The organism is Litchfieldia alkalitelluris, assembly GCF_002153425.1.
Lineage (GTDB): Bacteria > Bacillota > Bacilli > Bacillales > Salisediminibacteriaceae > Evansella > Evansella alkalicola.
The window spans coordinates 3,810,143-4,014,084 of the sequence record NZ_KZ119600.1; the positions used below are offsets into that span (position 1 = coordinate 3,810,143).

168 protein-coding genes, 3 pseudogenes and 4 riboswitches are annotated in these 203,942 nt (G+C 39.1%); of the genes and pseudogenes, 41 read left to right on the plus strand and 130 right to left on the minus strand.

Annotated features, from left to right (window positions below):
* Positions 1–531: 531 nt before the first annotated feature.
* Positions 532–1,113, minus strand: a complete 582-nt coding sequence (locus BW724_RS18230; protein WP_088076569.1) for a class D sortase — start codon at positions 1,111–1,113, stop codon at positions 532–534.
* Positions 1,114–1,202: 89 nt separating this feature from the next.
* A complete protein-coding gene (locus BW724_RS18235) occupies positions 1,203–2,006 on the minus strand; it encodes a protease complex subunit PrcB family protein (protein WP_088076570.1) in 804 nt (267 codons plus the stop codon).
* 425 nt (positions 2,007–2,431) lie between these two features.
* On the opposite strand from BW724_RS18235, the gene BW724_RS18240 reads away from it, so the two are divergent.
* From BW724_RS18240 to BW724_RS18260, 5 genes and pseudogenes are all read left to right on the plus strand, one after another.
* Positions 2,432–2,908: a hypothetical protein gene (locus tag BW724_RS18240; RefSeq protein ID WP_235849008.1), complete on the plus strand. Its 477-nt coding sequence runs from the start codon at positions 2,432–2,434 to the stop codon at positions 2,906–2,908.
* A gap of 293 nt (positions 2,909–3,201) precedes the next feature.
* Positions 3,202–4,122, plus strand: a complete 921-nt coding sequence (locus BW724_RS18245) for a DUF1672 family protein (protein WP_088076571.1) — start codon at positions 3,202–3,204, stop codon at positions 4,120–4,122.
* 10 nt (positions 4,123–4,132) lie between these two features.
* A pseudogene (locus BW724_RS18250) lies at positions 4,133–4,723 on the plus strand (YqiA/YcfP family alpha/beta fold hydrolase); the annotation flags it as partial.
* Between the two features lie 205 nt (positions 4,724–4,928).
* Complete coding sequence (locus BW724_RS18255; protein ID WP_088076573.1) at positions 4,929–5,846, plus strand: DUF1672 family protein; 918 nt, start codon at positions 4,929–4,931, stop codon at positions 5,844–5,846.
* A gap of 19 nt (positions 5,847–5,865) precedes the next feature.
* Entirely contained in the window at positions 5,866–7,965 is a 2,100-nt protein-coding gene (locus tag BW724_RS18260; protein ID WP_088076574.1) for an SA1320 family protein, read from the plus strand.
* 145 nt (positions 7,966–8,110) lie between these two features.
* Here the strand turns inward: BW724_RS18260 and BW724_RS18265 are convergent, their stop codons facing one another.
* The 8 genes from BW724_RS18265 to BW724_RS18280 form a co-directional block, all read right to left on the minus strand.
* Positions 8,111–8,347, minus strand: coding sequence for a methionine aminopeptidase (locus BW724_RS18265; protein ID WP_088076575.1), 237 nt, complete (start codon positions 8,345–8,347; stop codon positions 8,111–8,113).
* Positions 8,348–8,463: 116 nt separating this feature from the next.
* Positions 8,464–8,739, minus strand: a complete 276-nt coding sequence (locus BW724_RS18270) for a hypothetical protein (protein ID WP_088076576.1) — start codon at positions 8,737–8,739, stop codon at positions 8,464–8,466.
* A 417-nt stretch (positions 8,740–9,156) separates the two neighbouring features.
* Positions 9,157–9,294 (minus strand): hypothetical protein, encoded by a 138-nt coding sequence (locus BW724_RS23720; protein WP_176371457.1) that lies wholly within the window; start codon positions 9,292–9,294, stop codon positions 9,157–9,159.
* 381 nt (positions 9,295–9,675) lie between these two features.
* The gene (locus BW724_RS23310; RefSeq protein ID WP_140355002.1) at positions 9,676–9,864 is read right to left on the minus strand and encodes a hypothetical protein; all 189 of its coding nucleotides are present in this window, start codon (positions 9,862–9,864) and stop codon (positions 9,676–9,678) included.
* A 142-nt stretch (positions 9,865–10,006) separates the two neighbouring features.
* Positions 10,007–10,204, minus strand: coding sequence for a methionine aminopeptidase (locus tag BW724_RS18275; protein WP_088076577.1), 198 nt, complete (start codon positions 10,202–10,204; stop codon positions 10,007–10,009).
* 295 nt (positions 10,205–10,499) lie between these two features.
* Positions 10,500–10,628, minus strand: a complete 129-nt coding sequence (locus BW724_RS24320; protein ID WP_268876159.1) for a hypothetical protein — start codon at positions 10,626–10,628, stop codon at positions 10,500–10,502.
* The gene (locus BW724_RS24325) at positions 10,606–10,731 is read right to left on the minus strand and encodes a hypothetical protein (protein WP_268876160.1); all 126 of its coding nucleotides are present in this window, start codon (positions 10,729–10,731) and stop codon (positions 10,606–10,608) included. Before BW724_RS24325 ends, BW724_RS24320 begins: the two co-directional genes overlap by 23 nt.
* Before the next feature lie 5 nt (positions 10,732–10,736).
* The gene (locus BW724_RS18280; protein WP_088076578.1) at positions 10,737–11,693 is read right to left on the minus strand and encodes a Gfo/Idh/MocA family protein; all 957 of its coding nucleotides are present in this window, start codon (positions 11,691–11,693) and stop codon (positions 10,737–10,739) included.
* Between the two features lie 295 nt (positions 11,694–11,988).
* On the opposite strand from BW724_RS18280, the gene BW724_RS18285 reads away from it, so the two are divergent.
* Positions 11,989–12,213, plus strand: coding sequence for a hypothetical protein (locus BW724_RS18285; RefSeq protein WP_088076579.1), 225 nt, complete (start codon positions 11,989–11,991; stop codon positions 12,211–12,213).
* A 172-nt stretch (positions 12,214–12,385) separates the two neighbouring features.
* On the opposite strand, the gene BW724_RS18290 is transcribed toward BW724_RS18285, so the two are convergent.
* From BW724_RS18290 to BW724_RS18300, 3 genes are all read right to left on the minus strand, one after another.
* Positions 12,386–12,625: a hypothetical protein gene (locus BW724_RS18290; RefSeq protein WP_140355003.1), complete on the minus strand. Its 240-nt coding sequence runs from the start codon at positions 12,623–12,625 to the stop codon at positions 12,386–12,388.
* 252 nt (positions 12,626–12,877) lie between these two features.
* Positions 12,878–13,597, minus strand: a complete 720-nt coding sequence (locus BW724_RS18295; RefSeq protein ID WP_088076581.1) for a metallophosphoesterase family protein — start codon at positions 13,595–13,597, stop codon at positions 12,878–12,880.
* A 359-nt stretch (positions 13,598–13,956) separates the two neighbouring features.
* Positions 13,957–14,778, minus strand: coding sequence for a hypothetical protein (locus BW724_RS18300; RefSeq protein WP_088076582.1), 822 nt, complete (start codon positions 14,776–14,778; stop codon positions 13,957–13,959).
* A 290-nt stretch (positions 14,779–15,068) separates the two neighbouring features.
* Between BW724_RS18300 and BW724_RS18305 the strand changes: the two genes are divergently transcribed.
* The gene (locus BW724_RS18305; RefSeq protein WP_088076583.1) at positions 15,069–15,602 is read left to right on the plus strand and encodes an NUDIX hydrolase; all 534 of its coding nucleotides are present in this window, start codon (positions 15,069–15,071) and stop codon (positions 15,600–15,602) included.
* Between the two features lie 176 nt (positions 15,603–15,778).
* Here BW724_RS18305 and BW724_RS18310 read toward each other — a convergent pair whose 3' ends face one another.
* The gene (locus tag BW724_RS18310) at positions 15,779–17,368 is read right to left on the minus strand and encodes an aspartate:alanine exchanger family transporter (protein WP_088076584.1); all 1,590 of its coding nucleotides are present in this window, start codon (positions 17,366–17,368) and stop codon (positions 15,779–15,781) included.
* A 257-nt stretch (positions 17,369–17,625) separates the two neighbouring features.
* Here BW724_RS18310 and BW724_RS18315 point away from each other — a divergent pair, with 257 nt between their 5' ends.
* The gene (locus BW724_RS18315; RefSeq protein ID WP_176371458.1) at positions 17,626–18,519 is read left to right on the plus strand and encodes an SIR2 family protein; all 894 of its coding nucleotides are present in this window, start codon (positions 17,626–17,628) and stop codon (positions 18,517–18,519) included.
* A gap of 655 nt (positions 18,520–19,174) precedes the next feature.
* On the opposite strand, the gene BW724_RS18325 is transcribed toward BW724_RS18315, so the two are convergent.
* A complete protein-coding gene (locus BW724_RS18325) occupies positions 19,175–19,885 on the minus strand; it encodes a hypothetical protein (RefSeq protein ID WP_088076587.1) in 711 nt (236 codons plus the stop codon).
* Between the two features lie 277 nt (positions 19,886–20,162).
* On the opposite strand from BW724_RS18325, the gene BW724_RS18330 reads away from it, so the two are divergent.
* Complete coding sequence (locus BW724_RS18330; RefSeq protein WP_088076588.1) at positions 20,163–21,248, plus strand: L,D-transpeptidase family protein; 1,086 nt, start codon at positions 20,163–20,165, stop codon at positions 21,246–21,248.
* 149 nt (positions 21,249–21,397) lie between these two features.
* Here BW724_RS18330 and BW724_RS18335 read toward each other — a convergent pair whose 3' ends face one another.
* On the minus strand, positions 21,398–22,021 hold the full coding sequence (locus BW724_RS18335; RefSeq protein ID WP_088076589.1) for a hypothetical protein: 624 nt from the start codon (positions 22,019–22,021) through the stop codon (positions 21,398–21,400).
* Positions 22,022–22,247: 226 nt separating this feature from the next.
* Here BW724_RS18335 and BW724_RS18340 point away from each other — a divergent pair, with 226 nt between their 5' ends.
* On the plus strand, positions 22,248–22,505 hold the full coding sequence (locus BW724_RS18340; protein ID WP_088076590.1) for a DUF1292 domain-containing protein: 258 nt from the start codon (positions 22,248–22,250) through the stop codon (positions 22,503–22,505).
* Between the two features lie 59 nt (positions 22,506–22,564).
* On the opposite strand, the gene BW724_RS24460 is transcribed toward BW724_RS18340, so the two are convergent.
* The 19 genes and pseudogenes from BW724_RS24460 to BW724_RS18425 form a co-directional block, all read right to left on the minus strand.
* Positions 22,565–22,747 carry a hypothetical protein gene (locus tag BW724_RS24460; protein WP_417891408.1) on the minus strand — a complete coding sequence of 61 codons (183 nt, stop codon included), beginning with the start codon at positions 22,745–22,747 and terminating at the stop codon, positions 22,565–22,567.
* A gap of 33 nt (positions 22,748–22,780) precedes the next feature.
* Positions 22,781–23,143, minus strand: a pseudogene (locus BW724_RS24465) (peptide-methionine (S)-S-oxide reductase MsrA); the annotation flags it as partial.
* Between the two features lie 322 nt (positions 23,144–23,465).
* Positions 23,466–25,079 (minus strand): glycoside hydrolase family 43 protein, encoded by a 1,614-nt coding sequence (locus tag BW724_RS18350; RefSeq protein WP_088076591.1) that lies wholly within the window; start codon positions 25,077–25,079, stop codon positions 23,466–23,468.
* A gap of 452 nt (positions 25,080–25,531) precedes the next feature.
* Positions 25,532–26,374 (minus strand): carbohydrate ABC transporter permease, encoded by an 843-nt coding sequence (locus BW724_RS18355; protein ID WP_417891409.1) that lies wholly within the window; start codon positions 26,372–26,374, stop codon positions 25,532–25,534.
* A 53-nt stretch (positions 26,375–26,427) separates the two neighbouring features.
* A complete protein-coding gene (locus BW724_RS18360; RefSeq protein WP_088076593.1) occupies positions 26,428–27,309 on the minus strand; it encodes a carbohydrate ABC transporter permease in 882 nt (293 codons plus the stop codon).
* A gap of 85 nt (positions 27,310–27,394) precedes the next feature.
* Entirely contained in the window at positions 27,395–28,810 is a 1,416-nt protein-coding gene (locus BW724_RS18365; RefSeq protein WP_088076594.1) for an extracellular solute-binding protein, read from the minus strand.
* An 880-nt stretch (positions 28,811–29,690) separates the two neighbouring features.
* Positions 29,691–30,500 carry a response regulator transcription factor gene (locus BW724_RS18370; protein WP_088076595.1) on the minus strand — a complete coding sequence of 270 codons (810 nt, stop codon included), beginning with the start codon at positions 30,498–30,500 and terminating at the stop codon, positions 29,691–29,693.
* A complete protein-coding gene (locus BW724_RS18375) occupies positions 30,497–32,236 on the minus strand; it encodes a sensor histidine kinase (protein WP_235849009.1) in 1,740 nt (579 codons plus the stop codon). The genes BW724_RS18370 and BW724_RS18375 overlap by 4 nt, the downstream gene beginning before the upstream one ends.
* A gap of 297 nt (positions 32,237–32,533) precedes the next feature.
* Entirely contained in the window at positions 32,534–32,692 is a 159-nt protein-coding gene (locus tag BW724_RS23725; protein WP_176371459.1) for a hypothetical protein, read from the minus strand.
* A gap of 187 nt (positions 32,693–32,879) precedes the next feature.
* A complete protein-coding gene (locus tag BW724_RS18380; RefSeq protein ID WP_088076596.1) occupies positions 32,880–33,746 on the minus strand; it encodes a carbohydrate ABC transporter permease in 867 nt (288 codons plus the stop codon).
* A gap of 17 nt (positions 33,747–33,763) precedes the next feature.
* Entirely contained in the window at positions 33,764–34,642 is an 879-nt protein-coding gene (locus tag BW724_RS18385) for a carbohydrate ABC transporter permease (protein WP_088076597.1), read from the minus strand.
* Between the two features lie 141 nt (positions 34,643–34,783).
* A complete protein-coding gene (locus BW724_RS18390) occupies positions 34,784–36,169 on the minus strand; it encodes an extracellular solute-binding protein (protein WP_235849010.1) in 1,386 nt (461 codons plus the stop codon).
* 1,084 nt (positions 36,170–37,253) lie between these two features.
* A complete protein-coding gene (locus tag BW724_RS18395; RefSeq protein ID WP_235849092.1) occupies positions 37,254–38,108 on the minus strand; it encodes a carbohydrate ABC transporter permease in 855 nt (284 codons plus the stop codon).
* A 37-nt stretch (positions 38,109–38,145) separates the two neighbouring features.
* The gene (locus tag BW724_RS18400; protein WP_088076599.1) at positions 38,146–39,024 is read right to left on the minus strand and encodes a carbohydrate ABC transporter permease; all 879 of its coding nucleotides are present in this window, start codon (positions 39,022–39,024) and stop codon (positions 38,146–38,148) included.
* 104 nt (positions 39,025–39,128) lie between these two features.
* Positions 39,129–40,454, minus strand: a complete 1,326-nt coding sequence (locus BW724_RS18405; protein WP_088076600.1) for an extracellular solute-binding protein — start codon at positions 40,452–40,454, stop codon at positions 39,129–39,131.
* Between the two features lie 116 nt (positions 40,455–40,570).
* Positions 40,571–41,377, minus strand: a complete 807-nt coding sequence (locus tag BW724_RS18410; RefSeq protein WP_088076601.1) for a response regulator transcription factor — start codon at positions 41,375–41,377, stop codon at positions 40,571–40,573.
* An 18-nt stretch (positions 41,378–41,395) separates the two neighbouring features.
* A complete protein-coding gene (locus BW724_RS18415; protein ID WP_235849011.1) occupies positions 41,396–43,135 on the minus strand; it encodes a sensor histidine kinase in 1,740 nt (579 codons plus the stop codon).
* A 510-nt stretch (positions 43,136–43,645) separates the two neighbouring features.
* Complete coding sequence (gene ppc, locus BW724_RS18420; RefSeq protein WP_088076602.1) at positions 43,646–46,414, minus strand: phosphoenolpyruvate carboxylase; 2,769 nt, start codon at positions 46,412–46,414, stop codon at positions 43,646–43,648.
* Positions 46,415–46,766: 352 nt separating this feature from the next.
* Positions 46,767–47,375, minus strand: a complete 609-nt coding sequence (locus BW724_RS18425) for an NAD-dependent epimerase/dehydratase family protein (protein ID WP_088076603.1) — start codon at positions 47,373–47,375, stop codon at positions 46,767–46,769.
* A 270-nt stretch (positions 47,376–47,645) separates the two neighbouring features.
* Here BW724_RS18425 and BW724_RS18430 point away from each other — a divergent pair, with 270 nt between their 5' ends.
* A complete protein-coding gene (locus tag BW724_RS18430) occupies positions 47,646–48,398 on the plus strand; it encodes a hypothetical protein (protein WP_088076604.1) in 753 nt (250 codons plus the stop codon).
* Between the two features lie 27 nt (positions 48,399–48,425).
* Here BW724_RS18430 and BW724_RS18435 read toward each other — a convergent pair whose 3' ends face one another.
* On the minus strand, positions 48,426–49,574 hold the full coding sequence (locus tag BW724_RS18435) for a histidine kinase N-terminal domain-containing protein (RefSeq protein WP_235849012.1): 1,149 nt from the start codon (positions 49,572–49,574) through the stop codon (positions 48,426–48,428).
* Between the two features lie 222 nt (positions 49,575–49,796).
* The gene (locus BW724_RS24330; RefSeq protein ID WP_268876161.1) at positions 49,797–49,919 is read right to left on the minus strand and encodes a hypothetical protein; all 123 of its coding nucleotides are present in this window, start codon (positions 49,917–49,919) and stop codon (positions 49,797–49,799) included.
* Positions 49,920–49,965: 46 nt separating this feature from the next.
* A riboswitch (cyclic di-GMP riboswitch) is annotated at positions 49,966–50,049 on the minus strand.
* A 317-nt stretch (positions 50,050–50,366) separates the two neighbouring features.
* On the opposite strand from BW724_RS24330, the gene BW724_RS18440 reads away from it, so the two are divergent.
* A complete protein-coding gene (locus BW724_RS18440; RefSeq protein WP_140355006.1) occupies positions 50,367–50,573 on the plus strand; it encodes a hypothetical protein in 207 nt (68 codons plus the stop codon).
* A gap of 283 nt (positions 50,574–50,856) precedes the next feature.
* Here the strand turns inward: BW724_RS18440 and BW724_RS23320 are convergent, their stop codons facing one another.
* Positions 50,857–51,483 (minus strand): hypothetical protein, encoded by a 627-nt coding sequence (locus BW724_RS23320; protein ID WP_140355007.1) that lies wholly within the window; start codon positions 51,481–51,483, stop codon positions 50,857–50,859.
* A gap of 425 nt (positions 51,484–51,908) precedes the next feature.
* Between BW724_RS23320 and BW724_RS18450 the strand changes: the two genes are divergently transcribed.
* The 3 genes from BW724_RS18450 (at position 51,909) to BW724_RS18460 (ending at position 54,258) form a co-directional block, all read left to right on the plus strand.
* Complete coding sequence (locus tag BW724_RS18450) at positions 51,909–53,096, plus strand: MFS transporter (protein WP_235849093.1); 1,188 nt, start codon at positions 51,909–51,911, stop codon at positions 53,094–53,096.
* A 36-nt stretch (positions 53,097–53,132) separates the two neighbouring features.
* On the plus strand, positions 53,133–53,618 hold the full coding sequence (locus tag BW724_RS18455) for a DUF456 domain-containing protein (protein ID WP_088076608.1): 486 nt from the start codon (positions 53,133–53,135) through the stop codon (positions 53,616–53,618).
* Positions 53,619–53,688: 70 nt separating this feature from the next.
* Positions 53,689–54,258, plus strand: coding sequence for a hypothetical protein (locus tag BW724_RS18460; RefSeq protein ID WP_088076609.1), 570 nt, complete (start codon positions 53,689–53,691; stop codon positions 54,256–54,258).
* A gap of 109 nt (positions 54,259–54,367) precedes the next feature.
* Here the strand turns inward: BW724_RS18460 and BW724_RS18465 are convergent, their stop codons facing one another.
* Positions 54,368–56,389, minus strand: coding sequence for a sensor domain-containing protein (locus BW724_RS18465; RefSeq protein WP_088076610.1), 2,022 nt, complete (start codon positions 56,387–56,389; stop codon positions 54,368–54,370).
* Between the two features lie 90 nt (positions 56,390–56,479).
* Positions 56,480–57,526: a M42 family metallopeptidase gene (locus tag BW724_RS18470; protein ID WP_088076611.1), complete on the minus strand. Its 1,047-nt coding sequence runs from the start codon at positions 57,524–57,526 to the stop codon at positions 56,480–56,482.
* 741 nt (positions 57,527–58,267) lie between these two features.
* Here BW724_RS18470 and BW724_RS18475 point away from each other — a divergent pair.
* The 3 genes from BW724_RS18475 to BW724_RS18485 all read left to right on the plus strand — a co-directional run bounded on the left by BW724_RS18475 (position 58,268) and on the right by BW724_RS18485 (position 65,862).
* A complete protein-coding gene (locus tag BW724_RS18475) occupies positions 58,268–63,454 on the plus strand; it encodes a S8 family serine peptidase (RefSeq protein WP_176371460.1) in 5,187 nt (1,728 codons plus the stop codon).
* 493 nt (positions 63,455–63,947) lie between these two features.
* A complete protein-coding gene (locus tag BW724_RS18480) occupies positions 63,948–64,934 on the plus strand; it encodes an N-acetylmuramoyl-L-alanine amidase family protein (RefSeq protein WP_088076613.1) in 987 nt (328 codons plus the stop codon).
* A 265-nt stretch (positions 64,935–65,199) separates the two neighbouring features.
* Entirely contained in the window at positions 65,200–65,862 is a 663-nt protein-coding gene (locus BW724_RS18485; RefSeq protein WP_088076614.1) for a hypothetical protein, read from the plus strand.
* A gap of 73 nt (positions 65,863–65,935) precedes the next feature.
* On the opposite strand, the gene BW724_RS18490 is transcribed toward BW724_RS18485, so the two are convergent.
* The 9 genes from BW724_RS18490 to BW724_RS18535 all read right to left on the minus strand — a co-directional run bounded on the left by BW724_RS18490 (position 65,936) and on the right by BW724_RS18535 (position 78,688).
* A complete protein-coding gene (locus BW724_RS18490; RefSeq protein ID WP_235849013.1) occupies positions 65,936–66,787 on the minus strand; it encodes an ABC transporter permease in 852 nt (283 codons plus the stop codon).
* Between the two features lie 4 nt (positions 66,788–66,791).
* A complete protein-coding gene (locus BW724_RS18495) occupies positions 66,792–67,916 on the minus strand; it encodes an ATP-binding cassette domain-containing protein (protein WP_088076615.1) in 1,125 nt (374 codons plus the stop codon).
* Between the two features lie 876 nt (positions 67,917–68,792).
* A complete protein-coding gene (locus BW724_RS18500) occupies positions 68,793–69,956 on the minus strand; it encodes a TraB/GumN family protein (RefSeq protein WP_246596156.1) in 1,164 nt (387 codons plus the stop codon).
* A gap of 276 nt (positions 69,957–70,232) precedes the next feature.
* On the minus strand, positions 70,233–72,419 hold the full coding sequence (locus tag BW724_RS18505; RefSeq protein ID WP_088076617.1) for a bifunctional diguanylate cyclase/phosphodiesterase: 2,187 nt from the start codon (positions 72,417–72,419) through the stop codon (positions 70,233–70,235).
* Positions 72,420–72,666: 247 nt separating this feature from the next.
* Positions 72,667–73,875 (minus strand): N-acetylglucosamine-6-phosphate deacetylase, encoded by a 1,209-nt coding sequence (gene nagA / locus BW724_RS18510; protein WP_088076618.1) that lies wholly within the window; start codon positions 73,873–73,875, stop codon positions 72,667–72,669.
* Between the two features lie 128 nt (positions 73,876–74,003).
* Positions 74,004–74,480 carry a redoxin domain-containing protein gene (locus BW724_RS18515; protein ID WP_328588727.1) on the minus strand — a complete coding sequence of 159 codons (477 nt, stop codon included), beginning with the start codon at positions 74,478–74,480 and terminating at the stop codon, positions 74,004–74,006.
* 137 nt (positions 74,481–74,617) lie between these two features.
* Complete coding sequence (locus tag BW724_RS18525) at positions 74,618–76,303, minus strand: ABC transporter permease (protein WP_088076621.1); 1,686 nt, start codon at positions 76,301–76,303, stop codon at positions 74,618–74,620.
* A gap of 39 nt (positions 76,304–76,342) precedes the next feature.
* On the minus strand, positions 76,343–77,455 hold the full coding sequence (locus tag BW724_RS18530) for an extracellular solute-binding protein (protein WP_088076622.1): 1,113 nt from the start codon (positions 77,453–77,455) through the stop codon (positions 76,343–76,345).
* 411 nt (positions 77,456–77,866) lie between these two features.
* Positions 77,867–78,688 (minus strand): zinc ribbon domain-containing protein, encoded by an 822-nt coding sequence (locus BW724_RS18535; protein WP_088076623.1) that lies wholly within the window; start codon positions 78,686–78,688, stop codon positions 77,867–77,869.
* A gap of 373 nt (positions 78,689–79,061) precedes the next feature.
* Between BW724_RS18535 and BW724_RS18540 the strand changes: the two genes are divergently transcribed.
* A complete protein-coding gene (locus tag BW724_RS18540) occupies positions 79,062–79,535 on the plus strand; it encodes a hypothetical protein (protein WP_088076624.1) in 474 nt (157 codons plus the stop codon).
* 171 nt (positions 79,536–79,706) lie between these two features.
* On the opposite strand, the gene BW724_RS18545 is transcribed toward BW724_RS18540, so the two are convergent.
* Positions 79,707–80,390 carry an LrgB family protein gene (locus tag BW724_RS18545; RefSeq protein ID WP_088076625.1) on the minus strand — a complete coding sequence of 228 codons (684 nt, stop codon included), beginning with the start codon at positions 80,388–80,390 and terminating at the stop codon, positions 79,707–79,709.
* Positions 80,383–80,787, minus strand: a complete 405-nt coding sequence (locus BW724_RS18550) for a CidA/LrgA family protein (RefSeq protein WP_088076626.1) — start codon at positions 80,785–80,787, stop codon at positions 80,383–80,385. Before BW724_RS18550 ends, BW724_RS18545 begins: the two co-directional genes overlap by 8 nt.
* A 321-nt stretch (positions 80,788–81,108) precedes the next feature.
* On the opposite strand from BW724_RS18550, the gene BW724_RS18555 reads away from it, so the two are divergent.
* Complete coding sequence (locus BW724_RS18555) at positions 81,109–81,519, plus strand: DoxX family membrane protein (protein WP_088076627.1); 411 nt, start codon at positions 81,109–81,111, stop codon at positions 81,517–81,519.
* 7 nt (positions 81,520–81,526) lie between these two features.
* Here BW724_RS18555 and BW724_RS18560 read toward each other — a convergent pair whose 3' ends face one another.
* From BW724_RS18560 to BW724_RS18620, 13 genes are all read right to left on the minus strand, one after another.
* Entirely contained in the window at positions 81,527–82,681 is a 1,155-nt protein-coding gene (locus tag BW724_RS18560; RefSeq protein ID WP_235849015.1) for a glycerate kinase, read from the minus strand.
* 127 nt (positions 82,682–82,808) lie between these two features.
* On the minus strand, positions 82,809–83,828 hold the full coding sequence (locus BW724_RS18565; protein ID WP_088076629.1) for a GGDEF domain-containing protein: 1,020 nt from the start codon (positions 83,826–83,828) through the stop codon (positions 82,809–82,811).
* Positions 83,829–84,104: 276 nt separating this feature from the next.
* Complete coding sequence (locus BW724_RS18570; protein ID WP_088076630.1) at positions 84,105–84,932, minus strand: ZIP family metal transporter; 828 nt, start codon at positions 84,930–84,932, stop codon at positions 84,105–84,107.
* A 1,189-nt stretch (positions 84,933–86,121) separates the two neighbouring features.
* Positions 86,122–87,852: an ABC transporter substrate-binding protein gene (locus tag BW724_RS18575; RefSeq protein WP_088076631.1), complete on the minus strand. Its 1,731-nt coding sequence runs from the start codon at positions 87,850–87,852 to the stop codon at positions 86,122–86,124.
* A 576-nt stretch (positions 87,853–88,428) separates the two neighbouring features.
* Positions 88,429–90,036: a glycoside hydrolase family 43 protein gene (locus tag BW724_RS18580; protein WP_088076632.1), complete on the minus strand. Its 1,608-nt coding sequence runs from the start codon at positions 90,034–90,036 to the stop codon at positions 88,429–88,431.
* 229 nt (positions 90,037–90,265) lie between these two features.
* Positions 90,266–90,658 (minus strand): VOC family protein, encoded by a 393-nt coding sequence (locus BW724_RS18585; protein ID WP_088076633.1) that lies wholly within the window; start codon positions 90,656–90,658, stop codon positions 90,266–90,268.
* Positions 90,659–90,662: 4 nt separating this feature from the next.
* The gene (locus tag BW724_RS18590) at positions 90,663–91,754 is read right to left on the minus strand and encodes a Gfo/Idh/MocA family protein (protein ID WP_088076634.1); all 1,092 of its coding nucleotides are present in this window, start codon (positions 91,752–91,754) and stop codon (positions 90,663–90,665) included.
* A gap of 26 nt (positions 91,755–91,780) precedes the next feature.
* On the minus strand, positions 91,781–92,941 hold the full coding sequence (locus BW724_RS18595) for a Gfo/Idh/MocA family protein (protein WP_088076635.1): 1,161 nt from the start codon (positions 92,939–92,941) through the stop codon (positions 91,781–91,783).
* Positions 92,942–93,185: 244 nt separating this feature from the next.
* A complete protein-coding gene (locus tag BW724_RS18600) occupies positions 93,186–94,214 on the minus strand; it encodes a Gfo/Idh/MocA family protein (protein ID WP_176371464.1) in 1,029 nt (342 codons plus the stop codon).
* A gap of 45 nt (positions 94,215–94,259) precedes the next feature.
* The gene (locus tag BW724_RS18605) at positions 94,260–94,934 is read right to left on the minus strand and encodes a GntR family transcriptional regulator (RefSeq protein ID WP_088076637.1); all 675 of its coding nucleotides are present in this window, start codon (positions 94,932–94,934) and stop codon (positions 94,260–94,262) included.
* Between the two features lie 146 nt (positions 94,935–95,080).
* Positions 95,081–96,805, minus strand: coding sequence for an extracellular solute-binding protein (locus BW724_RS18610; RefSeq protein WP_088076638.1), 1,725 nt, complete (start codon positions 96,803–96,805; stop codon positions 95,081–95,083).
* A 931-nt stretch (positions 96,806–97,736) separates the two neighbouring features.
* Positions 97,737–99,806 carry a sensor domain-containing protein gene (locus BW724_RS18615; RefSeq protein WP_088076639.1) on the minus strand — a complete coding sequence of 690 codons (2,070 nt, stop codon included), beginning with the start codon at positions 99,804–99,806 and terminating at the stop codon, positions 97,737–97,739.
* Positions 99,807–100,077: 271 nt separating this feature from the next.
* A riboswitch (cyclic di-GMP riboswitch) is annotated at positions 100,078–100,162 on the minus strand.
* Between the two features lie 178 nt (positions 100,163–100,340).
* The gene (locus tag BW724_RS18620) at positions 100,341–101,141 is read right to left on the minus strand and encodes an HAD family hydrolase (protein WP_088076640.1); all 801 of its coding nucleotides are present in this window, start codon (positions 101,139–101,141) and stop codon (positions 100,341–100,343) included.
* 205 nt (positions 101,142–101,346) lie between these two features.
* Here BW724_RS18620 and galE point away from each other — a divergent pair, with 205 nt between their 5' ends.
* Positions 101,347–102,354, plus strand: coding sequence for a UDP-glucose 4-epimerase GalE (gene galE / locus BW724_RS18625; RefSeq protein WP_088076641.1), 1,008 nt, complete (start codon positions 101,347–101,349; stop codon positions 102,352–102,354).
* Positions 102,355–102,479: 125 nt separating this feature from the next.
* On the opposite strand, the gene BW724_RS24140 is transcribed toward galE, so the two are convergent.
* Both BW724_RS24140 and BW724_RS18640 read right to left on the minus strand, forming a co-directional pair.
* Positions 102,480–103,481 (minus strand): N-acetylmuramoyl-L-alanine amidase, encoded by a 1,002-nt coding sequence (locus BW724_RS24140; protein ID WP_235849016.1) that lies wholly within the window; start codon positions 103,479–103,481, stop codon positions 102,480–102,482.
* A gap of 722 nt (positions 103,482–104,203) precedes the next feature.
* The gene (locus BW724_RS18640; RefSeq protein ID WP_088076643.1) at positions 104,204–105,946 is read right to left on the minus strand and encodes a methyl-accepting chemotaxis protein; all 1,743 of its coding nucleotides are present in this window, start codon (positions 105,944–105,946) and stop codon (positions 104,204–104,206) included.
* 348 nt (positions 105,947–106,294) lie between these two features.
* Between BW724_RS18640 and BW724_RS18645 the strand changes: the two genes are divergently transcribed.
* Together BW724_RS18645 and BW724_RS18650 are read left to right on the plus strand one after the other, a co-directional pair.
* Positions 106,295–107,578 carry an FxLYD domain-containing protein gene (locus BW724_RS18645; protein WP_088076644.1) on the plus strand — a complete coding sequence of 428 codons (1,284 nt, stop codon included), beginning with the start codon at positions 106,295–106,297 and terminating at the stop codon, positions 107,576–107,578.
* Positions 107,579–107,590: 12 nt separating this feature from the next.
* Entirely contained in the window at positions 107,591–108,733 is a 1,143-nt protein-coding gene (locus BW724_RS18650; RefSeq protein ID WP_088076645.1) for a S1C family serine protease, read from the plus strand.
* A gap of 186 nt (positions 108,734–108,919) precedes the next feature.
* Here BW724_RS18650 and BW724_RS18655 read toward each other — a convergent pair whose 3' ends face one another.
* The 3 genes from BW724_RS18655 to BW724_RS18660 form a co-directional block, all read right to left on the minus strand.
* Entirely contained in the window at positions 108,920–110,128 is a 1,209-nt protein-coding gene (locus BW724_RS18655) for a DUF418 domain-containing protein (RefSeq protein ID WP_088076646.1), read from the minus strand.
* A 409-nt stretch (positions 110,129–110,537) separates the two neighbouring features.
* Positions 110,538–110,678, minus strand: coding sequence for a hypothetical protein (locus BW724_RS23730; RefSeq protein WP_176371465.1), 141 nt, complete (start codon positions 110,676–110,678; stop codon positions 110,538–110,540).
* 109 nt (positions 110,679–110,787) lie between these two features.
* A complete protein-coding gene (locus BW724_RS18660) occupies positions 110,788–111,954 on the minus strand; it encodes a nucleotide sugar dehydrogenase (protein ID WP_088076647.1) in 1,167 nt (388 codons plus the stop codon).
* A gap of 189 nt (positions 111,955–112,143) precedes the next feature.
* Between BW724_RS18660 and BW724_RS18665 the strand changes: the two genes are divergently transcribed.
* A complete protein-coding gene (locus tag BW724_RS18665; protein ID WP_088076648.1) occupies positions 112,144–113,328 on the plus strand; it encodes a Gfo/Idh/MocA family protein in 1,185 nt (394 codons plus the stop codon).
* A gap of 479 nt (positions 113,329–113,807) precedes the next feature.
* On the opposite strand, the gene BW724_RS18670 is transcribed toward BW724_RS18665, so the two are convergent.
* The 9 genes from BW724_RS18670 to BW724_RS18710 form a co-directional block, all read right to left on the minus strand.
* Positions 113,808–115,763 (minus strand): glycoside hydrolase family 127 protein, encoded by a 1,956-nt coding sequence (locus BW724_RS18670; RefSeq protein WP_088076649.1) that lies wholly within the window; start codon positions 115,761–115,763, stop codon positions 113,808–113,810.
* A gap of 224 nt (positions 115,764–115,987) precedes the next feature.
* Positions 115,988–116,254, minus strand: a complete 267-nt coding sequence (locus BW724_RS18675; RefSeq protein WP_088076650.1) for a DUF6171 family protein — start codon at positions 116,252–116,254, stop codon at positions 115,988–115,990.
* Between the two features lie 22 nt (positions 116,255–116,276).
* Complete coding sequence (locus tag BW724_RS18680; RefSeq protein ID WP_088076651.1) at positions 116,277–117,770, minus strand: alpha-N-arabinofuranosidase; 1,494 nt, start codon at positions 117,768–117,770, stop codon at positions 116,277–116,279.
* A 632-nt stretch (positions 117,771–118,402) separates the two neighbouring features.
* Positions 118,403–119,890 (minus strand): L-arabinose isomerase, encoded by a 1,488-nt coding sequence (gene araA, locus BW724_RS18685; RefSeq protein ID WP_088076652.1) that lies wholly within the window; start codon positions 119,888–119,890, stop codon positions 118,403–118,405.
* Positions 119,891–119,974: 84 nt separating this feature from the next.
* Complete coding sequence (gene araD / locus BW724_RS18690; protein WP_088076653.1) at positions 119,975–120,670, minus strand: L-ribulose-5-phosphate 4-epimerase; 696 nt, start codon at positions 120,668–120,670, stop codon at positions 119,975–119,977.
* Positions 120,671–122,303: 1,633 nt separating this feature from the next.
* Positions 122,304–123,179: a VOC family protein gene (locus BW724_RS18695; RefSeq protein ID WP_088076654.1), complete on the minus strand. Its 876-nt coding sequence runs from the start codon at positions 123,177–123,179 to the stop codon at positions 122,304–122,306.
* Positions 123,176–124,018, minus strand: a complete 843-nt coding sequence (locus BW724_RS18700; RefSeq protein ID WP_088076655.1) for a pyrroline-5-carboxylate reductase family protein — start codon at positions 124,016–124,018, stop codon at positions 123,176–123,178. The genes BW724_RS18695 and BW724_RS18700 overlap by 4 nt, the downstream gene beginning before the upstream one ends.
* Before the next feature lie 36 nt (positions 124,019–124,054).
* The gene (locus BW724_RS18705) at positions 124,055–124,882 is read right to left on the minus strand and encodes a MetQ/NlpA family ABC transporter substrate-binding protein (RefSeq protein ID WP_088076656.1); all 828 of its coding nucleotides are present in this window, start codon (positions 124,880–124,882) and stop codon (positions 124,055–124,057) included.
* 112 nt (positions 124,883–124,994) lie between these two features.
* Positions 124,995–126,017: a uroporphyrinogen decarboxylase family protein gene (locus tag BW724_RS18710; protein ID WP_088076657.1), complete on the minus strand. Its 1,023-nt coding sequence runs from the start codon at positions 126,015–126,017 to the stop codon at positions 124,995–124,997.
* An 841-nt stretch (positions 126,018–126,858) separates the two neighbouring features.
* On the opposite strand from BW724_RS18710, the gene BW724_RS18715 reads away from it, so the two are divergent.
* On the plus strand, positions 126,859–127,914 hold the full coding sequence (locus BW724_RS18715) for a methionine ABC transporter ATP-binding protein (protein WP_088076658.1): 1,056 nt from the start codon (positions 126,859–126,861) through the stop codon (positions 127,912–127,914).
* Complete coding sequence (locus BW724_RS18720) at positions 127,914–128,573, plus strand: methionine ABC transporter permease (RefSeq protein ID WP_088076659.1); 660 nt, start codon at positions 127,914–127,916, stop codon at positions 128,571–128,573. The genes BW724_RS18715 and BW724_RS18720 overlap by 1 nt, the downstream gene beginning before the upstream one ends.
* A gap of 460 nt (positions 128,574–129,033) precedes the next feature.
* Here BW724_RS18720 and BW724_RS18725 read toward each other — a convergent pair whose 3' ends face one another.
* Entirely contained in the window at positions 129,034–129,750 is a 717-nt protein-coding gene (locus tag BW724_RS18725) for a nuclease-related domain-containing protein (RefSeq protein WP_088076660.1), read from the minus strand.
* A 225-nt stretch (positions 129,751–129,975) separates the two neighbouring features.
* On the opposite strand from BW724_RS18725, the gene BW724_RS18730 reads away from it, so the two are divergent.
* On the plus strand, positions 129,976–131,469 hold the full coding sequence (locus BW724_RS18730; protein ID WP_088076661.1) for a methyl-accepting chemotaxis protein: 1,494 nt from the start codon (positions 129,976–129,978) through the stop codon (positions 131,467–131,469).
* A 93-nt stretch (positions 131,470–131,562) separates the two neighbouring features.
* Here BW724_RS18730 and BW724_RS18735 read toward each other — a convergent pair whose 3' ends face one another.
* Positions 131,563–132,816, minus strand: a complete 1,254-nt coding sequence (locus BW724_RS18735; RefSeq protein WP_088076662.1) for an alanyl-tRNA editing protein — start codon at positions 132,814–132,816, stop codon at positions 131,563–131,565.
* Between the two features lie 185 nt (positions 132,817–133,001).
* Positions 133,002–133,691: a LuxR C-terminal-related transcriptional regulator gene (locus BW724_RS18740; protein WP_140355010.1), complete on the minus strand. Its 690-nt coding sequence runs from the start codon at positions 133,689–133,691 to the stop codon at positions 133,002–133,004.
* 132 nt (positions 133,692–133,823) lie between these two features.
* A riboswitch (cyclic di-GMP riboswitch) is annotated at positions 133,824–133,906 on the minus strand.
* A gap of 231 nt (positions 133,907–134,137) precedes the next feature.
* Here BW724_RS18740 and BW724_RS18745 point away from each other — a divergent pair.
* Together BW724_RS18745 and BW724_RS23735 are read left to right on the plus strand one after the other, a co-directional pair.
* Positions 134,138–135,304: an acyl-CoA dehydrogenase family protein gene (locus BW724_RS18745; protein WP_088076663.1), complete on the plus strand. Its 1,167-nt coding sequence runs from the start codon at positions 134,138–134,140 to the stop codon at positions 135,302–135,304.
* A 241-nt stretch (positions 135,305–135,545) separates the two neighbouring features.
* Positions 135,546–135,699: riboswitch (cyclic di-GMP riboswitch) on the plus strand.
* A 36-nt stretch (positions 135,700–135,735) separates the two neighbouring features.
* Positions 135,736–135,900: a hypothetical protein gene (locus BW724_RS23735; RefSeq protein WP_176371466.1), complete on the plus strand. Its 165-nt coding sequence runs from the start codon at positions 135,736–135,738 to the stop codon at positions 135,898–135,900.
* A 369-nt stretch (positions 135,901–136,269) separates the two neighbouring features.
* Here BW724_RS23735 and BW724_RS23740 read toward each other — a convergent pair whose 3' ends face one another.
* From BW724_RS23740 to BW724_RS24145, 3 genes are all read right to left on the minus strand, one after another.
* Positions 136,270–136,410: a hypothetical protein gene (locus BW724_RS23740; RefSeq protein ID WP_176371467.1), complete on the minus strand. Its 141-nt coding sequence runs from the start codon at positions 136,408–136,410 to the stop codon at positions 136,270–136,272.
* 327 nt (positions 136,411–136,737) lie between these two features.
* On the minus strand, positions 136,738–136,899 hold the full coding sequence (locus tag BW724_RS23745; RefSeq protein WP_176371468.1) for a hypothetical protein: 162 nt from the start codon (positions 136,897–136,899) through the stop codon (positions 136,738–136,740).
* A gap of 313 nt (positions 136,900–137,212) precedes the next feature.
* Positions 137,213–138,265, minus strand: a complete 1,053-nt coding sequence (locus BW724_RS24145; RefSeq protein ID WP_235849017.1) for a lytic transglycosylase domain-containing protein — start codon at positions 138,263–138,265, stop codon at positions 137,213–137,215.
* Between the two features lie 139 nt (positions 138,266–138,404).
* Between BW724_RS24145 and BW724_RS18755 the strand changes: the two genes are divergently transcribed.
* Positions 138,405–140,636: a DNA topoisomerase III gene (locus BW724_RS18755; protein WP_088076664.1), complete on the plus strand. Its 2,232-nt coding sequence runs from the start codon at positions 138,405–138,407 to the stop codon at positions 140,634–140,636.
* Positions 140,637–140,832: 196 nt separating this feature from the next.
* Here the strand turns inward: BW724_RS18755 and htpX are convergent, their stop codons facing one another.
* The 3 genes from htpX to BW724_RS18770 form a co-directional block, all read right to left on the minus strand.
* Positions 140,833–142,092: a protease HtpX gene (htpX, locus tag BW724_RS18760; RefSeq protein ID WP_088076665.1), complete on the minus strand. Its 1,260-nt coding sequence runs from the start codon at positions 142,090–142,092 to the stop codon at positions 140,833–140,835.
* Between the two features lie 521 nt (positions 142,093–142,613).
* The gene (locus BW724_RS18765) at positions 142,614–142,934 is read right to left on the minus strand and encodes a hypothetical protein (RefSeq protein WP_088076666.1); all 321 of its coding nucleotides are present in this window, start codon (positions 142,932–142,934) and stop codon (positions 142,614–142,616) included.
* A gap of 367 nt (positions 142,935–143,301) precedes the next feature.
* Complete coding sequence (locus BW724_RS18770) at positions 143,302–144,354, minus strand: Na+/H+ antiporter NhaC family protein (protein WP_088076667.1); 1,053 nt, start codon at positions 144,352–144,354, stop codon at positions 143,302–143,304.
* A gap of 232 nt (positions 144,355–144,586) precedes the next feature.
* Here BW724_RS18770 and BW724_RS18775 point away from each other — a divergent pair, with 232 nt between their 5' ends.
* Positions 144,587–145,807 (plus strand): IS110 family RNA-guided transposase, encoded by a 1,221-nt coding sequence (locus BW724_RS18775; RefSeq protein WP_088076668.1) that lies wholly within the window; start codon positions 144,587–144,589, stop codon positions 145,805–145,807.
* A 560-nt stretch (positions 145,808–146,367) separates the two neighbouring features.
* Here the strand turns inward: BW724_RS18775 and BW724_RS18785 are convergent.
* The 4 genes from BW724_RS18785 to galU form a co-directional block, all read right to left on the minus strand.
* Positions 146,368–147,066, minus strand: coding sequence for a DUF421 domain-containing protein (locus tag BW724_RS18785; protein ID WP_088076670.1), 699 nt, complete (start codon positions 147,064–147,066; stop codon positions 146,368–146,370).
* Between the two features lie 250 nt (positions 147,067–147,316).
* The gene (locus BW724_RS18790) at positions 147,317–148,228 is read right to left on the minus strand and encodes a dihydrodipicolinate synthase family protein (RefSeq protein ID WP_088076671.1); all 912 of its coding nucleotides are present in this window, start codon (positions 148,226–148,228) and stop codon (positions 147,317–147,319) included.
* Between the two features lie 594 nt (positions 148,229–148,822).
* Positions 148,823–150,829 (minus strand): YjhG/YagF family D-xylonate dehydratase, encoded by a 2,007-nt coding sequence (locus BW724_RS18795; protein WP_088078057.1) that lies wholly within the window; start codon positions 150,827–150,829, stop codon positions 148,823–148,825.
* Between the two features lie 326 nt (positions 150,830–151,155).
* Positions 151,156–152,037, minus strand: a complete 882-nt coding sequence (gene galU, locus BW724_RS18800; RefSeq protein ID WP_088076672.1) for a UTP--glucose-1-phosphate uridylyltransferase GalU — start codon at positions 152,035–152,037, stop codon at positions 151,156–151,158.
* Positions 152,038–152,288: 251 nt separating this feature from the next.
* On the opposite strand from galU, the gene BW724_RS18805 reads away from it, so the two are divergent.
* Together BW724_RS18805 and BW724_RS18810 are read left to right on the plus strand one after the other, a co-directional pair.
* The gene (locus BW724_RS18805) at positions 152,289–153,311 is read left to right on the plus strand and encodes an NADH:flavin oxidoreductase/NADH oxidase (RefSeq protein WP_088076673.1); all 1,023 of its coding nucleotides are present in this window, start codon (positions 152,289–152,291) and stop codon (positions 153,309–153,311) included.
* 54 nt (positions 153,312–153,365) lie between these two features.
* Positions 153,366–154,211: an aldo/keto reductase gene (locus BW724_RS18810; RefSeq protein WP_088076674.1), complete on the plus strand. Its 846-nt coding sequence runs from the start codon at positions 153,366–153,368 to the stop codon at positions 154,209–154,211.
* Between the two features lie 196 nt (positions 154,212–154,407).
* Here BW724_RS18810 and BW724_RS18815 read toward each other — a convergent pair whose 3' ends face one another.
* The 15 genes and pseudogenes from BW724_RS18815 to BW724_RS18885 all read right to left on the minus strand — a co-directional run bounded on the left by BW724_RS18815 (position 154,408) and on the right by BW724_RS18885 (position 169,151).
* Entirely contained in the window at positions 154,408–154,842 is a 435-nt protein-coding gene (locus tag BW724_RS18815; protein WP_088076675.1) for an RDD family protein, read from the minus strand.
* 168 nt (positions 154,843–155,010) lie between these two features.
* Positions 155,011–155,469 carry a DMT family transporter gene (locus tag BW724_RS18820; protein WP_088076676.1) on the minus strand — a complete coding sequence of 153 codons (459 nt, stop codon included), beginning with the start codon at positions 155,467–155,469 and terminating at the stop codon, positions 155,011–155,013.
* 87 nt (positions 155,470–155,556) lie between these two features.
* A complete protein-coding gene (locus tag BW724_RS18825) occupies positions 155,557–155,982 on the minus strand; it encodes a DMT family transporter (RefSeq protein WP_088076677.1) in 426 nt (141 codons plus the stop codon).
* A 215-nt stretch (positions 155,983–156,197) separates the two neighbouring features.
* Positions 156,198–156,935 (minus strand): sulfite exporter TauE/SafE family protein, encoded by a 738-nt coding sequence (locus BW724_RS18830; protein WP_088076678.1) that lies wholly within the window; start codon positions 156,933–156,935, stop codon positions 156,198–156,200.
* 230 nt (positions 156,936–157,165) lie between these two features.
* Positions 157,166–157,915 carry an SDR family NAD(P)-dependent oxidoreductase gene (locus tag BW724_RS18835; RefSeq protein WP_088076679.1) on the minus strand — a complete coding sequence of 250 codons (750 nt, stop codon included), beginning with the start codon at positions 157,913–157,915 and terminating at the stop codon, positions 157,166–157,168.
* Positions 157,916–158,205: 290 nt separating this feature from the next.
* Positions 158,206–158,580, minus strand: a complete 375-nt coding sequence (locus BW724_RS18840) for a putative zinc-binding protein (protein WP_088076680.1) — start codon at positions 158,578–158,580, stop codon at positions 158,206–158,208.
* 470 nt (positions 158,581–159,050) lie between these two features.
* Positions 159,051–159,983: an IS3 family transposase gene (locus BW724_RS18845; RefSeq protein ID WP_140355011.1), complete on the minus strand. Its 933-nt coding sequence runs from the start codon at positions 159,981–159,983 to the stop codon at positions 159,051–159,053.
* Between the two features lie 8 nt (positions 159,984–159,991).
* The gene (locus BW724_RS18850; RefSeq protein ID WP_088076682.1) at positions 159,992–160,294 is read right to left on the minus strand and encodes a transposase; all 303 of its coding nucleotides are present in this window, start codon (positions 160,292–160,294) and stop codon (positions 159,992–159,994) included.
* A gap of 203 nt (positions 160,295–160,497) precedes the next feature.
* Positions 160,498–161,079, minus strand: coding sequence for a hypothetical protein (locus BW724_RS18855; protein WP_088076683.1), 582 nt, complete (start codon positions 161,077–161,079; stop codon positions 160,498–160,500).
* A 282-nt stretch (positions 161,080–161,361) separates the two neighbouring features.
* Positions 161,362–162,554 (minus strand): annotated as a pseudogene (locus tag BW724_RS18860) (IS3 family transposase).
* A gap of 155 nt (positions 162,555–162,709) precedes the next feature.
* Complete coding sequence (locus BW724_RS23750) at positions 162,710–162,883, minus strand: hypothetical protein (RefSeq protein ID WP_176371469.1); 174 nt, start codon at positions 162,881–162,883, stop codon at positions 162,710–162,712.
* Positions 162,884–163,078: 195 nt separating this feature from the next.
* Positions 163,079–164,035 (minus strand): nuclease-related domain-containing protein, encoded by a 957-nt coding sequence (locus BW724_RS18870; RefSeq protein WP_088076684.1) that lies wholly within the window; start codon positions 164,033–164,035, stop codon positions 163,079–163,081.
* Positions 164,036–164,253: 218 nt separating this feature from the next.
* Entirely contained in the window at positions 164,254–165,285 is a 1,032-nt protein-coding gene (locus BW724_RS18875; protein WP_235849018.1) for a CAP domain-containing protein, read from the minus strand.
* A gap of 277 nt (positions 165,286–165,562) precedes the next feature.
* A complete protein-coding gene (locus BW724_RS18880; protein ID WP_176371470.1) occupies positions 165,563–168,508 on the minus strand; it encodes a beta-mannosidase in 2,946 nt (981 codons plus the stop codon).
* Positions 168,509–168,665: 157 nt separating this feature from the next.
* The gene (locus tag BW724_RS18885; RefSeq protein WP_246596302.1) at positions 168,666–169,151 is read right to left on the minus strand and encodes a VanZ family protein; all 486 of its coding nucleotides are present in this window, start codon (positions 169,149–169,151) and stop codon (positions 168,666–168,668) included.
* Positions 169,152–169,377: 226 nt separating this feature from the next.
* On the opposite strand from BW724_RS18885, the gene truA reads away from it, so the two are divergent.
* Positions 169,378–170,115 (plus strand): tRNA pseudouridine(38-40) synthase TruA, encoded by a 738-nt coding sequence (gene truA, locus BW724_RS18890; protein ID WP_088076685.1) that lies wholly within the window; start codon positions 169,378–169,380, stop codon positions 170,113–170,115.
* Between the two features lie 144 nt (positions 170,116–170,259).
* Here the strand turns inward: truA and BW724_RS18895 are convergent, their stop codons facing one another.
* The 4 genes from BW724_RS18895 to BW724_RS18910 all read right to left on the minus strand — a co-directional run bounded on the left by BW724_RS18895 (position 170,260) and on the right by BW724_RS18910 (position 174,097).
* On the minus strand, positions 170,260–171,042 hold the full coding sequence (locus BW724_RS18895; protein ID WP_088076686.1) for a transposase: 783 nt from the start codon (positions 171,040–171,042) through the stop codon (positions 170,260–170,262).
* A gap of 1,162 nt (positions 171,043–172,204) precedes the next feature.
* Entirely contained in the window at positions 172,205–173,020 is an 816-nt protein-coding gene (locus BW724_RS18900; protein WP_088076687.1) for a hypothetical protein, read from the minus strand.
* Positions 173,017–173,718, minus strand: a complete 702-nt coding sequence (locus BW724_RS18905) for an ABC transporter ATP-binding protein (protein ID WP_088076688.1) — start codon at positions 173,716–173,718, stop codon at positions 173,017–173,019. The genes BW724_RS18900 and BW724_RS18905 overlap by 4 nt, the downstream gene beginning before the upstream one ends.
* The gene (locus BW724_RS18910) at positions 173,711–174,097 is read right to left on the minus strand and encodes a GntR family transcriptional regulator (RefSeq protein ID WP_176371472.1); all 387 of its coding nucleotides are present in this window, start codon (positions 174,095–174,097) and stop codon (positions 173,711–173,713) included. The genes BW724_RS18905 and BW724_RS18910 overlap by 8 nt, the downstream gene beginning before the upstream one ends.
* A 466-nt stretch (positions 174,098–174,563) precedes the next feature.
* Here BW724_RS18910 and BW724_RS18915 point away from each other — a divergent pair, with 466 nt between their 5' ends.
* Complete coding sequence (locus BW724_RS18915; protein ID WP_088076689.1) at positions 174,564–175,406, plus strand: SPFH domain-containing protein; 843 nt, start codon at positions 174,564–174,566, stop codon at positions 175,404–175,406.
* A 10-nt stretch (positions 175,407–175,416) separates the two neighbouring features.
* Complete coding sequence (locus BW724_RS18920; protein WP_088076690.1) at positions 175,417–175,575, plus strand: type II toxin-antitoxin system antitoxin; 159 nt, start codon at positions 175,417–175,419, stop codon at positions 175,573–175,575.
* A gap of 65 nt (positions 175,576–175,640) precedes the next feature.
* Here BW724_RS18920 and BW724_RS18925 read toward each other — a convergent pair whose 3' ends face one another.
* On the minus strand, positions 175,641–176,300 hold the full coding sequence (locus BW724_RS18925) for a DUF1129 family protein (RefSeq protein ID WP_088076691.1): 660 nt from the start codon (positions 176,298–176,300) through the stop codon (positions 175,641–175,643).
* Positions 176,293–176,625, minus strand: coding sequence for a PadR family transcriptional regulator (locus BW724_RS18930; RefSeq protein WP_088076692.1), 333 nt, complete (start codon positions 176,623–176,625; stop codon positions 176,293–176,295). Before BW724_RS18930 ends, BW724_RS18925 begins: the two co-directional genes overlap by 8 nt.
* A 337-nt stretch (positions 176,626–176,962) precedes the next feature.
* On the opposite strand from BW724_RS18930, the gene BW724_RS18935 reads away from it, so the two are divergent.
* Positions 176,963–177,580 carry a VanZ family protein gene (locus BW724_RS18935; RefSeq protein WP_088076693.1) on the plus strand — a complete coding sequence of 206 codons (618 nt, stop codon included), beginning with the start codon at positions 176,963–176,965 and terminating at the stop codon, positions 177,578–177,580.
* Positions 177,581–177,705: 125 nt separating this feature from the next.
* Here the strand turns inward: BW724_RS18935 and BW724_RS18940 are convergent, their stop codons facing one another.
* A complete protein-coding gene (locus tag BW724_RS18940) occupies positions 177,706–178,383 on the minus strand; it encodes an adenine nucleotide alpha hydrolase family protein (protein ID WP_088076694.1) in 678 nt (225 codons plus the stop codon).
* Between the two features lie 593 nt (positions 178,384–178,976).
* On the opposite strand from BW724_RS18940, the gene BW724_RS18945 reads away from it, so the two are divergent.
* Both BW724_RS18945 and BW724_RS18950 read left to right on the plus strand, forming a co-directional pair.
* Positions 178,977–179,471, plus strand: coding sequence for a hypothetical protein (locus BW724_RS18945; RefSeq protein ID WP_235849019.1), 495 nt, complete (start codon positions 178,977–178,979; stop codon positions 179,469–179,471).
* 186 nt (positions 179,472–179,657) lie between these two features.
* Complete coding sequence (locus BW724_RS18950; protein ID WP_176371473.1) at positions 179,658–181,775, plus strand: sensor domain-containing protein; 2,118 nt, start codon at positions 179,658–179,660, stop codon at positions 181,773–181,775.
* Positions 181,776–181,949: 174 nt separating this feature from the next.
* Here the strand turns inward: BW724_RS18950 and BW724_RS18955 are convergent, their stop codons facing one another.
* From BW724_RS18955 to BW724_RS19030, 15 genes are all read right to left on the minus strand, one after another.
* Entirely contained in the window at positions 181,950–183,089 is a 1,140-nt protein-coding gene (locus tag BW724_RS18955) for a sugar ABC transporter permease (protein ID WP_088076697.1), read from the minus strand.
* Complete coding sequence (locus BW724_RS18960) at positions 183,073–184,596, minus strand: xylose ABC transporter ATP-binding protein (RefSeq protein ID WP_088076698.1); 1,524 nt, start codon at positions 184,594–184,596, stop codon at positions 183,073–183,075. Before BW724_RS18960 ends, BW724_RS18955 begins: the two co-directional genes overlap by 17 nt.
* 332 nt (positions 184,597–184,928) lie before the next feature.
* Positions 184,929–185,990: a D-xylose ABC transporter substrate-binding protein gene (gene xylF / locus BW724_RS18965; RefSeq protein WP_088076699.1), complete on the minus strand. Its 1,062-nt coding sequence runs from the start codon at positions 185,988–185,990 to the stop codon at positions 184,929–184,931.
* A gap of 1,078 nt (positions 185,991–187,068) precedes the next feature.
* Positions 187,069–188,646 carry a response regulator transcription factor gene (locus tag BW724_RS18970; protein ID WP_088076700.1) on the minus strand — a complete coding sequence of 526 codons (1,578 nt, stop codon included), beginning with the start codon at positions 188,644–188,646 and terminating at the stop codon, positions 187,069–187,071.
* Positions 188,618–190,096 carry a sensor histidine kinase gene (locus BW724_RS18975; RefSeq protein WP_088076701.1) on the minus strand — a complete coding sequence of 493 codons (1,479 nt, stop codon included), beginning with the start codon at positions 190,094–190,096 and terminating at the stop codon, positions 188,618–188,620. The genes BW724_RS18970 and BW724_RS18975 overlap by 29 nt, the downstream gene beginning before the upstream one ends.
* Positions 190,090–191,115 (minus strand): sugar-binding protein, encoded by a 1,026-nt coding sequence (locus BW724_RS18980; RefSeq protein WP_235849020.1) that lies wholly within the window; start codon positions 191,113–191,115, stop codon positions 190,090–190,092. The genes BW724_RS18975 and BW724_RS18980 overlap by 7 nt, the downstream gene beginning before the upstream one ends.
* Before the next feature lie 2,467 nt (positions 191,116–193,582).
* Positions 193,583–195,019 carry an MATE family efflux transporter gene (locus tag BW724_RS18990; RefSeq protein ID WP_088076703.1) on the minus strand — a complete coding sequence of 479 codons (1,437 nt, stop codon included), beginning with the start codon at positions 195,017–195,019 and terminating at the stop codon, positions 193,583–193,585.
* Between the two features lie 303 nt (positions 195,020–195,322).
* Positions 195,323–195,628 (minus strand): hypothetical protein, encoded by a 306-nt coding sequence (locus BW724_RS18995; RefSeq protein WP_088076704.1) that lies wholly within the window; start codon positions 195,626–195,628, stop codon positions 195,323–195,325.
* 173 nt (positions 195,629–195,801) lie between these two features.
* Positions 195,802–196,233 carry a hypothetical protein gene (locus BW724_RS19000; protein WP_088076705.1) on the minus strand — a complete coding sequence of 144 codons (432 nt, stop codon included), beginning with the start codon at positions 196,231–196,233 and terminating at the stop codon, positions 195,802–195,804.
* Positions 196,234–196,404: 171 nt separating this feature from the next.
* Positions 196,405–196,764: a hypothetical protein gene (locus BW724_RS19005; protein WP_088076706.1), complete on the minus strand. Its 360-nt coding sequence runs from the start codon at positions 196,762–196,764 to the stop codon at positions 196,405–196,407.
* 56 nt (positions 196,765–196,820) lie between these two features.
* Positions 196,821–197,069, minus strand: a complete 249-nt coding sequence (locus tag BW724_RS19010) for a hypothetical protein (protein ID WP_088076707.1) — start codon at positions 197,067–197,069, stop codon at positions 196,821–196,823.
* Between the two features lie 137 nt (positions 197,070–197,206).
* Positions 197,207–197,728: a DUF1648 domain-containing protein gene (locus tag BW724_RS19015; protein ID WP_088076708.1), complete on the minus strand. Its 522-nt coding sequence runs from the start codon at positions 197,726–197,728 to the stop codon at positions 197,207–197,209.
* A gap of 104 nt (positions 197,729–197,832) precedes the next feature.
* Complete coding sequence (locus BW724_RS19020) at positions 197,833–198,342, minus strand: hypothetical protein (protein WP_088076709.1); 510 nt, start codon at positions 198,340–198,342, stop codon at positions 197,833–197,835.
* Between the two features lie 97 nt (positions 198,343–198,439).
* Positions 198,440–198,850: a hypothetical protein gene (locus tag BW724_RS19025; RefSeq protein ID WP_088076710.1), complete on the minus strand. Its 411-nt coding sequence runs from the start codon at positions 198,848–198,850 to the stop codon at positions 198,440–198,442.
* Between the two features lie 146 nt (positions 198,851–198,996).
* On the minus strand, positions 198,997–199,674 hold the full coding sequence (locus BW724_RS19030; RefSeq protein ID WP_140355014.1) for a serine hydrolase domain-containing protein: 678 nt from the start codon (positions 199,672–199,674) through the stop codon (positions 198,997–198,999).
* Positions 199,675–199,792: 118 nt separating this feature from the next.
* Between BW724_RS19030 and istA the strand changes: the two genes are divergently transcribed.
* Positions 199,793–201,295, plus strand: coding sequence for an IS21 family transposase (gene istA / locus BW724_RS19035; RefSeq protein ID WP_088076712.1), 1,503 nt, complete (start codon positions 199,793–199,795; stop codon positions 201,293–201,295).
* Positions 201,292–202,011 (plus strand): IS21-like element helper ATPase IstB, encoded by a 720-nt coding sequence (gene istB, locus BW724_RS19040; protein WP_088073339.1) that lies wholly within the window; start codon positions 201,292–201,294, stop codon positions 202,009–202,011. Before istA ends, istB begins: the two co-directional genes overlap by 4 nt.
* On the opposite strand, the gene BW724_RS19045 is transcribed toward istB, so the two are convergent.
* Positions 202,000–202,593: a serine hydrolase domain-containing protein gene (locus tag BW724_RS19045; RefSeq protein ID WP_088076713.1), complete on the minus strand. Its 594-nt coding sequence runs from the start codon at positions 202,591–202,593 to the stop codon at positions 202,000–202,002. The genes istB and BW724_RS19045 overlap by 12 nt on opposite strands.
* A 62-nt stretch (positions 202,594–202,655) precedes the next feature.
* Positions 202,656–203,942 (minus strand): transposase (locus tag BW724_RS19050; protein WP_205160374.1); only part of this gene is annotated, 1,287 nt, incomplete at its 5' end.

Sequence of the window (203,942 nt, forward strand, 5' to 3'; positions counted from 1 at the left end):
AAAATAATAACCATCTCATGTTGGTCTATTTTTTCATAGAACTTTTGACACTACCCCAGGAATCCACCCCCTGGTAGCAACCTCAGAAAAAAGATGCACAGAATAGTACCCCCCTTTTAAAAACTTCATAATAGTTTTTTCTAGAAAAAGCTCAAAAGCTCTAATAAAGCTCTAAAATCAAAGTCCATTTAATCACTCAAAAAACTCCCAACTCAATTCCAAAATCATAGAATCAATCAATTAAACCTCTGAAACAAAACCACCAAAAAAAGCCACTCCCTCATTTGAAATCTCGATAAAAGATTCCAAATATAAAAGGAATGGCTTTCTACTATGGCAACCAAAAACATTAGATTAGTATTCAAGTGCCATTTCGCTACAATCTCAATCTTTACTTTATACTCAAAAAATCTCAAATTTGCTCTACACCTAACTAAAACCTAAAAGTGGTTGCCAGTTTCGCCATCCAACTCCGCAACCCATAATTCGCGCTCCAAACACGCGTCACCTATTACGACCTTCCCCACTTCATCATTCCACTGGCTTAGCGTGAAGGATATATCTATCTGGCGCACTACCAACAAAGTTGAAAGGATAGCACGTGGAAACGGTCAACAATTCTTCATCAATGGAATAATCGATCACAGTTCGATCATCTGCATCAACGATATCTGTCTCCATGATTTCATACACGAAAGTTCCATAATTCATGTGAATTTCAAAAGTGTCACCAAGCTCCAACTTACCTAAGTTACGAAATACTGTATCACGGTGTCCAGAAAGGAGAATCTGGCGCCCATCTGTTGGGTAAGCCGTTCCAGTATAATGTCCCACACCTCTAGCCAGGTCATCTTCATGAGTTCCCTGCACAATAGGTAAATCAGCATCTAGCCTTGGAATGTGCAGAATCCCTATAACATCACCATCACCAGGATCGAAGTCTTCCAACGTATCCTCGAATGACCGATCACTTTGTTCTTTTGAAAAAACGAGTTCCCTTGCCATTTCTAAAGCTTCCTTTTCCTTCGCCTGCGTCTGATAAATCTCATAGCCTGCAAATCCAATGATAATGAAGCCTGCCATAATAAAAAGTAAAGCTATTGCCTTTTTCATTGATCGCCCACCTATCATATCGAAACTATTACTCTTATTGTATATGGATTTCGAGTTAAGGAAAAGTATGTTTTAAAGTTTTAGCAAAACTATTTCAGCAAACCTGAAGAATTGCTCCAGTACGGGAAAGGTTCTCCCCGCTTCACATCCATTACAATCCAGTTTTGATCAGGAGTTACATCTGGAAATTCAATCACTATCAACGGGTTTGTGAGCGCCATCGTCACCATGGCATCAGGAGCAGGCTCATGTTCCATTATGTCAACTCGGATTCCCCCATCTTCAGCACTTGCCCCCACAATATTCAAGCTGTATCCCCCAGTCCTTCTCTCACCTGCTGAAACAATTAGAACCGTTCCCCCCCGATATTCCACCGTATTCCAACCACGGATCTTCGTATTTTGATTGAGCCGGGCAATATAATCTGAGATATCAGGATCTTTACTTGCTTCCTCATGGGAAAGCACCCTATATTTTGACGGATCTTTTCTCACATCATCACTCCCTTCCTCTTGTTGCTCGCTTTCAGATTGTTCAGTTTCGGCTTTGTCTTTGTCCTCTTCCTCTGTTTTCGAAGCCCCTTCATCGTTTTGGCCACCAGAATTGTCCTGATCTTCTATCACTTGCTCCTCTTCCGCATGCTCTATCTTCTGTCCTTGTTCTTCCATTACTTCTTCCTTACCTTCATCATCTTCTTGAGAATTTCCTGCTGATTTTTTCGAAAAAAATGGTGGCGGCTCTTCATAATATGGTAATGATAGCCGTTCCGTTCGCTCTAACAAATCCCCAAATCCTTTGCTATCTATTTCCACTATATTATCCGTCCCCTGTCCACATGCAGTAAGGATTGAAGCTATTATGATGCCTGAAAAAATGGAGTAAAATCTCTTCATCAAAAGGAAGCCCCCTCTCTAGTGTTATTGACTGTTCAATGGTCCTAATAAATGGTAGGAATGTTAGTTGATTATATGTAGGTTAATAGGTACAAATTTGAATAATTCGGTCAGTTATTGTTTTGAAAAATTCAGTTTAGTAATTTTTAGTTTAACAACATTCAAAGGTTCGTTTTCATTCAATCTCATTGTTCGTACAAAGTAACGCTTTTATGTCTGAAAAATCGAAATTCTTCAAAAGGATTCAGCCAATAACTTTTTCGATACAATAAATAAGGACAGTTTCTCTCCTAATTCTATTAACTTTACTTCCCTCATTGGTCGTAATTCGAAGCTAATTAGATTCCAACACACCAAGCATGTTTCTTTAGGACAATGAATAGGATTAGGTATACAACCCTTATGGATATAAAGGAGGTTTTCCTTTGTATAATAGAAGTTCTCCATTCATTGTGTTTGTCTCAATCGGGAGCATCATCGCGGTCATTATCCTCGTTATCTATCTTTTATTTTTTCTTCCCGCTCAACAGGCTAAAAATACAGTGGATGATTTTTACGCTTACGAACAAGAGGCTAGGTACTCTTCTTCCTGGGATATGTTCCACCCAAAAATGAAGGAGAAGTTCTCAAGGAATCATTATATGCAAGACCGAGCCCATGTTTTTATGAATCACTTTGAGGTAAAAACATTTGACTATTCCTTAAGCAGGGCAAAACGAATCAAGAAATGGCAAATGACAGAGGAAGGAGAGGAACTTGATGTCTATAAAATCACTGTAACAAAAGATTATGGCGGAAAGTATGGCAATTTTAAGATGATCAAAGATGTTTTTGCCACAAAAGAAGAGGGGGAATGGTGGATCTTATGGGATTACAAAACAGGCGAGGAAGTTAGTCCTTAGTTGCGTGAAGCCCTTCATGACTTCCTCAAAACTCCCTTTTACATAAAACAAAAGGTAGCAGTCATTGGCTGCTACCTGTACCTCTTATTAACCACACCTAAATCCCTAATTAACGACCATTATTGTAAGTAATTTTATATTTTAAACCCCTAACCCTACCAAACTCCCATTTTTCTCTTTTGTGGATAAAAATGTAATTAAATCCTCCAAATTTTAACTTTTATCCCCTAAACTATAGATTAGAGTTGCAGCTGAAAGTTACTTAGAACATACATGGTTCAGGAGGATACGACATGAAAATGAAATCAATCATACTAGCAATCTCTTTATTAGTATCACTCATGATTGGAGGATGTGAAGTAATGGATGAAATAACGGAAACACCCGAAGAAAAACACTTCAGGGAAGCTTATGTCAGTGTGAATGAATACACCGGTGAAGAAAAGGATTTACCTGATGGGCAGAGAAATGACCCTATTGCTAAAGAGAAGTTCGACGAAATAGCAGAGGCAACCCATAAATTTTTCCTTGAGAAATATAAAACAGAAGTCATCGTTCATAACGCAGTTGGCGCCAAACACGGAATCATGGTGTTTGTAGAGTCGCCAAATGAGCCTAAGTTCCATACCTTTGCGATGATGCCTGTCGATGCTAAAGAAGAGAAAATATTCCCTGATAATATTTGGACAGTTGAGAATACAGTTGAACGGGATATTTTTACAGGAATTTTAGCGATGATTATGGAGGATGAAATCATGTCACTTGACAAATTTTTTATTGAAATAAAAGAGAAATACCCTGTTGTGGGATTTCGCCAAGAAGCAATTAATAATGCTACTTATAACGGCTATACAACACCATATTATTTTATTTCACATTTATTTATTAAGGAAGAATATCAACCAATTAACCAGTTATACTTTAGTAATCCTGAAATTAGTAAAGAGGAATTAAAAAAACAATTTGATAAATTAGATCATGATGCAGAGAATTTAAGTTTTGTCATTAATTTGTTTATGAATGAACCTGATATGCAGCCAAATGATGCAATTTTCCAACAAATTATTTCAGATATTGAAAAGAGAGAAGGGCTCCCTAAAGGAAGGTACTCATTATTTTTACACGATAACAACATTAACAAATACTCAGGAATGGGAGATAAAGACAACAGTTTACAATTACATGGTCCAAATAGAATAGTTAGAAGACATTAGGAGGGAGAATATGAACAACTTAACTATACCACAGCTCAATCAGGATACTACAAAGGATCAAGAACTTGTTCAATTGGCAGGTCTTGAGGCATATCTTGAACGCCCTCAAGGTTACACAATTGAAATTGGTAGTTCTAGATTTGAGATATACCACACCAACTACGATCACCCCACCGGCCTTGACGCTTTGACTTTGCAGAACGTCGACACTGGTGAGTTTATTATTACCTATGTTGGGACAAATTTAGATGCCAAGTATGGAATACTAGACTTGTACACAAATGTGAAGCTATTAAATGGACCTACTCCTCCCCAACTTCAAGCTGCAAACGACTATTTTTTACAAATGCAAGCGGAACTTGCAAAAAGCGAACATGAGATTTCTTACGTTTGTGGGAATTCATTAGGTGGCGCCCTTGCAAACAGCGTCGCAGTGAAAAATCCAGAGGTGAAATCAGTAACGATTAACCCTGCATTGGTGCCATATGAAATGGTTGTGGAGGACGCTGAATATCCCAATATTACAAATTATATCAGTCAATACGACATTCTCAATTTAAGTATCCGTGCTGGTCAATTGGACCACCGTGTTCCTGCCTCCCTCTTATTAACCACACCTAAATCCCTAATAAAGGACCGTTATTATAAACATTCAAATTCCACTTCCCCTACCAAACTCCCATTTTTCTCTTTTATGGATAAAAATGTAATTAAAACCTCCACACTTTAACTTTTATCCGCTAAACTATAGATTAGAGTTGCAGGTCAAAGTTACTTAGAACATACATGGTTCAGGAGGATACGACATGAAAACGAAATCAATCATACTAGCAATCTCTTTACTAGTACTAATCATGATTGGAGGATGTGAAGTAATGGATGAAATAACCGAAACACCCGAAGAAAAACATGCCAGGGAAGCTTATGTCAGTGTTAACGACTACACAGGTGAAGAAAAGGACTTACCTGATGGGCAGAGAAATGACCCTATTGCTAAAGAGAAGTTTGATGAGATTGCAGAGGCAACACAAAAGTTTTTTCTTGAGGAATATAAAACAGAAGTCATCGTTCATAATGCAGTTGGTGCCAAACATGGAATCATGGTGTTTGTGGAGTCGCCAAATGAGCCTAAGTTTCATACTTTTGCGATGATGCCAGTCGATGCTATAGAAGAGAAGATATTCCCAGATGATATTTGGACAGTAGAGATGCAGGTAGAACAAGCTCTCTATGGGGGGTTATTAGTGATGGTTATGGAGGAGGAATTTGCCTCCCTTGATCAGTATTTTGAAGAGTTTAAAAAAAATTTCCCAGTGACAGGTTTACCTCAAACTGCGATAAATAATGTAAAAAGTTCAGGTTATACAACCCCCTATTACTTTATACAAACTATGTCAATGAGGGAGGAGTTTGATCAATTAATTGAACCCTACTTTGATAACCCTAATATTTCAAATAGAGAGTTAAAGGAATATTTCGACGTAAGTAGTTATAATCCCGAAGACTTTTCACTTGTAATTAATTTATATATGAATGAACCAAATTCGGAACCAGATGATGTTATCTTTGAACAACTTCTTGAGGACATAAAATACTTAGATGTTTTTCCTAAAGGTTCATACACTGTTTCTTTACACGATAATAATATTAATAAATTTTCAGGAATGGGGCATAAGGACAATACTTTAATTGAAGGCAATATTGCCCCAATCATAAAAAATTAACATGAAAGGAAGAGGCATTATGAGTAGTCTATATATGCCAGTTAATAAACTTAACACTACTAGTGACCCAGAACTTGTTAAATTAGCTGGATTATACGCATATTTAGAACGATCCATCGGTGATAGAATATTAATAGATAATTCAACTTTTAGAGTCGTCGACACCAACTACGACCACCCCACCGGCCTTGACGCTTTGACTTTGCAGAACGTCGACACTGGTGAGTTTATTATTACCTATGTTGGGACAAATTTAGATGCCAAGTATGGAATACTAGATTTGTACACAAATGTGAAGCTATTAAATGGACCTACTCCTCCCCAACTTCAAGCTGCAAACGACTATTTTTTACAAATGCAAGCTGAACTTGAAAAAAGCGGACATGAGATTTCTTACGTTTGTGGGAACTCATTAGGTGGTGCCCTTGCAAACAGCGTTGCAGTGAAAAATCCAGAGGTGAAATCAGTAACGATTAACCCTGCATTGTTGCCATATGAAATGGTTGTGGAGGACGCTGAATATCCCAACATTACAAATTATATCAGCCAATACGATATTCTCAATTTAAGTATCCGTGCTGGTCAATTGGACCACCGTGTTCCTGGGAATCAATATGATATTAATCATGGAATTCCCGCCTACCAGGCATTAGGACCAAATCATACAGGCTATGTGCGTCAAGATGGGCAACACATCCCCTATTATGAGAGTGGTGATAAAGGTACTGTTGATCATGTGAAAATATATATGGATGCCCATGAACATATTGTTACAAGCATGTGGACAGGAGAGCCTCTATATGGTGGAAATTCCATTCCTATCCGTATCGATCGAGAGCATTTACTTAAACTTGGTGATGGGTTGGAAACAAGAGTAATCGAAAGGCTGGAAAGAACACAGAGCTATATAAACAGCTCCGTTGCAATTGTAGAAGCGGAAGGAGCAGATATTAACAATCGATTAAATACACTGCGAATTGTTTTCCAAGAAATGATACGACGGGAAACAAATAGTCTTCTAAATGAAAAGAATAGAAGGCTGAAAGAGATGGTTGCAGCACTACATAGCTTCGTCAATATTTTAGAAGTCAGGTGCCAAGCACTCAATTCTGTTTTGAATTCTCCTCCAATGGAACTGTTCGAATTTCTAGTAAAAAAAGATATTAGCGTAGAGAGCATTTGTCAAGAAATCAGAAACGCCCTTTACGAGTTAGAAGATGCTGTTGATAGACTTACAGACAGTCTCCAAACGATAGTAATGGATCATATTGCAGATATCCTTCACGGAGGGCAAAACAAATTCTATGATTTTGTAGTTGGTGAGTTAAAATCACATTTGTATATCGTACAACAAAATCAGGAGAAGGCAATTGCACAAATAGAAGAGTACCAGTCACAAGTTGTTGCAACAGGAGAGAAATTCCATCTTCTTGACCTCAGCATAAGTCGGGGGAACTCTATAAGCAGTGCTCTAAATCTATCTGATGTACTTAAGACAAGTATCGTTGAAATGGAAGAATCCCCCTATTTATTGATGCATATGAGAATAAAGCAGATAGCAGTAGACGGTGCCACTGAATTATTTAAGAAGGCAACACACCCGATTATAAATAATGTAATTTTTAAAATAGATTTCCTCCTTAAAAACTTGGAACGTCTTGGGGACACCATTAAATTCACCATTAACACAGGAACGAATCTTGCTCTTTACGGCAGTGTACCTAGCCTAGCAATGAGCTTATTTACTGATTACAATACTAGAGTGAAAAACGCGGTCAATGAAGCTTTGAAGCCAGTGGATGATATTTTGGAAATCATTGAAGGAATCAGAAACGGCTTGTCTGCGCTTCAAAATAACTATCCGTCCCTCGTTGATGAATTAAGACCTTATATTGATTCAGCCATTTTTAGTAACCATCGCTTCCATAACGTGACTCTCTATAATTCTGCAGCTTGTTCTATTATTAAAGATATGCAACTCCTATTCAATGACATAGTCTATCAACTTTCTCATAATAAAGGGAAAGCCATTAGAGCCCTTCAAATATCTTCAAACAGCGTCAAGCAAAAAATGAATAAGTTAGAAGAGCAACTAGAGCGTGGAACACTATTTGGGTGACTCTTAAAAACACGTTTTCTATGCAACTACTAGATTGGAACCATTCCATGTTCCACTACGATGGTATATGGCTTACCAAGTAGAGAGATTTAATTGGCTGATAACCGCCAGTAACTCTCTTTCATATTAAAACAGAAGGTAGCAGTCATTGGCTGCTACCTTCATGATTCATCTTCCAGCTCTCCATTGATCCAACTCCATTGCAACCCCTGCATTCAGCATGAGAGGAAACAAAAAAGTATTCATTACTATACATATGATAGCCATACCCATGGCAATCTGGGCAGGCCCCTTCCCCTCCAGTGTTATGAGCCGTTGGTGCCTGCTCCGATTCCTTTATCCTTTGGGCAAAGTAATCTGTAATAGATGATAATAGTCCCATCGTCCACACCTCCACTTTTACAAACCATTTTCCATATTTTGCGCAGACGATCGGAAAATTATGTAAAACCATAGAAGTAATTTTGTTAAAATTGATTAACTTTTCTTGCATTTTTCTTAAATGAGGTAATGTCTAGTCCTTAACTTTTTCACAGCTGCCATCACTTTATCTAGGTCAGTCAAACCATCTGGCGTATTTGGAGTTGTTAAAATGTGAGGCACACGACGGTACTTGAGCCCCTTTTCATCTCCCATCAACACATAAATTGCACTTTTTAACTCCTGATTTTCATACCAATCCACGTCTCCAAATATCACGCGATAGTATGAGCTTTCCCCATGCTGAGGTGCCGGAATATCAATGAAATCATACGGTTCCTGATGAACTGCCATTACAATTCACCTCCTACCACTAGTTTAATTGGTGGTGACATTATTGATTTTTGGAAATATTTCATTTTGGAAAAATGGTTTTTTTTGGAAAATATTTTGTTTTTTGGGTAAAAATTTTGTTTTTGGAAAACATTTTGTTTTTTTGGAAAAAATTTGTTTTTTGGAAAAAGTATTGGGAGGTTTGAGATAGAGTTTTGTTCAATTGGGTATTAGCGTACGCATCAATGGAGTTTTATTGAAGCTAAAAGAGGGACTATTATCATATATATAATAGCACTTCTAAAAGTAAAAAGGAACTGTAGTTCTCATATTTTTTATTGTGACCGCAGTTTACGTTGCTGCGGACATTTACTCACTCTCTTTCATGTATTTTGTCCGCTGCGCTCACAGCTGCGGACAAATCTTCCTTCTCTTCCTTTACTTTTGTCCGCTGTGCTCACAGCTGCGGACAAATCTACCTTCTTTTCCTTTACTTTTGTCCGCTGAGATCATGGCTGCGGACATTTCAACGATCTTTCCTTTACTTTTGTCCGCTGAGATCACGGCTGCGGACATTTCAAACTTCTTTTCCAGCACTTTTGTCCGCTGTGCTCACAGCTGCGGACAAATCTTCCTTCTTTTCCTTTACTTTTGTCCGCTGAGATCATGGCTGCGGACATTTCAACGCTCTTTTCCTTTACTTTTGTCCGCTGCGCTCACAGCTGCGGACATTTCAACGCTCTTTTCCTTTACTTTTGTCCGCTGCGCTCACGGCTGCGGACAAATCAACCTTCGATTCCATGGCTTTTGTCCGCTGTGCTCACAGCTGCGGACAAATCTACGCTCTTTTCATTTACTTTTGTCCGCTGTGCTCACAGCTGCGGACAAATCTACGCTCTTTTCATTTACTTTTGTCCGCTGATCACACAACTGCGGACAAATCTACGCTCTTTTCATTTACTTTTGTCCGCTGATCACACAACTGCGGACATTTCTACCTTCTTTTCCTTTACTTTTGTCCGCAGACCTCACAGCTACGGACAAATCCCCCTTCTCTTCCATCACTTTTGTCCGCAGACCGTCCGCACTCCCCCCTCTAACTCCAGACAACGCAGAAATTACAGACACATTTTGATCATTTTCCAATTTAATTTCATAAAAGTTGTGAAAAAGTTTCAAAGTATACTTGACAATAATCTATGATGATATTATTATAAAAGTACCTTTTTTTTCCTCCGCAATTAGGTACTTCGGTACTTATTGCGGAGGTTTTTGTATATAAAACACTTTATTTTTCCCAATCTGCAAATGCACCTGAGCCATTACACCCTGGACAGTCATATGTTGGTGCATAAAAATACTCATTTGGAAAGGTATGAAATCCACGCCCACGGCAATCTGGGCAATATCCTTTAGATTCCATTTTCTCGATTTTCTTTTGGTACCGAGCATTTGTCCAATCTGAGAATGCTTTCATGATTCCCATTTCAATCACCTCAAGTTATTTTTCCATTAGTATCTGGAAAAATGAGGATTTTATACATATAATGAATAATTTATTAGTGTGATATTTTATGCATAAAGATTGGAAAATGCCTCAGCAAAAATTTAATTTCCACCTAAAATTACTCTAATAAAATGTTTATTTCCCACATACAATTACCCTCAATAAACATTTATTTTTCCCATACAATTAAACATATCTCATTCATACAATTACTCTCAGAATACATATCCCATTCACACAATTGCTCGCATAAGCATTTATAATACTTAAAAAATCAAATATCTTCTTGTACCTGATTTGCCAGTTTCTCTTCGATGAAAGTTAGCAGCTCTACTGTCTCCATATCCCCTTCCCCCATATTTTTTATCTCAATCATTAGTTCAGTAAGCTCCTCCGTGCCCATCAATGATCTCCCCTTCCATCACAATAAAACAGATGACCATATAGATCATCTGCTTCGTTAATATCATATTCAGTTGTGTAAAAGATGTCATCTCCAATGACATAATAATTATCTCATTGCAGCTTCAATCGTTTTCAAGTAAGTGAGGGTCAAGTCACTATATTTTTCTAAAGACCTGCCAGCAGTTACTGCTTCTGTTAATGCGTCAACTTCTAGCTTATACTGGTCACCAGTTACCACTTCTTCTCGCGTACCTTCGTCAGTTTCAATCACGATTGTCCCTGGTCCGTCCTCTGCTACAACATCAGGACGATACGCTGCCAAAACTTTAATACGTCCCTTTGTCCCAATTACTTCATAACTTTGTTTAAATGGCTGTTGGAAGCTGCAGTCTACTTGTGCAAGCACGCCATTTTCCATTTTCATTGAAATGAGGTCTGACAAGTCTACTTCAAGCTCAGAATGAATATCAGCCACGCGGTTAATCTCCACAGGCTTGGACTCTAACACGGCAAAAACTGAATGTAGACCATAACACCCAATATCAAAAATAGCCCCGCCGCCTTTTTCCTTATCAAGTCTAATGTTCTCTTCCGTAGTATCTAAATAGAAAGAAAAGCTAGCCTTCATTAGATTTACTTCCCCAATTTCTCCAGATTGAATAATTTCCCTCACGCATTCGTGCTGTGGGTGGAATTGATACATAAAGGCCTCTAGAAACTTCACACCATGTTTTTCACAAGCGTCGATCATTTCCTTAGCATCAGAGTAGGTCGTAGCAGCAGGTTTTTCACATAACACATGTTTTCCATGCTCTGCAGCCTTTATGGTCCATTCTTTGTGTAAGTCGTTCGGCAGTGATATGTAAACCGCATCAATCTCTTGATCTTGCAGCATTGCTTCATAGTCATTGTAAACTTTCGGTATGTTAAATTCTTCTGCAAATGCCTGCCCTTTGCCACTTAAACTAGCAACAGCAACTACTTCTGTATTTTCCGCTCTTTCAAATGCTGGCATTAAAGCACTCCTTGCAATACCAGATGCTCCTAATAATCCCCATTTCATTCGAACCACTCCTTTTTTTTAGGTATGTAAAACTTTAATGTTGCCTCTTTTATAAGTTCTCCCTTTTCCTTTGTAATGCCTTTTTTTCTGAGACTTTAAATACCCTTAATTTTGGAATAGGTTTAATCAGTATGTTCTTCATTTTATCATGTCCCCCTTTTGTATGTCCGATTGGTAATAGATCAAAAAAATCTATTATTTCCAACAAAATTACAGAAAAGTATTCCTTTTCCTTCAATAAAATACTATAATTATATCTATTGAACTGTTAGCTTATGTCGTAGGGGGGAAAAGCGTGGCAAAAGAACAAGTGAACTTGACTGAAAAAGATTTAAAAGACTTATTAGAACAGTTATGGCAGATGGGGAATGACAAGGGAGCAACTACTGAAGGACTAATCGAAACTATTAAAACTCGTCTCCTAAATCACATGGAAAATAGAAAAACTACAGATTCCATCGTTACAAGTGAACACCAATGGAATCGCTATGAGAAAACTAGGTCCGTCGTTTCTAAATAAGTCATACATAATTTAACCTGTGTCGAAGAAAACAGAATTACGTGAACAGATAATACAAATTTGTTTCTTACAAAATACATAAATCAGCCCCCGTAAATTAATTTTACGAGGGCTTTTCTTTTTCGGCATATATAACATCATATAAAGAGTGTGACTGTTAGAATATCTTTTCTTAATTGATACTTAAAGTATTTTCAGCGTATTCCCTTACAACAACTTCAGCATCCCCTAACGGAGCTTCATTGTAACAGTGACTGCACGTTGTATATGTGTCAGGATATAAAATTGTATAATCTACGTACGTATCAATTCTGTTAGTGTTGCCAATGAGGTCAATGTTACAATCAGGCTTCGTGTGCGTTGCTTTATGCACTTCTTTTCTCTCTCCAGTATTCACAATGAATTTAGCCATCATTACCACACCTCTCCATCTGCTAATCTTGTAAAATGACCGCCGCCTCTGCACCAACATTCCTTACTTATATTTTACCCCTAATGAGCTTTCAATGCTCATGTTTTCACAATATTGTAAAGAAATCGTTTACAACAACCATTTCTAATATGTTATGACAAGTCTATTCCCCGACTTTTCTAGAAGTAAACATGATTCACTTTCATTCTATGAATGAGAAAGATACGTTATTCAAAAAAATATGAGGCTGATTTACAAACTCCCATTTTGAATAACCTTCTTCATATTTAAATTAGGGTAACCCACATCTTCATAACGTTGTACAGTCTTTTCAACATCATAAGCCACTCGTTGAATTTGTATATTAAACTGCTTGCCTTGACCCTCAATTAGCAAATACGAAGCTTGTGGCAGTCCATCAAAAGGAACTCCAACACTTCCAAGATTCGCAACTGCTTTTCCTTTGAAAAAGCGTATGTATGGAAAATGAATATGACCATATACAAAAATAGATGCGTCATCATTTCCCATTAGCTTTTCTTCCATTTCTTCATTGGAAGCACTTGCTGGAACGACATCAAACAAACTGGAAGGTGTCGCGTGAAAAGCATGTATGGTCAATTCATCAGTAAGGGCAATGTTCGCTTCATGTGGAAGACTACGCAAATACTCTAGATCTTCCTCGCTTAATTGGTTATACGTCCATTCCCGTTCTTTACGCATTAATTCTAAGGCTTTGTCAGGGACTTCCCCTTCCTTAATTCCCCTGAGTACCCACTCATCTGCATTACCCTTAAGCACTGTTGTATTAAGTGATCTTACTAGATCTAGAGACCTTTTTGGTTCTGGTCCGCGAAAACATAAGTCGCCTAAGACAATCGTTTTATCTACGTTTTTAGAAGCAATATCTTGAAGCACTGCATCAAATGCTATTCCATTTCCATGTATGTCCGAAACAAATGCTATTTTCATCCTGTTCTCCCCCATGATTAAATTTAACTGTATATGTCATACCCTTATATTAATTGGAGTAATCTATTTTTTTCAAAACATTAATCATCACTAATCTCAAAAATCAATTAGGTAAATAAAAATCTTACTATACTTAAGAAAATTATCCACATGGGCAAACTGATCATGCCGCCAATTAGTAATCCCTTAAATACATTACTCTCTTCTCGCATCTTTACAAAACTCCTTTCTTCTAGAAAGTATTTGTAAAAATCCACTAATTTAAACCAAAATGGAAGCACATGGTCGGTATAATTTACCATAGCTTATGCGAGAAAAATCGTATAAAGACTGTTAGATTGCATGCGCAACTAAAACAATTAATTCCGAATGAGAAATTCAAATGGTTCTAGCTCCGTATTCAAATCATTTAAGGCTCCTTCAATGATAAATGAAGCCTCTGGAACTCCCTTATCTACTGGTGGAAACACAATGACACCATTTGTTTCTTCACCAGGGCGTATAGTGGGTGTTAAATGTGCATAGCCCGTTTCCCGTTCCAGTGATACTGACTCATATGTATTTCCGTTCTGTATAAACTCAGAACTAAACTGCCTGACGAAAACATCGTCCTCTGAACTATTCTCCGCATGAACAAATACCCTCGTCTCATCATCAGAGTACTCCACTTTCTCAACACTTATGAGTAAGCCAAATTGCTCTATACCTTGATTCACAACCACAGAATGCTCTGTTGGAGATACAGCCTCTATGTAGTCAATTTTATTTACAGAATCACCTTTAACAACTGGAATTTCTCCTGATTCACCATTCTGAGCTCTTACAGTTTCTGTCCCATTGATCGTTCCAGTCACAGATACATAATCACCATGTTCTACGTTAGCATCTAAATTTTCCCCCACAACCATCATTGGGTTGTCTGCTCCTTCAATATTCGTCAAAACATGAATTGACTTCTTCTCATCTTCCTCATTCACGTAAAACACTTTTCCTGTAAACTCTATTTCACCACCAATATAATCATCAATCGTTGCTAAAAAATTCTCATAATCCACATCACTAAAAGACACCTCATTAATGGAGATATTATCCATTTCTTGTCTTTGAGTTTGGTTTTCACAGGCCACTATAGTTCCCAACATGAGAATGATGCCTAGTGCAGCAACTTTGATTCGATTCATATGTAACGCACTCCTATTCTATAGCTAATTAAATTTATGTATATTAGTCTTGTTCATGTACCCCATTCGTTTGAACTTTCTTAAGACTTCCTTTCATACTCTCACCTAATTTCCTTATTTTAATCGATGACAGACTCAAATGGAACAGGTACTATAAAAATAGGAACATATAAGTGACTTTGTTTGGATAAGCACTTTATAATGGATATCTAATAATGGTGTTTGAAAAATCAAATGGACGAGTTTTATTTAAAATTTATGTAGGCGGATTATAATAGGGGGTTGCTTCAATGTCACAAAGTAATTGGAAAGTGCAGCAATCGGATAATATTATCGTGGACCGGTTTCATATTCAAAAGGAACATATTCAATCTACAAGCGGGGAAATGGATATTTCCTTTATTAGCTTCGCTGATGGGGTTTGTATTCTAGCAATTACAAATGATAATGAGGTCGTTATTTCAAAGAAATATCGTCATGCCGTTAAAGAGTGGGAATGGGAGCTTCCATCTGGAACGATAGACCAACATGAAGAACCTTTAGCTGCTGCAAAACGTGAGTTGGCTGCAGAAACTGGCTTTACAGCTGACCTGTGGAAATCCCTTGGCCATTTCCACCCTTCAGCAAGCGCCACATCTGAAACGATTCACTTATTTTTTGCTACTGCCTTAACAAAAATTGAGTCGCCAGCCACTGAATTGGATGAAAATACTACCCTTTTGAAAAAATGGAGTGAAGTTATGACACTCATTAATGAAGGTGAGTTTAAGCACGGTGCTGGATTAGCCGCAATATTGAAGTATCAATTAAAACAAAGTAATTAGATTTTGTTGATTGGTCTCCCCGGGTGACGGTCAAATTTAGTTTTTTGCGAAATGAAGACTGAATTCGTCCTGTGATTGGTTTTCAGTCTTCATTTTCACAAAATGGAGACTCAAATTGCCCTACAATCAGTTTTCAGTCCTCATTTTTACAAAATGAAGACTCGATAATCATCCACTTACAAAATCAGCGCTAATATTTGTGCTGCGATTGCAATGAAAAATAGTGCAAAAGGGTAAGCAGCTGCATACGCAATTGTCGCATCGTCAGAATCAATTAAATTGTTGCAGGCTCCTAATCCAGGTGTACTTGTCATTCCACCACAAAGTGCACCAAGGGAATGGATGAAGCTTAACCTAAATAGTTTTTTCGCCACAACAAACCCGACAAACAAGGGAACGAGCGTAATAATCGCCCCTCCTAATATTAATTGCAGCCCTTCGTTCATCACTACCTCAACAATTCCGTTTCCAGCCTTCGTTCCTGCGCCTGCAAGAAATAGTACGAGTCCTAGATCCCGTATAACGTGATTCGATGGCTGAAAGTATCTCGCATGAATCGGACCTACCTTGCCAAAGTGCCCGATAATGATTGCAACAAACAGAGGCCCACCTGCCACGCCTAAAGTCATCTGGCCAAGTCCAGGGACCGTTATTGGAATCATGCCAACAAGTATACCCATTAATAAGATCAGACTGATGGAAAAAATATGAATATTCGTTTCTGCATATTGACGTAGACCAAAGAGCTTTTCTACTTCATTCAATCTTCTGTCACTGCCTACCACAGTTAGAACATCGCCACGCTCGAAGCGCCACCCTGGACTTTGGTTAAATTCGAATCCACCCCGTTCAATTCTCGTTACAGTAACACCATATTTTGCACGAAGCTTGATCTCCCGTAAACTTTTTCCAATCAAGTCATTTGCTTCAACCGTAATTCGTCTCAGCTTCAGATTATCTGCATACTTTACTTCAGAAGTCTCTTCAGAACCAACCTCATTCTTGAAACGCTCAATATCTTCTGGATAACCAACGACTATTAAATCGTCTCCTTTTAAAAGTACAGTATCATTTCTTCCAAGGAAGCTCCTGTCTCCCCTGATTACCCTGCTAATAACAACCGCGCTGTTGTTATTGAGTCGTAACTCCTTCAACGTTTTCTTGTGAAACTCGTCCTTCTCTACTCTCACCATTAACGATTGTGGAGATCCCTGATGTCTGACAGGACCAATCGTTTTTTTCAAATCTGCCTTCAAATCTACTTTAACTACCCTCGGAAACAGTTGAATAAACAAGACCACAGCAATGACTCCAAACGGATAAGCAACACCGTATCCAACGGAAGCGATCGGGTTCTGTGTCGCTTCAAGGGCTGCGGCTAAACCCGGAGTACTCGTGAGGGCTCCTGTCATGAGACCAATACTTAAAGGTGCTGATAAATCAAAGACTTTAGAGACAATTATTGTCGTGACAGATGCAATAAAAACAACTAGAAATCCAATAATTCCAAAGACAATTCCACTGCTTTTCATCATTCGGAAAAAACGAGGTCCTGCCTGCAAACCAACTGCCACAATAAATAAACTCAATCCTAAGTTTTGTACAACACTTGATATTTCAAATCCATAGTGGCCGAAAAACATAGCTACGAGTAAAACACCAGAAGCCCCGAGACTAAGTCCTTTTATTTTAACTTGTCCGACTAATGACCCTAAAAATAAAATAATAAAGATAAGAATGAGTGGTTCATCTAATAGGTTTAGCAATTGAAACTCCCCTTACAAATGTTCTGTTGTTACTTTTTCCAGATCTATTTCCCTTTATTTCGTGCTCTGTCTAGACTTATTTTTAATTCCAATTATATAACTAAATATTCCCTTAATCTATCGCTATTTTGTTTTTGGCTTGTTAAAGAATAATGTTGATTTGGTAATCAACAAAAATACTAGCAGACCCTGATTTTGTATTGGTTACCCTTCATCTGTGCATTATACTAGGTAGCATGCACATTGTAGGTGATATGATGAACAAGTTTGGAATGATGATCGGCAATGGCTTTACTATTGATTTTGGATCAAGATTCGGCTTAGATCCATCAAAGCCATTCTCTTATTTTAATCAACATCTTTCCTATGAAGAATTTATACATAACTATCCAGCAGTCCATGAGCTTTTTCAGCTCGCTCAACAAGAAAAAAATGATTATGTAGCAATTGAAAGATATATGAAAAGTCCTAAATATAATAAAGAGAAAGATGAGGAGCTTCGAAAGTTCCTCGCTTCTTCTTATTCTCAGCTACAGGTGCACTTAGAAAAACACAGTATATCCAATTGGAAATGGACGAAGTGGCTTCAACAAAATAAAGAGTACCTCTCTTTTGCTGTGTCCTTTAACTACGATTTATTATTTGAAAAAGCGTTGCAAACAGCTGGAATCAACTATTACAGAACGGGTACAATGGAAGAAAAAAATGGGGTCCCTATTTCAAAGCCACATGGTTCTATTGACTTCGATATGAAGCTTGAGCAATCACTCACACACAATGAAAAGGTTTGGCTAGAATGGCGACATTTGTTTTCTCATATTAGTACAATCCCTAAGAAAAGTTGGCTTAAACCGCGCCATGAAGCAGATATTATCCCACCTCATAAGGTTAATGATCAGCGCACGCTCCACTGGGTTAAGGATGGGATTAATGAATTTTTAACCCATGCTCGTGATTTTTCTCAGTTTATTATTGTAGGCTTATCTTACAGCGAAGCCGATCGTATGGAAGTGAATCAATATCTGGAACATCTTCCACCACACACAAAGGTGTATGTTATTGATCCAAATCCAAATGAGTTGTTGCTCACCAAGATTTCCTCCTTAAGATTGGAAACTCATCGTGGGACTAATCAAGGGCTCCCCTGGTAAGTTACGGTAATAGCCTGATCAGGGGTCGGGGGCGGGGACGAGGACGGTCAGGTATGAGATTTGATTTTTTCTGTTTTTCATACCTGATTAGGCGGCGATCTGGTATGAGATTTGGTTTTTTCTGTTTTTCATACCTAATCAGGCCTCGATCTGGTATGAGATTTTGTTTTTTCTATTTTTCGTACCTGATCAAGCTTCGAAACCCAAATATGGGCTTATGTTAAGGGGAGAAATTACCTTTATTTAAAATATGGCATCGAAAATAGTGAAAATAGAAGGAAAAATTACCGCTATTCTCTTAAAAAACATGATAATTTGAGTTCTGTGAATGCTTAAAGGGAAAAACTACTCTTATTTCCCCCTTCCAAGATAAATTCTGCAGCTTAAAGGGAAAAACTCCCCTTAATTTTTTATTATTTTTGTTCACTAACCTACCAAACATTTGCAAATAAAATGTATATTTACTCTCTAGGCGAATAAACGAAAAAAACGAGACAACAGAACCACTCTGTGAAAAGGTCTCGTTTTCCCTATATAATTTTTTCACCCTAGTTTTCACCATCTAACCCCTCTAAACAGAACTACTAACATACCAGGCAGGACCTCTTGCTATTATATATTCCCTGGCTTACTGAGAGCTGAACGTGGACTTCATTTATTTCACTTCAACTATAACCTGATTAACCTTCTTAACAAGCTTCCCCTTTTTTGGTGTGATAACTATGTAAAAATGATTGGCCAAGTTTGTAGCCTTAATGGTTTGAGGCTTCCTCTTATAGTGCTTTTGACAATATCTACTTAGACTTAAGTACTCCTCAAATGGGACTTCTTTATTTTCGTCTATTTTTATATCAGACTTCCCAGCAGCTTTTATTTCCTTGGGCAGTTTGACTTTTTTGGGTTGTTTGACAACTTGGTCTTCCTTCTTCTTTGAAGATTTTATGTATTCCTTCCCCTTACTCTTTTTACTTTTTCTGCCCATTTTCTCTTGCTCTAAGCGCTCTTTGCGACTCATCCCAATGACCGAGATCGTTCCATCTGATGATTTCAATTTATCTGTTACCTTTTCCTTCTGACTTTCTGATTTATTCCTTTGAACTGTTTCTTTTTGTTTTGTCATGTTTTCCTTATTTTTTCCATAGGATTTACTATAACCTTTACTTAAGTGAGTAATGATAAAGGCCATTCCAATCAACAATAGGCCGGACAAAAAACTCATATAAACCCACATAAATGAGAGGTGTAAGCCCCATTCAATGGAGTTCGCTCCCTGTACTGCATAGTATATATAAATGGCAGCTACAGTCCCTACAAGAATTGCTAAATACCCCATTAACTTTAAAAAGGTTCCGAGATTATTTCTCATATTGACCCTCTCCTATTTTAGGCACTCTTTCCCTAATTATATATTCTACCATTTCTGTCTACAAGCTAATCTCATTCTTTAGTTAATAGTTTTTCAATAGTTAGCAAAATGTCGATCTGACCCGAAATAATTTCTGAACATTTCATCACCTTATATTCTTTAAAAGGAACATTTAGTTCTTTATAACGTATATAATAAAGTAACAGAAAAGTGACATCTTTTTCCACAAAACTGACGTTATATAGGTGAAAGAAGAAACGGAAAGGAGGAAGTATAGATGAAAAAACTCATAATGGTTGCTGTTACGCTACTCATAACCATAATGTTTCTTCCTTACTTGACAAATGAAGCCTCTGCTTCAAGTAAACAGTTAATCATCATTGATAAAGCAACGAATCAACTAGCATACTATGAAAACAATGAATTAGTTCGAGTTTTCTCCGTCGGCACTGGTCGAAGCTCTGACTTAACACCAGAGGGAAGCTTTATTATCGTCAACAAAATAGTGAACCGACCTTATTATAAAGAAGATATTCCAGGTGGTGATCCTGCCAATCCCCTTGGGAATCGCTGGTTAGGATTAGATGCTAGAGGTACTTGGGGGACTACTTACGCCATTCATGGAAACAACAATCCTAATTCCATTGGCCACTATGTCAGCGCCGGATGTATTAGGATGCACAATGAAGAAATCAAATGGCTTTTTGAACGTGTTGTGGAAAACACACCTGTCATCATTACCACTTCAGGCCAAGGCTTTCAAGCAATTGCAAAGGCAAATGGATACGACGTGTCACATACATCATATGAAGCAGAATCTCCAGCACCTCCACCACTTGATTGTTCTGCTTTGAGAGAAGGGTGTAGTGGGGAAAAAGTGAGGGAACTACAACATAAGCTGGACGAATTAGGTTATTCTACAGGTGGGGCAGATGGGGATTTTGTGCCTGCCACAAATAAAGCAGTGCTTCAGTTTCAAAAAGATGCCAAGTTATCTGCTGATGGCGTTGTTGGTGCAAAAACATTGGAAGCACTTGATGCAGCATTAAAGGCAATGAAACAGGAGAAAGAAAACAAGAAGAAAGAATCAGAATCAGCTACAAAGGATAAAGATAAGGAAAAGGATAAGAAAGAAGAAAAAGAGGACACAGATGAAGCAGATGAAAAAGGAAATGAGCAGGAAAAGCCTGATGAGAACTTAGAAGATAACAATGCAGATGATAAAGGATTTTACAGGCTTACACTAGACGAGATGATCATTTACACCACCTCTAAAGAAACTTATGAAAGATTCAAAGCTTACGAGAACGGGCATATCGATATTCATTCACATCACAATATGAAAGTTGCCTTGAACTTTTAAGTGAATCATTCACCATTATAAAAACATCCTCTTTGTTTTTAAAGCAAAAGAGGATGTTTTTTCATCTATTTTCAACTTACTTCAGAATGGCGTCACCCAATTCAAGTGTGGCTATTTATATGGTAAATACTTCTCAACTTCCCTTACTTCTAGTTCGCTTTGCTTACATCAGTTTTATCTGAATGAATATCTATTTCCACAGAACGACGAACCCTATCTAAAATAAGATAAACAGATTTAATTTCTTCCTTAAGTTGTTTATTCTCTTCCCTTAATTCTTTCAGTTCATTAGTTACCTTTGAAATCTCATCAAGGGATAACTCTTGATCAAGGGACTGCAATGTAGATAAAATATGTTTTATTTTCACTTCAGATGTCTTGTCATTTTCTGAAGACTGCGTTCCACTCTCATTAGATGTTTGTACACTCATCAAGCTTGGCGTTTCGTTCGGGTTCGACACAGTAGCTTTTTTAGCATTAGCACCTTTACCTTTTATAGCCCCTTTATCTTCCTTCTTACTCGCAGGGCTGTTGAATTTACTATTACTCACTTTTTTCCTCTTTGCTTCTTTTAATTCCTTCTCATATTGTTTTCGTAATGTAGCATTCCAGCGGTATCCACATGCAGCAGCTGTCCGCTTCAGTTTTTCCCCTGCCTCTTTAAAGGCTTTCGTTTGTGTGCTCCCATTCATTAAGTGATCAAGTACTGTATTTGCTAAAAACTCATCATTTTCTTTCGTCCAAGTATCTTTTCTCTCTTTCGTTTTTGCCATTAATAAAAACTCCCTTCAAAGACGTTTGTTAGAATTATAGTCTTATAGAGAAAGTTTTATACTAGAAAATTTATTTAATAGATTTAAATTTGATTTTTTAGAGACCGATCCACCTCGAGCGTGCGCCCCATTACACATGTCTAAACTAAAACTGTCACCACATCGTTTATATGACATGCATTTAGGACACCTTAAAAATATCATCATGAAAAAGAGGTGTTTTACAATGTCTGAACAGGAATTAATCACCATTAAAGATGAAGAAGGTAACGAAAAAGTTTTCCAAGTAGATGCAATGTTCGATATGGGAGACTACACCTATGCCATGATTACATCAGGCGATGAAACCTTGATCATGCGGGTGGAAGAGGATAATGGTGAACAGTCACTCATCTCTGCAACCGAAGAAGAAATTGAGAACTTATTAGCGGCTTATAACATCGCCCTAAATGCAGACTATGATGAGGATCCATTGATACATTAAGCTTGGCTCACGGCTCGGTGGTGCTTCAAATATGAATATGAAATGCACCACCGCCCTTTTTACCAGCGTATCGAATCGATCATTCTAACTAACTCCCTTGCCGCATCCGTTGATAAGTTCCATTCATCTACTATTTCTTCCTTTATATGACGAATCGTTCCATACCCCTTAACAAATCCATTCAAGCGCGCTGCCAAGGTTGACGAAACTAGGTCCTCCTCAGAAGGATAGTGTCGTCTCAACGCCTCTACTGCAGATGGCCACCTTTTTAAATAATACTTTTGATGACGCTCTTCTGCGTTAAAAAAATGGTCGAGTGGGACAATCTCCGTTTCTATTTTCAAACTTAATTGCTGTTCCCATTCTAGTTTCTTTTTAGCTATGATCTCCTGTTGCTCCTGATCTTCATAAAAGAGGATCGACAAATACTGACGACCACCATATTCCCTAACTACTGGACGATGATTATTCCAAAACATATCAACAATATCAGCAAACGATATAATTGTTGGATCGAAATTCACTTGCAATGTTTCAGAATGATCGCCCATTTTTCTGTATGTGGGTGAGGGTGTTGTTCCCCCAGCATAGCCTACTCTCGTACTGATGACTCCTCGTAGATGTCCAAACTGGGCATCTGGTCCCCAGAATCAGCCCATTCCAAATGTAGCTGTTTGAAATTGTTTTGAAGTACTGTACATGTTCACAACTCCTTCCAAAACCGTAGTAATGAGAGATGTACATATGCTCCCTACCCAGCTCTATTACCACCGCAAGATTACTTCAAAATAAAAGGCCCGCGGAAAGCGAGTACCTGGATCAAAAAATCAACATCAAGGTTAAACAGAACCTTATACAAAATAAAGGTAGTATCACCTCATAAGATGATACTACCATAATCAATTTATACATTTAAGCTAAGTGTCAAAACTCTAACTAAGTCCTAATCTGTTATACTTCTTACTCTTCTTCTGGCTTATATACGAAGTAGTCGAAGTCAGCATGCAGGTTTTCACCAGATGTATCTTGACAACGCATACCTACGAATGCACCTGTGAAGAATCCACCACCACGGATATAATCGTCAGACAGCTTGTAAGATTCAAATGTTAATGGAATCTCTGTCCAGTTTTCACCGTCGAAGGAGTAAGAGTACTTGTAAGTAGAAGTCTGCACATCAGAACGCATGTAAACGTACTCTACATCTTCAGGGATTACAATCTCTTGTCCTTGTAATGGCATTGCGAACTCGAAGTTATCGCAAGTCATAATTTCTAGGATACGACCTTTTTCTTCATGCCATGAGATATGAAGGGAATTCCAGTTCTCTGTATTGTAGTAATTAACTAATCCTGCAGACTGCTGGAACGTATCTGGACGGAATGCAACCTTCGTTTCCGCTCTGAAATTAAAGTGCTGCCAGCGACGTGCAACATAAGATTGTGTAAATTTAGACGTTAATGATCCTCTTCCGTGAATACGAAGGTGACCAGGGTTGTCCTTTAAGTTAACAATTTCTTCCCCTAGAGGAACACGTAATGTTTGGAAGTGTGGGTTCAATGTTTCAGAATCGAAATCATCTTTTTCTGGGTAATCAGGGTCCCATTTCACTTCTGGAATGTTTGGTCCTTCAATTTCTAGTGATGGTTCGTTTCCACCAACAACATATGGCCAATCGTTTTTCCACTCTAAACGTTGAATGGCAGTTTCACGGCCTAATGGACAGTATCCACGTGGATCTAGTAAAGGTTGTCCCTCTCTTGGAAGTGGACGACCAGTTAGATGTACTAAGAACCACTCATCAGTATGTGTTTGTACGATAGATGCGTGTCCAGCTTTTTGCAATGGATTACGCGGTGAATAGAAAGAAGAAATTAATGGATTTTCAGGGTGAACCTCGTATGGTCCATTAATATTCTTTGAACGAGCAATCGTTGCATGATGGTCATACTTCGTTCCACCTTCTGCAGTTAATAGGTAGTAATATCCATTTATTTTATAAAGATGAGGAGCTTCTGTTAATTTAACATCTGTTCCTTCGAAAATAATTTCCTTCTTACCTACTAATTTTTGTTGGCTATGATCATACTCTTGAAGCACGATACCATAGAAATTATGATGACCAACACGGTGATCCCATACCATATTTACAAACCATTTCTTCCCATCTTCATCATGGAATAAAGATGGATCAAATCCTGATTGGTTCATAAAAATTGGTTCTGACCATTCACCATCGATTGTGTCACAAGTAACAAGGTAATTCGTTACGTCTTTCCAATTTCCATCAGTTACTTTTACATCTGAGTAAATGAGGTAAAATTGTCCATCTGCATAGGAAATTTGTGGTGCCCAAACTCCACCAGAGTCAGGGTTACCCATCATATTTAATTGGCTAACACGATTTAAAGGACGAGACGCTAATCTCCAGTTCTTTAAATCTTTAGAATGATAAATTCCTACCCCAGGAAACCACTCAAATGTAGAAACAGCTATGTAATAATCTTCCCCTACACGACAAATACTTGGATCTGGGTTGAATCCAGTTAAAATCGGGTTCGTAATTGTTGCCATGAAATGTCCACCTCAATATGTTTAAATTCTTTTCTTCCACGTATCGAATATATCATATACATTCTTTCACATTCAATTGGTATATCGTTTTTATACAAAATTGTCGCAATTTGATCAGTTTTTTTCAGGCTATGTAAAATTATAGGTTGATTATTCATTCTAATAAAGTGTTTGATGAGACCTGCTCAAGCTCACTTTCCGCGGGCGTCTGGTAAGCCTCCTCGTTGCAATGCAACTGCGGGGTCTTACCCCTGCCTTCTATCCCGCAGGAGTCTCTCATGCTCAGGTCTCATCAAATATCCTAAATTAAGGAATATATTGATGCTATGACTAATCAACGTTATTAGTCTTCCACTAAAAAATCAACATTGAAAAAACACAAATCTCATTTACAAAGCCAATTTAACAACTTAAACATCCTCAGTTTTGGAAACCACCCACAAAATTAGCATTTAACCTTTCACTGATCCAGCAGTAATCCCTTCAACAATACGATTACTTAAAATGAAGAATGCGATCAAGATCGGGATAATACTGATCATTAGCGTAGCACCAATCGCACCCCAGTCAGTGGAATATTGACCAACAAAGTTTTGAATACCTACGGTTAAAGTTTTCAAATTATCTGAACTAATAAATGTTTGTACGAAAACAAACTCATTCCAATTATAAATCATATTAATGATCGCAGTTGTTGCTACAACTGGTGCCGTCATCGGTAAAATGATTTGGAAAAACAGTCTGTTAATACTACAACCATCCATAATAGCTGCCTCTTCAATCTCCCTAGGCAATGTATTATAAAAACCAAGGAGGATCATGATGGTCAATGGCATATTAAAGGCTGTATAGGTCAAAATGATCGCCAACAGGTGGTCCATTAAATTGACATTTAAGAAGAAGTTAAATAATGGAATAAGTGTGGAGTGTACTGGGATCATTAATCCTACCATAAACAATCCAAGTACAGGTTTGCTTAATTTCCACCTCATTCTTGTAATTGCAAATGTTACAAGGCTTGCTGTAATTATCGTTAATAGAACGGCACTCCCTGTTACTAAAACACTGTTAAAGAAGTACTGACCAATATTACCTTGGGTCCAAACAGTGACGTAGTTTTCCCATCGTGGTGTTTCTGGTAGTGCCAATGGAGGTAGGTTAAATACTTCCTGATTGTTTTTTAACGAGAATAGAAACAACCATACTAATGGAAAAATTTGAAGAATCGCGACACCAATCAGGAATACATACAAAATAAATTTTGCAATAAGCATTACTGTAGGATTGTCCCACATTGTTTTATGCATATCCGGTGCAACATCTGAATTTGCCAACTTCATCCCTCCTTTTAATATTGGACATTATCTTCTTTAGACTCTGTTACCTTTCGAATTAACCATGTAACTACAAGTGCAAGTAGAAGTAAGAAGAAACCAACCGCACTACCGTAGCCGAAGTTATATGTCCTAAAAGCCTGTTTATACATATAGGAGGCCATTACTTCACTGGCACCATTTGGTCCACCATCTGTCATTACATAGATCAAGTCAAAGTACTTTAATGAACCTACAACCGCAAGTACAATTGTTACTTTAATTACTCCCATAATGAGTGGTAGTTTTATTTTGTATCCAATCTGCCAAGGCGAGGCGCCATCAATTCTAGCCGCTTCAATTAGCTCATTTGGAACATTCTTTAATGCAGCGTAATAAATCAAAATGTAAAAACCTGCATACTGCCAAATGATTGGAATAAATATCGCATATAAAACGATGCTTGTATCAGCTAACCATAACGGTGGGTTCTCTATACCAATGGAAGTTAAAAGACGATTCATAACACCATTTGTTGGGTGGTAAATTCTCATCCATAACTGTGCGATTGCTACAGAGGATAAAAGCATCGGAATAAGATAAATTTTTCTGAAAAGGTCTGCCCCTTTTATTTTTCCAGCCAAGATCATGGATATAATTAAATAGCCGACTAAGCTCAACAATGAAAAAATAGCAAGTAAAAAGGAGTGGTAAGCACTACGCCAGAACATGCTATCACCCATCAAACGGGCATAATTGTCAAAGCCTACCCATACTCTTTCACCAATACCATCCCATCTAGTTAACCCATAGTATCCAGTCAGGAAGATCGGTACATATACAAGTACAACCAGTAAAGCAAATGCTGGAAGGACATAAAGTGCTATGATCTTCTTATTGGACATTACTTTGTCCATTGAACGAACTCTCCCTTCCTAAATAGATTGGAAAGAGGCAGGACTTTAGTGTTGGTTTGTCCAAGCCTCTCCCCATTAGTTAAACCTATTCTTCGTCTACTTCTTCATCTACTGCTTCGTCTGCATCTGCATCATCTTCTGCATCATCAAAATCAACTTCATCTTCACCTTGATTCTCTTCTAATGCTTCTTCATGCTGTCTTGCAAAGTCTTCTGGCGTAACTTCATTACCAAATAGGCTTTGAATTAATGTTAAGTGTGTTTCTGCTACTGCTGCATTCATTTGAACATCAGCGAATAAAGTAATATCTGAAGCATTGTTTAGCTCATCTAACACTTCAATAAATAATGGTGCTAATTCCACTTCGTCCGTATCAACTTGAGTACCAGGAATTACACCTGCATCTTCAACAGATTCTTCACCCCAACGCTGAACAAAGTATTTAACAAACTGCTTCGCTTCATCCTTAACATCAGAAGCTTCAGATACGAATAAACCAACACCAGGTCCACCAACCCAACTATCTATGTCACCTTCTCCACCTTCTACTTCTGGGAATTTAAAGAAGCCAACATTGTCACGGAACTCTTGTGGTACTTCTTCGTTTGTAGTGAAGTTAGGTAAATCCCATGAACCGATTAAATACATAGCTGCATTACCATTCATGAATTCAGCTTTTGCTTCTTGGTCTGAAAGTCCGTTAAACCCTCTAATAAATGCATTGCGGTCAACCATGTTTTGAATTTCAGCCGCAGCTTGAATTAACCCTTCATCTTCAAAAGATCCAGAACGATCAATGGCATCATTCAATGCATTTGCACCATATCGGTCAGCAAGGTACATATACCACATAGACCCTGTCCAACGATCTCTGTTACCAAGTGCGATTGGAGTTACACCATTTTCTGCAAGTGTATCGATGACATTTAGAAACTCATCGTATGTTTCAGGAACATCTAATCCATTTTCTTCAAAAAGCTCTTGGTTGTAGAATACAGGTGCGATGTTAAGTTCAACAGGTAATGCATAAGTTTGTCCATCAAACTCATATGCCTCTCTTGTACCTGCAACGAAATCATCTTCATTTAACTCTTCATCAAAAATATCATCTAATGTAGCAAAACGATTCCCATTAACATAAGGAACCATAAATCCTGCTGGCCAAGTCATCCCCACATCAGGTAGTTGGTTTGATGAAGAGATAATTTGTAGTTGATTTTTATATTGTTCATTTTCTAAAACTTCCATATTGATTGTTACACCAGGATTATCTGCTTCGAATTCAGCAATAATGTCACTCACAATTCTGTGATGGTCTGGAGAGCTACCTGCAGGCCAAATGTGCATGAAGTCTACAACAGCTTCTCCTGCTGGTGCACCATCTCCAGTATCACCTGTGCCTGTGTCACCTGGATCTGGATCTGCGTCACCTCCACAGGCAGCTAATCCTAATAATAAAGTTGCTGCCAATGTTCCTACTTTCAAACGACTTTTAAACATAAAAAATACCTCCTACATTCAATTAAATTAAGTATTCCAATTCGTTAGGCGAAAAATGAATGAAAAGTTCGCCTGCCTTGTTAATACTTACATGTACCTTCGACCTTTGCTCATTAACGGACATACATATTTTTTAATAAAACCTTGAAAAATATTCAACGAATGTAAGAAAGAATAAAGAAACGGCATAAATAACGTGTTTTTAACTCAAAAGCCTATCATTTAATTTGAATTTTGTAGGAAGGTGGGAGGAACTTAACGGTTGTAAGTTCGTAATGTTTACTGCGGAAGGCGGTGGTGAACACATGAGGTTTTCGGGCATATAGGAAAGCATGTGGAAAGTTAACAATTATGTGTTGATCGTGGTCCAGGTGAGGTCTAGGTGCAAAGGGAACTAAAAATAACCCAAATGAAAGTGCCCGATGCATTTATCTGAACTACCTCTGACACTCCTCTAGTTAAGTTATTTAGAATTTTTCCCATAAAAAAAAGTACCTAACTTCTCCAACCTAGGTTATATACAAAATGAATTGTATATATGGTGCACTTGGAGTTTAGCTAGGTACTGTGAATAAGAAATGCAATTGCGTCTAAAAGCGACAGGGGCTAATCCATCTACCTTAATTATGACGCCTTAATTGCATTCTTATCGCAAACATTATAAATGAAACTACAATAAAAGTAAGCGCTTTCTCGACAAAGTCAGACAAATACTTTTATTACTTAACTATTCATAGAATACCATGTTCCTTAATCATGAAAAGGGTACAGTCATTGGGTGAAATACCACTTTTTTTGGATTATTTCCAAGAATTCATACTTTTAATTCTAATTCCAATGAATCAACCTCTTCAAAAGTGCTCTTTCATTTACTTCACTTTCACTTCACTTTCCTTTCCTCTTCCTTGGCTAGTTGTTTTCTATATTGGCTAGGTGTAAACCCTTCAAATTCTTTAAAGATTTTAATAAAGTATTTCGCAGTTTGATACCCTACTTTTTCAGCAATTACTACTATTGGTAAATCAGTGGAGTAGAGTAGCTTTTTAGCAACTTGAAGCCTACGTCTAGTAATATATTCGCTAAAGGTCAATCCTGTTTGCTCTTTAAATAAAACACTAAAATAACTAGCATTTAAATGAACTAAATCTGCCACTTCTTTTTGATTAAGTCTCTCATGAAGATTATTATCAATGAATTGAATGGCTTCCTTTATTAATGCGTGTGTTTGATTTTCATTTTCCTCAATATTTAAAAGTTGTTCATCTACAACCTTTTTGATTAATCCTGAATGCTCTCTACTTTCTTCTATCTTTTTCGCTTTCTCAATAGCTTCTATCAGTTTCGCTTTGCTAATTGGCTTTAGTAGATAATTAACAACACCTAGTTGAATTGCTTTTTGTGCATAATCAAATTCAGAGTACGCTGACATGACAATAACAACAGGAGCCTCCTCCTTCTGTTCTATTAACTTCACAAGCTCTAAACCTGTCATTTCTGGCATACGTATATCGGTTAGGAGGATATGAACCTTTTTTTCTTTTAAAATTTGAAAACCCTCTTTCCCACTCGATGCACAAAGGATCTCAACTAATTCCCCATTGTCTTCTGACCAGATCTCTAATGTTTTCTTTAACCCATTTAATGTAGTAGGCTCATCATCGACGATTAAAATAGTTTTCCAGTAATTCATTGGTCCCCTCCCTTAAAAGGTATTTCAAACGACACTGTTGTTCCTTCCCCTAATGAACTGTGAATGGTAATTCCTCTAATTGATGATTCATTGTAATATAAATTAAGTCTACGATTACAGTTAACTATCGCCATTCCAGTACCATTTGTATCGAATGATGATTCTTCCATATCAAATGAGTTCATGATTTTTTCTACAGTATCCTTTGTCATTCCTACACCATTATCCTTTACTTCAACTCTTAATCTAGATGAATGGTTGGTAGAAGGTTTAATAATAATTTCAACACACCCAGGTCCTGTTTTGTTGCCAACACCATGTAAGATGGCATTCTCTACTAATGGTTGAATTAAAAGCTTCGGTAGTTTTACATGATAATGCTCCGATGAGACAGATAAACGCCAAATTAACCTTGAGCCAAATCTTACCCTCATAATTTTCAGATAACGTTCGATATGATTTATTTCTTCCTTTAATTCAACCCAGTCATCTTCCTTTGGGTGACTGATGGTATAACGAAACAAATCAGACATATCCAATACATAATCAGCAAGCTTTTCTTCTCCCTTTGCTTCCAAAGACCAATACAATGCATCTAAAGTATTATAAAGAAAATGAGGGTTAATTTGAGCTTGGAGTGCTTTTAATTCAGATCGACTTTTATTTAGCTCTTTTTCATAAACTTCTTGAATTAATGAATTCATCGTTTCTACCATTTGATTATATGTATTATTTAACTCATTAATCTCATAGGTAGAAGACGTTTCGCTGTGAGCCTTCAACGAACCTAGTTTTCCATATCGCATCGTCTTTGTTAATTTTAAGATTGGCCTCGTTATCATCGTAGAAAAGAAGATAGAAAATAATAGATAAATAACAAATCCTAATGCACCTGAAATGATAATCGCTGTTTTTAAAACAGGTAAATCCCTAGTAACAGCTTGGACCGGAGTCAATATGATCGTCTTCCAGCCTGTTTTCTCAGACATATGACTGACCATCATATATTCCTGATCGTCTATGTGAATGTGATTCTCGTTTGTCAAAAACTTGCTAGTGTCTCCTATATAATTGGACGTAACAGGTTCCTCTGAGGAATCAAAAAGGATCATATACTCCTCCTCTTGATTCGTGTCCTCAAATTCAAAGTAATTATCTTTCATTCTAACTAGTAAATAACCACCATGGGAAAACCAGCGTTCCATTAAAGTAATTTGTTTAATTGCTATGAAATAGTTCGGATCAGCAGGATCTGTCCCCACCCAAACCGTTCTCCCTTTCACTTCTTCTGCCTGTTGAATCCATTGTTCATCAATTCGATGGGACAATTCCCCTTCATGTAATGGAAATAATCTTTTATGATCAGCTCGATAAATCTCAATATTATCAACATTGTTGTAATAGGCTAGATATGAATTTACGAGATACATTAACGATTGTCTTTGTTGAAATGAAGGGGGATTACCCTTAACATCATGAAGGAGTATGTGCTGAATATTTGCATTCGTTGATATTTGTGTCATCAAAGACTCAAGCTGCTCATAAAGCGCTTCCATTTTCCCGCTAGCTTGAATGGCAGTCTGCTGGATTTGCTTTTCTGCATTATCTTTCAACACAGCAGAAACCCAATTATAAGTATTAACACCTACAATTAATAAAACAATAACCATAACTGATATGAAAACTACGGAAATTTGATTTCTTAAGGTGTTCCACTTTCTTAATCGCGTCCACAAAGCATTTTCCAGCCTTTCTATCTATAATACTTTTATGTCACAAGTTTAGCATATTATTTTTTTCAATGATATACTTTCCCTCATTTAAAATTATGCTAGTAAATCTAATAGGATACTAGACAAAATTCTTTAAATTCTTTAGATTCATCCACCCTTTTTTCTGTCCGCAAGCGTTAAATATATAAATAGTAAGAACCAACTACTGAGCAGCAGTTGGTTCTTAGGTATATATCAATTAATATCCTCCTCATAAATGCAACCTCATAAGTAGATATACTTAATAGCATCATCGTTGGTTCATTTTTTACGACCTCCATAAATTATTAAAAAAATAGCAACTAAAAGTAACAGCATGGCAATTAGATTGGGGATATGTGTAATAAAGCGTTCAACTAATTGTACGGTTACAAATATAAGAAGGCCTATTACCAAAAAGGGAGATAATGTTTTTTTCATTATCAATTCACTCCTTTACAATTATTCTCTTTTTCAATTAACAGTGTTACTGGAATTACATAGCTACGAAAAAAAGAGACAAATTCACTTAGTCAATTAGTCTCTTTTTTATGCCATATAAATATTTAGTTTTACCCCTACTAATGTATCTATCTACTAAATATGGGGCTCTATTCACTAATTTATATTAACCTTTTATAGAACCTGCAGTAATCCCTTCCACAATACGATTACTTAAAATGAAGAACGCAATGAGTATCGGCAAAATACTAATCATCAACGTTGCACCAATTGCTCCCCAGTCCGTTTGATACTGGCCAATAAAGTTTTGAATACCTACCGTTAACGTCTTGAATTTATCCGAACTGATAAACGTATTAACAAATACATATTCATTCCAATTGTAAATCATATTGATAATCGCCGTCGTGGCAACAACTGGCGCTGTCATTGGTAAGGTTATCTGGAAGAACAACCTGTGTACAGAACAACCATCCATGATTGCTGCTTCCTCAATATCCCTTGGGAGTGTATAGTAAAAACCTAACAATATCATGATCGTGATTGGCATGTTAAAGGCTGTATAGGTTAATATAATCGCTAATGGATGGTCCATCAAATTTACATTTAAAAAGAAATTAAAGAGGGGAATAAGCGTCGAGTGTACTGGAATCATGAGTCCAACCATAAACATTCCTAATACTAAACTACTTAACTTCCATTTCATCCTAGTAATTGCAAAAGTTACAAAGCTTGCGAATATCACAGTTAATATGACAGCAGAAGCCGTGATGTATACACTGTTAAAGAAATACTGTCCAATGTTCCCTTCTGTCCAAACCCTTGCATAGTTTCCCCATTGAGGATCCTGTGGTAGGGCAAGTGGAGGAAGGTTAAATACTTCTTGATTATTCTTAAGTGAAAAAAGAAAGAGCCATACTAGAGGGAGTACTTGGACAACAGCAATAACGATTAAAAACGTATAAAGGAACAGTTTGGCTACCTTCTGAAGCACTGGTTTCTCTGTCGAACTAGGTTTGTGGTCTTTTTCCATTTCCAAGGAACCTCCTTTTAGTATTGTACTTCTTCTTTCGTTGCCGTTAATTTACGAATAATATAAGTAATTATTAAACATAAGATTAGTAGGAAAAACCCTACAGCACTACCATATCCAAAATTGTAGGTAGTAAATGCTTGCTTATACATATAAGATGCAATAACTTCACTGGCACCATTTGGGCCACCCTGGGTCATCACCCATATTAGATCGAAGTATTTTAATGACCCTACAACTGCTAAAACAATCGTCACCTTAATTACGCCTGCAATTAAAGGCAATTTTATTTTATATCCAATTTGCCATGGACTTGCACCATCTATTCTTGCAGATTCTACCAATTCATTTGGAACATTCCTTAAAGCAGCATAATAAATTAGAATATAGAAACCTGCATACTGCCAAATAATCGGAATGAAGATAGAATATAATACGATATTTGTATCAGCTAGCCATAGGGGCGGTTGCTCAATGCCTATAGATGTTAAAAGTCTATTCATTACCCCATTTGTCGGGTGATAAATTCTCATCCATAACTGGGCAATAGCCACAGAAGATAAGAGCATTGGTATTAAATACACTTTCCTGAATAAGTCTGCACCTTTAATCCTTCCCGATAAAACAAGGGATACTAAAAGGTATCCAATGAGACTAATAACAGAGAAGATGGCAAGTAATAATGAGTGCCTGGCACTTCGCCAAAAAGCTGAATCCACGATGAGATTTCTATAGTTTTCTAACCCTATAAATTCCATCGATCCTATTCCATCCCACTTCATCAGACCATAATAACCAGTAAGGACGATTGGTATATAAACAAGTAACATTAATAGAAGGAATGCAGGGAGTACATAAAGGGCTATTACCTTTTTGTCAGACATAACTTTGTTCATAAAAACTTCTCTCCCTTCCTGCAATGAAGGAGGGCGCCTCATATTGTAAAAGGCTATCCTACAGCCTTTAGAGACACCCTCCCCATGCAATGCTATCACTGATTTTTCAACAAGTTTTATGAGATTTTACATTACACAACTTTACTCTTCAGCTGCCAGAGCTTCTTCGTGCTGCTTCGCATAATCTTCCGGAGTTACTTCGTTTCCGAATAATGCCTGAATTAAATCTAAATGGACTTCTGCTACACTAGCACTCATCTGAACATCTGCAAACAGTGTAAGGTTATTTGCATTATTCAACTCATCTAATACTTGGATAAATAGATCTGGAAGATCCACAGCATCTGTATCAACCTGCGTTCCTGGAATTACACCAGCGTCAACAACTGCTTGCTCTCCCCAACGCTCAACGAAATATTTAACAAACTGTTTTGCTTCCTCTTTCACATCAGAATCTTCAGCTACGAACAATCCAACACCAGGTCCACCAACCCAGCTGTTAATGTTTCCTTCACCACCGTCAACTTCAGGGAATTTGAAGAAATTAACACTATCCCTAAACTCTTGATCCACCTCTTCATTTGTAGTGTAGTTTGGTAGATCCCAAGAACCGATTAGATACATAGCAGCATTTTCATTCATAAACTCAGATTTTGCCTCTTGATCAGTTAAACCATTAAATCCACGAATGAACGCGTCACGATCTACAAGATTTTGAATTTCTTCAGCTGCCTCAATTAAGGCTGCGTTTTCAAAGCTACCAGATCGATCGATAGCATTGTTAAGTGCCGAATCTCCACCAATACGGTCTGCTAGGTACATGTACCATAGAGATCCAGTCCATCTCTCTCTGTTACCTAAAGCGATTGGTGTTACACCATTCTCTACTAATGTATCTACAACATTCAGAAAATCGTCGTATGTTTCTGGAGCACCGAGTCCATACTCGTCAAATATTGCTGTGTTATAGAAGACTGGTGCAATATTTAACTCTAATGGAAGTGCATATGTTACACCGTCTACTTCGTAAGCTTCCCTTACGCCACCTACGAATGAGCTCCTAAATTCATCATCTAAAATATCTTCTAGTGATGCAAACCTTTCACCACGTACGTACGGCTCCATAAATCCAGCTGCCCAAGTCATCCCAACGTCAGGAAGTTGGTTTGCTGAGGAAACGATTTGTAGTTGATCTTTATATTGTTCATTTTCTAAAATCTCTAATTCTACTGTTACATGGGAATGCATGTCTTCGAATTCAGCAATGATTTCATCAACGATACGCTTATGGTCTGGTGAACTACCTTGAGGCCATAAATGCATAAAGTTAATAACTACATCCTCTTGTTCCGTTGCATCTTCTCCACTATCACCATCATCTTCTTCCACATCATCAGTACCTTCATCTACTGTACCCGTGTCATCAGGTTCTGAGTCCGAATCTGCTTCGTCGTCACCGCATGCTGCTAAAACAAAAACTGTCATTAAAAGCAACACCGCCAATAAAGTAAACGCTTTCTTGAACAATTGCAAAACCCCCTTTGATTTCTTTGAATCACTAATAGAATACCATGGGAAATCCCTTCCAAGAGGGCATGTTGTTTGGTAGAAATTCCATTATTATTAGAATATTTTTACAAAGGGTGCGCAGGCAATATGCTGCAGTACTCTCTGCAACTTTGTTCGACAATTTTCTTTTCTGAAACTAGGAATCTGTGGTTATGAGACTGGCTTATTGACTGTTTTCATGTGCAAAACTTGGGATCTGTGATTATCGAGCCTGGCTTATTGACAGATTTCCTTCGCAAAACTTCAAATCTGTCAATATTGCCTTGCCTTATCGACAGATTTTACTCCTAAAACTTCGAATCTGTCGGTATCACGCTCTCTTATCGACTGTTTTGCTTAGTTTCAATGCAAATCTGTCGGTATCACGCTCTCTTATCGACAGTTTTACTTAGTTTCTATGCAAATCTGTCGGTATTACGCTCTCTTATCGACTGTTTTGCTTAGTTTCAATGCAAATCTGTCGGTATCACGCTCTCTTATCGACTGTTTTGCTTAGTTTCAATGCAAATCTGTCGGTATTACGCTCTCTTATCGACAGTTTTGCTTAGTTTCAATGCAAATCTGCCGGTATCACCTTGACTTATCGACAGATTTTACTCCTAAAACTTCAAATCTGTCGGTATGAACTCATCTTCTTAAAAACAAGATATTACAACGCTCCCCCTCTCCCCCTCCATGATATAAACTATCTTTAACAACGCAAAAAAGGCCCCCACAACTAGGGAGCTTTTTTCACAGTGAACATTTTAAATCACTATATATAAAAATGGGGGAATTACTACTATTATCCCCTTCTCGCCATTTATTTAAACGCGAAGAGCACAATTAAACCCAATTATTTTGCGATAATCTGATTAACGTTGTTTGATTTGTTACTTCCCTGATCAAACTTTACTTTTTATTAATCAATTTTACCCCTTTTGCTCAACTCCACACCCTCTTACTAAATTAATTTACCTCATTATCGAATTCACTTTCGTTCAGCTTTCTTCAATTTCCACATACTAATCGCTTTTCACAAAACCTAATAAACCAAACCAATTTACCCTTTCACTGATCCTGCAGTAATCCCTTCTACAATACGATTACTTAATACGAGGAACGCAATAAGGATTGGAATAATACTGATCATTAATGTGGCACCAATGGCACCCCAGTCCGTTTGGTATTGACCGATAAAGTTTTGAATACCAACCGTAAGTGTCTTAAATTTATCTGAACTGATGAATGTGTTTACAAATACAAACTCATTCCAATTGTAAATCATGTTGATGATCGCTGTTGTTGCAACTACTGGAGCTGTCATAGGCAACGTAATTTGGAAAAACAGTCTGTGGACAGAGCACCCGTCCATAATAGCTGCTTCTTCAATCTCACGTGGCAACGTGTAATAGAAGCCTAACAGAATCATGATCGTAATTGGTAAATTAAAGGCCGTATATGTCAGTATGATCGCTAATGGATGATCCATTAAATTGATGTTTAAAAAGAAATTAAATAACGGTATCAGTGTTGAATGTACTGGAATCATTAAACCTACCATGAATAGCCCTAACACCAAAGTACTCAATTTCCACTGCATACGCGTGATTGCAAAAGTTACTAAACTAGCAAATAGTACCGTTAAGATTACAGCTGATGCCGTTATATAAACACTGTTAAAAAAGTACTGTCCTATATTCCCCTGCGTCCAAACATTCACATAGTTCCCCCACTGAGGGTCCTGCGGAAGTGCCAATGGCGGCAGGTTAAATACTTCCTGGTTATTCTTTAGTGAAAAGAGAAACAACCATACTAAAGGAAGAAGTTGGAGAACAGCGACACCAATTAAAAATACGTATAATATTATTTTTGCCACGCGCTGAAAGATGGGTTTATCAGACAGCCGTTTTGGCATTTCTGTAGATTGATCTATTCCCATTTCCAAGACCTCCTTAGTATTGTACATCTTCTTTACTAGCAGTTAATTTACGGATGAAATAAGTAACAATCAGACATAGAATTAATAAAAAGAAACCAATGGCACTACCGTATCCAAAGTTATAAGTATTGAATGCCTGCTTATACATGTAAGAGGCAATTACCTCACTGGCACCATTAGGTCCACCCTGTGTCATTACCCAGATGAGGTCGAAATATTTCAATGATCCAACTACGGCTAAAACGATAGTAACTTTAATGACTCCTGCAATTAATGGTAGCTTAATTTTGTAGCCAATCTGCCATGGTGTTGCACCATCAATCCGAGCTGCTTCTACCAACTCGTTCGGTACATTTTTCAGTGCTGCATAATAAATCAAAATGTAGAAACCTGCATACTGCCAAATGATCGGAATGAATATGGAATACAATACAATATTCGTGTCAGCGAGCCATAATGGCGTATTTTCTATACCAATGGACTCTAGGAATCTATTTATTACCCCGTTTGTTGGGTGATAAATGCGCATCCATAGCTGTGCAATGGCAACAGATGACAGGAGCATTGGAATTAAATAAATTTTACGGAATAAATCTGCACCCTTTATTTTTCCAGCTAAAACCATAGATATAATCAAGTAACCTACTAAACTTAAAACAGAGAATATTGCTAGTAATCCAGAGTGACCCGCACTTCTCCAAAAGGTAGAATCCTGAAGCAGTCGCTGATAGTTATCTAGGCCAATAAATTCCATTGCACCAATACCATCCCAGCGCATTAAACCATAGTACCCTGTCAATATGATTGGGATATAAACAAGTACCATGAGTAAAAGGAATGCAGGGAGGACATACAGTGCAATGACCTTTTTATCTGACATGACTTTATTCATTTAAGTTTCTCTCCCTTCATTTTATAAGAGAAAGGGTGCCTAAAAAGGCTGCATTCTTTTGGCCTCTTAAGACACCCTCATTACGCACTAGACGTGCCCCTTTTCTACTCTTCTTCTAGCAGTGCCTGTTCGTGTTGTTGTGCAAACTCTTCAGGAGTTATTTCAAGACCATATAACGCCTGAATTAAATCAAGATGTGTGTCCGCTACATTGGCACTCATTTGAACATCTGCATACATTGTAATGTTTGTTGCATTATTTAACTCATTTAATACGTCAATAAACAAATCAGGTAAATCGACAGCGCTTGTATCCACTTGCGTTCCAGGAATGATACCAGCTTCCTCTACGGATTGTTCACCCCAACGCTCTACAAAGTGCTTAACAAAGTCCTTCGCTTCCTCTTTTACATCTGAGTTTTCAGCAACGAAAAGGCCTACACCAGGTCCACCGACCCAGCTGTCAACATCACCTGCTCCGCCTTCTACTGCTGGGAATCGAAAAAAGTCAATGCTGTCTCTGAACTCTTGTGGAACATCTTCATTCGTTGTGAAGTTTGGTAAATCCCAAGAACCAATCATATACATGGCGGAATTACCATTCATAAATTCTGATTTCGCTTCTTGGTCGGATAAACCGTTGAAGCCTCGAATAAATGCATCTCGTTCAACCATTGTTTGTATTTCCCTTGCCGCATCGATTAATGCATCGTTTTCAAAGCTACCTGTACGGTCAATGGCTTCATTTAAAGCTGTTTCCCCACCAAAACGGTCAGCAAGGTACATATACCACATGGATCCCGTCCAAGCATCTCTGTTTCCAAGTGTGATTGGCGTCTCGCCATTTTCTACTAATGTATCAATAACCTGTAAAAATTCATCGTATGTCTTAGGTACTTCTAAACCGTATTCTGCAAAAATTGCTTGATTGTAGAAAACAGGAGCAATATTTAACTCAACAGGAAGGGCATATGTTTCTCCGTCCACTTGATATCCGTCAAGAACTCCTCCTACAAAGGAATCTCTAAATTCATCATCAAAAATATCTTCTAAAGAAGCAAAACGCTCGCCCCTTACATACGGCTCCATAAACCCTGCAGCCCATGTCATTCCCACATCAGGTAACTGATTAGAGGAAGAAATAACTTGAAGTTGGTTTCTATACTGTTCATTCTCTAATGTTTCCACTTCCACCGTTACATGTGGATGCATCTCTTCAAATTCAGCAATAATGCCATCTACTATTCTATTATGGTCTGGTGAACTTCCAGACGGCCAAAGGTGCATAAAGTCAATCGTTACATCCTCTTGCCCGTTTCCAGCTTGATCACCACTGCCAGTTTCAGTCGGCTCATCCCCTGAGCAGGCAGCAAATAAAAGGACTGATGTAAATCCTACAGCCATTACTTTCGTAAACGCTTTCTTAAACATGTCAAAATCCCCCTGATCGTCAAGTTGTGTTGTAAGTACGCTTACAAGTTTAGCATCACAACTCAGGGGGAGGTAAGGGAACACTATTTAGGAATTAGTGCACAATATTTAGAAAACTAGAAAACATTCCTCTCTTTTTTATACTCTTTTCTAAACTGGTTCGGAGTCATTTCCACACTTTCCTTAAAAAGTCTTGTAAAATACTTTGGCGTCTGATAACCTACAGCTTCAGAAATTTCATTAATCGTTAACTCTGTAGTCAACAATAAATGCTTTGCCTTCTGGATCCTGCTACGAGTCACATACTGACTAAAATTCAAATTTGTTTTTTCCTTAAATAAGGCACTCAAATAACTAGGATTTAAATGGACTCGCTCCGCAACCTCACTCAGGCTAAGCTGATGATCTAGATTGTCATCGATATATGTCATCACTTCTTTAATGGGAGAAGCCGATGCCATTCCTTCTATGTCCCCATCTTCTTTACCTTGCACTAAGTCCTCATCAAAAGCTACTTGCATTAAAACTGCACGCTCTCGCATCTCGTCCTCTTTCAACGCCTTCTCTACCGCATCAACCAATTTATCCTTCGCTACAGGTTTTAGGAGATAATTAACGACTCCCAATCGAATCGCTTCCTGGGCATAATCAAACTCAGAGTATGCAGACATGATAATGACAACCGGCTTATGTTTTTTTAGAACATCAAGCATACCCAACCCCGTCATCTCAGGCATTTTAATATCAGTAATGATTAAATTGACTTTTTTGTTGGTGAAAACTTGAATCGCTTCCGCTGCACTGGACGCTGTAATTAATTCCAGCTTATCCCCTGCCCAAGCATCCAGTACTTTCATAACCCCTCTCCTAGTTCGAGGTTCATCATCTACGATTAAAACTGTTTTCGTCTGGTTAATTTTCATTGACCCTGATCCCTCCATTCATCCATTCAAAGGCAATCTAATGAAAACACACGTCCCTTTCCCAAGTGCACTTTCCAACTTTATTCCGTTTTGTCCATCATCAGGAAATGAAAGACGCAATCTCTGATTAACATTCACTAATGCCATACCATGTTTTGTCGTTACTGAATGATTTGTATCTGTATCCGTTAGTCTAGCTGTGACCTCATGAAGAGTTCCTTCTTCCATTCCAGCACCATCATCTTTTACTTCAATAACTAAATAACCCTTTCCATTCCAGTCTTCAGGTCTCACATTGACCTCAACTGAACCAACTCCCACCTTATTTCCAATACCATGTAAAATAGCGTTTTCCACAATGGGTTGAATAATTAGCTTAGGAATTTCCACTATTTCGAACTCCTTAGGCATGTTAACCTTCCATGTTAACCGATCTTCAAACCGGATTTTCATAATTCGCATATACCGCTCCACATGGGTTATCTCTTCTTTCAAAGTCACCCAATCTTCCTTTTGTGAATTACTGATCGTATAGCGAAACAAGTCAGCCATGTCTAATACATATTCGGAGAGCTCATCCTCTCCTTTTTCCAACAGATCCCAATAAAGAGCTTCTAATGTGTTAAAAAGAAAGTGTGGATTGATTTGTGCTTGAAGGGCTTTCAGCTCAGCCCTACTACGATGAAGCTCTTTTTCATAAACTACTTGAATAAGATGATTCATCGTTCCAACCATGGTATTATACGTTGCATTTAATTCATCTATCTCAATAGTCGATGGAATAGACGGGTTTTCCTTAAGTGCACCTGCACTACCATCACGCATCGTCTCCGTCAACTTTTGAATCGGTCTTGTTATCATTGTCGACAGTGGATAAGTAACTACAATGAATAATACACAACCTAATCCAACAGCGATCATAAGGGCTGTCCTAAGAACAGATACATCCTTTGTTACTGTACTAACTGGCGTTAAAAATATCGTTTCCCAACCAGTTATTTCTGAATGGTGACTTACCAGCATATATTCTTCATCATCAATGATTATATTTTCCCTGGATTCATTTAAAATAAGCTCATGATCTCCATCAAAATTAGATGAAATTAGGGAAGATTCTTGATCTAAAACGATAATATACTCTCCTTGATCTTGAGAATCCTCTACACTTAAATAATCCTGCTTCACTCTAGCAACTAAATAACCTCCTGGAGAAAACCATCTTTCTAATAACGTTACTTGTTTGATGGCGAGGTAGTAATTTTCGTCCCACGGATCCTCTCCTGCAAAAACCATTTCTCCTTTGTTTTCATCGGCCTTCTCGATCCATTTCCGATCTACTACACTATACAAATTTCCATGATTCAGTGGAAGGATTCGATCCCCATCATTTAAATATAGCTCAAAGGATTCAATTCCTTTTGTATATGCCAAAAACAAATCAACTACTTGCATCAAATACTGGCGTTCCTCAAAATTAGTTGTATATCCGTCAAGCTCTTTTAACAGTAATTCTTGTACATTTATATTTGTTGACACTTGGCTTGATAATAGCTCCACTTGCTCATAAAGCGCCTCCATCCTCCCACTAGCTTGGACTGCAGTCTGCTGAATTTGCCGTTCTGCATTATCCTGTAACATAGAAGAAACGATTTGAAATGTAATGATACTTACAATCGAAAAAACAAAAATCATCACAATCAAAAAAACTATTAATATTTGATTACGTAAAGTATTGCGTTTTTTTAAAAAAGAAAGCACTGCACCAAACCGCCTTTCTAGCACTTCTAGTTGTTATATTAAATCTAATATCCCTGAGTTCTCCTTGGAATACACTGCATAAAAATACACTTTGAATTAAGTAATATACGAACTTTGTGAGACAGAGTACATTATAACATTTATCATAATTTGTTGTGTCTTAAGAGCTTTTATATGAATGAGGGAATGGATGGGAAAGGGGGGCTAGAAACAATGTACTTGACTTAGGAATTACCATTTTATTTGATTGTGAGCTTACTATGAAAAGGGCCCTTTGTTTTGTTTGCAATAGCACACAAAAAAAGCCGCCATAGAAGGCGACTTTTTTTGATTGGGAGATAGGCATACTATACAACCAACAAAAACAAATATATTAAAATGGGGGAATTTAATAACTAGTATCCCCAGTCCCAAATTATTTATACATCTAATTAATGAATAAATTAATTTGTTCTAAACGTCCATTTGATTGAAGGCTTAAATCGACCTTGGACCTTAGTACAATCTCCATCAACCTGTATTTACAAGGCCTGCAGCTAGTCCACTAATGGTCAACAGTACTTCTGTTAAGATGTCCTCTGATTGATCATCATCTGACTCACGCATTTTTTGTATAAGATCAACTTGAAGGAAGTTTAACGGATCAATATACGGATTACGTCTGTACACAGTTTCCTGAATAACTGGCGTATGGTCAAGCAGCTCTTTGTTCCCTGAAATCTTCAGCAACACTTCTCGAGTAAGCTTGTACTCATCAGAAATATCTCCAAAAATACGCGCTGCCATCTCCTTATCTTCTACTAAATTCAAATACTCTTTAGACGTTGCTAAGTCAGCCTTCAACAATGCTAATTGAAGATTATTAATCGTTACCTGGAAGAATGGCCATTTTAGATACATTTTTTGTAATAACTCTAAATTCTCAGGTCCCTGAGATGCAAAGGCATTTAGTCCAGTACCTGCTGCATACCATGCTGGTAAGAATTGACGACATTGCGTCCAAGCAAATACCCATGGAATCGCACGTAAGTCTTCAAAGCGTTCACTACCCTTACGACTCATAGGGCGAGAACCTATATTCAATGAACCAAGCTCTTGTAATGGCGTCGTTTGCTTGAAATAAGTTAAGAAGTCTTTATCTCCGAAAACAAGGGATTGATACTTAGTTAATGCAGCGTCAGAAATGACTTCCATCGCTTTTTCCCAATCTTTCTTGAGGAAACGGTCTTCCTCATCGGCCTCACCTTCTTTTCGATAAGCCCATGCTGAAGCTTCTAATAACGCAGACGATGCTTGCTCTAGATTACGGAATGCAATATCACCAAGTAAGTATCTTGAAGATAACACTTCCCCTTGCTCCGTTATTTTCACACCGTCCCCTAATGTTTCAGCAGGCTGAGATAAAATACTTCTATTAAGTGGTCCGCCGCCTCGCCCTAAGGATCCACCACGGCCATGGAAATATTTCAGTCGGATGTTATATTGACTAGCCATTTTATGAATTTCACGCTGTGCTTTAAAGAGCTTCCAATTAGCAGTAAGGGTTCCTCCGTCCTTACTTCCATCTGAATAGCCAAGCATGATCTCCTGAAGGTTCCCTCTCTCATTTAAGTGTTTGCGGTAAACATCCATTTCAAATAATGTTTTCATAATCTCTGGTCCAGCTACTAAGTCATCCACCGTTTCTAGAAGAGGTGCCACATTGAGACCAGTCTCAACTTTACCATCAGAATGAAGGCGATAAATTCCAGCTTCTTTGGCTAAAACTAGAACCTCTAATAAATCACTTGGTGATTGGGTCATACTCACGAGATAGACATCAATAGACCTGCTTCCAAATTCCTTATGAGCTTTTTTAATAAGACGGAAAACATTAAAAATCTCTTGTGTACTCTCTGAATAATCTTCTTCCAAAAGCATTAATGGACGAGGGTCAGATAGAACATTTTCCAAAAGTGCCTGCTTCTTTTCTTCCGTCAATGAAGCATAATCTTTTTCAACACCGACTACTTTCAATATTTCAGCAACAGCTGCTTCATGCTCTCCACTGTGGTTACGAATATCTAAAGTAGCAAGGTGGAAACCAAACAATTTCACTTGACGAATCAGTTTACGAATTGTTTTCAAACGGTTATGTGATGGTTGGTGTGTCTCGGCACTTTCTTTAATTTGCTCAAGATCCCTTAACAGGTCATCAGCATGTCGATATCCAACATCTGATTTCCCAACATGCTTCAACCTTTTAATCATAATTGCAAATTTACGACGGTATACTTCAGATTTGATTGGCCAGCCTTCACCTAATTCCATAAATTCTGCTTCTTCATCCCTAACTGTAGCAATGAAGTCCTCACTTATAGCTACACGTTCTGTTGACTGACTGAATCGCTTCATTAATTCAACAAGTGACGCTTCGTACTTACGAAGCACAAGGTCTCGCTGTAACTCTAAAGTTTTCCAAGTAATGTCTGGTGTTACATTCGGATTTCCATCACGGTCCCCACCTATCCATGAACCGAAATAGAGGAAATTTGGGACGTCCCAGTTTTTGTCAGGATAAAACGTATTCAATTGCTCTTCCATTTCACCATGAATCTCTGGAATCACATCAAATAAAGTCTGATCAAAATAATAGAGACCATTTTTCACTTCATCCATTACCGTTGGCTTTCGATGACGAAGCTCGTCCGTTTGCCATAATGCCGTAATTTCATTAAATAAGCTTTCTTCTAATCCTTTTCTTTCTTTAGATGTTAATAAAGGATTATCAAATTTCTGAAGAATTGCTGATATTCGCTTTTGAATCTCTAAAACTGTACGTTTAGTCGCCTCAGTAGGATGGGCAGTAATTATCAGTTCTAGGGATAAATTCTCTAAAATTTGTTGAATGGTTTCTTCTGATGTATTTTTTTCCTTAATGTATGATACGGCACTCTCGATAGATACAGGCTGTACAACTGTCTCATCCTGTAACTGATATTGCCTACGCCGGCGCACCCGATGGTTCTGCTCCGCAATATTAACTAGATGGAAGTATACAGAAAATGCACGAATAACATGGCTCCGTGTTGGTGACTTAAGATTACTAATTTCTTTCTTCAGTTTGTCGTAAGCTTCTTCGTTGTAGTTATTCCTTAATTCCTTTGTAAGCTCTCTAATTTCTTCCACCTTGTTAAATAGGGAGATACCACCGTGATGTACTAATAGCTCACCTAAAATATTTCCAAGCATTTTTACATCATTACGTAATAAAGAAGTATTATCTGCTACGTTGATCATGTTTTTACCTCCTAAGGGTGCCTGACCCCCACCGCGTTAATTTTATAAAGCAGTCCGGGTCAAACACTCGTTTTTTATTCTGTAAAAATATTTTGTGAATGCTAGAAATCAATTGAACAAAAACACACCATTTGTAATTTATAAGTAGCAAAATAAAAAAGCAGTCCATGTAACACTAACACGAACTACCTTTAAATGAAAAATACAAAGCATTCAGCCTAAGATTTCCCAATTACATCATCTTATGTCTACTAAATTAATATAAATGATGAGAGCTCCTGTTAGTTGTATTATTTTATAATACCAAAAAGTAGACAATAAGATCAATTATTTTCTGATAATTTAGCATATATTAATTGTATTCTATAACTCCCATTTTTTCACCTTTACTGCTATCAATGGCTAAAATGGCGTTATCTTTCCCATCAGGTCGAAGTATCTTAATATCCATATTATATCTCTTATAATACTCATAGCAGAAGATTTCCCCAAGTCTCATTTCAGCTTCGTAATCATGCATATTAAATATCTCCGCGTTACAACTCTGTTGAGATGCATTCCCTAATAACGTGTTTGTTAGATCATTACCCGGTCCACTAACATATGTAAATTTCGCTTGATTTCGATGGGCAAGCTTTAATAAATTCTTTGTTCCACTTGTGTTTCCAGCATTCTTGAATAGCATCTCCATATTTTCAATACGGTTTTTATATGAAGAATCAAATGGAAGGTGATAAATCTCCGTAACATCATGAAAGGCGGGGTCTAGCAAAAACAAATGGTTCGATACGTCCCCTTCCAATAGCTCAAATCTTGGGTGTTCCCTAAGTTTTAAATCTACATCATGTCCATTTATAACGTGTAACGTAACACCAATTACATCATTATCCCCCTCCAGTAAATCTATAGCTAATTGTAAGCCAACTTTGCTCAACACCCCAGTGACTAATATTTTCCCCATGTTTCCACCTCCCTGAATATTCAATCTATTCTAATTACTAATTCGTAAAAGAAAAGTATTTTATGTCGTAAAATAGTAAATTTAAGTCAAACATTCGTTATTCTTTCTTTTAATGTGTACTATATATGATGTAAAAAAGAAACGGTTTGTACTTTATATAGAACAACATATTAAGTATAGACTAGCCCATTTCTAATCATTTGTAAAGCTCTTTTTTCAACATATCATGAACTGTGGTACTATATTCATAGAAGGGTAGGGGGGATAAATATGAAAAATAATAATAAGTACCCTAATGGAAATAGAATGATCCAAAGTGATTCTAATGCTAATAAAGTCGTAGCCTTCCCATCCGACAAAATCTATCATGATATCTTAGTATCTCAAGAGGAAATACTCGATTTTGCATATAGTAATTATTCTGATGAATTATTACTATTTATAGAGGAACAATTACATACTCTCTCAGAAGATGCATATCTTAATCAAATAACCACCTTCTTCTCATCTATTTGGGCCATTTTTTATATGCCCATAGAGAATAAAGGGCAAACTATATTTGATAAATTTATTATAAAAAAGAGAAATATGATTAAACGTCAAATTGTGCTAGATAATATAATGGGTTGGAAGGGGTTCTTCACGCCTGTTTTTGGCGTTTTAAAGCAAATTAATGGAAATGACTTGGTAGTGGAATGTCTTTTTTCTAACAAAACTTATACTATTCCTGCGGACCGTGGTAATCTTCCCATTCTTGGAGACTATCTATTATTTTTCTCCATTCAGGTTCTTGGAAAACAAGATAAATTCCTATCCTACATAAAAATATCTGGTAAAGTGAAAGATTCTATCCTGCAATCCATTGAAGAATCACTACTATCGATTCAGGTGGAAAATGGAATTGAAAAACTAAGTCCTGAGACTTACATTAATAACTACTTCCCCCAATTTTTAAGTACATTAATAATAGAAGTAACGGAAAAGAAACTTCATTTAAATGTAATGGATTCAAACCAAAAATAAAATGAGGGCCATTATTTAATGGACACCTCATTTTTGTTTTACGGTCATAGAAGCTAACTGAATAGAGAAGATTGTTTCATTTTCATTTGATTCACAGCTTATGTTTCCATTCAGTTTTTCTACAATTTTCTTACACACGAATAACCCTATACCTGTTCCTGTTTCTTTTGTAGTATAAAATGGTTCGAAAATAGTTTCTCTAATACTTGTTGGAATTACTGGGCCGTTATTAATAATTTTTATTTGAAAACTTTGACCATTTCCGGATACTTTGCAAATTACTTCAATGTTTCTTTCTTTATGATTCTGTTTGACGGCATCAATAGAATTAAATAAAATATTCAAGAAAACTTGCTTTAGTTCTTCTTTATTTGCCACTAACTTCAGGTTTCTTTCTAGATGGGCGTTTATTTTTACATCATTACTTACAATGCTTGGATATAAAAACTTTAAAATATCCTCCAGTAAATCACATAGGTCCACTTCTTCGTAAGTGTTGTCAGCCGCGTCCATTTTAGAAGTGTGCAAAAATTGTGTGATTCGAAAGTTGAGTTGGTCTAACTCCTTATCAATAATATCTAAATAAGGATGAGAAGAGAATTCTTTTCTTAAAAGCTTACTGAAGCCGATCACAGATGTTAAAGGGTTTCGAAATTCATGTACAAAACTGGAAGATATTTGCCCCAGTATCGCTAGCCTGTCCTTATGCGTCTGCTGGATAAAAGACGTCTTTTCCTTTAATTCAAGATCTTTAAGCTTTGTATATTCTGAAACGACTTGATAGCAGAATAGATTAAACTGATCATTTGTTTTACCAAGTACTAACGAAAGAGTGTGATGGGTAACGCCAGACTCAATGATGAATTTTGTTATTGTACTTCTAGCAAGATTAATATTGAACACAAAATCACCAATATTAACTCCAGCCCCCATCCTCTCCAGCGCCACTTCATATGCTAATTGTTTTACATACTCTTCAGATATTTCATCATTAATTGTTTCAATGACAAGCTGGACAATCAATCTGACATTCTCTTTCATTTTTTCCTTTAAGATGTCATTCTCCGAGACTAACAAATCTCTCTCCAGTTCATATAATAAGTGAGATTCATTCCTTAATAAATGATAAGTAATCACCTTTGAGCAATCCTTTGAATGATCAATAGTCGGCTCCAAACAAGCCCCTCCCTTCTTTCCTTTTTCTTATTAACTTGCATGTATAAAGCTTTATTGTAATTAAACTCGTTTCCTAGTTTATTGAATTACTATGTTAGTAACTTTCATTCGCCTTGTACTCAATTATTTGCTTGGGATCTTCTATGGCGATTAGAACACCTAATTTATTATTGGACAACAGCACAAATAGCACCTCATTTTTAAAATAGGTGCAACGGTTAGTCAATTATAGGATAAAACGATCATGTTATTAATACTCTTGCAATCAGCAGAGCTTTGGTTACGATATACCTCTACAAACCACTGGTATCTTTTACTAATAATCCTATCCCATTTTTTTCTCACCATTATCCCTCCTAGTAACGTACCTAAAATCGTCGCAAGGAGTGTATTCGACAGCTGGCTGGCATATCTTCTAGACTTAGCCCCTTTAGCTTTGCGTCGTCATCTTTCAATGACTTTGCCCTTTCGTACGATTCTATGGCAGATATAAATCATATATCTATTAATGATAGTCCCTTTCATTCTATGTCAGAATATTGGAAATGTAAATAGATTAATAGTTAGATATTTATAAAATTCTTAAAAATCACTTTATTAGGAGGATATCCTCATTATATGAAGAACTAAACTAACACAGGACTGGAATAAGGGGGATACATAAGTACTACTGAGGCTTTAATATAATGGGGTTGGTCGCTGGGGAACGACTTACCATTATTCCTTTTAGTTTCAATTAATTGTATGCAAATCAAGGGCATAATCACTTTTATGTACAGGGGGAGGTACATGATGGAACAATATGTTTTAGGGGTATCTGTAGAAAATTTGAGCAAGCAAGTAAATTCAGGAGAATTGCACATCGGATGTCATGGGGAAATTTATCATATTTATGTTAACGGAGATTGGACTTACACTGGAAACTGGCTCCAAGATAGACATGACATATTTAACGACGGAGTTATAAGGAAAAATACAAAAATAAGTCTAAATAACTAATTATTTTTGAGAAGAGTGTAATCGCCTTGATCATCGGCCACAAAAACTGGACTGAACCGAGTGAGATAAAGGAAACACAACGAACAGAGTGAATTGATGTTGACTTATCGTAGACGAGGTGAGGGAAGTTTCTTGGGCCGATAGGCGATAGAGCTAGACAATGATTTGATAAATTATACTTTCTTGTTATTTGAGAAAAGCCAGGCAAAAGCGCCTGGTCTTTTTTTAAAAGATTAGAATTAGAATTTAGTATATTTTTCACTATGACAGGTTTTTTCGGCGTCTATGAATGGCTTTTTAAATCAAAATGGAGACTCAAATGTGGTGGCAAAGCGATTTCAGTCTTCATTTTTCCAGAATGGAGACTCAAATCGAGGCGCCAAGCGATTTCAGTCTTCATTTTCTCAGAATGGAGACTCAAATCCAGGTGCCAAGCCATTTCAGTCTTCATTTTTTCAGAATGGAGACTCAAATCGAGACGCCAAGCGATTTCAGTCTTCATTTTCTCAGAATGGCGACTGAAATCCAGGTGCAAAGCGATTTCAGTCTTCATTTTTCCAGAATGGAGACTCAAATCCAGGTGCCAAGTGATTTCAGTCTTCATTTTTCCAGAATGGAGACTCAAATCGAGGCGCCAAGCGATTTCAGTCTTCATTTTCTCAGAATGGAGACTCAAATCGAGGCGCAAAGCAATTTCAGTCTTCATTTTCTCAGAATGGGGACTCAAATCGAGGCGCAAAGCAATTTCAGTCTTCATTTTCTCAGAATGGGGACTCAAATCGAGGCGCAAAGCAATTTCAGTCTTCATTTTCTCAGAATGGGGACTCAAATCGAGGCGCAAAGCAATTTCAGTCTTCATTTTCTCAGAATGGCGACTGAAATGACACAGCAAAGCTAATTGAGTCTTCATCTTCGTAATTCAAATGGAACACGCTAGAGCTTTCAAGTGCCAAGAATCATTATCGCATTCATTCCAAAGTAAACGACCAGGACCCATAACAACAAAGACCGGGCGTTTTTTGCCCGTTCCCTCTAATGTTAAACCCGGTTTTACACCCCCACACCAATGGAGTATAATGAGTATGTTTATATAGGAATCTATTGAACTCTTATTCTTACATAAACTTAGTCTGTAGCAGGATCGATTACATCTTGCCTATTTCAACGGTAGACAAGACAAATAATAAAATTTCCATTACATATAAAAAAACAAAAAGGGGTCAAACAGCTATGCAAGCGCGCCACCCACAGCAACAGGAAGCACAAAACAAGAATCAATCTGCAGGAGCAGCACAAGAACAAGCCATCCAAGGCCAACCAGAACAACAGCAAACCATGTATAAAATCCTGTTTATCATTGGATTCGTGCACTTATTAAATGATTCGATCCAAGCGATCATACCAGCGATGTTCCCTATCCTTGAAAACTCTATGGGACTTACGTTTACACAGCTTGGATTCATTGCCTTTGCATTAAACCTGACTGCTTCCCTCATTCAGCCACTTGTAGGGTTATATACAGATAAAAGACCGTCACCGTATGCCTTACCGATTGGACTTTGCTTTACTTTCGTTGGTATTATCGGTCTAGCCTTCGCACCAACATTTTGGTTCGTAATGGGATCAGTTATTTTCATTGGAATCGGCTCGGCCACCTTCCATCCTGAAGGGTCACGTGTGGCGTACATGGCAGCAGGTGATCGCCGTGGTCTAGCCCAGTCCATCTATCAAGTTGGGGGAAACGGTGGCCAGGCCCTTGCACCACTAATTACGGCACTCATTCTCGTGCCATTCGGTCAGTTCGGTGCCATCTGGTTTACGATTGTTGCAGCACTTGCTATTGGATTATTATTTTATATTGCACGCTGGTACTCTCAGCAAATTAAAATCCAACAATCTATGAAAACAGCAGTAAAAAAAGCTAAGACCAATACTAAGAACGCGATACAGAATAGAAAAATAGTAAAAGGTGCCATTATCCTACTAGTTTTTATCGTCTTTGCACGTTCATGGTTTCATGCAGCCATTACAAATTTCTATGCCTTTTACATTATTGAACAATTTAATATGACGATTCCTCAAGCACAAGTTTACATCTTTATTTTTCTAGCAGCAGGAGCAGCTGGGACCTTCGCCGGAGGACCACTGTCCGATAAATTTGGCAAACGAAATATGATCATGATATCCATGCTTGGCGCCGCACCACTGGCACTCATCATGCCACACGCAGGACCAGTACTGACCTACCCACTCATGGCCGTGATTGGTTTTATCGTCTTATCGAGCTTTTCTGTGAGTGTTGTGTATGCCCAAGAGCTTGTTCCGGGAAAAATAGGTACCGTGTCTGGTCTCATTGTCGGCCTTGCATTTGGCATGGGTGCCGTGGGCTCCGTCGCCCTCGGCTCACTCATTGACTGGATTGGCCTCACAAACACCATGTTGCTTGCCGTCTCACTCCCGTTACTTGGGGTCCTTACCATGTTCCTGCCATCAGATCAGAAGCTGCAGGAAATGAACAATTAAAAACCGAAAATGTCCTCAAGAGAAGGAGGGTTCCATTTGGAAATATTACTATGGATCCTAATTAGTTTACTTTTCATTATAAGTTTTATCGGATTATTCTACCCTATCATCCCAGGTGTTTTACTCATCTGGCTTGGGGTGTTAACGTATCATTTCTTTATATCTGCTACAGGACTATCGTGGTGGTTGTGGATTTGCATCGTTTTACTAACCATTCTCATTTTTATCGCAGATATTATGGCCAACTTATTTTTCGTAAAAAAATACGGTGGATCACAGCAAGGGATGCGCGCAGCAACACTCGGTTTGATCGTAGGTTGCTTTGTTATTCCCCCATTCGGCGTTATAGTCGTTCCATTTATCTTTGTATTTGTCACTGAAATGCTTCAACAGAAAACATCTCAAGAAGCGTTGAAAGTTTCTGTTGGAACCCTATTAGCCTTTTTAAGCGGAACTTTTGCTAAAGCCCTTATCCAATTAACCATTATCATCGTGTTTCTAATCGACGCATTACTTTTTTAAAGGCTGTATAGAATACCTCCTTCTAAATTTGGCAATGATGCTATTACTTAGCTGATAGGAAGTATGAAAAATGAGTAAGAAGCTATTCGTAGCAATGGGGCTTCTCATAGCATTGAGTACAGTAGCAGTAATTGGATCAATGACATTACCAACTGCTAATGAGCCCTTACCAGAATTAGAATCCCCTACTGAACATGAAATAGAGGAAACCGAAGCTACCGTAAAAAATGAGTACATGGAATCTAATGAGATTGTAGAAACGGAACATACATCATCTACATCTGCCATGACACTTGAAGATATTAAAGATAAATATGAAAATAAGTTTGAAATCTTAGAGTCTGAAGCCCTAGTTGAAGTACAGAAACTTGTGGATATAGCCATTTCCGACATTCAAGTTTATATGGAAGATGGAAAAATGCCTTCTATTATTGAATTATATAGCACCTACTACCGTGGTGGAACAGAGCTATTAGATGAAATCGATAGTCGGTTTGAAACAAAGTACAATAACTTAACAGAGGAATTGACTGAGAATGGCTTTGATCCCAATGAAGCAGTTTTTTTTCAGGAAATTTTTAACGAAACGAAAAGAAACTATTTAGTGGAATTAGTGGATTCATTGATGGAAGAAATCTGATACTCCCAGACCTAAAGGAGTGGGGTTCTAGTTTACTGATATACTTCTCCAATGCTCTCACTAAAAAAGCACTCAAACCCTTAGACAATATCAAAGGTTTGAGTGTTTTTTACTCATTATAAAAGCTGTACATGTTTTTTCCATCGTTCTTTACCCCATACATTGCCATGTCTGCTTTTTTAATGAGGGTTTTCTGGGTTGTCCCATCTTTAGGATATATGGCGATACCAATACTTAAAGTCACGCCCCATTCTTGACCTTCGTAATTCCACGGTTGGTTAGCTGCTCGGTGCAATTTTTCCACAGCAATTTTTATCTGATCTCGGTCCGTTATCCCTGTTAAGATGATATTAAATTCATCCCCACCAACCCTTGCTACAGTATCCCTCTTGCTGACACTCCTTTTTAGTCGTTCAGCTAGTACTTTTAAAAAGAGGTCTCCAGCGTCATGACCAAGTTCATCATTAATCGGTTTAAAGTTATCACAGTCTACGTACATGATAGCTAATTCTTGCCCGTTTTTTAGCGCCGCCTCCATACCTTCTTTCAGTTTTTCCTTGAACAGACTACGATTTGGAAGGGTTGTTAGTGGGTCGTAAAAAGCCATTTGGTGAATTTTGAGCTCATAAGCCTTTTTTTCTGTAATTTCTTCCCCTACTAACAAGACTTTCTCCACTTTGCCGTATTCATCTTTGATGGAAATCATATCAATGTTTATCCATAGCCACTCTCCATTAGCATGTTTGGCCCTTAGTTCGATTGATGCATGTCCATAGTTAGTCGATACTTCTTTAAGGGTGGTCTGAAACTTATTAAGGTCATTTGCATGTATGCAAGTTCCAAGACTATGCTTCATCAAAACTTGAGTATCATATCCTAATACTTTTTTATGGGAAGGAGAAACGTATAGTACTTCACCCGTTACACTTACAAGTTGAATTAAATCCTTGGAATTCTCAGCAATAAGTCTATATCTTAATTCACTTTTTTTGAGTTCTTCCTCGATCCTTTTTCGTCCAGAAATATTTCGAATGACAGAATGGACCGCCCTTTCCCCCTTCTCCATGATTTCAATTCTCGAAACTTCCACATCTAGTTCTTTGCCATTGACCGTTTGAACTTTTTCTTCAACCAACTTTAAATGATCTTCTCCATTATACAGACGCTGTATATTTTCTCTCACTTTAGCTCTCACTCTTATTGGGTGGAAGTCATAAATGGATTTTCCTACTAACTGCTCTTTACCTGGTAACTCTAATAGGCACGCTGCCGCTTTATTTGCGTATAAAATAAAGCCATCACGATGAATGAGTGTCGCGTCAGGGGAATAGTCAATTAGTCTTCTTAACCGTTCCTCATTTTCTTTAATTGCCCTGTTTATACTTTTTTCTCTCGTTATATCTTTAGCTATTCCAAAGATTCCTACAACTTCCTGTTCAACCGTTATGGGAATATAAGTGATAGCCATCTCTTTTGTTTGACCATTCCCTAGTATTATTTTCGTCTCATATTCAACCGATTCACCATTTCTTGCTTTCGAAAAAAAAGTGAAAACTCGCTCCCTTTCAGCTTGTGGTATCATCGGTGTAAATGGCTTCCCTTCAAAATCGTTTAAGTTGTAACCTGTTAATTCTTCTGCCGCACGATTAGCACTTCGAAAGTTACCATTCAAATCTAAGGAAAAAACTGCTGATGGGTGATTTTCTACTAATGATTTAAACTTTTGCTCACTCTGTTGAAGTCTTTTTTCCGCTGTTTTTCTTTTCGTAATATTTCTTGTCACACCTAATATATGGGTGACTTTTTCCCCCTCCACAATTGGAGTTAAAACCGTTTCACCATAACTACCATTCATACTTGAATCAACATACATTCGAGATTCTTTTGAGAGACAAACTTCCCCATATTCCCTTTGAAGTTTCCTTACTACACCTTCATCCATTACCTCATGTATTAATTTCCCCACCGCATCTTTAGACAAGCCTGCTACCTTCATAGCCTCATCATTAAATGCCATGTAACGAAAGTCAGCCCCCTCGTCAACCACCTCCATGACAAAGATGGCATCTTTCATATAATTTATTAATGAAATAAAGTCACCTTTATTTTCCTTCAGTAAGTTGGCTAGCAATTCCAAAAACCCCTCTTTAATCTTCACAGTCGATACGAGTTTCTATATAGTAGCTATATCTCCATTTATTGTTGCTGTTCAAGCAATAGTTTATTCCATTTCTGTTTGCACGTAATGATACAAAAGCTTAGCTGTATTTTCAATAGATGAGACATGGGTTCTTTCATATGCATGGGAGGAGTCAATCCCGGGACCGATTAAGCCATGAACAATATCACTTCCTGACCGAATGGCAGCAGATGCATCAGAACCATAGTAAGGATAGATATCCAGTTTATATTCCACATTATTTTCCACAGCGAGTTTCACTAATTTTTTCCGAAGGCCTAAGTGGTATGGTCCACTTGCATCTTTCACACAAATGGAAACTGTATACTCATCCGTAGACTGACCATCGCCCATTGCTCCCATATCCACTGCAAGATATTCCACTGTTTCTGGGCTAATGTTCGAATTCCCACCATATCCAATCTCCTCATTGTTTGAGATAAGGAAATGTGTAGTATAAGGCAGAGTTAATTCCTCAGTAACCACTTGCTTAATCAACTGTAGCAATATTCCCACACTCGCCTTATCATCTAAGTGCCTAGACTTAATAAAACCATTCGGGAGGACCTGGACTCTCGGGTCAAAGGAAACAAAGTCACCCACTTCAATTCCTAAGGCGCGTACCTCTTCTGCACTATGTACTTTTTCATCTATACGGACTTCCATATTCGCCTGATTTCGCTCCGCTTTGCCCGCCTCTTTATATACGTGAACGGAGGTTTGATGCATAAGGATCGTTCCTGTGAAAACATCACCCGAAGCCGTTTCAATTTGACAATACTCCCCTTCAATGGCGTTATAACGAAAACCCCCAATTAAATCAAGTTTCAGTCGCCCGCTTGGCTTAATTTCTTTCACCATCGCACCAAGGGTATCCACATGTGCTGTCATCATCCGATGCTTCGAATCATCTTTCCCTCGAATCGTTGCAATCAAACCTCCTTTTCGGTTCCGATAAGTATCTACACTCAGTTCATGTAAGAATTTCTCTACAAAGGTAATCACATCACCTGTATTTCCTGATGGACTAGGTATAGATACCAGTTCTTTAATTAAACTTACTGTTTCTTGCCCATTTGGATAACTCATTAAGCACTCCTCCATTTTATTTATATTTTGGTTCTTTATATCTATTTTACTTTGCAAATATAACATAGTATAGTGACGTCCATCCTATTCCAGAAAAACTAAGTATAATGTAGACTTCATAGCTTCACCTCACCCGAAAATAGAAAGCCTATGTTGGGAGATTATTCTGGTTTGTATTGCAAAAAGGATAGTTACTGAAGCCTTGGAAGATCTTCTTTCCGGGTACTATCCCATACATAAATACCAATACATTTTGCACCATTCCCTAGGATAAACACACCAAATGAACCAATAGCCCTATGTAAAAATAATTTCTCCCCTCTTCCCCACTCAAAAAACCTGCTTGTCCATCAAATTAATCATTTTTTTCATATATCAAATGTTTACAAACAGAATGAAACACATATCGATTCAAAATGACGAGAGTCACTAGCATATCAATTACAAATTACCTAAACCTAAGAATTTCCTCGAATTTCCAACATTGTATTATCAGAAAATTTTAACTAATATACACATGAACGAATGACAGGAAGTTCCAATTAGGAAGGAGGAATCATACCTCATGTTTTACTATAACACCTGTCAATCGTCTAAATGAAGGAGGGATCTACTATTTTTAAACGGAAGAATACTAAAAAACTATCCATTATTCTCGTTCTAATCCTGCTCTTCACACCGTTTACTAGTGTTGCAGCAAATAGTGCCCAACAGAACGGAAGCTCCTCGGACTTCACTACAATGCTCGACTCTAAGAAAAAGTCACCATCAGAAAAAGTCGATAGCAACGTAGCTAAAATGCTCGAAAAGGAAGAATTCGTTACTGTATTAATCGAACTGGAAGAACAGGTAGATACGACAAAAGTTGCTGCTGAGGCAAAGCAACAACTAGGTACCCAAGCCACATCTTATAATCAAAAAATGGCTGCCCGTTATGCTGTGGTAGATTCACTACAAGAAGCTGCAGCAAACACACAAGCCCCTCTTATTTCAGCCCTTGAAAAAGCACAAGAGGCTGGAGATGTAAAATCATTTGAAAGCTTTTATATCATGAATGTCATCTCTGTAACTGCCTCAAAAGAGGTTATTGAAAAAATCTCTTCATATCCCGAAGTAAAGCGCATAAAAGAAAACGAACAGGTAGATATAATCTTACCTGAAAAATCAGAACAACTTCCATTAGTAACAGCTGATGGCGTGGAATGGAACATCGATCGTGTCCAGGCACCAGAAGTTTGGAATGAATTTGGTGTTACTGGAGAAGGTATCGTCGTTGGTGTCATTGACACTGGTGTGGAATATACACACGAAGCACTAATGGAAAACTATCGTGGATACAATCCAAATGATCCAGATAACCCAGATTCCAATGGTAACTGGCTAGATCGCATTGGGAATAGTACGCACCCAGCCGATACACATGGACACGGAACCCATGTAGCAGGTACCGTCATGGGACAAGATTCAGCTGGATTAAACAAAGTTGGGGTTGCACCAGATGCACAGTGGATTGCAGCTAGAGTTTTCTCAGATGCAGGAGGTACACAAGCAGATTTACTAGCTGCTGGTGAATACATGATCGCACCTGATGGGGATCCAAGTTTAGCACCAGATATTGTACAAAACTCTTGGGGTGGACAACCTGGAGTGGATGATTGGTATCGACCTATCGTTACTGCTTGGCGTGATGCTGGACAATTACCAGTTTTTTCAGCAGGTAATTCCGGTCCAGGTGCATCGACAGTAACTCCGCCAGCTAACTATCCTGAAAGCTATGCTGTAGCTGCAACAGATAGTAATGATGGTGTAGCAAGCTTCTCTAGTAGAGGTCCTTCCCAATATGACGGAGACCAGAAGCCTAACATCTCTGCTCCTGGTGTAAACATCCGCTCATCTGTACCAGGGAATGGCTATGAAGGTGGTTGGAATGGGACATCGATGGCCTCTCCACACATAGCTGGCGTTGCTGCGATGCTCTTATCTATTGATGCATCACTATCACCTGATGAGCTCGAAGAAATAATGAACGAGACAGCCATTCCATTGACAGACAGTCAGTATACAGATGTCCCTAACGATGGGTATGGGGTTGGTTTAGTCAACGCATATGAAGCCGTAGCAATGATCGCAGATGGAACTGGCTTTATTAGTGGACATGTTTTGACAGAAGGGTCTGATGAAGAGCCACCTGTCCTTGAGCACAGTCCAATCGACTTTACTTTCTCAGGGCTTGATGTACCTATTGAAGCTGTCATTTCAGATAATGTAGCTGTTACTGATGCAGAAATTATTATCAGTCATGATAGCTGGGAGGACGATACTTCCATTCCAATGACTCTTACTTCAGGTGATCATCAAGTAGGAACATATCAAGGAGTTATCGCACCTGATTTAGTGCTTGAACCAGGATTTACTTATCAAATTCTTGCCCATGATTTTGGTGGAAACACAACTGCTTCTGATGAAGTTTGGGTAGATGTTGAATTTGGTATCGTACCTGATGAATACACGCAAGATTTTTCAGAATTCCCAATTGGTTGGGACATGAATGGTAGCTGGGAATGGGGCGAGCCTTCTGGCGAGAGTCCAGAACCTGTTGTTGGGGAAAAACTCATTGGGACTAACCTTTCTGGGAATTATCCTCCCAATGCAGCTGATCTTTTAGTATTACCACCATTAGATCTGCGTGATGCAGAGGAAGCTTCATTAAGAATGCACCATTGGTATGACATTGAAGCAAACTGGGATTATGGATACATTGGAATTTCTAGCGACCTTGGCGAAACTTGGGAAGTAATTGAAACCATTTCAGCAAGGGATCAAGAATGGAAAAACTTATTTATCGATTTAAACCCATATGTAGGTTCTGAGAATCCTATATTAGTAGCTTTTGAATTGACTTCAGATAGTATAATTGAATATTTAGGTTGGTATATCGATAACGTTGAGTTAGTTGGTGAAGATACGGAAGCACCTGATGCACCTACGAATTTAGAAGCAACGGCAAGCTCGACTGGTATCTCATTAAACTGGGAAGCTTCAGTTGCCCCTGATACTAACGGGTACAATATTTATCGATCAACAACATCCGGCTCTGGATACGAATTAATTGGTGAAACTACAAATACTAGTTTTGCAGATAATACAACTGAAGCTGGAGAAGTATATTACTATGTCGTGACAGCCTTTGATTACTCTAATAATGAAAGTGAGTTTTCTAACGAGGCTTCCGCTACTCCGCCACAAGTAGAAGTTCTCTTCCATACTGATTTCAATGAAGATGACGGTGGGTTTACAACAGACGGAACTAATAATAGTTGGGAATGGGGCACACCAACTTCTGGACCAGGAGAAGCATTTACTGGTGACAATCTTTGGGCCACCAATCTCGATGGAGATTATAACAACAATGAAGACAGCTGGATAGTGAGTCCTGAAATTGACTTAAGCCCTGAGCTAAGTACGGCTGAACTTAACTTTACGTACTGGCAAAATATCGAAAACAATTGGGATTTCGGCTATGTAGAAGTGACAACCGATGGTGGAGATACATGGGATACGTTAGAAACATATACAAATGTTTTCGAATATTGGGAGACAGATGAAATTTCCCTTAACGAATACATTGGAGAAACGATTCAATTCCGCTTTGCTCTAGACACGGACGGTTCTGTCACTAGAACAGGTTGGTATATTGACGATGTCTATGTCCTAGGCTCCACGGAAAGTGATCATGTATTATCATTACCAGGCTCAGGCCCTTCCTTAGAACGCATGACTATTGATGAGACAAGAGTAAAAGCTGCTGAACCTACTTTTGAGACCGCCACAGCTGAGATGGTTGAGCTTAAAGAAGTATCAGGTGGCGTAAACCTTCAATCTGTTGAGGGCTTACCAGTAGCAGGTACAGTCACAATCGTAGAATCTGATCGCACAACACATACAAACCCAATTAATGGTGAGTATACACTGAGAAGCTCGGCAACAGCAGATGGAGAAACTGTCACAATTCTTGCTGAAGCATACGGTTACTATTCTCAAACAGCAACAGTTGAAGTGACTGAGGACGAAACGACTTACCATAACTTTATGCTGGATCCTTTACCAACTGGAGATATTGAAGGAACAGTTACAAACCTTTACACGGAATTACCAGTTGATGAGGCATCCATTCGTCTAGTGGAAGATCCACAAGTCCCAGTTGCCTACACAGATGAGACAGGCTCCTTCACGATGTCTGATGTTTATGAAGGAGATTACACTCTCCGCATTTCAGCACAAGGATATCATCCTTCTGATGTAAGTATTTCCGTAGAAGGCGGAGAAATTGTTGAACTGGATGTTAACCTCGAGCAATTTGTAGGTTATGAAGATGAAATTGCTTACGATAACGGCGTTGCTGAAAATGCTTTAGTTTTAAATGCTGCTGGTAACGGTTTAGGGGTAAAATTCACTCCAGATGGCACAGCTGAAGTACGTGGCGTAAACATGTACGTCTGGGACACAGACTTCCCTACTCCAGGAGGCAATGAAATAAACATTGTCGTTTATAGTACAGATGATAACGGTAATCCTGCAGAACGTGTCATCGGTCCTGTTCCTGTAGAAGTGGAGCGAGGTACATGGAACTATATCGACTTATCCGACCACAGCTTTGTAACAGACGGTGACTTCTTCATTGCTACATTACAGGATGAAATTGGTGACTTATCACCTGCAGTCGGTACAGATGAGGAGTTCCCTAACGCTGAGAGATCATACCTTTATGTAGACGGGGCATTTGAACCTCATTTTGATAATGGTAACTTCATGATTCGTGCAAATGTTGCCTACTCATTGGATGCGCCAAGTTTGACAGCACCAAGTGACGGTACCATTACTGCAGATGAAACAATTGAAATAACAGGATCATTTGACGGTGATGGCGATGTTACAATATACAATAACGGCGAAGAAGCTGCTATTGCTGATAAAGAAGGTAATCAATTTAGTGCGACCATCTCCCTATTCGAAGGGTTAAATGAGATTTTTGCAGAAGGAGATGCAGAAGGATTACCATTACCTTCTGAGACCATTACAGTCATTAAAGACACTGTTGCTCCTGAAATCACACTAGACTCACCTGTTGATGGTTTGAGTACAAACAGCCAAGTAGTGGATGTGAGTGGTACGGTTTCGGATGAAAACTTAGATGTTGTTACTGTCAATGGGTCAGCTGTCGAAGTGGACGCTGACGGAGCATTCCTTAAACGGGTGATCGTCGATGAAGGGGAAAATACATTTACAGTGGAAGCAGTTGACCTAGCAGGTAACACTGCAACCGAATCAGTAACTGTTTATGTAGATTGGACTGACCCAACCATTGAAAATATACAGCCTTCAGAAGACGTGACCATCGCACCAGGTGAAACGGTTACTGTCTCCTTTGAAAGTGATTCTGAAGGTGGAGAAGCAACCTTTGTTGTGACACTTCCAAGCGGTTTTGCACAAACAGCTGCAGTTAATGATATGGAAGAAGTGGAGCCAGGTTACTATGTAGGAACTTGGACAGCTCCAGAAGCCAACTTTGAAAATGGTGTCATTGAAATAACGATGACTGATGCAGCTGGCAACTTCACAAGAACGACAGCTGATGGAAGAGTTTCAGTTGTCATGGAGGATCCAATTCCTTCTACACCAACAGAATTGCACGACTTAATTGATGCTTTTGAAGAAAAGGGTGAGATCTCAAGCAAAGCAGCAGATCAACTATCAGGCGCCCTATCAAATGCTGAAAAACATTATGAGAATGGCAGACTAAAACCTGCATTGAATCAGATGGATAGGTTCATAGACAGAATTGATAGCAATCAGATGAGAGATGCTTCTGAAGAAGTCAAATCTATCCTAAGAGAAAGTGCGAATATGATTATCGAATCTTGGAGCTAGACAATAACTCAAAAGGGGTTGCCTTATTAGGTGTTTGTAACTGAAAATCTCAAGGATACATTACTTTAGCGAAGGAATATACGAAGATTACTAATTTAAGGAAAGTTGATGAGACTGGAGCAAGCGAGACTCCTGCGGGATCGAAGGCAGGGGTAAGACCCCGCAGACGCAACGCGTCGAGGAGGCTTACCAGCCGCCCGCGGAAAGCGAGTTTGCGCAGGTCTCATCAACACCTTTATACGAATGAAAGCTATAAATGATAGCCAATTCTTCAAATATTGGTTATTTTCATTGGTCTCTGCATAGGCTTACCATTCGTCCGTGAAAAACGAAGTATATTTCTGAAGCGATTTATATACATATTCTTACCCTTGAGATTTTCTATGATAAAACACTAGTGTCCCAGCCTTTCCATTGTTTTCCCAATATAATTTATATTGCAGTCCTTCCTCTCCCCCATTTATAATTAACTCACATACTTTGGGGGTGCACCATGAAAATACTGCAAATAAAATTCTTCATATTCATCTTATTTTTTCTATTTCCAAATATTAGTTTTGCTGAAAAAACAGTAGTTATTGACCCTGGCCACGGCGGCGCGTTTAGGGGAACATGCGGATATTCTGGCCTAGATGATGGATTCTGCGAAAAGGACGCAAACTTGTTAGTCTCCTTAAAACTAAAGGAGGTTCTCGAGGAAACAAGTGATATAACTGTTCATATGACAAGGACAACAGATACTGACTTCTTAACGGAAGAAAACATTGCTAATGGAGAAACAACAGAAGCAGTAGATTTATATAACAGAATGACGATTGCAAACGGATTTGTTGAAGGGAACAATGATAATAGCATCTTCATTTCTATCCATTTTAACCAAGACATAAATAGTTCCAATACAGGTGGAACTGAAACTTACTATTACGATGGGATTAATCATTTCAAACCTGAATTCCTACCAAATCCAAAGCAGCTAGAACTACTAAATGAAAATAGAAGGTTAGGAGAAATAGCACATACAAACCTACTAAGCTACCTCGGATTGAGAGATCGGGAGCTAAGAAATGACCAAAGCTTCAATGTCATTCGTAATGCTGAGATGCCCGCCATACTTGTGGAAATCGCCTTCATGACTAACCTTGAGCAGGAAAGACTCACTAAATCAGAGGACTTCCAATGGGAGGCTGCGCAGGCCCTAGCAGATGCAGCAATTGCATATTTTCAAGTTTATGAGATTTTTGATGAAAACCATAATAGGATAGAAACTTTTACAGAAAAGGAAAAGGCCATTGCTTATGCGGAAGAGCATTCACAGCTTACCGTTTTCGATAAATACCGTCAGGAGGTTATTTATCCAGAACCTGAACCAATAGCAGTTGATATGAGGCGGCTTTTCTATAATCCTATGTTTTGGAAAGAGGAACTTAATAGCAAATATGTAACTTTATTTAGGAAGTTTCTCCATATGAGATTTTCCTAGGTTAATATTAATTAAGTATCTTTTTCATAACATGCTCATAGCACCAGGTTGGATTAATTTCAACCTGGTGCTTATTTATATGCTAAGTCAAGGCAGATATTTGTTGATAAAAAGTATTACCACCGTAAAATTCAAAATATCTCACCTTAACCAAAATGAGTATTCCGATGTTTATAACAATATGCTATTATTCTCTTAATCATATGTAAAATAATTCAATTAACTGTAAATAAAAGTTATTCATTAAAATTTGAGGAGAATATATGTGGAAAAACATTTAACTGTTTCTCTCTATTTTATCTTGTTCATGTCACTAATCCTCGTCGCATGTCAAACTGCTAAATCTCAAGCAGTACCGTTCGATGAAAATATGGAGACTATTGTCATTTCAGGAAGTTACAATAAATATGAGGAAGAAGAAGATTTATTCAATGCTGCAGACTTAGTAGTCATTGCAGAAACAAACTTAAGTTTCGAAGATAGGAAACATGTCATTGAATACATGCCTTCCTATCACGACAATTTAGATCAGGCTATTGAAGATTATTATACAAAAACACCAATCACCATTTCTAAGGTATTAAAGTCTTCCGCTTCAGAACAGTTAAAGAAAAATAAAAAGTTGACTATTATAGAGCCACTCTCGTTAATTCATTTCGATGACGGTAGTATTCAAAAACTCGTTTCTGAAGATTATGTAGAATTAGAGGAACATAATAAATATATTTTGTATTTAACGGAGAATACATACGGGGAATATACTATTCTTAATGCCTTTAATGGCAGGTTTAATTTGGAAAAGAAAGAACAAATGATTTATTCTAAACATAAACAAGAAGAAATGGAATCACAGAAAGAACAAGAAGATATAGAAGAAATTTATGAACAAATTAAAGAACAAGCAAAGGGTAGATTAGAAAAACAATAAAGTATATAGAGAGGCTGCCCCAAAAGGTCATTAGAAAAGGACTTTAAAGGGAGAACCTCTCTATATGCAAAAGTTACTTCTTATTTTTATATAAAAACATTGTCAACGGTGCAAAAATTACTGTTATTACTAAAGAGGCAATCAGTACCCAGGCTATTTGCTCAGAGGTGGCGACTCCATGCATCAATCCTCTGACTGCTGTCACTACAAGAGATATGGGATTTACATCTACAAACCCTACCAACCATGAAGGAAGTGTTCTCGGATCTACAAAAACATTACTTACAAATGTTAGTGGAAAAAGTACCATCATACTAACACCCATTAATGATTTTTCCGAGCGTAATATCAATCCAAGAGTGGTCCATATCCATGATAGACTAAATGAAAATAACACTAAAAGCCCTACTCCGAGCAAAACCCCTACAACTCCCCCTTCTGGTCGAAATCCTAAGATTAGTCCCAGTGTTATCATTATTGCAGAAGCGATTGTATAACGGACAGCATCTACAAAAAGTGCACCAACTAATACGGAAGGTCTCCAAATGGGCAATGAACGGAAGCGATCGAAAATTCCCTTTCTAATATCATTATTTAACTCCATTCCCGTGTACATGGTAATCGTGACGACAGTCATAACTAATATTCCAGGAAGAAGAAACTGCAGATAATCCCCCGTAGACCCAGCTATCGCACCACCAAATAAATACGTAAACATTAATAAGAACATAATTGGAAAAACAGTTACGTCTAATAGTTGTTCTGGGATATATTTTATTTTAAGAAGCGCACGCCACCCAAAGGTCAACGTATTCGTTATAGCATTCGCCTTTTTAGGACGTTCCCGTATCAACAATGCTTTCCTCAATTTCTCATTATCCATATTGTCAATCGCATTTGAAGAGTTAGAAAACGATTCTGCCATCCAATTAACCTCCTCCTTCTGTATGATGATTGCGTTCCTGATATCCTTCACTACCTTTTTCTTCAGGTGGATTTCCTGTTAGGCTTAGGAAAACCTCATCAAGACTGGGTTGCCCTAAGGAAAAATCTATTACTTCTATTCCCTCTTTGGTTAGTTCACTAATTGCTTCTGCTACTAATGCAGTATTTGTAACCTGAGCTGACATGGCCGATGAGTCTGTAGACGAAAAATGTATTTCTGTTTGAAGTTTCCCACTGAGAACCTCCTCCGCCCTTTCCGATTCCTCGGGGACTTTTAGACGCAACTGGAAGACACCTGTTCCAACTGAAGCCTTCAATTCTCGACTTGTACCTTCTGCAATAATTCTCCCATGATCAATAACTGCAATTCTATCTGCAATCTGGTCTGCTTCATCAAGGTATTGTGTCGTAAGTAACACCGTTGTCCCTAAACTCACAAGCATTCTTACGATATCCCATACTTGATTACGACTCCTTGGATCAAGTCCAGTTGTAGGTTCATCTAGGAAAAGAAGTTCTGGAGTCACAACAATGCTTGCTGCAATATCCAGTCTCCGCTTCATCCCACCTGAGTAATTTTTTACCTGCTGCTTCCCAGCTTCCTCCAGTGCGAATGCACTTAGAAGTTCCCAAGCTCTCTCCTTTGCTTCTTTCCTTGAAAAACCTAGTAGTCGTCCGATCATCACAAGATTTTCTAATCCAGATAAATCTTCATCTACAGAAGCGAATTGACCTGTTAAACTTACCCGCTTTCTAATCTCATCCGCTTCATTTGCCAAGTCATATCCAAGAATACTGACACGACCATCATCTGGTTTTAATAGTGTTGAAAGTATTCGAATTGTAGTCGTTTTCCCCGCCCCATTTGGTCCTAAGAAACCATATACTGTGCCTTTTGGAATAGCGAGATCCACCCCATCTACAGCACGCTTTTCTCCAAATTTCTTTACTAATCCTTTAGCTTCTATCGCTAATTGCTTAGGTTCTTTATCTCGCAAAACGAAACTTGTATTTTTTAATTCAATCTTTATTGGGTTTGTTGTTCCATCATTAATAATCGTTGCAGATTCTTCATCTACACGATGTTTTACTGTAGATTTATTTTTCATCCCATCACCCTTCCTAAATGTAAAACGTTCAAATATTATCATATAAAACATATTAGACAGTTTTATCTTTAATACCTAAACAACCCCAATTAAGATTGATAAAATAGTAACTTCCTTCCTATGAATAAATGAACGCGGACTTAGGGGGGGCGGTGTAGCTGGTGTGGAAAGTGTAGCGAGATTTTGTATTCGAATGGGTGCCTAGAACGCATTTCTCAATAATGCGGACTAGATTTCACGGTTTCACTTACTCTCTTGGCCGCATTTCTCAATAATGCGGACTACATTTCACGGTTTCACTTACTCTTGGCCGCATTTCTCAATAATCCTTAGCACATTTAAATCACTATCCAGTTTACATTTCCTAATGAGGACTCAAACCGCTTTGCTTCCTCAGTTCAGTCCACATTCTTTGAAAATGAGGACTCAAACCGCTTCACCTCCTCATTTCAGTCCGCATTTCGTGAAAATGAGGACTCAAACCGCTTCACCTCCTCATTTCAGTCCGCATTTCGTGAAAATGTGGACTCAAATCGCTTCACCTCCTCATTTCAGTCCGCATTTCGTGAAAATGTGGACTCAAATCGCTTCACCTCCTCATTTCAGTCCACATTCTTTGAAAATGAGGACTCAAATCACCTCGATACCTCATTTCAGTCCACATTCTTTGAAAATGAAGACTCAAATCAAGCCGACACCCTCATTTCAGTCCCATTCTGAATTAGAAACCATTGCCCTCATCCCCCCCTAAAAAAACTGATTAATTTTATAAATTTTTCACCACAAAAAAAGCACTGCTCTTCCCTCTACCTCCAGGAAAAACAGTGCCAAATTCAAATTTTCAACTAATCTAACAACACATTCAAAATTCAAGATTTATAAATTCTGTATAAACAACCTCACAACATCAGCACCGCCGATAAATGTCCCGAGAGTGCTTCCCACATTAGTTAAAACAACAATTAAAAGAATTCGTGTCACTTTGTTATTCCAAAATCCTTTAGCTGAATGGACATCATCAGCTAGTGCTTCAAAGTCTGATACACTCGGCCTGCGAACAAAGGCTTGGACAATACCTGCGAACCAACCAGCGGCCATGAGTGGATTTAATGAACTCAATGGCGCCACCAGAAAGGCGGTCAAAATGGTCAAAGGGTGTCCGTATGCAATAGCTGCTCCAATAGCTGAAAACGATCCATTCCATAGTATCCAGCTAATCGTTTGTTGTAGTCCTGCAGATGGATTCGAGTAAAATGTGTACCCGATGATTCCTAAAATAAGGAGTGGAATCATCCACGCAATGACCTTAGGCGCTTTCGATTTAGGTGGACGCTTCGTTAATGTAGTTAAATTATGGTCCTTTTTAATTTCTTCTTTTATACCTGGAACATGGGCTGCACCAAGAACTGCCACAATCTTCTTTCCAGGGGCCGTCTTAATTTTTTGCGCCAAGTATTGATCCCGTTCATCAATTAACGGCTTCTTCAACTCTGGAAAGGATTCAGTAAACTCCTTCAACATGGAATTGAGCATGTCTTGCTCCTTCATCTTCTCCAGCTCTTCTTCTGTAATAGTTTCTTTACTGAAGATGCTACCAAAGATCATGGTCATGATTTGAGCTTTTCCCATTAGCCCCATGTTACCCCATATTCTTGAAAAAGTGATTTGAATATTTCTATCAGCTAGAACAAGCTCTGCACCATGTTCTTTTGCCGACTCAATTCCTTGAATCATTTCTTGTCCTGGCTTAATCCCAAACTGTTTCGCCATTCGCTTTTGGAAGGAGGACATGACTAAGTTCATTAAAAGAAGTGTAGCCTTCTTTTCCTTAATCACTTTAAAGATATCCATCTCCCGCCACTTGTTCCCATCTTTAATGGATTGGTATCTCTGCTCATCCAATTCCACACATACGGTATCAGGTTTTTCCAAATCAATGATCTCTTTTACTTCTTCAGCGCTTTGCTTCGATACGTGCGCTGTTCCTATTAATATAATTTCTTTGCCATCTAATTCCAAACGCGTTATCGTATCAGACATTATATTCTCCTTTAAGCTTTAAGTCCCCTATTTTCAACATTTCTCATCTCTTAATTATGAACTACTGTGAAAGAAATTTCTATTAATTTTTCTTCCAAAAGAGTATTAATTAATTGCTACAAAGAAAAATAAAATTTGTATTGGTGTTCACTGCAGGCTTATCCCCATTTACCACATACACAAATGCAACTGCTACTTCTACACATTCTTCACAGTGGCTTCGTTACCGTGGGTGGCTTGGAAACCAAACCTCCTCATGCATGCGTACTGCGTTAACTAAATCAGCAACTTTTCCATTTCCCCTGGTGTGAGTGGGACACTGAAATAATCTCCTTGGGCAATTAAGCAATGGTTTTGCTTTAAAAATTTCAACTGTTCCTCCGCCTCGACACCTTCAGCAATAACATCTAGTTCAAGAATTTTCGCTAAATGTAAAATCGTCTGAACTATTGCTGCATCCTTATTATCATTTTTAATGCCAGAAATAAATGAACGGTCTAGCTTCAAAATATTAATAGGAAGATCCTTTAAATAGCTTAGTGAGGAATACCCTGTGCCGAAATCATCAAGGGAGGTTTGCACTCCAATATTCTGGAGCGCCCTTAAAACTTCACTTGTTTTCTTCGTGTCTTTCAACAGGGTTCCTTCCGTCATTTCAAGGGATAGATAGGATGATGGCAATTCAACTTCTTCCAAAATCCCCTTCACATTTTCCACTAGTTCATTATAATAAAACTGATTAGCTGACAGATTTACACTTATTTTCACAGCTGGCAACCCTTTTTTCAGCCACGCTGCTCCTTGGTGGCAAGCTTCTCGGAGCACCCACTTATCAATTTCCAAAATCAATCCTGTTTCTTCCGCAATAGGAATAAACTTATCTGGACTCACTTCTCCCCACTCTGGGTGAGACCAACGAATTAGTGCCTCCACACCGACAACCTCATTTGTATGTAAGTCAATCTGCGGTTGGTAATACAAGCTGAACTGATCTTCCCTAAGTGCATAATTCATTTCCCGTTCCAATCGCTTTTTCTTTAAAATGGATTCATTCATCTCAATAGTATAAATGAGGTACTTATTTTTCCCAGTCTTTTTGGCTTGATACATGGCCATATCTGCCCTAGCAATTAAAGTATCAGCATCGCGGCCGTGGACTGGATATTGACACACTCCAATACTAGCCGTAATGTAAAACTCCTTTCCTTCTACCATGAAAGGAGATTGTAAGATTCTCAATATATTTTTTGCTAATTCATCTATGACTTTAACTTCTGCTTGTTTAAAAATAAATGCAAACTCATCTCCTGATACACGGGATACTATACCGCCCCCTTCAATAACGTTACTCAATTCAAACGCTACTTGGCGTAACAATTGATCTCCGTAGAGATGTCCCATGGTATCATTCACATCTTTAAAATTATCTAAATCTAAAAATAACACAGCTCCTTGCGCTTCTTCTGTACGGACTTTTTCTAGTTCAGCCTTTAACTGCTCCATAAAAACCCTTCTATTTGGTAGACTTGTTAAAGGATCATTGTCTGCTAAAAAATGGATTATTTCTGCAGCTTCCTTTTTCTCCGTAATATCCAATACTGCACCTTGATAATGAGTAACGACACCTTCACCATCACGTTCAATAATTGTTCGGTCATCTACCCATTTGATATTTCCGTCCTTAGTATAAAGGCGATACTCTTGTGTGTAATCATCCACCCAATTCTCGGAATGACATTGAACTTCAGCCTCCACTCTAGGGAGGTCTTCAGGATGAATTATGGAATCATACATTATTTTTCCTGATAAAAAATCTTCGGGAGAATAACCAAAACGGGAAATATTATTGGAAACATACTCCACAGGCCACCCTTGCTCCGCCTTCCACCTCATTAAAATGACTGGACTCTTTTCAACCACCGTGTTTGATAAATATAATTTTTCTTCCAATCTCTTTTTAGTTATTATCAGTCCCGCTAAGTTAGCATAAATGCCTATCATTTCCCACTCTTTTTCCGTTGGTTTTCTTTTGTGATCATAATAAAATGCTAAAGTACCCAGTACTTTATTTTCAGAGGAAAAGATAGGCTTAGAACAACAAGCTCGAATATTATATTTTAAGCATAGTTGACGAAAGTCCCCCCATAAGTGATCAGTCAACGTATCAGTCACAACAACCGTCGCCTTGTTATAAACCGCAGTTCCACAAGATCCAGCAGCAGGGCCAACTTCAAGACCATCAATTTCCTTTAAAAAACCTTTAGGCACCTTCGGACCAATACCCCTACCTAAAGTATTTGTTTTTTTATCAAAAAATAGAATAGAAGATTTTATATCAGGTATAATACTATCAATTGTTTTAATAAGTTCAGCAAGAATCTCTTCAAGTGGGAGATTATCTCTTGCAATCATTTCAATCACTTTATTCTGCTCATATAAAGAAATATGTTCATCGTTTTTCATAAGGGGTGCCCCCAGTAGTTATGTCATATAGTTCAATGATGTTATACATTTCTACTCAAAAAGCATCGAGATTATTTCAATATAATACTCATTATGGATATTATTGTTTTATTATATCAAAACTGGAAGATTGATAGGTTAGGAATTTTATGTTAAATTTATGGAGTTTCTTTAATAGTCTACCGTGAAAACAGACATTCTGTAATTGAATTGACTGCAGGCTACTCCCTTTCCTCTGGCTGTACCATTATACCTCTCTCCCCTTCACAAACGTCTTCAGCACATAGTAGTCTTCATTTAGTACAACAAGATCTGCATCATACCCTTCCTTTATAGCGCCTATCATATCGCCTAACCCCATTTTCCGAGCAGGGTTCTCCGTTAATAAGGGTATTACTGCTTCCAAGCTTTCATTCGTAAACCTCATCATATTTCTTAAAGCTTTATCCAAAGTTAAACAACTACCTGCTAGATCCCCAGTTTTTTGGAGACGAACCTCTCCATTTTTTATAAAACAAGGAAGTCCACCTAAATGACACTCCTCCCCATCTCCGAGCCCAGCCGCTGACGTAGCATCAGAAATGAGTATGATGTTTTCTCGTGGCTTCGCTTTACAGATGTAATCTAAGACATCAGGGTGTACATGAATGCCATCACTAATCAATTCGACCGTAAGCGAATCGAGCATTAGGGCGGCACCTGCTACTCCTGGTTCACGATGGTGAAGAGGGCGCATTCCATTAAATAAATGTGTCACATGACTGAGCCCATGATTAATTGCTGACTTTACCATGTTCATTGTTGCATCGGAATGACCTACGGAACATACTATTCCCTCTCCCACTGCGTATTGAATACATTCAAGTGCCCCAGGCATTTCAGGTGCAATAGTGAGTAGCTTCACTTGATTTTTAAAGATATATTGATATCGTTTTAATTCTTCTATGGAGGGGTTCCGAATATGTGCTGAATTCTGTGCCCCCGCTCTTTTTTCGTTAATGAAGGGTCCCTCTAGATGAACCCCAGCAATGCTCGCCCCTTCTGTTCCTTGCTCCTTTGCTTCCGTGATGTTGGTTAGTGAAGCTTCAATGTCTTCTCTAGGTGCAGTAAGGGTGGTTGGGAAAAAAGTAGTGGTGCCATGTTTAGCAAGGAATATACTTATTTCATTTATTTCTTGAGGAGAAGTTGCCTGCATGACATCATAGCCATTTCCCCCATGTATATGAACATCTATGAAACCTGGAACTAGATAATTGCCAAGTAAATCAATCGTTTCAACGTTACCTTTTGTGGTTGTATGGGGCGGTTGCGAGGCTGTTTCTTGCTGTTCTATTTCTAAATTGCTACCGGTCCAAACATTAACGATTTTTCCATTAATTATATGTACGCTTCCTGGTAAAAATCCTTTTCCTGTATATATTTTTCCGTTTGTTAAAAGTATCTCATTAAGATTCATATTGTTAACCTCCCCCCTCTCCTTTATTATACTTTATTTACGTTATTCTTCTGCAGCAGATTTCTTAGCTCAATGGAAAAGGGTACCCAATAAACAATATGGGTACCCTTCCACTCCTTATTTTCTTCCTACACCAGTTTTTCCAATTGAGCAAACACTTCCTCATAATCTTCTTGTTTTTTCGCATCAAAGGCAGTGTTAACGTAAGTAACTATACCATCTTTATTTATCACAAAAACCGAGCGGATGGCTGTCTCATTTTTTTCATGAAACACGCCATAATCCTTCACTGTCTGTTTGTGCCAGTCTGAAAGTAACGGATATGGCAATGTTCCGAGACTCGCTGCAAAAACATTATGGGCATAAATATGATCTACACTGATGGCTAAAACTTCTGCATTTAGTGTTTCAAACTTCTGATAGTCCTCTTTCCAAGAGGTGATTTCCTTGATTCAGCCAGGTGTGAAGTCAAGGGGATAAAAAGCAACGAGGACATTCTTCTTTCCTCTGTAATCTGACAAAGATATCTTTTCCTTTATGGTTGAAGATAGTTTAAATTCCGGCGCCTTTGAACCTACAATAATACTTTCACTCACACATTCCACCTCCTCGGTGGCAAAAATATAGATTGAATTTCTGTTATTAGTATTAACTTCAATCAGGGAATTTAGTACATTTCAAATACAGGACAAACAAAAAACCACCCCGTATCCAGGATGGCTTTTCACGTCACTACTATAAGTTAATACTTTTTCAATAAATAACGTAACGGAATAATGGATACTAACACAATTAATAAGGCTGCAGGGGCCGCTTGATGGTATAACGCCTCGGAAGCTTCGTAATATACCCTAACTGCTAATGTGTCAAAACCAGGTGGCCGTAACATTAAAGTTGCTGGAAGTTCCTTAATCGAACTTACGAAAACAAGGGCTCCACCAGCCAACACCCCTGGTAGGATGGTTGGAATGATCACCTTAATCATGACTTTCCATGGCGGATATCCTAAACTCCTTGCTGCTTCATCAATTCTTGGTGATACGAGACTTAATGAAGCTTCCCCAGCTTGCATTGCCTGAGGTAGGAATCGTACAACAAAAGCTAAAGCAACCATATAAAATGTGTTGTATAACCATGGTATATGGTTGTTGAATATGAACACAAACCCAAGTGCAACAATAACCCCTGGTAAAGCATATCCAGCATAGCTCAATTTATCAATGGCACTTGAGATGACGGATGGGTATCGTGATTTTAAATAAATAATAGGCATAGCAAGGACCATACATAATAAAGCTGCAAATCCAGATACTTTCAAGCTGTTCCAAGCAAAACCAAAGAATCTTTCGTCGATGGCGCCCCTTTCAATACCTACGATAGACCAATAGATTAAAACAGCAATAGGTAAAATCACAGATAAAAAGAAAATGACGATCACATACAATAACGTGAATGGTTTCCATTTCCCTAACGGTAACGTGTCAGGTACTTTATAAGAGTTAGTAGTTTGATAATACTTGTTTTTCCTACGTGTTCTTGATTCAATCCACAGTATACCGACAGTAAGAATAATTAATACAAGACTCAATACGGAAGCAGCTGCTGTATCAAAGCTAGCCTGTTGAAAATAAATAGCTGCAGTAAAGGTTACATATCGCAACATAGCAATAGCACCAAAGTCAGAGAGCACATACAAAGAAATTAGTATAGCACCTGCTCCAATTGCAGGTCTTAAAAACGGAAGATTTACTTTCCAAAATATTTGTGATGTATTCATACCCTGTGATCTCGCTACCTCTTCAAAGTTTCGATTCATTTTTCTTAACGATGCACTAGCAATGAGGAAAACATATGGGTATGTGAACATGGTCAAAACAAAGAACACTCCCCAAAACGAATAAATATTTAATGGATAATTTCCGAACGTATCCACTAACCAAGGTGTATCACGCCAAAAGTCACGCATCCAACCACTAGGACCGAAAACAATAATATACGTTACGGCACCTACGTATGGCGGTATAACTAAAGGAAGAGCCATGAGCCATTGCCAATGTTTTCTACCTGGAACGTCTGTCCGTACAACTATCCATGCCAAAGATACCCCAATGATCAAGGCACATAATGTGACAGCAAAGGTTAAGGAGAACGTATCCCACAACAACTGTGGAATTCTCCCGTCTAATAATCTCCGCCAGCGGTCTGCACCTGCGAATAGGGAGTTCCATACCACATAAATGATCGGAATGGACATGATAATTCCTACGATGACTCCCCATGAAAGTAAAATCATTCCCGGTGGATTTCCGCGCCACAAACTATACCACTTTCTACGGAAGAAATGGAGAAGGGTTGGAGAAGTTTCTTCTCCAACCTTAGCATTATGTTTTTCGTTTTGGTTCGACTTTTGTCTATTGTCTTTATCCATCATGCCCTCTCCCGGTGTCAGTCACTATATTCTCTTTCTTTATCTTAAATCAAGATCTAAACCAGAATCCTCAATTAAGTTAGTTGTTCCCTCAAAGTAGTTTCCAAGCTCCTTAATTGGCATATCTTGAACCTTAAGTTCATCGAATTCAACAATATACGGTTCAACTTCTTCTGGATACTGAGCACCATATTCTGAATTGATCAGTAGCTCTAAAGATTCACCAACAAAAGCAACTTGATTTTCTGGCTCTAACAACCATTCTAAAAATACAATAGCATTTTCTTGATTTGGAGCGCCACTTACAAGCCCTGCTCCAGCAGCATTGGCAATTACACCCATTTGATCTTCTTCTTGATCTACATATATAAATCCAACATTATTATCAGATGGCTCTAATAATTGTTGGTGGAAGTAATAATTATTAACTAAGCCGAAAGAATGCTCTCCAGCACCGACTGCTCTCCTAATATCACCATGGCCTTCATAAATTCCTGCCGCATTTTCTCTTATGGCAGAAACCCACTCTGCTGTTTTATCATCGCCCCACTCAAAACGTAAAGCGGATACGTTTCCGATCATACCACCGTTTCCACCACGGGTGATTGCATAGCCATTTTCAACTTCAGACCATTTAGGATCAAATAAGTCCTCAATACTTTTCGGCATTTCCTCTTCCGTAATCATATCTTTATTATAGATGAAACCGCGAGATCTTGCAGAGATTGCGAAATACGCATTGTCATCTGCACGAAAATCAGCTGGTATTGAATCTATTCCATCAATATCAGCACCTTCTAAGATTCCTTGATTATGAAGGTAACCCATTGCTCCCATATCATTTGAGATAAAAACATCAGCCTGTACATTTCCCGCTTCTTGTTGGAGCTGAAGTGGATTTGCACCATGAAGAGCTAAAACTGTGATACCTGTTTCTTCTTCAAATTTATCTAAAAGTGGTTGAACAAAGTTTTCGTTACGTGATGAGTATACAACAAGTTCACCAGCAACTTCCACTACTTCCCCTTCGTCTTCAGTATCTCCCGTCCCTTGCTCAGATTGTGAGTCGCCTTGATCATCTCCACAACCTACAACCAAGAAAAGCGAAACTGCTAATAAGCCAAATAATAATACTTTTAGTGCCTTATTCATCTTGTTTACCCCCTATGTTTTATGTAATTAATCCTTACCTAGCTGATCCCATCTCCAAAGCTACTAGCATATTACTATTTCATTTGATGTTATCATCAATAAAAATTAGTTAGAGTTAAGCTCAATGAGAATGATTATCAACCTCACTCAATTTAGAGTATAATGTTATTGAGAATCATTGTCAATAAGTTTTCTGTTATTTTGAAACATATTATTATGTTATGTATAAGGTGAAGTTCAGCACCTTTCGGATATCGTCATCTCTTAATTTTTCTATCCTATGGTGTTTTATACTTTATAAGGTTATCTTGTTCCAAATAAAAACGCCTCCAACGATTGGTGGAGACGTTTCTCATTTTTTCATATCGCTTTGTTAAAGGACAATGTGGTTTTAATATAGAGTTGATTTTATTAGAATCCAAATGGAATCAGATTACTAATAACCGTTTCTAATATCATTTGTGCAGTAAGACCTAAATAGATGAAATACACAGCATACGTAATAAATATTGTGTAAATTGGATCCAGTGTTCCTTGTGCAGATTCTTGGTACGAGTTTAACGTTAAAATAACCGCAATTTGAGCACCTGCAATTAAAAGTAGTAATATAAATCCAGTCAGCATTGTTACGCCAAGGATACTAATGATAAAGTAAGCGGCTGCCAACAGCGTACATAAGGTAATTAGCGTTCCAAATCGCCCAACAATATCATGAAAAGAAACGTTAACTTTACTAATTAGCTTCAAGGCACCGAATATTACTGCAGCGCCTACAACAAAGGCAGCAAGAGTAAATAATAAAACTGATGGGAAGACATTCCAAAAACCAATCCCCACCATACTTCCAAAAGGACCTAATGAACCTCTTATCTGAAAAAACATTCCCAAACCTAGGAACAAAGATATTAGAAAAATATTAATATAACCGAAGATAAAGTCCTTGGACGTATTTTCAAAGCCCCTCTTAGTAGGTGCCTTTAAATTCTCTAAAATAAAGCCCCAATAATTCTTTGAAATTTCCACTGTCTTTTCAACATACTCATTACTACTTTTCCCCTCATCTGCCTCTACTTCAACAGGTAGAGCACTTTCATTCCCCTGTTGTTGTACTGGAGGAGATTCCACTACGTCAGCAGTTGCCGCGGCAGTTTCATCTTTAAGAACTGGATTTCCACATTCCATACAAACCTTGTCAGACAAACTCAATTCTCGACCACAATTTTCACACTTCATTCAACCTCTCTCCTTCCTCTTTTTTTAATCATTACTTCCTCCACGCTTAGCAATGCAACAATGCAATGCCTAAACAATAGATGAATATGAATCAGGCTCTTACTTTATTTAATACTGCGAAAAATAGATTATGAATTTTATTATCTTAGTTGCTAAGTGTGGATATTATTACCATCAAACAATTATAAATGATTTTTGAAAAAATTTGGGGTTTTCGTCAAAGTATTGCGAAATTACTATATTTTCGACAACATTCTCTCTCAAAACTCGAGAGGGCCTGTCAACCTGGTGAAATTCCTATAGGTCAATTTGTAAAATGGTTCTTGTGATTTTTAGCCGAGCCCTTTCATAGGTTTTATATGGGGGTGCTAATATGGGGAGAGTGGAAGAACTCTATCAGAAAGCAAAAGTATTTCACGAGATATTTGGTACAGTTTACGTTGTCGTCGAGACAGACAATTGTTTCAACTATGAAGATCAGAGATATGATAAATTCTTATTAGCTGTAAAAAATCGTGTGGATTTACTTGAAGGGGAAATTCTCTCAGAGATTACTTCCGTTGAAGGTGCCATTCATGCAGAAATCATACGTTTTTTTAAACCCTCCATTCCAGAACAAGTTGTTAGCTATACTAGTCAGACCCCTTTGTTCAGCGTTGATGTGGAAGAACTACTATTTACAGATGATTGGCTAACTGAATTTTACGACATGCTACTAGATTCCATCGAAGAGGATTTTAGTACAATCCAAGTGAGAGATAGTAACGGGGATAAAGATAAATATAGCTTTAGAGTTAGGGACGTTTATTTCTACGAATTTAATCATTATTCTAACGACCCTGAGTAGTTAAATTCTCGCAAGAAGGATTTTGTAGTAGATTAAGTTTTATATATGATGAAAAATGAAGACTGAAATCAACTCTTAGCACGTGTTCAGTCTTCATTCTCTATATTGGAAATACTACAACGTAACCCGGACTAGTATTCTAGCTACCCATAACACTCTAGCTACTCCAAGCTAAAACAACAGCAACACGAGAGGGCTAATGAGGGATACGATCACTGCACTCATTACCATGGCAATGGTACTTACTGCGCCTTCTTTTTCCCCATATTCCATGGCTTTAGAGGTTCCAATCGCATGTGATGCACAGCCGATTCCAACCCCACGCCCGATAAAATGATTGATACCAGTATATTTGAATGTAAAAGTACTCATTACGGCCCCGCCTATTCCTGCAATCATTACAAATACTGCCGCTAGAGGAGATATTCCACCTAATGAGCCTGAAATATCCATTGCCACTGGTGTCGTGACAGATTTCGGTGCGATGGAATATAAAATAGAATCGTTGAATCGTAGCAACTTAGCTAAGATAACACCACTCATTACTCCAATCAATGCTCCAGTGAAAACTCCAATTGTTATTGGTATATAGAAGTCTTTTAACAGTTTGCGCTGATTATAAAGGGGGTATGCCAAAGCCACCACAGCAGGTCCCAAAAGCATATCGATCCATTTCCCACCGGTTAAAAATGTTTCATAGGAGACATTAAATGTAAGCAGAATCACAATAATTACCACAGTTGCAAGTAGTACAGGCAATGTAAAAGGGGACTGATATTTCATATAAATGTATCTGCACCCTAAATAAACTAAAATGATTCCCATGATGATCAGGATTGGCAAAATTTTATCCATTTTGAACCTCCCTCACCGTTTCATCGGAAGAAGTTGTCCCCTCGGTTAAATCGGGTGCTAACCTTTGACTTAGCCTTCCCGCAATAATCATCACAAGTAAAGTACTAAATAAAACGATGAGAATAAGTAAAAACCCCTTGCCGAAAAATAAATCAAAATAATTCATCATTCCCACTGTTGCTGGAATAAAAAAGAGAGGGAGATACTTAATAAGGAAATGAGCACCATCTTTTACCCATGCAGGTTTAATAAGATTCGTTGTTAATGCGGTGAAAAACAGAAGCATCCCAATAACACTCCCTGGTATAGGAAGGTTTAAAAAAGATTGAATTACTATTCCTATATAATAAAATATGTACAATATTGCTATATGGCATATAACTCGCAATGCCTCCATGTTCAACATTCCTCCAAAATATAAACTCGCTTCTGAATCGAAACTAGCTTCGTTAAAACCAATATTAAATGATTATACCAAACTATTTCTTCTTGTATATCAAATATATAACCTTACACCAATTCGTTGCTGGTGGACGCTTTTCCCGTGGAAGCTGAAGTCTTGCCCTTGGAAAGCGATCTGGTGGTTGCCATATCAACAACAACACCTCTTACAGTGGTTTTAGTGAACTTTTAACATAACTAAATAATTCCAAGAAGGTATTTCCTATTTATTCTATGAATATATGTAAAATATCAAAGTTCCATGGAGGGGTTAAGGATGACTAAATTACTTACTTTAGTTTCAAGATTGATTTTAGGGATCATTTTTTTAGGTGCAGGAATAAACGGCTTCTTTGTTATTTTTGGGATAGATCCTTTTATTGAGACAAGTGATGCAGCGATGGAGATATTTCAATTTGACTATTTACTAGTTTTTGAAAAATCATTAGAAGTAATTTGCGGCATCTTACTATTATCTAACCGGTTTGTACCATTAGCCCTTGCTATCTTAGCACCGATAATCGCTAATATCCTTTTGTTACATATATTTATGGATCCAAGCTTACTTTTACTTGCCATCGTTTTAGTTATTTGCCACAGCACTTTATTAGTTATTTATCGGAAAAACTTTTTGGCACTCTTAGAAAAGAAGCCCATTATTAAAATCCCAGATATACCATCAAGCTAACAGTATTTTAGCCGTTTATATTATTGTTTCTTCCTAGTTGGTATAAATCCAGCGTCCTTTTTACCGCATTATATAACAACAACTCACTCTCCTTCATGGCCTCGTGAAGGGGCATTGGCCTGTCTACAATTGGAACGACAGCAGAAATTCCCTCAGCTCGGACTCGATCCTCCCCTTCACCAACTGCACCTGTAAATGCAATGACAGGAACACTTTGCGCTTTTGCTAGCCTCCCTATACCTACAGGAACTTTCCCGTAAAGACTTTGTCCATCAACCCTTCCTTCTCCTGTAAAAACAAGGTCGCAATTTTTCAAATGCTTCGCAAAGTGAGATGTCTCGACGACAATGTCCAAGCCACTACGGAACTCCACGTCCAATAATGATTTCAGCATAAAACCAATACCTCCAGCAGCCCCGCTGCCAGGTGAATTCACCATATTTTTTCCTAAAGCATCTATAACCACCTTAGAAAAATGAACCATTCCTGCTTCAAATGTCTCGATTTGATCCGCTGTGACACCCTTTTGTGGGCCAAAAACACGAATCGCCCCATTATCCCCGAGTAAAGGGTTCGTCACATCAGAGGCTACTACAATTTTTACATCATATAGCCTTCGATCTATGTGCCTAGTGTCTATTCGAGCAATACGACCGAGCTCCCCTCCGACACGATGCATTTCAACGCCATCATGGTCGAAAACCTTCAGACCTAGGGCTTGAAAGAGACCAACACCAGCATCCACAGTCGCACTCCCACCAAGTCCTAAAATGATCGACTTGCCCCCACGGTTGAGGGCATTTAAAATGAGCTGTCCCGTACCAAATGTTGTTGCACGAGCTGGGCTCTTCTCCTCGTCACTTAAAAGAGGTAATCCTGATGCAGCTGCCGTTTCAATAACAGCTATTTTCCCCTCTGGAATCCACCCATAATACGTTTCAATATCTCGTCCCAAAGGATCCTCCACGTTACAAAAGATCTTCTTGCTATTGGGAATTCCCAATAGGATCGCATCAACGGTTCCTTCTCCCCCATCTGCCATGGGAATTTCTAACACCTCTATGTTTTCATCAAAAGAATTAATCGCTCGCTTCATGATAGATGATACTTGTATATTTGTGAGTGAGCCCTTGAAAGAGTCAGAAGCAACAATAATCTTCAACCCAATCCCCCTCCTTCTTCATCAACGACATTTACATCTATCATACTACGAATTCTATAGAATTTAACTCCTACAAAAAAGTCAGGGTTGCTTTTTACGTTAGCAGTACCCCGACTAATAATTAACTCTATTTCAATACCCTAATCTGATTCTTCCCATCATTCTTCGAGCGATATAACAGCTTATCTGCTTCAGATAAAACCTTTAAGACATCATAATTTAAATCAGCTGCTTCCACTACACCTGCACTAATTGTAATTTTCAATGCTTGTTTATCATAAATAAATGATTCCTCTTCAATCATTATTCTAATGGATTCCATTATTTCACTGGCTTCATTTTTTTTAAAACCTTTAAGAATGATTAGCAATTCATCTCCGCCCCATCTTACAACCGATGCATTTTCTGGCAGATTGTTTTTCATCAAAGTGGCTATTTTTTTCAAAATGAAATCTCCAAATAAATGACCATGTTTGTCATTCACCGTTTTAAAATCATCAATATCACAAAAGCAGATACTGACAGGACTACCTGTATCCTTTGCCTCAAGCAACTGTTCTTCAATCATCTGCTCCCCTGTTTTTTTATTATATAAATTTGTTAAGTAATCAATTTTCAAATGATACGCCATATGTCTTAATCGAACCTGCAAAAACATAACGCTATAACCTAACGTAAAATAAGAAATAATATAGACTCCTGCCCTAATCCACTCCGTAAACTCTGCATTTGAAAAATACATATTAAGCCCTGTATAAACGACTCCAAGCATAATAATCCAGAGAATGGCCCCATGTCTCACCCTTGACATAACCATTGCAGCAAATGAAATAGATGGCAAATAATACATTGGCATGAACGGACTATCCTTATGTCCAGTCAAGGAAATCATAATAAATACAATCGTGATATTAATAGTACATAGTATTAAAACATATAAGTCCCTGCCATCATTAGCACTATATTTTCCAAGAAGATAATTCACTATAAAGGCAAACACAAATAATATATTTAGCCATATTGATATGGTTGAGTCCGTTCCCCAATAATAACTTACAACTATAAAATAGAGGATATTTTGTAAAGTAATAAAAATCATCATAAATCTTTTTTCTGTATTTTCAATCTGGTTTATTCTCTTTTCCATCTATGTCTCCCCCCTCGTTGCGTCCATTAGACCTTTCTATATATAAAATGTATATACAAATTGTAATTACAAGATAATACTCCCACCTTAAGTATAAACTATGGTATTTGTTTAGGTATATAGTTCTATCATCTCCACCTGAATATAAGTATGAAATACCTATATTTAACTTTTTTATGTACTTTTTGCTCATTATTTGCTCTTCACTATAAAAAAAGCATTTTCAAGATTATGCTGATCTTGAAAATGCTCTCAGAAATTATTCATCAAATTCCATCACAGATAATGTAACCAAAGGGAAATAAACACACCAATCGAGGTTACAAAACCTACAGTTGGTCCACCTTCCCGGTACGCTTCTGGCATCATCGTCGATGCAATCATTGCAATAATGGCGCCACCTGCAAAACAACTTACGATGGCTTTGATATCATTTGAGGCCATTTCTAGTAAAGTGGCCCCTGCTAAAGAACATAGTGCGGAGAAAAACACAACAAGAAACCATAAAAAAAGAATCTTTCTGGTGGAATATCCACTTTTTTGAAGACCAACAGTACTGGACAGCCCCTCTGGGATATTACTAATAAATATCGAAACGACTAAAGCAAGACTTACGCCTCCTCCTCCAATAAGGCTCATACCAATCATTGCTGACTCAGGCAAAGTGTCCATAACAGTCCCAATAAATATCCCTTTTCCTGAGCTCGAACCTTTAGAAGACGAGTGATCGCTTTTTTTGGTTGAAGGCTTATGAAAAAGTGAAGTTGTCCCTACTCCACCGTTTGTCGCTTCCCGTGCCTCATTCCCTTGTTCCTGCGTTCTTTCAGAGTTCTTTCTCTGTTGGCCACCCCGATGGGAGACAAAATAATCCAAGACCGTAAATACCAGAGCACCACCTAAAAATCCGATTGCCACCTCCAAAAAACCACTAATTTCTAATGACTCCTCTAACAATTCATACGTTGTGGCACCTATCAAAGCGCCAGTCCCTAGAGCCATAATGTAACCAATAATTCTTCTAGGGATCGTAAACTTAAGTACAACTAACGCTCCAAGTAATGTAGCTGAAGCTGCAATTGTTCCCCACATAATGGCGTTCCACATACAGGAGTCGCCCCCTAATTTACATTCTCCTTTAATACCATTTTCATTTATGGGGGAAAATATGCAGATAATAAACTTCAGAACGGTCGTTATGAGCTCTCGGCACTCGGCTTATCGACAGTTTTGCTTGCGATTCCTAAAATCTGTCGGTATCAGCTCGTTTTATCGACAGATTTGCTTGTGGAAAACTCAAATCTGTCGGTATCAACCAGCTTTATCGACAGTTTTACTCGTGGAAAACTCAAATCTGTCGGTATGAGCTCGCCTTATCGACAGTTTTACTCATGAAAAACTCAAATCTGCCGGTATTAACTCGCTTTATCGACAGTTTTACTCTTGAAAAACTCAAAACTGTCGGTATCAGCTCGCCTTATCGACAGTTTTACTCATGAAAAACTCAAATCTGCCGGTATTAACTCGCTTTATCGACAGTTTTACTCTTGAAAAACTCAAATCTGTCGGTATCAGCTCGCCTTATCGACAGTTTTACTCATGAAAAACTCAAATCTGCCGGTATTAACTCGCTTTATCGACAGTTTTACTCTTGAAAAACTCAAATCTGTCGGTATCAGCTCGCCTTATCGACAGTTTTACTCATGAAAAACTCAAATCTGCCGGTATTAACTCGCTTTATCGACAGTTTTACTCTTGAAAAACTCAAATCTGTCGGTATCAGCTCGCCTTATCGACAGTTTTACTCGTGAAAAACTCAAATCTGTCGGTATCAACCAGCTTTATCGACAGTTTTACTCGTGAAAAACTCAAATCTGTCGGTATCAACCAGCTTTATCGACAGTTTTGCTTTTGAAAAACTCAAATCTGTCGGTATCAACTCCCTTTATCGACAGATTCACTCCTGAAAAATTCAAATCTGTCGGTATCAACTCCCTTTATCGACAGATTCACTCCTAAAAAATTCAAATCTGTCGGTATTAACTCGCCTTATCGACAGATTTACATGCGGAATTTTCAAATCTGTCGGTATCATCCCGCCTTATCGACAGTTTTACTCGTGAAAAACTCAAATCTGTCGGTAAGAGCTCGGTTTATCGACAGTTCACACAATCTCAATTTCCCCGCCGCATTTCATGTAACAAATCTATAAAAAAAATGGCTATGCCAACACCACAATAAAGGGTGTGACATAGCCATTCTTATTTATCCTTTATTCGATTAGAAAATGGTTATCTTACCATTCTCCCCTTACACGAGCTTGAACTACTTCTGTAAAGAATGCTTCATACTCATCTACATCAAGTTGACGATAAGCATTTACAAAATCTTCCCACTCTGATTCGAAGTCAGCTGGGTCAGCTAATACGATACGTGCATAGTGACGCTTTTGTAATTCTTCTGCTCTCTCTTCAAAAATTTGAATTGGAGAACCTTGCTCAATGTTTGCACTCCAAGCAGGATACCAAGGACGATCTTGTGGTTGAGCAAATAATTCTGCAAACATACTAATGTCATATGCATCTAAAATTTCTCTGTCACTTTCAGTATACTCAGCTAGAGCAACTTCAGGTTGACGACGAGGTTCAACAGCATTCCCATCAGAGAATGAACCATTGATACGTGGCCAATCCCACTCAAATACTGTCATACCAATATCTTGTCTTAAGCTTTCGTCTTGCATAAGAGCAATTTGCTCATCTGTACGATAGAAGTAACCATCTTCATCTACGTTGTAGTGCTCTCCTTCATAACCCCACATGATAAGCTTTTGGTTTTCCTCTCTTACAAGGTTATCCCAGAATTGAATAATACGCTCTGGATTTTCAGCATTAACAGTTATAGCTGCACCACGATTTCCTGTAAATGCTGGTGGATCTATATATTGATCTTCAATACCTTCATCAAATACGATTGGTAAAGCCATAAACTCTTTATCTGGGTCTCCTGCATCTCTCAATGCATTACGTGCGTCCCCAAACTGCCAACCATAGTCAAAGAATCCTAATACACGACCAGAAGATAGTTTTCCTAAATACTCATCATAGTTCATAACGAACATTTCTTGATCTAGGTATCCTTCTGCGTTTAGTTCATTTAACTTCTGTAAATAACGCTTTGCATGTTCAGAATCAGCATAAACAGTTGCTTCATGCGTATCCATGTCAATCATTACGCCACCATCGTTTGGATAACCAGCTAAATGGTTCGGAATGTTAGAGAAAGCAAAGAATCTCCAGTCATACGTTAAACCAGTAAATGGAATCGTATTCATTCCATCAATTTGAGGATTATCATCAGCGTATTGAGTAATAAGATCAAAATATTCATCTAAAGTTGTGACTTCAGGGTATCCATTTTCTTTAAGTACGGCTCTTTGAATCCAGAAAGCACCTTGGTCAATGTTTGCCATTGGCTTGAATTCATTTACATTAGCACCAAACGGAATCCAGAAAATTTCTCCGTCCATTTTCATTTGGTCAAGGTAAGGACCATACGCTTCTAGAATGTGAGGACCATGCTCTTCTAGTAAGTCATCTAGTGGAATGAATGCTTCTGCATCATATAGTGCGTCAATTGCAGAGTCAGGAACGATTACATCTGGGTAATCTCCACTTGCTATCATAACACCAACTCGTTGGTTTACGTCTCCAACGTTATGCTCTAACTGGAAGTTAACACCAGTTTGTTCTTCAAATAGTTGTCCTAATTCTGTTTCATTTGTATTAATGTCGCGTCCAGTTCCTCCAGCATTAAAGAAGGAATATGTTACAACTGGTTCTGTTTGATATCCAGTAGACGCTTCTCCTTCATCTCCATCAGCATCATCAGTGTCTTCACCAGCATCTTCTGTCTCAGGTGTGTCATCTTGGTCATCTGTGTCAGCATCCTCGTCTGTTGAACATGCCGCAAAAACTAAAACCAATGATAACATTAATAATAACAACCAACTCATTCTCTTAAACATATAACTTCCCCTCTCAAGTAAGTAATTGTCCCTTTTTTTTGATGAGATTTAAAAACATAATGAAACTATTATTATCCTATTTGAATCACCCCTTTCAAAGCATCATAAAGCGCTTACATATGAGATAAAAAAATATATTTAGAATAAATTATTAAAAAATAGTAAAATATCAAACTAAATTCTCATTCGAACATCTTTAGATTTCAACCTATAAACTAAATGAATTGTCCGTATGAGTTTATTATATTTCAACTACAAAGTAATAGCAACATATTTTTTAAATTTCGACAAAAAACTTATATGACGGTGACAAAAGCGTTAAAACATATGGGAAAATTGGACATTCACTCCCAAAAAAGTAAACCCTTTATATTTTTAAACTATAACTTTACTTTATAAGGTTGACACAAAGACTAGTTTTCCTAATGGTCATAAATTAGCACAGCTGAAAAACTTGTATGGTAAAAGTACATACAAGTTCCGCTTATAATTATAAGTAAATTAGGTATTTTATTCATCCAAAAGACCTACAGGAATTAAATCCTATAGGTCAGTTACAATTAACAATGAATATATTTATTCTATCTCTTCATACTTAAAATAATCAAAATCCCCATGCAAATTGCGTCCAGTTAAATCTTGTACACACATACCAATGAAGGCTCCTGTAAAACCTTGATCTAGGATGTAGCCATTTACAAACTGATCCGCATGTTCATCAGAAATAGTTGTTGCATCTAGTATAGGGCCTAACTTAATCCAATCAGTGCCATTGCTAGAATAATAAAATTGTAGATCAGCTTCACGAATCTCCGCTTTTAGATAACACCGATCCCAACTGTCTATAGATAATCTACCTTCTGATGGCTCATCATATATCCCTTTGGTATTGGAAAGAATGCCAATACATTTTCCTAAATCCTCATCATGGCTCACATGCAAGTAATAGTAGTTTTTCGTATTATAATAGTATATAAGACCAGCCAACTGCTGAAAGCTATCAGGTTCAAATTCTACAACCGTTTCCACATTAATATTAAATGCTTGCTGCCTTCGCGCAATTAAGCTCTGCCTATGAAGGGAATTGAGTGATTCTCTTCCATATAACCTTAAAAATCCAGGTCGTTCTGTTAACGATGCCCAGCTATCTTCTATAGGAACACGTAAGGAATTAAAGTGAATGTTCAATTCCTTATTTTCGAAGTCATCAAGAGGTGATTCCTTTACAAATGGGTGTTCAGGTAGATTTGGCGCTTGAACCTTCACTTGTGCATCTCCATGCTTACCACCAACAACCCGAAGCCAGCCTTCCTCAGACCACTCACATTTTTGTATTGCAGTTTCCCTACCTAGAATACTCCGCTCAGAAGGGTAGAGGAAACGACTGCATAAATGAGCTAGATACCACTCGCCATTCTGTGTCTCCACCAAGCTACCGTGCCCTGCTTTTTGCAATGTAAGATGGGCTTTATTTGCTGAAGTGAGCATCGGATTTTCTGGATCCACTTCGTAAGGACCTTCAATGGAGCGTGATCTTGCCATTGTAACAGCATGGTTTACCCTCGTCCCACCTTCTGCAGTCATCAAGTAGTACCACCCATTAATTTTATAAATGTGAGGTGCTTCCGTTAAACCTAGTTCAGATCCTTTGAATATATTTTTTATTGGACCTACTAATTTTTTCTCCGCCTCAGAGTATTCTTGAAGTAAAATACCACCGAAGCGATTCTTCCCCTTTCGATGATCCCAAACCATATTCACAAACCACTTTTGACCATCATCGTCATGAAATAAAGATGGATCAAATCCACTACTATTAAGGTAGATTGGCTCTGACCATGGCCCTTTTATATCCGTCGCTGTTACGAGGTAATTATGTGTATCCTTAAAGCCACCAAAGTGACTTTTAACATCTGTGAAAATAAGGTAATACGTTCCATTATCGTAGCTAAGGCACGGTGCCCAAACACCACCGGAATCAACATTTCCTTTTATATCTAACTGACTCTTCCTTGAAAGTGGGTGCCCGATCAACTTCCAATGAATCAAATCTCTAGAATGGTGAATCTGTACACCTGGGAACCATTCAAAAGTAGAAGTAGCTATATAATAATCATCTCCAACTCGAATAATTGATGGATCAGGATTAAAGCCAGGTAAAATGGGGTTAGTAATCTGTGACATGCCATTCCCTCCAATAAAATTATTATTTCTAAATCATGAGCGATTGTCGCGCGCTCTCGTAGCCTATGTGGCAGCGCGTAGCTTCACCAGCTGCCCGCGCAGCCTACAGCGAATATAATTACATTACATCATCATGACTCATTTCCCGTTAGTCATAGTTTAAAAAACGATATCGGCAATCTAGTAAATAAATTGCCGATAGCAAAGCGTTTAACGTAAAACGCATATATTAGATTAGATCCTTTTGGTCCACATTAAACTCAATTAAGTTATCATCAGGATCAGCACAAAAAATCTGTGCAAAACCACTTTTACTAAATCTTTTCTCTACAATCGAGACACCTTGATCCTGTAAGTATTTCAATGTTGCTTCATAATCCTTCACTCGGACCGCAAAATGACCATCCTTACTTTCCACTTGACGATCATATCTTAAGGTCTTTGACTCTGGGTATACAATTAAGTGGAGCTGTTGCTTTCCTATACTGTACCACGCTCCAGGAAAGTCAAAGTCTGGCCGCTTCATTTCCTCAAAACCAAGGATGTTACTATAAAAATGCTTCGCTTTATCAAGGTCAGTTACTGACAAACTCACATGATGAAGCTCTTCTATTTTAATCAAGTTATCACCCCTCAGATACTGCAGGCTCAACATTAATCGCCATATTTTGTGCTTCAATACAAAGCTCAGCAGCACGGAATGCATGCTCTTGTGTCATGGCATTTTCAGTCCCATGCAAGCAATCTAAAATAAATTCTCCGAAGTAAGGACAACCTACCTTACCTGAGCACTCAAAGTGTTTTTCCCCTTCCTGGTTAACAAGGTAGAGATGATCCCCATTCGGGTCACGGGCAATATCAATGTACTTGCGTATTTCAATATATCCTTCTGTCCCTAGAATAATAGTACGCCCATCTCCCCAAGTCCCTAGTCCATCTGGGGTAAACCAATCTACACGGAAATAGAATGTAGCACCATTATCTGCTACAAGGGTAGCATCACCATAGTCCTCAAATTTCGGGTACTCTTTATAATTGTAATTAGCTACTTTGCTGTGTAAAACTTGAGCATCCTTAGCCCCAGCAAAATGAAGGAACTGCTCAATTTGGTGGCTTCCAATGTCACATAAAATTCCACCGTATTGTTCTGGATCAAAGAACCAGTCAGGTCTGCTCGGTGCATTTGCGCGGTGAGGACCAGTACCAATTACTTGAATTACCCGACCAATTGCACCTTCATCGATCAACTGGCCAGCGAAAATAGCACTCTCGACATGGAGGCGTTCACTATAGTAGATCCCCCATTTCAACCCAGTTTCTTCAACTTTTTTACGCGCTTCCTTCACTTGGTCAAGGGTGGTAAAGGCAGGCTTATCAGCGAAAAAATGTTTGCCGTGCTCCAACGCTCGAAGACCTACTTGATAGCGATCCACAGGGATAGAGGCACAGGCTACTAGATTTATAGTGTCATCTTCATAGATTTCATCTTCAGATGCTGCTACTTTCACTTCTGGAAAAGCTTTTAGAAAGCCCTCAACTTTGCTTGGATCGGGATCATAGACAGCCACTAGCTCTGCACCAGCCTCCGTTAGACCATTACACATACCATAAATATGCCCATGGTCTAATCCAATTGCAGCAAAACGGAACTCACCAGCTTCTACAACTTTATTATCAAAACCCTTTGGGGCATAATTCATTCCGTCATTTCTATTCATCGTCACTCACTCCTATTACGTCTATACTATGCGTTATCTTCGTCACTACCAGTTGTAATAGTATTATCGGAGAAGTTTGAAATACTATTTTTTTTCTCATAAAAATAGGTTGCATTATTTAATAATCCTTCCCGTGTATAAAACGGGCTTTCCTCTGTTAAAGGTAGTTTTACCTTTTCACCAAGGCTCGCTGATTGATAGATTGCTGTTATTAATTCCAATGTTTTTCTGCCCTGCATACCATCAACCAACAATTCCTTATTCCCTTCAATAGCTTGAAGAAAATCATGAATTTGACCTGTATGCCCTTCAAACTCCACTTCTGGAAGTGCATCGTATGCCGATTGAATTTCTTTTTCTAAGGAAAGATCTTCTACTGGAAAGCCATTTTCTTGTGCAGATGACGCCTTTAACTTCCAAGGAGCAGACACACGTGCTTTTTTCCCTTGAAAAATTAATTGTTGCTCTTCCCCATGGTGTACAACAGAACTTGTAATCTGAGCTAAGCTCCCATCCTCATACTTACCAATTGCAATGGAAATGTCCTCTACCTCTGCATTATCGTGAGACGTGTTACTTGTAATGGCCGTAATTTCAGAAGGCATTCCTTTCATCCATTGAAAAATATCAATGTGGTGTACTGCATGATTTAGTGTGCAGCCTCCACCTTCTTTTTCCCAAGTACCTCGCCACCAAAGATCATAATAGCTGTATCCTCGCCACCAAAACGAATCCACCTGGGTATGTACAATTGGACCCATCAGCTTTGTATCTAATATTTGCTTTAACTTCATCATAGATGTACGGAAGCGATTCTGGGCAATGACTGATAGTAATTTCCCATTTTTCTTAGCTGCAGCATTCATTGTATCGCACTCTTCTAAGGAGGAGGCCATCGGTTTTTCCACAATGACATGTTTTCCAGCATTAAGGGAATTAATCGTAATTTCTGCATGAGTATACGGGGGAGTACAAACAGACACAAAGTCAATATCATTCTGCTCTAAAAGCTTCACGTGGTCATCGAAAACTTGCGCGTTTAAGCCATACTTTTCATTGGCCGCCTCTGCTTTTTCTGGGTATATATCACATAGTGCAACAATTTCACAAGTATCTGAAAACTCCTTATATCCGTTAATATGAGAAGGTGCAATAGCACCAGTTCCAATAATAGCAACCTTTAACACTCTAATCACCCCTTGTGAAAAATTAAATAGTTAGCGCTTTCAATTTTATTTATTAACTTTGTACAACCAATTAACTAAGTAGGTAAAGTAAAGAAAGAAGATGTAAGTTTTATACACTCTCTTTCTATACAACGGAAAATAGTATTAAGTATTTAGTTATACAAATATTTTTTCTAGGTTAACATACATGGCATCAAATGACACCTCATCTTTTAAGTTTTCTATAAATGGTCATTATTGTTTTTTAGAGCCAGACAGGGACACCATTATTTTCTGAAGATTCATAGATAGCAAGAATTAATTGTAAAGCATTTTTACCATCTTCAAGTCGAACTTTAGGACTTCTATTCATCTTTATCGCACATACCATGTCCTCAATGACTTTCTCATGTCCATATCCGTAAACTGTCGGAGCGTTTTCATTGTGCTTCCTGTCCAACTCCATCATATATTTTTGTTCATCTTGATATTCTTTTTCGAAACGCCAAGCTTCCAATCTATTTGTTGCGGAACCTCCAACAATGACAGTTCCATGCTGTCCAACTAGACTCAGTCTACCTTCCAAATCGTCTGGATAAGAAGCACCTACACCTTCAATCATTCCTATTGCACCTGATTCAAACTCCAGTATAGCTACACCTATGTTTTCCATCTCAATATTTAAATTACTAGTCTTCACTTGACCAATTACTTTTTTAACCGGCCCCATCATCCATAGTAGTAAATCTATTGTATGAATAGACTGATTCATTAAGAACCCGTCCTTCATGTATTTCTTTCCACGCCACAGATCTTGATTATAATAGTCTTGACCACGATACCAACGTACACTTGCCGCTCCATATGATAGTTCTCCAAAGCGACCATCTTCTAGAGCTCGCCTAGTTAATTCTATAGGTTTATTATATCGGTTTTGAAAAACAACGGTGGCTTTTACGCCAGTTCGTTTTTCCGCTTCCAACATTCGATTTGCCTCTTCCATTGATAAAGCAATGGGCTTTTCCACAATAATATGTTTCCCCGCCTCCATCGCAGCTATCGCTATTTCCGAGTGCAAATGATGTTCCGTACAAATATTCACGACATCTATTTCAGGATCAGCTAAAACATCTCTATAATTATTGTAAACACTTACATTTTCAACTGTGAAGTTAGTCGTTTTTGTTTCATTTAGATCACAGACCGCCTTCAAAACTGCCCCTTCCGTTTCTCTTATACCTTCCTTATGAAACGGGGCAATGCGACCACACCCGATAATTGCAAAGTTCAACATAGCTGTACACTCCATTTTTATTTTAACACAGACGTAAGTCAGAGATTATTTAAAATAATTAGGGTAACGGGCCTTTAATTCTCCCTTTTCAAGATTGACTAATTCTAAATGGTTTCCCATCACCTTCTCCGCTCCCTCAGCATCTTTATTCATAATACAATCAAAGATCTGCTTATGGTGTGAAACAAGCAGTTCCCAATTTGTATTTGATGCTAGTCGAAGCACGCGCAAACGGTCAAAATGCCCATTCATTTGTCTGATAAAAACCCAGGTTCGTAATTTTTTATTTTCTTGGAATAACAATCTGTGAAATTCCTCATCTAACTCAAACAGCCGCTGATTTGTACCTTTCTGTATACACATAGACTGCATCGTCAAGTTTGATTCCATATCAAAAATGAAGTCGTCTCCAACCCCGTTACATAAATCCTTCACAATTGCCTTTTCTATATTTTCTCGTACAAACCTTGCTTCTTCAACTAAAGTGAAATCTATCCTTGAAACTACTGTACCAATTTGCGGAAAAATATCTAGTAAGTCCTCATGTCCTAATTGAAGAAACGCTTCTCTCACTGGAGTTCGGCTTACATGTAATTTTTCTGCCACTTCTTTTTCTGAGATTTTTTGACCAGGCTTTAAATCCCAATTAACAATCTGGTCTCGAACTGTTTTATATACATAATCTCTTGTTGATCCTTTTTTACGTAAATTGGCGTTCATGTTGAACAACCCCCGTCCTAAATATTAAACAACGAGCTATTATCTCTTGCTTCTCTAGTAATCTTTGAAAAAGAAAGGCTATGACAACCTTCACTCTCGGTTTGCCATAGCCCTCCCTTTAATACTATTCAGTAAGAAAGGTTATCTTACCATTCTCCACGTACACGAGATTGTACAACATCTGTGAAGAACTCTTCGTATGCATCAACATCTAAAGATCTGTAAGCATCTACATAAGCTTCCCACTCTGCTTCGAAATCAGCTGGATCAGCTAATACGATACGTGGATAGTGACGCTTCGCTAACTCTTCAGATTGCTCTTCAAAGATTTGGATTGGAGAACCTTGCTCGATATTTGCACTCCATGCTGGGAACCAAGGGCGATCTTCTGGCTCATCAAACAATGCAGCAAAAGTATCAACTCCATAAGCTCCTAAGAACTCTTGGTCTGCTTCAGAAAGGCCTGCAAAGAATACTTCACCTTGTCTACGTGGTTCTACAGCATTCCCGTCAGAGAATGTACCATTTAAACGAGGCCAGTACCACTCAAAGTAAGAAGAACCTAGCTCATCTTTCACTTCTTCTTTAGCGAATTCTACGATTTGCTCATCTGTACGCCAGTAGCGTCCATCATCGCCAACTTCATAGTTTTCACCTTCATAACCCCACATGACTTTCTTTTGCATTTCTTCTTTAATCATTTCGTTCCAGAATTGTACAATACGCTCTGGGCTTTCAGCTGCTGTAGTAATACCAACACCACGGTTAGTTGTAAATGCTGGTGGATCTAAATATTGGTCTTTATCTACACCTTCAGCTACGATTGGAATTGGAACAAACTCACGGTCAGGGTCTCCTGCTTCTTCAAGTGCAGTACGCGCCTGGCCAATTTGCCATCCGTAGTCAAAGAATCCAAGTACACGTCCAGAAGAAAGTTTCGCTAAATACTCATCATAGTTCATAACGAACATTTCTTGGTCTAAGTGTCCATCTGCATTTAACTCGTTTAATTTCTTTAAGAAGTCATAAGTGTATTGAGAATCTGCATAAACAGTAGCTTCATGAGTTTCCATGTCAATTTGTACGCCACCATCGTTTGGATATCCAGCTAGGTGGTTAGGAATGTTAGAGAATGCGAAGAATCGCCAGTCGTACGTTAAACCTGTATAAGGAATTGTACGCATTCCATCAATTTCAGGATTTTCTTCAGCGTATGCAAGAATTAAGTCAAAGAACTCATCTACAGTTTTAATTTCTGGGTATCCAGCATCTTTAAGTACTGCACGTTGGATCCACCATGCACCTTGGTCAATACCAGGGTTAGGAATGAATTCCCCAACAGTTGGACCAAATGGTAAGTAGTAAATTTGACCATCATCCATTCTGAACATATCTAGATATGGAGCATAAGCTTCAAGTAAGTCTGGTCCATGCTCTTCTAGAAGGTCATCTAAAGGAATAAATGCTTCAGCGTCTAAAATAATGTCAATTGCACCGTCTGGAGCAATAACGTCTGGGTAGTCACCACTAGCAACCATTACCCCAATTTTTTGGTTCAAGTCACCAACAAGGTGCTCCATACGGAAGTTAACTCCAGTTATATCTTCAAGCTCTTTACCGATTCTAGTTTCGTTAGAGTCGATGTCACGACCTGGGCTACCAGCGTTGAAGTAGTGATATGTGATAGGCGTAGTATCGAATTCTGGAGCTGCCTCCTCTTCATCGCCTTCATCATCACCATCGTCAGTTTCAGTTGCTGGCGGATCCTCCTGCTCTTCGTCTCCTGAAGTATCTTCATCTGTTGAACAAGCAGCAAAAACTAATAGTAACGATAAAATTAACATTAAAATCCAATTCTTTCTCTTAAACATTTGACTGCCCCTCTCATTTTTAATTGCCCTTTTTTTTAGACAAATGAAACAAACGACATTTTAGAATATCTTCTAGTTAGCATCACCCCTTTCAAGTAATATGCAGTAATACCAGGAAGCGCTTTCATATTTTTTATATCTATATATTCGAAAGACCACCCCAGTAAACTATCAGAACATTCGAACTTGTAATCGTTTACATACAAGTGCTAAAAATTATCACCCCATATGGATGACTCATTTAACTATAACTCCTTAAAAGTAATTCAATCTTTTAATTTATTACTCTCGTTATCTAGTTGTAATCTTTTTGAAATTATACTGTAAAAAACTGCGTATTTAGTACTATAAAAGAGTGTCTATTAATTTGTTTATTAAGTGAACCTTGTCGTTAAACCTTTAATTTAACTAGTATGGTAGAAGTATAACCTATTTCAAAAAAAAGCACAATAACTTTTCGAATAAAAGTTTTATATTTTATTTAGTTTGTTGGGTGTTAACTATATTTAGTTAAACGAAAGGTGTTATTTTGAAGTGCTTTATTGTAAATATTCCCAATGCTAAGTGATAATGTAATGTATAACACATACTAATCACGTTGTTATTTTTTATTTGTGTTATACTCTAATGAGCGGAAATAATATAAATTGGTGTCTTTTAATTGAATAGTCAGCTTATTTGTAAATCAACATGACAGCTTCGTTAGTACACAAATTTGTAATAAATTTTTAAAAAAGTGTACTATAACCGCTTGGTTGTTTAGAAACTTCGAAAAATAGGTAATAGAAACCGAGACTGTAAACCAAACTACCTTAGTACCTTTAAAAAAAAAGAACTACGGATCCTCTCTTACGAGACCATAGTTCAAAATAAAATAGTTAGTTGTTAAATTCATATTTAAAACAAATACTCCAATGGAACGATCAGTAAATTAGCTACATCCTTTACGCATAACAACTTCCGTTTCCTGTGCAGCAACAGGTTTACTGAATAAGTATCCTTGTGCCTCTTTACAGCCTAAACTGATAATTGTATCTTTTTGCTCTATTGTCTCGATCCCTTCAACAATGACATCAAGATTCAAAGCGTTAGCCAGATCAACAAATGCAGAAACGATCAATTTGTTTTCCCTTGTTTCAATTTCCTTAATAAAAGATCTATCCAACTTCAAAATATCAAAATCAAAATTTTTCAACGTCATGATTGATGAATACCCCGTTCCAAAGTCATCCATAGCAATTTTTACACCTATTTCCCTCAATCTAGCAATGGTTGAAAGGGTTTCTGTATTTTGATTTAGAAGAGTTGACTCAGTAATTTCCAAAACGAGAAACGAAGGATTCAACATTGTTTTTTCCAAGATATTCGTTATTGTCTGATATATATTTTTTTGACGGAACTGTACAGCTGAAAAATTAACACTGACTTTCAAATTTGGAAAGCCTGTATCCTGCCACTTTTTCGTTTGTTTACATGCCTTCTCTAATACCCATGCTCCAATAGGGATAATTTCCCCACTTCCTTCCGCTAACGGGATAAACTCAGCTGGTGAAATCATCCCTAGTGTCGGATGATTCCATCGAACTAAAGCTTCTACGCCACCAAACGTCATTGAACTCATATTAATAACTGGTTGAAAATGCAATACTAATTCATTATTATCAATTGCCTTACGAAGGTCCTTTAATAATAAATAATTCCTAAAACTCTCTAGAGCCATATTTTTATTATAATATTCATAGGCATTCTCCGTATTATCCTTCGCCCAATACATTGCAATTTCTGCATTTTTTATGAGGGTTCCTCGATCCTTACCAGACTCATCATAAATACTAATTCCTATACTAGTAGTAATAGAAATTTCCTGTTCATTAATATAGTATGAATAACTTAATACATCTAAAATAGTATTAGATACGTGATTAAGGTTATTTTGATCACCATTTCTAATAATGATTGCGAACTCATCTCCCCCAATTCGTGCAATAAATGAATCGGGGCCAAGGGAATTAATCAATCTTTGAGACACTTCTTTTAAAAGAGCATCCCCAATGGAATGTCCAAGAGTATCATTGATATATTTAAAATTATCAACATCTAAAAAGTACAGTGCAAACTGACTTCCCTTTTTACATGCTTTTTCAATTTCTTGATCAATCTGCCGTTCAAGCATTCTACGATTTGGTAATTTAGTCAAATAATCATGACCACTTTCAAAATGAAGCTTATCCCAAACTTCTTTCAATGATGTTATATCATAGTAATTAATTACTACTCCCCTTACTCCAGGGTCATCAATCAAATTTTTCGCATATAGTTCACAAATTTTCCAGCTTCCGTCCTTTTTCCGTATCCGCGCTTCTACTTTCTGCTTATTTCCATTCTTAAATAAAATATTGTTCATCATTTTTTTAACACGGTTTGTGTCTTCATGATGAATAAAGTTAAAAATATTAGGTCTTAAAGTTATATCACCAAGTTCTTTTTTCCCCCTCGAATTTTCATATTGTATATTTCCATCTTCATCAACGATATGTACAATATCAAAGGAGTTTTCTAATAAAGCATTAAGACGGTTTGTATATTGATCCTGTAGCGCTTCTTTCTCCTTTAAGTGAGTTATGTCGGATAATGTGGCATAAACCCCAACATATATTCCATTTTCCATTATAGGTACATATATACAATTCAATTTTGCTAACGATCCGTCCTCCAACACTCCTATGTAATCAAATTCTTGGGACCTACCAGTCAGAGCTTTCTGGAAATGCTTCTCAACACGTGCAACGTCTTTTTCGTATATATAATATGAATAGTGTTTGTCTAGATCATCTGCTGTCAAACCAGTTAATTCTTGAAAGGATTCATTCACAACAAGACAATACCCTTTTGCATCCAACCTTAATATAGGATGAGGATGGTTAAGAAAAAGGGCATCATGCTTGTCTTCATGATCATTGTTTCTTTTGTTTTCTTTTGATGTATTCTTACGTATACTCATGATGCAATGCTCCTTACATATCTATTCAAAAAATATGGTTTCTAATTAATAAAATGATTTCATAGCCCCGCAGACCGAAGAATTAATCATGCTCACCAGCCGCCCGCGGCAAAGAAGACACTGCGAAGAATGAGCAGATGTCGCACTTGTACCTTGCGTGAAAGGGAATGGACTGTAGTGAACACCATACAAAATTTATATTTTATGGTAGCAAAAACACAAAAAAACAATCGCCTCTAATGAAACGATTGTTAACAGCAATCTGATCAATAGTGGCAACCCGGCGATCATAGACTTTAGTCCTTAGACCCGTAGCTTTGCGTCCTAACCTTTCAGCTAGTTTGCCCTTATCTCTAGGTAATATCACCTATCTATTGGTAATTATAAGGTATAACTGGTTAAAAAATCAATAATTATTTACAGAATTTGTCGGAAAATGTATAACGAAGTCGTTTTTTAATAGAATTCCGCAAAAATTTCCAGGTTTATATCGAATGAAGCAGCAGGACACTAAAATGTTAACTTTAATCGATATTAATTTCCTATAATCCCTAATGATTTTAGGCCATTATATATACCAGAGTTTTCCACACTCGTTGTTTTTCGATTAGCATATGCAAACAAATCAGGATGGGCGTTCCCCATAGCAAACCCTTGCCCCACTAACTTCAGCATTTCCTTATCATTCATGGCATCTCCGAATGCAATAGCCTCTTCTTTTTTATAACCTAATAAATCTAGTACCTTTTGGACAGCAAACCCCTTATTGACGTTATCACGAATGACGTCATAGGAGTGTTCACGAAGCCCATCTACATTTACATTTGATAGGTGCAAGCCACCATGTGATTCGTATTTTTTCAAATCTTCTTCTGATAATTTGATTAAGGTCATTCCTAGAATATGATTGATATAGTCTGGACTATAAAGGACATTGTGTTTTAGATGAAATTTATCAATAAATTCCTGCATTTTTACCGAATCATATGTACTGAAAACATTTTTACTACTGGTATACATAATTACTTCATGGCCATTGTTTTCAGCAACAACATCTAGAAAAAATTGTACCGTTTCAGCTGTGATCGGCTCCTTAAAAACATCTTTTCCGTCATGAATGGCATAGGCACCGTTATACCCAATAAGAGATTGTACTTCAAGTTCATCTCCAATTTCTTTTATTTCATGTAAAGGACGGCCAGTTGCTAAAAAGACATCAAGCCCTTTTTCTTTAGCTTGTGCAATCGCTTCTTTTGTCGAATTTTCAATTGTATCGTCTGGTCTTAATATCGTTCCATCAATATCTAAAAATAAAACTTTGTATGTAGTAGTCATTGGAGGTTCCCCACTTTCTATAATCAGCTAGATAACCTCTATTATAACAACTTGAAATTTGTGTTCAACCTACTAGACATTGTTCGTATATGTCATAGCTTGTGTGAATATGTTAAAATATAGAAGTTAGATTGCATGGTTCATTCAAACAGTTTCCTATTAATATATAGAAGCTTTTAGTTCATTTTAAGATGGGAGGCCTAACATGGCTATATTAGTTACAGGTGGCGCTGGATATATCGGCAGCCACACATGTGTAGAATTATTAGAGGCAGGATACGATATTGTCGTTTTCGATAACTTATCCAATAGTAAATTTGAATCACTCAAACGGGTAAAGGAAATAACAGGAAGAGATTTTCCGTTTTATGAAGGTGATCTCTTAAATAGTAACGATATTAATGAGGTTTTTGAGAAAGAGGCAATAGAAGCTGTCATTCACTTTGCTGGATTAAAAGCTGTTGGTGAGTCAGTAGAAAAACCACTTTATTACTATGAGAATAATGTTACTGGTACCCTTAAACTCTGTGAGGAAATGAAGAAGCATGGGATAAAAAATATCGTGTTCAGTTCCTCTGCAACAGTATATGGAATGCCTGATCGAGTGCCAATTTCTGAGGACTTTCCCCTCAGTGCTACGAACCCATACGGTCGTTCAAAATTGATGATTGAAGAAATTTTGAACGATTTGTATGTATCTGATCAAGATTGGAGCATATCCTTACTGAGATATTTCAATCCAATTGGAGCACACGAAAGCGGGCGCATCGGTGAAGATCCAAATGGTATACCGAATAACTTGATGCCTTTTATTACTCAAGTTGCTGTTGGTAAACTACCACAATTACAAGTGTTTGGAGATGACTACGACACTGTTGATGGCACAGGTGTTAGAGACTACATTCATGTCGTGGACCTTGCTAAAGGACACTTAAAGGCGCTTGAAAAGTCTTCCAACGAAAAGGGTGTTAATACTTATAACCTCGGAACTGGTACAGGATACAGCGTCTTACAAATGGTTCATGCATTTGAAACAGCTTCTGGGAAAAAAGTTTCCTATAAAATCTCAGATCGACGCCCTGGAGACATTGCCGTATGCTACGCAGATCCTAATAAAGCCAAGGAAGAGCTTGGTTGGATAGCTGAAAAAGGAATCGAGGAAATGTGTAAAGACTCATGGAGATGGCAAGAAAACAATCCAAACGGTTATTAGAAAAACTCAAGCGCCTTGATAGCACATTGCACGTCTGTGGAAAATGAGCTACTAATATAAATTTTTATTCCTAATTAGAAAGGTCCAAGCATCATTTCATTATGACTACTTGGACCTTTATTTCTTTAGTAACCTATTTTAGACCAATCGAAAAGGGACCCTGGATCACTTTTTCTTCCTGGAGCATATTCATCATGTCCTACAACATGCTTCCTGTCTCTTTGAACATTTGGGTGGCGATCATAGATTCCATTCAGTAACCGATTTAACGCTTCATATTGGGCATTTGTATAACCTATTAAACTACTATCCACTTGATCATACAGGTCACCGGTCATGATCGATGCCATCTCACTTTTTGTTCCAATGGCAAGAAGTTCAATACCAATAGAGTATTCATTTAAGTCGTTCTCGTATTCCGGAAAATCAGGTAAACTACCTCTTCCTGCGTGGTAAGCTACTCGATCCTCAGGCACTAAAAAGTAGATGACACCTTCTCGATCAATCATATAATGGGCAGATACTCCATATTCCACAAAAATATTGTGAATATCCTTAATATTAAATGGGTCAGCAGTATTCCTAGCTACATTACTAATAAAATGTAGCATCACATGTGTCACAGACTCCTCTCTAGCACGAGAGTTTTTTGACGGAAGACGATAATTAACCATGTCGAGACCCCCAATTTTAATATTGGGAAGGGCCTTTTCCTTCACTGCAACTTGAGCTGTCTCTTCTTCAGGTTCTTCTATAGTCACCGTTGTGTGATCAATTTGTGTTTCAACTTCTTCACTAGCTAGACTGTCACTATTAGAATGATCTATTACCTCCTGATTTTCTTCAGAGGCGATTAAATCATGATCTTCTCCCTTTTCAACCGTTAACAGTTCCACTACTCCAAGTTCAGGCAAAAGAACCAAATCCCGATCAGCATAGACCGAATTTAATCTTTCGTTGAATACGCCTACTTTCATAGCAGAATCAACAGTATTAGCATCAGCTTCACCTGATTGACAACCTGCTAGTTTTATAGAAAACAATAAGAGGATTGTTACAGAAACTATTATTTTATAAATAGAATTCACACCCTTTAGTCCTATAATTTTGTCTTTTCTTGTCGACACCGTCTACTATTCTATCATTTTATAGGTATTTAGGGTATATACGAATTAGTTAACAAGGGTGAAAGTCTTCCTTTATGTAGGTCAATCTTACTTAAAAACGAAATTTCTATTTTTTTCAACAATTAAATGAACATTCCCTTGAACATAATGTTAAAATACATATAGTAGTTTGTCGAAAAATGGATTAACAAAAATAATAGAGTTTAAAGCAAAAGTACCTTGTACAAAAATTGAAAGGTAAGTATTCCTTGCTTTATTTGATCAGGGAGGTTCAAAGAATGGTTTTTAAAATACTTCAGGAAAAGAAGTATCAGCATTATACCCACGCCCATTGTCCCAATTGCAATGAGGTATCGACAGTTGATAACTGGAACGATATTGCAATTAAGACATACGGAGAAACTAGCCCCGATATCCGAATGGCCGCACTTGAAAAAACTTCATTTCCTTACCAATGCCCTAAATGCTATATGGCATACTCGGCCCACTTGTTAACCTTCGAAAAAATAAAATAGGTTAGTTTAACTATGACCAAGCCTGTTATTTTGCCCGTGCACAATGTAACGGGCATTTTTGTGTTTCAATAACACTACTAGAAATAAAATGTACTAACGGGTTGTATGTTCATCTGCAACATAACATGAAACCTGCCTTTATGACCATTTTTCACAATAGAAAAAGCTGCCCCTATTCAACTGGGACAGCTTTTAGCATTTATGCACTTAAAGTTTAAATGTCTTAACCTCTTCTTGCAAAGTCTCAGCCATTTTGCTTAATGCTTCTGCTGAAGCAGTAATTTCTTCCATAGAAGAGCTTTGTTCCTCTGCAGATGCTGCGACATTTTGTGTGTAGCCTGCAGCACTCTCTGCGATCGTTGATGTTTCTTCAACTGCCGATAACATAGATTGTGTACTTGCATTAATTTGTTGGACAGCAGAGGAAACCTCCAACACTTGTGATGTAACCCCTTGGATAGAATCGGAAATTTCGTTAAAGGATAGTCCAGCTTCCTTTACCAACGTCATTCCAGCCTCAACAGATTCCTTCCCCTGACCCATAGAGGATACAGACGCATCAATTTGGGCTTGTATATCTTCAATTAACTCACTGATTTGACCAGCTGAATTACTAGACTGTTCGGCAAGCTTTCTCACTTCATCTGCTACAACAGCAAATCCTCTTCCATGCTCACCTGCTCTTGCAGCTTCAATAGCAGCATTTAAGGCAAGCAAATTTGTCTGCTCGGACACGTTTGTAATGAGATTAATAATATTGCCAATCTGAATAGATTTTTCACCTAATTGGCCTACGATTCTTTCCATTTCTGATGAATTTTCATAGATGATATCCATCTGACCAACAGTTTTCCCAATAACCTCTGTTCCTTTTTTAGATCTTTCGGCTGTATTGGCTGTGGCTTGGCTAGCCTCTTCCATACTGCTAGATATTTGTTGCATTCCACTGGATATTTCTGTAACAGCTTCTGATACTGTAGATGTACTCTCAACTTGTTTTTCTGAACCTGAAGCCACTTCCTGAATAGAGTGTGTGATCGTTTCCGTTGCCCTACTCGTTTCTTCTGCACTTGCACTTAATTGCTCACTAGATGCAGCAACCTGCTCGGCAGCATCATTCACATTGTGAATTACTTGCTTTAAATTGCGTTGCATATTGTTAATGGAAGTACCTAATTGGCCTATTTCGTCCTTTGTTTTAACCGTAAGCTCATCTCCCCGAAGATCGCCCTCTGCGATTTGGTTCATTCGTTGTGAAACATGACGAATAGGTTTGGAAATATTATTAGCTATTATAATTGCAACAACAATAGCCACTACTACCGCAATAATTGAGATAATAATTGTCAAAACTGCCAATGTAGCCCCTTGCTCCATAAGGTCTTCTCCAGATTGAAGAACATTCTCTTCAATTTGTTCTACTCGATTATTAAAAGCAATAATCAGTCCTTCACCTAGTGGCGCAACGCGGTCACTTAAATTTTGTAAAGCCATCTGATGGTTGCCTTGATCATACTGAGAAAATATCAACTCATCAACCATCTCGTCCCATTCCTTATTCATGTTCAGGACATATTCGAGGTCATTATCATGGGAATACCCCTCAAATAAAAGATTCGATATTTCTTCACCTTCTACTGATAATTGTTCAAACCTCTCTCTATATTGGCTATCTCCTAATAAAACATACCCCCTTATTGCTCCAATCCTTTGAGAGATATTATTACTTAACTGATACTCTAAAGAGAAGTTGTTTACATCCCCTTCTATTGTACTCTCCACTTGCTGATTAAATTGTGATAAACCTAAGATAACACTTCCACTTAAGAAAACCATTAGTGCAAGTACTGCTCCAAAGCCTAAAAGAATTTTCGTTTTAATACTTTTCAGTTGAAGTTTTCCACGCCTAGGTTTCTTTAGAGGTTTTTTCTTCATCTTAGTCAATTTCATGTGTAGTCTCTCTCCTCTACTTAATTATGTTGAATTTATCTATGTAATGTAGATTAACATCAATACTGGTCAGACAATGATCTTGTATTTTAAGCTTGTTAACTACTAATCTAGTCCTTTCCTCTCATGACTGCACAAGTATCTATTCTACCAAACATAAGCGACAAATTAAAACATGATACGACAATCCTCGTATAAAATACCCATAAGGAATTGCTGTAACAAAATTGTGCGAGAATTGTACGGGGCCTGGCCCCGCACAATTCTCGCACAATTTAAATCACCAATCCTTGAGCCTCCTGTTGTATAATATTCATAAAAACAAGCTTGAAAAATGGGGGGATTCTCATGTATTGCTATCAATGCGGCAAAAATCTTCCAGAGGAATCACAGTTTTGTTCTTACTGCGGAACAGATGAAATCAGCAAGGTTACCAACGATTCAAATGACGACGACAACTTTCATACACCTGCTGACGTTTCAACAAATCATATAGATGCAACTATTGAACACGAGTCAACAGTTCCTTCTTCTGAGCAAAACATTCAACAGGAGTATAAGAGAACGAGACCACGTAAAAAGGGTAGTTTTATATTTTCCATACTCCTCCCAATCATTACTTTTTTTGCACTATTAGGAGGTTTATTCTATTATTTTCTTCACGAAACATCTATTAATGAGAAGGTTATAGAACTTCAGCTTTCCGCAGAAGAAGCAGCCTGGAGTGGTGATTACGAAGCGGCAATTGATGATTTAGTAGAGGCCAAAGCATTGCGACCTACTTACGTCGTATTAGACGATAACTTACAAATCATTCAAAGGGCAGAAACTCTCAGCAATGAGTTAGCTGAGATAAAGAACCATATTGAAGCTGGAGAACTCATTGAAGCAGAACAATCACTTAACCTTTTTAATGAAGAATTAAGTAAAGAGTCTAGCCTGTTATTCACTAAATTTCACGAAGAAGCTCTTCAGCAGCAACGTTTAATTACAGTGGGAAAAATAGAGTTGGAGTTAAATGAGCTAACAACAGTGAATGAACTATCTGATCGTCTCAGTATTATTAGAAGTACTCCTACTGAAAAATCAGATGAAGTGATTACTCGAATTCTAGATAAAATTGTACAGATTAGTTTGGACAATGCCGTGACTTCCCTTGAGAGGAACCAGTTTAGCGAAGCAATTACAACGATCAATCAAGGTCTAGTTCTTGCCATGGATAATGAAGAACTATTGTCACTAAAGGACTCTATTCTCGATCAGCAATCGAGTTTTGAACAAGCGGAACAACAGCGGATTGAGGCCGCAATGGAAGCTGCTGCACAAGAGGATATGAGAAATAGGACGAATGCAGTTGATGTCATTGTGTTCGATACTGAAATGGACGAAAATGGAGATATTTACATTCATGGTGAGCTTAAAAATATCGCTACCGTTGAAATTTCATCCGTTGAAGTTAACTATTCTATTTATGATGAGGCCGGTAACAAAATCGGTAGTAGCTTTGCTGCCGTTTCACCCGATTATTTAAGTCCAGAACAAAGTGGTATGTTCGAAGACTATTATTTTTTAAACGAGATTTATGAGAGAGTAACCGTGCAGATTGAAAGTATTGCATGGAATCTCTATTAGGGGGGGAATAAGATGAGAGTATATTGGATCATTAGCTCTATCATTACATTTCTCCTACTGGGCGTTGGCGTTTACGGTTTTTATTTTATTTCGGAATATGTACCTGGTCAACTTGACACACCTTCTACTATTCTCGATACGGATTTAGAAGAGTCAGTCGATGATGAAGCTCAACAACGGGAAATTACAGAAGTCATCCATGAATCTCAAAAGCTTGTTGTAAAAATAGAAACACCAATCGGTCATCTAGGGTCTGGTTTTTTATATAATGATCTAGGAGATATTATTACAAATGCCCACGTAGTTACTGGTACGGAAAACGTTACTGTCATTACAGCGGATTCCCGCCAATTATCTGGAACTGTTATAGGGATTAGTGAAATAATTGATGTGGCTGTAGTGCGAGTGCCTGAATTAGCTGATACTCCACCATTGAACCTTAGTACGGAAAAGGCTGAAATAGGTGTGGAGATTCTTGCGTTAGGTAGCCCATTCGGCTTAGAAAACACGGTTACAACTGGCATTATTAGTGGTGTTAACCGCAGCTTTGAACTCCCTCCCTATCACTATGATGATGTGTATCAAATATCAGCTCCCATCGCACAGGGAAATAGCGGGGGTCCTCTGATTCACAGTAAAACAGGTGAAGTTCTCGGCATAAACTCCGCTGGTACAGAACAAGGTACCATAGGCTTTAGCATTCCAATTGGGAATGTCATTGATTTAATAGAAGTCTGGTCAAGGGAGCCAATGACAAGCTTACCAAACCTTGATTTATACGAAGAAGACTATCATTACCGAGGAGATTTTAGGGAATTTAATGACGAAGATATGGCTACGTATGTTGTGGGTTATTTCTTTGATAGCTTGAATTATAGGGACTACATTACTGCCTATTCCTTATTAGGAAGCTCCTTGCAGACTAGCACTAGTTATCAATCCTTTCGTGCAAGCTATTTGAATACTAGATCTATTACTGTAGACAATATCCAAGCAAAAACGACAGATGGGAATTCTCTCGAAGTAACTGTTGTTATTACAACGGAAGAGCGTGAAGGCGGCAATAGTACTTTCCGCAGCTATAAAATCATTTATACGATGGGCTATGAAAATGATCAGATGAAAATACTAACAATTGATGAAACGCCACTATGATAGTTGACTGTTGACTGGTTAGTTTGTTTAAAGCATTTATGTTTTGGCACGAATGAAGGGCATGGAGAATAATCTCCATGCCCTTAGTTATCATGATATGAATTCAGTTAATGTTTAATTTTGGAGCTATTTCTATTGAAGCGGCCCGCTGCAAGTAGATTATATTTTCATCAATGCTTAAATTAATTACTTATAAGTAAACGACCGCCATAATTTTTCCATCGGCCCGAACTTAAATTTACTCAACCAAAACTTACTAAAAATAATTTGGAATAAGAAAATACCCAACGTTATTAAAATGCCATACTCAGGAGGAACTGAACCGAATAATCCTAAGCCATAGCCGTTAAAGATGAGAAGACCAATTACCGTCTGCATTAAGTAGTTCGTAAATGCCATTTGTCCAACAGGTGCCAAAAAGCTTAAACGCCCCAGCCACTGTTCTTTCTGACACAACAGAGTCAACGAAGTAATGTAGAAGAACGACAAGATTAGCCCTGATACAATGGCTAACACTTCAGTAGCTGGCAAGTGAAGATGGAATGGAAGGATAACCATTTCACTCTTTAAAATGACATAAATAACTGTCAAGCCCCAACCAACAACTAGACTCCTACTCCATACTTTCCTAATCCATGGTAGATGTCCAGGAATGTCCCTTAGTACACCCTTTTTACCAACATAAAGTCCAAATAGAAAGATAGATAATACAAGTGGGACCATGACAATTAGATTGCTGAGCACTAGTGGCGCCTCTTCCCCTAAACGGAATAGTAGAATATCTAAAAAGCTACCATTCTGGTAAACTTCCATTGCTTCAGCTACTAGTTCCTCATACGTCGTCACTAAAGGTACATCAAAGTCTAATATACTCATTAACACAGAATTCAGATATGAAAACAGAGCAAGAACAACCATACATGCAATGAAAAGTCCGATTGCCCATTTTTTAATAGATTCCACTGCTTTTTTCCGAAAAAGCATTAAAAATAATCCCGCTATCGCGTAAGGTAGTAATATGTCACCACTCCAGAGAATAAATGCATGTATGATTCCAATAACTAATAGGAATATCATTCTTCTGGAATATACTCTCGGGACAGATAATCCCTTCTCCTCTACTCGGCTCATCAATAAAAAGAAACCTAGCCCAAATAGAAATGAGAAGGTCGTAAAGAACTTTCCTGATGCAAAAATTGTAATGAACCACTCTGCAATTTGGCTGCTCGTCCCTTCAAATAAGCTAATTTCAGCCATCATCGTAAATAGCTTTGGTGTACTGAAAAAATGCATATTAACTAACAAAATTCCCAATAAAGCAAATCCGCGGATAATATCCAAAGTTATTACCCGATTCGCCTGGTCTACAGGCTGTAACCTTTCACCCATCTTCATCTTCCTCTCCTCTGTCAATCACCTAATAAGTGTAATACGTATGTATCAATATTATGTTTCAAATTCTATTGCTGCTTGGCTCCCGGTTCCAAATCCTGTTGCGGGTCGGCTAGCGGTTATCAATTCTCTCAGACCTATACCGTTACTAATCAAAAATATCACAATATTCAACAAATAACATCATAAATTTACATTTTATGAGGGCGAGGGCTAGTTTTGGAGATAGTTGAGAGAGAGATCTTGATAATAATAGGGATTGGTCTTGAAGTAGGGGATGGTCTATTAGGGGGTATTTGGTAGTTTATGTTGTTAGAGGCCTGGAGAGGACTGATTATTTGATGAGGAGGTGGATGTGGGTGTGGGTGGAGATATGTAGCTTATGGGAATGGGGACTAGATTTCGTTTGTTTTTAAATTCTAGTCCGCATTTCGCAATAATGCGGACTAGATTCCACCAAGTTCCTAATTCTTGGCCGCATTCCGTAATATTGCGGACTAGATTTCACCACACTAAAAATTCTTGGCCACATTTCACAACATAATGCGACCAAGATTTCAACCTCACCCATTTCCTAAAACCAAGAATCCAGTCCGCCTCTCAAAGGATCGTAACCAAAACTCCCATCTAGGAACCGAAATCATCAAATATCCCCTACCCCTTTAATCCCTTTGATAAAGATCCCGCGTATATACTTTATCTTTCACATCAGCGATTTCTTCTGAGAGACGATTAGAAACGATGACATCTGACATGCTCTTAAACTCATCAAGGTCCTTAATTACCTTCAGTCCTTCAAACGTCTCCGAGTCCAGAACTGGTTCATAAATCACCACTTCAATTCCCTGCTCTTTAATACGCTGAATAATACCTTGAACTGATGAAGCTCTGAAATTATCCGAGTCCGTCTTCATCGTCAATCTGTAAACCCCGACGACTTTAGGATCACGGCTAATGATCTGTCCTGCAATGAAATCCTTGCGCGTGCTGTTCGCGTCAACAATCGCACCAATTAGATTATTCGGTACATCGGAGTAGTTTGCCCGAAGCTGCTTCGTGTCTTTTGGCAAGCAGTAACCACCATAACCAAAGGATGGGTTATTATAATGTTCTCCAATCCTTGGATCCAGCCCAACGCCTTCAATAATTTGCTTCGTGTCCAGCCCCTTCATCTCAGCATATGTATCCAACTCATTAAAGTACGCTACACGTAAAGCCAAGTATGTGTTAGAAAACAGCTTTACTGCTTCTGCCTCCGTTGAGTTCGTAAAGAGTACGGGAATATCCTCTTTCACAGCCCCCTCTACTAACAGGTCTGCAAATTTTCTTCCCCGTTCAGACTGCTCTCCCACAATAATTCTTGAAGGGTAAAGATTATCATACAAAGCTTTTCCTTCCCTTAGAAACTCTGGAGAAAAAATGATGTTGTCTGTCTTGAACTTGTCCTTTACTTCCTTCGTGTATCCAACTGGAATCGTTGATTTAATCACCATAACAGCCTTCGGATTAATGTCTAACACCGATTCAATAACACTCTCTACTGATCGAGTATTGAAATAGTTTTTCTCAGGATCATAGTCTGTAGGTGTTGCAATCACTACAAACTCAGCTCCCCCATATGCCTTGACTGGGTCTGTCGTTGCAGTTAAATTCAAATCTTTGTTGGCTAAAAATTCTTCAATTTCCTTGTCAACGATTGGCGATTCCTTTCTATTTATCATTTTAACCTTCTCTTCCACAATGTCTATGGCAACAACTTCATGATGCTGCGCCAATAAAACTGCGTTGGAAAGGCCCACATACCCTGTACCAGCAACTGCAATCTTCATCTATAAACACATCCTCATTTGAAATCATATTCAAAATTTTTACACCAAGAAAAATATATCATAAATATATCCAATAATCCATTGGCATTGAGACTTCACCTGTGAGGCCCCATTCTCCCAGTCCTCTACATATGATATAGTTTTCACATACAGATTAATTATCATCGTTTTCCAAAGGAGGCTACAACAATGAAATCAACTGGCTCTATTGTGCTAGTCGGTATGAGTGGTTATGGTAACAGGTATCTTACCAGTCTGCTCCAATCTGATGCTGCCAACATTTCCATTGCTGGCGTGGTAGACATTCAACCGCAGCGTTCCGATTACTATCATGAAATCGTACAACGAAAAATACCAATCTATCATTCACTAGAACAGTTTTACGATGGCAATGAGGCTGATTTAGCAATTATCTGCACCCCCATCCACCTTCATGCAGAGCAATCCTGTTTTGCCATGGAGCATGGAAGTCACGTCCTTTGTGAAAAACCAATGACTGGCGACTCTCAAGACATTGCTAAAATCATCGAAACCAGCGATAGAACTGGAAAATTCTTTGCAGTTGGCTTTAACTGGTCCTTTACTGAGAGTGTCCAGCAACTAAAGAACGACATCATGTCTGGCGTTTTCGGAAAGGCACAACGGGTTAAGAGCATCGTCCTCTGGCCTCGGGATCACGCTTACTATAATCGTTCAAGCTGGGCTGGAAAAAAATACGGTCCAAATGGCGAAAAAATATTTGATAGTGTTGCAAATAACGCAACTGCCCATTTTTTACACCATTTACTGTATATTCTCGGAGATGAAACAAGTAAGAGCGCCGCTTTAATGGAAGTTACTGCTGAGCTATATAAAGTGAACCCAATCGAAACCTTTGATACATGCGCAGTACATATAAAAGCAAATTCAAACGTACATAATGAGGTGGAAATTTATTATTACGCAAGCCATGCAGCGAACGAACATCTTGACCCAACCTTTGAATTAGAATTTGAAAATGCAACCATTACATACGGCAACGGAACAAACGAAATCGTAGCAACCTTCCTTGATGGTTCGAAAAAAGTATACGAAGACCCTGGACCAGATGACTTAGCAAAACTACAAGTTTGTGTTACTGCTATTCAAGATGCAAATCACGATATTCTATGCGGCGCCGAAGCCGCAACAGCCCATGTTCATGCCATTGAAAAAATCCATCTCTCGGTCATGGATATACCCGTTTTCCCTAATGAGCTTCAACGCATTTCTGATGACAACTTCCAGTGGGTGGAAGGCTTAGGTGACATAATGAAAACCTCATATGATAAGTGGCAGTTACCAAGTGATCTTGGGATCGATTGGAGCGTTCGGGGCCGCAAGATTAAGGTTTAGTACCTTACTGCTTATTAGAATAATTAGGCTTAAAAACAGTTATCTATGTGAAAAACTGATAGCTGTTTTTTTGATCCAGGTTATTGACAGATTTCGTTGCTCCAACTTCAAATCTGTCGGTATTACGCTCTCTTATCGACTGTTTCTACTTGATTTCTATGCAAATCTGTCGGTATCAACCCCTCTTATCGACAGATTTCCTTCTCAAAACTTCAAATCTGTCGGTATGAACCCGCCTTATTGACAGATTTCAATGGAAAAATCTCAAATCTGTCGGTATGAACGCTTCTAATCGACTGTTTCACCTCAGAAAACCAGAAAACTGTCATTAAGACGAAAAAAAGAGAGGCTGGTCCGTAAAAGTCTCACAAATCAATGACTTTTTGCGAAGCAGCCCCTAGCAGATTAAATTAGTTAGTTTTGATTCGTTCAGATTAGTCTAGTTCACTCTAGATTAGAACATTTTAGAATAGATTAGTTTATTTTAGTTTATTCAACCAAACTCGCATTTCCCCTTCTCCACGGTTGGCCCACGCATAGTATGGAATGGCTTTCAGCGTAACTGTCCGTGTACTTGCTGCGCTAAATTCGGCCGCCTTGTATAAAGGACCTTCACTCAACGCTTCCAACTCTATTTTTTCAGCCACGCAGGAAATAGAAACAACGCCATCTAGCAACCCTTCTTCAAAACTCGCCACATAAGAAGCTGGGTTCATTGGCACTGACACGGTGTGAAGATTGGGACCATTATCTGCTTCTTCTATACAGTACACGACTGGGCCACGTTGGATAGCCACTTTTCCGAAATTTTCACGGACTTTCGGGTTCGCATGAATCAGTTGAACTTCCATTGGCAAATAGAGATCCACGATGTCACCTGGCGCCCATTCACGATTTATATAAACATACCCATCTTTGATGTTGTCCCCGATATCAAAGCGTTCACCATTGATAGATAGCTGCCCCGAAGCACACCAACCTGGCATCCTCATTGCGAGGGTAAAGGCATGATTTTTCCCCGAAGAAGGTGTAATGGTCAGCTTCACAGCTCCCTCCCATGGGTAATTCGTTTCTTGTGTCACGCGAACTTCTTCTCCTCCAACAGTCATCACGCTGTCGTTACCCATGTACAGATGGACGAACAACTCGTTCTCCTCTTCTGAATAAATATAATGGTTGATGGAAGTAATCAGGCGCGCTAAATTCGGCGGGCAGCAGGCACACTTGAACCACGGCTGGCGGACAGGTTTCACATGATGATGCTCCCCACGAACGCGATTTAATTCAGGTACAACCTCCAACGGATTTACGTAGAAAAACTTTTTGCCGTCTAAATCCATCCCGCTAATCGACCCGTTATATAAGGCGCGCTCCAACACGTCACCATATTCGCCTCGCTTTGCCACTTTCAGCATTCTACGGGCCCAAAAGGCAAGGCCGATTGTCGCACAGGTTTCTGTATAAGAGATGTCATTTGGCAAGTCGTAATCTGTAGAAAATGCCTCGCCATGCTCCATGGAACCAATGCCTGCCGTAATGTACATTTGCTGCTGGATAACGTTTTTCCAAAGTCTTTCCGTCGCCCTGCGAAGCTCTTCGTCCCCAGTTTTGGCCACAATGTCTGCCATGGCGCTATACATATAAACAGCCCGCACGGAATGTCCGACTGCCTTCGTTTGCTCTCTCACTGGAAGATGTGACTGGTTATATCCAAACTTCCCATTCCAGAAAAACTTCCTTTCATCCTTTCGCTCTTCTGCTTCCTTAATAAAATAATGGGGCTCTCGACCACGCTCGTTAATGAAAAATTCAGCAAGGCTTAAATATCTCTCGTTTTCAGTCACCTCATACAGCCTAAAAAGAGCAAGCTCAATTTCTTGGTGACCTGGGTAGCCTTTCAATTTCTCCTCCTCAGGACCAAACATAGAATCAATGTGGTCTGCGGCCTTGCTCATAATATCAACGAACTTTCTTTTACCTGTTGCCTGATAATAAGCAACTGCCGCTTCCATTAAATGTCCCATACAGTAAAGTTCATGATCATCTCGGAGATTGGTCCAGCGCTTCTCTGGCGCCTTTACAGTATAGTAAGTGTTGATGTAGCCATCTTCCATTTGTGCACGTCCAATTAAGTCAATCACAGAGTCAGCCAAGGATTCCAATTCAGCGTCTGCCGTATGCTCCAAACTGTAGGCAACTGCTTCTAGCCATTTTGCGACATCACTGTCTTGGAAAACCATTCCGTAGAAATCACCACTTGATTCTCCAGCTGCAATTTTAAAGTTTTCAATGGCGTGGCTTGGTTCTGTATCAGGTATTTCGTCATTCAATGCTTTCCATTGATATGGAATTACTTCACGTTGCACAACTTCCACTTTCTTTTTCCAAAACGCGTCCGTTAACTGCACTTGCACTCTTCCCCTAGTCTCTCCCATAACAATGAATCCTCCCTATGTTGAATATATAGAAAGGCAGATGACTCTAACTCAATCATCTGCCTTTCGTTGCTGCTGCAAGGTTATTAATTATAAAGGTGTTACTTATGAATTTGCTTCATTGGACTTACTTGTAAAACTTCGATTTAGCTTCGATTTAGCTTCGGTTTAACTTCGGTCTAGCATCGGTCTACCTTTGGGTTTAGCTTTCGTAAAACTTTGGTCTAGCTTTGCTGCAACCACCTTGGCTCCCCTGGAAATGGACAAGCCTTTTCCTTATACAATGCTCGATAAGAGACGAGCTCGCCTGAATGCTGACAAGTCGTTCCGTACATAAGGGAAGGACAGTCCATGCATAAATCAAGCCTCTCCTCGTATAATTCATCACTCACAGATTTAGCTGAGTCATCTACCAACTCATCTAGATCCACGGCTACATTTATTCCACAGCTTTTACATTCCCTCACTTGCGTTTTTGCTGCTTTACTCATAGGAATGAACTTCTCCCTTCAATTAACCAATTGTTAGGACAGCCACAGACATTGCTGGTAATGTAACAGTTAGTTCATCGTTTTCAACTGTAAAGTTCTCGAAGCTTTGCGGCTTCACATTCTCAGGATTCTCAAATGTGTTATGAGCATTTGTCTCATCTGCTGTTAAAACTCGACCAGTTACTGAACCAACTTTATCAGCTAATCCTCGTAGTTGAAGCTTCACTGTTGACTCTTCTTTATGGTTTAAGTTACATAAGCTGATATTTAGCTTTCCATTTTTGTCTCGAGATGCTGAAGCACTAACTGCTGGTAACTCTTCTCCATTCAATGTATAGTTCTCAGCTTCAACATGAATGTCCAGCTTCGTTGCGTCTTGGTGAACTTTAAACATTTCAAATACATGATATGTCGGAGTTAAAATCATTTTTTCCCCTTCTGTCAAAATCATTGCTTGAAGTACGTTAACCGTTTGCGCAATGTTAGCCATTTGCACACGATCACTATGGTCATGGAAAATATGGAAGTGGAGTCCTGCAACGAGCGCATCACGAATCGTATTTTGTTGGTAAAGGAATCCTGGGTTTGTTCCCGGTTCTACTTCAAACCAAGTTCCCCACTCATCTACAATCATTCCGATACGTTTTTCAGGGTCGTATTTGTCCATGATTTTGGAATGCTTTGTTATCAATTCATCCATGTGAAGAGCTTTCTTCAATGTCATAAACCATTCTGATTCACTTGAATCTAATGCAAAACCTTTTCCTTCCCAGAAATCCCCTGGAACTGTATAGTAATGAATGCTATATCCATCCATATATTGTGCCGCTTCTCGCATGAGTACTTCAGTCCAATTGTAGTCATCTACATTGGCTCCACCTGCGATTTTATATACTTTATTATCACCAAAGTTTTTCACGTATGTTTGATAACGACGGTACAAATCTGCATAATACTCAGGGCGCATATTCCCGCCACAGCCCCAGTTTTCGTTACCTACACCGAAATACTTTAATTTCCATGCATCTTCACGACCATTTTCTTTCCTCCAATTAGCCATCGGAGACTCTCCATCAAAGGTCATATACTCGACCCATTCAGACATTTCTTGTACTGTCCCACTACCTACATTTCCACAAATGTACGGCTCTGTTTCTAGCATATCGCATAGCATCATAAATTCGTGAGTTCCGAAATGGTTGTTTTCAACTACGCCACCCCAATTGGTGTTAACCATTCTTTTTCGGTTTTCACGTGGGCCAACGCCATCTTTCCAATGATACTCGTCAGCAAAACAACCTCCTGGCCATCTTAAAACTGGAATATCAATCTTTTTCAATGCTTCCACAACATCATTTCTAATCCCGTTTGTATGTGGGATATTTGAATCTTCTCCTACCCAGAAGCCTTCATAAACACAACGACCGAGGTGCTCTGAAAAATGCCCGTAAATATTTTTATTAATTGTTCCCTTTTCCACATCTGTATTAATAATTACTTTGTTTTTGTTAACCATGTATGTACCCTCCAACAATCTTTTATTGTTTATTAAGTTTTACTTGCTTCATTTAAAATAGGAGCTCGGGCTGTTCCCGGTGGAGTCACCACCATCTACTTTTTCGAGATTCCCACTAGTTACTAAAGGACTGTAGCGAACGCCAACTTATATATAGAACTATTATTATGAAGGCTCTATTAAAAATAATGGATAATCGATAATGAATACTATTGATTTTTTGAGGAAGGTACGCCTGTCTCTTCCTCTACGAGCAAATGCTTCGTAGCGTATCCGTCGAGACAACTCGCAGCATACTCGTGATGTAAACGCTCGTTCCTGCGGGATTAAAGGCAGGGATAAGACCCCGCAGATGCAAAAGCATCGAGGAGGCTTATCAGCCGCCCGCGGCAAAGAAGACACTGCGAAGAATGAGCAGATGTCGCACTTGTACCTTGCGTGAAAGCGAGTACCTGTAGCAAAAAATCAATATCAAGATTTATCTGAGCTAATATTTTTTAAAAAAAAATGGAGCTTACCTTTAGCACATCAAATTGGCTAATTAATTTAGCTATGCATGCGTAAGGTAAACTCCCAAAGGTAAAACATCTATTTTAATTAGTAAGGGGCAGCCAAACTAATTAAAACCATTATTAAAATCTACGAGCAATATCATTCCATTTCAGTTCATTTTGGAACTGCATCACATTGGTAGATTCGTTAATAAACACAATCTCAACATCATTCATTGTTGCCCAATCATACAATTGTTCCGGTGTTACCTTAAAGGAGAACACGGTATGGTGAGCACCACCAGCATGAATCCAAGCTTCGGCAGATTCACTTAAAGATGGCTTCGGCTTCCATAAAACTTGTGCAACAGGAAGATTTGGCATTTCCTTCACAGGTTTCACAGCTTCTACTTCATTTACTACTAATCGGAAACGATGTCCTAAATCTATAAGAGATGCATTTAATGCACGTCCTTCATCACCATTGAATACCATTCGAGCAGGATCATCTTTCCCACCAATTCCAAGTGGATGTACCTCAATTTTCGGCTTTGTCGCTGAAACTGTAGGACAAATTTCTAACATGTGAGATCCAAGTACAAGCTCATTCCCTTTTTCTAAGTGGTAGGTGTAATCTTCCATAAAGGAAGTTCCCTTACCGTCTGCAATAATCTTCATCATTCGAAGTAACGCTGCAGTTTTCCAATCACCTTCTCCTGCAAAACCGTAGCCTTGTTCCATCAAACGTTGAACCGCTAGTCCAGGCAACTGTCTCATGCCGTGAAGGTCTTCGAAGTTAGTTGTGAAGGCACCGAATCCACCTTCTTCTAAAAATGATTTCAAGCCTAACTCAATTCGAGCCTGATATTTAATAGATTCCTTGTACTCCTCAGACGTTTCTGCAGCAGAATTTATATCATATAATTCGTTATATTCTTCATAAAGGGCATCAACAGCTTCATCAGAGATTTCATTCATACGTTCCACTAAATCCCCAATACCAAATGCTGTCGTTGTCCAACCAAACTTGATCTGAGCTTCTACTTTATCCCCTTCTGTAACAGCAACATTACGCATGTTATCGCCAAAACGGGCCACTTTGATGTTTTTCCCTTCAACAACTGCAATAGAAGTTCTCATCCAACTTGCCGTTCTAGTACGCACATCCTCATCTTCCCAATGTCCCACTACAACTTTACGAGGAACATTCATGCGTGCACCAATAAAACCATATTCCCTGTCTCCATGAGCAGATTGGTTCGTATTCATAAAGTCCATGTCGATTTTGTCCCATGGAATTTCTCTGTTAAACTGCGTGTGAAGATGGAGTAAAGGCTTTCTTAATTCAGAAAGACCAGCAATCCACATTTTTGCAGGAGAGAAAGTATGCATCCAAGTGATAATCCCAGCACATTCTTTATCTACATTTGCTTCCGAGCATAAATCTAGAATAGCATCTGCTGTAGTTAAAACTGGTTTTAATACGATTTCAAACGGAATACTTTCGTCATTATTTAATCCTTCAACAATCTTAGCTGAATGGTCATGTACCTCTTCAATGGTTTCAGGACCATATAAATGCTGGCTTCCTGTTACAAACCAAAACTGATATTTTTTCGTCTTTAACATGTTTTTTCCTCCTTGGGAATATTGTGCTTTAAATCATAAATAATTATAATTGCTAGATGCTATTGTTTTGTTCAGTATTTTGCTTTACTTTTGACCATAGTAAGCGTTCGCACCATGTTTTCTAAGAAAATGGCGGTCAAGTAAAGTTTGGTCCATAGGTGGTGTAGATGGATTGATAGAAAGCGTCTTCATTGCCATATCCGCAACTTCCTCCACTACAACTGCATTGTGAACGGCATTATTTGGATCTTTCCCCCAAACAAATGGCGCATGAGAATTCACGAGAACCCCTGGAATATTCATAGGATCAATGTTCTGAGATTCAAAGCATTCCACGATCACATTACCTGTTTCCAATTCATATTTCCCTTCGATCTCTTCACGAGTCATTGCCCTTGTACAAGGAATCTCCCCATAGAAGTAATCTGCATGTGTTGTCCCGTATGCTGGAATTGACCTTCCTGCTTGAGCCCAGCTAGTTGCAGCTGTGGAATGGGTATGTACAATTCCACCTATTTTTGTAAACGCTTTATATAGTATCAAGTGTGTCGCTGTATCAGATGAAGGCTTTAAATCTCCTTCAACAACGTTACCTTCTAAATCAACGACAACCATATCATCACTTGTCATTTCATCATAATCAAGTCCACTAGGCTTAATTACTACAAGCCCACTTTCTCGATCAATCCCGCTGACGTTCCCCCAAGTAAATGTAACTAGCTTGTGTTTTGGAAGTGCAAGATTAGCTTGTAAAACCTTCTCTTTTAAACTTTCTAACATATGGTTCAGCTCCTTCTAGGAAACTAATAGAGTAATCACTCATGTTCCATTATAAACTTGTACGTACAATATATAAAGTGTTTTGTTAAGAATTTTATTTTACATTATTGTTACAACGATAAAAAACTAGACTGGTGTGTTCTTAATATGGGTATTATTCCTTATTGTCCGTACATTTATGGATTGATTGTGACTTCGATAAAAAGGATTGCGTAGAAATCCCATAACTATGCTTTTTTATTGAAGTGCTTGTGTGGGTTGTATTAAGGAAGCAGCAGTTATGATGGTTTATTCGTTTTCTTATCGACAGTTTGCTTTGGTTTCCATGCAAAACTGTCGGTATTACACTCTCTTATCGACAGTTTTCTTTGATTTCAATGCAAATCTGTCGGTATTACGCGCTCTTATCGACAGTTTTAATTGGTTTCCATGCGTCTGTCGGTATTATGCTCTCGTATCGACAGTTTTAATTGATTTCTATGCAAATCTGTCGGTATTATGCTCTCTTATCGACTGTTTTAATTGATTTCTATGCAAATCTGTCGGTATTATGCTCTCTTATCGACTGTTTTAATTGATTTCTATGCAAATCTGTCGGTATTATGCTCTCTTATCGACTGTTTTAATTGATTTCTATGCAAATCTGTCGGTATTATGCTCTCTTATCGACTGTTTTAATTGATTTCTATGCAAATCTGTCGGTATTATGCTCTCTTATCGACTGTTTTAATTGATTTCTATGCAAATCTGTCGGTATTATGCTCTCTTATCGACTGTTTTAATTGATTTCTATGCAAATCTGTCGGTATTATGCTCTCTTATCGACAGTTTTAATTGGTTTCCATGCAAAACTGTCGGTATTACACTCTCTTATCGACAGTTTTCTTTGATTTCAATGCAAATCTGTCGGTATTACGGGCTCTTATCGACAGTTTTAATTGGTTTCCATGCAAAACTGTCGGTATTACGCTCTCTTATCGACAGTTTTAATTGGTTTCCATGCGTCTGTCGGTATTATGCTCTCTTATCGACAGTTTTAATTGATTTCTATGCAAATCTGTCGGTATTATGCTCTCTTATCGACAGTTTTCTTTGGTTTCAATGCAAATCTGTCGGTATTATACTCTCTTATCGACAGTTTTAATTGATTCCAATGCAAATCTGTCGGTATTACACTCTCTTATCGACAGTTTGCTTTGATTTCTATGCAAATCTGTCGGTATTATACTCTCTTATCGACAGTTTTGCTTAGTTTCAATGCAAATCTGTCGGTATAACCTGTTCTTATCGACAGTTTTCTTTGATTCCGATGCAAATCTGTCGGTATTACGCTCTCTTATCGACAGTTTTGCTTAGTTTCAATGCAAATCTGTCGGTATTACCTAGAGACATACTTAAACACTTCCCCACAAAAAAGAACCTGAGCAAAATTAATTCTGCATCAGGTAATAGTTTATGATTTCTTACGTTATCTATGTGAGAAACTATGAAGTAGCAAAATTCCAGGGGACAAAGTTACAAATGTAGCGAAGACGCTCAATTCCAAACGCACAAACTCGCAGCGTTCAATTGCACAAATCTACAATTTCGCACTTACAAATTCGCCACGCCCCTCCTCACTCACTTGCCCTTCTTATAGAAATACATACTCACCTTTCCCTATTTCAATCTTTGTCCCACTTAGTTTAGAATTCTTTGCCGTTTGGAACTCCAATTGAGTAAGGCGATTTGCATTACCTTTTCTAAACACAAACCCCTTCCCACTTCCACGAGATCCAGCTTCCTTTAGACTTGCCACCTCATAATCCTCATCAACACAAGAAGCCAACTCTGTTTCTTCAAAGCCAAAGCCAAAAATTTCCGCCCAATGAGATGCGATCTCCACAGGGTCCTCCACATGGAAAACTGCATTTTTCACAGACACTTCTCCAGCAGGGTGGTCCTGAACAACTCCCGCTTCTATCAACTGTTTGAGCCTGTCCTCATCATTCCCTTTCCACTGAATGACGAATGGATAAACAAGCCCTTGGTAGTCTCCAGCAATGGTCATCATACGCCATTCAATGAGCTGATCTTGTTTATTTAGACGCTTCCCATCAATGATTGGAGACAGGGACAAACCGTGCAACTTTAGTTTTGAGGCCACTGCATCAATATCGTTTGTTCGAAGGGCAACCCTGTTAAGCAACTCATGTTCAGGCAACAAAACTGCAGAATCCCTTGCAATTAGGTTCGATTCCTTTGCGTTAACAACAAGATCTCTGTCCTCTATTCCCATAAATTCAATGTACGTTAAATCGAAATAACTTAAGGCATTAAAGGTTCCCCACTGTTTATGGGAGCCCCCGTGAAAGGCATGCAGACCATTTTTTTCAAAAACAGAGATGGGCTCCTCTAAATCATTCACATAATGAACAACGTGATCGAGAACGAGACTGGGAGTTTGCCCGTCACCATCACCGTCACCGTTTTGACCCTTCAATTGATTGCCAGTGGCCACGTCACTCATGACTTCTCTCCTCCAAGCTCAGTTGTTCGTTTCACAGCTGCCAGAACACTCCGTTGCAGCCCTGCGGAAAAGTCACTGCCATTTAACTCATGAAGGGCGTGCATTCCGACGCCTGCAGGTGAATTATTAATATCCAATAGCTGCCTAGGGTGCTTTCCGCTTAACCTTAGCATTTCTACTGCTCCAACCATGTTTTCAAGTGCTACCTTCCAAGCCTGTTCCCGCGGAAGTCCAGCTAGAACACCTGCGTCCACAAAGGATTCAATAAAATAATAGATGTAATTAGGACCAGCAACCCCGAAGCCTGTAAAAACATCGATGAGTGATTCTTCCAAGTATTGAACCTTTCCAAATCCTTTTAAAAACTTGTCTACTTCCTCTTTCACCGTTTCGACCTCAGCAGCTTGATTAGTAGCAACACCACTATAGCCAAGTCCAGTATCTGTCAGTGTATTTGGAATCACCCGAATGATCGGGCGCCCCTCTATATCTACCTGTAAATAACTTGCTAGTTTTTCAATATTCACGCCTGCAATTAATGATAATACTGCCGCTTCGTCTTGCCCATGCTCTTTTATTAATTCACCAACAGATGCCAAATCATCATGAGGTCTTACACCTAGAACAATCAACGTTGCATGAGATAGCTCTTTTTGTTGATGATGGCTGGACACGGTCTTTATCTCATATTTCCCCTTCAAATAGTCCAATCTACTAGGATTTATATCAGCTACAGATATCTGTTTTGCAGAAAAAGTTTCATTTTGAAGGATAGCACGGATGATGGCCTCAGACATCTGGCCACCACCAATAAAATGAATTTGCTGCTTAGTTCCCATCTTTCTCTCCTCGCTTCTATCAAACTCGTATAGTGTTTAGTTGTTCTCCCAAGCTTCTGGTAAAATAAATCCATCATATTTTGACTGAGAAAGAATGTACTCTTCAAACTCACGGGATTCGTAAGCTGCCACTAAATCCTGTGCCCACTGCGTATCTTTATCTCCCTCATTTACAGATAGGATAATGCGGTGCTCCATTGGAGTATTCTCAATTTTTAAAGCCTCTGCAATTCTACGACCCGAGTTTGCAATGTAATTTCCATTAACAACACCAAAGTCAACGTCTTCTAATGAAACTAATATTTGTGCTGGGTCTAAAACTTGAAAGTCAATGTCGTATAAATCAGGCTCTACACTACTTAAATTAAAGTCAATTGTACCAGCGTCTTCCTTTATTTTTACCCACCCAAGGTCTTCTAGAATTCTCACAGCACGCTCCTGATTAACTGGATCATTAGGCAACGCAACAGTCGTACCATCCTGTACATCATCAAAAGAGTCGTGATTAACAGAGTAAAGTCCTTGTGGCGCCCCTGGCACGAAAGCAACCCCAGTCATATTCATGTTCTGATCCTCATTGATCCCTTCCATGTAAGCCGTGCTTTGGAACACACTTGCATCGATCGAACCCTCGTGCATCGCAGGATTCAACTGCATGTTCTGTGAAAAAGTACGTATTTCAACTTCATATCCCTTTTCTTCCATAATCGGTAGGATGGCTTCACGGAACTGCTCTTCATAAGTTCCTACCCCAAACCCAACAGTGATACTGTTTTTCTCTTGGCCAGTTGTTGATTCCTCACCACATGCTGCAACTAGCCCTAACATTCCTATTGATAATATTGTAAATAATAACTTTTTCATATTTTTCTCTCCCTTATATATATATGTTTGCTTTTGTTTTTTTTTTGTAAAAATTGTTTTTTATCTCTACTACTCCAGATTTTCTCGTTCCGTTAGTTCCTCCTAAAATCTATTAACCTACCGAACGACGGAATTCCATCAATGCATCATCAGTTACATTCGGAGGAATCGCACAATTCGGAGCTAAAATGAACGGCTTACCTTCCATCTTTTTCAACGCAGTAGCTGCTTCTTTACGAATCGCCGCTAGATCATTCTTAGCAAACAAGTGGTGATCAACTCCACCAACCTTCGTTTTTTCCAAGCATATATCTAAACCGCAATTACCCCTTCCTTTTGTATCCCAACTGATTCCATGAACAGGATACTCATCAAAGCGCTTCGGCTGAGCGTAATCTCCGCACGTGTGAAGGATCGTCTTTCCGCCACTCTCCCTCGCCGCCTCTAATACGATTAAGTCGTATGGTCTGGAAAACTCATTGAAAGCTGCTTCATGAAATAAACTTGGATGGGGAGTCCCTGTCACGGCATAAAATAACCCATCAATTCCAGCTTCCTTCAACTCTTTTACATAATCCGCCAATGTCAAAGCAATGGCATGAAGGGCTTTGTGAACGCCAGTCCTCTCTTCTAAGAACAACTCCTCAAGCATCATGGGCTTATCACTTCCATACACCGTTTGATTCAAATATGGCATTCTACCAGCTAGAAACAATAGTATTGTTAATGGTGAAAAAATCGTTTGCGTTAATGGTGTATCTGGTAAGCCTCCTCTTATTTGTTTCACTGCCTGAATCTGCTCTAATAATGGGGCAGATTTCGTCGCATCAACTGCTTGAATATTGAAAAGATCTTCTGGCCTTTCAATAGCTGCCTTCGTCTGTTTTGGAAAAACCCAGTTGTAATCTTCGAAGTCATACGTATTTCCCCACACTTCTGTGTAATACGTTGCCCTCGGATTAATTTTCACCCAATCCCAATCAAACTTCTTTGTAGAACGAACAGTGATCTTTGCAAGATCCTCCCCTGTCTGCTCGTGATCTAAAAAATGCTTCCAACCACTGACAATAGGTCTGTCAGCTAGCTCCCCTGAAAGAATAGCGTCAAATCTTTCTTTCCTCGTCCACGTACTCATATGAAAACTCCCTTTCGAAAAGTGCGTATATGCCATTGCAACTTTATGAATGTATGAAAAATCAAATCCTCAACATTAGATGATAAGTGGATATTTCTATCGCTCCGTTAAATCCGAGTTACTTTATATGATTAATCTGTTAAATGGATATTACCATAATGATTTATCCTTGCGCAAGAACTTTTTTCAACATCCGCAAACGCCCCATATCCCTTAACTACACTTATTAGATTTAAACTAATGCCCTAATTCAGAAAAATATATTGACTGTTTCAATAATAAAACGTAATATACCTATAAAACCTACCTGTTATGTCAGAATTGAAATACAGTAATTCTTTAAAAAAGCTCTGTTAAAGGGTAATGTTGGTATTTAACACTTTTGATTTTTTGTGGAAGGTATGCCTGTCTCTTCCTCTACAAGCAAATGCTCTGTAGTATATCCGTCGAGACAACTCGCAGCATACTCGTGATGTTTATGCTCGTTGCTCCTGCGATTACTCGTCGCACAAAACAATCCTGCGGGATTAAAGGCAGGGGTAAGAGCCCGCAGATGCAGGAGGCAGGACGCCGACATTACGCCGTTGCCCACAGGACGTGGGCAAGTTCTTAGGCGGAATTTGGAGGAGGCTTACCAGCCGCCCGCGGCAAAGAAGACACTGCGAAAGTTGAGCAGATGTCGCACTTGTGCCTGTGGTAAAAGCAAGTACCTGTAACAAAAAATCAACATCTAAGTTTAACAGAGCCTTAAAAAAAACATCAGTCCAAAACATTCAGAGGGACAAGAAAGTAAGAAAGTACCCAAATAGATGGAATTAATGGAAATGGAGGAACATAGATCATGATCCAAATGCAGGACGTATACAAAGTTTTTGAAAGAAAAGGCGTCACTAACGAAGCTCTCAAGAATATTAATCTAACAGTTAATAAAGGAGATATCTTCGGAGTAATCGGCTACAGTGGAGCAGGAAAAAGTACATTAATTAGACTTGTAAACTATCTAGAAAGGCCTACAAAAGGAAGAGTATTAGTAGATGGAAAACCACTTGATCTGTTCGATACTAAACAATTAAGGGCTATGAAGAAAAACATCGGCATGATTTTTCAACATTTCAATCTATTAGAATCGAAAACTGTTTTTGATAATGTAGCAATCCCACTTGTACTTACTAAAACACCAAAAACAGACATACAACAGCGAGTGACAGAGTTGTTGGAGTTTGTAGGATTAGGAGATAAAGCAAAAAGTTTTCCAAATGAATTGTCAGGGGGACAAAAGCAACGAGTTGGTATAGCCAGGGCACTGGCCTCCAATCCATCAATCCTTCTCTGTGATGAAGCAACGTCAGCATTAGATCCACAAACGACACGCTCAATCCTTCAACTACTGAAGAGAATAAATGAAGAGTACAACATTACAATTATGATCATTACCCATGAGATGAGCGTCATTCAAGAGATATGTAACCGAGTCGCCGTCATGGAAAAGGGAGAGATTATCGAACAAGGCACCGTATTAGAGGTGTTCGGAAAACCTAAGCACCCGACAACAAAGAACTTTGTGCGCACCGTCATTCAAGATAGCATGCAAAGTAACATGAAAGAACTGATTCAACGCCAAAGCGCTCAACAAAGGCACCAACTAGACGCTAATCAACAGATACAAATATATAAGTTAGAATTCGTGGGCGAACATGCATCAGAACCAATCATTCACACCCTTTATCGAAAATACGTCAACGTCCAACTCAACATCTTGTTTGCAAACATGACTGAAATTCAATCAACAACATTAGGACATATGGTCATTCAACTGAAAGGAAATAATGAGGACATACAGGAAGCAGTAGCATTCCTAGAAGATAAAGGAGTAACCATTCGGGAGGTAAAAGAATAATGTTTTCCACAAGTATAACTTTAAATCAATTTATCGTTGCAATCCAAGAAACACTTGTCATGGTAGGCGTATCCCTACTTATTGGCTCACTAATCGGAATTCCATTAGGCATACTGCTTGTCGTTACGAGACCTGGCGGCGTGCTTGAAAGCAAACTTTTTTACAGCGTCCTAAATCCTATTATCAACATCGTTCGGTCACTACCGTTCATTATTTTGCTAGTCGCAATTATTCCGTTCACCCGTATGCTTGTGAATACATCCATCGGGACGAGTGCAGCCATCGTACCACTTACTATTTATATTGCACCCTATATTGGGAGATTAGTAGAAAACTCCTTGCTTGAAGTGAAAGAAGGGATATTAGAAGCAGCCGAATCCATGGGAGCAACCCCATTTCAAGTGATCCGCTACTTTCTATTACCAGAAGCATTAGGATCACTTATCCTTACCTTAACAACCGCAACCATTGGCCTGATTGGCGCAACCGCTATGGCAGGCGTAGTTGGCGGAGGAGGAGTTGGGGACCTCGCCATATCCTTTGGGTACCAACGCTTTGATACATTTGTGATTGTAGTGACATGTATTATACTCGTTATCATTGTCCAAGGAGTACAGTCATTAGGGAACTATTTAGCGAGAAAAGCCAGGAGGAATTAAGATATTCTTTTGGGAAAAAATTAGTTGTAAGATACTTATTAAAGTTTAAAAGAGGCTCTATTGATGGATAATATTGACATTTATCACTGATAATTTTGTGAGGAAGGTATCGCTTTCCGCACTCCGTTCAATCTTCATTCTGAAAAATGAAGACTCAAATTGCTTTATCTTCCCATTTCAGTCTTCATTCTGAGAAAATGAAGACTCAAATTGCTTCCCTTCCTCATTTCAGTCTCCATTTTGAAAAAATGAAGACTCAAACCGCTTCGCTTCCTCATTTCAGTCTCCATTCTAAGTTCGAAGCTATTTATAAACTCCAAAAAAACTACGTATTATAAAACTAAGAAATAGCCTTCCCACATTTCAAACAGGATGACAATTTTCAACCACTGGGGAAGGCACTTTTCTTTATTCAGATTTATATCGGACTACTTTGGATCCTGGCTCCCATTCAAAAATCCTAGTTACTATTCAAAAGGGACCTTACTTCTTCCAACTGCGCTTCATCTAGCTCCTTCTTCGGCACACGCTTCTCAATATGTTCAGTTAAGTCCTTCCCATCAGTGAAAATCGGCGTTTTCCCCGAGGATTTTACCTTGACGTCCACTCTTTTATTTGTGAACAAAACAGAACCTTCCACCAACACGTCCAACTTATTTTTCTTAAATAAGTTAGATAGTAGATGAACCTGCTTCCTCACTTCCTTCATGGGATTCCTCAACTCTGTTGAATAATTCCCACCTTTGCGCCCATCTTTATGCTGTACCCAAGACGAAGAGGACTCATTTCCTTCAATCGTACCCATGACATTTTTCACATCAACAACAAACACACCATTTTTCCCAACAACTAAATGATTAATTTCTGTCCGTTCTTTTCCGTTTGGAGAGGTGAGTTCAACATTTTCAATCACGTCATACCCATCTGGAATACTATCCTTTAAATCTACAGTGCCACTTTCCATCAGCATGGATTTCTTTAGCTTAGACGCCGTCCGCCAGTAATACACGCCAATGATCCCTGGAATGAAAGGGACGATATGCAAGATCCCATTAAAGCGAAAACCGTATAGAAAGGCCACAATATATGTGATAGTTGGCACCCACAGAAGTGCAGACACCATACGATAATGATTTACTTTTGTTTCTATTTGAAAGTTTGATTGAACCTCTGCCATATTGCTATCTCCTTTATAAGTAACATTGTTGCCCTTTTTAATGATTCATTTTCTCATAATTAACAGTATACTACAAATTTTAGTATGATTTCCTTTACCATTTTCGTAGGTAATTCTTCTATATTATTTCTACACGACTATTAACCCCTTTAACAATGATTTATAATAAGAATAGGATTTTATACTACTTTTTAACTATACAACCAAGGGGAACGAGGTAGAGAAATGTCGAATGCAGCAGTTGATAAAAAACCAGTTCGGAATTTTACTGTCAAAGAACAAGATTTGATTCGTCGTAATTTTATTGTCTTTATTGCCATATCTATCGTCACTGGATTTTCTGTTGGAGCAATGCTCACAATGGGGGCCCTAGGGACAAATGATCTTATCATGCTCGGTTTAATGGTGTTAGTTTGGGGATTAGTTACGTTATTCCACTTTAAGAAAATACTAATTAAGTATATTGGCTACATCGCTGTTTTTGGGTCAGCTATTAGTACTTCACTCACGATTTTTACAATGCCTGGATTCAGTAACATTTTTTCTGTCTATTATATTATCATTTTAGCTTTAATTTACATGAACCATAAAATATCTATCATTACACAGACATATGGATTCATCATCTTGCTTTACATCGTTTATGGCCAAAATGATATATTACAGCTCTCTCAGGATGATCAGATTACTGCTGTCATTCATTACCTCTTAGTTACGGTTCTCATTATATCTATGTTACAAGTGAATAAATTTGTAAATAGACAAATGGATGAATCTAGAGCCGAAACGGAAAAACTACTAGCAGAGCAGCAGAAACAGCAACAGGCGATGGCAAAGCTGGTTGAAGACGTAACAAAAAGTATGTCAGTTATATCTAAAACAAGCGAAAACAATAACTTATCATTTAATGAAATGAATAGCTCCTTTAGTGAAATTACTTCTGGTGTGAACTCACAGAACGAAGCGACTGTTGATATAAACGAATCTGTTACTTCCATCACGGAACTGATTAAAAAAATGCACGATTCGATGGCAGAACTAAAAGAGGAAACAACGGAGACGAACCATTTATCCTCTGAAGGTGAAAAGCAAATTTCATTTTTAACCGAAACGGTAAACCAGTTTAAAACTGAAATTGACTCCATGTCCAAAGACTTTAGTATTTTAATAGATAAGTTAAATGAAACAAGCCAATTCAGTAACACTATCAAGGAAATTGCAGAACAGACTAACTTACTTTCCTTGAATGCAAGTATAGAGGCTGCTCGAGCAGGGGAACACGGGCGCGGATTCTCTGTTGTAGCTGATGAGATCCGTAAATTATCGGATATGACCTCCCACTCCGCTGATCAGATCTCTAATCAAATCGATTCATTCAGACAGCAATCTGACCAAACACGAGGACTCATGATTAAAGTTGCAGAACGGATGGATAATAGCTTTGAAGTTACAACAAAAACAAATGATTCCTTTAAGTTAATTAATACAGCTATCACAAAGCTATCGGAGCTTGCAGATAACGGAAGCAACCTCATTTCTGAAATTAATCAAACAGTGGAAACGATTAATGGTTCAACAGAAGATCTAGCCGCTGTTAGTGAGCAATCTAGTGCATCTCTACAAGAACTAATTGCTACATTAGAAAACATTTTAGCAAGCAATACAAGTAGTTTAAACAGCATAAAAGAAGTTGAAGAAACCTTAAAAAAGTCTTCTTGATGACTAATGGAAATGAGACCCGTGTCAATTTGAAATGAATTTAGGACTGCAATTGCATCGATGAATGCAATTACAGTCCTTTTTTTACAAGTCTCAACTCGTAATAATATTCACCATTTTTTCTAAGAACGCTTCTCCTGTCATCGTCTTACTTCCGCCACCTTGAATCTGTGATTCTCTTCCCCCACCTTTTCCATCAATAAGATTTAATATATCAGGAGACTTTTCCTTTAAATTAGGCTTTGAAACCTTATTCCCTCTAGCACAAACATATTGAAAGCCCTCTGTTGTTTCATTTAATAAAATAACAGCTGCACTCTCCCTTTTTTCAATAAGCATACCTGCAAGCTTTTGCATTTCCTTAACGGAGCGATCTTGATATCGTTTTTTCACAAGGAATAATTCGTCCTCAAGTGACTCATCTGAGTTACCTTGTCCTTCACTCCATTGGACGACCTCTCCACTATTGAGCAAGTCATTCACTTCATACTCCAGCAACAACTCCATTTTTTCATCAATTGCCGAAATTAATTCCTTTTCTTTCAACAACAATCGCTCCACCGCTTCTACCAATCCCTCTTCTGGTGCATTTAAATGATCCGTTAACCGTTGAACTATTTCTTGTTTACCATGAAGTTGTCGTAGGACCCGATTACCACAAACAAATTTAACACGCACTTTTCCCCTCATCCGTTCTGTACCCAAAATCTTTATGGCACTCACTTGCCCAGTCCCTAAAGGATGCGTACCACCACACCCGTTATAATCAAATTCGGGAATGATCACAAGACGAATAGCTTCTTTGACTTTCGGCTGCTTTCGTAACGGATAGTCAGCAAGCTCCTCCTGACTAACCCATTTCGTTTCGATTACACGATTTTCCAGGATTATCTGGTTTGATAAAAGTTCAGCTTTTTTCAAATTATCATCAGTTAGGGTTGCTGTATCTAAGTCGATTGTGCAGACCTCTTCACCAAGATGGAAGCCGACTGTATCAATGTCCATTGTGGATACAAAGGCTGCAGATAAGATGTGTTGTCCTGTATGATGCTGCATATGGTCAAAACGACGTTCCCATTCAATGGTACAGTCTACCGTTACGGTTTCTCCTTCAATAGGACTCCCTACATAATGACGAATTTCTCCGTCTATCTCTTCCACTTGTGTGACAGGCTTGCCTTGAATTAGTCCACGATCACAAGGTTGTCCACCACCTGTTGGATAAAAAGCCGTTTCCTGCAAAACAACGTACCAATTCCCTGTAGCCTCCTCTTGTTTTTGCTCCAAAACTCGTGTTGAAAATTTCTTTATGTATGGATCTTCGTAATATAATTTTCTCGTTTCCAATCCGTTAACCCCCAGTTATTCAATTTCTAATCCTAATTATACAGAAAAACGATAGCAATTATCGATATGATATTGTTATGTACACGCTCATTGTTACCACTCTTCGCAAAAAAAGAACAACCTTAGATAAGGCTGCTCTTGTTTATATACCTAAATTTTAGTTATGATATTTTCGGCTATTTGTCTTAACGGGCAGTTAAAACCCAACCGTTACGGATAACCTTTACTACTGCCTGGGTTCTATCCTTAACGCCGACCTTTTTCAAAATGTCGCTAATATAGTTATTCACTGTAGAATTAGCAAAGTATAACTGCTCAGCTATCTCCCTATTGTTGTTTCCATCTAGGAGTAACTGCAGAACTTTTTTCTCATTCCCAGTTAAAAGATGGTCTACTTTTCTATCATCAAGCTTTAGCTTTTCAATTTTTCTACTAGGCATTTTTAAACGCTCAATTCTCATGACAAGCTCTTTTTGAAAAGCTGGTTCAAAGTACATATTCATAGAAGATAAACATCGCATGACAGATGTAAAATTCTCCATAAAGTAATGCTCTGAAACTGCACCATTCAAAGGTAAAGACAAATATGGAAGCAATTCATTTTGCAATTCGTTTTTATTTACTAAAATAATTGGAACCGCTTGCTCTGAATCTTTAACAGAATGACAAAGCTCTTCTAAAAGTTGAAAAGACGATTGTTCAAATCCATCAACTATGAAAAATAAGTAGTTATTATTCCTGTAGTTATATTCAAAATAGTCATTTGGCTTCGATGTGCAAATCTTCCCTTGAATATCTTCATTCTGATTTCCAGGTACTTTCACTAAAAAATCAAGATCCGTCATATTATTAATTTCCTGTAAGATAGATACCATAATTACCCTCTCCCTTATAACAATTCAAATTTTGTAAAGTAATTGTCTGCGTCCCCTACTACTGGTATTTGTTTGTTAAGGAAGTGCAATAAAAAATGCATACCCAAAACAGGTATACATTAATAACCAGTTTTCGGTAACCCGACGACCGTAGCATTTGCCTTAGGCTCGTAGCTTTGCGTCCTTTCCTTTCAGAAAGTTTGCCTTTATCGTTATATTCTTTTCGTCAAATCTATTCTAGTTAAAATGTTATAGCATAATGCGACAAAAGTCCACCTTTTTTCACAAAAATACATCTTTTCCCTATTACTTTTATCTCTATTAACAATACAACGGACAAAAAAATTATCACTTTTCTTTAACCGCCATTCGTTTAGGATGCTGTATATGTTTGTTTAAGATATAGTATAAATATCAGAAATTAGACTGAGGGAGGAAATAACACAGTGAAAATCACAGACTTACATACACCAGAAGAAAGACTACAGTTTTTACAAGAAAAAGTTGAAGTATTTAAAGAACGAGCAGATAAACATGATAAGGAAGGCTCCTTCCCTGTCGATAACATTAATGACTTGCGTAGTATCGGTTATCCCGCTTTAACGGTACCTAAGAGACACGGCGGCATGGAGATCTCCTTGTTGGAAATGGTACAGCTCCAAGAGGTCATTGGGAAAGCTGATGGTTCAACTGCACTCTCCATTGGGTGGCACATGGGTATTGTCATGCATTTAGATGAGCAAAAAATCTGGAATGAGGACATCTATCAATTTTTTTGTGAAGAAGTGGTCAAAAAGGGATCGCTTCTTAATAATGCTGCCTCTGAGCCTGCTACAGGAAGTCCTACACGAGGTGGGAAGCCAGAAACAACTGCGAAGGAATCTGATGATGGGACAGCGTGGATCATTACAGGCAGGAAGAATTTCACGACCATGTCTCCTGTGCTCGATTATTTCGTTGTGAGTGCGTCCATCGATGGAACGGATCAAGTTGGAAACTTCTTAATTCCCCGTGGTACGAAAGGAATGGAGATTGAGGAAACGTGGGATTCCATTGCCATGAGAGGTACCGGCAGCCACGACCTTGTTTTGACAGAAGTAATGGTTAAAAAAGAACATTTGGTGGAGAATGTCACTCCTGGGAACAAATCCGCACAAGGCTGGCTCCTCCATATTCCAGCATGTTATCTCGGCATTGCTGGTGCGGCTCAAAACTACGCGATTCAATTTGCGAAAAGCTACTCACCAAATAGTATCAGTGGGACGATTAGTGACTTACCTAACGTGCGTCAAAAAATCGGTGAAATGGAGCTTCGCCTCCAAGAAAGTAAGCATTTCCTTTACTCCACTGCCCGCGAATGGGACGAAGCAAGTGAGGAGAAACGCAGCGAAATGAAGCCAATCCTCAGTGCCGTGAAGCATTCCGTAGTGAACAACGCAATCGAGGTAGTGGATTTGGCAATGAGGGTAGTTGGGGCACGAAGTTTATCCGCAGGGAATCCGCTTCAGCGCTATTATCGCGACGTTCGCGCTGGTCTTCATAACCCTCCAATGGACGACATGACGATCATGCTATTGGCGGCAGATGCTATTGAGCGGGAGCGGGAAAAATAGGGTGTTTTGAATATTTCTGGGAATGATTGCTAGTGGCGGCGTAGGGGATCGTGAATTGTACGAAGTGTTCGCTAGTGCGGCGTAAATAGCATGGTGGTTAGTATCCAACTTTTTCATTGCTCATTTGCGAAAAAGTTGGATAATTTATGTAATATAGTGCATTTTACCCACTATTTCCATGGTAAAATACCCTGTAATTATCTGAAAATTTGTTAGATAATATATTTAATAAATTACATATCGTACTAAAGGGCAAAATCATTGAAAAATGATGACGCAAAGCTAGAGGGGCTAAAGTGGAAGAATTTCTAGATTGAAATGTGAGCCGTAGAAGGACAACATGGTTCGTCCTCCCTCCTTATTGACCTTCTCCACTATGCCAGCCAGCTACCGAAAGCGGACCTCCGTGCGATGAATAGGAGGAAAAGTCTATGATTAAAGTGCTTTGGCATGAAATTCTCTTAGATTATTACCTATTTTTCTACAACCGTTGCAGCGAGGCTGAACCTAAAAAGCGGGGTGCAATTATCCGCAAAGCCTTCTACCATCAGGATAAAATTGCACATTTCAGAAATGCTGAAAACGCTCCCAACTAATTAGAACTATGACTTAGCCTTCTCATGTTTTAAATATAGTAATATTTTGGCTAGCACCCTGAATTATTTTTCAGTGGTGCTTTTTTTTACATAAAACCCCAAAAAAATTATAAGAAAAACACATCTATTGAAATTCACCGAATATATCAATTAGGTGTACTGGCTCAATTTGAATTACGGACATATATTATAGAAGATCGTGATGGGGAAAAATAAGCGGATTGTCCTCAGCTTGTGGGGGTGCGGACAAATTCAGCGTGAATGACTAGCCTTTTGTCCGCTGATCCTGCTTCTGCGGACAGTTACAGCTTGAATCTCAACCCTTTTGTCCCCTGCTCCTACTTCTGTGGACATTTCCAACTTGAATCTCTAGCTTTTTGTCCGCTGACCTTGCTTCTGCGGACATTTCCAACGTGAATCTCTAGCATTTTGTCCGCTGATCCTGCTTCTGCGGACAGTTCTAGCTTGATTCTCTAGCTTTTTGTCCGTTGCTTCTTCTTCTGCGGACATTTCTAGCTTGATTCTCTAGTGTTTTGTCCGCTGCTCCTGCTTCTGCGGACATTTCTAGCTTGATTCTCTAGCCTTTTGTCCGCTGATCCTGCTTCTGCGGACAGTTCTAGCTTGATTCTCTAGCCTTTTGTCCGCTGCTTCTGCTTCTGCGGACAGTTACAGCTTGAATCTCAACCCTTTTGTCCCCTGCTCCTACTTCTGTGGACATTTCCAACTTGAATCTCTATCGTTTTGTCCGCTGCTCTTGCTTCTGCGGACATTTCTAGCTTGATTCTCTAGCTTTTTGTCCGCTGATCCTGCTTATGCGGACAATTCCAGCGTGAATCTCTAACATTTTGTCCGTTGCTCCTGCTTCTGCGGACATTTACAACGTAAAGCTCTAGACTTTTGTCCCCTGCTCCTGCTTCTGCGGACATTTACAACGTAAAGCTCTAGACTTTTGTCCCCTGCTCCTGCTTCTGCGGACAATTCCAAGATGGATGCCAACATCGAGACTCAAATCGACTCCCCGTTCTGCTCATTCTCCCTCCTGAATGTAAGCAAATTATAAACTCCAAAAAAAACGAAAAATCACATAAATTCTAGTTACAAAAACCCCCTTTAGAAGAACAATCCATACGTCCTCCAAAGGGGGCTCCACCCACAACTACAACAACAACTAATCCTACCAATCACTACTCCCATGCCTAACCTACAACTACACTACACCAACACCTATGCCGCCATAGCACCTACACCCACCCAAACCAACACCAACACCCCAAAATCTCCCACACCAACTAACCTACCACCACTTCTACTCCTACTCCGACGCACTCATCAATGCCACTACCGCCGAATCATCTCGCTCCTTTGCTGCTTCCTGTATCTCCACTGCATACCAGCTCTTCGCATTTCCATTTGCACGAACATAATTTTTCATACCATAAATGCCTCTGTGATATGCCGTTAGGGCTTGATCCCAGTCACCATAGCGGTTATAAAGAAAATCCAAATACGTAACAGCTAGCTGGATCGAATATAGAGGATCAAATAGCATGTCGTGATCGTATGGAAGGTCAGCCATTTCCGCTACCCACGGACCCGTGTTTTTCATGAATTGGGCCAAGCCATACGCACGTCCATAACGGGTTTGTGGCCCAACAACATCAGGACTGAACGTACCACCAGTTTCCACTCGCAATAATTCATAAATTAGAAACGGGTCGATATCTTTGTCCAAAGCCTCCAACGTGAGGAACCTCCCCCACTCCTTCTCAAATTTCCCATCACTATCCTCGTACAAATAGTCAGCAACTTCATTTGCCGTTTCCCAAGCAAGGAATCCAGCGACCTCTTCAACGCGCCCTTCCGTAACGTCCTCATTCAACGTTTGTTTCATTTCAACAGTCGCCTTCAAGCCTTCTATCTCTAGTGCTTCGGCAAATTCCACCCGTTCCTGTTCCCTCTTATCAAGAACATTAGCCATTTGAAATTCCATAGATGAATTTATTGTTTGAAATAAAGTTATTTCTGATTTTGCTAGATTAAAGTTGTTTTCCAAGTCTAGTAGTTCAACTTCTAGTGCAGCGAGTTCATTCTGTTTTTTTAAAGATTCATTGGCGAAAAATAGAGTCGTTGCCGTTGTCAGAAGCAATAACGCTGAAGTTATAACAACTAACCACTTTTTGTTCATATTCTTACTCTCCTTTTTTAAAAGCCAGTCCCCGTAACCCATCAGAAGATGTAGTCCAGAGACTAGCATTTTTATTGGTATCGCCTTTTCTTCAGCAATTACCAGTTTCATAGTTTTTATACATGAAATGATAGATTTCTTATTAAAGACAGCAAAAAAGACTAAAACTAGTGAAATCATCAGACCCAACTTCCACACTTCATAGGCGGTTCCGGGCCAAACGCAGCCACCCTCACAATACAACGCACATGTGGTGGTGACAGCACCAGAATGGTATGATAGTGTTACGCTGTACCATTGAAAGGAATGTAAATGTTTTATGAAAAAAAGTGTTGTTATTGCTGAAAAACCATCAGTTGCGCGGGATATTGCCCGTGTACTGAACTGTCATAAAAAAGGAAATGGATTCATCGAAGGACAGAAATACATCGTCACTTGGGCCTTGGGGCATTTAGTTACTCTCGCGGACCCTGAAGCGTATGACGATAAATATAAAGCGTGGAAGTTAGAAGATTTGCCGATGATGCCAAAGGATTTGAAGCTCACGGTTATTAAGAAAACGAGTAAACAGTTCCATGCTGTAAAAAGTCAATTGACCCGTTCCGATGCTGGAGAGATTATTATTGCAACGGATGCGGCTCGCGAAGGGGAACTTGTTGCTCGCTGGATCATTGAAAAAGCCAAGGTTAAAAAGCCTGTAAAACGACTTTGGATCAGTTCCGTTACGGACAAAGCAATCAAAGAAGGTTTTCAAAAACTCAAAGATGGTAGGGAGTACGAAAACCTATACCAATCAGCCGTGGCTCGCTCGGAAGCAGATTGGTATGTTGGCCTAAATGCAACGAGAGCACTAACTACTAAATTTAACGCTCAACTCTCTTGTGGACGGGTGCAGACCCCAACCGTTGCGATCATCGCAAATCGTGAAAAGGAAATCCAAACATTTAAACCAAAGCCTTACTTTGGGGTAAAGGCAAAAACCGATCAGAACCTTTCCTTAACTTGGATTGACAAGAAAACGAACGATATGAGGACATTCTCTAAAGAGACAGGGGACAAGCTTTTATCCAAAACAAAGAATGAGAAACAGGCCACCATAGTTGACATTGACAAGAAACACAAAAAAGTTTTTTCCCCAGGACTATTTGATCTTACGGAACTACAGCGAGTGGCTAACAAGGCGTTCGGTTATTCTGCCAAGGAAACGCTAGGAATTCTGCAGAAGCTATACGAGCAGCACAAGGTGTTGACTTACCCTCGGACGGATTCCCGTTTCTTATCAAGTGACATCGTGGACACGTTGAAGGATCGAATCAAGGCTTGTGGCAATGTGCGTGATTACACGAAGCTCGCCCACACTTTGCTTCAAAAGCCGATTAAGGGGAATAAATCATTCGTAGATGATAAGAAAGTATCTGACCACCATGCGATTATACCAACAGAGGAAACGCCGATAGTAGCCAAGTTTTCAGATAAGGAAAGAAAGATTTATGATGTGGTTGTGAAGCGTTTCTTGGCTGTCATGTATCCTCCTTTCGAATTTGAGCAAACGACGATGAAGGCTGAGATTGCTGGGGAAAACTTTGTGGCTAAGGGGAAAACAGTGATCGCTCCGGGTTGGAAGGAAATCTATGACGACCGCTTTAGTGAAGAGGGAGACGAGGATCAAGCTGAGTTGCAGGAGCAATTGTTACCAAAACTCCATCAGGGAGATAAGCTTCAAATCACTTCAGTCAAACAAACAAATGGTGAAACGAAGCCGCCAGCTCGTTTTAATGAAGCGACATTATTATCAGCTATGGAAAACCCTGGTAAATTCATCTCTGATATGGGGAATGAAACGAATAAGAAGGATTTGGCGAAAACGTTGGAGAAGACTGGCGGGCTTGGAACGGTTGCGACTCGCGCAGATATTATTGACAAGCTTTTCAACAGCTTTTTGATCGAAAAAAAGGGGAAAGATATTCATATCACGTCAAAAGGAAAGCAGTTATTGGACCTTGTACCTGAAGATCTCAAGTCCCCCGCCTTAACGGCAGAATGGGAGCAAAAGCTTGAGGCCATTGCAAAAGGAAAGCTACCAAAAGCTACATTTATCAGCGACATGAAGGGCTACGCAAAATCCGTAGTCTATGAAATAAAAAATAGCGAAAAAAAGTACAAACACACCAACATGACTGGGACGAAATGTCCTGATTGTGGTAAATTCATGCTTGAGGTGAATGGGAAAAAAGGTAAAATGCTTGTGTGTCAGGATCGTGATTGTGGACATAGGAAGAACATCTCCAAAGTCACGAATGCCAGATGTCCTAAGTGTAAAAAGAAGCTAGAGTTGCGTGGACAAGGCGAAGGTCAAGTGTTCGTCTGTAAATGTGGTCATAAGGAAAAGCTCTCCACGTTCAATGAACGAAAGGCGAAAGAAAAGAACACGAAATTGTCCAAGCGAGAAGTGAATCAATACATGAAGAAGCAAAATAAGCAGGAAAGTAATGATGAACCATTTAACCCTGCTCTGGCAGATGCCCTGGCAAAGCTAAAGTTGAAGGACTAATAATACGTTTGCCGTCGGCTGATTACGAATTTTTAAAAAGGAGACCCGTGCTTGTTACAAAAGCATAGGAGCTCCTTTTTTCATGATATAAATGATTATCCTTTTTCTCGGATATGGATTAATTCTATATAAATGTGTTGAGGAGTCGGAGCGAACGAGACTCCTGCGGGAACAGCAACATTCGTGCAAAACTTTTTTACTTCGTCCCCTTCAACCTTGCAATTCGTCTGTCTAGTGATGGATGGGTAGAAAAAACATCTAGCATTTTTTCAGGCGTACTTATCATAAATGCTGCATAAGGTTTCTGTTCCTTGCTTATTCTCGGATTTCCACCCTTCAAGCTTTCAAGAGCATGGATCATAGAATTACTGTCTATTAACTCCGATGCTAACTTATCTGCCGCAAACTCCCGCCTTCTTGAAAACGCCTTGACGACAAGACTACCTAAAAATACAAGTACTGCAGAAACGAGCATTTTTACAATTGCAATAATAATAAACATAAGTGCACTTACTTGCTCGGAAAAAAAGGATAGCCACTTGATTATCGACAGTGGAAGTGTAATTAACAGTACAATTGTATTGACAACACTCTGTACTAAGCTCAATGTAACCATGTCCCCATTAGAAATATGCGCCACTTCATGTGCTGCAACGGCAGCAATGGCTTGTTCGTCCATTTGATCTAGCAGTGCCGTACTGAAAGCGACAAGGGAATTGCTTTTGCTTGCGCCAGTAGCAAAAGCATTAACATCGCCACTAGCATAAATCCCCACCTCTGGCATCTTCGTCATACCTGCTTTTTCACAAAGGGAAGCTACAAGTTCATACAAGCTACGTTCCTCTTCATTTTGGTAGTTATTAGGATCAATAATATACATATTATGCACTTTTTTTGCACGGGCCTTCGAAAACAGAAGTCCTATAAATGGAAAAGTGAATCCCAGCAGTAATATGAACGGTGCCACTGCAACTAATGCGCCGGCTGATATAATAGAAAGGGAGAGCACAATAGCAACATTTGCAACTAGAAACCATGTCCACCGTTTCAAACTGCCACCTCCAATGTGAATAGGGTTCGATCCCTTCACAAAATTAGTAATGCCAGTAAAATCTCTCATGAGTCCTCCCTGTTGGTGCTGGTCGTGCTGATGCACATGCTGGTGGTACTGCTCGTGTTGCGCATTATGTACGTTTTGTGCATGTTGTTGTGCAAGTGGTACATGCTGTTCGTGTTGTCGTGTATTTTGTGCATTTTCTACATGTTGTTGTGCATGTGGTACATGTTGTTCATGTTGTGCTCCGGCATTCGAATCAAATTGGTAAGGCTGTCCATTGTGCAATTCTTGATGTAGTGGCACAATGTTGTTTTCTCTGATAGGAATTCCACAATTTGGGCAAAACTTGGCACTGTCAGAAACTTCATTGCCACATTCAAAACAAGTTTTTAAAGCCATGAATTTCTCCTCCTGTTAGTAGTTTGGATTGAAAGCAAGTCTGCTAGATTCAACAATCCTCGACAATGCATTCTCCCTACTATTTCGATACCCAAAACTTTTATCCTGCTACTTTTGGCATAGTTTTCCCCACAAAAAGAGATGGAAGATTCCAATGAACCTTCCACCTCTTTATTTAACGCATAAGTATTGGCTTTCATGTAATCTGTCCTATTTAATCACGTACTTATATAGCATCTCTAAAAAATCATTCACATTTTCCGGAAGTTCCTCTGGAAGTACAGCCTTTTTCTTGATCATATTAACCACGCTCCTGTTTGTTGTTATTGTTATAATCTAGTATTCTCAAGAAGTTAATAGATTATACAAATCTATTAAAAAAATTTTAAAAGATTTGTATGATCGGCTTGTACAATTGTCATTCCCCCCATCCTCCAGTTTGTAAACATGGGGACGGTTCTTCCGTTTACAAGTTTCCATTACCATACTGAAAGTGTGTAAATTAGTAACTAATAGCTCACCTAATGATACTTTTTTCGCAGTAATCTATTAACTCTCTTAACATATTCACTTTTATGTCGACCAAGTACATGTGACGCACGAAGCAGGATTTTGGAAGACGATGCAGTTCTTAAGAATGACACATCTTTCAGCTCAGAATCTATTAAAATTCGCCTTTCTAGCACAAAATGGGCATCACTTGTTTTATATAGATTTAAGATAATTGTTTCCTTTGCCTTTGGCTCATTTGTCCCCATATCAAATGTGCTTGAATCTAAGAGCACACCTTCAAACATGAATTTTCCGCATTCATAATTAAGAAGCTTATATTCTTTTTGCATAAATGTAACCCCTTTCATATGAGCATGTTGTAAACGCGGGGACGGTTCTGGTGTTTACAAACGGAATGAAACACCAGAAGTCTTCCCCGCGTTCTTGGCTGCAATTCAAACTCATCTCACAGCTTTATAGCTTTCCTATCTTAATCATATAGAACATTTCCAATCAAATAGAGGACAAATTATGACTATTTGTCAAACGTTCCTACAAACCTTCTTACATACTAAACTAGTCTCGGAAGAAGCAATCGAATGGAAAATGGTAAGCTATCAGTATGCCATTAATCACCTGAAACAAACTCTTTTTGATCATCTGGCGAAAGACCGTACTAACTCTCAAAAAGCAGCTCTTCCTCCTGTCTCACACCATTCACAACCCTTGTTGTTTCTGGTCGTAAACGGGAGAACCGTCCCTGCGTTCACTCCCACGTTTATGATTCACATATGAGTACGTCCATGTAATCAGTGGCATCACCAATAAGAATATTGCAAATGGCGCATACGTTAACACTGGTACTCCAACAATCGTACTGCATAGAATCGCCAAAAGGCTCCACGGCACAAGCCCTGCAAATACAACGGTGGAGTCTGCTATAATTCTAGCTAAATGCACGCTATTAAAATATGAATTCCAGTGTGGAAACAAAGTGCGAGCCGTAAGAATGATAGGAAACGACTGGTTTGGTGAAATTAGGGAAACACCTGCTGCGACACCAATAGATTGTGCTGTGTTTTTCGAAAGGGATGATTTATTGGAAAAAATTCTTTCGATGTATGGCTGAACCATTTGAGTGTCCTCCATGACCTGACAGTACGCCCCCACAATTAATATAAATATAATAAATGGTAGCATATCTAATAACCCATTTAATGAGTTTATTCCGAATGCGAGCCCTTCTAACCAAACACCAATTTCCACCCCGCGTCCAAGTAATATAACCACGGCAGTTACAATTCCTAATGTAAAACATCGTTTCATTTCCTGGCCTAACAGGATCATTATTAATAAAACCACTGGTGGAAGCAAGGAAACGGTTATCCCAATCCAATCTAATTGAGACACTGTCAAGAGTGCAGACGTCACCACCGTTTTTTTCACAAAAAAGTCTAGCAAAAGAAAAATGGATATTGTGAATGCAAAGCCCCACTTTAATGTTGGCATTATCGCCCTCAAATGTGCCCGAGAGTCTATTTCAACTGAGGCGCGAAGCAGCTGAAAAGAGCTAGAGATTGGCGATGTGCGGTCCCCAACAAAGCCACCGGAAATAAGTGCTCCTGCAACAACTGCACCAGGAAGCCCCAACTGCTCCCCTGCCACCATCATCGGCACCCCTACGATACTCAGGCTGGCGATGGCGGAACCAACAACCATGGACATCATGGCAGTGACAAGAAACGCGATGGTAAAAAAACATACTAACATTAGTAGTACAGACCCCGGCCAGGGTTTGTGCTACTATTTTTTTATAGTAGAAGTGAAGTGAGGCCGACCAGCCTCTGGGACCATTATGGAGTCCGTATAAAAAACCGGCCGACTTCACACCCTTATTTGAATCAGTTTAGTATGTTGGGTCCGTAGAGATCGAGTAAAAGAAAGTGGAATCGATAAGGCAATGTGAAGGCTTCTATGATTGGCAAGAGAAGGAGAAATGAACATGAAACATGTACTGGCGTTCGATGTTAGTATGGGGAAAAGTACAATGGTTATCTATAACCGTTATAAGAAATGTGAATTTGAAGGCGAAATCAATCATAATAAAACGTCTTTTAAAGCATTAAATGATAAGATTTGTGAAATTACTACACTAGATGGTCAAGCACCTGACATTGTATTTGAAGCATCAGGAGTTTACTCAAGAGCTTTAGAATACTTCTGTCAAACAGAAGGGCACACCTATCATAGAGTTAGCCCATTAGAAGCAAATCTACAAACGGCTTCCATGCGCCGGCATAAGACGGATAAGAGTGATGCTCACGAGCTCGCTAAATCCCATTTTCGAACAGAACGTTCAACGACGTACCAGGAAGAAAGCTATTATAAACAAATGCGTGCACTAACACGTTATTATGATGAATTAGACAGTGAAGTCATTGATCTTTTCAGCCGAATGCACGCTATTTTACAACAAAGTTTCCCTGAATTAGAGCGTATGTTTTCCAAACGCTCTGCACTCTTTTTAAATATCGTTCAACTTTATCCCCACCCCGATGAAGTATTGGGATGTTCCAAAACCGTTATACGAAATAGAATAAAAGCGAATACAAAAAAGAATTTATCCCTTGCCCGTGCCGAAGCAAAGGCTATAGAGCTACTTAATGCAGCGAAAGATTCTTATCCAGCAATTTCACAAGATGATGTACGCTGTGATCAAGTACGAGATTACGCTAAACGTATCACAGAACTAAAAGAGAAAAAAGAACAGCTAGTAAAACAAATGGTTGAACTTTCAAGAGAACGTAACGAATATCAAGTGTTACTTTCCTTCCCGGGGATTGGTGAAGTAACAGCCGTAAGACTTATTGGAGAATTAGGGGATCTACGCCGTTTCCAAAGCCACAAACAATTAAATGCTTATGTCGGGATCGACATCATGCGGTATCAATCTGGAAATACATTTTACAAAGATAAAATTAACAAACGGGGAAATAACAAGCTACGAAAAATCTTATACTTTATGATTCAGACGATGATTAAATTACGTAAAAGAATCAAGAATCATATTGTAGAGTACTATGATAAATTAAAAACGCAACCTCAAGGGAAACCCCATAAAGTTGCGTCGATTGCGTGTGTGAACAAGTTTTTGAAAGTGGCATTCCATCTACTCACACACAACATCACCTATGATTACGAAGAAGCATCAGCCACTTCGTAAATAGTTATCTATACTATACCATACTTGACCTTTCGAAAAAACTTATCTCGTCAGGTCTATTTGGCATGTGCAAATTAATTTTGAGTTGGAGGGGTACCCCTCCAACTCAAAATTAATTCATCCAACATAAATAAAAAAAGATGAAAACACTTGACTGTAGGTAAGAAATAGGTTGGGGAAATTAACGACAGAAATAATTCATTCAGGTGGTTGATCGTGCCTGAATAATACCACGTCGGCAAAAGGAGCCCGATGAAAAAAAGCAGCCAGGCCACATTCACATTGCGTTTTATCCCCTTCTTTGAAGATTTAAGTACGTCTCTCAATTGAAAACCATTACGCCTTCCGAAAAACGAGATTAATAGAAAGCCCGGAATAATCGCCAAATAAAGTGGAAAATCCAAGCTAATTGCCACCATCAACATGGTGACCGTAACAAAAAATATCAATAGCACTTCGTATAAAGCAAATTGTCTCTGCATCATCGGAGGGACGGTTCTTGCGTTTACAATTGTCAGACAATTGTAAACGCAAGAACCGCCCCCATGTTCACCCCCATGTTAAGTTTTCATTTTATCATCTTTGCTGTCAATATAAAGGGAGCCGTCCTGTTGAACTTCCGCATAGAAAACTTGTGATATATCCTTTATTCCAGCTTGGATCAACCGGTTTTTTAACCAATTCTCACTTAAATCTAATCTCGAAAGGTTATTAGTAATTACCCTTCCATCCGAAATGACTTCCGTAGAAGCAGGGTAAATAGTCATATTTTGTGGAACATTTATATCTCCCTTTGTCGCTGGAAGTTTGTTTTGTTTTAATTTTACAGATAGATACCCGCTCGTTTCAAAATAGGCGCTATCCACATCATTCAAGGAAAACACACCTTGTTGCCTTAAGAGTGTCTTTAAACTATCCATATCTAGGCGTGTCGTTCGCAGGGAATTCTCCATGATTTTCCCTTCCTTAATCACAATAATCGGTTCCCCCGTCGTAACTTTTCGAGCCTTTTTAAACTTTATATCAATAACTTCCATTATTAATGTGAATATTGTCCAACCCACCAGAGCCATAACGCCGTTACGAATACTTAAGTTGGGGTTTGTCGCGAGATTCGCAGTAATTGATCCAATAGCAATTGCCGAAACAAAATTGAAAAAAGTCATCTGTGCTATCTCTTTCCTACCCATTATTCTAGCTAGGACAAATAGCACTAGATAGGCCGTAATCAAACGAAGCAATAGATTTGTCAGTTCCATATAGTAATTCCTCCAAGTTCTTGATAATCCTAACATGGATATTGTTTCCTTAAATGTTAAGAAATATTCGAATGGAGGCGTCAGACGTTGACTAATCATTATTTGCTCGCTTTATATGTAGTAACTAATTTTTATTAGGTTTTTTGTTAAAAAGATCACCTGTTTAAGACAAAAAGACCTAATCCAAATATAGATCAGGCCTTTTCGTGAACGCAAGAACCGTCCCTTCGTTTACCAGCCACCACACGTTTTACAGGGCTAATTTGGTCATGATTTCTTTTAGCTTTTCTACTCTTTCTGGTTCTAGTTTTTTGACCGGTGGTAAAACTTCTGTTGAAACTTCTACACCGCTCAACACGATTGCTTCCTTGATAACGTTCACGAATGGTGTTGCCAACGTGTACATGCTAGGAATTGCGGCAAGTTTTTCATTCAGTTCTAGCACTCTCACAAAATTTTTCCCAACAAATGCTTGGCAAGCTTCAATAGAAATTTCCGGCGCAAAGTTCCCACTTGCCGAAATAATCCCATCGCCTCCAAGGCTCAGCGTATTAATGAGAAGATCCTCAAATCCACAGAGGACGCTGAAATCTGACTTGTAACCTTTAACTTGATGAATCATCTCCCGTACATGCCCAATGTCATTGACCGTTTCTTTAATCCCAACGATATTATCATGAGCTTGAACTAGCTTGAGGACAAACTCCGCCGAGAGGTCCTGACCTGTGAGGGCTGGGAAATTATATAAGAGCACTGGCAGGTCTGTCGCAGCTGCGATCGTGCTGAAGTGGTGAAAAAGATAGTCAGCCTCTAGCTTCGCATAGTAAGGATTGATCACAACAACACCATCTGCCCCAATCATTGCAGCATGCTCATTCAGTTCCATCACTTCACGCGTGCTAGTTGCTCCCGTCCCTATCAGCACGGGCACCCGACCATTGACATAAGTCACTGCAAATTCAGCCACTTCCTTCCGCTCACCTTGGCTCATTTGACTGAATTCTCCCCCAGTCCCAAGGAAAAAGAGTCCATTGACACCTTTGCCTATTAAATGATCAATCAAACGGCCCATGCCTTCCTTGTCCAGAGCCCCTTCTGTTGTTACGATCGTTGACACTGGCGGAATGACCCCAGTGAAAGGATTGTTATTTTTATTGATCATGATCTCGTCCTCCTCTACAATTTTTTCGTTCGTTTTTTTGTATAAAAAGGTAAAGTATCTCTATCTCACGCGAAGTTGCGTAGATTTCCCTTTTTCGCGTGCGATTAGCTGTCTATAGAACGCGAACTCACGCGGATTCCTCTTTTTCGCGTACGATTAACTGTCTATCGAACGCGAATTCACGCGGATTCCTCTTTTTCGCGTGCGATTAACTGTCTATCGAACGCGAACTTACGCGACTTTCCCTTTTTCGCGTGCGATTACACCTCTATCTCACGCGAACTTACGCGACTTTCCCTTTTTCGCGTGCGATTAGCTGTCTATCTCACGCGAATTTGCGTAGATTCCTCTTTTTCGCGTGCGATTAGCTGTCTATCGAACGCGAACTCACGCGGATTCCTCTTCTTCACGTGAGATTAACGCTCTATCGAACGCGAACTCACGCAGATTCCTCTTTTTCGCGTGAGATTAACGCTCTATCGAACGCGAACTTACGCGACTTTCCCTTTTTCGCGTGAGATTACCCGCCCAATTCAATAATTAGTTACCTGAATCAGGAGTCAGCCCCACCGTCAGGACGGATCTACCCCAAGCTTAGTCCCCAGCTTCCATTCCCTTTCGAAGTACCTCGATGATTTTGTCCACATCATAGACACTTCCTTTCCAGGTGCCGCCGCTTGCAGCCTGCAGTGCGGCCCATAACCTCGTGTCATCAGGAAGGTCTGCGTTAGCAGCCAAATCTGGGTGAGATTCCCTCGAAGCGAGGACAGCCGCACCCTCTTTTTCCCCAAGCTCGTAAGAATTCGCCCCAGATCCAGAACTACGCCCAGACCCAGCTCCAACTTCAGACTCAGTTCCTGCCCCAATTCCAGCCCCCTCCCCGGCCTCGCCAACAAAATTAATTGAAGCTTCGAGCTCGCGGCAGTCGATCCGCACTTCTACCACATCTCCGTCACGCAGCTTGCCTAACGGACCTCCAGCCAGAGCTTCTGGACCGACGTGGCCGATGCAGGCCCCAGTGGACACGCCAGAGAATCGTGCATCCGTGATGAGAGTGACGTGCTTCCCGAACGGCAGGTGCTTCATCGCTGATGTAACCTGGTAGGTCTCTTCCATTCCCGTTCCAGACGGCCCGCATCCCATCAAGATGATGATGTCCTTCGCCTTGATGTCGCCAGATTTAATTGCCTTGATAACCGCCTTTTCAGATTGGAAAACTTTGACCGCACCCTTATGATAATAGACGCCATTTTCATCTAAGGTAGAAGGATCGATCGATGTGGATTTCACAACGGACCCCTCCGGCGCAATATTTCCAGTTGGAAAAGTGATCGTTGATGTCATGCCAATTTCCTTCGCTCTCTCGGGACTCATGATCACATCGTCCGGGTCAATTCCGTCTTGTTGCAATCGCGCCCTCACAAGCTTGCGACGCTCCGAGTGCTCCCACCAATCGAGAACATCTCCGAGTCGTTCTCCAGTGATCGTCTTGACGTTGAGATCCAGCAACTCTAGTTTTCGCAGATGCAACATTACTTCAGGCACACCCCCTGCTAGGAAAACACGGACGGTTGGATGATCCATTGGGCCATTCGGCAAAGCACTCACGAGGCGCGGAACTTGTTTGTTGATTGACTTCCAGTCTTCAATGTCCGCGACTCGGCGACCTGCCGCATGGGCAATCGCCGGTATGTGCAATAATAGATTGGTAGAACCACCAAAAGCGGCATGCACCACCATAGCGTTTCTGATCGCTGCATCAGTGATAATATCCTTCGTAGTAAGATTCTGTGAAATGGCATTCGTTACAGCCCTCACTGATTGGCGAGCCATTTCCTTCCAAATCTTCTCACCAGATGGTGCCAATGCGCCATGTGGAACGGTGAGTCCAAGGGCTTCCGCTACCACCTGGGCACTTGCTGCTGTTCCAAGGAATTGACAGCCCCCACCAGGTGTCGCACAAGCTCGACAACCTAATTCAGCTGCTTCCTTTAATGTGATTTCCTCTTTTGCATATCTTGCTCCAATGGTCTGAATTTTCCCTGCATCTTCTCCTGATGTTGGTGGTAGCGTGACTCCACCTGGGACAATCACTGTCGGAAGATCATGCATCGCTGCAAGCCCCATAATCATGGCAGGCAGACCCTTATCACAAGTTGCAACTCCCATCACAGCCTTCCTTCGTGGCAAGGATCTGATTAGTCGACGCATGACGAGCGATGCGTCATTTCTATATGGAAGCGAATCAAACATTCCTGTTGTTCCTTGTGTTCGTCCATCACATGGATCACTTACAAACCCTGCAAAAGGAATATTACCTTGTTTTTTCAGCTCACGGGCAGCTTCCTTCATCAGCACGTCCACTTCCCAATGCCCAGTATGATAACCAAGGGCTAATGGGGAGCCATCTTCTTCCTTTATTCCACCTTGTGTACCAAGGATCAAAACTTCCTGTCCTGTTAGTTGGTTCGGCTTCCATCCCATTCCTACGTTTTGGGAAAGGCCAAATAAATCACCACTACTCCAGTTAAGGAGCATCTCATGGGTCAAGGGTAATTCTCCTTCAGGTCCTGCATTGTGAGTTCTCATTGCAGTGATCATTTCGTTTAAACTCTCGTTTGTATCCAAGTCTGAACTTGAATCTGATTGCGCGCTCGAGTCGTTTGAATGCGTTTCCATTATTTCTTTTAATCTATCAATATGAGACAAGAAACCTCTCCCCCTTCTCTATCTATATCAAGTATCATAACATAAAGATTGTGAACGTAGGGACGGTTCTTGCGTTCACAAAGATAGGATAAATCCGACTTGTTATGCATGCAACAACAATTGATTCGTCCATGCAATAAACAATGCATAAACGCAAGAACCGTCCCCCTGATTACACCAGGAGGACGGTCCAAAAAGCTTTCATTACTAATCACATCTTATTTATTTAATTCAGTCAATGTTTTTTCTAAATACGCTCGAACGTCGTCTTTCAGGTCATCTCGTTGTAATGCGAAATCGACAGTTGCTTGTACAAAACCAAGCTTATCACCTACATCGTAACGGTTCCCTGTGAATTCATAAGCTAAAACGATTTGTTCTTCATTTAGTTTCTTGATCGCATCTGTTAGCTGGATTTCGTTTCCTGCTCCTGGTGGAAGCTCTTCAAGAATGCGGAAGATTTCTGGACGAAGAACGTATCGACCCATAATAGCATAATTAGAAGGTGCTTCTTCCACTTTAGGTTTTTCCACAAGATCATCCACATGAATGACACCTGGCTCAATTTCTGTTGATTTTGGAGCAACGATTCCATATTTTGAAACATCCTGGTCCGCAACTGGTTGCACCCCTACTACCGATGAATTGTAGCGTTCGAACGTATCAATGAGCTGCTTCAAGCAAGGTGTATCTGACTGAACAATGTCATCACCAAGTAGGACAGCAAATGGCTCATTGCCAATGAAGTGGCTTGCACATGAAATCGCATGACCTAACCCCAACGCTTCTTTTTGGCGAATATAGTGAATGTTTGCCATATTAGAGATAGCCTGCACTTCTTCAAGCATAGCCATCTTCTGTTTTTTCAACAATGTTTCTTCTAGTTCGTATGATTTATCAAAGTGGTCTTCAATGGCACGCTTACCTCGACCACTGATGATGATAATATCTTCAATCCCTGATTCAATCGCTTCTTCCACAATATATTGAATCGTTGGTTTATCTACGATTGGCAGCATTTCCTTCGGTTGTGCTTTTGTTGCTGGTAAAAATCGAGTCCCTAATCCTGCAGCAGGTATAATGGCTTTTCTTACCTTCATGATTTCTTTCACTCCTCGAACTATAAATAAGTTAAACTACCTCCCCCTATCATATCATTAATTTGCAAAGTAAACGAGGGTGAACACAGGGACGGTTCTTCCGTTTACTGGCGTAAACGAGAGAACCGTCCCTGCGTTCAGCATTTTGTTTGACTCTTCACATAATAAGGTGTAAAACGATAGTAAGCCCTTACATGATTCATAACAAAACTACACACAATTTACTCGAATAAAGAAAGGATGATACTTTTATGCCTACACTACTAGACTCATTTCAACTCAAAGGGTTACAACTAAAGAATCGAATCGTGATGCCACCAATGTGCCAATATTCCGTAACAGCAAAGGACGGGATACCGAACGACTGGCATTTCACTCACTACACTAGCCGTGCCGTTGGAGGAACAGGTCTCATCATCATGGAGATGACAGATGTAGAACCAGACGGGAGAATATCTGACTATGACCTCGGATTGTGGTCAGACGAGCAGATTCCAGCATTCAAACGAATTATTGAAAGCTGTCAATCATATGGAACAAAAGTTGGCATTCAAATTGCCCATGCTGGAAGGAAAGCTGAAGACGCACCTCAACCAGTATCCTCTACTTCAGAAGCCTTTTCTGACCAATATAAAGCACCGAGGGAATTAACGACTGAAGAAGTGCAGGACATGGTGAAAAAATTCGAAGCTTCTTTCGAACGTGCAGTAAAAGCCGGTGCCGATACGATAGAAATCCACGGCGCCCACGGATACCTTATTCATCAGTTCCACTCCCCTCTTACAAACAAAAGGGATGACATATACGGAAAAGATAAAGCCCGTTTCGGCGTGGAAATCATTGAAGCTGCTCGCAGGGTAATACCAGAAGATATGCCACTACTCATGCGAATTTCCGCTGTGGAATATGCTGAAGGAGGTTATGATCTAGACTATTCACTCGAACTTGCAAAAAAATATAAAGAAGCTGGTGTAGATATGTTCCATATTTCTTCCGGTGGTGATAGTAATTCTGGACCTGCCAGTTCAGGGCCTGGCTATCAGTTAGACCTAGCCAAATCCATGAAGGAATCCCTTCAAGTTCCGATCATTGCGGTTGGAAGATTGGAAGATCCAAAACTGAGTGACGAATCCGTTCGCGAAGGAACTGCAGATTTGATTGCTGTGGGGCGCGGCATGCTAAGAAATCCATACTGGGCCAACGATGCATCCATTACCCTTGGAGGAGACCCGCTGACACCAACCCCATTAGGCGCAGCCTATAGTATCAAATAATTTTTTCCAGTTCTATAAAGGGTTTAATAATTAGTTATAAAGGAGGAAATAAAAATGACAAAGAGTTTGCAGGATACAACAACTTTGCACAACGGCGTGAAAATGCCTTGGTTTGGTTTAGGTGTATTCAAAGTTCAAGATGGTGCTGAAGCCGTGGAATCCGTTAAAGCCGCCATTAAACATGGATATCGAAGCATCGATACAGCAGCCATTTATCAGAATGAGGAAGGCGTCGGACAAGGAATTAAAGCGAGTGGCGTCCCTCGCGAGGAGCTTTTCATCACGTCCAAGCTTTGGAATGCAGATCAAGGATACGACTCCGCCCTTGAGGCGTTCGAAACGAGCTTAAAGAAGTTAGACCTCGATTATCTAGACCTTTATTTAATTCACTGGCCTGGCCCGGATAAAAATAAGTTTATCGAGTCTTGGAAGGCATTGGAAAAACTCTACAAGGACGGGAAGGTCCGTGCCATTGGGGTTAGTAATTTCAAGATTCATCATTTAGAAGCATTGATGAGTCAAACAGAAATCAAGCCAATGGTGAATCAGGTGGAATATCATCCACATCTTGGTCAATTAGAGCTTCTTGATTTTTGCCGAAAACAGGAGATTCAACTAGAAGCTTGGTCGCCGTTAAAACAAGGTCAACTCTTAGATGAACCGACCCTAACAGCAATTGGCGAAAAATACGGTAAATCTGCGGCACAAGTAATCTTGCGCTGGGACCTGCAAACAGGTGTCGTTACCATTCCGAAATCAGTGAAGGAGCACCGCATTGTTCAGAATTCTGACATCTTTGATTTTGAGCTATCTGCTGAGGACATGGCGGAAATTGCCGCCCTCAACAAAGAGGAGCGCGTCGGTGCAGACCCAGACGAGTTTACATATGGGTTTGAATAACTAAGAAATTCAAAGAGTTTGAGCATGTTAAAAACAGTTCTTTAGCAAAAACTAAAGAACTGTTTTTATAGTTTTTTTATCGACTGTTTTCTTCGCCTAAAATGCTACACAGCCGTTATCAACTCACTTTAACGACTGTTTTCTTATCAAAAACTAAAAAATGTCTTTATAGCTTAAGAACTCAGTAATTCATGCGTCATTTCGCCTCAGGTAAGTTTGAAGTCACATATGTTTTAGCTAACAAATCGTGAATCGATCGTTTGTCCTCGCGTTTTGAAACAAATAATGCACTAACAACACCAACTATCCCGAAGGTAGCACTATAAATGGTGTGAATGAGCAATTCACGAATCAGCATCGTCAAAAGAGTTAACCTTTGACCTGCAACATGTTCAATTCTAATTCCTATGATGCGCTTCCCAAGCGTGTAACCATTCCAAAGTAACGGAAGAAAAATAGTGTTCAAGTATGATAAAATCACGGCCGACACAAATAGAAAGCTTATAAATGATTCCCCATTGTATACCGTAATACTTAGAAAAAACGCAATAGCGAAGACAATGATAAGGTCTAGTGCCATTGCAACGAACCGCTCAACAATACCAACTGGACTGTCCGTAACTACGTTCATAAAAGTGCTCCCCACCCTTTCCGTAACTGCTTACTTTAAGTGTATCACACTCTCCTACAATTGGTATTGAAATCCCAATTTCACTTCGATAAATATCCAAAGACTATCAACTATATGCCTTTTTCCAAGCAGACAGTTCTCATTACCTTCTATATAGAAATATCTTCTTTATGTACTTTTTTCATCAACATATCCACTTTTATATTTAAAAACAATGACACCGCCAATGATGATAATTATTCCTACAAGTTTATTAAAACTAAATGGAATTTTTTCAAGACCAAGCAAGCCTAGAGAATCCCAAATTAGGGCTGTCCCAAGCTGTGCCGTTAAAACAATGGCGATGGAATAGGTCGGGCCAAGCCGCCTGATCGCTTGCACTAGACAAAAAACAACCCCAACACCAGTAACTCCCCCAAGCCAGTACCACGATTCCATTTGAAGAAGTTGGGATGCGTTAAACTCCCCCATCAAGATGCTTGCGACCAATGCAAAGATAAATCCCATGCTGAGAACTAGGGAAGTTGTCAGCCATGAGCCAGTTTTTTCATTCACTTTATTATTGAAAACAGTCTGAATGCTGACGAAAGCACCAGCGACTGCCGCTAATATTATTCCCAATACCATAATTCATTCACTTCTTTCTTCTTTCTTTCGAGCCTCTTCTATAAAAAATCGACTCCTGTCTCAGCAAGCCATTATACTGCTTCATTATTAAAGCTGAATGATGATAACACCAAGGATCATCATTCCGATACCAACAAATTGCCAGCCATGAAGCTTTAGTTTTCGCAACCCAAAAAGACCTGTTGCATCCACAATAAACGCCATCACGATTTGCGCAATTAAGAGAACGGAAATCGTAAGGGTTACCCCAATCGTTTGGATTGCCGTCACTTCATTAAAGATGATGAGAAGCCCAAAGGCACCACCAAATAAGTAAGGCCACTTCACTTTTTGCAGATCACTGTAATGGCCGTCCCTCACAACGGCAAATATAGAAAAAGCAAGTATGAATCCAGTCAGTTGCGTTATAGTTATCGCTTGAAAAACTCCAATATCCTGACTAATCCTAGCGTTCACTACTCCTTGGAGAGTGATAAAACTTCCGCCGAGCAGGGCAAAAATAATACCTTTCATTTTCTAGTTCCTTTCCTTTATATAATTACAAAATGTTTACTGCAGGTTGACTTCATTTTAATTAGCTTTTAAATTTCCAAAATCCTCTTCAGTTTATTTAGTGTTTACCATTTATCTATGAACAATCTAATTTTTCACAAAGATTTGAGCCATCAATTATGTTTCCACAACTAAAAGGCATGGACCACTCACACGCAGCACCCACACCCCTTTATTTAACCAAAAATGATCAAGTTAGCAGCCGCGACAGCCACCACGATCGCCGCGATCTTCTTTATTTTTGCCTGGGATAGCTTCGCAAACAATAAGACCCCAACCCGCGAACCCACCAGGACACTTACAAGTCCGACTAAAAAGTACCCAAGGAAATCCACAGTGAAGTCACCACTCACACCGTGGAGCGCCACTGTCATCACTGCCGTCAGCAAAAATGTAATTTGAAGGTTCGCACTGTAAGCATATTTATCATTCGGAAAAAGCAGCATGAAATAGAATACAAAGAATGGCCCTCCCACTGCGAAAATGCCGCCAATTAAGCCCCCGCCTAAACCAAGAGCAATAGGCAACCACGTTCCATTCACCTTCTTGTCGGGATTAGGCGGCTTGCTCCGGAACAAATAAACGACGACACCAATTAGGAAAATACCGAGGATAACTTTTAAGATGTCATGTTCTCCATAGTTATGTAGAATGAAGAACCCCCCAAGCCGCCCTACAAGCGCAGCAGTCAAAATCACAATCAACGACTTCCATTGAATGTGTTTAAACATTTGTAGGGCAATGCTTGCCGAGAGGACTAGGGCTAGGGAAACGACGAGGAGCGTGCTTTCTTTTACGGTAAAAAAGAAAGGTAGAAAGCTCATCGCAACGAGTCCAAACCCAAACCCACTGACCCCTTGAACAAAACTCCCAAACAATAATATAAGAAAAATAATGAGCAATTCAATAACCATAGTGTTGTACAGACCTTTCTATATATAAGTGGATGGGCAAATGCGTTTGAACCAAATCCCATTAATCATCAATGAACAGTCGCTGAAGCTTCGGATTTTTTCACACAAAAAGAAATGACCTCACCCAATCAGCAAAAAGGCCATTTCTCTCATTATAACTTATTCCACTCGAAATTTAGTAAGATTCGTCTTAAAATGTAATGTCTTGTCCAAGTCCGAAATAGAATCCTCTAGTTGACCAATCTGCCGCCGTCAATGACATAATTTGATCCCGTAATCCACCTTGCTTTTTCAGATACTAAAAACATAACGAGATTTGAAACATCTTCAACCCTACCAACACCTAAAGGATAAGGCTTTGCCGCCTGCTCCAAAAACTGTCCATATTCTTTTTCCGAAACCACATCATTCGTCACTTGGAAGCCTGTATCAACTAGTCCTGGGTTCACGGAATTCACTCTAATCCCATACTGCGCTAGCTCCTTGGCCAATGACCGCGTCATCATGTCGATGCCCGCCTTGCACGTAGAGTAACCGATGGAGCTACCGCTAATTTTAGAAGAAATGGACGATATGTTTAAAATGGAACGGTTTACTCCCTCCCCCGCTTTCAGAAGTGGCAGCATTTTTTTCGTCAGTTTGTACGGCGCGTTTAAATTCACATCGATCATTTTTTCCCAATCATCGGTTGCTAGTTCCTCAATGCCGCCCGCAGTAATAATCCCCGCATTATTGATGAGCACATGAAGCTGGCCAAATTGGGATTTGATTTGCTCATACGCCTTATTGATGTCCCCTTGGCCAGTTACATCTCCGGGGATAAATTTGTAATTGCGGCCGAGCTCCTTGGCAACACTCTCCCCACGCCCTTTGTTTCTAGACATGGATACAACGACGTACCCTTCTTGGATCAGATCCTTGGATATTTGGAGTCCCATTCCATGCGAACCTCCAGTGATCAATGCCACCTTTTGAGTCATTTTTTTATTACCCCCTTTTTTGTTTTGTTTGGGAAAAATTAAATTGGTGGAATTCTAATTGGGCTGCCCCAGAATAAGATTGCTTTTATATATATGCTAAAGCGTTCACCAAAAAATAGCTATCATTTCATTCCATGGTCATAAGTTTCACCCTGATTTAGTTTGCTATTTTATTTATGCTATATCTCACCCTGATTTAGTTTGCTATTTTATTCACGCAAAAACTAAATTAGCTTGCTCTTCACGCTCAATTACAGTTTTATTAACTCAAACATATCTCTAATAGAGCATTATTGTGTTGCACATAGTTCTAATACAGTGTTGTACACATTATCAACGTTTTCTGGATCAGGGTCTTTCCCCTTTAACTTTGGAACATCATAATCAGACAGGTCTATGTGGTACGTCGGTGTAACATCATGCCGAGCAAGACAGCTCTTAGTGCATGCCAATGGACAGCCATCAATCGCAATAATATCCCTGCCCGACTTTGCCGTTTTCACTAGCGGTTTTACATCTCCACCCACTCCAGCAATACACGACATTTCAGCTATTTTTTCCCGATCCATCTTTATTGCAACCATGTTTGCTGTCTGCGCAGCCGATGAACACCCTGAGCAAGAATAAACGAGAGGCAGATTAGCTTTTTTTAATTTCACTTCCATAAGTTGAATCCTCCTTAATTTAGTTTGATTATTCCATTAATTCTAGGAGGTTTCTCAGGATTTTGAAATGATATTCGTCACAATGAGTGGTTGGACTGGGGTCTATACATGGTGTGGATTAATAGCTTTATCACAAGGAGGATTTCTGACTGCATTTTTTCAAAATGCGGACTAAATTCCTTCTCTCATGCAATTCTTGGCCGCATTCTCTTAAAATGCGGACTAGATTCTACCTCTATCCCATTTCTTGGCCGCATTCTCTTAAAATCGGGCCAACCCCCTAAGTTTGGACACATACTCTAAATATCTTACTTATTCGTTGATTCTTATTTTTCTTCTTTTGTCCTTATTCAGTGTAGCCACCTCTTTCATTCCATCAAGGGTAAAGGCTACGCCCTCGCTACGCTCACCCTTGATTCCATTCCAGAATTGGCTGATTTATTTTTGGGACAAAAGAAGGCAAAATAATACTACATAGCTAGCTCCATAGATTGAACTAATCCTGCTTGCCATCTCTTCAAAAACTCTCTAGGTGGCCAATCATTAAGGCTGCCATGATATCTTCTTTCATTGTAAAAACGTATATAATTATCCACTTCTCTATAGGCTTGCTCAAAAGTAATAAATTCAAATATTTGATAACATTCTCTTTCTAATAAACTATGAAATGACTCTATATAAGCATTTAGGTTAGGAGATCTTGGTGGGATTCTCTCATGCTCAACCGTCGGTTGACTACTACAGAATTCATTGAATTTATGGCTACAGAATTGTGGTCCATTATCTGTTCTAATGATTAACTGTTGGTCACTATCGGCGTGTATTCCCCTAACTAACATGGCCTTCTGAAGCATTCTAACCACATCTGTAGCTTCACAAGATTTGCCCCTATAATGACCTACAATCGTTCTGTCGAATACATCAATTGCGCTCGCCAAGAAAAAGAATCGGCGAGATGAAGTGACATAACCATATTTTATATCTACTTGCCAAAGTTGGTTAGGTCCAGTTACAATGCGGTTTTTAGCTAGTCTACGAGGGTATTTCACCTTTTTCTCTCGTTGTGGTAATAATATATCTAACTCTCTACACAACCGGTAAACCTTCTTTTTATTTATAATTAGCTTATATTTTCTTTGTAAGCAACGAGTCAGTCTACGATAACCATAAACAGACTCCTCGCCTTCAATTAATTTCATGAGGTAATTTTTAATGGTTTTATCTAAGATTTTGTTCCCTCTTCGGGTTCTTGAATAGCCTGGAATAGGACGCCCGCCAGTCCTTTCCTTAGGAGTTGAACTATGAGAAATCCGATAATAATAGGTAGAACGGTTGATTCCTAGTACTCTTAAAACTCGTTTGGCTGGAAAACCCTCTTCTATCCACTCTTTAGCAAGTTCAATTTGCTGATCTAGCCCTTCAAGTTTTTTTTTACCTGTTCTCGAAGTAAGGCAACTTCTAACTCTTTTTCCCCTAAAAGCTTCATTGCATGGTCATATTTAGCTTGTAAATCTGATTGAGTGGAATTCTCCGAAAGAGGTAGAACTCCTTCTTCTTCCATATCTGATTCTATCTCATCTCTGTATAGCTTGACCCATGTTTGTAAAGTCTTAGGAGCTACACCTACCTTTCGTGCAATAAATGAAGTATTACCTGATTCTAGTGCCATACGAACATATTTCTTCTTCACTTCTTCGAATGGTCCCTTACTCATTTCCGACTCCTCCTCCTTATATAATTTATTTTATAATTTTATGTTTGAGGTGTCCAAATGAGTTAGGGGGCTAAATAGAAATGCGGACTAGATTCCTCCTCTCACGCATTTTTTGGCCGCATTCTCTCAAAATGCGGACTAGATTCTACCTCTATCCCATTTCTTGGCCGCATTCTCTTAAAATGCGGACTAGATTCTTCCTCTCATGCATTTCTTGGCCGCATTCTCTCAAAATGCGGACTAGATTCTACCTCTATCCCATTTCTTGGCCGCATTCTCTCAAAATGCGGACTAGATTCTACCTCTATCCCATTTCTTGGCCGCATTCTCTCAAAATGCGGACTAGATTCTACCTCTATCCCATTTCTTGGCCGCATTCTCTCAAAATGCGGACTAGATTCTACCTCTATCCCATTTCTTGGCCGCATTCTCTCAAAATGCGGACTAGATTCTACCTCTATCCCATTTCTTGGCCGCATTCTCTCAAAATGCGGACTAGATTCTACCTCTATCCCATTTCTTGGCCGCATTATTCCAAAATGCGGACTAGATTCTACATCTACACCATTTCTTGGCCGCATTCTATTAAAATACGGACTAGATTCTACCTCTATCCCATTTCTTGGCCGCATTCTCTCAAAATGCGGACTAGATTCTACCTCTATCCCATTTCTTGGCCGCATTATTCCAAAATGCGGACTAGATTCTACATCTACACCATTTCTTGGCCGCATTCTCTCAAAATGCGGACTAGATTCTACCTCTATCCCATTTCTTGGCCGCATTTGGTCCTCTGTCAAGAAAGTAGACAAAAATTAGAGAGAAATATCGGTTATATGAGTTGATTTTACAAACTTCCGTTAAAGAATTCTGATACTTAATATTCTTATAACTTGGTTAGATGTCCATCAGCTGGGTTCTCTCGTTTCTTCGCAACTTGACACGGAGCCTCTGCGGGCATGTGTTCCTAGCCACGAAGCCACATAGGTTACAGAACCTGTGGCTCGCCAAGGAGGCTAACATACCCGCCACTCCGTGTAAAGTTGCTTTGTGTCTGCCACTTGAGATTATGCGGCACTTTCTCCTTTGTCTGCTTTTTGCTTATTGCCATGGAGTTTTTCGTACTCATTTGGCGATACATAGCCTAATGTCGAATGGCTCCTTCTTGCGTTATAAAAGCTCATGATGTACTTCCATATTTCCTTAGCTGCTACTTCACGGTTCTCAAACTTCTGTCTGTACACTAGCTCTTTTTTAAGTGAGGAAAAAAATGACTCCATGCACGCATTGTCATAACAGTTTCCTTTACGACTCATACTTATTTGCATGTTACATTCCTTAAGCCGATCAATGTAATCCTGAGAGGTATACTGACTTCCTCGGTCAGAGTGGTGGATTAACCCTTCCCCTGGTTTTCTTGAACTAATAGCTCGTTCCAAAGCTCTTAATGGCAATTCTTTTGTCATCGTTTTATCTGTAGCCCACCCTATGATTTTTCGGGAGAACAAATCCATCACTGTCGCTAAGTACAACCAACCCTGCATTGTCCAAATATACGTAATATCCGTTACCCAAACACTATTTGGTTTGTCTACTTCAAACTGTCTATTTAATAGATTAGGGTAAATTGGATTTTGATGCTTAGAATCCGTTGTTACCACAAACTTTTTCTTCGGTGTTGCTCGTAACCCCATTTCCCGCATATATTTACCAACAGTTCTTTCAGCTATTTTAATCCCAAGTTTCCATAATTCCCTGGTAATCCTAGGGCTACCATAAACAGACCTATATTCAAAGAATAGCCTACGGATCTTTGCCATTAACCTCTTTTTTCTTTGCTTACAAGGCAAGTTGTTTTCTTTGCTGGTTTTTATCCATTTATAATATCCACTCTTTGAAACCTTTAGGACTTCGCACATCTTCACAACTCGAAATTCCTTTCGGTGCTCATACATAAAGTTAAACTTAACTATCGGCCTTTCATGAAGATGTGCGCCGCCTTTTTTATAATCTCATTCTCCTCCTTTAATTCATTAATTTGATCTAGCAGTTCTTTCTCACGTTTCTTGTACTCTCCAGGTGTAATATATTCTGTTCCTTCTTTACTTTGCTTTAACTTTTCCCGATACTTTTTTACCCAGCGATATATGTTTTTGCTTGAGATATCCATTTCACTACTAACCTCTGTAGCTTTCTTTCCTTCTTCTACTACTAACTTAGCGATATACTCTTTAAACTCCTCATCATAGGTTTTAATCATTTTGACACGCTCCATTTCTAGATTATGGTTTTATTCTCTCCATAACGTGTCCACTTTATAGTCTAGACCCACATTCTCTTAAAATGCGGACTAGATTCCTCCTCTCACGCATTTCTTGGCCGCATTCTCTTAAAATGCGGACTAGATTCCTCCTCTCACGCATTTCTTGGCCGCATTCTCTCAAAATGCGGACTAGATTCTACCTCTATCCCATTTCTTGGCCGCATTCTCTTAAAATGCGGACTAGATTCTACCTCTACACCATTTCTTGGCCGCATTATTCCAAAATGCGGACTAGATTCTACCTCTATCCCATTTCTTGGCCGCATTCTCTTAAAATGCGGACTAGATTCCTCCTCTCACGCATTTCTTGGCCGCATTCTCTCAAAATGCGGACTAGATTCCTCCTCTCACGCATTTCTTGGCCGCATTCTCTTAAAATGCGGACTAGATTCTACCTCTATCCCATTTCTTGGCCGCATTTCACTGCGTCCTATAACACCCTACCTGTTCTCCCCCACATCTTAATATAAATCCTCGTTTGAATCACGATCCCTTTTCTCAACATAGTATGAGTTTTTCCCATACCCCATTCTAGAAAAATTTTTTACTAGAACCCTTCTAATTGATCGGACTGACACAGCACCACCACACCAGTTATAAATTAATTCAGTAGTTATTTTCATATCAGGAAAAAGCCATATTAGCTCTTTAATAGTGCGAAGAATTGCTTCATCCATTTTCTCGGAGCACAAACAGTTAGGACACTTTATAATCATTTTATTAGATATATGAATATAAGAAGTACCACAGTTTTCACAAAACACCCCCGAATCCAGTTCCTCCAATGCATACTTAGGAAGATTACGATACTGATCCTCCTCTTTCCGCTGGGACAAAATGGCCTCCGCATATTTCATGTGGCGCTGATTAAGTTTTACAGACAACTGGCCTTGCAAATGGTTGATGAAGTTGTGAAGTTGAGTTGGATAAATGATTGGGAGGTCTTTGGGAGCTTGTTTCAAGGTGAATTTCTGATTTACAAAAACAAGGAAGGGCTTAATAGTTAGGTGAATGCCGAGACTATGAAGTAGTTGACGAAGCGAGGCTTCCGTACGTTCAAGTTGAATCATAAAATTTTTTGCTTCTTTATTCGAATTACAGAAATACCACTTCCTATCTTGAATGTAATAGTCCCCTTCAGAGGTTTTAATTTCAAAGATGTAAATGGACGAGTGGCTAATGATGGCTGAATCGATTTGAAACTCTGAATTATTTAGCTCAAACAATAGATCATTTAGAACGAGACCATGACCATTAAGACCTTTGAGGAGCTCATCAAACTGCTCCTCTCCTTGAAAACCTTTGACTTGATTGGAAAAATAAAGTTGGATATCCTCTGGAAGTTTGGATCGGCATTGGAGGATTTTCTGAAGCTTAAGTTTTAGTGGAAACTCACGGGGTTTTAATAGAGTGACCATCTGAAAAACCACTTCCCTTCTTCTCTATTTAATTGTGAAACATTTCACTTTCATTTTAACCCTACCCATAGAATTTTTCAACAAAAAAAGAACAATCGTTCCCTAAAAAAGGAGGTCCGATTGTTCAAAATTGATTAAAGTCTATTTTAGTTTTCGATTTCAGTGAAAAAACAGTTCACATGTGCCCAACACAAATACCTACACCCTCAAGTCACCACTCATCTCGTCATAAACAACTGCGTCCAATAGTGCCTATAGTCACCACCGCTCGCGTACCCAACACCCATGTGGGTAAAGTCCCCGTTGAGAATATTGGCACGGTGGCCGTCGCTGTTCATCCAGCTATCAACTACTGCCGCTGCAGAAGCTTGTCCACCTGCAATATTCTCCCCAGCCCTACTGTAGGACAGGCCGTAATGAGCCATCATGTCGAAGGGGCTGCCGTAAGTTGGTGATGTATGTGAAAAATACTTGTTGTCCCTCATATCCTCGGACTTTGTTCTAGCCACAGCGCTCAATGTACCGTCTGTTTTGAAAGCTGCTAGGCCATCTGCTTTTCGAATATCATTCACTAAAGACAGAACCTCTTGCTCAAATTGACTAGCATTTGGTGAAGTTCCACTCGATTTCGGCTTCGTTTCTTCTTTCGGTTTGGCTTCTTCCTTTGATTCCGAGTTTGAATCGGATTTGCTAGCATCTTTATTTCCTTTATCCCCGCCGGATTTAGAGCCATCATTTGAGCCTGAACCAGAATCTGAACCAGATCCAGATCCAGAACCGGAATTACCATCAGAACCACCTGACCCTGAACCAGACCCGGACTTTGCTCCAGAATCAGAATCCTTATCAGATTTAGATCCGTCGCCTCCAGAACCAGATTTACCCTCTTCTTTCTTGGTTGATTCATCGTTTTTGCCAGCACCAGAGTTATCTCCGTTTCCAGCATTCCCAGCGTTTCCACCATCACCCTCGCCGTCTCCATCTCCATCATCTGAGCCCGTGCCTTGACCTGCATCGTCCTCTTCTTCTACATTTTCAACCTCATCTTCTTTAGCTTCCCTCTCCATTTTTGCAAAAAGAAAGTCACCTAACTCTACATCTATTTTTAGATTCACATTATGATCAAGACGCTGCCCGTGGTCTGATGCTAGCTTCATGTCCTCTGCAGTAGCAATTCCCTCACTACCACAAGCGGCTTGGAAAACTAGTATAATTAATGCTACGAATGCTAAAATATAATTCTTATTCATCGTTTGCTTACCTCCATTTTTAGGGGAAATTCCCAATCTCCCACTATGGTTGTCCGCAAACTATTCTATCATTTCTTTCTACTAATTTTTATCGAATCTATTAAATATTTACAAATTAACACAAAATGAGCCTTCCTTCCTACAAAATTCTCCAGGCACACATAGACTGCTCCACTGCACCTCCCAATACCAGAAGAAGAAATATGAGAAATTCCGACAGCCCAGAAAACCTACCCCTAGGCCACTGTAACTCAGCAAAGATCATCTCTCCACACACCTAACCACGCAAATTAATAATCTTCTCCCCGTTTACATAAATTTTCAGTTGCTCCCTAAGTTGCTCCTTGCTTAAGCTTAGCCTACCGCTACCAGCACTGCCCATAATTGCACCCTTTTGAATTCCCACCCTTCGTGGCACACCAGGTAGCAAATCAAAATAGTTATTATCAAATTTACAATCATAATCACTTAGGTCAAGCATGACAAACTTAGCTAGAGTCGAACTAACCAAACTCACAACGAAACCCTCTTCCGTCTCTTCTAATCTAGTCTTAATGGAAGGTCCCACCCATTCAAAGTGCTTCGGTGGAACAAATAATGTCGTCCCTTCACTGATGACATTGCCTCCAAATTGCGCAACTCGCCGCGCCTCCTGTTGAAATTGCGCAACTCGCCGCGCCTCCTGTTGTTGAAATACCTGTTGGCGTTTCCCTAGTCGCTCCTCATGTTGTCCTTGTTGTTGCCTCCCATCTTGCCGCCCCCTAAAATTACGCTTCCCTACATCTTTCTCACCTTCACTCACGAGACAATATTGAAAATAAGTTTTCCTCACCTGCTTCATGTCCGTCAATTCCCTAGAGAAATCCAACTCCACTATTTTTTTCGCCTGTAAAGCAGGAACTTCCGCAACCACTTCCCCGGACGCCAACAATTTCCCATCACTCTCGCAAAGCTTCCACAGGACCTTTCCTGTCACAACCTCTCTCGTATCATTCGTCACAGTCAAACTCATTTCACGTGCAACGACATCTTCCTCACATGACAGAAGAATAGGGGAATAAAATTTCTTAGCCGCATGATGCAATGCCTTCCAGCGCCCATAATAGTCAATGCTAGACCACGAGGCAACAGGCCAACAGTCGTTCAACTGCCAATAAATAGATCCCATGCAGCGACCACGTTGTCGACGCCAATGCTCCACACCGTACTTGATGGCTTCAGCCTGCAGGACCTGCGATGCATACAATAACTCCTCAAACCCATGGGGATACTTTAAATACTGACTTAAATAGTGCAAGATTAAGCCATTCCCAGCATCATTTTTCTGATGACTTTCCATGACGTGGGAAAAAATATTGTGGTCCTCCGGTTCAGCGAACTCCTGAATTGTTTTCAAAGCTGGAAACGATTGAAATCCAAACTCCGAGCAAAAACGAAAGTAAAATTTTCGATAATCAGTAAAAGGCTTTTTCCCATGCCAGACGTCCCAATAATGGACATTTCCGCTGTTGGAATCATTCGGGTTGTTAAAACTGCCGCCAGAAGATGGTGAAGCAGGCCAATAAAAGGTATCTGGATCATGTTCGTCCAATACACTTGGGAGCAGCTCTTGAAACAGCTTCAAATAATCCCGCCTCAAGTGGTCAGGCTTCGGGAAATCCCAGTCCTCCCACGCCAACTCCATCTCATTGTTTCCACACCATAACCCTAACGAGGCGTGATGCCGCAACCTTTTCACATTATCAATTGCTTCTTGTTTTACAGAGGAAGCAAAATCCTCGGTGAGCTGATACGTGGCACATGCGAACATAAAATCCTGCCAGACAATGAGCCCGTACCGATCACATAGGTCATAAAAATGATCCCTTGGATACACACCACCGCCCCAAACACGAAAACAATTGAAATTAGCCTCAACACAATCTTGAATGAGCCGCTCTGTTTTTTCCTCGTCCACTCGAGTCAACAAACTATCCTCAGGGATATAATTGGCACCCTTCGCAAACAAATCCACCCCATTTACAACAAAAGCGAAGGACTCCCCCCACTTATCCTTTTCCCGTTTCACCTCAATCGTGCGAAGCCCAATTTGGAACCTTTTCTCGTCCACCGACTCAACGCCATTCCCACGCTTCCTCTTCAACACCACCCGAACTTGATAAAGGGGCTGCTTACCATATCCATTCGGCCACCAGAGCTGAGGATTTTTTATGAAAAACGTAGTCTCGTATTCTGACTCAGTCTGTGTTATCTCTATTTCCTTATTGAGCACAGTTTTTATCCCCAGGTCACTCATGGTTGTGTTTATTGGACCCTCAATAATTACCTCCGCAAAAAGAGTGTCGTGATATGACACAGAATTAATGGTGTTTTCTCCGCTCCGCACTTCTGGAGTTTCTCTAGCTGTCTCTCCCCTTTCCTCCCCTCCTATAACTCCGTTGACTCCCCCACTCCCCGCTCTACTGTCATCTCCGTCTGTTTCTCCCCTGAATTCTCCGCTCTCAACTCTACTGTTTTCACCTTTATATTCTCCAACGCCCCCAGATGTTTTAGGGAAACTAGCAATCTCTGATTTAACAGATAGATTAACCCCTCTATCTGTGTGTTCCTGTGAAAACTTCACATCTTGAACTCGCCCACACTCGTAGCCAACGATGGATATATCACGCCATACTCCCATATCTGGCAACTGTGGACCCCAATCCCATCCAAACATAAAGTGAGCTTTTCGAATTTGAGAGATTCCGGGCATGACACCATTGGTTGTATTCCAAACATCAGGGAACTTTCTTTCTAGCTTTTTTACATGCTCCGTTGGGGAAAAAAATGTGATCGTTATTTTATTCCGTCCCTCACGCAAGTCGCTGCAATCTAATTCATAGCTCCTATGCATATTGTCCGTCAATGTCATGAGGACATCATTCAGGCGAATTTCCGCCAATGTATCTAGACCTTTAGCTGATAAAAAAATGCGTTCGCAGGCAAATAAGTTTTGTGACACATGAAATTCCCTTTCAAATTGATAATCGTACTCCGTCCATTTTTTTACTTCTATTTCCTCGTCTCTGTAAAATGGATCTTCTATTTCCTCCTCCTGCAGAAGGTTAGAGAGGACCGTGCCTGGAACTGTAGCCCCTAACCACTCCCCATTTCCCTCCAGGGGACTCCCCATTTTTCCTAATCGGCGCATTCTCCACTTCCCGTTCAAATCCAATACAACCATGCTCTCATTGCCCCTTCCATTTGGATGGCGTTAGCTCCTGTTGAAAATCTTTATAACGAACTTCGATATGCAAACGGGTAATTCCTTCAAAAACAAAGGGACGGTTCTTGCGTTTACAATTGTCAGTCAATTGTAAACGCAAGAACCGTCCCCATGTTCAAGCAACTAAGCTTTTTGATTTTTCCCGTTTCCTTTTTTTCCAACGGTGCCTAGCACTACTCCCTATCACATACAAGCATATCCCCACTCCAGCACCTGCACTATCAATGAGCACGTCAGTTACCTCGCCACTCCGCCCCGGAATAAACAACTGATGAACTTCATCTGTTATTGCGTAAATGACACAGATCCCAAGGGAGAACAATACGCTCCGTAATCCAGAAAAACCACTTCTTCGTAACGCATGTAACACTAAAATTCCTAAAACGAAATAAACGGAGAAATGGGCTCCTTTTCTAATAACATAATGAACGCTATCGCGGTCAAATTCTATTGGTAAAATCGATTCAACTGTACTTAAAACCAATTCCGTTACACCAGAGCTAAGTTCCGCAGATTGTCCACCTGGTTGATGCGAAAATGCAAAAATGAGTCCCATCCAAATAACAACTGCACCCCATGCTATATATTTATTTATCCTCAAGTTAATACCCCCACAACAATTCCTACGCAACATTATAACACTAAACGCAGGGACGGTTCTCCCGTTTACAACTATAAACCCTCTATCCTAGGGTCCAATTATAACTAATACCATTAATGCATTTTAATCAGTTTGTTGGCCACCTTTACTTTTCCCCCATCTAATGCATACAATAATAGTACAAAACTTGAAAAAACAGACACCCGTCTTAAGGAGCATCGCAACAATGACAAATTATAAAATGACTATTCAGTATGATGGTACACGCTATAAAGGTTGGCAGCGACTAGGTAATGATGAAAACACGATTCAAGGAAAAATAGAAAAAGTTTTAACAGAAATGGTTGGAGAAAAGGTTGAGATCATCGGTAGCAGTAGAACCGACGCTGGTGTACATGCCCTGGAGCAAGTTGCCAATGTGAAGCTAAAAGGTAACTATTCTGAGGAACAAGTGAAGAAATACCTCAATAAATATTTACCACAGGATATTAGCATCACCTCTGTCTCCATTGCCGCTGAACGATTCCATGCCAGGTATAATACGAAGGATAAAACCTACTTGTACAAGATTTGGAACAGGGACTACAACAATCCATTCATGCGAAAATATAGCATGCAGGTGGAAAAAAAACTAGATGTGACACAAATGAAAAAGGCATGTCAGCACTTTCTTGGGGAGCATGATTTCACAGCTTTCTCGAACGCTAAGTCAAAGAAAAAAACAATGGTGCGGACTATATATGCAATCGAGTTGGTAGAAAGTGATGGGTTTATTGAGATCAGAATACGTGGCAATGGCTTTCTATATAATATGGTCAGGAAAATGGTAGGAACTTTGATTGAAGTGGGACTAGGGCATATTGAAGCTGACAGTATTCCTGGTATTTTAGCTTCAAAGGAAAGAAATCAGACTAACCTTCTTGCCGCTCCTTCTGGCTTATATTTAGAAAAAATCTCGTTCTAGGTCTAAACGGAGGGACGGTTCTCCCGTTTACAAACACTGAAATGGACGGTCAGGTTTATGTAGTGTTCAGCGTTGGTTGATTGAACATGTTCATTGATCATCACACGGTGTAAACGGGAGAACCGTCCCCATGTTCACGCATGTTCACGCTTTGTTAATTAGTGCTGCAGATACGCCAAAGATTCTTGCAGCTTGTCGCTGTGATACACCTTCGATTCCCTTTACTTTTCTAAAGACTTCATTCCGTTCTTGTTGTGTTAAGGTTTTTACTTTTGTGATGTCGATGCCGTATACAATTAACATTTCACTTATTTGTATACGGGCTTCATCGTCCAGTAACCTTCTCTTATATGTGAAGTCCTCTAGGCACTCATCTTCGTTGTTTCTTTCATTAAATTCCTTAAACCTATTTTTTGCCACAAAAGGGTCGTCTGAAAATTGCCCTAAAACGTACTGACTATCTAGGAGGGTCCCTGGATAAACGAGTTCACCGTAGTACCCCCTCGCGCTACTCCATTTCCAGTCATCTATGTTTACTACCATTCCCGCTTTAACTGGATTCTGATGTATATACCGAACGACAGTTAAAAGATATCTACCACTTTCCACACACTCACTCTTAAAGCGATCTTGAAACAAGTGTCCAGTTGTGGCATATTTCCAGTTATAGTACCAGACAAAACTCACGCCAATTCTCCTCAACGTCATCGAAATATCCTCCTCCCCCTCTTTTAAAAGAAGATGGACGTGGTTGTTCATCAAACACCAACCATAAACTGGCATACGGTACTTCTCTTTATATTTCATTAATGTGTTGAGAAACTGTAAAAAGTCAGTATTCTCATGAAAAATTTCCTGACGGTTCGCTCCCCTCATAATAATATGATAAATTCCACTTTTACTTTTCTTACGTGCTTGACGCGGCATATTATCACCAACCTTCATTTTTTTTGTAAACGTAGGGACGGTTCTGCTGTTCACGAATGAAAATTACCAACAATTTGTAGTGGATTGCAGCTCATTAGCGGCTCAAAGCCAAACAAAACAAAATAAAATAAATGAATTATCAAATAACTGGTATGTGGAGCATATGTGTGGAGCGCCTGATTGAGTTTGGTTCAACTAACGTTGAATCCTTTTTTCTAGAAGTAAAGTAAGGGAAAAGTAAGCTGGTAGGCAGATATGAGATGAATGATACGCATTTTAGTTGCCAAAATCTGCTGAAATGAGGTGGCCGCTAGAACGACCATACAGCTATTCGGCAAGGTAAGATCGGGAGGGAATCCGATGATTAAAAATAGAAATAACAAATTGAATTGAGCCACGAAAGTTTTTGGGAAACCCTGAAGTAATATGTAGAAAAATAAGTTGTTAAAAAGAAGATATTACATTTAAAGTAAGGAAATGAATATATAAGTATGCTTGAAGTAGAAAGCTATGAAGTATGTTGAGGTCATAAAGGGGTATCAATACCAATAGTAATTTATTAAATCTATTTTATACTATCCTTTTAAATAAAGCACTAAAAAACACTTAAACTAGCAAACTTTTTTGTAGAGTTTTGGTGGCGGAGGCGTTCGTTATTGCTAACACACCTTGTCCTACCAAAGCATGCTGTGTGTCCCCTAACTAATACGAACAATTAATAGATTGAGATTGCATAAGAAAAAAGTAAAGCGCATGTCTTACTAAAACACACACTTCACCTTCATATAGCCTATTTGTTTCTTCCTGCTCCATTTTGCAAGTTTTAAGGGGTTGAGCCCTATGTTGCCTATCATTTTCAACTAAGGTGACTCTTTTCTTAGCTTTAGCACATAGTTTGAACGGAAGGAACGGCCCCCACGTTTTTACCGCTTTGTAAACGCAAGAACCGTCCCTGCGTTCACGTTAGGTGATTTTTTTCCTAGTTTAGACATACTGTGAACACGAGGATCGGCTACCACTTATAAAACCGTGCTCTCATTCCGATTTTGTGAAAGGTAGAACCGCCACGCGCAACGCTTACAGTCGCTTTGTAAACGCAAGAATCGTCCCTCCGTTCACCCCCTGCGTTCACACCTGCGTTCACACCCAACCACCCCACTGCTCACCCTGTCTGCACTTTATTATCTAAGAGCCACGATAGGACTAGAAATATTCCAACTAGTAATCCTACACCAACTACGATATTCCCTAAGTAGAGAGGATATTGGAATACTTCCCCTACATGTATACCTTGTTCCGGACCAACTGCAAACATGACCTGTTCCGGCACCTCTAATTTTCGAATTAGCCCCCATTCCGTGAATACCCCGAAAAACTCAGTATCTATTATTTTTAGTCGAACATAATAAAACACTGCTACGATCCCAATTCCAATGAGCCAGCCCAGGCGTCGCACCGATTTAGACATGAAAAAGATAAACGCTACACCGAATGCCAAAAGTAGAGCAACATATGGAATTGCTATAAAAAACATGGCGGAATGTTCCGCAAAAGTATCCGTCAACAGATCCATAGCCTGAACTTGCTGAAGTCCCCCAGCACCGCTTTGCTCGAAAAGTGCTCTCCCTCGATGAATTAAAATGTAAAAACCGATCAAAGCCGTGGAAAGATGGATTATAAATTGGACAAATGACACGATTAGTTTTGACAACAGTAGCTTCCACCCTGGGATCGGCAGGTTCAACCAAGTATATACTGTATTTTCCCGCCATTCTTTATGGAGCGTTGAAAACCAGTCTAAGGCAAGTGACAAGAGAAGCGCCAAAATAACTAGGAATGCTAGTGAGAATAGGAATGGTGTATACCTACCCATTAAATAGTAAAGTATCACGTAAAAAACTATCATACACACAAAACTAATGGAAAATGTGACAGAACTAGAATTCCACTCTTTCATTAATAGTGCACGCCAACTCATACGAGCACCTCCTTCATCGTTTCTACAAGACTCTTCCCATTTTTCTCCCGCAGCGAATCCGTGCCTTCCTCTAATACAATCTCGCCGTCCTTGAGGAAAATCACATAGTCCAAGAATGGCTCCACCTCAGACACCTCATGGGTGGAGAGGATGACCATCTGCTTTTCCACGTCCACATAGGACACGATCATTCTCAGTATATCCTGTCGCACCAACGGATCCAATCCCGACAACGGTTCATCCATCAGCAGTATCGGAACCTCTCGTGACAAGGTAAGCAACAGTTTTACCCGTGCCCGATTTCCCTTTGATAAATGCTTAATCTTTTTTTGCAGGTCAACCCCTAGGGCCGAAGCCATTTCAAGTGCTTTTTCTTCGGAAAAATCAGGTGTTGTCTCTTTCCAAAACCGAATTGCTTCTCCTACTGTTTGAAATCCATATAAGGAATCAATTTCTGCTAAAAATGCAATGTGACTTGCCGACCTCCTAGACACTTTTTTTCCAGAAAGTAAGATCTCTCCTGAAGATGGCTGCAATAATCCCGCAATTAACTTTAAAAAGGTAGATTTCCCACTTCCATTTGGACCAATTAAACCAACGATCCCTTTTCGTTCCAGAGTTAAATCAATATTTGTCAGCGCCTGCTGGGTACTATACTTTTTCCTAATTCCTCGGAGTGTTATCCTCACTTCAGTCATCTTGATTCCTCCCTTTTATGTTAGGCATTCGTTTTTGAATGATTGAAATAATGTCTTCCTCTGTAAAACCTATCTGCACCATACCCACCAAAAATGCATCCACTTGATTTTCAGCTATCTTTTCCCTGAGGTCCTTAATTACTTCATTGTCCTCTGTCACAAACGTACCTTGCCCCCGTTTCGTAACGACAACCTTTTCCCTCTCCATTTCCATATACGCGCGAGAAACGGTATTAGGATTTACCTCTACCTGTATGGCAGTTTCGCGAACAGAAGGAAGCTTCTCCCCCACTTTTAGTTCAGACCGACATATCTTCCTGTAGAAAAACTCCATGAGCTGTATATAAATTGGACGATTCTGATCAAATTGAATTGCCATCTAAGTTAATACCCCCTTCCGTAGTAGCCTGCATTTACTGAAGTATCTGTAGTATCTGTAGTTTCTGTGGTGTCTGTGGTCAGTTTCTAAGTTTCATATCACTCTCTTCCATCATGATGTATCCGTTATTCACGATGAAGATTAGCCCTTTGTATTATTGTACTAACTAAATAGTACACTACGACATTAACACTGTCAACAGTAAACATGGGGACAAATCCCGACCTTTATTTGTGAATTTGTGAAACAGGAGAAAAAGTTTGTGAACGATATAAAAACGGGAGGAAACTATACAAAAAGTTTGTGAAACGATACAAAAAAAGCGTAATAAAATAGAATTCGACAAAATGCAGCACATCGTGAACGGGAGAACCGTCCCTCCGTTTACAAAAATTATATACAATTTTATCCAAAAGTAATATCATATTGATATAAAATTAATATCCAACATTGGAGGGTTGATCTTATGAAAGAAACAAAGGTTTTTCAAATCAACGGTTTTATTGGAATATTGATTATTGTCGGTTTTGCTGCTTTAGGGGTATGGATGTTGGTGGACCACAATCTACTCATTGCAGTACCACTTCTTGCAGTAGCGATTGTTTTGGCAAGTGGAATCACCATTGTTCAGCCAAACCAAGCGATAGTCGTAACTTTCTTTGGGAAGTATTTAGGCTCGATACGTGACAGCGGTTTATTTTTAACCGTCCCCCTCACGTACCGTAATAGTGTATCTTTAAGGGTACGTAACTTTAACAGTAAACGATTGAAGGTTAATGATGTGAGCGGTAATCCAATTGAAATTGCAGCAGTGATCGTTTTCAAAGTAGTGGATTCTGCCAAAGCAGTGTTTGATGTTGACCATTACGAAACATTTGTAGAAATTCAAAGTGAGACGGCCATCCGTCATGTTGCAACGAAATATCCTTATGACACGTTCGAAAATGTGGAATTGACGTTGAGAGGTAATGCTGAAGAGGTTTCTAGTGAATTAGCAACTGAACTGCAGGACCGACTAAGTGTAGCTGGTGTGAAGGTCATCGAAGCAAGACTCACTCACCTGGCCTATTCTACTGAAATCGCCCAAGCAATGCTCCAACGCCAACAAGCTTCTGCAATCATCTCTGCCCGACAAAAAATCGTGGAAGGTGCTGTTGGCATGGCCCAAATGGCAATTCAGCAATTAGAAGAGGATAAAACTATCGATTTAGATGAAGAACGCAAAGTTCAGATGGTCAACAATCTCCTCGTTGCCATTGTTTCCGAGAAAGCAACCCAGCCTGTGATCAACGCTGGAACATTATATTAGTGTGATCTTAATGGCAAAGAAAAAGAGTTTTCCGTTACGCATAGACCCAGACTTATATGAAGTATTGCAAAAATGGGCAGCAGATGACTTCAGAAGTGTAAACAGCCACATCGAATATCTACTACGAGATGCAGCCAAAAAAGCTGGAAGACTACCAAAAAAGAAGTAAACGTAGGGACGGTTCTCCCGTTTATGTGAACAGGAGAACCCCCCTACGTTCAATACTTTGTGCGCTCACATTGATTTTCTCATAAAATGTCCTGCTAGAAAAAGTATGATCCCTATACCAAATACAACGAAAATATGAATATCCATAAATGGTCCAACATCAGGAAGGAGTAAAAAGATTACAACAAATATTCCCACTGACAATGTGCCCCATAACCATAAAATAAAAAACTCTTTAATTTTGTTGATGTTTTTAAAGCAAGCCCAACGTAAATACTGAAGACTAACGTAGACAATCAACAATGCAACTGGAATAGAAACAAGCGTACGAATGGCTTCTGAGCCGATGTAATACCCCTTAACTAAACTGCCACTCATAAAAATTTCTATTATCCCTGAAAATATTGTTGATACTGCGAAGAAATAAAAAATTGCCATGAAAAACATTTTTAGGCGTTCCTTCGTTACCATATTCGGAAGTTCCCCAATAATGTCATCGGCATACTGCTTCGGGTTATTTCCGAAAACGTCTTCCGCTGTTTTCCCCTCTTGTTGCGCTTCAAGAAGATGATCAATAAGCTCCGACAAGATCTCTTCCGTCTCTAGATAAGCTTTACTATAAGTTAACCTAATGTAAACAAGCATCTCTTCGTAATATTTCCGGTTCTCTTTTGTCAATTGTTCCCGCTTTTTATTATTTAACTGGACTAGTTCTTTCTCATTCATTCTCCACCCCTCCTAACAATATCAAATCCACAGGGACCTTTAACTCTTCCCAATGTCGTTGGAAATCTCTCAGTGCAACTGTGCCTTCTTCCGATAAGTAATAATACTTTCGATTTGGTCCATTTGGAGACTTTTCCATCTTCCCATTAATTAATTTCTCTTTTTGCAGTCTTAATAAAATGGGATAAATAGAGCCTTCGCTCACCTCTAACCCATAGCTCTGTAGCTTCATGGATAACTCATAGCCATAAACGGGTTGCCGTTCAATCACTGCCAGAATGCACCCCTCAAGTATTCCTTTTAATAACTGACTTCGAATCGTCAATACCTCCACCTACCTTGCATTACAATATACCTTGCTAAAAAAAATGGTCTTCTGTCTGAACAACCTCATCAACAACCTCACTCCTATGCTATCATGTTATACCATGTAGTGTAAATTTAGCTTACCAAAAAGGTAACTAACTTGCAATACCAAATAGTAAAAAAACTTTGAACGTAGGGACGGTTCTCCCGTTCACGCCCCTAACATAGAAGACCTAACTAGCATACTAAACCACTACCAATGGAGTCTCTCTAATTCTGTAAACAGGAGAACAGTCCCTGCGTTTACCTGCGTTTATGATAAAATATAAACAAATTCTATTTTACTTGGAGGAGCCATGAGAAAAACCATCTTAGTATGTCTACTCATCTCACAACCTATCTTTTTCCTACTATTTCCAGTCTGGCTTCAGTTAGCCAATTATCTGCACTCCCTTGTTATTGCAGTAGTTTGGATTTGTATTAGTTTCGCTTCCTTTGTTCTATCAGCCTTATTTTTTCAAACTAAGATCACAGTACCTATTAAACTGCTTCATATATTTATGGCTTTTTACACTCTTGCTCTACTCATTCTTCTCTTCTTCCGACCTGGAGGACAAAGCTATGGTGATGTTAGTCTCATACCATTTGAGACAATCGCTTATTATCTAAAGGGCAACACTGCTTTCCTCATTGCCTTTTATAATTTGAGCGCCAATATCGGCCTGTTCATTCCATTTGGTATTTATTATTGCTATGTTGCAACTAAGCCGCGCCTAAAGAAACTTGCACTAATTGCCATTGGGTCGGTCTGCGTAATTGAAATAACTCAATTTTTAACAAAGAGAGGAAGCCTTGATATAGATGATCTCATTCTTAATGTGCTCGGTGTGTGTTTAGGCTATTCCATCTATCCTTTGATGAAAAAAGTTTTTGAAATGAAACGCAGGGACGGTTCTTCCGTTCACGAACAATAGCAAAAAGGACCCAACTGGCAAAGAAAATAATTGCCTGTTAGGTCTCTCTAATTCTGTGAACGGGAGAATGTTGTGATCCCTTAAAGCTCTACCTTTTGGGTTGCACTACAAAACCGTCCCCTAGTTCACAGTTGCTCTTCTTTAATATCTATAAATGAATGGACGATACCGTCTACTACTTTGGCTTCCATTGGTCTTTTGTCTTCCGCTAGAAAGGTGATTTTACCATTTTCACATTCTGTGTACAGACTTTTCAAGAAAATTCCTTCGTACTTACAATTACAGTCTGGACTTTTACCATAGTACATGTGATACATGCCATCGTCCTTATCTTCCACGATGTGCGCCCTGTACCCAAGGTCATACACCCACTCTTCTTTGGCGGAAGACCGTTGACTTGGTATCACCTGCAGATCTGCAGTTGGAACTTCTTTCAGTAATACATCAACCATGGAATGCCCGAAAACAGTTGTCCAAATACTTTCAGCCATTTGTCCAATTACAATAAGTGATACATTTTCCGACTTTGCCGTTTTTACTATTTCTTTCGTAATATCTTTTGCTTTTGTCCACTTAATAATAACCCGCGCTTGATAAACCTTTGCCAGTTCTTTAAACGCGGCTATATCCGCTTCTTTATGATAAGCATATTCTTCATTTGGTAGCGTATCGAAAATCAGGATAATTAACTCTGCTCCTAATTTTTTCGAAAGCTCACCTGCTCTCCGAATAAGCCTTCTGCCCGTTTGACCGTAGTTCACACACACCAACACACTATCTTTACAATGCTGATCTGTTTCCATTTTCCCCTCTCCCTATCTTACCCAATTGGTGCTAAACACCACTATTTTTAAAATGATTAGTAAAGATATAAAGACAGCTATTATGGCTACAAAGCTATATAATGATTCTATTGCTCACCTCATCACAAAGTGAATTAAAATTTTTTCCATCACAGCAGAATATGAAAATAGAATTAGCTACTATTTAAATATGAGGAATGATAGCTTTGGCGCTCCAAGAAAAACACCTCCCTTAACCTTAACCATCGATCATGAAGAGATAAGAGTTTAGGCTGCAACGTGTGCTGAAGGTAAAGTAAATATACTTTAAGTAACTTAATGTATGGAAATATATGTCTATCTTACCCATCACCATAATACCATATTACTTCAATTACGTACATCCAAATACGTGGCAAAACAACGGCAAAATCGCATGGAAATACTTAGTCAAACTGGGGGCTGTTCTCCCGTTTACGTGAACGGGAGAACCGTCCCTGCGTTTACATCCTCCGACAGGAAAATAATGGTCATATAGACAAACTGCTATTGGATATATATAGAAAGTATGTTTCATTAAAATTTGTCGAACCCAATTGAAGGAGGGGGCTTTGTTGAAGAGAAACTTCATTATTACGCTAGGAACTGTACTTGCTTTGTTTTTGTTGGCTGGCTGTTTTTCCGACCCTGTGCAAGATGATTTGGAGGACTACGTAAACAATCAAATTATGCCACTGGCTGAGGAAGAAGAAGAAATTGTCGCTCTATACGAAAGTGTAACAGGGGTAAACTATACAGACGACTTTATTTTGTACGATACCATAGAGCTAGATATTATCCCTAAATACCAAACATTCATCAATGATCTTGAGGCTATTCGACCTGCTACATCAGAAGTTCGCGAAGTACATGAAACTTATATTCAAGCTTCCAATGTGCAATATAACGCCATGGTCATGATCCTTGAGGCAATAGAGTTTCAAGATCAAGGAATGATTATTGATGCAAATGAAAAACTAGATGAAGCAAGGACTTTATTTAGACAATTCCAATACGATTTAGAAGATTTACTAGACGAGCATAATCTAGAATTGGAGGAAGACGAATAAGAAAAGCGAAAGCGCCTTGGTCATCGGTACTAAAAACACCGGGACGGTTCTTCCGTTCACGTGAACGGAAGAACCGTCCCCATGTTCACAAAAATAACACACAAATATATTGCATACAGACAAGTTATACTATCTCATGATACACTAGTACTACTTTCATTTAACAAACTAAGCAGGAGATTAACCATGAAACATATCTACTTTAACAATTCCCAACTGGATCCTAACACATATCCATATAAAGAGTTACTCGAAAATTTTACCGAAGCCATCTATGTTATTAATCTGGAAGGCCTTTTTATAGATTGTAATAATGGTTTTTCCTCACTCGTCGGTCCTCGTGAGAAGTACTTAAATACTGACTTTTTAAACATCGTTCATCCTGAAGACTTGGACATTGCAAAGCGCGGGTTTCTCGAGACCTTGGAAGGAAAAATATTAAATGAAGAGCATTTACGGATTTTTTCCCATGACGGCAAAGTGAAATCCATCATTACTAGTAAAGTCCCTCTCCACAACAAATCCGGGGAACTCATTGGTGTTCTTGGCATTGCCAAGGATCTTACTAAAGAGATTGACCTATATAATGAAATCCAGCAGCAATACTCCCGCTACAAGAAGCTTTTGAAAAACTCCAGTAGTGTGAGCTGTATAGTTTCTGAAACGGGCGAAGTGCTATACAGAAGTCCGTCTATAAAAATGGTGCTAGGTTACCAACCTGAGCAAATTCCTAGCCCTTTCTTTGAGCTAGTCCATCCAGATGAAATCGACTTTATCAAAAATCATTTTAACCATTTATTAGCAAACCCGAATGATCGGGTAGAACTTGACGTTAGACTTCTACACAAAAACGGTAGTTGGCGAACTGTCCACGCAACTTGCAATAACTTGCTCGATGACCCTGATATTCAAGGGATAACCATTAATTACCATGATGTCACCGAGATGAGACAAGCACAGCAAAAAATTCACCACATGGCGTATCACGATCATTTAACTGGCTTACCAAACCGCCGCTTTTTTGAAGAAAAATTGGAAAAGGTTTTAATAGAAGCAAAAGCTAGAAAAGATGGTAAAACGAAAGTTGAAGACAAAGTTCAAACGGACGTCCCACTGAACCATCATTTTGGAATCCTGTTTATTGATATTGATCGTTTTCAATTTATTAACGAAACCCTTGGTTATGTTGTTGGGGATAAAATCTTAGTAGAACTAGCACAAATCATAGCTAGTATCGTAACGAAGGATGAATTCGTCGCGAGAATGGGCAGCGATGAATTTATGATCTTGACCACCAACCGAGAATCGAGAACCCATGCGAAAAGACTTGCAACAAATATTCTACAAAGATTGGAATCACCGATCATTGTGGACCATTATGAGCTCTATGTTACTGGTAGCATTGGCATTACAACTTATCCTGGATCGGGAGAAGATCATACAGTTCTGTTGAAAAACTCTGACCTTGCAATGACTACGGCGAAACAGAAGAAGGAAAACAGCTACAAATTTTTTAACCCAGCAATGGAAAAAACATCAACAGACTTTTTCGCATTACAAAATGACTTGAGAAAAGCCATTCAAAACGACGAATTCGAACTATACTATCAGCCTAAAGTTTCTCCACAATCAGGGGAAGTGATTGGAGCTGAAGCATTGATCCGCTGGAATCATCCCACTCGGGGCATCGTACCTCCTGGGGAGTTCATTCCACTTGCAGAAGATGTTGGCTTAATTGTGCCTATCGGGAAGTGGGTTTTCCAAACCGTTTGTAAACAAATTAAGGCTTGGGAAAACAAAGGTTTTACTCCTTTTATCGTTTCACTTAATTTCTCGGCGTTACAAATGCTGCAGAAAGGGTTAGTGAGTACTATTTCACGTATCCTGAAAGAAAATCAAGTAGAAGGAAAATGGATCGAAATTGAAATTACTGAAAGTCTTATTCTCGACCATGACAGTGATGTGATTAAAAAGTTGGATAGGTTAAGTTCTTTAGGCTTACAAATTGCTATTGATGATTTCGGTACTGGTTACTCTTCTTTAAGCTATCTTAGGAAATTTAAATTTAACACAATTAAACTGGACAAGTCGTTTATCAACGATATCCATATCTCACCAGAGAACCAGGCCATTATTGAATTTATTATCCAGATGTCCAATCAGTTGAATATGAAAGTAGTGGCTGAAGGAGTCGAAGTCGAAGAACAACATGAAATACTTAAAACTCTTAACTGCGATGCACTACAAGGTTACCTATTCAGTAAGCCAAAACCAGTTCACGAATTTGAAAAACTTTTAAAGTAAAAGCGAGCAGCGTTCAACGAAAGGGCGGTTCTGGTGTTTACGGCACTAGCCGTAAACATCGGAACCGCCCCTCTCTTTATGCCTCTGTTATGTCATTCAGCCCAAACTTTGTGAACGGGAGAACCGTCCCTTTGTTCACCCAACAGCACCTACGCGTTCACCAGCCCCCTCTGTTTACAACGCGTTCTTTTTCTTCGACGAAATATCTAGCCATACAGCAAGAATTAGAATTAAACCTTTTACTATATATTGCCAGAATGGCGCCACGTTCATCATACTCATTCCATTATCGATACTCGCCATAATAAGAGCACCTAAAATGGAACCAACGATGGTACCAACACCACCCATTAAACTTGTTCCACCGATAACTACTGCTGCAATTGCATCAAGCTCATACATTTGCCCCGCACCAACAGTACCTGCATTCAATCTACTAGTTAAAACAATACCAGCAATTGCTGACAAAGCACCCATGATAACAAAGACGGACAAAACATTGCGCTTTATGTTAATCCCAGATAGCTTCGCAGCTTCCTGATTTCCACCAATCGCATAAATATGGCGACCGAACGTTGTATTTTTAGATATGAATACAAAGATCCCGGCAATTACTAATAAAATAAGTAGTGGTACTGGAATTCCTTGATAACGATTTAACATGTATACAAACAATGTAATGAGTACAGCAACGACCACCATCGTTCCATAATCAAGGGACGCAGGCTTCAGCGCTAAATCTAGTTTTTGACGTCGCTTTCTTTTTCGCCCAACCATCAAAAAGGCAAATACAATAAAGACGGCTGTCAAAATGTAACCAATAAGATATGGAATATATGATTGTCCAATTACTCGGAAGCTTTCACTCATGGGAGCAACGGTTTGACCTCCACTGATCCCCAAGAGTATCCCCCTGAAGATCATCATTCCTCCCAATGTGACAATGAAAGCAGGAACACCTTTGTAGGCGACCCACCACCCTTGCCATAATCCTAATACAACCCCCGCTAGGACTGTGACGATAATAACAGGCAAAGTAGACCAACCATACCAGACTTGCAAGATCGCTGCGATACCACCAGTCAAGCCGAGTAATGATCCGACCGATAAGTCTATATGCCCTGCAACGATGATTAAGGTCATCCCCACTGCAAGAATCCCGATTACAGTCATCTGTCTCGATAAGTTCGCAATGTTACGAGAGGAAATAAAATCTCCATTCGTTAAAATTGTGAATACGACGAAAATCAGAAGTAATGCAATGATGAGTGTATATGCTCGAACGTCCATTTTAAAACTAATGCGGTTTTTCATGTTCTTCCCCTCCTGTTGCCAGCTTCAAGATTGCCTCTTGATTTGCTTCCTCCTTCGATAACTCTCCCATTACTTTTTTGTCAGCCATGACTAATACTCGGTCAGACATACCTAACAATTCTGGAAGTTCAGAGGAAATCATGATGATTCCTACACCTTGCTCCGTTAACTCATTGATTAACTTATATATTTCCTGTTTTGCACCAACATCGATTCCACGTGTCGGTTCATCTAAAATCAATATTTTAGGTCCTGACATGAGCCATTTACTAAGGACAACCTTTTGCTGGTTCCCCCCACTAAGGGTCATGACCTTCGTTTCAATTGACGGTGTTTTCACTCGCATTTTTGCGTTGAACTTTTCCGTCTCGACTGTTTCTTGCTCCTGATTAATGAACGATAAGCTTGAAATTTTCCCCAAAGAAGCTAAAGTAGTATTCTGGGCGACGTCCATTCCAAGAACGAGACCATAACGCTTTCGGTCCTCAGAAACGTAAGCAAGTCCACGATCAATCGCTTCCTTTGGCCCCTTCACTTCGTATGATTTTCCATCTATGAGTACGGAACCATCTCCCTTTCCTTCATAACCACCGAACAAACTCGTTGCGAGCTCTGTTCGTCCTGCCCCCATCAAACCACCAATACCTAACACTTCCCCTTTATGTAGCTTGAGCGAGATATTTTTAGTGATAGGGATTCTCTTTTGTTTAAAAAAAGAGTAGTTTCTCAATTCCAAGATGACATCGTTTGTTCGATTGTCTTGATAAGGGAATAAGTCCTTCAATTCTCGACCAACCATCATGGAGATGATGCCATTTTCATCAGTTTCCTTAGTCTGCCGCGTCCCAATCGTTTGGCCATCTCGTAACACAGTCACTTGATCTGATATTTTCATAACTTCCTTTAACTTGTGTGAAATGTAAATAACGGTGATACCCTCTCTGCGAAGTTGATTTAAAATACCCATCAATATATCAACTTCCCCTTCAGCCAATGCTGCTGTCGGCTCATCCATGATTATAATGTCGCACTTTTTAGAGAGTGCTTTTGCGATTTCAATAAGCTGCTGTTGACCGATACCTAGATTCGATACTTTCTCACTGGAATCAATAGAAAGACCAACTTTTTTCAACCAAACATTGGCTTCTTTAAACATCGTGTCCCAGTCTAATAATCCCTTTGATTTCGGCTCATTACCTAAAAATATATTTTCAGCAATCGTCATATCTTTTACGAGCGCTAATTCTTGATAAATAATCGTCACACCAGCATTCTCTGAATCTCTGATTGTTTGGAAGCTTTGTTCTTTCCCATTAATAAGTATCTTCCCGTCATAAGTGCCATGGGGGTACACACCACTTAAAACTTTCATTAATGTAGATTTCCCAGCTCCATTTTCACCGCAGAGGGCATGGATTTCTCCTTTACTCACTTTGAAGTTAACATTATCTAATGCCTTCACACCTGGAAACTCCTTGGTGATTCCTCGCATTTCTAAGATCGACATATCCTCACCACCTATGGACTTTACTAGAAAGAGGTTGGGACATATCTAGAGTGTTTAACTTGAAATATGAACATTTCCAAAATATAGCGCAGGAAATATACGAAGTGCCTCTTCCTCTACGAGCATATGCTACGAAGCATATCCGTCGAGGCAACTCGAGGCATATTCGTGATGCAACGCTCGTTCCTGCGGGATTAAAGGCAGGGGTGAGACCCCACAGTGCGTAGCACGAGGAGGCTCACCAGCCGCCCGCGGAAAGCGTAGTATATTTCCGAAGCGATATGTTCGAGTTTCTCATAAGTTAGAACACTTTTGTCCCAGCCTCTTACAGTTTACTCTCCGTCGTACTCTGGACGGTCACTTTCTGGTACGTTTCTATATACATCTTCAAAACTATGGAATCCATCTTCAATCACAGTTTCAATAACGTTATCAGCGTTCACTGAGATTGGTGCTAGTAGAATCGAAGGTACATCAATTGTTCCATTATTAATGCTATCGTCGAAGTCTACATCTTCACCATTTGCAATTTTCACTGCAAGTTCAGCAGCTTGAGAGGCAATAAGGTGAATTTGCTTGTAAACCGTCATGGACTGCGTACCTTCCACAATACGTTGTACCGCAGCTAAGTCAGCATCTTGACCAGAAATTTGAACTTCTCCAGCAAGACCTTGTGCATTTAAAGCTTCAATTGCTCCACCAGCAGTACTATCATTGGAAGCTACAACTGCATCAATTTCGTTGTTGTTTGCAGTCAAAGCGTTTTCCATAATTTCAAGTGCTGCATCTGCAGACCAACCATCTGCCCACTGGTCACCAACAATTTCAATGTCACCACTATCTACTAGTGGTTGAATGATATTCATTTGACCTTCTCGGAACATGTGCGCGTTATTATCTGTTGGAGCACCACCCATTAGGAAGTACTTACCTGTAGGAACTTGTTCTGTGATATATTCCGCTTGCATTTCCCCAACTCGTACATTGTCAAAAGAAATATATGCTTCAATTTCAGCGTTATTAATCATTCTGTCATAAGCAATAACTGGAACACCTTCAGCTTGTGCTTGTGCCGCAGCTGCACCAATACTATCAGAGTTATGTGCAATAATTACTAGTACATCCACACCTTGTGTCAATAAGTTCTCCACTTGGTTTGTTTGCACTGCCTCATCTCCATCAGCAGATTGTACAACGACTTCTGCACCCAATGACTCAGCTGTTTCTATGAAAATATCTCTATCATGCTGCCAACGCTCCAATGTTAAGTCTGCAACTGACAAACCGATTTTTATAGATGCTTCCCCATCTCCGCCACTACCTGTGTCTGCGTCCTGTCCACACGCCGCAAGTACTAACATACCGATTAACAGTAGACTAATTACCTTTTTCATTGAACATCCCCCTTGTACCTATTAGTGTTTTTTACATTCTAAATTTATCACGATGTCCGTCTAAATGTGAGCGCTTTCATCTTCACTTTTTTGCAAACATCTAGATTATTTTGTGCTTGGAAAACTCGAGTCGGGTGATTAGAAAACGCGTGTCGGGAGATTAGAAAACTCGAGTGTTATGGTTGGAAAACTCGCGTGTGATTAGGAAACACGAGTGTGATAGCTGGAAAACTAAAATAGTGTCCTTTGCAAACTTGAGTGGAGTGAATTCAGACTTTTGATTCCGGTACTTTATTGGCTCCGTTTTTTGCCGAAGCCACTGATCCAATCTTATAAAGGTAAATTAAATTGGCTTTATTTGACCGAAACCATTGAGCGAACTATGTAAAAGGAAATTAAATCGAGTTTAATTACTCAAAACCAATGCTCCAGCCTGCTAAAGGGAAATTAAATCAACTTTAATTACCCGAAACCAATGAGCGAATCCCGTAAAGGGAAATTAAATCAAGTTTATTTACCCGAACGCAACGAGCACACCTGGTAAAGGGAATTTAAATTGAGTTTAATTCCCCGAAGCCAATGAGCACACATACTAAAGGGAAATTAAATCGAGTTTAATTACTCGAAACCAATGAGCGCACCTGGTAAAGGGAAATTAAATCAGCTTTATTTACCCGAAACCAACAAGCGCACCTACTAAAGGGAAATTAAATCAACTTTATTTACCCGAAACCAATGAGCGAACCCCGTAAAGGGAAATTAAATCAAGTTTATTTACCCGAAACCAATGAGCGAACCCCGTAAAGGGAAATTAAATCAGCTTTAATTACCCGAAACCAATGAGCGAACCTGATAAAGGGAAATTAAATCAAGTTTATTTACCCGAAACCAATGAGCGAACCCCGTAAAGGGAAATTAAATCAGCTTTAATTACCCGAAACCAATGAGCGAACCTGATAAAGGGAAATTAAATCAAGTTTAATTACTCGAAACCAATGAGCACACCCGGCCCCGGGAAAATAAACCAAGAGTAATAGCCAGCACCTCACCTCCCCCACCAAAAAAAACACCCCCTATCTTAAGATAAGGAATGCTTTTCACGGTATTCACTTGGGTTCAACCCCGTTTCCTTTTTAAACACGCGACTGAAATAGTTAGGATCTTTGTAGCCAATGTTGATGGCTATTTCCTTTAAAGGCTTTTTAGGATCGAGGAGAAATCCCTTAGCCTTATTGATTCTAACCTCTGTCAAATAATCAATAAAAGTTTTCCCATAACGGTCCTTAAACAGCTTGCTCAAATAATAAGAGCTGAGCCCCACCTCTTCCGCAACCATCTCGAGGGAAATAGACTTAAGGTGGAAATGGTTGTTGATATAGTCCTTTGCACGGGCAAGCTGCCCCTTCATATCATCCTTACGCCAAGTTGCGATGGAATGAATAATATTCGTAAGTTCAACCTTCGCCGCCTCTTTTACTTGACCAGGCGTCGTTAGTAGTTGAAACTGTTCCTCATGTTCAATAGTTACACCTAATTCCTTCATTTCCCTAATTAGTACATTAAAAAAAATATCTGTACTCTTCATAATTTTTTCCAACTGATGGTTTGCCTCTTCACTCATTAATTGAAAATAAGTTTCAAAGGCTTGTAGCCCCTTTTGCAAGTCACCACTTTTCACGACTTTAAATAACTCCCGTTCATAATCATATAGTCCTTTTTCTTTCCAAGCCCGTTTCAGTTTAGGCTCAAAGGACTTAAAGTTGGAACCAGGTTTTGCATAAACATCATCAAGTGCATAAACTGCTTCTGCATAAGAAACAGAGAATTGACTAAAGTCTGAAATAACGTTACCCATGCCAGCAATGAGCTTGCAGCCCTTTTCTCGGCCCTGAAAACACTGGATTGTTTCTTTAATAATATGCTCTTTATGTTTAGCCGGCCGCAACCCATCACTTTTCAATGTAATAAATGCTGGCACTTGAAATCCGATTAATGGACCTACGATACAAGGGTGATTCTGCTCGTGCAACACCCTTTTCAAAATCCGATACCACTCCGTTTTAACACTCCTTTCTGGTATCGCAATGTGTGAATCAAAGGAAAAAACAGCAACAAAACCTTGCTGCCCATCTAATTCAAGCCATTCCGTCCATTCCTCTATGCTATGGTCATACACATAATCCATCATGAGCGAGACAATGAACTCTGATTCTGCTACTGAACTAATGCGCTGTAATCGATGGTGTATCTCTTGCTTTTCTTCTTTCACTTTGTGCAACTGTCCAATTTCCGCCGCCATTCGGTCAAAAGCTTCTAGAACAACACCCTTTTTACTTGGTTTTAACAAGTATTCTTTCACACCATACTGCATCACTTCTTGCGCATATTGAAACGTATCGAACGCCGTAACCATTATACATTTTGTATCTGGTAGTTTAGTCATGATCTCCTTAACCGCAGAAACCCCGTCCATTTCAGGCATCTTAATATCCATAAAAATAATGTCTGGCTGGTGGATCAAAGCAAATTCCACAGCTTCCTTCCCATCAGATGCTTCCGCAACGATCTCAACATCAGGTCGATTTCTGCTTAGCATTAATTTAAGTCCATCCCGTTCGATAGATTCATCATCTACCAGCATCACTCTCACTTTCATCTTCGGCTTCTCCCCCCTTCTTCATCTGTTTGACTAATTTCAATGTAACTATCGTACCTCTACCAAGTTCAGACTCAATAAACACGGCATTCCTTTTATCAATGAGCTTTAGTCGCGATATCACATTTCTTAGTCCGATTCCTGTCGAATGACCTGTACGCTTTTTGGCAGTGTAATCTTCTGCGTGCTCTGACTGAAGAAGACTCTTCCTTGTTTTTTCGTCCATACCGACCCCATTATCTTCAACCTTTAGAAAAACATAGTCCCCTTCTTCGAAAACATGTAGGAGAATTTCCCCTCCCCTTTTCATACTATCTATACCATGTACAAAGGCATTTTCTACAATTGGTTGAAGGGTTAATCTAGGAACAGGCGCCCCTAAACATGCCTCATCAATGTCCTGGTGGAACTCCACCTTCTCCCCAAACCTCGTTTTTTGGATATAGAAGTACTCTTTCACAACCTCCACTTCATCTTTTAAAACGGCTGTTTTTTCAATATTTTCGATGTTATACCGAAGCAATGTCGACACGGACGATATGAGCTCACTCGTCTCTTCTGCCCCTTCAATATACGCCTTCCTTGAAATGGTATTGAGCGTATTAAATAGGAAGTGAGGATTAATTTGATTTTGAAGACTACGAAGCTCACTTTCCTTTAAGAGCTCTGCTAATTTGGATTTTTCTTCAATATCCTTCACTGATTGATTAATATTTTTCTTCATTTCATTAAAGGTTTTTGTTAAAAAATAGAGTTCATCCTTATTTGAAATTTGAATATCCTTCCCTGTAAAGCGTCCAGCTGAAATTTCCTCAGCTGCCTTCGTCAGATGTGCAATAGGTCTCGTTATCCCCCTAGAAAACCAGAGTGCAAAGAAAATACCAAGTGTTAATATAGTGATCGATATGGTAAGGCCCATTTTATTAGAGCTATTCACCTTTTTTTCCACTAAAGTAAATAAACTTTGAAATTTCGTCAGCTCGCGGTCAATCAAAAATAGCGTCGTTTCATGAATATAATCCTGTACTTTCTCCGCTTCTCCTAAATGGTAGGAATAGGCCTGTACGTCCCGATCATTCACCAAATCAACGGTCAAATCTGTCTGTTCCAAAAAGGTAAGCATTAAATTCTCGTAGTTTTTGATTGAAATGGGATCATCATCAAAGCTTTCTATTTGATTCAGCCTACTTTTCAGTTCTTGTAACTGTTGCTTCTTGCTATGAAATTCGGCTAGATTTCTAGAATCAGGCTCCAATACGTATAAATAAAGGGAGTTGTACGTCTCTTTCGTTTTTTGCGAAATCTCATTTTTTATAAAAAGCATGTCTAAACTACTCTCATAATAGTCCAGTGCCTGCTTACTATTTTGATCTTGTATATAAGATAAAACGATCGTTAAGCTGACAATAACAGTGAAATATACTAATAATTTCGTCCGTATTTTTACCATGGCCGAATCTCCACTTGTCCATAATCATTGACGATTTGAAAACCATTCTTTAAATCTTCTTTTCTAATAATACTTGTGCTCGTATGATAGACTTTATCGACTTCTTTACCATTAATGATATCTAGCATTATCCCTACACTGCGATATCCCATCTCAAAGGGTTCTTGGGCAACAACAGCATCTATTTTGCCCTGATCTAGAAGTGCGAGAGTTTCATCAAGTGTATCAAACGCAACGATATATATATCATCTCGATTTAATGCAGTAACGGTTGAAACTACTCCCAAACCATCTAAGGCGCTTGTTCCATAAAAAGCTGTGATGTGAGGATATGTCTTCAGCATTTTATCCGCCTTCTCCGATGCCCCTACCCTAGAATTATTCGACTCCTCAATAGTAACGACCTGAATTCCTGGTTCATCCTCCACAGCGTCTTTAAATCCTTGAACGCGCTGTTGCATATGTGTAGAGGCAAGACTATTTGCAATAATACCTACTACCGCCTCCCCCTCTAAGTCAGCTATTAAAGCATGACCTGCTAGTTTTCCAGAACGATAATTATCAGTACCTATGTAAGAAATGCGGTAACTATTTGGTTCGTCCGTATCAATCGTTACAACTGGAATCCCTTGAACCAACGCTTTATTTATTAAGGGGGTAAACAATTCATCATTCAAAGCTTGAACGATAATTCCATCCACTCTCTTCGCGATAGCCATTTCCAATAGCCTTACTTGTTCATCTTGATTAGAGTTTTGTGGACCAGTAAATTCTACAAAAACATCATAGTAATCCTCCGCTTGTTTCGCTCCAGCTTCTACAAGTTTCCAATATTCATGATCCAACTCTTCGCTGATCAAAACGAGGTGGTGCGCAGGCATCGGTGTTTTTGCAACAATATCTAACATCTGCTCCTCATAGTTCTTCACTTCCAAATAATAAAACAATGATAAAAAAGCGCTTCCAATTAGTGTAGCTATTAGAAGCACATATATAATTAGGCGACCTCTCACTTTCATACCACATTCTCCTTCAGCACCAATGATCATCCGAATCTGTCTCTTTTATTCTACTACACTCACACTAAGTTATCGGTAGAAATGTTGTGAACAACAGTCGTTTATTAGTTTAGTTGATCAACGGCTGTGATGATCAGGTGTTATTGACAGATTTGGGTGTCGAAGCTTCAAATCTGTCGGTATTACCTCCTCTTATCGACAGTTTTACTTGCTGAAGCTTCAACTCTGTCGGTATGAGCGCCTCTTACCGACAGTTTGCTTTGCTGGAGCTTGATATCTGTCGGTATTATTGATTCTTATCGACAGTTTTACTTGCTGAAGCTTCAACTCTGTCGGTATGAGCGCCTCTTACCGACAGTTTGCTTTGCTGGAGCTTGATATCTGTCGGTATTATTGATTCTTATCGACAGTTTTACTTGCTGAAGCTTCAACTCTGTCGGTATGAGCGCCTCTTACCGACAGTTTGCTTTGCTGGAGCTTGATATCTGTCGGTATTATTGATTCTTATCGACAGTTTTACTTGCTGAAGCTTCAACTCTGTCGGTATGAGCGCCTCTTACCGACAGTTTGCTTTGCTGGAGCTTGATATCTGTCGGTATTATTGATTCTTATCGACAGTTTTACTTGCTGAAGCTTCAACTCTGTCGGTATGAGCGCCTCTTACCGACAGTTTGCTTTGCTGGAGCTTGATATCTGTCGGTATTATTGATTCTTATCGACAGTTTTACTTGCTGAAGCTTCAACTCTGTCGGTATGAGCGCCTCTTACCGACAGTTTGCTTTGCTGGAGCTTGATATCTGTCGGTATTATTGATTCTTATCGACAGTTTTACTTGCTGAAGCTTCAACTCTGTCGGTATGAGCGCCTCTTACCGACAGTTTGCTTTGCTGGAGCTTGATATCTGTCGGTATTATTGATTCTTATCGACAGTTTTACTTGCTGAAGCTTCAACTCTGTCGGTATGAGCGCCTCTTACCGACAGTTTGCTTTGCTGGAGCTTGATATCTGTCGGTATTATTGATTCTTATCGACAGTTTTACTTGCTGAAGCTTCAACTCTGTCGGTATGAGCGCCTCTTACCGACAGTTTGCTTTGCTGGAGCTTGATATCTGTCGGTATTATTGATTCTTATCGACAGTTTTACTTGCTGAAGCTTCAACTCTGTCGGTATGAGCGCCTCTTACCGACAGTTTGCTTTGCTGGAGCTTGATATCTGTCGGTATTATTGATTCTTATCGACAGTTTTACTTGCTGAAGCTTCAACTCTGTCGGTATGAGCGCCTCTTACCGACAGTTTGCTTTGCTGGAGCTTGATATCTGTCGGTATTATTGATTCTTATCGACAGTTTTACTTGCTGGAGCTTGAAAACTGTCGTTATTATTGCTGCTTATCGACAATTTTTCTTGCTGGAGCTTCAAATCTGTCGGTATTATTGCTTCTTATCGACAGTTTTCATTGCTGTAGCCTCAAATCTGTCGGTATGAGCGCCTCTTATCGACAGTTTGCTTTGCTGGAGCTTGATATCTGTCGGTATTATTGATTCTTATCGACAGTTTTGGTTGCTGAAGCTTGATAACTGTCGGTATTATTGCTCCTTATCGACTGTTTTCTTTGCTGGACCTTGGAATCTGTCGGTATTATTGATTCTTATCGACAGTTTTACTTGCTCAATCCTGAAATCTGTCGGTATGAGCACTTCTTATCGACTGTTTTGGTTGCTGAAGCTTCAAATCTGTCGGTATGAGCGCCTCTTATCGACAGTTTTTCTTGCTCAATTCTGAAATCTGTCGTTATTATTGCTTCTTATCGACAGTTTTACTTGCTGGAGCTTGAAAACTGTCGTTATTATTGCTGCTTATCGACAATTTTTCTTGCTGGAGCTTCAAATCTGTCGGTATTATTGCTTTATATCGACAGTTTTGGTTGCTGAAGCTTGATAACTGTCGGTATTATTGCTTCTTATCGACTGTTTTACTTGCTGGAGCTTCAAATCTGTCGTTATTATTGATTCTTATCGACAGTTTTACTTGCTGAAGCTTCAAAACTGTCGTTATTATTGATTCTTATCGACAGTTTTACTTGCTGAAGCTTGATAACTGTCGGTATTATTGCTCCTTATCGACTGTTTTCTTTGCTGGACCTTGGAATCTGTCGGTATTATTGCTCCTTATCGACTGTTTTCTTTGCTGGACCTTGGAATCTGTCGGTATTATTGATTCTTATCGACAGTTTTGGTGGCTGTAGCTTCAAATCTGTCGGTATGAACACTTTCCATCGACAGTTTTACTGGATAAAGCTATAAAAACGGTCTTAAACACCAGAACTGCCCCAATACTCACTTTATTCCAAGCTTTCGTGAACACCAGAACCGTCCCTGCGTTCATCCAAGCTTTCGTGAACAACAGAACCGTCCCTGCGTTCACCACACACCAGCCACTATCCAACGCTCAACACACACGTTCACAATCAAGCGCTGGATCTAGCTTCTTCACCTTTTTCGTCCTCCACCAATCCCATGGACTGCCATTTTCGGCTTCGCCAACGGAACAGCATCAAGATTGCGCGAATCCACTCGTCTGCAAGGAGAGCAATCCAAACTCCAATGAGCCCCCACCCAAGATAGATACCTAAGAAATAGGCAAGGGTAACACTAATTCCCCACATGGAGATAATCCCAACAATTACTGGATAACGGGCGTCACCTGCTGCCCTCAATGCGCTAATCACAACCATATTTGTTGTTCGACCAGGCTCGATGAAAACACCAATAATTAACAGTATTGCTCCAATTGCAATGATTTCTTGGTCACTGGTGAAGAGTCCTAAGAAGAATTCACCAAAAACAGCTAAGATGATAGCGCCTGATACGGCAACTAACAACGATATTCTTAAACCACGGAACATGCGCTTATAAGCATAATTGGTCAAGCCAGCCCCAACCAACTGTCCGATATAAATTTGCATCCCTTTGGACATGGCCATAGAAAACGTGGTAATTACCCATGCATAATTGAGCGTATAAACCCTAGTGGAAAGGGCGACGGTCCCAAGAATGGTGATGAATACAGTAATCAAAAGTTGGCTGGCATTATGAGATAAATGCTCGCCCGCCCCTGGGATACCAATCTTCAATATTTTTTTCACATATTCGCCTTTCAACATGAAATATTCCCGAATCTTTATTTTTACCTCTACGCGTTTGTAAAGAAGATAGAAAAGGACGAGCATGGCTAACAGACGGCACGCGGCAGTCGAGATCGCCACCCCCATTACGCCTAACTGTGGTACGCCGAGGGCACCGAATATAAACAGATAGTTACCGATGATGTTTAGAATGTTCATTCCGATAGAAACATACATAACGTCCTTCGTGTTCCCCTGCGCTTGAAGCACGGAGAAAATGGTGATCACCATCGCCTGAATGAACATGGATCCACCGACGATGAGCATGTATATATTTGCGTATTCCAATAGCTCAGGGGTTAAATCGAATATCCCTAACAGCGGTTCTCGGAAAAATATGAGGATACCGCTGATCACCACGCCAAAAAGAAGATTCATGAACATGGCATTGGCAATCGTAGCACTCACATCTTTCGGCTTTCTCGCCCCAACGAACTGGGCCACAACTACTCCACAACCCATGGCTGCAAAATTAAAAAGAACAATGGAAATGATAAGAATTTGATTCACAACGCCAATTGCTGCTACTGCTTCGTCTGATACAAAACTTAGCATGAATACGTCCACAAACTGCATGAGCGTTTGCAGCGACACTTCAATTAAAATTGGCCAAGTAATCGCAAATAAAGATATTTTCTGTAAGGTCGCTTTTGTCTCTTCAGACTGGGCGCTACCATCTATTTCACTTAAACTATGATTATATTGATCTTGCTTTTTCATCTGCTCCTCCTCTATGCATCAACCATTATGTCATGTGCAGATAACATACCCTTTAGTATACTGAATTTCCGAGCAAAAAAAATGGTTCTGTTACAAAAAAATCGAGTTGGTCGGAATTGTCAAATCAAAAGCGGAATTGTGAACACAGGGACGGTTCTTCCGTTCACGGTGGTGTGAACACAGGGACGGTTCTTCCGTTCACGGTGTCAATGACATAGGGTGCTACTTTTTGTCCTAAAAAAGAAAAACGAGCAGGTTCAAAGGAACCATGCTCGTTTCTATTGATAAAATCACCAAAAAACATTAAAAGATTTTATGAAAATAAAGCCAGCCTGCAAAATTCACAACAGCAAAGTAAACAATATACAGAATTACAGAACTTACTATGAAACTTACAAAGTTACTTTCAGCACTCCAGTTTTTAAACAAATAAACTACATTCGGTATCATTCCAAACCAAAATAAATAGATAAGAGCTTTGTTAACATTGTTAAACCAAGTATCAGGCTCTGATGTCATAAACATCCCAAAGATTAGTAAGATACATACAACAAAATGTAAAGGACCGGACATTAAATTAATGATTAAATATTTCTTTAACATTAACATTTATACCCATCCTCCCTTACATAGAAAGAGCAAACTGGTATATCTCTCGCATATCTGTTCAAGAGATAAGTAAAGTAGAGCCCTGCCCTCCCCTTCTCACCCGCAGTTACCTATTTTCCTCGTCCCGTCTCTCAGAGCCACTACATCATACAAGTGAGCCAAACCTGTACCCACTAATCCAAATACTCCAGTCCAACCGTTTCAGCCGTCTCTAGCTGAAACAGCCACTTACCTGTATCTGCGTCCTCTTCCCAAACCGTAAACAGTTCCTCACGAAGTAGTCCCTCGCCTGTCTTTTGCATCAAGGTCAAAACAACGTTAGCATCAGAACCAGAATCACCGTACTCAATCTCAAAGTTCTCTAGTTCTTTTAGAGTGACAACGTCCTCATTACCTGCCATTGCATTCACATAGTAATCAGTCGTTAAGTCGGTTTCCAAATAAATGTATGCCTTGTCCCAATTCTGCGCCTTTACCGCTTCTACATACTGATGAATGGAATCTTCTAAACTATTTTCTTCCGATGCGGAGCTGAGCAGTTCACACCCAATTAATAGTAAGGCAGAAAAAATGAATAAAGGTACTACCAATTTAATAGTCTTCATTTTCTGGGCTCCCTCGTTTCTGTTTCAAATGTCCACCACTTTAAACCAAACAATTCTGACCTATCTAAATTTTGAACAACACACTCAATTCCCCTACAAAAACATCATATTTTTCCAATCAAGCAAACAATGCAATATTAAACTTTAATTCCCCAGAGCCATTCCCAAAACCTAATTTCCTTGAATTCTATTTAAAACCATGCCTTCCAACTTAGAAAACTTAAAAATGCCAGTCAGTGTTAATAAGAGAATAATAGTGATGGCGCCTACAGTGCTATATTCAAAGTTAATCCACTCAAACCAAAGCAAACTGAGTGGGTATATGATGACGAGCGTGATTAGATAAGGAAGGATCATCACCACGTATAACCCTTTTCCCTTCCAATACTTGAATAGGTCACGCCACTTCGTTTCATTCATATGGAATGCTTTTTTTATCAACATAAACGTAAATAACAATACGCCAACGTAAGACAAAGAGCCTAATATGCTTATGAAAAAATAAGATATGATGAATATGAATAGGTTCAACTTCGACCCTCCATTGTATAAATTATTCCTCAGTTACACCTTTGAATGATCACTCATTATGAACGATATAGAAAACGCATACTCCCCAATAACAGCCCTACCAGCACCAAGCCCAAACCTACAAATTCTCCGAAAAAGCCATTTGGATTTATGTAATAAAAGACGAATCCAGTCAATACTAAGAGGATGGAAAAAATCAGGACTTCTGTTTCAGATTTTTCTTCATGATAGGTACTAAACAAAACAAAGCTAATTACAATTGCTATGATGATTAAAATTACTAGATAAATAGTCATTTGATCCATACGCCTCCTTCACCAATCAAATCTGTTTATGTAGTCTATGAAAAAGTCAATATGTTTTCCTATTGTCATATACGAGGCTGTGTCAGAAGTACACAACCTAGTAAAAGGAATCTTAGCGCCTACGACGACGTGATTTTTCATGAAGCGAGTTTTACCAACCTCACTAATGCTATGATTGTCGGTAATCCAGTCCCTAAAAGGACCAACGGCAAAAGAAGAATACCAATGCCATCTCCCCACCCCAAGGCTATCACAGTGCTATTAACCATCAACACTGAAAAAAGGATGAGAATGACGTTTTTTAAAGTACCAATGAGCGTTCGTGAAATTCGGTAGGCCTCTGCTGCATTTAATTCTGTAATTTCTACAGGATAATTATGGAGATGCGGATATTTTTCTAGGACATGCATGAGCACATATAGAACTGCTCCAACTGCCAGAAGCACCACCAACTCCCATATGGAGCCATGTCGATTTACTTCTCCAGTTGCACCAAAATGGGCAGGAACCTGGTCAGGCAAGTTACTCCAAATAACAACTAGGAAAACGACACTTCCTAAAAATATTAGGATACTTATGATAGACAGAAAACGTTCGAATGCTGATTTTTCTAATTCTTCAAGTGGAATCTTAGGTCGGTTTGAATTAAAAATACCCAATTACATTACTCCTTACTTTCTTTTTAATGGCTATGAGGAATTTCGATGTGGATTTGATTTATATCATCATGTTCATTTAACAAAATCTTTTTATGAAACTCAACTCACTCATAGTATCCTTTCGCTTCTGGCAATGCCTTGTATTCCTCTTTCGAAGAAACAATGTCGTGAATATACTCCTCAAGTTTAATCAGATTGCGAACGTCCTCTGGATATTCGCAATAACTTGTATAGGAAAAGCTTTTTGATTCACCATTCATTTGAACCGTCCATGTCGAAAACGAAGGTGGTTCAATTTCACATTCTTTGTTTTCTGAAAAATCGGTTGCTGCTAATATATCTATTTTCATCATTTCTTCATATATTTCCTGCTTTTCTAGTTTAGCAAGTGAAATGCTAGCCTCGATTGTTCCATCCTCAATAAGGTCTTTAACAACAATATGATTAAAAGTATCTATTTTTTGTTTTCCATATGTCCCGTATGTAAGGCTGAAATCAAAGTCATCTGGCATCATATTATTCTTTGTATCATCTTGCAAACTATTACACCCAAATGGAATGATGATTGTGATGGCCATAATAATTAGCAACATTATTAATCGCATGTTCTTCATATGCGAACCCCCTATCACAGGAGGGACGGTTCTCCCGTTTACATTTGTCAGACAATTATAAACGCGAGAACCGCCCCTGTGTTTCACCCCACGTATTTCACCTTTTTAGTTCCTGTCTCAGTTTCTCAAAATCATTAGCACGTATGAATTTTGAATAGAGATCTACTCGTCTGTCATTTTTTCCTTTAATAAATATAGAAATCTTATCATCATCTATGTTTACATTTCCTACATCAGACATCATTACTTTTTCTCTTGGAAATGGAAAACCACGATGAATAGAAATGGAGTCCTCATCTAAACGTACATAATCAATCTTTTGGATCCTAAAGTAACTGAATGATAAAAATAAATTTAGTACTAGGTTTAGTACAATTAAAGAGTGAAAAAATGTATGATAATCAGTATTTCTTATCAACAGCAACATAATCACGCTCAAAATTGCAACGACTAGCGACATGACACCAGCAAAAATCCAAGCTCCCCTTACCCTATATTTGAATACCAAACCTCACCCTCCTTGATTAAAAAGATTATTTACTCTCACATAGGTTAATAATACAGGTCTGATTCACTAACTTAAGTGTAACATAAGGGACGGTTCTTGCGTTTACAATTGTCAGACAATTGTAAACGCAAGAACCGTCCCCATGTTTACTCAAATACGTCCAAATCTGCTCTTTTACCAAATAAAATACTCTCTAATGCCAGAGCTAGCAAATGATGCACCTTATTAAACTTCTCATTCATAAAATCCAAGTTACTCAACATGATTATAGTCTTTTTCAAACTTTTATAGCTGATTAGAGCAGAACAGTAGCCGGCCCAATATCCATCATGAAGAACAATATCCTGATACTCTGGATGTTGCTCGAGTTTCCACCCAAGTCCATAACCTCCGTACTCATTGTGTAACCCTGGACAATAGCCCGTCGAAGCCCTGACGTCTCCTTCGACTAAAGCAGGTTTTAACAAAATGTCAGTGGCCTCTTTTGACAACAATCGATTGTTGTAGAGTGATTGCTCCCAAATCAATAAATCGTCTACTGTCGATTTTATTCCCCCATCGCCCTTTACACCATCGAAAAAGTAAACATATTTGTGCTCATCTAATTCATGCGGAAAATAGTAATGGTCTTTTTCCCAATCATAAATAAATCCTGTAGCATACTTTTCTAACTTCCTATCAAGAAACTGTGAATAAACAGATGAATTTTTCATTTCTAGAGGAACAAATATGTTTTTGCTTAAATATTCCCCGTATGACATCTGCGTGACTGCCTCAATTATTTCCGCTTGTTTATGGCAAACTAATAATGTAGGGTATGGCAATTAATTTATGCCGGCCCCGAGGGGCCGGCATAAATTAAAAAAGGCCACTTGCAATCTTCTCCAAATAACTTTAAACTCCTCGTTGGACCAACAACGTTTGACAGGAGGATATTAGGAGATGTTGAAAGTGGCACAAATAGATTATATCAGATATGAAGTGAATCAAAAAGGTGAAACATATGCCAATGTAGCAAGGAGAATGGAGATAGATCCAAGGACTGTAACGAAATATGCGAATCAAGAAGAATTTAACGTAAAGGAACCACAAAAACGAATTTCTAGAGTTATGGATCCAGTAAAACCAATTCTAGATAAGTGGATTAAAGAGGATCTTAAAAAGAAAAAGAAGAATCATAGAACGGCCAAAAAGATGTATGAGCAATTAGTAAAGTTTCATAGTTTCAAAGGGTCAGCCCGCTCAGTAAGAGCTTATGTATCTCATCGTAAGAAGGAAATAAAGGAGTATATTGAAGGAGCTGCCCTTCCGCTGGAAGCAATACCAGGTACAGCACAGGTGGATTTTGGAGAAGCCCCTTTCAAATATTTAGGGGAAGTAATTGACCTTCCATACTTAGTAATGTCATTCCAGAACAGTAATACATTCTACTTTCAGGTATTTCCTTCGGAAAACACAGAGTGCTTGTTGGAAGGTTTACAGAGAATGTTCCGTCATATGGGTGGAGTACCAAACACCATTCGCTTTGATAATTTATCACCTGCAGTAAAAAAGATAAAAGGAAAAGGAGAACGAAGTCTAACAGATACTTTTGAACGTTTTGTTTTACACTATGGCTTCCAGTATGAATTCTGTAATCCTGGCAAAGGAAATGAAAAAGGGCATGTAGAGGCAATGGTTAAATATGTTCGGAACAACTTCCTCTTACCTGAATGTACTATAACTAACTTGGATGAGTTTAATAGTACTCTATGGAAAGTAGCAGAAGATGATAGAGAACGCCCACACTATCTAAAGCACGTACTCCAATCAGAATTATATAAGGAAGATCAAGAAGCATGGCTGATACTGCCTGAGAAATCGTTTGACTGTACACGATATGAACAAGTAAAGGCTGATAAGTATGGAATTGTATCAATAGACAATAAAGAGTATTCAACTTCTCCTAGATTCGCCAGGCAAAAGGTAAGAGTTTGTATAACTTATAATTCTATTACGGTTTTAAATGAGGACCATGAAATCGTTGTAACTCACCATCGACTTTACGGGGTTAGGCGTAGGTCAATGATATGGCAGCCCTATCTTGATTTATTATCAAGACGGCCAAAGGCTATTAAATATACAAGTTTGTATGATCAATTTCCTTATGAGTGGTCGAAATACTTAAGAGAATGTACGGAGGAGGAACAGAAAGCAGCCTTACGGCTTTTAGGGAGTCTATTAAAAAATAATGATTTCACGCTACTCAATGAGGCCCTAAGAATAGCTTCCGCGCATGGGCACCCTAATACAGACCAAATAAAGCATTGCTTTTATTCTTTACTCAATCAGAGCAATTCTCATGCGGCGATAACTCCTCGTTTCAGAGTACCAACAATGCCGGATGCCTCAAGAGGGTTAACCCATTATGATGCCTTCTTCCAAGAAGGGGGTGTCGCAAGGTGAATGAACAAATAGCACTATATGCCAAGCGTCTGAAGCTCAGTTGGACGAAGGAGAACTATAACAATATCAAAGCAAACAGTAATGAGGAGTTCCTTCTAAAGCTTTTAGAAAAGGAAGTAGAAGCACGAGAAGAGCGCAAGGTTAATCTCTTATTAAGCCAAGCTCAACTTCCCAAAACGGGGTCCCAGCCGTTTCAGTGGGAGCATATACAAATTCCACAAGGAATTGATAGAGATACTGTATTAAATGGGGATTTTATTAAAGATAGGGAGAATCTCATTTTGTATGGAGGAGTTGGGACGGGGAAAACCTACTTAGCAACCTTACTGTCCTTAAATGCCATATATAAGTTTGGCTATAAGGTGAAATTTTTTACCGTGGCAGGTTTAGTAAATAAATTAATAGAAGCCAATCAGCAAGGGACGTTACCTAAGCTGATGAAACAGATAGATAAGCTAGACAATCTGGTTTTGGACGAATTGGGTTACATCCCCTTAAATAAGGAGGGGGCTGAACTACTTTTTCAGGTGATTTCCATGTGTTATGAGAATCGAAGTATGGTAATCACCACCAACCTTCAATTCGGTCAATGGAACCATGTATTTGGAGATCCGATCCTTACTGAGGCAGTCATTGACCGGCTGATACATCATTCACATTTATTAGTATTTAAAGGTGATAGTTTTCGATATAAAGAGTCTTTACTAAACAAGTAAATAGGAGGTGCAAGTGGCATACATTTTTAATTGCCATTTCATACATTTTTTACTTGCCAAATACACCGCTAATAATACGTAACCAGTATTACAATACTCCCACTGCGCATTCGCTTGAAATAATACCTTTGGCTTTTGATTTTCTAGGTAAAAAAGCACGTCCTCATTACTAACTATTTTGTTTTGATCCCAGTTTTCTGGATTCTCAAACCACGCCATGTAGTCTGGCAATCCAGAGGTGTGATTCAACAGATTCTTAATAGTAATATTTTTGTAAGGCAATGTTGGAAAAAATCGTTCAATGTCCTCCTCTAGGTGAAGTCTATTCTGTTCCACTAACATCATGACGGCCGTGGCTGTGAAGCTTTTTGAAATAGACGATATTTCAAAAACTGAGTCAATGGATTGTAATGTTGTTAATGACTGTTTACCAACCGCCCTTTTATAAAAAGCTGTGCCCTCATCTCCTAATAAGACAACTCCACTAAATAGGCGATTATTCGAGACTGTCGATTTATTGTAGTTTATTTCACTTCTATCCCTTATTTCACAAACTTCTTGGCTTTTATTGAGTTTTTTCACAAAGTTTCACTATTTTAATGCTTTCTGCCCTTTTTAAGGCCTTCGATATTGTCCTAATTTACTTAATTTGGGCAGACGGGGGCCTTTATCCGATTTTCGCATTTTTTATAACGGTAAAAAGGCTTTATAGGTTCAGCTAATTTCTTCACCATTATTTTCAAGTTGATAACCATTGCCGTCAATTTAGATGTTATCCTTAATGATTCTCTCCCTCTTGTTCTTGGTTTCCTGAGTCCATGATGGTTGGCTGCTTCATTATTCGTTCTTTCCACATCGTACCGATCCCTTAATGCATCTTTTCCAACTTCAGTTAAATTATAGGATTTTCCTTGTTCCATTATTTCATAGTAATCACTGATAAAAACGGTACGACCTTTTTCATTGGTTGTACATTGTTCAAATAGTGGACAAACTTGACAAGTTTTCGCTTCGAATTTGAATTGATTCCCTTGATTTACGTTATTTCGCACTTTCTTAGAAGTCGAATACCCTTGAGGACAGATGACCTCATCCAAATTGGCATCATAAACAAACCAATCGCTTTCTAATAACCCCGTTGGATTTTTATATTTTTGTATAGGAGCTGTCATTAAAATTTTCATTCCTTGTATTTTCTGACGATTTTCACCTGTGCCATAGGCCGTATCACCTATGAGCTGTTTCGGTGCAATTCCGTAACTACCTATCATTTCTTTCACCATTGGACCAAGACGCTCTCCGTCCCACTCATTGCCTGGAATGGGTTCAATATTCAAGACTAATCCGTTCTCCCTCGACTCTAAGACTTGGATTTTATCTCCGGTAAACTTCAAGGATTTCGATTTATATCCACTCCGAATTTCTGGATCATAGGCACTTCGAATTCGATCTTTTGGTTTTTCTTTTTTTGATAATTCTTGGTACTGGGGTTGTCCCTGTTCGGCCCCTTCGTGCTTATCCTGATCAATTGATTTAGTGTTTTCCTGTAAAATTTGATAGAGAATGGCTTGAAGTTCCAAACAACGAAGTTGTTGTTTTGATTTCTTCCATGTCCAGAATATAGGTTTTACTTTTTCATTTTCTAGCCAATGTAACAGGCTATAGGCTTCCACCACCAGGCGACTAAATAATACCAATCGTCGCTTTTCAGGTATTTGATCCGAGAGTGGCTTCATAAAGCTTTTGAGTGCACAATCCTTTTGAAGATAGGTATACAGCTTTGGATATGTACGTTCGATGTGATGAATAATTTGAAGGATTCCTTGTTGGATTAAGCGATACGACCCTACTTTGGCAATGTTAGCATACGTATGAAAGGAATCAATAAGCCAACGATCATCTTCTTTCCCCCACAGCCCTTTGTCTAAAGC

Excerpts from the sequence above, each read along its gene's own strand:
- BW724_RS18715 (WP_088076658.1), top strand. The coding sequence starts at position 126,859 with ATGATCCAAATGCAGGACGTATACAAAGTTTTTGAAAGAAAAGGCGTC.
- BW724_RS18290 (WP_140355003.1), bottom strand. The coding sequence starts at position 12,625 with ATGGCTAAATTCATTGTGAATACTGGAGAGAGAAAAGAAGTGCATAAA.
- BW724_RS18730 (WP_088076661.1), top strand. The coding sequence starts at position 129,976 with ATGTCGAATGCAGCAGTTGATAAAAAACCAGTTCGGAATTTTACTGTC.
- BW724_RS18245 (WP_088076571.1), top strand. The coding sequence starts at position 3,202 with ATGAAAATGAAATCAATCATACTAGCAATCTCTTTATTAGTATCACTC.
- BW724_RS18950 (WP_176371473.1), top strand. The coding sequence starts at position 179,658 with ATGAAACATATCTACTTTAACAATTCCCAACTGGATCCTAACACATAT.
- BW724_RS18740 (WP_140355010.1), bottom strand. The coding sequence starts at position 133,691 with ATGGTATCTATCTTACAGGAAATTAATAATATGACGGATCTTGATTTT.
- BW724_RS18300 (WP_088076582.1), bottom strand. The coding sequence starts at position 14,778 with ATGAATCGAATCAAAGTTGCTGCACTAGGCATCATTCTCATGTTGGGA.
- BW724_RS18470 (WP_088076611.1), bottom strand. The coding sequence starts at position 57,526 with ATGAGTTATCCAAATGGGCAAGAAACAGTAAGTTTAATTAAAGAACTG.
- BW724_RS18940 (WP_088076694.1), bottom strand. The coding sequence starts at position 178,383 with ATGGAAACAGATCAGCATTGTAAAGATAGTGTGTTGGTGTGTGTGAAC.
- BW724_RS18675 (WP_088076650.1), bottom strand. The coding sequence starts at position 116,254 with ATGAGTAAAGCAGCAAAAACGCAAGTGAGGGAATGTAAAAGCTGTGGA.
- BW724_RS18530 (WP_088076622.1), bottom strand. The coding sequence starts at position 77,455 with ATGAATAAGGCACTAAAAGTATTATTATTTGGCTTATTAGCAGTTTCG.
- BW724_RS18850 (WP_088076682.1), bottom strand. The coding sequence starts at position 160,294 with ATGAGTAAGGGACCATTCGAAGAAGTGAAGAAGAAATATGTTCGTATG.
- BW724_RS18925 (WP_088076691.1), bottom strand. The coding sequence starts at position 176,300 with ATGAATGAGAAAGAACTAGTCCAGTTAAATAATAAAAAGCGGGAACAA.
- BW724_RS18500 (WP_246596156.1), bottom strand. The coding sequence starts at position 69,956 with ATGTCTGATACGATAACGCGTTTGGAATTAGATGGCAAAGAAATTATA.
- BW724_RS18395 (WP_235849092.1), bottom strand. The coding sequence starts at position 38,108 with ATGCCAAAACGGCTGTCTGATAAACCCATCTTTCAGCGCGTGGCAAAA.
- galE (WP_088076641.1), top strand. The coding sequence starts at position 101,347 with ATGGCTATATTAGTTACAGGTGGCGCTGGATATATCGGCAGCCACACA.
- BW724_RS18305 (WP_088076583.1), top strand. The coding sequence starts at position 15,069 with ATGTCACAAAGTAATTGGAAAGTGCAGCAATCGGATAATATTATCGTG.
- BW724_RS18970 (WP_088076700.1), bottom strand. The coding sequence starts at position 188,646 with ATGAAAGTGAGAGTGATGCTGGTAGATGATGAATCTATCGAACGGGAT.
- BW724_RS18575 (WP_088076631.1), bottom strand. The coding sequence starts at position 87,852 with ATGTTTAAGAGAATGAGTTGGTTGTTATTATTAATGTTATCATTGGTT.
- BW724_RS18315 (WP_176371458.1), top strand. The coding sequence starts at position 17,626 with ATGAACAAGTTTGGAATGATGATCGGCAATGGCTTTACTATTGATTTT.
- BW724_RS18995 (WP_088076704.1), bottom strand. The coding sequence starts at position 195,628 with ATGTTAATGTTAAAGAAATATTTAATCATTAATTTAATGTCCGGTCCT.
- BW724_RS18405 (WP_088076600.1), bottom strand. The coding sequence starts at position 40,454 with ATGTTTAAGAAAGCGTTTACGAAAGTAATGGCTGTAGGATTTACATCA.
- BW724_RS18795 (WP_088078057.1), bottom strand. The coding sequence starts at position 150,829 with ATGATCACTGCAATGAGAACTCACAATGCAGGACCTGAAGGAGAATTA.
- BW724_RS18660 (WP_088076647.1), bottom strand. The coding sequence starts at position 111,954 with ATGAAGATTGCAGTTGCTGGTACAGGGTATGTGGGCCTTTCCAACGCA.
- BW724_RS18725 (WP_088076660.1), bottom strand. The coding sequence starts at position 129,750 with ATGGCAGAGGTTCAATCAAACTTTCAAATAGAAACAAAAGTAAATCAT.
- BW724_RS18805 (WP_088076673.1), top strand. The coding sequence starts at position 152,289 with ATGCCTACACTACTAGACTCATTTCAACTCAAAGGGTTACAACTAAAG.
- BW724_RS18755 (WP_088076664.1), top strand. The coding sequence starts at position 138,405 with ATGAAAAAAAGTGTTGTTATTGCTGAAAAACCATCAGTTGCGCGGGAT.
- BW724_RS18905 (WP_088076688.1), bottom strand. The coding sequence starts at position 173,718 with ATGACTGAAGTGAGGATAACACTCCGAGGAATTAGGAAAAAGTATAGT.
- BW724_RS18265 (WP_088076575.1), bottom strand. The coding sequence starts at position 8,347 with ATGGGACTATTATCATCTATTACAGATTACTTTGCCCAAAGGATAAAG.
- BW724_RS18785 (WP_088076670.1), bottom strand. The coding sequence starts at position 147,066 with ATGGAACTGACAAATCTATTGCTTCGTTTGATTACGGCCTATCTAGTG.
- BW724_RS18540 (WP_088076624.1), top strand. The coding sequence starts at position 79,062 with ATGGGGAGAGTGGAAGAACTCTATCAGAAAGCAAAAGTATTTCACGAG.
- BW724_RS18425 (WP_088076603.1), bottom strand. The coding sequence starts at position 47,375 with ATGGGGAAAATATTAGTCACTGGGGTGTTGAGCAAAGTTGGCTTACAA.
- nagA (WP_088076618.1), bottom strand. The coding sequence starts at position 73,875 with ATGAATCTTAATGAGATACTTTTAACAAACGGAAAAATATATACAGGA.
- BW724_RS18590 (WP_088076634.1), bottom strand. The coding sequence starts at position 91,754 with ATGAATAGAAATGACGGAATGAATTATGCCCCAAAGGGTTTTGATAAT.
- BW724_RS18855 (WP_088076683.1), bottom strand. The coding sequence starts at position 161,079 with ATGCGGCCAAGAAATGGGATAGAGGTAGAATCTAGTCCGCATTTTGAG.
- BW724_RS18610 (WP_088076638.1), bottom strand. The coding sequence starts at position 96,805 with ATGTTTAAGAGAAAGAATTGGATTTTAATGTTAATTTTATCGTTACTA.
- BW724_RS18270 (WP_088076576.1), bottom strand. The coding sequence starts at position 8,739 with ATGGCAGTTCATCAGGAACCGTATGATTTCATTGATATTCCGGCACCT.
- BW724_RS18775 (WP_088076668.1), top strand. The coding sequence starts at position 144,587 with ATGAAACATGTACTGGCGTTCGATGTTAGTATGGGGAAAAGTACAATG.
- BW724_RS18340 (WP_088076590.1), top strand. The coding sequence starts at position 22,248 with ATGTCTGAACAGGAATTAATCACCATTAAAGATGAAGAAGGTAACGAA.
- BW724_RS18475 (WP_176371460.1), top strand. The coding sequence starts at position 58,268 with ATGCTCGACTCTAAGAAAAAGTCACCATCAGAAAAAGTCGATAGCAAC.
- BW724_RS18705 (WP_088076656.1), bottom strand. The coding sequence starts at position 124,882 with ATGAAAAAGTTATTATTTACAATATTATCAATAGGAATGTTAGGGCTA.
- BW724_RS18875 (WP_235849018.1), bottom strand. The coding sequence starts at position 165,285 with ATGAATAAGAATTATATTTTAGCATTCGTAGCATTAATTATACTAGTT.
- BW724_RS18495 (WP_088076615.1), bottom strand. The coding sequence starts at position 67,916 with ATGAAAAATAAATCTACAGTAAAACATCGTGTAGATGAAGAATCTGCA.
- BW724_RS18400 (WP_088076599.1), bottom strand. The coding sequence starts at position 39,024 with ATGAATAAAGTCATGTCAGATAAAAAGGTCATTGCACTGTATGTCCTC.
- BW724_RS18830 (WP_088076678.1), bottom strand. The coding sequence starts at position 156,935 with ATGGTTATTGAATTGCTCATTATTTTTCTTATATTATTGTTTGGGAGT.
- araA (WP_088076652.1), bottom strand. The coding sequence starts at position 119,890 with ATGTTAAAGACGAAAAAATATCAGTTTTGGTTTGTAACAGGAAGCCAG.
- BW724_RS18605 (WP_088076637.1), bottom strand. The coding sequence starts at position 94,934 with ATGAACGCCAATTTACGTAAAAAAGGATCAACAAGAGATTATGTATAT.
- BW724_RS18360 (WP_088076593.1), bottom strand. The coding sequence starts at position 27,309 with ATGGACAAAGTAATGTCCAATAAGAAGATCATAGCACTTTATGTCCTT.
- BW724_RS18655 (WP_088076646.1), bottom strand. The coding sequence starts at position 110,128 with ATGAAGATGGGTGAAAGGTTACAGCCTGTAGACCAGGCGAATCGGGTA.
- BW724_RS19020 (WP_088076709.1), bottom strand. The coding sequence starts at position 198,342 with ATGAAGAACATGCGATTAATAATGTTGCTAATTATTATGGCCATCACA.
- truA (WP_088076685.1), top strand. The coding sequence starts at position 169,378 with ATGACAAATTATAAAATGACTATTCAGTATGATGGTACACGCTATAAA.
- BW724_RS18600 (WP_176371464.1), bottom strand. The coding sequence starts at position 94,214 with ATGTTGAACTTTGCAATTATCGGGTGTGGTCGCATTGCCCCGTTTCAT.
- BW724_RS18555 (WP_088076627.1), top strand. The coding sequence starts at position 81,109 with ATGACTAAATTACTTACTTTAGTTTCAAGATTGATTTTAGGGATCATT.
- BW724_RS18825 (WP_088076677.1), bottom strand. The coding sequence starts at position 155,982 with ATGAAAGGTATTATTTTTGCCCTGCTCGGCGGAAGTTTTATCACTCTC.
- BW724_RS18550 (WP_088076626.1), bottom strand. The coding sequence starts at position 80,787 with ATGGAGGCATTGCGAGTTATATGCCATATAGCAATATTGTACATATTT.
- BW724_RS18330 (WP_088076588.1), top strand. The coding sequence starts at position 20,163 with ATGAAAAAACTCATAATGGTTGCTGTTACGCTACTCATAACCATAATG.
- BW724_RS18235 (WP_088076570.1), bottom strand. The coding sequence starts at position 2,006 with ATGAAGAGATTTTACTCCATTTTTTCAGGCATCATAATAGCTTCAATC.
- BW724_RS18720 (WP_088076659.1), top strand. The coding sequence starts at position 127,914 with ATGTTTTCCACAAGTATAACTTTAAATCAATTTATCGTTGCAATCCAA.
- BW724_RS18990 (WP_088076703.1), bottom strand. The coding sequence starts at position 195,019 with ATGAAAAAGCAAGATCAATATAATCATAGTTTAAGTGAAATAGATGGT.
- BW724_RS18900 (WP_088076687.1), bottom strand. The coding sequence starts at position 173,020 with ATGAGTTGGCGTGCACTATTAATGAAAGAGTGGAATTCTAGTTCTGTC.
- BW724_RS18840 (WP_088076680.1), bottom strand. The coding sequence starts at position 158,580 with ATGGAAGTGAAATTAAAAAAAGCTAATCTGCCTCTCGTTTATTCTTGC.
- BW724_RS23745 (WP_176371468.1), bottom strand. The coding sequence starts at position 136,899 with ATGTTGGCATCCATCTTGGAATTGTCCGCAGAAGCAGGAGCAGGGGAC.
- BW724_RS19010 (WP_088076707.1), bottom strand. The coding sequence starts at position 197,069 with ATGGATCAAATGACTATTTATCTAGTAATTTTAATCATCATAGCAATT.
- BW724_RS18280 (WP_088076578.1), bottom strand. The coding sequence starts at position 11,693 with ATGAAATGGGGATTATTAGGAGCATCTGGTATTGCAAGGAGTGCTTTA.
- BW724_RS23735 (WP_176371466.1), top strand. The coding sequence starts at position 135,736 with ATGATTAAAGTGCTTTGGCATGAAATTCTCTTAGATTATTACCTATTT.
- BW724_RS18980 (WP_235849020.1), bottom strand. The coding sequence starts at position 191,115 with ATGAAAGTGAGAGGTCGCCTAATTATATATGTGCTTCTAATAGCTACA.
- BW724_RS18535 (WP_088076623.1), bottom strand. The coding sequence starts at position 78,688 with ATGAAGTGTGAAAATTGTGGTCGAGAATTGAGTTTGTCTGACAAGGTT.
- BW724_RS18490 (WP_235849013.1), bottom strand. The coding sequence starts at position 66,787 with ATGGCAGAATCGTTTTCTAACTCTTCAAATGCGATTGACAATATGGAT.
- BW724_RS18430 (WP_088076604.1), top strand. The coding sequence starts at position 47,646 with ATGAAAAATAATAATAAGTACCCTAATGGAAATAGAATGATCCAAAGT.
- BW724_RS18570 (WP_088076630.1), bottom strand. The coding sequence starts at position 84,932 with ATGTGGAACGCCATTATGTGGGGAACAATTGCAGCTTCAGCTACATTA.
- galU (WP_088076672.1), bottom strand. The coding sequence starts at position 152,037 with ATGAAGGTAAGAAAAGCCATTATACCTGCTGCAGGATTAGGGACTCGA.
- BW724_RS18620 (WP_088076640.1), bottom strand. The coding sequence starts at position 101,141 with ATGACTACTACATACAAAGTTTTATTTTTAGATATTGATGGAACGATA.
- BW724_RS18870 (WP_088076684.1), bottom strand. The coding sequence starts at position 164,035 with ATGGTCACTCTATTAAAACCCCGTGAGTTTCCACTAAAACTTAAGCTT.
- xylF (WP_088076699.1), bottom strand. The coding sequence starts at position 185,990 with ATGAAAAAGGTAATTAGTCTACTGTTAATCGGTATGTTAGTACTTGCG.
- BW724_RS18820 (WP_088076676.1), bottom strand. The coding sequence starts at position 155,469 with ATGGTATTGGGAATAATATTAGCGGCAGTCGCTGGTGCTTTCGTCAGC.
- BW724_RS18640 (WP_088076643.1), bottom strand. The coding sequence starts at position 105,946 with ATGAAATTGACTAAGATGAAGAAAAAACCTCTAAAGAAACCTAGGCGT.
- BW724_RS18370 (WP_088076595.1), bottom strand. The coding sequence starts at position 30,500 with ATGAATTACTGGAAAACTATTTTAATCGTCGATGATGAGCCTACTACA.
- BW724_RS18880 (WP_176371470.1), bottom strand. The coding sequence starts at position 168,508 with ATGGTTGTATTGGATTTGAACGGGAAGTGGAGAATGCGCCGATTAGGA.
- BW724_RS18505 (WP_088076617.1), bottom strand. The coding sequence starts at position 72,419 with ATGAAAAACGATGAACATATTTCTTTATATGAGCAGAATAAAGTGATT.
- BW724_RS18325 (WP_088076587.1), bottom strand. The coding sequence starts at position 19,885 with ATGAGAAATAATCTCGGAACCTTTTTAAAGTTAATGGGGTATTTAGCA.
- BW724_RS18460 (WP_088076609.1), top strand. The coding sequence starts at position 53,689 with ATGAGTAAGAAGCTATTCGTAGCAATGGGGCTTCTCATAGCATTGAGT.
- BW724_RS18565 (WP_088076629.1), bottom strand. The coding sequence starts at position 83,828 with ATGGAAAAGAGAATAAACCAGATTGAAAATACAGAAAAAAGATTTATG.
- BW724_RS18695 (WP_088076654.1), bottom strand. The coding sequence starts at position 123,179 with ATGAGTGACGTGGCCACTGGCAATCAATTGAAGGGTCAAAACGGTGAC.
- BW724_RS23725 (WP_176371459.1), bottom strand. The coding sequence starts at position 32,692 with ATGAAAAAAACATTATCTCCCTTTTTGGTAATAGGCCTTCTTATATTT.
- BW724_RS18765 (WP_088076666.1), bottom strand. The coding sequence starts at position 142,934 with ATGCAAAAAGAATATAAGCTTCTTAATTATGAATGCGGAAAATTCATG.
- BW724_RS18975 (WP_088076701.1), bottom strand. The coding sequence starts at position 190,096 with ATGGTAAAAATACGGACGAAATTATTAGTATATTTCACTGTTATTGTC.
- BW724_RS18480 (WP_088076613.1), top strand. The coding sequence starts at position 63,948 with ATGAAAATACTGCAAATAAAATTCTTCATATTCATCTTATTTTTTCTA.
- BW724_RS18680 (WP_088076651.1), bottom strand. The coding sequence starts at position 117,770 with ATGGTTAACAAAAACAAAGTAATTATTAATACAGATGTGGAAAAGGGA.
- BW724_RS18810 (WP_088076674.1), top strand. The coding sequence starts at position 153,366 with ATGACAAAGAGTTTGCAGGATACAACAACTTTGCACAACGGCGTGAAA.
- BW724_RS23720 (WP_176371457.1), bottom strand. The coding sequence starts at position 9,294 with ATGTCCGCAGCCGTGATCTCAGCGGACAAAAGTAAAGGAAAGATCGTT.
- htpX (WP_088076665.1), bottom strand. The coding sequence starts at position 142,092 with ATGGCTTTAAAAACTTGTTTTGAATGTGGCAATGAAGTTTCTGACAGT.
- BW724_RS18935 (WP_088076693.1), top strand. The coding sequence starts at position 176,963 with ATGAGAAAAACCATCTTAGTATGTCTACTCATCTCACAACCTATCTTT.
- BW724_RS18335 (WP_088076589.1), bottom strand. The coding sequence starts at position 22,021 with ATGGCAAAAACGAAAGAGAGAAAAGATACTTGGACGAAAGAAAATGAT.
- BW724_RS18815 (WP_088076675.1), bottom strand. The coding sequence starts at position 154,842 with ATGAACGTAGTTACGGACAGTCCAGTTGGTATTGTTGAGCGGTTCGTT.
- BW724_RS18295 (WP_088076581.1), bottom strand. The coding sequence starts at position 13,597 with ATGAAAATAGCATTTGTTTCGGACATACATGGAAATGGAATAGCATTT.
- BW724_RS23750 (WP_176371469.1), bottom strand. The coding sequence starts at position 162,883 with ATGCGGCCAAGAAATGGGATAGAGGTAGAATCTAGTCCGCATTTTGGA.
- BW724_RS18645 (WP_088076644.1), top strand. The coding sequence starts at position 106,295 with ATGTATTGCTATCAATGCGGCAAAAATCTTCCAGAGGAATCACAGTTT.
- BW724_RS18255 (WP_088076573.1), top strand. The coding sequence starts at position 4,929 with ATGAAAACGAAATCAATCATACTAGCAATCTCTTTACTAGTACTAATC.
- BW724_RS18410 (WP_088076601.1), bottom strand. The coding sequence starts at position 41,377 with ATGAAAATTAACCAGACGAAAACAGTTTTAATCGTAGATGATGAACCT.
- BW724_RS18915 (WP_088076689.1), top strand. The coding sequence starts at position 174,564 with ATGAAAGAAACAAAGGTTTTTCAAATCAACGGTTTTATTGGAATATTG.
- BW724_RS18355 (WP_417891409.1), bottom strand. The coding sequence starts at position 26,374 with ATGTGGGACAATCCTACAGTAATGCTTATTGCAAAATTTATTTTGTAT.
- BW724_RS18835 (WP_088076679.1), bottom strand. The coding sequence starts at position 157,915 with ATGACTCAAAAGGTGGCATTGATCACTGGAGGTTCGCATGGAATGGGA.
- BW724_RS24145 (WP_235849017.1), bottom strand. The coding sequence starts at position 138,265 with ATGATTTCACTAGTTTTAGTCTTTTTTGCTGTCTTTAATAAGAAATCT.
- BW724_RS24325 (WP_268876160.1), bottom strand. The coding sequence starts at position 10,731 with ATGTCATTGGAGATGACATCTTTTACACAACTGAATATGATATTAACG.
- ppc (WP_088076602.1), bottom strand. The coding sequence starts at position 46,414 with ATGATCAACGTAGCAGATAATACTTCTTTATTACGTAATGATGTAAAA.
- BW724_RS24320 (WP_268876159.1), bottom strand. The coding sequence starts at position 10,628 with ATGGGCACGGAGGAGCTTACTGAACTAATGATTGAGATAAAAAATATG.
- BW724_RS18790 (WP_088076671.1), bottom strand. The coding sequence starts at position 148,228 with ATGATCAATAAAAATAACAATCCTTTCACTGGGGTCATTCCGCCAGTG.
- BW724_RS23320 (WP_140355007.1), bottom strand. The coding sequence starts at position 51,483 with ATGAAGACTCAATTAGCTTTGCTGTGTCATTTCAGTCGCCATTCTGAG.
- istA (WP_088076712.1), top strand. The coding sequence starts at position 199,793 with ATGTTGAAAGTGGCACAAATAGATTATATCAGATATGAAGTGAATCAA.
- BW724_RS18350 (WP_088076591.1), bottom strand. The coding sequence starts at position 25,079 with ATGGCAACAATTACGAACCCGATTTTAACTGGATTCAACCCAGATCCA.
- BW724_RS18365 (WP_088076594.1), bottom strand. The coding sequence starts at position 28,810 with ATGTTTAAAAGTCGTTTGAAAGTAGGAACATTGGCAGCAACTTTATTA.
- BW724_RS18230 (WP_088076569.1), bottom strand. The coding sequence starts at position 1,113 with ATGAAAAAGGCAATAGCTTTACTTTTTATTATGGCAGGCTTCATTATC.
- BW724_RS18910 (WP_176371472.1), bottom strand. The coding sequence starts at position 174,097 with ATGGCAATTCAATTTGATCAGAATCGTCCAATTTATATACAGCTCATG.
- BW724_RS18770 (WP_088076667.1), bottom strand. The coding sequence starts at position 144,354 with ATGTTAGTATGTTTTTTTACCATCGCGTTTCTTGTCACTGCCATGATG.
- BW724_RS18710 (WP_088076657.1), bottom strand. The coding sequence starts at position 126,017 with ATGAGTACGTGGACGAGGAAAGAAAGATTTGACGCTATTCTTTCAGGG.
- BW724_RS18650 (WP_088076645.1), top strand. The coding sequence starts at position 107,591 with ATGAGAGTATATTGGATCATTAGCTCTATCATTACATTTCTCCTACTG.
- BW724_RS18380 (WP_088076596.1), bottom strand. The coding sequence starts at position 33,746 with ATGGAAAAAGACCACAAACCTAGTTCGACAGAGAAACCAGTGCTTCAG.
- BW724_RS18670 (WP_088076649.1), bottom strand. The coding sequence starts at position 115,763 with ATGGGAGAGACTAGGGGAAGAGTGCAAGTGCAGTTAACGGACGCGTTT.
- BW724_RS18260 (WP_088076574.1), top strand. The coding sequence starts at position 5,866 with ATGAGTAGTCTATATATGCCAGTTAATAAACTTAACACTACTAGTGAC.
- BW724_RS18545 (WP_088076625.1), bottom strand. The coding sequence starts at position 80,390 with ATGGATAAAATTTTGCCAATCCTGATCATCATGGGAATCATTTTAGTT.
- BW724_RS18700 (WP_088076655.1), bottom strand. The coding sequence starts at position 124,018 with ATGGGAACTAAGCAGCAAATTCATTTTATTGGTGGTGGCCAGATGTCT.
- BW724_RS18580 (WP_088076632.1), bottom strand. The coding sequence starts at position 90,036 with ATGTCACAGATTACTAACCCCATTTTACCTGGCTTTAATCCTGATCCA.
- araD (WP_088076653.1), bottom strand. The coding sequence starts at position 120,670 with ATGTTAGAAAGTTTAAAAGAGAAGGTTTTACAAGCTAATCTTGCACTT.
- BW724_RS23740 (WP_176371467.1), bottom strand. The coding sequence starts at position 136,410 with ATGTCCGCAGAAGAAGAAGCAACGGACAAAAAGCTAGAGAATCAAGCT.
- BW724_RS18385 (WP_088076597.1), bottom strand. The coding sequence starts at position 34,642 with ATGAACAAAGTTATGTCTGACAAAAAGGTAATAGCCCTTTATGTACTC.
- BW724_RS18665 (WP_088076648.1), top strand. The coding sequence starts at position 112,144 with ATGAAATCAACTGGCTCTATTGTGCTAGTCGGTATGAGTGGTTATGGT.
- BW724_RS18960 (WP_088076698.1), bottom strand. The coding sequence starts at position 184,596 with ATGTCGATCTTAGAAATGCGAGGAATCACCAAGGAGTTTCCAGGTGTG.
- BW724_RS18920 (WP_088076690.1), top strand. The coding sequence starts at position 175,417 with ATGGCAAAGAAAAAGAGTTTTCCGTTACGCATAGACCCAGACTTATAT.
- BW724_RS18450 (WP_235849093.1), top strand. The coding sequence starts at position 51,909 with ATGTATAAAATCCTGTTTATCATTGGATTCGTGCACTTATTAAATGAT.
- BW724_RS18895 (WP_088076686.1), bottom strand. The coding sequence starts at position 171,042 with ATGCCGCGTCAAGCACGTAAGAAAAGTAAAAGTGGAATTTATCATATT.
- BW724_RS18440 (WP_140355006.1), top strand. The coding sequence starts at position 50,367 with ATGGAACAATATGTTTTAGGGGTATCTGTAGAAAATTTGAGCAAGCAA.
- BW724_RS18955 (WP_088076697.1), bottom strand. The coding sequence starts at position 183,089 with ATGAAAAACCGCATTAGTTTTAAAATGGACGTTCGAGCATATACACTC.
- BW724_RS19000 (WP_088076705.1), bottom strand. The coding sequence starts at position 196,233 with ATGAAGACTATTAAATTGGTAGTACCTTTATTCATTTTTTCTGCCTTA.
- BW724_RS18275 (WP_088076577.1), bottom strand. The coding sequence starts at position 10,204 with ATGGGAATCATGAAAGCATTCTCAGATTGGACAAATGCTCGGTACCAA.
- BW724_RS18525 (WP_088076621.1), bottom strand. The coding sequence starts at position 76,303 with ATGGATAAAGACAATAGACAAAAGTCGAACCAAAACGAAAAACATAAT.
- BW724_RS18615 (WP_088076639.1), bottom strand. The coding sequence starts at position 99,806 with ATGAGTATACGTAAGAATACATCAAAAGAAAACAAAAGAAACAATGAT.